The organism is Leucobacter sp. NPDC015123 (assembly GCF_043080205.1).
GTDB lineage: Bacteria > Actinomycetota > Actinomycetes > Actinomycetales > Microbacteriaceae > Leucobacter > Leucobacter aridicollis_A.
In genome coordinates this window covers 516,867-740,308 of sequence record NZ_JBIBVH010000001.1, presented here as the reverse complement: position 1 = coordinate 740,308, position 223,442 = coordinate 516,867, and the positions used below count along the sequence as shown (strand labels likewise).

Genomic DNA, 223,442 nt, shown 5'->3' with positions numbered 1-223,442 from the left:
CAACCGGCGACCGATGCGGCGTGGCGGGAGCTCGTCGCTGATGCCGACGGCATCGTCTTGAACTGGCGGTTGCCAGACGAGGCGTTGCGGGCAGCGACCAAGCTTCGCGTCGTGTCGTTTCTCGGGACGGGCGCGGCAGATCACCTTGATCTTGGCGCCGCCCAGGCTCGCGGAATCGACGTTCGAACGGTGTCTGGCTATTCGAACGACGCCGTCGCGGAGCACACACTCGGGCTGCTGCTTGCGCTCGCCCGCGGCACGGTTGCGCGAAACCGCGAGCTCCGCGAGGGCGAGTGGCTGCCTGCGACAGGGATGCAGCTGTCTGGCAAACGCCTCGGCCTCGTCGGCTACGGCGGTATTGGGCAGCGGGTCGCTGAGCTCGGCGCGGCGTTTGGGATGGACGTTGTCGCGTGGACGCGCAGCGGCCGCGTCGCCAGCCCCGCGCGGTTCGCCGAGCTCGCTGAGGTGCTGAGTGAGAGCGACGTCGTCAGCCTGCACCTTTCGCTGACGCCGGAGACCACTGCCTGCATCGGCGCCGAGCAGCTCGCAACCATGCGCGAGGGGGCCCTGCTTCTCAACACCGCCCGCGGGGCGCTCGTTGACGAAGCCGCGGTGCTCGACGCCCTCGACTCAGGCAGGCTGGGCGGGTACGCGACTGACGTTTTCGTCGAGGAGCCGGCGCCGCCAGGGTCGCCACTCATCGCTCACCCGCGCGTGCTTGCGACTCCACATATCGGCTACGCCACCGCCGACGCCGAGGCGGCGCTGCTTCGGCGCGGCATCGAAAACGCTATCGCTGGCCTCACCGAGGCCAGCCCAACGACCTAGCCAGACAAGGCCATGCGCTCCAACGAAGGGACACCCATGTCACAGCACGCATCTCGCAGCGGCGGCGAACTTCTCGTCGACACACTTGCCGAGCAGGGGGTGACCCGCGTCAGCTGCGTACCCGGCGAGAGCTACCTGCCGGTGCTCGACGCACTTCGCGAGGCGCCAATCGAGGTTGACGTGTGTCGCCACGAGGCTGGCGCGGGCAACATGGCGGTCGCGACAGGCAAGCTCACTGGCCGAGCGGGAGTCGCGATGGTCACCCGCGGGCCAGGCGCGATGCACGCTGCCATCTCGGTGCACACCGCCGAACAAGACGCGGTACCGATGCTGCTGCTCATCGGACAGGTCGCGCTGCGAGACCGCGAGCGCGGCGGGTTCCAAGAGATGAACTACCACGAGGTCTTCGGATCTGTCGCGAAGTGGGTTGTTTCGCTCGACACCGTCGAACGCATCCCAGAGACGATCGCGCGGGCGTTCCGGATCGCCGAGGGCGGCAGGCCCGGCCCAGTGGTGATCGAGATGCCGGAGGACGTGCTCGCTGAGACCGCAGCAGTCGCGGCAGTGCCCCGCATCGAGCCGCTCACCGCGGCCCCGACCCCCGCCGCGGTCGCGCAGATTCGGGAGCGCCTGCGGCTCGCGAAACGCCCACTCGTGCTGCTCGGCCGCAGCACCTGGTCGCAGGAGACAGCCGACGCAGCCCTCGCGTTCGCCGAGCGCTACGAGCTACCAACGCTCGCAGCCTTCCGCTGCCAGGACTACATCGACAACACGTCTGCCTATTACGGTGGCCACGTCGGGCTCGGCACCGACGCTGCGCTCGCCGCCAGGCTCGAAGAGGCAGACGTGATTCTCGCGGTTGGCGGTCACATCGGTGACGCCGAAACCAAGGGCTACGAGATCTTGGGGCCCAAGCCTGGCCGCACGCTCATACACGTTGCGGCGAGCGAGATGGACGTCGACAGGTACCTGCAGGCGACGATCGCGGTGCAGGCGACCCCTCGGGCGTTCTTCGATGCCATGCTCGGGGCGGCTGGGGAGCCCCCTGTCGCCGCGAGTGGCGCGCGACGCGACTGGGTGAGCACGGTTCGAAGCGAAGAGGTCGCGCGCTCGATCCCGCCGGTGCAGAGCGACGACCTGCTGTCTGCGATCATGACGCAACTCGCCGACGAGCTCCCGGCCGACGCGATCGTCGCGAACGGGGCAGGCAACTACGCGGTGTGGGTGCACCAGTTCGTGAAGTACCGCCGGTACGGCACGCAGCTCGCGCCCGCGAGCGGCGCCATGGGCTTTGGGCTTCCCGCTGGCATCGCCGGGGGCCTCGTCCACCCTGACCGCCAGGTTGTCGTGTTCGCGGGCGACGGCTGCTTCAGCATGGCGATGACCGAGATGGGTGTGCTGCGCAGCTCAGGCGTGCCAGCCGTTGTCGTCATCGTGAATAACGGCATCTACGGCACCATCAGGTTGCATCAGGAGCGCCGCTACCCTGGCCGTGTCAGCGCCACCTCGTTTGAGAACCCAGACTTTGTGATGCTCGCACAGGCGTTTGGGTTCACAGCAGAACGCGTGACCACCGCCGACGACTTCATGCGCGTGTACCGCGCTGCGACCGCAAGCGGTGAGGCCGCGGTGATCGAGGTCGTTGTCGATCCGCTCAGGTCAACCCCGAGCGTGAGGCTCGACGAGCTCGCCTAGCTTGCGCTAGCGCTCAGACCTGTCGAGCAGGTCGAGGAGCCGCTTCGAGCCGTGCGCGGTGGTGACGCCAGCCGCCGCCGCGCGCACTCGAAGCTCTGCGTCGCTCGTGACGACGACGCCGAGGCCGCCCTGCGCTGCGACTGCCGCGGCCTCCTCGACGATCGCGTCGTCACCCGAGGTCGTCGCGTCGACGACGCGCACGTTCTCGGTCGTTGAGATGCCCCGCGCGGTGCTCTCGGTGACGAACACCCACTCGGGGAACACGAGGCCGCCGTGGAGGTCTGCCGGCATCTCGAAGAACGCGGCGCGAACACCCTCGCCCGAGAGCGCGTGCGCCTCGATGCGATCGCGGAGCCGCTCGGTCGATCCCTTGCGGTCCTTCCACCAGCCGTCGGGCACGGTGCCGACGACATTTGCGGCGTCGACGATGATCGTCGGGGTTCGGCGAACGAGCGGCTTCAGCAGCTGCCATGTCGAGGCGAACGCGGGGTGGAGCTCTTTGCGTTCGACATCGTCGACAGGGACCCACTCGAGCGCGTGGCTCTCGGGGTCGGTGATCTCGGGAGTGAACGGGGTCTTCACCTCGGCGACGACTGTCGTGTACGACCAGCCGCCGCGATCGAGCACGTGCGTGTAGCGGGGGAGCACGGCGTCGTCAGGGACGCCGGCCTCTTCCTGCGCCTCGCGGATCGCGCCGGCGATCATCTCCTCGCCCTGATTGATCGCGCCGCCAGGGATGCCCCAGGTGTTGCCGTGGTCGCTCCAGCTCACGCGATGTTGCATGAGGATCGCGTCGAGCCCGCGATCGTACGCGAGCAGGCCGGCTGCCCCGAACTTGCCCCAGTAGCGGTTTCCGTCTGCGGCCGTCACCCACGCGTCGCCGGGATCTCGAAGGTCGCTCATGAACCCAGACTACCTGGCGGTGCTCGCTCGCGGACCGGATCGGTTGAATCTTCGGGCGGGGCGTCGCTGGGGTCGTGTGTCATCCTTGACGGGTGGATATCACGGTCACGCACAAGCTGACCATCCCAGCCGCCGAGCTCGGATGGCGGTTTTCGAGATCCTCCGGGCCGGGCGGGCAGCACGTCAACACTTCCGATAGTCGGGTCGAGCTCTTCTGGGACGTGGCCTCGTCGAAGGCACTCACCGACGAGCAGCGGCTGCGGCTGCTCGCGAAGCTCGGAAACCGGCTCGTGAACGGCACGATCACTGTCACCGCGTCTGAGGAGCGCTCTCAGTTGCGCAACCGCGAGACCGCGCGCGAGAAGCTCGGGCAGCTCGTCGCAGCCGCGCTCGCGCCCGACGGGCCGAAGCGCCGGGCGACGAAGCCGACCCGCGGTTCGCGCGAGCGGCGCCTGCAGACGAAAGGCAAGCGCTCAGAGGTGAAGCGCAACAGGCAGCGGCCGGCCTTCGACTAGGGGCGGGCGGGGACGCTGCGCCGGCGTGGTGGACTGCGCCACGCGGTGCGGCCCGGGCTATGCCGGGGTGGGAAGTGTGCGGAGGATCTTCTCCATCGCCTTCCCCTTCGCAAGCTCGTCGATGAGCTTGTCGAGGTAGCGGATCTCGAGCATCAGCGGATCTTCAATCTCCGCGAGCTTCACGCCGCAGATCGTGCCAGTGATCTGCGAGCGGGCGATGTTCATCTTCGGGGCGTCTCGGAAGAACTCCTCGAGGTTCACGGGGTTGCCAGGCTCGATGAGCTCGTCGAGCTGCGCCTGCGAGTACCCGGTGAGCCAGCAGATGATCTCGTCGACCTCCGCCTTCGTGCGGCCCTTGCGCTCGGCCTTGTGCGTGTAGTTCGGGTACAGATCCGAGAACGCGAGCTTGTAGATACGGTGTGCGGCCATGCGCCAAGGATACGTCGGTTTCGCTGAGTTGTGGCCCTCAGACCACGGCGCAGCTCTCAGGCCTTTCCTCGCCGCGAACGTGCAGTGCTCGCCGAGCGTCGAGAGCGTATGCTGGACGGAGTCCATCTAAGTCGAGCGCGAGGAGTCTCCGGGTGCCGATCACGCAGTCGATACTTGATGTCGCGAGGCGACACCCCGATCGGGTCGCGATCGCTGGCGAAGGCGGCAGGCTCAGCTACGCCGAGCTCGTCGAGGATTCGCGCCGCGTGTTCTCGGTCGTCGACGCCCTGCACCGAGCACAGCACGCTGTGCGCGACACTGCGTTCGGCACCCGGGCCACCGCTGCGCCCGCCACTTTGTCCGACACGGTGTCCGCCGCTGAGCCCGCCGCGGCGCCGGAGCCCGCACCCGAGACGCGCGGCATCCCGATCACCGCGGTGAGCATCGACTCCGCCTTTCACACCTCCCGCATCATCGCGGGCCTCGCCGGGTACCGCGCAGTGTCTGCGACGATCGACCCGCGCTGGCCGCTCGAACACCGGGTCAACGTGATTGTCACGACGGGCATCGGCGTCGTCGTGAGCGACGCCGATGACCTCGCGCCCGCGCTTCGCGAGCGCGGCTGGGGCGGCACGATCATCTCGCTCGCCGAGTTTCGGGCGGCTGAGGAGGGGGTTGGGGATCCTGATCGCCCGCTCGCGCCGCCGCCAACAGTGCGCGACGGTGACGAGGCATTCCTGCTGCTCTTCTCGTCTGGCACGACGAGTGCGCCGAAGGGATTTCTGAAGACGCGCGACCAGTACCGGGCGAACGTCGCGGTGTCGAGCGCGTACCTCGAGCCGCTGCCCGGCGTGCACACGCTCGCACCAGGCCCCGTGTCGTACAGCCTCACGCTCTACGCGCTCATCGAGTGCCTCGCGACGGGCGGGGCCGCGCACATGGCCGACGCGTTCGACGCGATCGAGATGGCCAGGCGCGTGAGCGAGGAGCGGATCACCCGCGTCGTCGCCGTGCCCGCGCTCGTGCAGTCGCTCAGCGACGCCGCCCGCCGCGACCCCAGCAGGTTCGGCTCGCTCGAACTCGTGGTGACCGGGGGAGCGAACCTCTCGGCCTCGCTGCGCGCGGGCCTCGCGTCCGTGCTGCCAGACGTGCGGCTCATCGGCTACTACGGGGCAGCCGAGATCGGGTTTATCGGCGACAGCCGCGGCGGCGACGGCACGCTCATCGAGGTGTACGACGGGATTGGGTTCGAGATCCGTTCCGGCTCGGGGGAGCGGCTGCCCGACGGTGAGTTCGGCACCCTCTGGATCGACGCGGCGGCCTGCTCCGACGGCTACCTCGCGGGCACCACCGACGCCGTGCTGCGCGGGGACGACGGCTGGGCGACAGTACACGACCAGGGGCGCGTCGTCGACGGCAAGCTGCAGCTCGCCGGGCGGGCCGGCGACATCGTCGTGACCGGCGGGCACAAGGTCGCGCTGCCCGAGGTCGAGCGCGCGTTCGAGGGCATGCCCGAGCTTGGTGCTGGTGCTGGTGTTGGTGCTGGTGCTGCGGCTGTGTGTGCGATCGCGCTGCCGCACCCGCGCCTCGGAAGCGTCGTCGCGCTCGTGATTGAGGGCGGCGCTGACGGCCCCGTTCCCGGCAAGGACGCGATGCGCGCGTGGGCACGCGAGCGCCTCGCCCCGCAGTTCGTGCCGCGCCAGTGGTACCGGATCGACGCCCTGCCGCGCACAGTCGGCGGGAAGATTCGCCGGGCCGAGACCGTTGCACTCATCGAATCGGGCGAAGGGGAGCGACTGTGAGCGAGAGACGAGTCGTCATCACCGGGCTCGGGGCCGTCACCCCGAGCGGCATAGGCGTGCCGGAGCTGTGGAACGCGGTTGCCCAAGGGCGGAGCGCGATCACGCGGCTTGAGGGCCCCGAGTTCGACGACCTCGCCGTGCGCATCGGCGGGCAGGTGCGCGGCTTTGACGTGTCGACCGTGCTCGAGCGGAGCCTCGCGAAGCGGCTGAGCCCCGTGCAGCACTGGGCGATCGCCGCGGCCGACGAGGCGCTCGCGCAGGCCGGCGTTGATACTGCGGTTGTGGGTGGCGCGGTCGCTGGTGGCGCTGCGGCTAGCACTGCTGCCAGTGTTGGCAATGGTGCAGGGACTGGCGACGGCGGATCCGCTTCCGCGCTGCCGTGGGACGCGACGCGCGTCGCCGTGATCGCGGCGACGGGATCCGGCCCCATCGACGCGATGCAGTCGGCGACCAGGGTGCTCGATGCGCGGGGCCCGCGTGCGGTCCCGCTCACGCTCTCGATCCACGGCGCCCCCGACTCTGCGGCGGCGCTGCTCAGCCAGCGGTACGGCATCCGCGGGCCGGCGCAGGGCGTCTCCGCGACGTGCGCGAGCGGCGCGGTCGGGCTTGGCGACGGACTCAGGCGCATCCGCCACGGCTACGCCGACGCCGTGCTCGTCGTCGGGTATGAGGACTGCCTGAACGGCGTGAACCTCTCATCGAATGCGAACATGCGGGCGCTCGCCGCCGGCTACGAGGATGCGCCCGAGACCGCGTCGCGGCCGTTTGATCGGGCACGCTCGGGGTTTGTGATGTCGCAGGGGGCTGCGGCGATCCTTATCGAATCGGAGGAGCACGCGCTCGCGCGCGGCGCCGAGATCCTCGCGGTGCTCGCCGGGTTCGGCTCCGCGAGTGACGCGCATCACCCGACCGCGCCACACCCCGAGGGTCGCGGCGCCGCGCAGGCTGTGCGGGGGTGCCTCGCAGACGCTGGCGTCGAGCCTGAGGGCGTCGACCACATCAATGCGCACGGCACCGGCACCCCCGCCGGCGACGCCGCTGAGCTGCTCGCCCTCGAGGCTGCGCTCGGGTCGCACGCGCGGCGCACCCCGATCTCGGCGACGAAGTCGAGCACCGGGCACCTGCTCGGCGCGGGCGGCGTCGTCGAGGCGATCATCTCGGTGATGGCGGTGCGCCAGCGGCTGCTGCCGCCGACACTGAACCTTGAAAACCCAGAGTTCGATGGCTGGGACTTCGTCGTGGGGGAGGGTCGGCCCGTGGTGGTCAATCGCTTGCTGTCGACGTCGTTCGGGTTCGGCGGGCACAACGGCGCCGTGCTCATCGAGCGGCCGTAGGGCCACGAATTTGCTTGAGAACCAACGATCGGAGAGAGAATGAGCGACCGAGAGACGCGGCATCAAGAGCTTGCCGAGCAGTACCTGCCGGAGGACCTGCTTGAGCGGTTCCGCGAGCGGGCGGCGGTGTACGACCGCGACAACAGCTTCTTCCACGAGGACCTCGATGAGCTGGGCGAGCAGGGGTACCTTACGGTGTTCGTTCCCGAGCAGTTTGGTGGGCCAGGGCTGACGCTCAGCGAGGTGTCGCGGCTGCAGCAGCGGCTCGCGACCGCCTCTCCCGGCACCGCCCTCGCCATCAACATGCACCTCATGTGCACGGGCGTGATCCGCGCGATGTACGAGCGCGGCGACCACTCCCTCGACTACGTGTTCGAGGAGGCCGTGGCGGGCGAGATCTTCGCGTTCGGCATCAGCGAGCCCGCGAACGACTGGGTGCTGCAGGGCTCGAAGACCAAAGCCGAGCCGCAGGATGACGGCGGCTACTTGCTCTCTGGCGTGAAGATCTTCACGTCGCTGTCGCCGGTGTGGACCAGGCTTATCGTGCACGGGCTTGACCAGGCGACCGCGGGCACCGACGCCGAGACGCTCGTATACGGGTTCCTTGAGCGTAGCCACGGGGAGGCTGCCGCCGGTGCCGGTTCGGGGATTTCCGTGTCCGACAAGTGGGACGTGCTCGGCATGCGTGCGTCGCAGAGCCGGGCGACGATCCTTGACGGCGCGCGCATGCGGCCCGAGAAGGTCGCGCGCAGGATCCCGGCGGGCCGCCACCCCGACCTGCTCACGTTTGCGATCACCGCGAACTTCCAACTGCTCATCGGCTCCGTCTACGCGGGCGTCGCACGCCGCGGGCTCGAGCTTGCCGCCGCAGGCATGCAGAAGCGGCGCTCCGCGAAGGCTGGCACGTCGCACGCGGAGGTGCCCGAGGCGCGAGTGAGGCTCGCCGACGCGCACATGGAGTTCATGGCGGTGCCCGCGCAGCTCGACGCATACGCGCGCGACTTCGTCGAGCTCGTCGACTACGGCGCTGGCTGGCCGCTGAGGCTCGTCTCGGCGCGGCTGAACGCGTCGAACGCGGCCCGCCGCAACGCAGAGACCGCGCTCATCTGTGCGGGTGGATCGGGCTTCGAAAACGGCAGCGAGATCAGCCGCCTGTACCGCGACGCGACAGCCAGCATCTTCCACCCGCCGGGCATCGACGCGGCACGCCCGATGTACGCGGCGGCCCTCCTCGACGAGAACTGAGGCGCTAGGCGGGCGGCACGCCAAACATTTGCTGCAGAATCTGCGCCACCCGCCCGCACCTGTCATTCGGGCCCCAAAAGTATGGGTAAGATGGAGAGGTTGCTTCGGCAAGATCCGATTTCGATCGGCTCGGCTGAATAACAACGGGCTGTGGCGCAGTTTGGTAGCGCACTTGACTGGGGGTCAAGGGGTCGCAGGTTCAAATCCTGTCAGCCCGACCAATGTGATGTCTCAGGACATCAGGGACACCTGAACCCGCGGAAACGCGGGTTCAGGTGTTTTTCGTTTGGTAGTCCTTTTCGGGGTCGATTGTGTACTCGCCAAGGACGTCTCCCGTGGTTGTGATGACTGTGGCGTGACTGCCGTGGACCAGGCAGATGACCTCGGTGCGGGCGTGCCCTCGACCAATTCCGAGGTGTCTGAGTTTCCCTGCGTGTCGGAGCGTGATCGTGCCCCCACTGTCGACGATGTCGTATCTCACTTGCCATGCGTCTGGGGAATCCGGCTTCGTAGCTGTAGCCTTCGGGATCAGGGCATACGCAAACGCTGGGGTCTGTCTCGCGATCGCGCGGTGCGGCAGGATCGTGTTGTAAAACGTGCGGAACGCGTCGAGGGTGTGTTGGAGTTCGGTGATGCTGCCACTTGGGTGCTCGGCGAGGTATTTCTTGAGGGTGTGCCAGAAGCGTTCGATTTTGCCTTGGGTCGTGGGCTTGTAAGGGCGCCCGTTTTTCTGGGTGATGCCCTCGATGCTGAGGAGCGTCTCGAACCGGTTGAGCCCTGCTTGGCGGCCGCCCCGTGCGAGCCTTGAGGTGTAGACCATGCCGTTGTCGGTGAGTGTTGACGCGGGGTATCCGTGCGTGTGGGCGGCGTGGGTGAAGGTATCGGTCACGATCTTTCCTGTGACCCTTGGGCGGGCGGACAGGTTCATAAGGAAGTATGCACGCCGTTGGGCCCTAGTAAGTCAGGTGCTCTTCGTCCCGATCGATTCTGACTTTTCAAGCTTCTTAGAAAGCTGGCAATTGCGTGAGCTCGGGGCGCCATCGTGAAATGATCGTGCAGAGCCGAAACGCCGAAACGCCGACATGCGGGCTGCGCCTTCACTCAGGATCGGCTAGTATTCGAATACTAGTACTAAACAAATGTTCGATTTTCTGGAAGGGGGTGAAAGGTGACAAAGAAGTCTGTTCATACGGTTCAACGTGGCGACGGGTGGGGTAACCTCAGCGCGGGGAAGTCCCGTGTACCGAAGCTCTATTCGACGAAGGCTGAGGCTCAGGCCGCCGGTCGTGAGACTGCGATTCGCCAGGGCGCCGAGCACGTAATTCATAATCGTGATGGCCGCATTGGTGCTTCTAATTCCTATGGAAGCGACCCGTTCCCACCGCGTGGCTGAGTCCGTAGAGGGGGCATCCGGTTGCTACGCGGATACCATTCGTGTCAGGAATCGGATTTGGAGTGAGTTTCCTCCGAGGGGTGCAACGAAAGTTGCGCCCCTCTTCTCTTCTGTAGCGATGCCATGATCCGCTTCTTGCTGTTAGCGATAATGCTGGTAGTGTCTCAGCGAATTTAGTGCATTGTGCGCCGTGGCTTCGAGCGTTCTTGAGAAGAGGAATGCGGTTCGTGTCGTCGTGACGTCGGCAACTAATGTGGCCTCAGTTCACAAGGTTGAGGCCCGCAACCTGTCCTGTGTCGTCCTTGAATGCGGTGAGCACCAACGCCGTGGCTGCACTCCCCGCGTTGTGAAGCTACTTGGTGGAAAGTCGCCGTGCAGAATGGAAAGTTTGCAGCCGAGGATGAGAGGCTCGCGGGTCCCGCCGCTCAAGAACGTCAGCGCCAGCTCAACGGGGTGAATAGTGAGGTCATCTGTGAAACGTATTGGGCCACGCCCATGAGCATCGGAGCGGAGCAGTGAGCCATGCGGGCGCGTGTTCCGACAGTGAGTCGTGGGACGGGCCACCGGAATCGCAGCCGTTCAAACTAGGCGTCTACAAAGAGTGAAGACGTTGAAGGTCAACTGCCCGGCCTCGCCTGAACCATTAGCCCATGCTGGCCGCTGATGTGCGCCCTCGCCCGTGTAGCGCCCGAACCTCAGCTTCGAGCTGAGCAACGGGCCCAAAGCAACAACCCCGGGTGCGCCCTCGCCAATCGGGAGCGCCGCAACCGGTCCCGGCGTGCCGCCCCACTCGGCGATCCACCTGGCAAGCTGGGCGCTGCTCGCCGCGTAGATGATGCGCCCGAGCCCGACCCAGCCGTGTGCGGCAGCGCACATGGGGCAGCGCTCGCCCGAGGTGTAGACGGTGCATTCGGAGCGCTCTGCCGGGGTGAGGTTTGCCGCGACCCAGCGGTCTATCTCAAACTCGGGGTGGCGGGTCGCGTCGCCGCCTTTCACGCGGTTGCGGTCTGCGAAGAGTACCTCGCCGCTGGCGCTCACGAGCAGCGACCCGAACGGTTCATCACCGTCGTCGAGTGCCTCGCGCGCGACCTCTATGCAGTGTCGGAGGTGGTTGAGCTCGGTGGCTGTCGGCTGGTAGCTCTCAGTCATGCCCTCAACCTACCAAGCGGGCATCCGAGACGACGAGCACGGAACGAAACGGAACGAACCCCCAAGCCCAAAATGCCACAGCGCCCTAAAACTTAGCCCCCAGCGCGTTCGCCGCAGCGATCACCGCAGCCCCTGCCTCCGCGATGCCGTCGCCCTTCAGGCGGTAGCTCGGGCCGACCACGCTGAGCACCGCGATGATCTCGCCGGTTGACGAGTAGACGGGTGCCGCGACGACTGTTGCTTCCGAGGTGACGACCGCGTCCATCACCACGTAGCCGCTCTCTGGGATGCGGCGCTCGAAGACCTCGGCAACCGCCGAGCTCGCCATTGGCACCGTGCGGCCCTGCCAGCCCGAGAAGCCGACGTGCCTAATCGGGTGCGTGGTCTGTTCCTCGCGCAGGTAGACGCAGGTGTTGGCGTCGCCCCGCACCGCGAGGTAGCTTGATTCGCCTGTCGACTGCGTGAGCTCGTGCAAGATCGGCGCGCTGAGGTCGTTGAGCGCCTCCGCAGAGGCCGGCTCGGGTGTGAACCGGCTCTGCGCGAACCTGGCACCAACCACGAAGTGGCCCTGCGGGTCTTTCGCGACGTAGTCCCAGTGCTCGAGCACCCTGAGCATGCGCATGGCCGTCGACGCGGGGAGATCCGCCTCGCGCGCGAGCGCGCTCAGCGAGATTGGCCCCGACTCGACAACGCGAGTGAGCAGCTCGAGCGCTCGGTGAACGGCACGAGGGCCCTGGCTTGGCCCCTGAGCTTCGTCGTGCGATTCGTGCGATTCGTTCATGCTCATCTCTCGCTAGGATACCGATACTCGTAGGTGGTCGAGAACCCCCAGAGTTGCAGCGACCTCTGCGCTGAGGTCTCGGTCGCGCAGCTCGTGCGAGCTGTCTGCGAGCGCCGGGGCACCGGCGACGCCGCCGGGTAGCCTCGCGAGCGCGACGCCGATGCATGCGAGCAGCGTGCGGTACGCGCTGTCGGCGCGCGCGAGCCTGCGCACCGCGTGCGCGGTGAATGGGGCGTGCTCCTCGGCACCCTGGGAGACGTTCACGCCGTACGCGCCGTGTGCGGCGGCGGCCTCCCTGATCTCGGCGACCGCCGCTGCCGCCGCGTATTCGAGCATCATCGCCCCGGTCGCGTCTGCGCTGCCGTCGCTGAGGAAGTCGGCCGCGCCCGTGAAGCGCGCGTCAAGCAGCAGCCCGAGCCGCGCGGCGGCGAGGCTCGCCTCGTGGGCCAGCGCGCGCAGCAGGCCATCGATCGCCAGCGCGAGCTCGACGGTGTAGAAGTTGCCGACGTGCGCCACGTCGCCCTGCGGCAGCGCGACGGGGTTCTCGAACCGCGCGTTGATGCCGATCTCGACGGTGTCGGCCGCCGCGTTCCACGCGCGCAGCACGCTGCCGTGCGAGTGCGGGGCGAGCCGCACCGAGAACGGTTCCTGTACTCGGGAGGCGGGGGAGGTGCCGCGGATCGCGCGCAGCCGCTCGGCGACCTGCCGCACCTCGGCGTGCTGCGGTGCGAGCGCTTCGGCGGAGAAGTGGTCGTGCGTCGAGTGCACTGCCCGGGCGACGAGCCCGGTGAGCTCGATGCCGGCGGCAAACGCGCGCGCGCTCGACTGCAGCGTGAGCGCCGCGTCGGCGTATGTGAGCGCCCCAGAGCTCATGAACGGCAGGCCGTCGCTCGGCAGAAACGCGACCCCGGTCTCGGTGAGGTGGAGGGCGACGGCGGCAAGCGCGCCGATGTCGCCGGTGCCGAGCGATACTCCATAGCGGATCGTCGGTAGCTCAGCGCCCCCGGCAGCAGCAGCGAGGCCTGCCGCGAGCTCGGAGCTCACGCCCGACCCGCCCTGCGCGACCTGGATCGAGCGGATGAGCAGCGTCGCCCGCGTGCGCAGCGGGTCAACGGTCTCGCCGATCTGCAGCGCGTGCGCCTGCCAGAGCCTCACGCATGACTCGAGGTCGCGCTCGACCGCGACAAACCTGCGCGCGCCAACCCCGGTTGAGAGGCCGTACACCTCCTTGTGGGTCGCCGCCGCGAGCAGGTTGCGGTGACCTTCGGCGATGCGGATCGTGTCGTCCGCGGTGAGCTCCGCGCGCAGTTCTTGGCGTGCGAACTGCTCCACCTGGGCGAGGGTCCAGCGCGAACCGAGTGCCTTCGCGGTCATGCCCCGGGCTCGATCCTGCGGCCGCGACGGGCGACCACCTCGCCTGCAATGTAGACCTCGTTAGCGAGGTTTGAGCCGAGGCGGTGCACGATCTGGCCGTGCTCGGCGACGTCCCAGAGCACGAAGTCAGCGGTCTTGCCGACCTCGATGCTGCCGCGCTCGCCGCCGGTGCCGAGCGCGTGCGCGGCGTTGATGGTCGCGAGGTTCCAGACCGCGGCGAATGACATTCGGTACAGGCGCGCGGCGAGCTGCATGGTGAGCTGCATGGAGGTGCACGGTGCGGTGCCGGGGTTGTAGTCGGTCGAGAGCGCGAGCGCCGCACCCGACTCCACGAGGCGATCCGCCCAGGCGACGAGGTCGCGCGGCTGCTTCGCCGATCCACCGACACCGACACCGGCCCCCGCACCGGCCCCGCTGCGGCCCGGAGTGACATCGAGCAGATGCATGTTTGCGGCCGGGAAGATCACCCCGACAGTCTCCGACGCGGCAAGCGCGGCGAGGCTGTCGTCGCCGACGAAGTCGAGGTGGTCGACCGTGAGCGCCCCGGCTTCGGCGGCGATTCCTGTGCCCGACACGTCGCCGGTCTGGTCGGCGTGGACGCGCAGTGTGAACCCGTGTTCCCGCGCCGCGGCGATGAGCCGCTCGCCCTCCGCCGCGGTGAACGAGACCGGGTCGATTGCGATGTCGCAGGTGTCTGAAAGCTTCCGCGCGGCTGGCATCATCGCGATGACCTCGGCGATGTACGCCTCGCGGTCGTCGCGGTGCCGCTCGGGCACCGTGTGGGCACCGAGGAACGTGCTTTCGAGTGCGACGGGGTGGTCGATTGCTGCCGCGAGTTCGAGCAGCCTGAGCTCGGAGCGCTCGCTGAGCCCGTAGCCGCTCTTCGCCTCGACAGCAGTGGTGCCCGAGGCGAGCATGTCGTCGAGAATCGTCTCGGCGTGCGCGAGGAGGGCGGCGTCGCTCGCCTCGGCGGTCGCGTTGATCGTGGATCTGATCCCGCCGTCGATCCCGACAGCCGGCCGCTCGAGCACCTTCGCCTCCCACTCGGCGTGCCGCGATCCACCGTGGATCAGGTGGGTGTGCGGATCGCTGAACGCGGGGGAGACGAGGCAGCCGCCAGCGTTGAGTTGACGCGTGGCGCTGTACCGCCCGAGGAGTTCGTCGGCACTGCCGACGGCGACGATCTTGCCCTCGTTCACCGCGAACGCGCCGCCAGGAATCACCTCGATGTGATTGAGCGCGTCGCCCCGAACCGGGCCCGCGGCAGCGCTGCGCGCGGTGAGCAGTTCGGAGGTGTTGAGAACCAGCAGGTCGATGTTTTCTTGCATTTTCCCTCGATGTAACGGTTTTTGATTGGCGCTTGACAGCTTGCGAAGCGTCTGCGTTAATGAGTAAAGCGTTTCACGTAATGATTCGCAAGTATTTCATACAATGCAAAGGAGCAACAGATGGAGCGGGTGTCACCCGGTACTGGCCGAGAGCTGCGCTGTCGGGGTTGGCGTCAGGAAGGCATCCTGCGGATGCTCGAGAACACGCTCCACAACGCCGAGCGTCCCGAGGATCTGGTGATCTACGGCGGCATCGGCAAGGCTGCCCGCGACCACGAGAGCCTGCGCGGGATCATCGAGTCGCTGAAGGTGCTCGGCGACAATGAGACGCTCGTTGTGCAGTCGGGCCGCGCGGTTGCGATCATGCCAAGCTCCGTCGCTGCGCCCCGCGTGCTCATCGCCAACGCGAACGTTGTGCCGCGCGCCGCCACCCGCGAGGAGTTCTTCGACCTCAGCGACCGCGGCCTCACCATGCACGGCCAGTACACGGCAGGCAGCTGGGCGTACATCGGCGGGCAGGGGATCGTGCAGGGCACCTTCGAGACCTTCGCCGCGGCAGCAGAGCGCGCGTTCGGCGGCGACCTCACCGGCAAGATCGTGCTCACCGCAGGTCTCGGCGGCATGGGTCAGCCCCAGGGGCGCGCGGTGCGGATGAACGGGGGAGTCGCGCTCATCGCCGAGCTCAACCGTCAGCTCATCGCGCAGCGGATCGAGGCCGGCAGCGTCGACGAGGTGTTCGACACACTCGACGCGGCGTGGGAGCGCGCGGAAGCGCTTGCCGCGCAGGGCGAGGCGCGCGTGCTCGCGGTCGTGCAGAACGCGGCAGACGTTGCAGAGCAGCTCGCAGATCAGGATCGCGTCCCCGCGATCACCACCGACCAGACGAGCGCGCACGACCTGCTGCACGGCTACATTCCATCCTGCCTGAGCTTCGACGAGGCGACGCAGCTGCGCGCCGAGGATCCTGACGAGTACCTCCGCCGCAGCGAGGCAACCCTGCTGCGCCACGTCACGGCACTCGTGCGGCTGAAGGAAGCGGGATCGGTGGTGTTCGAGTACGGCAACGACATCCGCCAGGCCGCCCGCCGTCTCGGGCACGACCGCGCGGACGAGATCCCCGGCTTCGTGCCCGAGTACATCCGGCCGTCGTTCGGCGTGGGGCGCGGCCCGTTCCGCTGGGTCTGCCTGAGCGGCGACATCGCCGACCGCGACAGGCTCGACCGCGCGGCACGCGAGCTCTTCCCCGACGACACCCGCCTGAACACCTGGCTCGACCGCGCAGCCTCCGAAACCCCGGTTGAGGGGCTGCCCGCGCGCATCTGCTGGATCGGGCATGGCCAGCGCGCCGCGATGGCGCTTGAGATCAACCGCCTCGTCGCGAACGGCGAGTTGTCGGGACCCGTCGCGATCACCCGCGACCACCTCGACTCCGGCTCGTGCGCGTACCCGACCCGCGAGACCGAGAAGATGCCCGACGGTTCAGACGTCATTGCCGACTGGCCGTACCTCAACGCGATGCTCAACGTCGCGGGCGGCGCAGACCTCGTCGCGATCCACCAGAACGCCGGGATCATCGGCGGCTCGGTCTCCGCTGGCATGACGATGGTGCTCGACGGCACCGAGGTCAGCGCGGCGCGCGCCCGCATCTGCTTCGAGAACGATCCTGCGATTGGCGTGATCCGCCACGCGAGCGCGGGCGTTCCGGAGGCCGTGGCGTACCTGCCGCAGAGCGGGATCCGCGCGGTCGGGGCTGGCGAGGCTGCGGCTCGCGCAGCCGGGGCGAGCACGGCCGACAGCACTACCGCCGGGGTCGGCGCATGAGCGGGCTCACCCCCGTTGCCCACGGACTCCTCGGGGCAGAGGTCAGCGGCCCGGAGGAGATCGCGGCGGGCGACATCGCGGTGTTCGGTGCGCCGTATGGCTCGCCGTACTGGATGAGCGGGGTGCACTCTGACGCGGCAAACGCGCCACGCGTGTTCCGCGAGCGCGCGAACCAGCGCTTCGGTGCGCACCAGAACCGCTACGACTTCTCGCTCGGCGGCACGCTGCTCGGCGACACGGGTGTGCGGCTACATGACCTTGGCGACCTCGGGGGAGACCCGCGCGATCTCCCGGGCAACGCCGCAGCGGTGACCGCGACCGTGCGCGACATCGTGGATCGCGGCGGCGTGCCGATCGTGCTCGGCGGCGACGACTCTGTGCCGATTCTCGCTGCCGCGGGCTTTGCCGGACCCACGGGGTCCGCGGGGTCGGGCGGCGTGCCGGGGGCTGCGGCAGATGCAGACGCGGCCGATGCAGACGCGGTCGACGCAGGTACGGCAGCCGCCCCGCGGATCAACGTGCTGCAGATCGACGCCCACATCGACTTCGCAGACGTCGCGCACGGCCGCACCGACGGGTTCTCGAGCACGATGCGGCGCATCCGCGAGATGGGCTGGGTCGGGCAGATCGTGCAGGTCGGCGCGCGCGGCACCGGAAGCGCGACCCCGGTGGACTACGAAGCTGCGGTCGCCGCGGGCAACGTCATCGTGCCGATGGCGGAGGTGCGCCGCACGGGCATCGAGAGTGTCATCGAACGAATGAACACCGACCTGCCGTGGTTTGTCACCCTCGACGTCGACGGCCTCGACCCGACGATCGCACCCGGCACCAGCTGTCCCGTGCCTGGCGGCCTGAGCTTCGACGAGGCAGAGAGGCTGCTTGCCGCGGTAGGCGGCACGCTCGGGCTTGCAGGCATCGACATCGTCGAGCACTTCCCGTCGCTCGACGTCAGAGACACCACTTCAACTACACTTTCCCGGCTGCTCTCCGTGCTCATCGGAAACGCCGCACGATCGAGGAGACACGCATGATCACATTTGAGAAGGTCGAGAAACGCTACCCAGACGGCACGCTCGCCGTCGAGTCGCTCTCGCTCGAACTGCCTGCCGGGCAGACGACAGTGTTTGTTGGGCCGTCGGGCTGCGGCAAGACCACGAGCCTGCGCATGATCAACCGCATGATCGAGCCGACAAGCGGCAAGATCACCATCGACGGTCAAGACGTGACGACGCTGAAGAAGGCCGAGCTGCGTCGCGGGATCGGCTACGTCATTCAGAACGCCGGCCTCTTCCCGCACCGCACGGTGCTGCAGAACATCATGACGGTGCCGAAGCTCAACGGTGTGCCGACGGCGCAGGCGAAGGCGCGTGCGCACGAGCTCCTCGACACCGTCGGCCTGCCTCGTGAGTTCGCCACACGGTTCCCCACCCAGCTCTCGGGCGGCCAGCAGCAGCGCGTCGGCGTTGCCCGTGCGCTCGCGGCGAGCCCGAAGGTGCTGCTCATGGACGAGCCGTTCTCGGCGCTCGACCCGGTAGTGCGGCACGAACTGCAGGAGGAGTTCGCCAGGCTCGGCCCCGAGCTCGGCACGACGATCGTGTTTGTAACGCACGACATCGACGAGGCCGTACGGCTTGGTGATCGCATCGCGGTGTTCGAGAAGGGCGGCAAGCTCGCGCAGTTTGCGACCCCTGAAGAGCTCTTGAGCTCGCCCGCGAACGAGTTCGTCGCAGAGTTTGTTGGCAAGGATCGCGGGTACCGCGCGCTCTCGTTCAAGCAGGTGGGAACGGTGGTGAACCCCGTGGCGACGATCCAGCTCGGCGATTCGACCGCCGAACTCCCCGTAGCTGGGGCCGCGGTCGTCGACACCTCGCACCGGTTCGTCGGTTGGGCGCGGCGAGGCGTACAGGCCGACCGCGCGAACCAGCTTGAGCAGCGCGCGACGGTGCGCCAGAGCGACTCGATGCGACTCGCAACCGACGCCGTGCTCACGAGCCCCGACGGGCAGGCGATCGTCGTCGACGACGACGGCAGGCTGCTCGGCAGCATCGACCTCGCCCTGCTGGCGCCGCGCCTGCACGCACAGGGATCCCGAGCATGATCGAGTGGATCGCTGACAACCTGCAGCGCGTGCTCGGTCTCGCGGGGCTGCACTCCGTGCTCGCGGCAGCCGCGACGCTCATCGGCCTCGTGCTCGCGCTTGTGCTCGGCATGCTCGTCGCCCGCACCCGGTGGACGGCGGGGGCGATGCTCGCGATCAGCGGCGTGCTCTTCACGATTCCGTCGCTCACGCTGCTCATCTTTATCCCGGTGCTGCTTGGCACCAAGATCCTCGACCCGATCAACATCGTCATCGCGCTCTCGGTGTACTCGTTCGCGCTCCTGTTCGGTGGCGTCGTCGAGGCGCTCCGGGCGGTGCCCGTCGAGACGCGGCAGGCGGCAGAGGCTATGGGGATCGGCAGGCTGCGCCTGCTCTTTACGGTCGAGCTGCCGATTGCGATCCCGGTAATCGCTGCAACGCTGCGGGTCGCAGCTGTGTCGAACGTCAGCCTCGTGTCGGTCGGCGCGCTCATCGGCGTCGGTGGCCTCGGCGACCTCTTCACCGAGGGGTTCCAGCGGAGCTACCTCGTGCCGATCATCTGGGGCATCCTGCTGAGCGTTCTGCTCGCGCTGGTGTTCGACATGATTGTGGTGCTCATCGAACGAGTATCTACCCCCTGGGTGAAGGCAGGTGAGCAGCGATGATTCTGCAACAGATTCTTGAGTTCTTCTCGAACCCGGCGAACTGGTCTGGGCCAGACGGCATCCCCGTGCGGCTGGGCGAGCACCTGCTCTACACCGTGATCGTCGTCGCGATTGGCATCCTCATCGCGATCCCGGTCGGCGCGCTCATCGGGCACACCCGCCGCGGCGCCTGGCTTGTCATCAACATCGCAAACGGCTCGCGCGCGCTCCCGACCCTCGGCCTCCTCACCCTCATGGTGCTGCTGCTTGGGCTCGGGTTCCTGCCAGCCGCCATCGTGCTGGTGGTGCTCGCGATCCCGCCGATGCTCACCGCGACCTACGCGGGCGTGCGCGGTGTCGACCCCGCGGTCGTTGACGCGGCCCGTGGAATCGGGATGCCTGAGTGGCGGATCCTCGTCACTGTCGAGCTGCCGATCGCAGCGCGCGTGATCGTGAGCGGCATCAGATCGTCGGTGCTGCAGGTCATCGCAACCGCGACGGTCGCCGCGTACATCGCGCTCGGCGGTCTCGGCCGCTTCCTGCTCGACGGCCTCGCGCTGCGCGACTACGGCGAGATGGCGGGTGGCGCACTGCTCGTCGCTGGGCTCGCGCTCATCACCGATGGGCTCTTTGCGCTCGGGGGTATTCGCCGCAAGAAGCCGCTCGCGAAGGCCGAGGCGGTCGCGGCGGAGGCGACCGAGACCCGTGCCGTCAGGCTCACTGAACAGCCCTAACCATTCTTTTGAATCTCTCTCACACCCTGTACACCCGGAAGGAATTTCAATGAAGAAAACAGTTCTTGCCGCGGCCGCCGCGGCAGTCGCTCTCGCCCTCGGAGGCTGCGCAAGCAGCAGCTCGCTCGACGGCGGATCGGAGGAGTCGAGCGGCGACACCATTACCATCGGCTCCGCCAACTTCTCGGAGAACGTGCTGCTCGCGCACATCTACGCTGAGGCGCTGGAGGACGCGGGAGTTGCAACGACCGTGAAGCCAAACATCGGCAGCCGCGAGGTGATCATTCCGGCGCTGCAAGACGGCAGCATCGACATCGTGCCCGAGTACAGCGGCGCGCTGCTCGCGTACCTCGGCGGCGACGACACTGCCTTCAGCTCGGAAGACGTGCTCAAAGCACTCGACGCAGTGGTGCCCGAGGGTACGACGCTGCTCGAGGCCGCAGCTGCCGAAGATAAGGACACGCTCGTCGTGACCGCCGAGACCGCAGAGAAGTACAACCTCGTGTCGATCGGCGATCTGCAGCCCGTTGCCGGGGAGCTCGTGCTCGGCGGCCCGCCGGAGACGAAGGACCGCCGCGCGGGCGTGCCCGGTCTGAAGGAGCTCTACGACGTCACGTTTGGCGAGTTCAAGTCGGTCGACCTTGGCGGCCCGCTCACCGTTGCCGGCCTGAATGGCGGCGACATCGATGTGGCCCTCATGTTCACCACGCAGTCTGCGATCGCCGAGAACAACTTTGTGTCGCTTGAAGACCCCGAGTACATGTCGCTCGCTGAGAACATCATTCCGATCGTGCGCAGCGACCGCGCAGACGACACGGTCACGGAGGCGCTGAACGCGGTGTCGGCGAAGCTCACCACCGAGGATCTCATCCGCATGAACCGCGAGATCGAGGTCGAGAAGAAGGATCCGCAGAAGGTCGCGCGAGCCTACGTCGATTCGCTCTAGTCGCGCAGACCCTGAGGGTGAAGCTCGAGAGACCTTCGTGGCCGAATGCGAGTCGGGCAAGAACCCGGCTCGCGGCTACGAAGGTCTCTCTGCTGTCTCACTCGCGAGGCAGATGCCGCTTCAGACCAACTTATGCGGGATCGACTGCAAGCTTGAGAATCTGGACCTCGGGTTGAACGCAGCTCACCTGTATGTGACCCTCATCCTCAGCTGTGACCTTGAATTCTGCGGCAGCGAATAGCGCCTCGCCGCCGTCTCCCGGAACGTTCAAGCTGGAACCCGAGGGCTTGAAAGGCTCAGCTCCTGCGTGGCATTGTGCAGGTTTTATCAGCGAGCGCTGCCCCTTCGGAACGAGGATGTAGAACATGCTCCCTGCCGTGGAGGTGACCTCAACTTCTGTGCCGAGAGCGTCAAGCTCGTGAAACTCGATCTGTGAGAGCTGATCGAGAACTTCCCGGGGCGTGGGCTCTGCGCATGCGACCAGGGGCAAAAGCGCGGTCGTTGTGATGAGCGCACCGAGGGCACGGCGGGTCTTGTGGCTCTTCTTCGAATTCACTTGTGCCTCCTCCGGCGGTTCGGCGTTTCATTGAGCGGACCGAAACGCCGCGTTTACAGCGTGGAACGCTGCTCGAATAGGCGCATTAGGCGTTCAGGTCGCTTCAAGTTCGGCGAGCACCGCTCGGCGCCTGTGCGGTGATGAAGCGGCCTGCTTAAAGGCTACAGACGTTGCAGTTTGTGTCAATGTCCAGGTCGCCCGCGGCGGGAGTGGTTAGCGAAGCGAGGCGGAGAAAACGGTGATACCTGCCGTTGTGTCGTTGTGCTCGAATGTCGAGTGCACCGTACGCAGCGCGGCCTCACGTGGCGCTGCGGGTGCGGCACAGACAGGGTTGGTGTCTCTGTGGCGAAGGTGCCCGCGATGCGCGCCAGCCGTGATCACCTATTGCCGTGGGACGGTTGTGATTGTTCTTGTTCTGGAGTTGGTGACTGGTCCTTCATAACAGTAGAGGTTTCGCTGCCTACATCTTCGGCCGGATCCAGTAGCAGCTGGGCAGCCCGGTCCCTGGCCTGGTTAGTGTGAAAGATGCTGGGCGCGAGACAACCTTGCGTAGACGCGATCATGCGCAGCAAGTTCGGAGTGTGTCCCACTTGCACGTACCCTGCCCGTTTCCAGGAGGAAGATCTTGTCGGCGTTTACTACGGTCGACAATCGGTGCGCGATTATCATCACAGTCGTAGAACCAGCAATTTCGCGAAGCGTTTCCACGAGAGCCTTTTCGTTGCCTGCGTCGAGTTGAGACGTTGCCTCATCCAACAATAAAAGACGAGGCTGGCGTATTAGCGCGCGAGCGACTGCAATCCGTTGACGTTGCCCCCGGAAAGTGTTACCCCACGATGCCCAACTGGTGTATCGATGCCGGCGGGCAAAGTGTCCAACAGATCAGTGAGATTGGTGCGTTGAAGCGCGATCTTTAACATGTCGTCTGGAACTGGTTCAGCGATTGCGTACAGTAAGTTTTCGCGAAGAGTGCCTTCAAATACTGGTGCCTCTTGTTCGACGTATGCGATCTGTGATCTGAGCGAACTGAGCGACAGTGTTGAGATGTCGACACCGTCAAGGCGAATCTGACCTGAAGTTAGGTCGAAGAATCGCTCCATCAGCGAAAACACTGTGGTCTTGCCAGCTCCCGACTCTCCAACCAGTGCGACAGTCTGGCCCGGCTCCGCTTTGAAGGTCAACCCTGCCAACACAGTCTGGCCCTGCCCGTAGTCAAAGCTCACGTTCTCGAAGTCAACTGCTGCCGGAGTGTCTGGTTTGATGCAGAACGCCCCGTCGTATTTTTCGCCGGGCAGGGCCTGAAGTTCTCGAATTCTTCGGACTGCGGCTATTCCGGATTGGAGTTCCGCAATGCCTTGTGAGAGATTTCCAATGGGTGCGGAGAGGCTGAACAAGTACAACAGGAACGCGATCAACGTTGAGATACCTAGGGATCCATCGGCTACTCGGATGCCCCCGATTGCTAGCACCGCGAGGAAAGCAAGTTGAGTCGACAAGCCGCCTGCGATTACGGAAAAGGCTGACCACTTGGCGCTACCGACTGCGTGGTTTCGAGCAGCATCCGCGGCGAAGTCCAATGAGCGTGCTTCGTGCTTCTCGCCGCCGAACGCTTTCATTGTTCGAAAGGCCCCTAGCACGCGCTCGAGTCGTGAACCTAAGTCTCCAACTGAAGCCTGCATCTCTCGCTGGGCACGAGCGATTCGTGGCACTGCAAGAACTCCGATAGCGAAGACCACCGCGAGTACGGAGCCGGAGACGCCGAGAAGAACAAGATCAAGACTGGCCATCAACGCAATGGTGGCCAAAAGCATGAGGACGGCATTCAGGGTATCGACCAACGCTCTACTGATCGCCTTGCTCAAGAGGGTGGTGTCGGCCGTCACGCGCGTGATGATCTTACCCGGCCGTTGGATCGCCCCGACACGAAGTTTGAGAGTGTGCAGGACCATACGTCTACGGGCGTCATGAACCACTTCCGCCGCCATTCGTTCCAGCACGTACGCTCCAGTCGCCGCTAGGACGCTGCCAACGATAACAAGGGCAGTCAATGCAACAACCGGCGAAAACGTGAGGCCCTTCGCGCTGCTAACTGTGTCTATCATCCACTTTGCTGCCAGCGGTTGAAGAAGCGCGGCTCCATTACCCAGCAGCCCCAGTAGCCCAGCGAGCGCGACACGGCGCCAATGCGGCCGAATATGCCCAATCAAGGCAAGGAAGTCCCGCCGCGTTGGCCTTCCTTGTTCCTCATGATTTGATTGCGAGCCTTTAGCTTGACTGCTGGCGTGATCTTCTTGGTGCTCTGATGACTCAGCGCCACCCTGAATGGGATCACCTGTCTCCGAAGAGCTGGGGCGCGATGTATCAGTAGGCCCCATCACGACAACTCCTTTCGTCTTGTGCTTCGCTTACTTGGCAAGAACTCCTCCAAGTACGGATTCTTCACTCCGTCGCATGGGTGGGCACTCTCATTACGACTCGAAATAGCCGTATTTCGCCTGCTTCCTCACCAATAGGCTCGCCCTCGGCTTCCACCCATGCGTGAGCGCTGAAGGGTTCTAAGGAGACTCCGGTACACCACTCGGGCCAGACACCGCGAAGGCGACAGAGCATCGCCGTTGCGAGAGAACGCTCGAGACAGCGTGGGCCTGCGCAACGTGGGCTCGAGCCCACGACTTCAGAACGGGCTCGCGACGTCTCGAGACGCGAGGCCGGATGTGCCCCCTTCCGGAGAAACTCCAATACGGTTCTTAAGCGGAGAGGTTCCAACCGGACTAGGACCCTCGCTGCGTTTGCTGCTGCTCGCGCCATCACCCAGTTCCCAAAAGCGGGACGTGGCTCAGTCTCGAGGGAGATCATTTTAGGGCTCATGTTGAATCAACTCAGCCTTCGTTGCTGCTTCAATTAGGCCATGCACATCACCTGTGATCTGTGCGGCTTGGTCTGGATAGGCTGCGCTGAGGTGCTGAATGGTCTGCGGCACGTCGTTGCCGTTGAGCAAGCTTCGCAGTACCTGCGCTCCTGTGACGTTTACCTGCCAGTAAGTTCCTCGAGCTTCATTCAGCAGGACACCGCCCCTGTCGGCTTCGGTGAATGAGACGTGTTCGGCGAGTCGCCATTTCATTGCCTTGCCTCCCAGATCTGCTTGATTTTTTGTGTCAAGTCCAAGTTCTGTTGTCTGGGTACTGCACTCAATGAGTCTGACCTGGACTTCTTGGCAGCGCGCAACCAGAGCTCCAAGCCGATGGTCGAGTCAAGCGGAGTTAGCGGTCGGACGTCAGGGTGGAGTCCCGTAATGATCCTTCGAAGAGTCAGCGGGTTGACCAGACCTGCCTCGCCAAGCGCGAGATCATCACAGAGTTCGTCGAGCGCTGGCCTCCCGTGTTTGAGCCCGCCGAAGATCTCTGCACTGTAGTCGCCTTTCGTGGTCCTATCGAAGACGTATGGAACACGACCGCGAGTTGCCCGCGCGAGAACTGCTTTGGGGCGACCGTCGGCAAGTCTGGCCTCTAGTCGAACCGATAGAGCCGCCTCGATCACACGATCATCGGCGAAAGGGGCCTCTAGCCTTACTCCATGGCGAGCTGCGATCTTGTTGTTGAACCTCATCGCAGTCCCGTTTACCTGCATCAGTCGAATGATGGAGTGGTCTACCGGAAGAGGGGACAACGGCTCAGGCTGCGCCGACGCGGCATTGATAATTCTCTGACGGACCTCCTCGACTGCCTGTGAGGTCGCCCAGGGAGGCATCCGCGGACCAACTTCCCAGTCTATGTCGGGCGCTGAACTCCAAGTGCGGGGAGACTCCAGCATGTCCGAGGACGAGGCAAGCCAACGATGGAAACGAGGAATCTTGGAGAAGATAGTCCTTGTTTCTCGTAGGTTCCAGCGATATCGATGTCTGAACCTTCGAACGTGGGGGAGAGTCTTCTTGAGATCGGTTTGAGCAAGCGCAACTATGGTCAGAACTGTGGGCTGAAACAGTTCGTCGGCTCCAACGCCGCCGAGGTGATACTTCGCGCCAGCTCGGGCCGTTATCTGGGCAAGATAGTCGTACGTATCCCGGGCTCGGGCAAAAGGCGAGGGGCCGTCGAGGTCGACTCCGTCCACATTCAGATTTGAGTACAGGTGAGGCCCTGACCCCCGGGCGATCTTCACGTGAGTGGCATTTGGTAGCTCGAGAGCGCATCGTTCCGCCCAGGAAGTGTCGTCGTTTGCGTCACCTAGTGGCTCATTGTGTACCGTAACCAACGACGCAGCCTGATCCGCGGCGAAGAACGCCAGCGTTGTGGAGTCCATGCCGCCAGAGAAGTCGGCGCACACGGGACGCTGACTGCCTTCGGTTCGTGCAGAGATGGCAGTCTCGATGGCATGCGCGACACGGGCGGCACCCTGCTCCAGTGAGAACTCGGGGCCTGGCGGATGCCACCACCGATCTATGCTTCTTGAGCCATTCGCCTGAATAGTCAGTGCATAGCCACCGGGCACGCTGACGACCCCCTTCCATAGTGTTTCCTCGCTGAGCGGCCAGGGGGCGCCGTACGGGGAGAGCAACGCCAACGCGAGGTTGGCCTCGTTTATTTCTCCAGTAGAAAGTTGGGACAGGACATGTGCGCGATCTGAGACGACCGCGGTTTTTCCTTCGGTGAGGAAGAAGAACTTGCTTGCGGTAGATACTGGACCTTGGACCCGAAGAGTCCCCCCAATGCTGGACGCCAAGAGGACCGATCCGTCTATCCTTCGGGCAAGTGTGTCGATGTCAGCCGTGGAGGTTACGCTGCGGAACATCCGTTTGAGTTGTTCTTTTGAAGTTGTAGTTGGGCCAAATAGGCAGATTCGGGCGTCGGTCAGCTCTGCCTCGACCAAGTCTTCTGCTGACCAATCGCCAATAATCCATGGCCGTCCCGAAGGATGGAGTTTCACCTGGGCATTGTCGAGTTCTAGACGCGACAATTCGACGCTTCTGGCGTTGTCTGAGTCTGGCAAGATGAGTAGTGTCATTGGTCTTTCCCTGTGAGGGGTTCTCGTGACATGAAGGCTTCGCCCTCCTTGCGGGATGATGTCGGAGTTCCGTCTGCGTCTGCTTTGTCCACTGTCCGTTCAGGGAGCTAGTCGTGGTGCATCCCTGAACGGACAGTGCGTGGGAAGTGTCGCTATCGGCTAGAACCAATAGCCCCAGCCAGGACTATCGACCCAGTTCCCGAGCCTGGTGAGGCGTGTAACCTCTGAGAATTTTCCAACTTCGACAATCGAGGGGGATTCGTAGCGAGGCATGATTTTCTCCTTTCTCACAACCACTATGAAGCGGAGGCAAGTTGCTTCCGACGGTGATTCATTGTGGTGTTGAGAGTCTTCATCCCGCTGATGACTAGTTACTTCCCGCTGTGTTCCCGAGCGCTTCCCAAAAGTACGGGGAGCGAATTATTGGCCCTCAGGCAGGGCCGTCGATGAGTCTTCCGAAGGCTGCTGGAAAACGCAGACAAGGTGGGACAGCGAGCCTCATTCCTTCACGCCTGCATGCGGATCCTTGGGAAGTTTTCCGATCTTGGGGGAACAAACCTAGTTAGTCGCGTGCGGTAGTGCATCAAATGCGACTATTTACAAATTCGAGTATTGATTATTTCCAAAGTGCTATACCCTCGCAAGAAGAGGACAGACTGCCTGGTCGGTCACTGTTGATCTGCGCGTGGGAAGTTTATGGACCTGACCCTCGGAGGGCCACACAACTGCGTGGACAAGGGCGGACTCCATGGGACGACCGTGGCGCGGAAATCAGCTCGCAGAGATAAGTGCGTCTTGCCACAGAGAGCAACCCGGCACAGCTGAGGTCGTGGTTCATGTCCGCTCATCTGCTGCTGACTTATCAAACGACGGGCATGGAACTCGGGCGAATGCACGTCGACTAACAATAGAGAAATGTGGGGCCTGCTGGCCGCGTATTTCGGGAGCGAGTGGACTTTTGGACGGACCGGCCTCAACCTCATTTCGAGTTCGAGCATGAGTACGCACCCGCGAGTATGCTACCGAGTTCTCGGGCCGCTCTCGGTCAGTGTCGGCTCTATGGAGATATCGATCCCCACGCGCAGGGCCCGGGGCGTTCTTAGCTGCCTGTTGCTGGAACCTGGCAGATTCGTCCGTCTTTCAAGCCTCGTTGGAGCGCTGTATGGATTTGAGCCGATCAAGAGTGCGATCAACCAGGTCCATCGAGGCGTCAGCGAGCTCCGAAAGCTCAGTGTCCCTATCTCGTCAGGGCAAAAATCGTTCAGGTTGGATGCCTTGGCAGAGTCCATCGACTGCTATCGGTTTCAGCACCAGATCGAGCTCGCCTCAACTGCAGTAGCCGGCTCCGATCTTGATGCGGGGAAAGCGATGTATCGGCGGGCGCTGGAACTGTGGCGGGGCCCCGCTTTCGAGGGTCTGGCGGGACCCACCTTCGAGAGTGCCGCCCGCTACTGGGGCGAACTGAGAGTGACCGCAGAGCAGGCATATTTTGATGTCGAGCTGAAGCTTGGTTGCTTCAAAGAGATCTTGCCGCGATTGGCAATCTTGAACATGAAACATCCTCGAAACGAGATCTTCCTGGGGCAGCTGATGCTCTCGTTGTATCGATCAGGCCGAGCGACTGAAGCGCTTGAGGCCTATTCGAAGCATGCAAAGGATCTCGCAGAGGAACTTGGTGTTACTCCCGGTCCCGCGCTGTCTTCGCTGCAGGTGCAAATGCTCCAGCAAGACCCGACTCTTTTGCCAGAGTGAATGGCCGCAGATTTGCAGCGCAGAAAGACACATCTTGAAGCGTCACTAGCCGAGCTGCGCAGGTGTTGTCATTGCGTCGGGCACAACGGGTGAGAAGCCACTAGATCCGAAAAGGCCTTGCTGCCTCCGGGGAAGGTGGCGCGGGGCGGCCATCGCTAGGATGGCGTCTCCTTCGTTCCCCGATCCGTGAAGCTCTGGTCAGAGGGGTATGCACTGCGTAGCGATGTCGTATGCCTCGTCGCTCTCTTTTTTGCTGAACCTACCAGTCGAACGGTGTGGCTCCCTGCGGTCGGAGGCTCAACCATTCCGTCCCAATTTGCAATGAGCTGTGATATCGAATCGACTTCTTCGAACGGCAGCAGATGCCCGCGATCAGGAAAAACGTGGAAAGTGCCAGATTGAATTCCTGTGGCCTCGACATTGTAGACGGACGCCGGGGTGAGGGGGTCGCGCCCTGCTCCGCACAACAGCACGGGCCGCTGCAGGTGATCTGCGAAGTCGAGGACAGTTGTCGTTGTGGAAGCAATGAAGCTCTCGATCACGACAGCTCGAGACGAAAACGACCCAGCGTGCCTGCGGTGCTCTTTTCTGATCCATTTTCGTTGTCCAGCGTCACTCGTGCTAGTCATGATCGCTCCGCCGACTCCGGCGATGAGGCGGCTTGCCAGCAACCTCTCGCCGAACCGTAGAGGAAGCCTCCCGGCGAGCGCATAGTATGCGCGGGTTGCGGCCGTGGCTACACGCCTCGGGCCGGTGAGAGGGGGTTTGAGAATTGGGTTCACCAATACAGCGCTGCGGTGATCGGCTCCCTGGGCGATAGCGGAAGCGACGATCACGCTTCCGAAGGAATGGCCAAGGAGGATAGTTGAAACCGGCAGTCTCTCGGTGAGCTCGCCGAGCCAAGCACCGAAGCTCATTGCGTTGTGCGATCCAACCATGGCGCTTGAATCTCCGGCGCCGGGAAGATCCGGGACGAGTACTCGGTATCCGAATCCCGCGAGCGCTTGGGCTAAGGGTTCTAACCCGTGGTGTGTTCCTCTAAACCCATGGATCGCAAGAATCGTCGGCCCCTCCTTGTCGCCGTAGGCGAAAAGTGTGGTGAGCGAACCACTCACGGTGACCTTTGTAGTTTCCACCTGTTCAAGCTGCACGTTGGTTGCCTCCAGACTGTTCTGGAAAAGCTGATTTTTCGTGAATACTCCGGGCCTCCCGGTAGAGGGTTTCGAGGCGGCGCGTTTGGTGACTCTGCGCGAATTGGTTCGAAGGCTTGGGCCGAACTCCTGCCTCGTGCTCAAACTGGACGAACTCTCGGATTGCGGATGCAAACGCGTCGATTGACTCGTTGGCGGCGACTCGGCTGAACTCGGCGGGCAGATCTGGAGCGATGTTTCGGTCACGCAGGATGACAGGTGTGCCAACCGACACGGCCTCATATACTGTCAGGCCCTGAGTTTCGTAGCCTAGAGAACTCTGCACGACAGCATCTGCATTTCGCATTGCCGTGAGCACTCGCTGGTGGGAGACTGCGCCAAAAAAGTAAACGCGGTTCGCGATTCCGAGGTCAGCTGCCCTTCTTTGGGCATTGATGAGATCGACTCCGGAGCCATAGACATGAATGTCTGCGTCAACACTGGCCTGATGGAAGGCTTCGAAGAAGTCGGAGATACGCTTCTCCTGGCTGATTCTGCCGGGCCAAAGCAAGATAGGTCGCTTCCTGGGAGCCCGCGGCTCGCTGACAAGCGCCTGGATCAACTCATCGTCGACACCAGTCGGAACGACCCAGATCTCTTTGTCAATCCCATAACCACGGAGGCGTTGGGCGAAGTGTGTGCTTGGAGCGATGACGATGTCTGCGCGTTCTGCAAAAGCCCGGGTGTAGTCGGCGATTGACCTGACTTTTGAAGCGTTAAGGAACCGCTGTTGCGCAGAGAACAATAACCTGAAAACCGCGCGCGGGAAAGGAAGAATGGCGGGGAGCCCCACCTCGATGTTCGTGTGCATCGTATGCACAAGTGGCAGGTCGTGCCGTGCTGCGAACCTGTAGCCGTTCCACGCACCCCACAAATCACCTTGGACGTGCACGCAGTCAACGGGAGGTTTGCTAGCGAACGCGAGATCGATTGTGTCATCGAAACGCGTGCCGGCGAGTGTAAACGAGTGCTCGCCGACTCGGACGGCGCCGAGAGGCACATCATTTGTCTCTGCAGGGAAGGGCGGAGTTGTGTGCTTGGAGTTTGGGGCGCATACGGTGACCGAGTGTCCGCGGCGCTGAAGATATTTGCGTTGCAGCTCAAGAGAAACTTGCAGCCCGCCAAGGGTTGCGGGATGCTGATCGCTGAAGAATCCGATATGCATATTTACCTCTCACTGTCCAAGTCTCGGGTCGTGGAGGCCTCAGGATTTGATGCCTTCTTGTCGGTGCGGGTGAGCTGACTTACCCCAATCACGCCGATGCAGGCGGTGACGCCGCAGAGGATTAGCCCAGACGCGGGCACGACAGTGAGTGCAGCTTCGCCAATCACAGTGATTCCAATAACAGCCGCGGTAACCGGGTCGATTGTGGTGAGTGCCGCCACAACCACCGGCGCTGGGAACGCGTAATGCGAGCGTTGTAAGAGCACATTTGCGACAACGCCACCAATCGCAATGACTCCGAGCCCGAATAGTGCGTTGGAATCTGTCAGGGCCGCGGCGAAGCCTCGCGCGAGGAGAATCGAGACAAGGACTTTGAAGACTGTCGTAATACTGCCGAATGTCATTGCCCCGATGAAGAGACCAAAGAAACGGAGCCCAACTGATCGCGAATTCCGGCCAAGGATCACGGCGCCAAGTCCAAGAGCCGAAAGCGTGGCGAGGATCGTCGTCGCGATTACTAGCTGCTGGGGTGCCGCAAGCGCCGAGGGCCCATCAGATGGGTGTGCGGCAAGAATCGCTATAAATCCCAAGACGCCGAGAATGCAAACAAGAACGGACAGCAAGTTGGCTCTCGTCATCGAGACCCTACCCATTAGGCCGCTATACGCTGCAGACGCCGCAAGGGCGATTACGCTCATCGCTTGCACCGCGCTTACTGGAGCGAGTGCGAGCGCGACGAAGTTGGTGCTGACTGCGACGCCAAGAAGGAGAAGTCCGATGAGCCAGCGTGGAGACCGAAGAAACGAAAGCCACCGACCGCCGGATTGAAACACAGCCCTTGACTGCATTTCGGATCCGCTCGCGAGGAGCACGGCGCCGAGGAAAGCGACGGCGAGTCCGAGCATGAACGGCGCGTCTATCTCAATCACCTCGCTGCGGAGCGTTGAGGACATGTGTCAATACTGAGTTGGTTGCCGATACGCTCCCTCGGACAAGTAGGAGGCCACACGCGAGAACTGCAATGATCGCGATGCTGAAGAGGGGTGCGACGAGAATGGAAATAACAACGACGAACGCAGTAACGGCTACAGTTGCTACCGCGGCACCAAACACAGCGATCTTGGCCGATAGCGTAACGCGCAGCCGCCGCATGCGATTGATAGTCTGACGCGGCATTCCAATTCGATCGAGCGCCACGTAGAGAGCACGATTCTCCAAGATCGCTGCGGTCTGCACGATAGCCGCTTGGCAGGCCACTATACAAAAAGCGATTGCGGCGACGGTGACGAGCATTGTCCGGGCGTCGGCGAACATCAGGAGCTGGTCTTGACTCATTGCCTCGCGGCTTGAACTGCGGCTGATTGTGTGGAGATAGCCGAGTAGCGAGCCCGCCGGGATCAAGATAAACGTCGCCAGAGATAGGGCAGAGACGCTCCGCCAAGCCGCACCAGGATCGTCTTGGAGACCGCGAGCTGCAACCAGCTTCGCCGGATCGGATGTCCGCGCCGCCAGCCGACGAGATACGAACGCCACCGCGAAGGGGCCGACTGCGCCGAGCACTGCCATTACTGCAAGCAATACCGCGGTCAGCACGCAGAGGACAATGAGCACGCCCCAATCAGCCGACATGAGTTGTGTGACAAGAACCGCAGCACCAAGTACCACGAGTCCAACCACTACTCGGAACCAACTCATCGGTGGGGCATCTGAGCGGGTGCGAACTCCTAGCGGAGAGAGCACGACTTTGCGCAACCCGAGCTGGGCGCTGATCGCAGCAACCACTACCAGCGCGGGTGGGACCGCCAGCCACATCCACCATGGCAGCCAGATATCCGACGCGACAAGACGCTCTCCGTGTACCGAAAACAGAGAAAGTGCGAACGGCCACAGTGCAGATAGGGCGGAGCCGGTGAGAACTCCTACAGCAGCCACGACGGCAACTTCGGCGACCGCAATGCCGCGTACCTGGTTTGCAGTGGCCCCCAACAACCGAAGCGTTGCTAGCTTGTCGTCTCGGGTCCGGGCAGCCAGTCTTGCGCTCGCGGTTCCGAGGGTTATGAGTGGCACAGCCAATAAAGCCACGAGTCCAAACGCAAGAACATCGTAGCCAGGCTCCTCGGTTGGGACTGACCAGAAGGCGAAGATCAGCATGCCGACAGCAAATGTCAGTAGCGCGGTAACAGCCGAAGCAACGAGTTGGAGCGTAGTAATGGCTACTGACGCTTGAAACGGGCGGATCAGGGACCGCAGTGCGCGACCGTTCATACGTTGCTCACGATCTGACCATCGCGGAGGTGAAGGATTCGGTCGCACTGGGACGCAACGTGCGTGTCGTGTGTCACAATTACCAGGGCGCCGTCCAGCCTCGTTCCTTTCTCAAGAAGCGCGTCGAGGACTCCGGCAGCAGAGCGAGAGTCTAGGGAGCCCGTAGGCTCATCGGCGAAAATGACGCTTGGGGAGTTGACGAGTGCACGAGCGATCGCAACACGCTGTGATTGCCCGCCAGAAAGTTGCCCGATGCGCCGTTGGCCAAGACCTTCGAGACCGAGCCGGCGCAACTCCCTTTCCGCTCGTTCTTCAGCCGTTGTCCTGGACACACCCATCAGCAAGAGCGGTAGCGCAATGTTCTCAGCGGCGGTGAGCTCTGGCAGCAGCATCCCCTGCTGGAAGACGAATCCGAATCGTCGTAGTCGAAAGGCGGATCGTGCGTCATCAGAAAGCGTGGCCAGATCATCAAACCCAGTGCCTTCGGAGCGCCTGACTAAGACCGCACCGGAATCAGGCGTGAGAATTCCAGCAAGGACGTATAGAAGGGTCGATTTTCCTGAGCCACTCGGTCCCATTATTGCCACCGACTCGCCAGGCGTAATTGAGACGCTCGCATCCGCCAGCGCAAGCGTCGTGCCGAATGCCTTATTTGCGCCCTTCGCCTGAATCAGCCAGGTTCTGGCTATCGCCATATCTCGGTGCTCGTCGTGTGTAGTGTTGTCCATCGCGTTCTCCTGGGCGTGCATTGGGAAAGCTGCGTCTCCCGTAAATGCTAAGAACACGCTCGAGCGTAAAACACCACCCGTGGATCTAAATTTTGATTCTTGTGCAAATAAAAGATCCACCCGTAGTTGGTGTGCGCGGTATAGGTATTGTGTAATACCGTCCAGTAACTGAATCTCCCTTTCTCACCGAGTCTCGTTGCAGCGGCTCTCTTGCGAGAGGGGGGCGCCTGTGCTCGAGGTGGAAGGAATGGCGAACCACGTGAATACGCTCGGGGTCACCACGCGTCGGAACGCTGTCCTCCAGCGAAGCCGTGTTGTCGGCTGGTTTGTTGAGCACCCAAGAGTTGCCGACATATTCGTGATTCTTGCCTGTGCCATTCCCGCAGTGGCGACTCTCGTGATCGAACCACCCGCACATACGTGGGTGGGCTACCTCTGCACGGGTGGTATCGCACTCGCGTTCTGGTGGCGTCGTTCCCACCCGTTCCGGGTTCTGCTCATCGTCGTCACACTGGCAACCATGAACCCAATTTCGGCAGCTGCCGCGAGCCCAGCATTCCTTGAGAGCTCATTCGCGCTCTTCGCACTGGCCAACGTCTCACGCCTACGCACGACGATCAAGGGCTACCTCATGAGCGAAGGGGCGATCTTCGCAGTTGGAAGCCTCCTGGTCTTCATTGGTGTTCGGGAGACATGGCCTGTGGTGTTGCTGCAGCCGGCATCGCTTGTTGCACTCGCACTCGGTGTCGCGACACAAGCGGGCCGAGCTCGTCGTGAAGCCATTGAGGAGCTAATTGTGGCGCGGGAGGAAAGAGCCGCTGCAGCTGAACGTGCCCGCATCACTGCGGAAATGCATGACGTCGTTGGGCACTCCGTGACAGTCATGGTTGCACTAGCAGGGGGTGCCGCTAGTGGTTGGGAAAAGCATCCTGAACGTGCCCGAGCTGCGCTTGAACAACTCAACAAAGTTGGCGCGCGGACACTCGAAGATATGCAGCGCATCCTTCAGGTAATCCGCGGCCAGGACGATGATCTCAACCGTAGCCTTGAGAAGTCAGGCCATAACTTGCCAACTCTCCAGGAACTTGTAAGTACCTTTCAGGCGGCTGGTCTCCCGCTCACCCTCGCCATCGAAAGTGAACAAACCGCGAGCAGGCTCGGGCAGGCCGACCCTGCTCTCATGACCTCGGTTTACCGGATTGTTCAGGAGTCGCTTACCAACGTCCTCCGTCACGCTTCTGACGCCACTCACGTTGAGGCATCGATCGGCCTTGAAGCGGGTGAAGTTATCGTTGCAGTGACTGATAACGGCCGGGGAGCCAGAACGGGCCCAACGCGGGGAGCCGGGATCGGGCTGCGGGCTATGCGCGAGCGAGCGAACGCGTTCGGAGGTAGGTTCTCCGCGGGCCCAATACCGAGGAGCGAGGATGCTCCCGGAGGTGGGTGGCTGACGCGTGTGACTATTCCGTTGGGAGCTGCTAGCCGATGATTCATGCTCCGGGCGCAGTGATCCGAGTCGTCGTCGTCGACGACCAGCCCCTGGAACGGACGGGCTACGCGCTTATCCTCGACTCCGACGACGAGATCGAAGTCGTCGGTGAAGCTGGGAACGGCTCCGAAGCTCTTCGTGTGGTTGGACAGACCGAGCCGGACGTTCTCCTGATCGATGTGCGGATGCCTGTGATGGGAGGTATCGAAGCGACCCGAATCATCGCTGCAGAGCATCCCGGAACACGCGTGATCGTCCTCACGACCTTCAACCTGGATGAGTACGCTTTCGGTAGTCTCCAAGCGGGTGCGAGTGCATTTCTTCTGAAGAGCACCACTCCAACCGCTTTGGTTGACGCGGTCAAAACGGTCGCTCGCGGTTCAGCAGTTGTCTCACCTGGATTGACAGCGAAACTTATCGAGCACTATTTGCAATCGGTTCCGGCCAGTCGGAGCCTGCCAGAGAATGTCGCCAAGGTCCTAGGCCTGCTTACCTCGCGCGAAGTGGAGGTTCTTATAGCAATTGTGGGAGGGCTCACCAACGCCGAGATCAGCAGCGAACTGCGCATCGCGCAATCAACGGTGAAGTCGTACGTCAACTCAATCTTCGCGAAGCTCGGTCTCCGTGACCGCGTCCATGCAGTGATCCTGGGCTATGAAATCGGCCTGGACCCGGGCCGGCGCGGCTGACGGCTCCAAAGGAAGGCAAACTGCCAGACGGTCGTCGCTGGCTTTCACAAAACCCTGGCAGTGGCTTCACGCACGAGCCAGGTTGTGCTGACGGTTCCCGGCCACCCGCAGGCAACCTTCGCGCTACCTGGCCTGCCTACGCTGACTTGAGCGTCCGGCGGCCATTCAATTATTCCTCTGCTGCCGCACGCGCATTCCAAAACTCAAGAAAGGTCTGCGGCAACTCGTGGCTTGGTTTAGACGAACACCCCTGAAAACAACGCTTGCGGCCGGGCTCTGTCTCGGCATCGCTGTCAGCGGCATCGCCCTCGCACCCCAGTCCACCCTCACGGCCAGTTACGCGTCACCCGACACGGGTGGTCTCGACCTGGGCGGCCGTGATTCGAGCCTGCTTCGCGCTGACACGCGGCAGCTCGCACCGGGTCTGAAGGCGACAAGCTTCGACAGGCTGCAAGGTGAGGGATGGGTGACAGGCGACGTGATCGTCGCGGATCTCTCCACACCCACGCTGTCGATGGATGTCCGTGACTCGGGCAGCCTCACGAAGCCGGCGCCCGTCACTGAGCACACACTTGGCGATCACGCCGTGGCCGCGGTCAACGGCTCGTTCTTCGACATCAACAACTCTGGTGTCGCCCAGGGCACGAACGTCTCCTCGACGGAGGGGGTGAAGACAACGAGCGGATCACCCGTCGAGAGCTTCACAGTTAGCGAGGGCATCGCTGCGATCCAGGCGCTTGCCTCAGCCGCCACCCTCGACGTCGCGGGCACCACTCACCCGGTGAGCACAGTCAACAACATCGGTATTCCCGCCGACGGCATCGGCTACTTCACACCGATGTGGGGTGAGTACCCAATCTCGCGCGCCATCGGCGGGCCATCGAACATCGACCCGAAGTTCCTCCGCGTGGAGATTGCCGACGGGGTCGTGACGCGCACATCTGCCGATCTCGCCGAGATCACCGGGCCCACCGCCATCGCAGCGGGATCGGGAGTCGTGCTCGCGCGCGGGGCAGCGGTCGACCTGTTCGCTGGCGTAAAGCCAGGCGATCCGCTGCCAGTAACAGTCGCTGCCAGTGCCGATGTGGATCTCGCGATCAGCGGCAACCAGCGCCTCGTCGCTGACGGCGCTGTCGTTGCTCCCGCGGACAAGGGCGAGCCCCGCACCGCGGTCGGCGTGAGCGAGGACGGCAGCGAGGTCTACGTGGTCTCACTCGACGGTCGCCAGAGCCACTCCCGCGGCATGGCGCTCGATGAGCTCGGCGAGTTCATGGTCGAGCTCGGCGCGCACAACGCGGTGAACCTCGACGGTGGCGGATCCAGCACCCTGCTCATGCGCGAGCCGGGAACCAGCGAGCTGAGCGTCGGCAACGCCCCGTCAGACGGGCACCTGCGCAGCGTCCCCAATAGCCTCGTGTTCTCGTCGACCGCGCCCGACACCGGGCTCGCCGACGTGATGGTTGCCCCCGAGTCGAAGCTTGACGACGCAGACGCAGTGTTCCCCGGCTTCTCGCGCACAGTCTCAGGCATCGGCCTCGACGCGAATCGCGGCGCGATCGCTACGGCGGGCGAGTTCTCGGTTGCGGGCAAGAACGCGACACTCGCGGCGATCGACGGAGACACCGCAAAGGTGACGGGATCCACACCTGGCACCGCGCCCGTCACGTTTACCGCGGAAGGGAAGTCGGCGACGAGCGAGCTGCGCGTACTCGGCGAGCTCGACAGGCTCCGTGCGAGCCAGAGCGTCATCGCTCTGGTCGACGAGAACGGCAGCGAGACTGTGACAATCACAGGCCTCGACAAAGACGGCTTCGGCGCACCCATTGAGGCTGCTGACCTCACGGTTTCGGCCGGCGCTGACGTCGCTGTCGAATCGCTTGACGGCAACACCTTCACGATCACCCCGCGGGCAGCGTCGGGGGCTGCGACGGTGTCGTTCTCGGCGGGGGATCGCCGCGTTGACGTCGCAGTCACGATTGGCCTGGAAGAGGAGCCTGTCTCTGACCTCGCAAACGCGAAGGACTGGACCTTCCGCTCGGACCGCGCCACCGGCCAGATCGCTGGGGCAACTGGACCGAACGGCGAGGCCGGGCTGAAGCTTACCTACGACTTCGCCTCGTCGACTGGCACGCGCGGTGCGTACGCAGTCGCGCCCGAGCCCATCGAGATCGCGGGTCAGCCGAAGGCAATCAAGATGTGGGTGCACGGCGACGGCAACAGCACCTGGCCACGCCTCCAGATGAAGACCGGCGCTGGCACGACAATGAACATCGACGGTCCGCACACCAGCTGGAAGGGTTGGCAGGAGCTCACGTTCAACGTGCCGGTTGGCACCGCCTACCCGCTGAAGCTCGAGCGCGTGCGCATGATGGAAACCTCGGCAGCGAAGCAGTACCAGGGCGAGACCATGTTCGCTGGGATCCGCGCCGTCGTGGCGCCCGAGGTCGACCAGCCGCAGGCGCCGGTCGTGCACGATCCGCTCGTCGTCACGAACGGCACCGTCGACAAGCGCGCGCAGCGCATCGCGGTGATGAGCGACGCACAGTTCGTCGCTCGCAACCCCGAGGGCCCCAACGTGCACGGCGCACGCCAGACCCTGCGCGAGATCCTCGCCGCGAAGCCCGAGATGTTCGTCATCACGGGTGACTTCGTCGACGAGGCCGCGCCCGAGGACTTCGCGCTCGCGAGGAAGATCCTCGACGAGGAAATCGGCGACAAGCTGCCCTGGATCTACGTGCCTGGCAACCACGAGGTGATGGGAGGGCCGATCGAGAACTTCATTGCTGAGTTCGGTCCGACGAAGACGAAGCAGCAGGTCGGCAGCACGCTCGTCATCACGCTGAATACCGCGAACGGCTCGTTCAATGCCTCTGACAAGCAGCAGATGCGCTTCCTTGAAGACGCACTCGCCGAGGCCGAGAAGGATTCGACGATCACGGGCGTGCTCGTGTTCGCGCACCACCCCGTTGACGACCCGAAGAGCAGTAAGGACAGCCAGATCTCGGACCGCATCGAAGCGAAGCGCTACCAGGATCGGCTCGCGGAGTTCCGCGCCGACACAGGCAAGTCGATCGCCTCGATTAACGGCCACGCCGGTGTCTTCCACGCGACGAGCCACGAGGGCGTTTCGACGTTCCTCAGCGGCAACAGCGGCAAGGGGCCGTCGAGCTCACCAGACAAGGGCGGTTTCACGGGCTGGGCGATGCTCGGTATCAACCCGAACTCGGGCGTCGTCGGGAACGATCCGGCTCCCGTGACGAGCCGCACGAACTGGCTCCAGGCCGAGGTGAAGCCGCGTGTCGACGAGCTCACGCTGGGCGCGACCGCTGCGGTGCCGGCGGCGATGACCGTTGGCGACTCGGTGACCGTCGACGCCACCATCTCGCAGGACGGCGGGCGCATCGTGCCCGTGCACTGGCCGATGAGCGCGGTGTGGGGCGGGGACGGTGTCGTCGTCGACGACGGATCAGTCGAGACCGACAAGCGCGGCCGCGCAGTGAGCGCGAGCGCGAGTGAGGCGACCGATGAGAGTGTGCTCCGGTTTAACCCGTCGACGGGCGCCCTGACCGCGACCGGTGCGGGGGAGGCGACGCTCGCCGTGACCGTGAACGGCGTCACGAGCGAGCACACGATCACTGTTGCGGACGACACAACCGGACCGGTGGATCCGGGCGGTCCCGGCGAGCCGGGCGGCCCAGATAAGCCCGGTGACGGCGGCGGCACCGGGACCGGTGTCGGCGGCAAGCCTGATTCAGGATCAACTGACGGTACAGCCACGGACGCCGAAGGAAAGCATGGTCTTGCGAACACTGGCGGCCCCGAGGTCCAGTGGACGCTGGCGATCGTGCTGACGAGCGCGCTTCTCGCCGCGAGCGGCCTGCTGATCGTCTGGCGTCGCCGTTCAGCGTAACTGTGACGCATAGCCCCGTGCGCGGGCTGAAGTAACTGCCGCTGTGGGCATCAGGAAAGTACTGATGTCCACAGCGGCTCACGCTTTGCGTGCGCGAGGTTGTTCCTGCCCAGACGCGGTCAGCCATTTCGCTCGAGAACTGCACATCCGGCTCAACTGCCCGTCCGGTGACGATTCGGGGGCTACGGTTTGCTGCCTCGAGCGTCTATGCCCCGCCAGCACCATGTCTGTGCGATGCGGACGAGGCTCCACTTCGGCGGGTCCCGAATCGAGCCAACCTGCCGGCACTCCTGAGAATTCCGCTCAACGCCAGCCGCTAGGCGGGCGTATCCAGCCCGAGGCAACAAGGAGAGCCCTGAGGGACAAAACCGCTGATCCCATCGTGATTTTGACTTATCCAGGTCGTGGCTGAGAAGACGATTGTGCCGCGAAGAGGCACGCCGTGCGCCGATACACGCTCAGCCTGAACAAAATCTACTAAGTCGGAGAGCTTACTTGGATGCTACCGTTCTAAGCAGGCACGTTCGGCTCCGACGACGAGTTGCTGATTTCGTGCAGTCTTCACGATGCAAGGAGGACCACAGTGGCAACTCATACCGGGTCGCTCGTTCTTGCCGCGGGTGAAGAGTTCGGTGATTCCGGAGGCTCGGTCGTCGCTTACGGCCATGGTCAGTGGGTATGCCTTCGGGAACTGCGAGGAAACCGCTGTACGCGTAAGCATGGTGAGCGTGGCAACAGGCGATCGACGTACAGTCCGGTCCCTTGGCTCCGCGAAACTGTGGACCTGCTTCTCGAGGCACAGTCTTGAAGAACTCCAGAAGTCGTTTCTGCGTGTCGGCGTTTCTGCCCCGAGACCATTGGCCGGTTTGCAGTCCCTGCTGGGGCGAGTGGAGCAATGGGCATGCCAGCCCCAGGTAGCCGTTCAATGCGCGGTCTCGGGCATCTCATCGCGGTAGACGCGAAGAGCTTGGCCCGAGTGTTACCGACCGGACTGGCGATGTTGTTCATTTTCTTGATCTATCTCGCGGTCATCTTTGCCATCAACTACTCCTTCACCGCAGGATCGCCCGCGCCTGTTGTGGCTACTGAATCGGCAGATCAAGTGTTCCTGCAAAGCGTGACGAGTGAACTGTCAAGTCAAGACGTCCAAGTGGCGAGACGCGAGGAAGCAACGGTTTTGATTGTTGAAAAGTCTGGGCATGTCCAAATCGTCGTAAGCGCCAGTGAACGGCCTGCATGGGACGGGGCTTGGAAGGCTGTTCGGTCTGCCGGAGTACCTGCTGCGAACATCACCACCGTTGATACAGAAGGCGACTGGCAGGTCGACCTAGTTCGTGCCAACCTAGGGCCAGCGCTCGGGGTAGGCCTCATGGCGCTTGCGTTTGTGGGAACGTCAGCTCCCCTGGCGTCGCTCCGCGAACGAGGCATACTGCGCCTATTGGGAGCCACGCCCGTTTCGAACGCTGCACTGGTGCTGTCGTATGTCCCAGTTCGCGTGGTGCTTGCAGCATTCGAGATGGGAGTCGTGGTCGTGATCGCATGTTCCCGCGACTATGTCGAACCTGGCTTCCTTTGGCGGTTGTTTGTGACGTTGATCATGGGGTTGGCCATGTTGCTGCCAGCGGCATTTCTTCTCGCCTCGAAATCAAGGAACGCTACAGATACGCAGCAGATCGGGGTTATCTTGAGCATGCTGCTTGTCGGCGCTGGTGGGGGCATTATCCCGGCTGCACATACTAACGAGGTGCTCCAGACGCTGTTCAATATGTTCCCAACGACGTGGTTGATGCAAGCAGCAGGGAGTGACCTGGCGGGAGTCGTTCCGTTTCTTGAAGTCCACTGGCTGTGGGCACTAATGGGCGTAACCTCCGTGGCCGCGTTCCTATTGGCGCTTCGAGTGTTTTCTTGGGACCGGGAAAGTGATGCCCCGCTCCGGAAGATCCAGAAGCGTGTCCGGGAGGGGGAATGAAGCCATTCGGTAGGCAGTTGTTGCTGCCCTCACCGCCCGCCGGTTTGGATGCGCCTGAGGCTGGGATATGCAATCCGCAGCCCAAGCATGCTTTCCGAATCGCCTTCATGTTTGACCCTACTGTTGCGGCGATGCTCTTTTCAGACAAAACACCATCAAAAATCGGGGAGGGGTGTTGTGACGGAACCAGCAATCATTGAGGTAAATGGCCTCGAAAAGGCCTATGGCGGCCGAACAGTGGTGGGCGGTCTCACTTTTTCAATTCCCCGAGGCGAGATCTTTGGGCTCCTAGGGCCGAATGGGGCTGGGAAGAGCACAATCATTGAATGCTTGGTCGGTCTACGGGAACCCGACAGTGGCAGCATTCGTGTGCTGGGTATGCGGCCCGGAGACGACCGCCGAGCGTTCTCGGAGAGAGTCGCAATTCAGCCGCAGGCGGCCTCGCTCTTTGAATCCCTCACTGTTGATGAAACTTTGTCTCTGTTTCGCTCGTTCTACGAGAATGGCCGAGATCCGCGGTCCGTGCGAAATGAGGTGGGGCTCAAAGAGCAACATCGGACGCGGGTGAAGCATCTCTCCGGAGGGCAACTGCGAAGGCTTCTCCTTGGCGTGGCGCTAGTGGGGGCTCCTCAGGTCGTAGTGTTGGATGAGCCATCAGCTGGCCTTGACCCTGCCGCACGACAACAGCTTTGGAGAACAATCCGCGGGCTGGCCTCAGCCGGAACCACGGTGCTGCTCTCCACCCACCACATGGATGAAGCGACCAGCCTGTGCGACAGAGTTGGCATTCTGGTTGAAGGCCAATTCGTTGCGTTAGACACCCCCGAGAACCTGATCATCGCACGTGACGCCGCCACCACGGTTTCGTTTTCCACATCGCAAGATGTCGACCTTGCTGCTGTGCGCCAGCTAAGGGCTATTACGGAACTCGTCGTCGAGGAGCACGGAACCCGGGTTCGTGTTCGCGTCCAAACCTCCAAGCCTGACGAAGTAATCAGGAAGCTGACGTTCATGCCCGGGTTGCAGGCAAGAGAGTTCGACATTAGGCGCAGCACCTTGGAAGACCTGTTTATCGAGTTGAGTGGCATTGAATGACAGTGAGAGACTTCCCCGCGTTCAAGTCATTTAGGTCAGTTGCCCTTCTCAGTGCGAGAGAGATGTTTCGCTCGCGGTTCACAGCAGGTGTCATACTTTTGACATTCGCTTTAGTGCTCGGTCTGTTTGCAGCATTGGACCTCCTGTTCGGAGCAGGCGGCCCCGGGCCTGGGGCGCTGCTGTACTCCAATTTTGGGGTGATCGCTGCCATGGGGGCGATGTCGATCGCGTTTCCCGGGACGGCCGTGCTGCTCGTGCAGTACAGAGAGCTCGGAACACTTCGCCTGCTTGCGGCGACGCCGGTCACGAGAATTGTCTTCATCATTGGGCAGCTACCAGCGAGAGCTGGTCTTGCTGTGGCAGAACTCCTGATCCTCTTGGGCGTGATGTTCTTTGGTGGGACGTCATCGTTTGTCTCGTACGCTACCGTCTTACTCGCCGGAATCCTTGGCTTTATCATGCTCATGTCACTTGGAATCTTGCTTGGGGCGAGAGGGGCGAACACTGAGCTGACAAGGCAGCTAAGCCTGCTGCTGCCTATCGTGGTCATCTTCACCTCAGGGGCCGGTCTGCCGCTCTCTTCCTTCCCGGGGTGGGTGCAGGATGGGATCCAATTTCTGCCGACTACCTGGTATATGGCTGCTGTGAACAACTGGTTTGTGCCGGATCCGCATTTGATTCCCCACCTTGTCGGACTCGCCGGGGTCGCCGTCGCTGTGACTGCAGTCACCACATCAGTGTTCGACTGGGGAGAAGAACGACGGCACACGAGAAGGGGCCGCAGTTAGCATCCAGTGCCTTCGCTATCGGTGCAGGCCTATGATGGCCTTATGCACGCTTAACCGGGCTGCATCGTTTGGGGGAGAGCATGAGCGACAACAGCGCCGTTGCGGCAAAGCGGCCGCACGGGATCGAAACTCAGCGGAGCATCCTCCTCGCTGCAGGTCGAGTCTTCTCTCGAATGGCTTACTCGGAAGCTCGTCTGAAGGATATCGCCGAGGTCGGCCAGATCAGTCAAGGTTCCATCTATTTCCACTTCGGCAACAAGGACGACGTCGCGAGGGCCGTCCTGAATGCCCAGACGGAGAGGATGAAGCTGGTCATGGATGAAGCTACCTCTGGTGAAGCAACCGGCTTGGACAAGTTGTTGAGCCTCTTCGTATCGATTTCAGAGCTGATCTCCGAAGATGTTCTTGTGCAGGGGGGTATCCAACTTGCTATGCAGGCGGAGACAGGTTTAACCACTGAAAGCAGCGCTCCCTATCGAGAATGGATTGCCCTCGCTGAGGCATTGATCAACGAAGGTATCGGAGACGGTTCCGTGCATCCAATCGCCGATTCAAGGACCACGGCGGAGGCGCTCACGCAACTGTGTATAGGTACTCAGGCAGTCTCCCGGTTGGAGGATGAGTGGAGGAGTCTTCCCGACAGAATGGCGAAGCAATCCGCAATCATCCGGCGGCTACTTACCGGTGGGCAGTAACGGCCGCCGAGTAGGCTCATACGCAGCATCCGCCTGCAATTCCTACGCTGACCGTATTCGCGGGCGAGACTGATGCGGGCGTGTTCACACTACGACCAGGTGAGCGCGAGAAGCGCGACCCCCGCAATCGCGGCGAATGCCCCGACGGCGATGAGGAGCGTCCCGTTCGTGCGCAGTTGGGCTGGCTGAGACGTCGCGGGGTTCTGGGGGTCGTACGCTACGAGGCAGTTGCCCCCGGAGGGCGCTCGCCAGACGACCTTGACTCGTGACGACCCGGTGCGCTCGACCCCGTCTGGGGTGCGGTAGCGGTAGGGGTGTGGCGAGAACTGGAGCGCCGGGCCGATCCATTCGCCCGGCACCGTCGCCCAGTGTTTTGGCACGAGCCTGCGAACGCGGACCCCGGCGAGGATGACGACGCCGGAAACGGCGATGAGCGCAAAGCATGCGATGTACAAGTGGACCTCCCGGCAGTGCGGAAGTCCATCCGCGTCCGACAGCGATTCTATCGAGTGCGCTCTCTTGCGCCGCTAGCTGGTGGTGGCCTCTGCGGCGAACACGGCGTCGATCTCGACGGCAACTCCGCGGGGGAGCGACGCCATGCCGAGCGCCTTGCGCGTCGGGAGATCCTGATCGCCGAAGACCTCGCGCAGGAGGCCGCTCGCGCCCTCCGCGACCTCACCGTGCTGCGTGAAATCTGGGGTGGTGTTCACGCACACATTGAGCTGCGCCAGCCGCAGCCCGTCGAGCGTGCCGTTGTGTTCGAGCACCGAGTGCAGCAAACGCAGCGCGGCCTCACGCGCGGCCTGCGCGCCGTCTGCGACTGTGAGCTCCGCGCCGACCTTGCCGAGCGTCAGGCTCGTGTGGCCCGAGGTGAAGATGAGCTCGTGTGCGCTCGCGCACTGCGCCATCGTTGGCGAGTTTGGGCCGTCGGTCGCGCCGAGCGCGCGGGCGAGTGAGTCTCTGGTGCTAGTCATCGTTCGTTCCTTCTGCAGCGCCGGTGGAGCTTGGCACAGTAACCGGGCTGACGATCCAGTGCACCTCTGCAACGTCGTCACCCACGTTCACCGTGCGGTGCAGCTGTGAGCTGCGGTACTCGATGGTGTCGCCAGCATCGAGGAGGTGCGACCTGCCGTCGATCTGGACGTCGACCGAGCCGCGAATGACGATCAGGAACTCCTGGGAGTCGCCGTGGTTGTATGGCTCGTCGCCGGTCGATTCGCCCGGGTCGAATTCGCCGGCGAAGATCTCGATGTGTGACAGCGGGCGGGGGCTCAGCATGAATTTGCGGGCGCCGCCGTGGATGAGCTGCGGGCGTTCGGCGTGCCTGACGATGCGTGGCCCCGGTGGTTCATCGGCGTTGAAGAGTTCGGCGAGGGTTGTGCCGAGCGCCTCGGTGACGTCTCGAAGCGTTCCGAAGCTCGCGCGGCACGTGCCCCGCTCAAGCTGGCTGAGGAAGCTCGCGCTCACGCCTGACATTTCTCCAAGCTGGGTCAGCGACAGTCGCCTGAGCTTGCGTATCTCACGGATGCGTGCGCCGAGTTGGGCGTCTTCGTCTCCGGATTTGCGTTTTTGAGTACTCATCCCTTCGCATGTTACAGGTTTTCGTGCGCCGTGTCTGCACCCAAGATGTAGCAATGCTAAAAGTAAATTGAAGTGAAATCGGCAGGCCGCGGCCGTCTGGTTTGCCGTGAATTCAAGGAACTGCCTCGATTTCGTGGGGAGCGTTTCGAATTCAATTCAAACAGCTTGTAGAAATACTGAATTTCATTTACAGTGAATCCATCGACCTTGCGAACGCCTGAGGAACCCCTCTGGAAAACGTAGGTGCGTCAACGTAGACGAAGCCCGGGCCGGGCTCGACCGAAAGGTGGCCGAGTGAAAACCACATCCCCTCCCAGTGCTCCAGCGTCAGCTGGAACTACAGCGGAGATCACCCCGCTAGAGATCGTTCCCCTCAAGCGCTACGGTCGCATGGTCATTGCGGCAGTCGCCGCACTGATCGTCGGCGGCCTCATCTTCGCCCTCGTCACGAGCGAGAACCTCGACTGGAGCGTGGTGGGCCAGTACCTGTTCGCGCCCGTCATCATCGAGGGCGTCATCTTGACGGTGCAGCTCACCGTGCTCGCGGTCATCATCGGCATCCTGCTTGGCATCGTCCTCGCGCTCATGAAGCTCTCTGACAATAAAGTGCTCACCGTGCTCGCCGACCTCTACCTCTGGTTCTTCCGCGGCACACCGCAGCTCATCCAGCTGATCTTCTGGTTCAACCTCGCCTTCCTGTTCCCCACGATCAACCTGGGGTTCGCAAGCTGGGACACGAACGCGCTCATCACCCCGTTCATCGCCGCGCTCATCGGGCTGAGCTTGAACGAGGGCGCCTACATGGCCGAGATTATCCGTGGCGGCATCCTCGGTGTGTCAAAGGGACAGCGTGAGGCAGCCGTCGCGCTCGGCTTCACCCCGCTCGAGATGATGACGAAGATCATCCTCCCGCAGACGATGCGCATGGTGATCCCGCCAACAGGCAACCAGGCAATCGCGATGCTCAAGGTCACCTCGCTGGTCTCGGTCATCTCCGCGCGCGACCTCCTCACGAACGCGCAAATGATCTACTCACGGAACTACTACGTGATCGAGCTGCTCATCGTCGCCTGCGCGTGGTACCTCCTGCTGACCACGGTCGCGACGCTGCTACAGAACCAGCTCGAGAAGAAATACGCAGGCCGCAGTGGCAACACCTCGGGCCGCGGTGCCAACCGAGGCATGTTCAAACGCCTCACCCAGACGGGAGCACAGCGATGAACTCGACAGAGCACGCGACGAGCGCGGAACGCCCAATGGTGCAGGCCGTGGAGGTACGCAAGAGTTTCGGCGGCAACGAAGTGCTTCGCGGCGTCAGCATCGAGGTGCAGCGGGGAACGGTGACCGCGCTCATTGGGCCGTCAGGATCGGGCAAGAGCACCTTCCTGCGATGCATCAACGACCTTGAGACGTTCGACTCGGGCGACATCCTCGTCGACGGCGAACGCGTTGCTTACCGGCGCGAGGGCACGAAAGCCTACGAGCTCAAGCCGCGGATCGTCGCGAAGCGGCGCGCCAAGCTCGGCATGGTCTTCCAAGGCTTCAATCTGTTCGGCCACCTCACCGTGCTCGAGAACATCATGATCGCCCCGGTGCAGGTGCTCAAGCAAGACAAGCGCGTGGTGGAGCAGCGCGCGCTCGAACTGCTTCGCAAGGTCGGTCTTGCCGACAAGCGCGACGCCTACCCCGACTCGTTGTCTGGCGGGCAGCAGCAGCGCGTCGCCATCGCGCGTGCCCTCGCGATGGAACCGACGCTGATGCTCTTCGACGAGCCAACTTCTGCCCTCGACCCCGAGACCGTCGGCGAGGTGCTCGAAGTCATGCGAACCCTCGCCCGCGAGGGGATGACGATGATCGTGGTCACCCACGAGATCGGGTTCGCCCGCGAGGTCTGCGATCAGGTCGCCTTCCTCGAAGACGGCGTCATCCAAGAAATCGGCCCGCCAGAGCAGGTCCTCGATAACCCCACACACGAACGAACCCAACGCTTCTTGAGCCGCGTCATCTAGTACGCGGCAGCAGAACACTTCACACTCGATCCGCCCAACGACGGGCCGGATCTCGAATCCCACGAGAAAGAACACACCATGAAACGACGTACCCCCTCCCTGAAAGTCGCCATCCCGGCGCTGATTGTCGCGAGCCTCGCGCTCTCGGCATGTGCGCCAGCCGGCGCCTCCTCAGACAAAGAAGCAGCGCCAGTCAACTCCGCAGCCGTCGTCGACGAGATCCGGCAGCTGCTGCCCGAGAAGATTCTGAGCGCAAACACGATCAAGGTCGTCACCGACCCATCGCAGGCGCCCTACGAGTTCACCGACGATGACGACAACATCGTCGGCATCAACCCAGACCTCGCCGCCGAGGTCGCCGCAGTGCTTGGCGTCGAGCTCGAGTGGTCGCGAGCAGACTTCGGCGGCCTCATCACCGGCGTCGCGACGAAGCGCTACGACATGATGAGCGAGGCGATGTGGGACACGGAGCAGCGTCGCGAACAGATTGACTTTGTCGACAACCTGATCTCTGCGAACAACATCGTTGTCGCCAAGGGAAACCCGCTCGGCATCAAGGACCTGCCTGATCTCTGCGGCAAGAACGTCTCGACGCTCGAGGGAAGCATGATGGTGGAGCTCTTTGAAGAGTTTCAACCCGAGTGCGGCGACAACCCCATCAACGTGCTGATCGCGCCGACGACTGCCGACCAGTTGCTCTGGCTGTCGACAGGCCGGGCGGTCGCGACGATCGCCAACCCGATCGTCACCGAGTTCGGCATCGAGCAGGGCACCGCTCGCGACATCGAGGTCGTTCCGGGCGAGGGCTACCTGAGCAACAACTACGGCTGGGCCTTTCACAAAGACAACGTCGAGCTCCGCGACGCCGTGGCTGCCGCCATTCAGCACCTGATCGATACCGGCGTCTACGACGAAGTGATGGACAAGTGGAACGTCTCTGACAACAGCAGGCTCGCGCAGGTCGAGATCGACAGCGAGATCGTGAAGTGACCCGAGATATGCAAGAACTTGATTCCTACGGCCGAATGTACGAGCTCGCACCTGACGCTCCGATGGCAGGGTCGGTTGTTCCCGGGAGGGAGTTCACGGTGCACACCCTCGACTCCTCTGGTGGGCAGATCCGCACCGACGTCGACTACGGCGAGCTCGACGCGAGCCAGTTCTTCCCTGTCGTCGGCCCCGTCGAGATCGTCGGAGTTGAGCGCGGCGACGTCGTCGAGATCGAGATCCTCGACATGCGCCTCGACCCGCTCGCCCACACGTGGACCCGCCCGGGCCTCGGGCTCCTCGGGCAAGACAGGTTCGCGGTGATGGCAGTCGACACCGAGACGCTTGAGCTCAGGCCTGGCGGGCCTGGAACTCCGGTGCTCGCCGCCGCGCAGCCGAAGACGCACGTCGGTGCGCTCGGCCTGCTCACCGACACGGTCGAGCCAGCGCGAACGCTTGGGCACTACGGCGGAAATATCGACTTCAGTGCCGTAGGCGTCGGGGCAAAGCTGTGGATCACGGCGTCCGTTGCTGGCGGTGGCTTCTTCATCGGCGATGTGCACGCGACCATCGGCGACGGCGAGGTCTGCGGCACTGGCGCGGAAACCGGCGCGTCGGTCTCGCTCAGACTCAACCGGCTCGCAGGCGTCGGCTCGATCCTCCCGACGGTGGAGGACATCGAGGGGCGGCTGTGGGTCATCGGTGTCGGCGCCTCAGTGGAGGAGGCGCTCAAGGAGGCAACTGCGTACTGCGTCACGCGAGTCGCCGAGCACGCCGGAATCAGCAAGGATGAAGCGTACCTCTCGGTCGGGCTGCTCTTGAACGTCAAGGTCTGCCAGGTCGTGAACCCGCGTACGAGCGTCGCGGTGTCGCTCGACGGCGGGCTTGACAGGGTGCTGCGAGTTGCAGCCGCCGCGACGGCGATCGCCGAATAAGAAAGGACGAGGAGTGAATCTCAGAACGGTGCTCGGCGACGTGAGCGTTGAACAGATCGACCGTGTGCTGCCGCACGAGCACCTGCTCTGTGACTTCAGCCCTGTGACGGGGGATCGCAACCACATCTTCAACAACCCAGAGTTGGCGGTGCGCGAGCTCGGCTATATGAACGCCGACGTGCCGCCAGCTCAGGGGATGCAGCACGCGATTGTTGAGGTGACGCTTCGCGATCTCGGGCGTGACCCCGAGGGGATGCGACGGATCTCGCGGGAATCGGGCCTGCACGTGGTGATGGGCACAGGCTGGTATCTCGAGCCCTACTACCCGAAGGAAGTCTACGAGGTATCCGCCGAGAAGCACGCGGCTCAGATGATCCAAGAGATCGAGGAGGGCGTGCTCGCCGCAGACGGGACACGCATTCGGGCAGGCGTCATCGGTGAGATCGGCACACACGGTGGCACGCTCTCGCCGGCTGAGGAACGGGTGCTGCGTGCAGCAGGCCGCGCCTCCAACGCGACGGGCGCCGCCGTGACGACGCACGTTTTCATGTACCCGACTGGCGTCGACCAGCTGAGCATCCTCGAGGAGGAAGGCGTCGACCCTCGGCGTATTGCGATCGGCCACGTCGACACCTTCCTTGACCACACCTACCTCACTGGGCTGCTCAGGCGGGGCGTGTATCTGCAGTTTGACACCTGTGGCCGCGAGCACCTCATGCCAGACAGTCTGCGAGTTGAAATGCTCGTGCGGCTCATCGACGAGGGGTGGAGCGACTCCCTGCTCATCTCGAGCGACCGCTGCCACATGACCGACCTGAAGATTCGTGGCGGGCTTGGTTACTCGTGGGCGGTCGGCGGCTTCTGCGACCTGCTTCGTGCTGCGGGAGTTGCAGAGCCCGTCGTTGATCAGCTCACGAGGGAGAACCCGCTGCGTCTGCTGACGGGCATCGGTTCTGCGCGCGGGTGATCGGGCGCTTGACGCCCTCGCCTATCGCGACTGCCCCCGAATTCGGTAGCTCCCGGACTCCCACACACCTGCTTTCAACTGCCCGGGAGCCCACACTGTGTTGCGCCTATGGTTGCCGCTGTTTGAGGGGGGATCAAAATTCGGGGTCTCAGCGATGTCAGTCATTGACATGCGCCTAGTGATTTCTGTGCCGAACTCGCGCTCCCGTTCTGACATCCGCTTCACGCGCGCCGTCAACATCTCCTTTGGAAGCTCGTGTACTGCCCGGTCAAGGGCGTCGGGGAGCTTGAGCTGCATGCCTACGAGCAGATCGTGAAACTCCCGTCGGTCCATACGCAAGGTGTCCGCAGTGCGGGCAAGGTTGCGTCCCGTGATTTGGCGGTAGGGTCGCTCTTTGCCGTATCGGACAGCGGCGGAGCTGTTGAAGCGCACCCGATCCGTATTCCAGAGGCCATGTGCTGAGATGAGGTCGTAGGCTGGCGCGAGGCGCACCATGTTGCCGCTGAGGATGAGGCTGTGGTTCTTTGCGTGCGCGTCAACTCCGGCAGCGAGTAAGTTGAACACGAACAACCTGGCGAGGGCAAGACGGTCGCTGTCCCGCCAACGTTGAGAACTATGGGTATCGACGACGGCGACCATGTCGGCCATCGTTGGACCACCGTCTTCTTCGTACTTTCGGGAAGGCAAGAATGTGAGTGCCTGGCAGAAGTCTTCCTGGTGCAGGCGAGTGACAGTCCCGTCTGAGGCGGTGCGGCGGTCATAACGCTGGGTGACGAATGCGGGCACACCGTTGAAATCTTCGATTTCGACGAGCGCAGTCGTCAGCCCCAAATGGCGTGAGGCGCGCATCGTGACGAACTCGACTGCCTGGACCTCGGCATTGGTGTGTCCTTGGGCAGTGACCATCCCGGGCTTCACAATGTGTGTGCTCGCTGCTCGCCCATTGGGTTCGAACCAGCGTCCGTTCACTTTCGCGAGCGCAAACTTTCCCTGGTTTCCGCCAAGCGAAAACCGGCTCTGATCCAGGCTGTCATCCACCCAATGGTCGGGGTCTTCGATGATCTCTTGGATCCGCTCGGCAAGGCGCGCGTCACTGATGTGCGACACAGTTCCGAGCTGAGTGGGTAGCTCGCCCCATGGTACGACCTGCACTGACCCTGGCGCATCCTGTCCCATATGTCGCAAGAGAGTGAAGGGATCGTTTCGAGTTTCCCCGAACTTGGCTGCCCACCTGTCCCGAACCTCTACCGCGTCTGGCAGCAGGTTCGACAACCATGGCATCACCTCATCAGGGCCATAGTGTTGCTGGACGAGCGGCATGCTCACGGACAGGGGAGTCGCGCCGCGGCTGCCGAAGTAGTCTGAGTCGTAGGAGAACTCGACGTCACCGGAGCGACCGCGCATGAGCGAGCCAGCCAACCTCCCGTCGAGCCAGAGGTCGAGGATGTCTGGATGTCCACTCATGACAGCTCATCAAATAGGGCATCGAGATGTGATGCGCTCGGCAGTGGCTCTAGATGTAGCTCATAGCCAAACGCCGAAGCCACGGTCAGCGTGGCGTTCAAAGACGGCACAAGCTTGCCCGACTCGAGTTCCTGTACCCACCTTCGGCTCATTCCTGTCTGGGCGCCGAGCTCCTCCTGCGTCATTCCGCTTCGAACGCGGTGCGAGCGCACGAAGTCAGCGAACGCTTTCGACGATTGAATGAACATCGCACCTCCTTGGTGTGCACAGTATCGTGTGCACACGATGGTACGCACATTATTCTGCGCTTTCAATGGTTTGCGCAGAATAATGTGCGTTGCGGTTGATGGGTGGGTGCTCTAAGGATCGAGAGTTGGCCCGACCTCGCGAGTATCGCGCAATCGGTGCCGAGCGGAGTACCCTTGCAAGTCTCGGCACCGACGTCACCGCAGACGCATCGGCCGGGCCGAGCAAACGGAGCGCACCATGAGCGACACCACGTGCCACATGTCAATATCACTCGACGGCTACGTTGCTGGGCCCGAGCAGAGCCTCGCGAACGGGCTCGGCATCCGCGGCCAGGAGCTGCACGCCTGGCACATGGGCGACGCCCGGGCGAACAACGCCGACTCCGTCGCGAACTCGTGGCTCATGCGGCCCCGCGGCGCATACGTGATGGGCCGCAACATGTTTGGCCCGATCAGGGGAGAGTGGGAGCCCGACTGGCACGGGTGGTGGGGCGCCGAGCCGCCATACCACGCGCCAGTCTTCGTGTTGACGCACTACCCCCGCGAGTCAATCGAGCTCGAAGGCGGGACGACATTTCACTTCGTGACCGAGGGCTTCGACGCCGCCTACGCGCAGGCGGTCGCCGCGGCAGAAGGCCGGGGAGTCGATGTGGCAGGCGGCGCTTCCACAGTGCGCCAGGCGCTCGCGGCCGATGTCGTGGACGAGCTCGTGCTCGACGTCGCGCCGGTGCTGCTCGGGGCGGGCGAGCGCCTGTTCGACGGGGTAACGAGCTTTCCGTTCGAGCCCGTCGAGACACTTCATTCCCCGCTCGCCACCCACATTCGCTACCGCAGGGTTGGCCGCTGAGACGAGGCCTGTCGCAGCCGTGTGGGGCCGGAGCCCCGGTCGTTTACGCGGATCGGGGTTCCCGGCGGGTACTCCATGGAGACCTCGCCAAGGAGCGTGAAGCCCGCGCGGCGACACAGGGCGTGTGACGCATCGTGGCCAGTGCGCGGGTAGGGCGTGCGCGGCGCGACTGTCGCCCTGTCGCTGTGCTCTGCCGCTGTGCTCTGTCGCTGTGCTTTGCCGCGTGACGGGGCCTGAGCAGTGGCGCTTCCGTGCGCCACCAGCTGGCGTTGCCGCCGCCCGCGAAATTTATTCCTCTGTGACGAACCGTGTCGAAGTGTGACGGAATCCGACACAATTCGCGCCGTCACCGCGTAACAAGACTTTCGTTTTAGTTATGTCTCCCATTAGATTCTGTCGATATCCGCCGGGCTGAATCACAGCCCGCGAAGCAGCGAGGGGAAGCGAAGTGGGAACACACACGGGGAGCGTCGGCACCGCACACGCAGAGACGGGGAGCAAGGCGCGCGGCGTCACGCAAGGCGAACGTGAGATCGAGCTTGCCGGGCACCGCGTCTCACGCGTCGGGTTCGGCGCAGCACGGCTCACCGCCGGCGACGGTTGGGGCGAGCCGGCTGACCCGGCCGCGGCGAAAGACCTGCTGCTCGCGGCAGTCGAGGCCGGCTTCACCTACGTTGACACCGCAGACGCGCTCGGCCCCGGCGTGAGCGAGCGGCTCATCGGCGAGGCGCTCGGAAACCGCGACGACGTGCTCGTCGCGACGAAGGTCGGCATGCTCCGCCCCGCAGCAGACGCCTGGGGCGTGCTTGGCAGGCCCGACTACCTGCGCCAGCAGATCCACCTGAGCCTGCAGCGGCTGCGCCGCGACCGCATCGACCTGCTCTACCTCCACCGCATCGACCCTGCGGTGCCACTCGCCGACCAGCTCGGCGTGCTGCAGGAGGCGCGCGACCGCGGCGACGTCGGCGCGATCGGCGTGAGCGAACCCTCGGCCGCGCAGCTCGACGAGGTGCTCACCCTCGAGCCGTCGCTTGCGGCTGTGCAGAGCCTGCTGAGCGTCGTCGCCCGTCAGAACGGCGAGCTCGCGGCCCGGCTCGACAGGCTCGGGATCCCGTTTGTCGCGTACTGGCCGCTCGTCGGCCGCGGCCTGAAAAGCGAGCAGAAGGCGCTGCTGTTCGCCGAGCTCGGACGCATCGGCGACACTGTCGGCCTGAGCGCGCACCAGCTCAGCCTCGCCTGGATCTTCTCGGTGTACCCGCACGCCGCGGCGGTCGCGGGCTCGCGCTCGCTCATCCACCTCGTGCAGAACCAGCAGGCGGCGGGCGTACGGCTCGACTCCTGCGTCGTCTCCGAGGTCGAGGCCGCAGTCGCGGCCATCGTCGGCGACACCCCATTTGACCCACGCTTTCCGAAGGAGCACGCATGACCGCCACTACCCAGCTCACAGCTCAGCCGACAACTCAGTCAGCAACTCAGGCCGCAGCCGCAGCCCAGCGCACGGGCACCGACCCGCTGCAGACCTACATCGCCTACGCCGACGCCGAGCCGCAGCAGGCCGCGCGCGAGGCCGGCGTCACGGCGGTGAGCGAGTTCTCGGGCGCCCCCGAGGCCCTGCACGGCAGGATCACCGACCGCGTCGAGGCCGCACGCGACGAGCTGCGCGCGCTCGCGGTCGAGCTGTTCGAGCACCCCGAGGTTGGGTTCCAGGAGCATCGAAGCGTCGCCCGCATCTCTGAGCTGCTTGCCGCGAAGGGCCATCAGGTCGAGGTCGGGTCGTTCGGCCTCCCGACGGCGTTCCGCGCGAGCGTCGGGGCGGGTCAGCCGCACTTCGCAATCGTCGCCGAGTACGACGCGCTGCCAGGTATCGGTCACGCCTGCGGCCACAACATCATTGCGGCGATAGCGGCGGGTGCGTTCACCGCGCTCGCGCCAGAGGTCGGAGAGCTCGGCGGCAGGCTGAGCATCATCGGCACCCCTGCGGAAGAGGGCGGCGGCGGCAAGGAGCACGTGCTGCGCGCGGGCGGCTTTGACGACGTCGACGCTGCAGGCATGGTGCACCCGTCGGTCGGCACCGAGGTGTCGCCGATCTACGGTTCTGGCACGAGCGGGGTGCGGCGCCTCCGGGTGAAGTATCACGGCCGCGCGGGCCACGCGGCGGCGAGCCCGTACCTCGGGCTCAACGCGCTCGACGCTGTCGTCACCGCCTACCAGTCGATCGCGCAGTTGCGACAGCACATCCTGCCGATCGACAGGATCCACGGGATCATCACGAACGGCGGCGCGGCAGCGAACGTGGTGCCCGAGCTCACAGAGGCCGAGTTTCTCGTGCGGTCGAGCGAGATTGACACGCTGAAGGTGCTCACCGAGCGCGTGATCGACGTGCTCGAGGCCGCAGCTCTCGCGACCGGCACGACCGCAGAGATCGACGTCGACTTCGAGCCGCCGTACCTGCCGCTGAAGCCGAACGTGTCGCTCACGAAGCACTGGGCGCGGCGGCTTGAACGCCGTGGCCGCAGCGTGCCAGTCACGCCGAGCCGGGTTCGTCTGGGCGGGCCGTCGACTGACATGGGCAACGTGAGCTGGGCGATCCCTGCGGTGCACCCGGCGCTCGGCCTCGGCGGCCCCGCAGACGTGCTCCCGCACAATGCAGCGTTCGCCGCCTCCACTGTCGAACCACCCGCGATCGACGCGCTCGTTGACGCAGCGATCGCGCTCGCCGGGCTCGCCGCCGACTACCTCGCTGACGGCGGGCTCAGGGCCGCGGTGCGGGCCGAGTTTGACGAGAACGGCGGCGTCAGGCGGTGGACGTCGTGAGTGTCGCCACGCTGACAGGCGAGCGTCGCGGTGGCGGCAGCGAACCGCTCGCTGCCGCCGCGCAGGATCGCCGGGGAGTACCGCGCTGGCTCCGCATCCTCGCGCGCAGCCTGTTCGACCTCGTGCTCGTTGTCTGGCTCGCGGCGACGGTCGCCTTTCTCGCGCTGCGGCTCATTCCGGGCGACCCGCTCGACGTGCTTCTTTCTGGCGTGCAAGACGCGACGCCCGAGATGCGCGCGGAGATCGCCGCGCACTACGGCCTCGACAGGCCAGCGATCGTGCAGTACTTCGGCTACCTCTGGGGCGTCGTGCAGGGAGACCTCGGCACGAGCTATCACCGCGGCTCGCCCGTCACAGAGGTGCTCTTCAGCGAGCTCGGCGCGACGGTCGAGCTGACAGTCGCCGCGATGCTCGTCGCCGTCGTCGCGGCTGTCGCGCTTGCGCTCGCCACGAGCGGCGAGCGGCCAGGCACCAGGCTGATCGCGCAGGGCCTCGAGATCATCGCAGTGTCGGTGCCGTCGTTCTGGGTCGGCATCGTGCTCATGACTGTCTTCTCGTTCGGGCTGCGCTGGGTACCCGCGTTTAGCGGCGATACGCCTGCTGGCTTGATCCTGCCAGTCGTCACGCTCGCCGTGCCGCTCGTCGGCGTCATGACGCAGCTCCTGCGCGAGCGGATCGAGCACCAGCTCCACGAGCCGTTCGTGACGACTGTGCGTGCGCGCGGCGTTGGCGAGGCCGCGCTCCGGTCGCGGCACCTGCTGCGGCACGCGAGCGTGCCCGTCTTGACGCTCAGCAGCATCATCTTCGGGTCGCTACTCACGGGCACCGTCGTCATCGAGACGCTGTTCGCCCGCCCGGGCATCGGCCGCGTGATCGTGCTCGCGCTGCAGGATCGCGACGTGCCAGTCGTGCTCGGCTTCGTGGTGTTCGCCGCTGTCGTCTTCATCGTCATCAACACGATCGTCGATCTGCTGCTCCCGCTCATCGACCCGCGCCTGAAGGAGGCATGATGGCAAGCCGCATCGTTCGCGAGCAGCGCCCAGACGCTGGCGCTGCAGCCAGGCCAGGCGCTCAAGCCGCGGGACGCCAGACGCTGTCGCCGATCGGCAGGGCCGCCCGCCCGGGCCGCCCGCCGTTCGGGGTGATCGTCGCGCTCGCCGTGTTCGCTCTCCTCGTGCTTGCGGCGCTCGCGCCGGGCCTCGTCGCCCAACACGACCCCTACGGGAGCAACCCGGCGAACTCGTTCGCGGGGCCGAGCGCCCAGAACTGGCTCGGCACCGACCAGCTCGGCCGAGACCTGTTCTCGCGTCTCGTGTACGGCGCACGGTACTCGATCCTGCTCGGTGTCGGCGCGACTGTCATCGGCCTCGCCGGCGGCATCCTGCTCGGCGTCATCGCGGGCTATGCGCGCGGCAGCTTGGATCGCGCGATCACGCGCCTGCTCGACGTGCTGCTCGCGTTCCCCGACGTGCTCGTCGCTCTCGTCACAATCACCGTGCTCGGGCCGGGCGAGTGGAGCCTCATCTGGGCGGTTGGCCTCGGCCGCATCCCTGGCTCAGCGCGCCTCGTCCGTGGCGAGGTGCTCAGGGTGCGCGAGACAGGGTTCGTGCGCTCAGGGATCGGCCTCGGCCTCACCCCGACAACGCTCGTGCTGCGGCACGTGCTGCCGAACAGTCTTGGCCCTGTGCTCGTGCACGCGGTGCTCGGGGTCGGCGTGAGCATCATCTTCGGCGCCTCACTGAGCTTCCTCGGGCTCGGGGCAGTACCGCCGACGCCCGAGTGGGGGCTCATGCTCTCTGAGGCCAGGCAGTACCTGAGCATCGCGCCGTGGGTGGCGATCTGGCCGGGCCTCGCGATCACCATCACCGTCGTCTCGATCACTGTCGTCGGCCGCTTTGCGCAGCAGCGCTTCATCACGAAACGGAGTTCACTATGACTGGCACCGCTCACGCGCCGCTCGCCGAAGTGCGCGGACTCACTGTCACGTTCGACGACTTCGTCGCGGTGCGCGACGTCTCGTTCACGCTCACTCCGGGCAAGTGCGTCGCGCTCGTGGGGGAGTCGGGCTCTGGGAAGTCCGTCACCGCCCGCAGCCTGCTCGGCCTCGTCGGCCGCGGCGGAGCAGTGACCGCGGAGCGCCTGCGGCTCGCGGGCCGCGACCTCACCGAGCTCAGCGAACGCGACTGGCGCTCGGTGCGGGGCAGCGAGGTCGGCCTCGTGCTGCAAGACGCGCTCATCTCGCTCGACCCGCTCATGCGCGTCGGCCCGCAGGTCGCGGAAGCGCTCGCGCCGACGTCGGCAGCCCGCCGACAGCTCCGCGGCGGGGACAGGGCGGCGCGCGCCACCGAGCTACTCGAACGCGCCGGGGTCCCAGACGCCGCGGTGCGTGCCCGCCAATACCCGCACGAGCTCTCGGGCGGGTTGCGGCAGCGCGCACTCATCGCGAGCGCGGTCGCGGGGGCTCCCGGCGTGCTCATCGCCGACGAGCCGACAACCGCGCTCGACGTGACCGTGCAGGCGCAGATCTTGGCGCTGCTCGGCGAACTGCGCGCGGAGGGCACCGGGCTGCTGCTCGTGAGCCACGACCTCGCCGTCGTCTCGCAGCTCGCAGACGAGATCCTCGTGCTGCACCGCGGCGAGGTCGTCGAGCAGGGCCCTGCCGCCGAGGTACTTGGCGCCCCGCGCACCGACTACACGAAGATGCTGCTCGCCGCGATTCCCGCCGAGCGAGACAGGCGGCGCCAGGCGGGTCAGACGCTTCCTGGTGATCAGGATCGCGCCGATGCGCCGGCAGACGATGCGCCGGTGCTTGGTGAGCCGGTGCCTGGCGCCCCGGTTTCCGATGCGCCGTCGCACAGTGCGCCCGGGGCCGACGCGGCCCCGGCCAGCAACACGTCGACGCACCCGGTGCCAGTGCTGCAGGCACTCAACCTGCGCAAACGCTACGCGCGGCCCGGCGGCGGGCACACGCTCGCCCTCGACGACGTCTCGTTCGCGCTGAACCGCGGCACGACGCTCGGCATCGTCGGCGAGTCAGGCTCAGGCAAGTCAACCGCCGCGAACGCTGTGCTCGGCTTCACCTCGCTCGACGCGGGCGAGGTGCTGCTCGACGGCGATGTCTGGTCAGCGGCACGCGAGCGCGGCAGGCGCTTGCGACGGCACAGGATCCAGGCGATCTCGCAGGATCCGCTCGGCTCGTTCGATCCGCGGGCCGACGTGCGCGGGATCCTGACCGAGGCGCTCCACGCGGTCGGCGTACCCCGACCGGAGCACACCGAGCGTGCAGTGCGCCTGCTCGAACAGGTGGGGCTCGGGTCCGAGCACCTCGCGCGCACCCCGCTCGAACTCTCGGGTGGGCAACGACAGCGCGTCGCCATCGCCCGCGCGCTCGCGACCGACCCCGAGGTCATCGTCTGCGACGAGGCGGTCTCGGCGCTCGACGTGTCCGTGCAGGCGCAGGTGCTCGACCTGCTCACCGAGCTGCAGTCGCGGCTCGGCGTCTCGCTGCTGTTCATCTCGCATGACCTCGGCGTGATCCGCAGCATCGCTGACGAGGTCATCGTGATGCGCGGCGGCCGCATCGTCGAAGCCGGGCGCACCGAGCAGGTCTTCACCGCACCCAAGCACTCCTATACCCGCGAGCTTCTCGCGGCGATCCCGCGCCTCAGGGTCGCCGACGAGCCCGCAGCAGAACCCACCCCAACATTCACCGACACCACCGAAAGAACCCCAACATCATGAATCGAAGACTCCTCACCATCCCAGCGCTCGCCGCGACCGCGCTCCTCGCGCTGTCAGGCTGCACGACAGCGGGTGCGAACGCTGGCGACGGCGCTGCGGCCTCGGCAGAACCGACCGCTGGCGGCACCCTCACCTACTTCGCGAACACCGAACCGCCGGTGTGGGACGGCCAGCGCATTCCGAGCCTCAACGCGAACTCGATCAACAGCTCCATCTTTGACACCGTCGTCGCGCAGGCAGACGACGGCACCTACAAGCCTGGGCTCGCGACGAAGTGGGAGATCAGTGACGACGGCCTCACCTACACGTTCACCCTGCGCGACGACGTCACGTTCCACGACGGCACCCCGTTCAACGCAGATGCGCTGAAGCTGAACCTCGACCGCCCGCTCGCCGAGCCCGATCTCGCGACGGTGTCGACTGGGATCGCGTCGACGAAGGTCATCGACGAGCACACGCTCGAGGTGGTGCTCAGCAGGCAGAACGCGGCGTTCATCCACGCACTGTCGACGCCGCACTGGCCCATCTACTCGGGCAAGGTGCTCAGCGAGCACACCTCGGCAGAGCTCGCGGCGTCGCCCGAACTCTCAATCGGCACCGGCGCGTTCAAAGTGAAGGAGTACTCGAAGGGGTCGCAGCTCGTGCTCGAACGCAACGACGACTACGACTGGGCGCCCGAAACGTGGGAGCACGAGGGGCCGGCGTACCTCGACGAGGTCGTCATCCAGTTCGTGCCCGAGACGCAGGCCCGCATCGGCGCGCTCACATCGGGGCAGGCCGACGCGATCGACCAGATCCCGCCGCTGAACATCCCAGAGGTTGAGAGCGCAGGGCTCACCGTGCTCGAGAAAGACAACACAGGCACCCCCTACTACGTTGCGCTGAACCCGAACCTCGCGCCGTTTGACGACAAGAACGTGCGGCTCGCGTTCAGGGAGTCTGTCGACATCGACGGCCTGCTCGAGGGCGTCTACGCCGGCGTCTACGAGAAGGCGTGGAGCACGACGCTGCCAGGCACCCCGCCCGAGGGATCGTTCGACGAGTCGCTCGTCGACAGCTGGGGCTACGACCCTGAGAACGCCGCGAAGCTGCTCGACGAGGCAGGCTACACCGAGGTCGACTCAGACGGCTACCGCGTGAAAGACGGCAAGCGGCTCACGCTGAACTGGAGCGTTGACAGCCTGTACCAGCAGACTGATCAGCGCCAGCAGCTCGGCGAGGCCATCGCGTCGTCGCTGAAAGACGCAGGCTTTGAGGTGATTCGCACCCCGTACGACACCGCCGCGTACACCGCGCAGCTCGCGAAGGGCGAGCACCACCTCGCCGACTCGTCGCGCGGCTTCGCCGACGTTGGTACCTCCGTCTACCCGTTCACCACGGGCGGCATTCCGAGCTCGAACGGCGGCTCAGGCATCAACTACGGCCTACTCAGCGACCCGGCAATCGACGACGCCTACAAAATCATCACAAGCTCGCTCGACCCTGCGGAGCGCATCGACGCGGCACACGAGGTGCAGCATCGCATTCTCGACGAGGGCTACGTTGTGCCGATCTACGTGCCGAAGAAGATCGTCGGCACGACTGACAGCGTCAGCGGCTGGAAGTTTGACGCCGTCGGTTACACCGATTCGTTCTACGACGTCTGGCTCGCACAGTAGCCCGCGGGCTGCCGCAGCCACTGAGAAAGGACCACAGCAATGCCACGGATTGACCTGTTCTACTACGGCGACACCTCGCCTGGCCAGTCACCAGCACAGCTCTACCGCGAGATCGAGGAGCAGATCGTGCTCGGCGACACGCTCGGATACCATGGCGCATGGGTGACCGAGCATCACTTCCAGGCGCGCGGTGAGGTGCCCGACCCGCTGACGCTGTTCGCGCGGCTCAGCGGCAGCACCACGCGCATCAGGCTCGGCACATCGATCGCCTGCGCCCCCTACTACCACCCGATCAGGCTCGCCGAGCAGGCCGCGCTCGTCGACGCGCTCTCTGGCGGCAGGCTCGACCTCGGCGTCGGCACTGGAATGACGACGCCCGAACTCGCGGCGGTGTGGGGGTTTCAGCCAGACGACGCGGCACGGCGGGCGAAAGAGGTCCACGAGATCCTCACCCAGGCCTTCGACGACGGCGTGGTGAACTACGCGGGGGAGTTCTACAACTTCTCTGACGTGCGCATCTCGCCGCCGGCCGGGCGGCCCGCGAAAGACATCATCTGGACTGCCGCAGGCCGAAACGCGATCCCGCTCGCGACGAAGCACGGCTTCAGGCTCATGATCCCGCGGCCGCTGCCGCTCGCGCAGCGGCTGCAGATCAACGACGAGTACCGGGAAGCGGTGCCTGGCGGCGAGGTCATCCACCTGCGCTCGGGCCTCGTCGGCCCGACGGCTGAGATCGCCCGCGAGCGCGCGGTCGAGTTTCTACGGGAGTACGCTGCCGTCTACCTCCGCACCGACTGGCGCGGCGGGCCGGACAGCCAGGCGTTCGATGACATCGCAGAGAAACTGTCGTTCGCCGTCGGCACCGCCGAGCAGGTCGCCGACAAGATCTGGGAGTGGACCGAGCAGTTCGGCGGCACCGAAGAGACAGCCATTCAGTTCCACGGCCCCCGCGTCGAGCACGCGCACGTTCTCGAATCCATCGAGCTGTTTGCCCCGCAGCTCGCCCAGCTGCAAGACGACGCCCCGCGCACGAGCGTGCAGTGGGAGGACAGGGGGATCGAGGATCGCCCGGTGCCCCACGAACTCACCCCCTACAGCGACGGCGGCGTGCAAGACCCAGACGTGCGGCGCCTCGTCGGGGCGCAGCAGGCAGCACAGTGACGCCGACAGTGCAGCAGGCAACACAGTGACGCCGGCACAGCGACGGCACTCACACACGACACGACGAGGAGAACTCTCATGACCACACCCCCACTTCACCCGCAGGCTGGCACGCGCAGCCCGCTCGGCACGACCGACATCGGCGAGAAGCTGCGCATTGGGTTCATCACCCACTTCGACCAGAGCGAAGACACCGCGTCGATCTACCGCGAGAACATCCGCCTCGTGCAGGCGCTCGAAGCGCAGGGATACGACAGCGCGTGGATCGCGACCCGCCACTTCGGTAGTGGCTGGGCCGCGGCGCCGAGCCCGTACGGCCTGCTCGGCGCGCTCGCCGCATCGACCGAGCGGATCGGCCTCGGAACAGCCGTGCTTCCCATCATCTTCGACGACGCGGTGCGTGCGGCAGAAGAGCTGTCTGTCATCGACCACCTGTCGGGCGGGCGCCTGCTCGTCGGGCTCGGGAAGGGCGTGCCGAGCGACTCCTACCAGGTGTTCGAGGCGTATTCGCCAGACCGCGACCAGAGCTTCAGCGAGAAGATCGAGACCCTGCACTGGGCGCTCGAGGGCAACCAGGTCGAGGGCGGCTCGCAGTCGATCTACCCTGCGAACACCTCGCTGCAGGGCCGCCTGTTTCACGGCAGCTCGAACGACAAGACGATCAGGTACGCCGCCGAGCGCGGCGACGGCTTCATCCTCGAACGGTTCGGCAACGGCCCTGAGCGCGAGCCGGGGGAGCGCCAGACGTTCCAGCGCAGGCAGCTGCGCACAGTGCTCGACTACCGTCGCGTCTTCCGCGAGACCTGGGGCGACACCCGCACCCCGTACGTCGTCACCTCGCGCAGCGCGTATCCCGGGGCGACGACAAGCGCGGCGCTCGCTGAGGCATCTGCAACCGCCGCAAGGTGGAACGAGTACGCGGGCATCCTCGGCAGGGTGAACCCCGAGTACTCGCCCGCCGGCCAACTGCTCTCGGACAACTTCGTCTGGGGTGACCCAGAGGCGCTCGCCGCAGACCTGCTCGCAGACCCGACGGTGCTCCTCACCGACGAACTCGTGCTAGGTATTCACCCCGCGCTGCACACAATCGACGAGACGATCGCGAAAGCGAGGATTCTGCTCGACGAGGTCGTGCCGCTCGTGCGGGAGGGCTGGGCCACCGGTCGCGCAGAGCTGCTCGCCCGCGAGGAAGCCGGGGTCGCGTCGTGAACCCGGCTCCCGTGAGAAGCGTCGCCGCTGATGACGTCGCGGACGTCTCGCGCGGCGCCGGGCAAGGGGGAGTGCCACCGGATGCCGGTTCCGCCAGGACGGCTGAGTTCGCGCCCGCCCGGGGGCCAGAGGCGAACGCCGATGTGGTCCCCGACACTGCAGCTTTCGAGCCAGACAGGGCTGTGTTCGAGCGGGAGTGGGCCGAGTGGCAGCAGGGGCGCCTCGGCGCCGCGACAGCGCCGACCGGGCCGGCAGCGCTCGTGCTCACACAGTGGGTGACTGGCGAGGAGCCGCGGGCGGTTGCCGGGCTTCCCGGCCTGTGGTCGGCACCGGGCGGGGTGCTCACCGCGACCGCCTTCGCTCCCGGTGACTACACGCTGCCGACTGGCGAGCACGCCGAAGCGCCGCTGCGCCTCGGCGAGCCACGGGGCGACGCCGATGCCGGCGCCCACGCCGAGGTGCGGGCCGGGGCGCTCACGGTGCGGCCGTTTGCGCGCGAGGGAGTGCCCGCGGTGCGGGTGTTCGACCCCGCCGCCCCCGGGCGCACCGGGCTCGAATCGATCGACGCGTTCGCGCCCGATCCTGCCTGGGTGGTCCCCGCGCGCTTCGACCGCCGCCCGCGAGCGGTGCCCATCGAGCTCGCCGACGGGCACCAAACGATCGCCGAAACTTCCGGCGACCTCGTGTTCGAGCTCGCCGGAGTCGAACACAGGCTCGCCGGCACCGTGCGCGGCGGCGCGATCTCGGTCGTGTTCGGCGACGCGACGAACGGCGTCGAGAGCTACGGGTTCAGGTTTCTCACGGTGCCGGCGCCCGACGCGACAGGGCGCACAGCGATCGACTTCAACCGCTCCTACCTGCCGCCGTGCGCGTTCAGCGACCAGTTCGTGTGCCCGCTGCCTGCCGCGGGAAACCGGCTCCCGGCGCGCATCGCGGCTGGCGAACGCGAGGTGCGGCGCCTGGCCGAACCTTCGGCGGAGGAGACACGCACCAGGCGCTACCGTGACGTGATGGGCGCCTTCCCCTCTGGCGTCACCATCGTCACGACGCAGGGGGAGACGGGCCCAGTGGGGTTCACCTGCCAGTCGTTCTACAGCGTGTCGATCACGCCGCCGCTCGTGTCGTTCTCAATCGCACGCACGTCGAAGAGTCTCGCGGCGGTGCGCCAGAGCGGCAGGGTCGTTATCAACTTTCTGAGTGCCGCGCAGCGACACCTGAGCGCGCAGTTCGCGAGGTCGGGCACCGACAAGTGGCAGGGCGTTGCCTGGACGCCAGCGGTCGACAACGGCTCTCCGGTGCTCGACGAGGTGACGGGCTGGGTCGCAGGCGAGATCGACCGCGAGATCGAGGCGGGCGACCACCTCATCTTCCTCGTGCGGGTGGACGCGCTGCACACGGCGCCAGACGTTGAGCCCCTCGTCTTTCACAGGGGGAGTTACCGGGAGCTCGAGTACATGATCTAACCCGGGGGCCCGACCGGGGCCGTGTGTGTGGGCTCGCGACACCGCTTCCGGCGGCGGCCGGAGGCGGTGTCGCAACCTGCCGTTCACCTGCGAATGCTAGGTTGGCTGCATGATGAATCGGGCCGGTGGGGCGGTGTTCGCCCCGAGAATGTGGGTGATGCCCCACCCCGGCACGAACGGCTACGTCTCGTCGTGGGGAGCAATGCTCTCTGGCACCACTCCCAGAGCGGATGCCGCAGTACCCCGGCCACCCGCAGGGCTCTTCGGCGCCTGACCTTCGGCGCAACCACGCTGTCTCCTGCCCTGGCCGGGTGATGTCCTCGCACGCATGCCACCTGGAGACCCCGTGAACTCATCGACACCACGCCACACCTTTCCGCCATACGGCGCATTCGCCGAAGCCCGCCGCATCACCGCGCTCCTGCGCAAAGAAACTGTCGGCGGGATGCTGCTCGTTGCGGCAGCGCTCGCCGCCGTTGTCTTGGCGAACTCGCCTGCCGCGGCGAGCTATTTCGCGCTGCGCGACTTCACGATCGGCTACGAACCCTGGCACCTCAAGCTGTCGCTTGGTGCATGGGCCGCCGACGGGCTGCTCGCCATCTTCTTCTTCCTCGTTGGGCTCGAGCTCAAACGGGAGTTCGTCGCCGGCGACCTGCGAAACCTTCGAACTGCGATCGTGCCTATCGCGGCGGCAGTCGGCGGTGTCGCCGTGCCAGCGCTTGTGTACGCCGCGATTGCCTCGCAGAACGAAGCGCTCAGAGGAGGCTGGGCGATCCCGACCGCCACAGATATCGCGTTCGCCGTCGCAGTGCTCGCGATCATCGGCTCGCACCTGCCGCCCGCCCTGCGCATCTTCCTGCTCACGCTCGCCGTCGTCGATGACCTCCTCGCGATCAGCATCATCGCCGTGTTCTACACCGACAGCATTGAGGTGCTGCCGCTCGTGCTGTCACTCGCGGTCATCGCGCTGTACGGGCTCGTCGCGCAGCGCTACCGCGCCTTCTTCGGCGCGAACGCCCTTGCCGCCTGGCTCGTGCTCCTCCCGATCGGGGGAGCCGCGTGGGCGCTGATGCACGCCTCGGGCATCCACGCGACGATCGCCGGCGTACTGCTCGGGTTCACGATTCCCGTGATGCATCGGCGCGCAGACCGCGACGCCGCGGGCAACACCCCTGGGCTCGCCGAAGTGTTTGAGCACCGCTTCAGGCCGCTCTCGGCTGGGTTCGCGGTGCCCGTGTTCGCCTTCTTCGCAGCGGGGGTCGCTGTCGGCGGGGCAGACGGGATCCGCGCCGCGATAGCCAACCCGCTCGCCATCGCCATCGTTCTCGCCCTCGTGCTCGGCAAACCGATAGGCATCCTCGCGATGACCTGGCTCACCACGACGCTCATGCGCACCAAGCTCGACCCGGGTCTCAGGTGGATCGACATGGCCGGAGTCGGCCTCCTCGCCGGTATTGGGTTTACTGTCTCGCTGCTCATCGCCGAACTGAGTTTTGCGCCGGGATCGGCGGAGGCAGACACGGCGAAGGTCGCGATCCTCGCAGCCTCTGTGATCGCCGCAGCGCTCGCCGCAGCCGTGCTCGCCGCTCGAAACAGGCAGTACAAGCGAATCGCGCTTCGAGACGCGGTAGACGAGAACGCCGACGGCATCCCCGACGTCTACCAGCGCGAGGGGTGAGACGTCGGATAGCACGTTCCTCAGGCGTACCTCAGGCTACGAGTTCGCAGCCAGCCAAACTCAGCAAGGCCTGGATAGAATGAATCTGCTTGACCGCCGGAGTAGCCGGGCAACCGCGCCGGTTGGTGATGCGATCAACCACAGTAATGGCATATCCATTGGGTGCCGTTCAATTGCACGGGAGTGCAGACAGGAAACCGATATCCATGGCGAAGTATCGAGTGCAAAACCCCGCAACGGGTGAGATTATCGAGAGCTTCGAATCCGCGACCGACGCGCAGGTCGAGCAGCAGCTCGCCGCCGCCGATTCCGTCTACCGCGAGTGGCGCGAGCGAAGCGTGCAGGAGCGCGCCGCAGTCGTCAAGCGAGTCGCCGAGATCTTTGCTGAGCGCCGTGAGGAACTCGCTGAGATCATCGCCCTCGAAATGGGCAAATCCATCGCTGAGAGCCTCGACGAGGTCGATTTCGCGACAGACATCATCGAGTACTACGCGGTCTACGGGCCGGGCCTCATCACCGACTACGAGATCCCGAGCACTATCCCCGGCAAGGCCGTGATGGAGCACCTGCCGATCGGTGTGCTGCTCGGTGTCATGCCCTGGAACTTCCCGTACTACCAGGTTGCTCGTTTCGCGGCGCCGAACCTCGTGCTCGGCAACACGATCATGCTGAAGCACGCAGACATCTGCGCGAAGTCGAACCTCGTGATCCAGGAGATCATGGAGCAGGCTGGTGTTCCTGTCGGCGGCTACCAGGCGCTGTTCACCTCGCACGACCAGATCGCGACGATGATCGCTGACCCGCGCGTGCAGGGTGTCTCGCTGACGGGCTCCGAGCGCGCAGGCGCCATCATCGGCGCGCAGGCTGGCACTCACCTGAAGAAGGCTGTCCTTGAGCTCGGCGGCATCGACCCCATGGTCGTGCTCGACAGCGACGACGTCGCTGAGATCGCGAAGACTGCCTGGGAGTTCCGCACGTACAACGGCGGCCAGGTCTGCAACTCGAACAAGCGCATGATCGTGATGGCAGACATCTACGACGAGTTCGTTGCCGAACTGAAGAAGCTCGCCGAGGGGCTGAAGCCGGGAGACCAGCTGAACCTGGGTGAGGGGGAGTACGCTCCGCTCTCGACCCGTGCGGCGGCCGAGACAGTCAACGCACAGGTGCAGCAGGCAATCGCAGAGGGCGCGACCCTCGAGGCCGGTGGCGTGCTCTCGGACGGCCCCGGCGCCTACTACTCGCCGGCAGTGCTCACGGGTGTGCCGCGCGACTCCGCGTCGTACCAGGAAGAGATCTTCGGGCCCGTCGCGACAGTGTACAAGGTGCACAGCGACGAAGAGGCGCTCGAGCTCGCGAACGACTGCGCGCTCGGTCTCGGCGGTTCGGTGTTCTCGACCGACGAGGCGCGTGCTGCGCGCGTCGCCTCGAAGCTCGAGGTCGGCATGGCGCACGTGAACATCATCGCGGCTGAGGCTGCCGAGATCCCGTTCGGTGGCGTCAAGCGCTCTGGCTTCGGCCGCGAGATGGGCCCCGTCGGCATCGGCGAGTTCGCCAACAAGCGGCTCTACTTCGTTTCGGCGTAACGCCTACCGGATAGTGCACAGATGGGGTGCGGGCTTCGGCCCGCGCCCCATCTGTGTTGAGCGGCGTGATCGCGGCACGAAATTCCCGAATCGATATCGATGCAGCTAGCGCCGCGGCCAGCGGAACACGCCGTCGCCGTATGGCGGCGGGCCGAGGCGTACGTGTTCGCCGTCTTGAATTTGGAAGAGGAGGTGCGCGTTGCCGAGCGATGGGTCGCTCGTCTCTTCCGGGTAGGCGACAGTCGACTGTCCGTCCGTGCCGAAGGTGTAGCTCCCGTTCACTCCGCGATATCTCGTCGAACGGAGTGCCGCAAGCGTGCCGGCGACGTCGCTCGGGTCGGCGGTGTGCTGCCACGCAGAAATGAGGATGTGGGCGAGGTCGTAGCCGAGGCCGGCCTGCGAATAGCCGGGCCCCTCGCCGTATGCCGCGGTGAATGCGCGGGAGAAGTCTTCGCCGACAACGTCGCCGTAAGTGCCTGACACCGTCGCCCACACGATGCCCTCCGCCGCATCGCCGAGCGTCGCGGCGAAGTCGGGCATCGACGGGGTGTAGATCGTATAGATGATCGACTTGACGCCCGCGTCGTGAAAGCTGCGCAGGAGCGCGGCGAGCGCGTCTGGTTGAAACTCGGTGACGACGAGCACTGCAGGCGGGTCGACCGAGAGCGATTCGGTGAGTGAGTCGATTGTGGCGCCGAGGTCAGCTGATGTCGGGTCGAACGGATCGACGCCGGTCACTGACCACCCTGCGGCTTCGAGGAGGCCGCGCGTCTCGGGGTCAGCGATTTGTCCGCTGTCGAGCGTCGTTTCAACGAACCGAATTGTGCGCCGCGTGCCAGCCTCGTCGAGCCCCGGGGCGAGGAGTTCGAGGAATCGAGCGACCCCGGGGCCGTAGTTGCTTTCAGGCGGGGCGCACTGGAAGAGCGTGCGGTATTTCGCCGGGTCGGCGGCGAGCAATGCGAGGTGCCTGCTCGACGTCATAGTGTGCAGCACAGGAATCTCGAGTTCGGCTGCAGCGTCGAATGCGGCGCGTTCGTCGAACACGTAGTTCATGAGCACGCCCTGCACGTCGTGCTCGCGAAGCTTGCCGAAGGTCTCACGGATTCCCGCTGCCGAGTAGATGTCGGCGTCGATGGGCACGGGTTCGATCCTGCGCCCGCGCACCCCGCCACGCCTGTTGAGTTCGTCGATCGCGAGCATCGCGCCGCGAGTGGCGAGCAGCCCGTCGCTTCGGCCCGGGCCCGAGAGCGCGTAGGCGAGGCCGACGCGAACTGCGTCGGGCTCGCGAGCGAGTGGTGAATCGTCGGGGGTTGGCGCTGCCGCGGCCCGCGCGAGCTCGCCGATCGCGAGTGGCGCGAACGCCTCCGACGCGACGGGCAGCGGCAGTTTCACGAGGCCGCGTTGCACGGCGAGGACGCCGGCCGCGGTGCGGCTCGTGGCGCCGAGTTTCTTGAGAATCGTCTCTGCCTGCGTGGACACCGTCCGCGGGCTCGTGAATAGCTGCTCAGCGATGGCAGGGTTCGAGAGGCCCGCCGCGATGAGCGTGAGTACTTCGAGCTCGCGGGCGGTCAGCTTGTGGGGGAGGTCGACGATCTCGCCTGCAAGCAGGGTGACCGGGAGCACTGCGGAGTCAGTCGCGGTGAGTTCGACGGCGAGCCACCTGCGGCTGACAGGCAGCTCGAGCACGAAACGGATTGTGCGGTTCGGCGTCTCCCAGATCGCAGTCGCGTAGCTCAGCAGGTCGGTCGATCCGAACGCCTCCCGCAGCGTCTGGTTCGCGCCGGGCGGGAGCGAGAACGAGTCGCGGGTGGCGTCGCGCGGAACAAGGATCCGAACGCGGGGGGAGGCGTGATCGCGCATTCGGGCCTCCTCTGTCGAAGCAACAGTGTACCGTGCTGTCGACTGCCCATCTATGGGGACGCTTACCCCTCGCCGCCTACGAACTCAGCAGCCCTGAATAGTCGTAGCGCACCCAGGGCGTCTCACAGGGATTCCCTTCGGCGACGTGGAGTTCTCGCCTGGCTGGGTTGAGGACCGCGCCGAAGAGCGTCGCCCACTGGGCCGCCCGCGGCGACCGCTCGTCTGGGTGGCAGCAGACCCCCGAGGGTGCGTCGGCGTGGTCCGCGAGCGCGGACTGCAGCTCCTGGATCTCGAGCGGGTCGAGCCTCGACGCGATGAGCCTCGTCATGCGCCCGTACCGCACGAAGCTGTCGGCCATCGCGAGTGGGGCGAGGTCGTAGGCGCCAACGGGCTGGCGCACGAAGTGGTTCGTGTGCACGACGGCGCCGTTCTCTGCGATCACCGGCTGCACAGTGCGAGCGTCGCCTGCTCCCGTCTCGATGTTCAGCACCGCCCCGTCGGCGGTGCCGACGACAAAGTTGCCTGACGAGGCTCGCGGCAGGCTCGCGAGCAGCTCGACAACGTCCGCGGCGTGAGCGCAGTCGATGGCGGCGCGGATCAGAAAGTGGAATGGGACCCCAGGTCCGCCGTCAACTGAGGATGCGAGCGTGTTGATTCCGAGCGCGAGGCCCGCGCCGGTGAGCGCGGTCTTCGCGAGCAGACCAGCCTCGACGATCGTGACGTAGTTCGGCCCATCTGGCCTGTCGACCTCGAGCAGGACGACGCCGTCAGCGAGCACGTCGAGCCAGTCCCAGTTCTGCCCGACGAGCGAGGTACCCGCCGCCGTCCGGTCTGGCTCGAGCGCGAAACTCGAGCACTCAGCGAAGTGGGTCGCCGACGTAATTCCGGCGGCCGACGTCGCGGCCGCCCGCCAGAGGATCTCGGTGCGACAGTTCATCGCGAGGATGTCGTCGACTGGAAGCCCTGACCCTGCGGCGATCCCCTCGATCTCAGTCACAAGTTGGGGGAGGCGCTCTTGCACAACGGGAAGGTACTCGCGAGCGATCTCGGTTGCCCGCGCCCAGGTCACTCCCTTTGCGAGGAACGCCTGTTCGTAGCCCCTGCGAGTGTGATGGATCTCGGCTCGGGCCTCCCTGCCGTATTCAACGGAGCGCTCGCCGACGTCTCCCGAGATCCTGATCCGTCGATACCGCTCAGCCACGGGTGTGCTCCGATCCTGTGTGAGTGCCTGCGTGCGCTCCGAGCGCGCCGGCGTCGAGACCTAGTGGACCGTGCGCGCGCGTGTGCGCCGCGATAGCGTTCGCGGGCGCGACCCAGCCGCCGAGCTCGGTGAGGTGTGTGAGCACGCTGTCGAGGAACGCGAGGCGCGAGGGGCGCCCCGTGAGAAACGGGTGAAACGTGAGCATGACATGCCCGCCAAGGGTCGCGATACCGTCGATCTCGGGGAGCCAGACGTCGAGCACCTCGCGAGGCGAGCGGATCGTCTTCTCCCACGTATCGTTCGCGAACCAGAAGTGGGGCGCGTCGTCGAGGATCCAGGAGACCGGGATCTCAACGAGGTCGTGCGCTGTGTGCGCGTACGGCACGATGTGATCGAGCAGGTTTGAGCTGTACGAGAGACCCGCCTCTTCGAGCATGTCGAGCGTGTGCGGGCTGAAATCCCACGACGGCGAACGGTAGCCAGAGACCTCGGCTCCAAGCCCGCGGAGCGCGGCGAGCCCGTCGGTGAGTTCCGCGCGCTCCTCCTCCGCGGTGAGGCGGGTCGGAGAGGTGTGCGAGTGGCCGTGGTGCGCGACCTCATGGCCGGCGGCGAGAATCGCCCGCACTGCGTCAGGGTGGCGAAGCGCGTCTTTGCCCGGAACGAAGAACGTGGCGGTGATGCCGTGCTTACGGAGCACCTCCAGGATCAGCGGGACTCCGACCCTGGGGCCGTAGGCGCCCTGGGAGAGCACTCCGGGGGAGTCGGCGTTCGCTGGATTCTCTGCGATCCAGAGCTCTTCGGCGTCGAAGTCGAAGCTCACTGTCGCCGCGAAGGATCGACCCCCTGGCCATTGCGTCGGTGCGCTCATCGGGTCACTCCGCCGCGTTGTTGAGCTCGAGCTCGGGCGGTGTGCGACGGAAGCCGCGAGTCAGCCACACGAGGTAGATCACACCGAGTCCGAGCCAGATGAGCCCGACAGTCATGGCGTACGCGTCGAGGCTCGTCCAGAGCCACACCGACAGCGCAAACCCGATGAGTGGCAGCACAAAGAAGCGGACAAAATCGAGGCCGGCGCGACGCTTCTTGTCGACGAAGAAGTGCTTGATGACTGACAGATTCACGAGCGAGAACGCGGTGAGCGCACCGAAGTTGATAAGTGAGGCTGCGGCGTTCATATCGATAAACAGCGAGACCAGGCCGATAAGTGAGATGAACACAGTCGCGCGCACTGGCGTCTTGAACTTCGGGTGCAGCGTGCCAAAGATCGCGCGCGGCAGCACGCCATCGCGGCCCATCGAGAACAAGAGCCTCGACGCCGTCGCCTGCTGCGCCATCACGGCACCAAAGCAGCCAGCCACGAACGCTGCGGTGAAGAACACCTCGAACCACTTGCCGCCAACCGCGAACGTGACGTCGTTCGCTGCGGCGTCGGGGCTCTGGTAGCTCGTCCAATCGGGCACGGCGAGGTTCGAGAGGGCGGAGACGACGATGAAGAGTACGCCGCCGATGAGGGTGACGAGCATGATCGCGCGAGGGATGTTTCGGGTCGCGTTCTTCGTCTCCTCAGCGAGCGAGGAGACCGCATCGAACCCGAGGAAGGAGTAGCAGAGCACCGCTGAACCGGCGAGGATGAGGGCCGTGTCAGTGCTGCCGCCAAACACGACGTCGAACACCGACGGGATGTCGTTACCGGCGGCGGTTGTCGAAGCGAGTACGAGAAAGAGCGCGACGAACACAACCTGCGCCGCGACGATCGCGTTGCTCACGCCCGAGAGCAGCTTCACGCCAAGCGAGTTGAGCACGGTGACGGCGACGATGGCGATCACGATCCAGACCTGCTGCGGAATTGCAGGCACCGCGGCGGCCATGTAGATACCGATCACGAGGTACGCCATCATCGGCAGCAGCACGTAATCGAGCAGGATCGTCCAGCCGCCGAGGAACCCAACGTGGCCGCCGAGTGACCTGCGCGTGTATGTGTACGCGGCACCTGTCTTCGGGAAAGCGCCCGCCATCGAGGCGTAGCTCGAAGCCGTGAACAGCATCGCGATGAGCGTCACGACATAAGAGGTGACGATTGCGCCTTCAGTCATGGTGTTCACCACGCCATAGGTCGTGAACGACGCCATCGGCATCATGTAGGCGAGGCCGAAGCCGACGGCCCCTGTCAGTCCAAGCGTCTTGACGAGTTTCGGGGCGGCGGCGTTCGCCTGCAACCCTGTCTGAGATGAAGTGGACATCATCGGCCTTTCACACTTCGGCGCGCGGCCGAGGAACAATACGAGCGGGCATGCGTCGCCCAACATCTCAATTGTGTGGGGGCTCCCGCGTCGTTTCCATAGGGCGAATGACGTAAGTTCTGCGGCGCGCGTGCAGTCTGATTCCGAGCAACGCGATAGCCGCCCCAATGAGCGCCCCGATCGAGTTCGCGAGCCAGTCGCCAGTCGAACAACTGCGCCCGAGCGCAGGAAGCAGCGCCTGGGTGAGCTCGATGAGCGCCGATGCTGCGACCCCACACGCGGCCGCGAGGAGCGGGCGACCAAGCAGCAGCGCTCCGAGGAAGACTGGTGGCACAAAGAGCGCCACGTTCGCGAACGGCTCAACGGCCTTCGGGTACGGGATCGACCACTCGACCAAGCAGCCTGCGGTGAGATCTCGACCCGTCGGCACGAGCACAAGGGCAAGCACGACCACGGTCGATGCGAGGAAAAGACCGAGCGTGAGCCCGCGGCGAGGCCTAAGCCACCGAGTGAGGATCGGGCTGGCGACAATGAACACCGCCAGCACTGCGGGTGTGAGCCACGGGTACTCAACGAGAAACGTAGCGAGCACGTCGTCTCCTTAGCTGCGGGTCGCGGGCCTTGCGCGCGTGTGCACTCGAGAACACCAGCCTAGCGGGGGCGCGTGGCGGCTCATTGCAGGCTCCGCGTGCACCAGCATACGAGACTATTTTGTGCGCCCATTTGGAACGTTTTGGCAATTGAAGGCGATTCCTTGGGCTACACCAGTTCTGGTGCTGTTCTGCACAGAAGTGAATGGTGGTTCACTCAAATCTGAGGGGTGCCGTACTCAGATATACCTCATCGGTTCCCCTTGGCCTTGAACCTCCATCGCCGGCTGGCCTAGCTTCGGTCGTGGCCATCAGCACGGATCGCACTGGCTTTGCGCCACCGTGCCAGAACACTCGAGGTGCACCGTGCACCGGGAACGGCCGCGTACTGAAAGAGGAGAAGCAATGACCAAGGTAAACCAGAAGTCGGGGAGGAAACGAGTACTCATCGCGGCGGGCTCGCTGCTGGGCGTTGGCGCGCTCGCAGTCGCGGCGGCATTCACCGACTTCGCGAATCTCAACCTGGGCAACGGCACAGGCGGTGGCATCGGCGGCGGTGACAACACGTTCAACATCATGGTTGTCGGCACGGACGCTGACGGCGTGCCAGTTCCAGGAACCTGGCAGGAGGCAGACACCCCCGAGGGCGTCGACATCGCGCTCACAGGCGCCGACACGATCACCCCCGGCGACACGATTTTCGTTGACATTCCGGTGCTGAACGACAGCCCCAAGCTGTCTGCCGATCTTTCGCTCACGCTCGGTGACGTGCCTGGCAAGAGCTCGGACGCAGACTACGCCTCGCAGCTGCGCTACACGATCACCGTAGACGGCACCGACGTAGCGACGAACGCAACGCAGGCGGCAGTGAACGCGCTCAGCCTGGCCACGCTCGCGGCCGCGGACGAGAGCAGCGTGAAGGTCGCAGTGACCTTGCTTGACCAGGGCAGCGCTGCGGCGAACAATGCGCTGCAGGGAAAGAGCGCCTTCGTGCAAGCGCAGTTCGAGGCGGAGTCCTCCAACTAGCCTCCTCTCCTGGCCCGGGCATCCTCCTGCCCGGGCCAGGGCGCACTACGTCCAGTTGAGCGAGAGGCACCCAGATGACCGTGAGAACACTACGCGCCGACAAGGCCAAGCTCGGCGTTGCGAGCGGCGGGCTACTCGGCGTCGCCGCGCTGGTGACGACCGCGTTCTTCACCGACTTTGCCGACCTGCACGCGCAGGTCGACGGATCAGAGAACACGTTCGACATCGTCGTCTCGGGCAGCCTCGAACCCGGGTGGGAGCCCGCGCCGAGCGAGTGGGTGCAGGCAGACGACGAGCCATTTTTGATTGACCTCGGCGACTCTTCTGAGTTGCCGCCGGGCGCGACCAAGCACGTGCGCATCGCAGTGAAGAATGCGAGTCCTCGAGTGCATGGCGGCCTCACTCTTGAGCTGCGCGACCCCGACCCAATGGGCGACGCGGTCGACCCGGTGACCGGGCGTTACCTCGAACTCTTCGACAAACTCGAGTTCGAACTCTCGGACAACGGCGCGACATTCTTCACTGCCGCCGGAGCAGGCACAGCGGCAGAACGAACCTACACGTGGCCCGAGACGCTTGCCCCGGGAGACGTGCACGTGATCGACGTCGCGATCTCGCTGCCGCGGGAGGTCGACGATCGCTGGCAGCAAGCAAGCACACAACTTCAGTTCGGATTCGAGGCGGTGAGTGGCAGTGAAAAGTAGAACACGTGAGCCGCGAACCGGCAAGGTACGCGTGCTGATCGCAGCCGGGGCACTGCTCGGAGTCGGAGCCGCAGTCACGGCGGCCGCATATCTCGACCAAGCGACAGTGAAGTTTTCAGCAAGCGGCGGAACATACGACATCGCCTTCGCTGACGCCGACGGAAACACCCACCAGGGAAACCCGGAGCCCTACGAACTTGATGCGTCGGATCTGCCGCCGATCAATGAAGTGGGGAGCGAGCCGCTGCATCGAACCGAGCTTGTGCTTCGTAACGCCGGAACGACCGATAGCGGAACGCTCTCGCTGACACTCACGTCGATGCTTCCGCAGCCGCCGCCAGACGATGACGGGGTTCGTCGCGACCCGTTCGACATTCTCCTTGTCACCGCATGGAATACGGAAGGGGTGCGTGTGGCAGACGCGATCCCTGTTGCCGACCTTGTCATGACGCTTGATGCCTGGCCGGCGGGAGAAGATCGAACCGTCGCGTTGCAGTTCGCCTACCCATCGGGGCTCGGCACGCCCTACTACTTCGGCAAAGACACACGAATTGGGTTTCACGTAGAAGGGGTCTCGGGATGAGCCGCGCGTTGCTGAAATCTGCCGCAGTGCTGAGCCTCGGTGTTGCAGTCAGCGTGTTGGCGCCAGCCGCAGCGACCGCAACCGCCGGAGACGGCGACCTTCTCGTGATCGACGAGCAGCTCATCACTGTCGAAGCGCCGGCGCCTGGCGATTCCTCGGCGTGGGAGTTCGCCGTGACAAACTCAACACGCGAGTCAACGGAGGTCTTCGTTCGGATCTCACGGGTTGAGGGCGCCCTCTTTGAGGGGCCCGTCCCTGGCGAAGTTGCAGTTGGGGCCGCCGGTCAGCCAGTGTCGTTAGCTGGCGCTCCGGGCGTGCTGCTCGACGCGGAGTTCGCGCAGCTGGCGCCGCTTCCCGCCCGCGGAGAGCTCACCGTTGTTGGCGAGGTGTCGCTGCCACGGTCGGCCGGAAACGAATACCAGGGGGCATCTGGCACGTTCACGGTGCAGCTTGCAGCCACACGCGATGTAGGTGGCGGAGCCGGCGGCGGAGGCATGGCTGACACCGGCGCTGCGGGCCCGTGGCTGTGGGTGGCTGTCGGCGCGGCAGCGGTTGCCGCAGGCGGCCTCCTCGTCAGCAGACGGCGTGTGAATTCGACTGAAGATCGGAAGGGAAACTCATGAGTCGCCGCACGGTGAAGCTTTGGCGGACAGCCGGTGCTGTCGCGCTCGTTGGCATCACAGCGATCGCAACCGGCGGTGTGCTGCTGTCAGCCCCGACGAGTGCCGCCTACACTGATTCGGCAACTGCGGTGGAAGACACGTATACGGCTCCTGCGACGTACCTTGCGGTCTCGAGCCAGTTCACCGCGACCTCGGCCGCGCTCTCGGGCGGCTACGTGTGGATCTGGGGGTACAAGGGCTACGGAATGAGCGGGAACGGCCAAGAAAACGTCAGCGATGAGAGCCCAAAACCAGTCTTCGGGCTCAGCGACGTGACGAAGGTCGTCGGGGCCTCTGACCTGAGCGAGACCTATGGCACGTTCGGGGCGCTCACTGAATCTGGAGAGGTGTACACCTGGGGATCAAACAAGCTCGGGCGGCTCGGCATCGGCTCTACGACAGGCAGCCGCGACTATCGGGCGACCCCGCAGAAGGTTGAGTTCCCAGACAACGAGCGGGTCATCGACCTCGGTTCGATGCGGGCAACCATGGCTGCTCTGACCGAGAGCGGCAAGGTGTACACGTGGGGTTCCGGTCAGTACGGGCAGGCGGGTAACGGATCGACGACCGAGTCACGCGGCCCGCACTCGCCCTACCTGGTGATGGAGAACGCGCACTCGATGCATGTCGGGCAGCGGCTGACGTGGGTCGTGACTCGCGACAACGAGGTCTACTGGTGGGGCCGGAGCTATCAGGGCGAAAACGGTGCGGCAACCGTCGTCAACAACCCGACGCCCGAGTTGGTCACGCAAATGGCCCCGTTTGCCGTGGGCTGCGAGGGGCCTGCGATTGCCGTCGATGACCCCGCCGACACCTGCGGTATTCAGACGATCACGTCGAGCAGGCAGGCGGGGGCACTCATCACCGCCGCCGGCGAGGTCTACACTTTCGGCAACCGGGCCGAGGGGCAGATTGGTCGACCAGCGAGCAACACTGCTGAGGCGCGCGAGATCAAGCAGGTTGAGCTTCCCGCCGCCGTGCACCAGATATCAGCCGGCAACTATCACTTCACGGCGCTCGACGAGACAGGCACAGTGTGGGGCTGGGGCGACAACGCGTCGTGGCAAGCCTCCGGCAATATCCGGCCGAACGGGCAGACGGGGCAGGGGCAGACCGATGCAACAGCGCCGATCCGCTTGCCGCTGCGGGACATCATCGCCGTGGGTGGCTCGCGCGACACGAGTTACGCCACGCGAGCCGACTCCGTGCTTATCGGGTGGGGGTCGACAAGTGAGGGAGCCATTTCTGGCTCGACCGAGCGGCGGGCAACGTTCACTCCGCTCGTGCTTCCGGGCATCCGCGTGACGGAGGTGTACTGATGTGCACGGCCGCATGCTCCCTCCGGGAGCGTCCACGTAATCAAGTTATCGATTCAGGCAAGGGAAGATCATGAAACCGTTCCGTCACGCTGCAACTGAACGCGGTGCGCACATGGCCGGCCGACGCCCCACACGTAAGGGCCTCGTCAGGGTGGCGCTTGCTGGCGGGGTGCTGCTTGGCGGCGGTGCGCTGTTGACCTGGGCGACGTACTCTGACTTCGCGAACGTGAACCTTGGCGGTGGCGGCGAGGGTATCGGCTCGTCATCCAAGTTTGATATCGCCCTCGTCGATGCCGACGGAACCGTCCAACAGGCTGACGATGATGCCGGTATCGACTGGCCGATCCCGAACGCCGAGAGCTTCGTGCCTGGCCGCACCATTTCGGCGGCAGTGCCTGTGTTCAATAATTCCAAGACCTACACTGGTGAACTGAGTCTTGTCGTGGAGGCAATCGGCGACGGCGCGGTCGGAAGCGCGCCAAACATTACGAAGTTCATCCGCTTCTCGGCAGTAGATTCAGACTCGGGCGACGTGATATTCGGCGACCCTGAAGCCCCGCAGAACGGAGTGCCGCTCGCGCAGGCCGCTGCCGCCGTAGGCGAGCTCGCCGCACGCGGAGCCGATGCGCTCGAGCAGGGCGACGCGTACGTGGCTGGCGCTGCCGGTGCTGAACGCACAATCGAGGTGTTCATGCACTACGTCGACGCAGTCGAAACCGCCGACTACAACGGCGGCCAAACTGCGCTTCGTGTTCGATTTGCGGCGCAATCGAAGTAGTCGGGTGCGCCACGCGGCGCACCCACGGGCGCAACGGCCCGAACTGAGGGGAAAGTAGACACACATGATGGTACGGATTCGCTCGGCGATCCTGACGATTGCCGCGCTCGTTGGGGCCTTCTGCATTCTCGTTTTTGGCGCCTCGCTGGCGTTCGGTCTCAAGCCGCAGATCGTTGTGTCTGGTTCGATGGAGCCGACGATTCCGACAGGTGCGCTGCTCATGGCGAAGGAGGTCTCTGCGGCCGAGGTCGCTGTCGGAGACATTGTGACCGTGCAGCGACCGAACGACGCCGGTCTCGTGACGCACCGCGTGACGTCGATCGAGCAGCAGTTCAAGAACTGGGAGATCACCATGCGGGGCGACGCCAACGCGGCCGATGACCCGCAACCGTATACAGTGCGCACGGTCGGGAAGATCGTTGCGACGGTCCCGGGGGCTGGGTATGTCGCTGGCGTCTTCAGAACGCCGTTCGGCATCACCGGAATTGTCGTGTTTGGGCTTGCGGTTGTCGTCGCGTTCCTGTGGAACCCCGAGCGGCGGGCGGGCGCAGGGGAGGCAGACCAGACCAGGGCAGAGGACGGCGCGCTGCCGCAGTGGCAGGGAGCGCACGGCGAGGTGGATCTCGACGGGACCTCCACGCGGGAGGCCGCATCGCGGGCCACGCGCGTGTAGCGCGGTGGGCCGAATGCGAGACCGGCCTCAGTGGGGTCGCCCCTAACGAAGACTTTGGTATACCATCGGTGCATGGATCTCGTACTCACTCAGGTCCGCCCTTGGGGCGGCGCTCCCGTCGATATCGAAATCTCGGGCGACACGATCACTGGCGTGGTTGAGAGCTCGACTGGCAGCGGCGCGCGCATCATCGACGGCCGCGGGCTCCTCGCCCTGCCGGGGTTTGTGAACGCCCACGCGCACATCGACAAGAGCTGGTGGGGCAAACCGTGGGTCCCGTACGGCGGAGAAGCGGGCACCCAGGGTCGAATCGCCCACGAACGCGCAGAGCGCGACAGCCTGGGAATTCCAAGCCTCGACTCAACAGTGCTCGTGCTTCGTGAGTTCCTCAGGCACGGCACAACGCGGGTTCGCACACACGTCGACGTCGACCTCGGCACCGGGCTCCGGGGCATCGAGACCGTGCAGCGAGCGGTCGACGTGCTCGGCGGAGCCGTCGACGTCGAGATCGTCGCGTTCCCGCAGGATGGGGTGCTCCGGCGACCGGGCGTGCGCGACCTGCTCGACCAGGCTGCGGCGAACGGGGTCGCGCACATCGGAGGCCTCGACCCGGCGGCGATCGACCGTGACCCAGCTGGCCAGCTCGACGAGCTCTTTCGCATCGCTGCCGATCGCGACTGCGGCATCGACATCCACCTCCACGATGGCGGCTCGCTCGGCTGGTTCGAATACGAGCTCATCATCGACCGCACGCGAGAGTTCTCCCGCGAAGGGCGAGTCAACGTGTCGCACGGGTTCGCGCTGGGCACCCTGCCTGCAGACAGGGTCGAGCAGACGGTGACGGAACTTGCAGGCGCCGGGATCACCTGGTCGACAGTGGCCCCCGTCGGCTCGGCCCCGCTTCCACTCGCACAGATGCGGGCCGAAAACCTGAGGTTCGGCCTCGGCACAGACGGAATTCGCGACCTGTGGTCGCCCTACGGAGACGGCGACATGCTCAGGATCGCGCAAACCTTCGCGAGGCTCCACGGGCTGCGAAGCGACGCCGAACTCAAGTACGCGGTCGAGGTCGCATCGAGCCGAGCGGGTGGGTTTGTCGGTGCGGTCACCCACGACATTTCTGTGGGAGCCCGCGCCGACATCGTGCTGCTTGACGCCGAGAACCCGCAGGACGCGCTCATGCGAAGCCCGCGCCGTGAGCTTGTCGTCGCAGGCGGGGTCGTCGCTGTCGAGGGCGGCGAGGTGCAGATCTAGCCGCAGGTCTGGCCGCGGGGCGATTGACCCGCTGACGAGCACCTCGCCTCCGCGTTAGTTGTCTGCCGGGCTCAGGTCGGGCACCTCGTGGCGTTTCACGTTGGGGAGGCGGCTTGCCGGCACGATCGCGATGGCGCTCACGCCCGCGAGGATGAGCAGACCGAGCTTCAGCGCCTGCAGCCGCGACTGCTCGTTGACCTCGATGAATGCCTCGACCTGAGCATCCGTCGCATCAGTGCCCTCGAGCGCGGCGGCGAGCTGATCGTTCGGCACGAAGGTTCGCGAGTCGATGTCTGCCTGTGCCACGAGCTCGGGGGTGAGCTCGACGTTGCTCGCGATCGCTGCGGTCACGTTCGCGCTCAGTATCCCAACGAGCAGTGCCCCCGCCACGGCCGTGCCCACCGCGCTCGCGAGGTTCTGGGTGGTGCCGCGCACGGAGCCGACGTCGCCCGCGAGCTCCTTCGGCGCCGCGGTGACGAGCACGTTGAAGACGAGCGTCACGAGGGCACCCTGCCCGACGCCGAAGACAAACAAGCCGAGGATCGTGGGGAGGGTCTCCCAGTTGTTCGTGACGACGAGCGCGAGCCAGGCGAGGGCGACCGTGGTGAGCACGAACGAGAACACCCCGATTGTGCGCGGCGAGAACCTCGTGTAGAACCTGACGACGAGGGTCGCTGTGACGAACACCGTGAGGTTGAACGGAAGCATCGCGAGCGAGGTGTCGAACGGGGTGCGACCCTGAACGATCTGGATGTATAGCGGAACCGTGAAGTTCAGGGCCGCTTCGAGGGCAACCACGATAAACATTGCGTAGATCGCAGCGCGCTCACGATGCGACCCAAACACCGCGAGACTCACGAGGGGTTCCCTCCCAAGGCTCGTGCGTCGCCGGGTCCAGACGAAGAACCCCTGCACGAACATGATTCCCGCCACGATGAGCACGGGCGCGGGGGAGAGGCCGAGGATCGACAGCGGTGCGTCGTCAGTTGCGCGGACGAGGCCCCACCGGTTGAGGTTGTTCACGCCGAGAGTGAGCGAGACGATGCCAGCGCCGATGAGTAGCGCGCCGACAACGTCGATTGCGATACGCGCGTCGCCGCGGTCAGACCGCAGCCTGAAACTCAGCGCGAACACCACGACGGCGATGAGGAGCACCACGCCGAATACCGGCCGCCACCCCACGAACGTGGCGAGGGTGCCGCCGAGCAGAAACGCTGTCACTCCGGCGAGCGCGCGTGCCGAGCCGAGGGAGCCAATGGCTGTCGCCTGCTGTGCGCCCCTGTAGTTCTCGGCGATGAGCGCGACAAGGCTTGGCACGATGATCGCGGCGGACGCACCGGCGAGGGCCTGCGCAAGAATCACCCAGCCGACGCTCGGCGCGAGAATCATTGTGAGTGCCGACGCCGCGAAGATCGCAACCACGATCCTGAACATTGTCACCCAACCGACTCGCTGCCCGATCTTCGCGCCGACCATGACGAGCGCGGCGACGACGAGACCGTACGTCACGATGGCGGTGCTCACGTCGGTCGCGGGCACGCCAAAGTCGCTCACCATGCCGCCGAGCGTGACGGGGAGCGCCGCGACGTTGTACGACATGAGGATCTGGGCCAGGAAGAGCCCGATCATGGGCACCCACGAACTCCGCTCGTCGGGTGCGTCCGCCAGCTGCGAGTCGGGGAGCCCCTGGGTGGCGTCGTCGGGGGCAGCGTGGGCGGGGGTGTGTGCTGAGGGTGCTGACATTGTGTTACTCCTTCGGTGTGAAGTGAGAAGCAGACGCGAAGAGGTTGAGCCCAAGCGCGCGAGAGAGGTATGCGGTGGCGATCTGGCCGCGGACGCTGTTGCCTGCGGCGTCGAGCGGTGGCGAGAACGTTGCGATGCCGCCCTTACCCGGTGCGACGCACACGATTCCGCCAGCGACACCAGACTTGCCAGGGAGGCCGATCTCGAAGAGCCATTCACCGGAGTTCTCGTACATCCCTGACGCAGTCATGACCGCGAGCGTGTCGCGGGCGACCTCTGCCGACACGACGCGTTCGCCAGTGACAGGATTGACGCCGCCGTCGGCCAGGGTTGCACCCATCACCGCGAGGTCGTGCGCACTCACCAGGATCGAGCATTGTCTCGTGTAGACATCGACAACCTCGGAGGGGTCTTGCCTGATACGACCGTAGCTCTCGAGGAGCTGCGCGATGGCCGCGTTTCGCTGATTCGCCGCCATCTCAGACTGGTAGACGGCCTCGTCGAGCTCGAGCCGCCTGCCCGCGAACCGGGACAGGCCGTGCTGAATCGTGAGCCACCGTGCTTCTGCGTCGGCACCCGGAATGAGGGCGGTTGTGGCGAGCGCTCCGGCATTCACCATCGGGTTTCGCGGGTGCCCATCGTTGAGCTCAATGGCAACGACCGAGTTGAACGGCAATCCTGTGTTATTGACTCCGACTGTCGCGAGCGCTTCTTCATGGCCGACTTCGTCGCACAACAGGGCGTACACGAACGCCTTCGAGATCGACTGTATTGAGAACTCGACCCCCGAGTCGCCGGCCTCGTGAGCCTCACCATGCACGTCAACGAGGCTCAGGCCGAACAGGGTCGGGTCGGCGCTCGCGAGGGCAGGGATGTAGTCCGCGACAGCACCCTCGGAATGGGTCGCCGCGTGTGCAAACGCGTCGGCGATGAGCGCGTCAACCCGTGAGTCTTCAGGCAGGAGCCCGGTTGCTGCGCGCTGCGCGACGTGTGCAATGTCGAGCTTCATCGCTCTCCCTCGAGTCAGGGCGCTGCACGCTCAGTGTCTTGACTGTGCACTCGCGCCGTGAAGCTAAATGTAGACCCAATGCGCTCATTGTGTCATCGAAATTCTTCCCCGTGGCGATGATTGCGTGCGGCGCCCACCACGTGCAGTGGTCTCAGGAAACTGCCAGAACTATAGATTCAAAAGTAACTATACTTTCGATAGTAAAAACGATGAAAGGGAAGCAATGTCAAGAGTTGTAGTGTTTGGGTATTCAGGGTACGCAGGCGGAGCCATCACGCGCGAGCTTGCCGAGCGCGGGCATGACGTGCTCGGAGTCTCGCGAGGCGCCGACGGTGAGGCGGCTGCGGTCGCTGTCCGAGCGGGGTCGATCTTCGATGCGCAGCTCGTCGAGGAAGTCGCAGCAGGCGCCGATCACCTCGTTGTTGCGCTGCACGCTCAGGGCGAGCCCCCGCTGGCGACCGCCCTTCCGCATCTGATCGCGAGCGCGGTCGCGCACGGGGCAACACTGAGCTTTGTTGGAGGCGCCGGCTCACTTCGAGTTGCCGAGAACGGCCCGAGGGTGTTCGATACTCCTGATTTCCCAGAGGCGTACCTGCCCGAGGCGCAGGCACACGGTGCGATCCTCGATTCGCTCCGCGAAGCCCCCGCCGAGCTCGACTGGTTCTACGTCAGCCCCGCCGCAGAGTTTGGGTCGTGGAACCCGGGTGAGCGCACAGGTGAGTTCCGCATTGGCGGCGACGTGCTCCTCACCGCACCCGACGGGTCGTCGACAATCTCGGGTGCCGACTACGCTATTGCCTACGTCGACGAGATCGAACGCGGCGAGCATCGCCGCGAGCGCTTCGGCGTCGCATACTAGATTCACCGGAGAGGGCGCCAAGATGAACGAGCCCCAGTTCGACCCATACGACCCGAATTGCCCGAGCAGGCAACTCGTGGATCGGATCGGCGATCGCTGGACTGTGCTGATCATTGGCGCCCTCGCCGACGGGCCCGCACGCTACGGGGAGCTCTCGCAGAGTGTCGCCGGCATCTCCCCGCGCATGCTCTCGCAAACGCTGAAGGCGCTCGAGCGCGACGGGCTCGTGCAGCGGCAGGCCTTCGCCGAAATCCCGCCGCGTGTCGTCTACAGTCTGACCGGTGCGGGGGAGAGCCTTCGCCCAGTCGCCCTCGCGGTCGAGTCCTGGGCGCGCCAGCATGCGTCGGACGTGCTGGCTGCGCGGGAACGCTTTGACGCGACGTAAGCCCTAGCTGCTCGGGTGCACGGGCTCCCTACGGAGTGTGCGCGTGCTGCCCGGCTGCGGAGATGCCTGAAAGCCAGATCGTTGCGAGTGTCTTGCTCGCCTCGTCGAGAGGCCGGCCGGCGACGCTTGGATCGCGCAACACGAATCGCTGAAAGGCGTAGAACTCAGTCATGCTGCCGAGCATCTCTGCCGCGAGGCCGAGGTCGAGGTCGGTTCTGATGTGCGCCGAAAGCGATGCCCTCGAGAGTGCGCCGCTGATTCTGTCGTAGAACGCTCGCCTCGACGACGTCCAGATCTCGGCGATCTCGGGGTCTGTCTGTGACAGCTCGACGATGACGCCGAAGAGCGCGCGGTGGCGTTCGTAGAACTCGAAGTACTTCTGCGTCGACTCGGTGACCGAGGCGACGAGGTTTGCCGCATCGAGCGGTATCCGAATGAACTCGAAGACCTCGACCGTGAGGTCGCGCAACAGCTCGAGCGTGAGCTCGTGCTTGTCGGTGAAGTAGCGGTAGAACGCGCCAGTCGTGAGACCCGCCCGCGCGGTAATGTCTGCGATGCGCACGTTCGCGTAGCCGCGCTCGTCGAACAGCGCCTCGGCAGCGGCCGTGATTCGGGCCCGCGTATCGCGCCCCTTCGGTGTCGCTGGAAGCGGCGTTGGCGTCGCGGCCTGATCGGCCTGGCTGTCGCCCGGGTGCTGCGCCATGTGTTGCCCGCTCTCACTCGTTGAGGGTGTGCCGCGACTTACGGCACGAGACAGCGTACCCGGCGTGCACACACGTCACGTGTCACCATTCCGCATAAATAAAAGTGACGTCAACTTTACTTTTGTGTAGGGTGGGTGCGTAACGCAGTGGTTGCAGTGGACGGAGCGCGGCATGGAGCATAAGAAATCGCTGATTCTTGATCAGGCCGAAATCGACTTTTGCCTCTACGACTGGCTCGATGTCGAGTCGCTGAGCCGCTTCGAGCGCTACGCGGAGCACAGTCGCGAGACGTTCGAGGGCCTTACCGGCCTCGCCCGAGAGCTCGCCGAGGAGTACTTCGCGCCCCACAACCGGAAGGCTGATCTCAACGAGCCAGCGCTCGTGGACGGCAAGGTGCAGCTCATCCCCGAGGTTGAGGCCGCACTGGGTGCCTTCGCCGAGGCCGGGTTTCTCGGCGCGACGATGGACGCCTCACACGGTGGCTTTCAGGTGCCGGCCGTCGTCTACCGGGCAGCGTTCATGTGGTTCCAGGCGGCGAACGTTGGAACAGTCTCCTACGCACTGCTCACGACGGCGGCAGCGAACCTGATTCGCGAGCACGCCTCAGAGGAACTCGCGTCAAAGTTTCTGCCGCCCATGCTCGAGGGGAGCTGGTTTGGCACGATGAACCTGTCCGAGCCTGGCATCGGCTCCGCGCTTGGCGACCTCACTACGGGCGCGACTCGATCGGCCGACGGCAGTTACAGGGTGCGTGGCGACAAGATGTGGATCTCGGCGGGCGACCACGAGCTCTCGGAGAACATCGTGCACCTGGTACTCGCCCGGACGGGTGGCCCGGGCGTGAAGGGCCTCTCGCTCTTCATCGTGCCGCGCTGGCTCGGTAAGTCAGGCGCGCTCACCGAGCGCAACGATGTGGCGCTCGTCGGCGTGAATCACAAGATGGGCTACCGCGGCACGGTGAACACCGCGCTCGCTTACGGCTCGGGCGCGTTTCCGGTCGGCGACGAACCGGGGGCCGTCGGGTACCTCATCGGGAAAGAGGGGCGCGGCCTGCACTACATGTTCCTCATGATGAACGAGGCACGCCTCGGCGTCGGCGCCTCCGCGGTTGCACTCGCGACGACGGGTTTCCTACACGCCCGCGACTATGCGCGTGAGCGGATCCAGGGAAAAGAGATTGGCGCGAAGGACGCCGCAGCCCCAGCAGTGCCGATCATCAGGCACCCTGACGTCAGGCGCATGCTTATGCTCGCGAAGGCATATGCGCAGGGCGGCACGGCCCTGATCCTCTACGCAGGCAAACTCCTCGACGAGAGCGAGGCCGAGACCGATCCGCACAGGAGCGCCGCGCTCGCGCTCCTACTCGATGTGCTCACGCCCATCGCGAAGAGCTGGTCGTCGCAGTGGGGCCTCGCGGCGAACGACATCGCGATTCAGGTGCTTGGAGGCAGCGGCTACGTGCGCGACTTTCCCGTCGAGCAGTTCTATCGCGACAACAGGCTGAACCCGATTCACGAGGGAACCCACGGGATCCAGGCGCTTGACCTGCTCGGACGCAAGGTGCTGCTTCACGGCGGGTCGGGGTTTGCCGATCTCCTCGGCCGGATGCGCGAGACGTGCGAAAGGCTAGCGGCGACTGAACCTGAACTTGCGGCGCCCGTCGCAGCCAGAGTCGATCGGGTGGAGGGTGTCACCCGCGAGCTCTGGGCCGACGGCGACCCGACGACAGCGCTCGCGAACGCCGCCAACTATCTGGAGGCGGTGGGCGACATCGTCGTCGCCTGGTTGTTCCTCGATCAGCTCGGGGCGCTCGGTGACGCCACCCCGGCGTTCGCCGCGGAAAAGCGGGCGACGGCGCGGTTCTTCATCACGCACGTGCTGCCTCGGGTTGACGCAGACCTCGATCTGCTCGCATCCAAAGACAGGCAGCTCGTCGACCTCGACGAGGCACTGATCTAGCTGTCGGCTGCGGGGAGCTCGTCAGCGGGTTCCACCGCGCGGCCCGGCCGCAGGATGAAGAACCCGAGAACGATTGCACCGAGCGTGAGCACGGTGCCGCCAAAGAGCACAGATCCGCGGAGGCCGAACAGGGAGCCGAGCACCGCGACGCTGAGACCGCTGAACGTCATCATGCCTGGACCGAACATTGTGTAGGCGCCGATCACGCGCCCGCGCTCGTCGTCGGGGGCTCGTAGCTGCACGATGCTCATCTCCGTCGCATCCGCGGTGATGCGGGCGACACCCCCGACGAGGAGCGCGGCGACAGAGAGCGCGTAGATCGAGCTCGCCGCGAACACCACGGTTGTGATGCCGAGAATGGCAGCGGCAACCACCGCGGTGCGAGCGGTTGTTGGGACGCGGCCGGTGGCCTCGAGCAGGAACCCGCCAAGCACTCCGCCGGCTCCGTTCGCGAACAGCAGGACGCCGTAGGCGAGGCCCGCGGAGCCTGCGCCGAGCCCCTCTGCGAACTCTGGCATTGCGTTCTGGATCACGGCGCCGATCGTCGCAGCGCTGAGTGCCGAGAGCAGGATCATGCCGAGCAGTTCGCGGTCACGCCGAATTGTGCCGAGGACGCTGAACGCTGAGAAGAACGTCATCGGCTTCTCGGTCGCGCGGGGTGCTTCGGCTTCGGAAGCCGCCGCCTCGGGGTCTCGCCTGTCAATCTTCACGAACCACAGGAAGAGTGTGAGCGGCAGATAGAACAGGATGTTCACGAACATGCCGGCGGCCGGACCGATGCTCAGCAGGAGCGCCGAGCCGACGACCGGGCCGGCGAGGAACGCAAGCGACCTGAACGTCGCATTCATGCGGATTGCGCCGGGCAGCTCCTTGGGGCCGGCGAACCTGTAGAGCAACAGTTGCTCGGCAGGCATCCACAGGCAGCCGGCAATGCCGTGCAGCACGAGCAGCACGCATGCGTGCCAGAGCTCGAGGCTGCCTGTGAAAAAGAGGACGCCCCAGGCTGCAGAGACCGCCATGAACAGCCCTTGGCCCACCTGGATGACGCGCCTGGGGTCGAAACGCTCAGCGAGCGCTCCGGCCGCAACTGAGAAGAGCAGGTATGGCAGCCAGTGGCTGACGATCTGGAACCCGACGAGCCAGGGGGAGTGGAATGTTTGCCAGAGCACCCAGTAGGCGAGCACGTGCTCGACGTTGTCGGCCATCATCGAGAGGGCTCCGCCGCCGATGTACGGCCCCGTCCGACGATCGAGGAGGGCCCCGAACTTCCGTGGCTTGTCTTCAGGCACCTCGACGCTATTCATCAGACCACACTGTATCAATGCGCCAGCTATGCCCAAGGGGGCGTGGGCAGGCGCCCTTCCTTGGAGAATTCTTGGCGCGCACGGGGGAACCTGGATCAGTGGCGGGGACGAAACCTCCGGAGGGCGGCCCCGCCACGTGATTTCTGCTCCGAGTACCGAACGGATCCACATGCACAACTCACCCCTGCTTGAGACACCCGCCCGCTCGGGCAGACCTCGCATGAGCCGGCGTCGGCGCAAGCGCCTGACGATCGTGATCGCGGCAACCGTCGCGGGAGCGCTCGTCGCGACGGGCGGTGCGATCGTCTTCGCCTATCACCAAGCAACCGACAGCATCGTTCGCTCTGACTTCGTACTGCCGCAGGTCGAAGAGGTCGCACCAGAGCCGGGCGAACAGAACATCCTCATCATGGGTATGGACAGTCGCGTTGACCAGAATGGCAACCCGCTCCCCGACGGCGTCTACGAGGCGCTGCACGCTGGCGGCGCAGACGACGGCGGCTACAACGCCAACGTGCTCATGCTGCTGCACATCCCCGAAGACCGATCGAAGACAGTTGGTATCTCGATCCCCCGCGACGACTACGTCGAGATTGCTGGCGCGCCGCTCGGCGTGACCCACTCGAAGATCAAGGAGGCCTACGGCCTCGCCATGCAAGAGAAGATGAACGAGCTGTCGTGGGGCGAGGAGCCGCTCTCGGACGACGAGCTGTATCAGCAGGCGCGCGCTGCAGGCCGCCAAGCCCAGATCGAGACAGTCTCACACTTTCTCGGTGACGTGCGCATCGATCACTTCGTCGAGATGACAATGGGTGGCTTCTACCACGTCGCTGAGGCCGTCGCACCTGTCTCGGTGTGCCTGAACCAGGCGACAGAGGACTCGTTCTCTGGCGCAAACTTCGACGCCGGGGTGCAAGAGATCGACGCCAAGCAGGCGATGAGCTTCGTGCGACAGCGTCGCGACACCGGGTACGACGGCCCGTTTCTCACCGACCTCGACAGGTCGCGCCGCCAGCAGGCGTTCATGATCTCGCTCACTGACAAGCTGCAGCAGAAGAGCACGCTCATGAACCCGAAGACTGTGTGGTCGCTTGTCGACGTGACGCAGAAGCACGTGGCCCTCGACTCCGAGTTCGACGTGCTTGGCTTTCTGAAGATCGCCCACCAGGTGTCGCAGACGGGAGCCGAGTTCGTGACACTGCCAATCGTCGGGTTCGAGAATATCGGCGGCGCCGACGTCAACATCGTCGACATCGACGAGGTGCAGGCACTCGTCGCCTCGATCCTCGATGGCAGCTACTTCGAGCCAGAGGTGCAAGAGGCAGCAGACGGCACAGCTGAGGCAGTGGGCGAGGTGGCCGACCCAGCGGCCGACGCCGAAGAGACTGACGCACCCGACGACGACGTCACGCAGGAGTCGGCTGACGAACCGCAAGCCCCCGGTACCGCCCGCTACGACTCGTGGGAGGAGCCCATTCGGGCGGGCTCGATCCCCTGTGTGAATTGACTGGGGGCGTCACGTGCGGCAGCAGCGGGTCGTCCTCGACGAGCCTCGTGTCACGAGGCCGGGAATCGTTCCGGCCGGGAGCGGGAGACTGCGCACGCTGACGATCGCGCTCCTCACAATCGTGCTGCTGCTCGTCGCCGTCGGAGTGCTCATGGTGCAGTCGGCGAGCCAGGTCGCCGCGATCTCTTCTGGGAGAAACCCGCTCGGAGGCGTGCTCAGGCAGGGCGCGTACGCGGCGATCGGGATCGGCCTCATGCTTGCGATCAGCAGAGTGCCGACTGCGACGCTGCGCCGATACTCCTGGCTACTACTCGCGATTGGCTTCTTCCTCCAGATCCTCGTCTACACGCCCCTCGGCTACGAAGCCGGCGGCAACCGGAACTGGCTGAGGCTCGGCCCGATATCGATGCAGCCAGCAGAGTTCATGAAATTCGTGCTGCTCGTCTGGGTCTCGGCAGTGCTCGCCGCGAAGCGCCGGCTGCTCGGCGAATGGGTGCACGTCGCGATCCCGATCCTGCCCGTCGTCGCGGCGTCGATGCTCATCAACATCCTCGGCGGCGATCTCGGCACGCTGCTCGTGCTCGCCGCTCTCGTGTTCGGGTCCCTCTACTTCTCGCGCGTGCGGCTCCGAATCCTTGCGGGAATTGCGGCAGTGGCGGCCATCGGCATCGCAGCCATGACGCTCATGAAGCCCAACAGGGTTGTGCGCATCATGCACTTCTTCGAAGTTGACTGCCTGCGCGACGCCGAGCACGCGTACGCGGGGTGCTGGCAGACGCTCAACGGGTTCTGGGCGCTCGCGCAGGGCGGTCTTTTCGGGACCGGCGTTGGCGGCTCGACAGCGAAGTGGCACTGGCTGCCCGAGGCCGAGAACGACTTCGTCTTTGCGATCCTCGGCGAAGAACTCGGGTTTGTCGGCGCCGCGACAGTGATCGCCCTGTTCGTCGCGCTCGCCGCAGTGCTGCTCGCGCTTGGCACCTGCACCGACAGCCCGTTCGCGCGCGCGGTGTTCGGTGGGCTCGCCGTGTGGGTGTCAGCGCAGATGATCGTGAACATCGCCGTCGTGCTTGGATTCGTGCCCGTGCTCGGCGTTCCGCTCCCATTCATCTCGGCAGGTGGCACGTCGCTACTCTCCCTCCTGCTCGCGGTTGGGGTCGCGCTCTCATGCGTGCGCGAGGCTGGCATGCACGCAGCCCCAGCCCAGGGCGTTCGCGCGAAGTGACCGAAACGTGCGAAGGTTGAGACAACACTGGTACGCGGGCCGGATGCATGGCCTCGACGCGGGGAGGGCACAGATGGCGCGAGCGCACACACACCCGCGGCCGCGGCCTGACGAAGAGGCCTACCGCCGGTCCGCCTCACAGATCGGCTGGCAGGTCATGGCGGTGTGCGCGGCGCTCGTGGTGATTGGCGGCGGCGTGATCCTCGCCTTCGTGTTCTGGCAGACGACACCATCCGAAGTAGCGAAGCCAGTCCAGCCCGGGGAAATCGAGGTGCGGCTCGACCCAGGCGAGCTCATCCTCGCGACAGCCCTGCTCGCTACCGGTGCCATCATCTGCGCCGGGCTCGCCGCGCGCCTCATCGCGCGCCGCGCCGTCTACCCGCTGGATGAGGCGTTTCGGCTGCAGCGACGCTTCGTCGCCGACGTGAGCCACGAGCTTCGCACGCCGCTCGCGGTCATCGACGCGCGCGCTCAGCAGCTCTCGGCGCTCACCCCACCCGGGGACTCGCGTCACGCAGTGCTGCTCGAGCTCAGGCAAGACGCCAGGATCATGGCCGAAGTGATCGACGCGATGCTCACGACGACATCTGGCGCTCCACACGAATCGGGAACGGCGCCGCTCGCCGAGACCATAGCCACAGTCGCCCGCGACCTCAGCGAGGTCGCCAAGCCGTACGGCGTGACGCTCGTGGCTGAAAGCGACGACCTCGTCGTCGCTACCCCGGTGCAGGCGGTGCGGCGCTGCCTGGTCGCCCTCGCAGACAACGCGCTCGACCACGCCCCCGCCGGAAGCGTCATCACGATCACAGGCACAGCGCGCGGCGGCGAGGCGGTCGTGACTGTGCAGGACACCGGCGATGGGATACAGGGCATCACCCCCGACCGCGTGTTCGACAGGTTCGCGCAGGGTACCCAGCCGGCAACTGCCCGAGGCGCCGCGCGCACGAGCCGCGGCATCGGACTCGCCCTCGTGCGCGAACTCTGCGAGGCACACGGGGGCACCGTGCGCGTCGCGAACTCGGGGCCAGGTGGCACTACCTTCGAGCTCACCCTCCCGCTCGCTGACACGAATGGCAGGCAGTAGTGCTGCGGCTACTCATCGTCGAAGACGACCCACGCCTCGGCCCGATCATGCGCGACGTGCTCGCCGCGCACTGGGATGTTGAGCTTGTCTCAAACGCCGAGGACGCGGAGCAGCGCGTGGCCGCGACACAGTTCGACGTGGTGATCGTCGACCGCGGTCTTCCAGGAATGGCAGGCGAACAGTGGGTGCGCGAACTGCGGCGCCGGCGGGTGGAGACTCCGGTGCTGCTGCTCACCGCGCTTGGCGAACTGCATGACAGGGTCGAAGGGCTCGACGCAGGCGCCAACGACTACCTCGTGAAACCCTTCGAGTTCGAAGAACTGAACGCGAGGCTTCGCGCGCTCACCCGCCGCTACGACGGCGCGGGCCCGCGCTACGACATCGGCGGGTGGGAATTCTCGCCGGAGGATCAACGCATCGAATCCCCGTACGAGGGGAGCGTGCAGCTCACGAGCACCGAGACAGCCCTGCTCTCGGTGCTCGTCGCCGAACCTGGCCGCACGTTCTCACGCGAGGAGCTGCTCGCGCGCGTATTCGCACACGGGGAGCGCGACACGACCGTCGAAACATACGTGCATTACCTGCGACGCAAGACCGACAAAGACCTCATCGAGACTGTCCGCGGGCGAGGGTACAGGCTCGGCCGGCTCGGTTAGTCGCGCTGCACCACGACTCCCTCGCGCCGGCGGGCGTCGACCTTCAGCTCGAAGACATCGTTGCGAGCCGAGTGCCCGACGACGTCGAGATCGTGGTGAGCGCGATCGATCGCGCTCAAGTCGATGTCGCCAAGCACGATTCCCTGTCGGCCGCGCACTGGCTCGACGACGTAGTTTCCGTCTGGGCCAATGATTGACGACCCGCCGTCGAAGAGGAGGCCGGAGGTGGGAGCCTCCGGGCCCACCCCGATCCGAAACGGCTCACGGAGCGTCTCCGGAAGGTCTTCAACTGCGAGGAACAGTCCAGCCGAGAGCACAAAGCAGCGCCCTTCGAACGCGTAGCTCCGAGCTGCCACCTGGTGAATATCACTTGTTTCCGGCCATGCTGCGATATGGATTTCCTCCCCGGTGGCGTGCAGTGCCTGACGGGCGAGCGGCATCCAGTGTTCCCAGCAGACGAGGCCACCAACCAAGCCAACTGGGGTGTCGACCGCCCGGAGTCCGGCAGCGTCTCCCGCCCCCCAAATGATTCGCTCGGAGTGAGTGGGCACGAGCTTCCGGTGGAGGTTGAGCGTTGAGCCGTCTGGGCCGATCGTGAGAATGCTGTTGTAGAGGGTGCCTCCGCTGCCAGATCTCTCGTTCAAGCCGATGACGATAGTCACCTGCCGGTTCGCGGCAACTGCCCGGAGGTCTGCAAGTTCGTCTTCGGAGTCAGCTCGCCTGCCGATGACCGGGCTCTCCGCAAGCAGCCGGGCATGCCAGTGGCGGGCTTCGGCATCGTCCCATCCGGCCATGCCGAACGCCCACGCTGGGTAACACGTCAGCCAGGTTTCGGGGAACACGACGAGGCGTGCGCCGGCATCAGCTGCCTCTAAGACATGGTCGACCGCGCGCGCAATCGACGCTTTCAGGTCGAGCACAACTGGCGGATACTGGACGATGGCGACGGTGTGATGCGTCATTGATGCTCCTTGGTATGCGGTGGCACGTGGCCGGTGAGGGAACTGGGCTCTGGCGTCAGCGAGGTCCTTCGAGCGTGCGTTCACTTTGCAGGATCGCTGCCGCTTCGGCGGTGCGGTCTTGCCCGCGCGTCAGGAGGAAGTACAGGCCGCCGGAGACGATGATTGCTGGCACGAACGATAGATCAGCGCCTCCGAGGGCGTGTGCGACAGGGCCTGTATAAATCGGGAGCGAGAAGAACGGGATCGCGACAACGAAACCCGCAAGGTACGACACAAGTCCGCGCCACGCCCAACGGCCATAGATTCCGTTGGGGTTGAAGATCTCGGTGATGGCATAGCGGCCGTGGCGCACGAAGTAGAAGTCGACGAGATTCACCGCGGTCCACGGCACCAAGAAGTAGAGCATGAGTGTCACGAATGAGTTGAAGCTGTCGAGGTAGTCGTCTGGGATTGAGAGCGCGACGACGAGGGCGAGGGCCCCAACAAGTGCGAGGCTCACAACCCTGAGCGTGACGGTTGGCCGCATGCGCTTGAACCCATCGACTGCGCTAATGCCGGTGAGCATGGCTCCGTACGCGTTCACGCCCATGATCGTGATGAGCGCTACCGACCCCACGAGAACGACAATGGTGCCGAAGCCCGGGAACAGCAGGTCACCAGTTTGCATGAGGGCGGGAATGCCATCGACGTTCGGGATCTTGCTGCTGAGTACCGCTCCGAGGGACATCAGCCATATTGCGGAGCCGGCCGCGCCGGCGTACGTCCAGCCGATGAGCTTGCCCGCCGGAGCGTCTTCTGGAAGGTACCGGGAATAGTCCGAGACATAGACCGAGTAGCTGAGGTTAAAGCCCGCAGCGAGCGAGAACTGAACAAAGAACGCTGCGGTGTTCCAGCCTGCGCTGAGGCCCGGCGCTCCTGCGGCGGTGGGCAGCACGAAGATCGCGAGAACTGTCACGATGCCGAAGGTGACGATGAGAATGTAGGTGAGCCAGCGTTGCACGACATGCAGGAGGTCGTGGCCCACGATGGCGATCACAATCGAGACGACGATAAGCACGGGGTACCAGAAGAAGTCGCCGCCAGGCGCGACGGTCTGGATGCCTTGAGTGCCGATGATGGTGTCAAACACCATGAACCCCACGTAGACGAAGACCGTCGCGATGAAGGGAATGATTGCGCCACGTGAGCCGAACTGGGCGCGAGACTGGATCATCTGGGGGAGCCCCATTCGAGGGCCCTGGTTCGCGTGAAAGGCCATGAAGAAAGTGCCAGACCCGGCGCCGAGCACGATCGCGAGCACGGTCCACGGGACGCTAAGGCCCATTGTCGGCCCGGTGAACCCAACGAGCATGGTGAGGATCACGAAGTTTCCGGTGAACCAGAAGGGGCCCTGGTGCCAGACCTTGCCTCGGCGTTCGGCTCGAGGGACGTAATCGATCGATCTCGTTTCGATCGTCGGTGGAGTGGAGTGCGTCGACATCGTTGTCCTTTCAGCGTCGGCTGTGTCGCCCGCACGAATAGTCGCACAGTTGTGCGAATTGAGATAGTAGCACAACTGTGCGAGAATCTCTGTATGGCAAGACAGCTCGACCACGAAGCGCGAGATCGAGCTGTTGTTGAGGCGGCATGGCGCGTCATCGCCCGCGAAGGGATGACGGCGCTCACCGTGCGAAGCGTGGCAAAAGAAGCGGACCTGGCGCCAAGCTCGCTCCGGTACTCCTTCCCCACACAAAGCAGTGTCCGTGAGCGCGCAATATCTGCCGTGCTCGAACGGCTGCAAGAGCGAGTCGAGGAGCTTCCGCGAGACAGCGACTGGGGCAAGAACGCGCTCCTGGAACTCATGCCTGTCGATGGCGAGAAGCACACCGAGGCGGTCGTGTGGCTTGCGCTTGAGATGGCTGCGGTCGCCGACGCGGAACTGCAGCCTGTCAGGGCGCGAGCGAACGCCTACATTCGAAGTGTGTGCCACGATGTCGCCGAGTGGCTTGGGTCGACTTCGGAGGACCTTGTCGACCAATTGCACGCATTCGTCGACGGGCTGACTTTGCATGTTGTTGTCCGTGACGAGTGCACTCCAAGCTGGGCGGAGCGCGCGCTCCTGATCTACCTGGCGGAAGTTCGCGCGCGGATCGCATCGACCGCCGCGTAGCCGCGCCCGGCGCCCCGCCGTGGAGTGGCAATGCGGCCAAGTGCGAGATACTGGTGGGTGGCAATTTTTCGCCCGCACGCACCTGGGGAGGGCACACATCATGGATCTGTCGGCAACGAATGAATCACCGCTGAATCGCTACGGATCGCTGGAGGAAGCCCTCGTGCATCGGCGCGCCCCGGTTCCGAACCGAGTGTTTCTGCGCACAATGATGAGCCGAATTCCAGTCGAACGCCTGCTGCGCGCCGACGGCGGCATCACGGTTGTGCGCTCTGACGGGGGCCCCGACATTCAGGTGCGTCAGGGATACTCGGTCGGTTTCATGTCAGAAGAGGACGCGATCGCTGCAGCAGGCAGCGAGGCGCCGCGCTGGCGGAGTAGCCGCCGGCCGGGCATGTGGGCAGTTGACCACCCCCTGCACGGGCGCGGTTCGATCATTGAGGCCGAGGAGCTCGCGGCCGAGCGTGGCCCGGTGAAGGCATCGCGTGCAAAGGGGACCAGGGCCGCGAAGCCGAAGGCTGAACCGAAGGCGAAGCCCGCGGCTCAGCAGGAGCGAGTGCAGCCAGTCTGCCCGAACTGCTTCATGATGATGGCTCTGTCGGGCGTGTGCGGCAATTGCTCGTAGGGGGCGGCGAGGCGACGCTGTTCTGCTGGCGGTAGGCTCGTCTGGTGCCTCCGCGTTCTCCGTTGCCCCAGCGTATGGGGCTTGACGCAGCCTGGCTGAACTCTGCTGCACGCCCGGGGGAGGACCCGCGGGAGTGGGTCTCGATGCGTGATTGGTTGCACTTCAGAGTCGGCGCGCACATCGATGTAGACGCCTTCATCGAAGACGGCAGATTCGTGCTCGAGTCTGGCGAGCCTGTGCTCGCTGCTGACCCGTACCGATCAAACGTCTTCGTGTGGTTCTACCGCGATCTGCCAGACGAGGCGCCGGTGCCCGGCGACATTCCGGTGCTGTTTCGCGACGACCGAATCGTCGTCGTGGACAAACCCGCGTTTCTCTCGACAATTCCGCGCGGCCGACACGTCAGGGAGAGCGTCGTCGTGCGCCTGCGACACGAGCTCGGTTTGCCAGAACTCACCCCGATGCACCGCCTCGACAGGGTGACCTCGGGCGTACTGCTCATGTCTGTCGAGCGCAGATTTCGTGGCGCCTACCAGACGATGTTCCAAGACGGCGAGGTGACGAAGACGTACCGGGCTGTCGCGCCAGTGAGCGACGGACTTGAGCTTCCCACGACGGTGCGAAACCACCTGCACAAGGTGCCTGGAACGATGCAGGCCGAGGTGCTGGCGGGGAGAAAACCGAACTCCGAGTCGCTCGTCGAGTTCGAGCGCACGCTCACTTCGCAGGAAGAGGCCGCGCTCGGCGGCGAGCCTGGCCGCGCCGTCTATCGGCTGACCCCGCGCACGGGCAAGACCCACCAGTTGCGCATCCATTTGTGGAGCCTCGGGATCCCGATCGAGGGCGACCCGCTTTACCCCGCGGCCCGAAACGTCGCCATCGATGACTTCTCGACGCCGCTCCAGTTGCTCGCGAGCGAGCTCCGGTTCACCGACCCCGTTGACGGCAGTGAGCGATCCTTCGTCAGCGGGCGGGCCCTGCCGCTCGTCTCGACGAACTAGCCTGCGCCCCTCCCCGATGGTGCGCAGTCGGTGCAGAAATATCCATCGCGCCGGTGCTACTAGGCCAACACGCGGCGTAAATCTCAGAAATTGATCGTAGTTTCTCGGTTTTTTGTGACGATGTTGTGCCTCCCACCGACCTACCTGCAGAGCGACATGATGCGCTCGCACTGACGGTGTGGCCGTTCGGGCCGCACCCCGATAGGGAGGAAATTCTGATGGCTACTGAAAAGAAGAACACCACCCCAGTAAGCGCGACCCCGGCGGCACCCGCCCCACACGCGGCGTCGCCATCGTCGCGCGTCGACAGGGTTCAGTTCTCCAATGACGCAAACGAGACGAACCACGCAGGCGGACGCACAAGCGTCGCCGAGGGCGTCGTGGCAAAGATCGCGGGAATCGCGGCCCGCGAGGTCGGCGGAGTCTACGCGCTTGGCGGTGGTGGAGCGCGGGCGCTCGGCGCCATTCGCGAAGCGATGAACGCGACCGACCTCACGCAGGGCGTCAAGGTCGAGGTCGGAGAAACTCAGGCGGCCGCCGACATCACCATCGTGGTGGACTACCCGGCACCGATCCAGACGGTCGCCGAGAACGTGCGCACTGCAGTCACCGCAGCGATCACCAAGATGGTCGGACTCGAGGTCGTTGAGGTCAACGTCGATGTGAACGACGTGCACCTGCCGACCGACGATGCTGACGACGACACAGAGTCGCGCGTCTCATGAGCGCCACACTGGCGGGCGCGCTGACCGGCGCGGTGCTCGCGTTTGCGGGGCTTATCTTCGGGTTCTGGGGATTCCTCCTCGTCGCGATCCTCATGGCCGTCGGCGCGCTGGTCGGCAGAGTGGTGTCGGGCGATCTCGACCTCCGGGCGCTCGCCGGCGTCTTCACGGGGAGGCGAACGTCGTCATGAGCCCCACGACCGTTGACGCGCCAGCTCAGCAGACGGTCGGCCCACGCCACGACGTGCGGGGCGCGATTCGCGTTCAGCCGCGCGCACTCGAGAAAGCTGTCCGCGAGTCGATCGCACACCGAGCCGGCGCACCGCGCGAGGCGGTGAACGTCGATCTCGCGGACTGGGGCGGGGCGCTCACCGTGAAGGTGGCGACGAAACTGCCCATTCCCGAGCTGTCTCAGACTGGAGCCATCCAGGCGGAGATGCCGCTCTTGGAGCGCGTGCGCGCGCTGCAGACCGCGCTCGTGAGCGAGCTCGGCCTGCTCACCGGCAGGGAGATCAGGCGTGTGTCGGTCGTGGTCACCGGGGCGATCATTCCAGAGCAGAGGCGGGTGAGGTAAATGTTGAATGGCACACTGACGCGCGTCGTGCGCCGCGAGACTCATTCCCCGCGGACCGTGCTCGCCGTCGGAGCACTCGTGCTTACGGCGGCCGCGGCCACCTATGTGGGGATCGAGCTCGTGCTGCATCTCACGCGCTCAGAACCGCTGCTCGTCACTCCGGGAGACGCAGCCAGGTGGCTCGGAGACGTGCCCGCGCTTGGTAGTGCGGGCGCCGTTGGCGCGCTAGCGATCGTCGTGCTTGGGCTCGTGCTGGTTGGCCTCGCGATAGCGCCTGGCCGGCGATCAAAGCACCAGCTCACCGATGGCCCGTATGCGGTTGTCGCCGACAACGGCGTCATCGCCTCGGCGGTCGCCGAGCGTGTGCGGCGTGAGCTTGATGTCTCGCGCGGCGCCGTTGTCGTCGGCATCGGACACCGAAGCGCCGACGTCACTGTCCGACCCGAGCCCGGTCAGCAGATCGACGCCGGGTACGTCCGTGAGATCGCTGCCGCCGAGCTGTCGAGCTATGGGCTTTCGCCCACGGTTCGTGCCCGAGCCCGGATCCAGCGCCCCACATCGAACGGAGGCCAGGAATGAACGCGACCAACCGCGCGGTGAACCGCGGCATCCTGCTCGTCGTCGGGCTCATCCTGCTCGCGGCAGGTGGAACGGCCTTCGCCGCCATCATCTGGCGTCCAGCGGGCCAGGCGTGGCGGGACGGTGTTGGCCAGCTGCGCGAGTGGCTCATCGCCGCTGACGAAGGCGCTCGGCTGCACCCGAGCACGACGGTCAGTTGGGTGACCCTCGGGTTGCTCCTCGTGCTGCTCGCGCTCGTTGTGTTCGCGGTCGTCACCGTGGCCCGCCTGGGCGGTGGCAAGGTGCATACCGTGACTCGTGTCGAGGGGGACGAGGGAGCGATCGGCCCCGTCACCGTGACACAGGGGTTCGTCGCCGATGCTCTGAACGAGTCGCTGTCGAGGCACGAAGAGATTCTGTCGACGAAGGTCAGCGCGAGCCGCGTGCGCGGCCAGGACGTGCTGCACGTGAGCGTCACGCCCCGTCAGAACGTCTCGCCCGCTCGCACCGCGGCCACTGTTGCCGGCCTCCTCGACAATCTCGGCACGTTGCTGGGGGAACAACCGCCGACATACATCTCGATCCACTCGGGTCTGCGCGCAAAACTTGCCGCCGACCAGCCCCGGGTCCGCTAGCTCAGCCACTAGTCACAATCAGAAAGGGGGGAACACGATGTGGAAGAACCTGTTCATTGTCGCTGTCATCGGCATAGCGGCCTATTGGGTAGGCGTCGAGTCGGCGAAGTCTCGTGGGAAGAACTACGAAGATCTTCGCCACCAGATCGAACGCTTGTGGACAAGCCCTGAAGCGCAAAAGGCTCGCCGCCGACGCGCCAAGGCCACGCGCAAGCTCGTCCAGCAGGCGCAGAAGCGCGTACTGGGCGCATAACCAGAAACCCAACCCACCACCACAGACCCCGAATCCCTCGGGGCACATCAGACAGGAGAACATCATGAGTGCAGAAGACAAGATCAAGGCGGCCGCTGACAAGGTCGCAGGACAGGTCAAGGAGACCGTCGGGAAGCTCACCGACAACGACAAGCTCGTTGCGGAGGGCAAAGCCGACAAGCTCAAGGGCGAGGCGAAGGGAGCCGTCGAGGACGTCAAGGACGCGTTCAAGAAGTAGGCACGGTGCCGGTGAGGTGGCCCAGGCCACCTCATCGGCCGTCGTGGCGAAACTGTCGAATCCTCGCGTTCTGAGCGCCGCAGGGTCGAATGGTTGCCAGAAACCTACAAAGGGTCGTGCGATTGTGAATCCCGTACCGAGGATGGGGATCGTGGTCAGTGGGGAATGGCCGCAATGGGTTTCGGGGGAAGCACACCGTGCGAGGGGAGCGACGGATGGCGGAGCAACACCACCGGGAAGTATTGGAAACAGCGCCCGACTGGATCCTTGTCGGACGGGCAACCGAGGGAGACACCGTCGCCTTCGCGGCGTTGGTGCGGCGATACGCTCCGATGATGCGGGCCTATGCGAGACGGATACTGCCTGGCACCGCCGAGCTCGACGACGTGGTGCAAGAGACATTCATCACGGCGTGGGAGCAGCTGGAGACACTGGAGAACCCCGACCGGGTGAAGAGCTGGATCATGCGCATCACGAGTCGAAAAGCGGTCGACCGTGTGCGTGCCCTGCGCCCGCACACGGATATTACGGCTCTCGAGGTACCCGGGCCGCAGCACTCGGACCCTCCCCGAAGACACGAGGCCAACGCGGGCGTGCAAGCGCTACAGGAAGCACTTGCGGATCTACCGGACACCGAGCGTCAATGCTGGGTATTGCGAGAAATCGGCGAGTATAGCTACGACGAGATCGCTGAGCAGCTCGAGCTCCCGGCCTCGACGGTGCGCGGCAAGCTTGCCCGGGCCCGGAAACACATAATCGTTCGAATGGAGGAGTGGCGATGAGCAAGACCGACCATCGCGCGCTCCTTGGGCTGCGCCCAGAAGACCTCGACGGCGTCTCAATCGAAGAACTTTCCGAGTACCTCGACAACGGTCGCACCCCGCCCAATCCCCGCATCGAGGCGTCCGCAGGGTGTCAGCGCGCCCTCGACGCGCTACAGCGCATCGGCGAGCTCTCACCCCTGCTCCTCGACGCCGATGCGGCCGCCGAACCTCTCGCGGAGGACAGCTGGGTGCAAGGGGTGCTCGCAGGCATCGCGCTCGATGTTCACGCCGGACGACGGATCCCGATCGTCCTCGACAGCCCCGCGACCGACGCCGGAATCACCGAGGGCGCGCTCCGCGGCCTTATCCGGCGGGCGGAGCGTGCGGCCCCCGGTACGCTGGTCGGCAAATGTACGTTCGCCGGCGACATCACCGAGCCGAACGCACCCGTCCGCGTGGCGATCGAACTGAGCGTCCCGTACGGCGCCGAGATTCACGCGGCAGCGGATGCCGTTCGCGCGGAGATCCGATCACTCGTCGCCTCCCACACGACAGTAACGCTGACCGACGTCGACATCGTCGTGCGCGATGTGCAGCCCGTGAACCCGCAGATAGTAGAGAACACATGACCGAACGTGCCGCTGACCGCCTCGAAGCAGCGCTCGAAGTTGCCATCCGATCTGTGCCCGGAGTGACAGGACTCTATCGGACGGGCAGCAGCGTCGCGAAGCTTATCGACGCCAGCGCGGCGCTGCTACGCGGGCAACAGCAGCGGTCATCCCTCGTGCGCGTCGACGACGGCACGTCGGGCGTGACGGTGACGGCAGCGGTCGGCGTCGACTCGGCCGTGAGCAGCGTGCAGGTGCTCGAACTGGCGAGCACCGCTGTCACAGAGGCCGTCACCGCGTCGCAGCTCGCGCTCGAACAGGTGCACCTCACCGTGGTGCACGTCAACGGAGACGGCCTTCGAAGCTAGGGCCGTCGCCGTCGCTCGTCCCGGGGCCCAGCCAGCTCGCGTAACATTGACGCAATGACCGAGACACCCGCAGGCGCAACGCCCCAACCGAGCGACATCGACCCCGCGGACCTCGAAACCGCGCTGCGCGTCATCGCCGCAGCCGCAAAGCTGCCAAGCGAGCACGCGGACGTCGTCACCATCCGCCGTGCGACATCGGCGATGTATAAGGCTGCGAAGAGCGAGCGGCGCCGGGTGCAGCGCGGCGAGATTGCTCAGGCGAACCGCGCCGTAATCGAGGCGACCGCGACGGGAGCGCCCGACAGGATCGACGACGAGACCCGCGGCCTCACCCTCACCGCCACCTCGGAGGCGAAGTACGTTGGGGAGCTGCGCAAGGCGCAGGCATGCTACATCTGCAAGCAGCCGTACACGAAGGTCGAGTCGTTCTACCACCAGCTCTGCCCGAGCTGCGCAGAGTTTAGCCACGGCAAGCGCAACGCGCGCACCGACCTCACGGGCAAGCGGGCGCTGCTCACTGGCGGGCGCGCGAAGATCGGGATGCACATCGCGCTTCGCCTGCTGCGTGACGGCGCACACACGACAATCACGACCCGTTTTCCGCGAGACGCGGCCCGCCGGTTCGCGTCGCTCCCTGACTCGGCCGACTGGATCGACCGCCTGCGCATCGTCGGCATCGACCTGCGCGACCCCTCGCAGGTCGTCGCGCTCGCTGACTCAGTCGCGGCCCGCGGCCCGCTCGACATCCTCATCAACAACGCGGCGCAGACGGTCAGGCGCTCGCCAGGCTCGTACTCGCTGCTTGCCGACGCTGAATCGCAGCCACTCCCTGCCGGCGTGTACCCCGAGACCGAGACGCTGGGACACCCGGCAGAGCTCCACCCGCGCGCGCTGCAGTCCTCGGTCGGCGACGACGGTGCCGTCTCGCTTGATGCGTTCTCACCGGCGCTCCTTTCGGGCACTGTCGCCGCGGGGCTCGAGCAGGCTCGCAGCGCCGACGACCTCACCGCGCTTGCGATGGCTGCCGGATCCTCGTCGCTCGACAAGCACGCTGATGGCTCAGCGATCGACGCCGGCGGTCTCGTGCCTGACGTCGCGCACGTGAACAGTTGGGTGCAGCACGTGCAAGAGGTCGACCCGATCGAGATGCTCGAGGTGCAGCTGTGCAACTCGACGGCACCGTTCATACTTATCAGCCGGCTGCGCGCCTCAATGGCCGCGTCGCCTGCCCGCCGCACCTACGTCGTGAACGTGTCGGCGATGGAGGGGCAGTTCTCGCGCAAGTACAAGGGCCCGGGCCACCCGCACACGAACATGGCGAAAGCCGCCCTGAACATGCTCACCCGCACCAGCGCGGAAGAGATGTTCACGACGGACGGGATCCTCATGACCGCTGTCGACACGGGCTGGATCACTGACGAGCGCCCGCACTTCACGAAGGTGCGCTTGGCCGAAGAGGGGTTCCACGCCCCGCTCGACCTCGTCGATGGCGCCGCCCGCGTGTACGACCCGATCGTGCGCGGCGAGGCCGGCGAGGACCTGTACGGCTGCTTCGTGAAGGACTACGAGCCGAGCGCCTGGTAGCCCGCCGCGTTTTCCCACGTTGCGCGGCTTGCTGTGCGGAATAATGTGAGCATGCAGCCAACAACTCGACTCCCGCACGTCGTGCGGGGTTCGACGGCAGCTGCGATCGCGACGTTCGTCGCCCTGTTCTCGCACGTGCTCGCAGGCGGCGCGATGCCAGAGCCGCTCGGCATCTGCGTGCCGTTTGTGCTCTCGCTCCTCGTCAGCGTATTGCTCGCTGGACGGAAGCTCTCGCTTGCGCGCCTGTCGCTCTCGGTTGTCGCGAGCCAGACGCTCTTCCACACACTCTTCGTACTCGGCGCCCCGAGCGCGGGCGGTGCTGGCCTGGCAGTTTCCGGCGGCCACCAGCACCACGGCCAGCAAGCGGTGACCGTGCTGGCGCCTGGCGCGCAGCTGCCGGCGATGACAGATCATACAGCGATGCTCATCCATGGCGACGCCATCATGTGGCTCTCGCACCTCGCTGGCGCTGCGGTGACGATTCTGTTCCTGTACCGCGGCGAGCAGACGATCCATCTGCTTCGCGAGCTCGCCGAGCGACTCATCGCGTGGGCGCAGCACAGCCTCGCGGAGCCGCTACGGGTGCCCGCTGTGTTCCGCGAGGTGCGCGAGCGCCACGGGCAGGCCATCGCAACCGCCGGCTGGGCGGTGCTCACACAGCTCACGGCCTCAACCCGGAGCCTTCGCGGGCCACCCGCAGTGCCAGGGTTCGCAGAGTAGCACCGGCCGCCCGTCTCGGGCTGGCCGGAGCGACCCAGGCGACCCCTCTCAGCATTTTCAACCTGTGCCGCCCGGCTCACCCGGCGCGGCACTCGGCCTGCGCCGCCGTCGTGCGCGCAGCCGGAAAATTTGCATGCTTGAAAGGCACACAATGTTCAACACTCATATTCGCGCGACCCGTTTTACTGTGGCGTGTGGCATCGCTCTTCTCGCCCTCAGCGGATGCTCGGCTGGCGAGGCCGCGACCGGTTCTGGCGCATACTCCGGGGAGCACCCTGGTGCGGCCGCCGCGCACCCAGCTGCAGACTCGGTGACGATCGAAGAAGCGTGGGTCAAGTCGGCCGAGAAAGGCGAGATGACGGCGGCGTTCGGGCTGCTGAAAAACTCGAGCGACACTGACGCCAACATCGTCTCAGTCACCTCGACAGCGTCACCGATGATGGAACTCCACGAGACTGTCGCGAACGAGTCGGGGCAGATGGTGATGCGTGAGGTCGAGGGCGGCTTCGTGATCCCCGCCGCGGGGCAGTTCAGCCTCGAACCCGCAGGCAATCACATCATGATCATGGGGCTGCCGAGCGCCGTCACCGCTGGCGAGGACATCACGTTCACGCTCGAATTCGCCGACGGCTCCAAGCTCGACTTCACCGCGATCGTGAAGGACTACGCGGGTGCCAACGAAAACTACGAGGGCGACCACGACGATCACGCGGCAGACGGTGCGGCGGCGGGCCACGACGCGCACAGCGGCCACTAAGGATCGCAATGACAACAACGACTGAATCCCTGGGAGCGCACCCCCAGGCCGCACCCGGCCCATCGCGCGAGCAACGGCCGAAGCGCCCGCGAGGCTGGCTAGCCCAGCTGCTACTTCGGTTGCACTTCTATGCCGGCGTTCTCGTCGGTCCGTTCATTCTGATCGCGGCGGTGTCTGGCGGCCTGTACGCGCTGACACCCGTCATCGAAAAGGCAGTCTATGCGCACGAGCTTCGCGTTCCTGCCTCCGACGCCGAGCTGTCGCTCGCGGATCAGATTCGAGCCGCCCAGCAATACGTCGGCGGCGACGTCGCGCTGAGCGCCGTACGACCCGCCCCAGAACCCGGGGCCACAACCCGTGTGCTGTTCGTCGATCCGTCGCTCGGCGGGAGCGAATCGCGGGCGGTGTTCGTCGACCCGGCGACCGCCGAGATCCGCGGCGACCTCACGGTCTACGGCACGAGCGGCGCCCTGCCGCTTCGAACCTGGGTCGATAACCTGCATCGCAACCTGAACCTCGGCGAGCCAGGCCGGTTCTACAGCGAACTGGCCGCATCGTGGCTGGGGATCATTGCGCTCGCTGGCCTCGGGCTCTGGATCGCGCGCATCAGGAAATCGCGCACGAAGAAGGACTTCGTCCGCCCGAACCGGCGGTACACGGGTTACCGGAAGACCCTGAGCTGGCACACATCGCTCGGCATCTGGGCGCTCGTTGGCGCGCTGTTTCTGTCGGCGACGGGCATCACGTGGTCGCAGTACGCTGGCGGCAACGTCGGGGTCGTTCGCGCGGCGCTCGGCGGCGGGACGCCCGCGCTCGCGACGAGCCTTGACGGGGCCGCGCCAGCGGACGACGAACACGCACACCATCACGGGCCCGCGTCGGCTCCGACAGGCGAGGCGAACCCCGACACGTTCGATGCGATGCTCGCGATCGCGCAGCGTATCAATGTGAACACGGGGCTTGTCGAGATCAAGCCGCCCGCCGAGCCAGGCCAGGCGTGGGTGGTGAAAGAGATCAAGGCGGCGTTTCCCACAGAGGTCGACCAGGTCGCGATCAACGGGAGCACGATGGAGGTCGTCGACAGGCTCGACTTCGCCGACTACCCGCCGCTCGCGAAGCTCAGCCGGTGGGGGATCGATCTGCACATGGGGGCAATGTTTGGGCTCATAAACCAGCTCGTCTTGTTGCTACTCGCCGCTGGCATCGCGACCCTTGTCGTGCTCGGCTACCTCATGTGGTGGCGCAGGCGCCCGACGCGCACCTCGCCGCTCGAATTCGCTAGCCCGCCGCGCCGCGGAGCCGTTCGCGGAGCACCGTGGTGGGGGATTGGGATCGTCGCCGTCGCAGCCATCGGGATCGGCATAGTGTTGCCCTTCGTCGGCTGGACGCTGCTCGGGTTCGTCGTGATTGACACTGTTGTTGGGGCAGTGCGGGAACGACGGGTTCGCAGAGCTTAGACGGTAGGGCTTCGCGGGACGACTAGGCATCGCCAGGTCGTCCCGCGAAGCCCCAGCGGCCGAGCGCGCCCTGAGTAGGTCGGCCGATGTCGAAAGACTGCCCGCTCGCACTGGGGAGGAGCCTGCTCGAGACGAGGCCGACAGTGCACCGCGTGCAGTTTGCGCAGGCGCGCGATCAAACCGCGCATACTTCGCCGACGGCGCTCCAGCCGCACGCTGAGCACTACTACGCTTGCGGGATGCTCGACACTTCTCAGGCCCCCTCTCGCGCCATTTCCCGGGAGAGCGCGCTCCTTTTCGCGACGCCCGCACGCGTTCGGTTCTCGGCGCTTCTCGTCGTCATAGCCGGGCTCGTGCTTGCACTCTCTTGGGGCGGCACTGGCACGGCCACGCCCGCAGCTGCGGTAGAACCCCAAGCCGAGGGAGTCGAATCTGCAACGACGCTCAACATGTTCGCCACTCCAACGAAGTATGGCGACCTTGCGATTCTCGGCGCCACCGTCACGCTCGCTGGGCCAGCGAACCTTTCAGGCAAGCCCATTCACTTCGAACTCGATGGTCAGCAGATCGGAAGCACCGTGCTGATCTACGCCGGGGGTGGCAAGTTTTCCTCACTAATTCCCCTCACCTACTTTCCCGCCGCCGGGACGCACACGCTCGTCGCGCATTTCGACGGCACCAACGACGACTCAACTGGCTTCGCGCTGCCCTCGGCCAGCCAGCCGCTCGAGTTTTCTGTCGCCCAAGCTCCGACTGACACCAACGTGACCGAGGCACCCAGTGTGCTCACCGCGGTCGAGCCGGTCGAGGTCTCGGCGGTTGTCACCTCGCCGGTCATCGGCCTGACAGGTGAAGTCTCCCTGTACGCAGATTCGACTCCCATTGCACACGCTGGCCTTCGCCCTGACGGGACGGTGAAGTTCACCGAGGTGACTGTCCCGTGGGGCACGACATCGCTCCACGCCGCCTTCGTTGGCGACGCGGCGGGCAACTTCGCCGCCTCCACCTCGGCAGCACTGCAGGTCACCGTCGCAGCCGTCGACACGACAACGACAGCGAACCTGAGCGTGCCTGCGAGCCGCGCCGACGAGACCACCCGCGTTTCAGCTGTGGTGCGCAACTCAGACCCTGTCCGCCTTGTCGACCCGCGTGGCGACGTGCAACTGCTGATCGACGGCGCAGTCGCTCAAACCGTGACAGTCGGCACGAGTGTCGCCGACGCCGACGGGACGAGCGAAGCATCGTTTGAGATCAACGGAACAGACCTGGAAGTCGGTGAACACTCGGTCGAGGCCCGCTTCGTCCCAGAGCCAGGGTTTGCGCCCTCGGGCAGCGAACAGCTGCAATTGCAGATCTTGGGGCTGGAGACCTCGCTCGTCGCTTCGACAGCAAAGACCGACTTTGCTCCAACGGAAGCGATCCCCGTCTCAGTGACGGCGAGCACCACGGGCGCAAGCGGGGAATCGGGGGAGACTCGCTCGCGAGACGAAAACGGAGACGCGCCGCGACCTGGTGGATCCCCAGTGGACGGCACCGTCCAGGCGTTCGTCAACGACCAGCCGCACGGCGACCCCTTCGCCGTCACCGACGGCGTCGGTCAGGCGGCTCTCCCTGCGCTTCACGCCGGGTCCCACGAGATCGAATTGCGGCTCACGCCAAGCGGACACGGCCAGCTCGTAAGCTCGACGACCTTGCAAATTACTGTCACTGTGCCAGATGAAGACGGCGGTGAGACCGACGGCGGTGAGACCGACGGCGGCGAAACCGATGGCGGCGACAACGGTGAAAGCGGGGAGGGTCAAGGCATCGGTGAACCAGGTACCGGTACCACCCCTGCTCGAGCCATCGAGCAGCCCGCCAACGTGCTTGGCGCGACTGGCAGCGGCACCCCCGCCTCGCTCATCGTTGGAGGCGTAGTGCTGCTGCTCGGAGCTGGAACCCTGGTCGGTGCTCGTCGACTGAATCGGCGGTCCTAGCGCGACGGCCACAGCGCGGCGGCAGCGCTCGCGTGCCGCCGCGCGAACGTATAGTCGAGCTGCGCGAGGCGCTGGCCCGTCGGGAATACACTGTGTTCGAGGCGAAGACGATCACGTTGCCGCTTGAGTAGCTGGTTCGCTGGGGCTGGCCCCTGCGGGTCTTACGAACCCGGAATCTGGAAGGAACAGTATGAGCGTCAACGTCGCCGACTCAATCGATCGCCAGATTATCGATGCGCTGCGCGCGGATGGCCGCCGCCCGTTTCGGCAGATCGCATCGGAACTGGGGGTGAGCGAGTCGACCGTGCGGTCGAGATTCGCTCGCCTCTCCGAGCTTGGGATCTTGCAGGTCGTTGGCCTCGCTGGGTTGCACGGAGTCGGGGCCGTCGAAGGGCATATCGCGATTCAAATCGTCGGCGCGTCAGCGCACTCTGTCGCGCAACGGCTTGCGCAGCTCCCAGAGGTGAAGCTGGTTGCCGAAGCCGTAGGGGCTGCAGACCTGATTCTCGACGTCGTCTTCCAGAACCTCAGTGACTTTCAACGCTTCATCAAGATCGAGCTGCCTGCCTACGAGGGTGTACGGAAGGTTGAATTCTTGCGGACCGGCGAGATCGTCAAAGACTCATACGTCTGGGCGAGTTAACGGGTCTCCGGCGGCGAACGTTACGTGCGGGCTCGCCGCTGCCCGCTGCCGCCGCGCAGGCCACGCCACGAGTGATCCTTCTCAAACCGGGTGAGGATCGAGGTCTGTATTTCCGAGATGCCGTCGATAGCTCGAATAGTGTCGAGCAGCCGCTGCGATTCTGGGAGACTCGCGCACGTCAGCTCAACATAGATTTCCTTTGAACCTGCACCGGCGGCAACTCGGTTCGTGTGGTGGAGTTGCGCGAGCGCTAGGCACACGCTCTCCACCCTGGACGGGTGATCGACGGTGACGAACAGTCGGAGCGCCTGCATGCCGAGCGATATCGGGTTGCAGAGCGCGACAATCACCAGAATTCCGTTGTCGAGCATTCGCTGTACTCGGTTACGAATCGTCGCCTCGCTGAGGTGAAGCGCAGCGGCGATGGAGGTATACGGGGTGCGCCCGTCGCGGCCGAGCATCGCGAGAATCGAAGAGTCGACGTCATCGAGCATGTGTCGCTCCTCCCGGTGGTGGTCGTTGCACGCAGACCACCACCGGCGCCTCAGAACCGGCTAGGCCGTCGTGGCGTGTAGCTCAGCGTAGATCCGCAATGCTTCTGCTACCTGAATACTATTCGATGCGATCGCGCCGTCCTCGCTACTCACGACGTCCTCGATACCCACTCGCACCTCGACACCGTCGGCGATGGCTGCGCGGACCACGGGCCAGGTCGTTCCCTCGAGCCCGTGGTACAGCAGCGGGGCCGTGACCCCTCCCGCGCGGAGCGCCGCGGCCATCTCGCGACAGTCACGCACCGCCTGGTCGGGATCCTCAGCGAGCGGCTCGATGAGTACGCGGACGTTGTCGTGCAGCGTTGGCGACGCGAGGAGCGCGGGCACATCGTCCATTGACCAGACAGCGCTCTCAAGCACCATGCCTCGCGCGAGAACGGCCTGTGCCGCCTCGGCGGCACCCTCTTCGCAGAACGCGACCGATGCGAAGTCAGGCAGCCACTCGGCCTCCCATGCCTCGATCTTTGCCATTCTGTCCGCGTGATCGGCGCAGGTCCAGAGGCCGGTGGTTGTGCCGACGACGATCGTGGGATCCTCCTCCCGCACCGCACGCACCATGGCAGCGATGTGTTCAGGGTCAATCGTTTGACCACCATCAGCGGTGCGCGCGTGCGCGTGGATGACATCCGCCCCAGCTCGAACTGAGGCGGCGGCCTCGGCCGCAATTTCCGCGGGAGTGAGCGGGACGAGCGGGGTTTCGGCCGTCTCCCGGCCGCCATTCACCGCGGCCTTGATGAAGATCTTGGGGCGAACGGTGTAGGCGAGGTCGATTCGGCGGTTGGCGAGGGCCGGGAGTACGCGGCGCACCTGCGCCGTACGGTCGCCGGAGACCTCGGCAGCGCACCAGCCCACCTCGGGCTCTCCCGCGTCTGCGACAACGATGCCCATTGGGTCGATGATCTTGCTTCCCGCCACGCAGTCGGGCGCCGAGTTGCCGCTTGCCACGACCCATGTCGTGCTCTCGATCGCCCGCGCACGGAGCAGGGTCGACCAGTGGTCTTCCTTGTTGCGGCCTGTCATCCATGCGGCGGTGACCGCAATGACCTCTGCTCCCGCATCGACGAGTGAGCGCGTGAGCTCGGGAAAGCGCAGGTCGTAACAGTTCACGAGCCCGACGCGCACGCCGCCAAGCTGCACGACGGGTGGGAGTTCGTCGCCGGGCTGCACGCGGCCCGACTCCTGGTACGAGAACGCGTCATACAGGTGCAGCTTTCGATAGCTGCCGCTGAGCGCGCCGTCGCTGTCGACGGCAAGGATGGTGTTGAACGGGCGAGGGGTGCCGCTTGGTTCGAGGCCCGAGGCGATAAGCGCGATGCGGTGGCGGGCTGCGATGGCTCGTAAGCCGTCACTGAACTCTGCCCAGTGATCGTCCGCGACGGGAGCCAGCGAACCGGTCACGAGACCGGTCTGCACCATCGACTCCTCGGGGAGCACGAGCAGCCCCACCCCGGCGGCCGCTGCGTCTTCTGCGAGCGCCTCGGCGCGCGCAAGGTTGTCACGAACGTCCGCCGTCGGGGCGAACTGAGCGGCTGCAATTTTCATGGGGATCCGATCGTCAAGGGTGGGCCGCTAGCGCTCGGTGCGCGGCGGGAGTGGCACTCATTCTTGCGCCGGCGTGGGAGGCAATTCCGCCGAGATTGCGAAATTCGTGGTTTCAAAAACCGAAATCTCACCACATCGCAAAAGTCGCAACACAACTGCTTTCGCGCCATTGTTGGCGACCCGGGTCGCTCATATGATTGGGGCCTCCACATCTGAATGAATGTGGAGATGCACAACATCACAATGTTCGGCAATCCGGGGCCCAGCCCCGACGCCCGCGGGCCTCACCCGCGAGCGCAGCAGAAAGGTAATGGAGCCTTGACACACAAGAACAGCTCTTCCCGCAAGGCAAGGGCACTCAAGACCGCGGTGGTCGGCATCGCCGCGGCGCTCACGTTTGCGGGATGCACGAGCGCCCCCGCGAGCGAGGAAACGCCGGCCAGCGGCGGAATCGCCGTTGTCGCGTTAACGCAAGAGCCGGGCATGCTGAGCCCCATGTTCAGCACGCAGAGCGGCTCGAACCTCACCTACGCGTTCGTCGTAGAACCTCTCTTCACGACGCTCGACACCGGCGAGCGCGTTCCCAATCTCGCAACCGAGGTCCCCACGAAGGAGAACGGCCTCATCAGCGACGATGGGCTCACCGTGACCTACAAGCTTCACGAGGGCATCACTTGGTCGGACGGCGAACCGTTCACGGCCGAGGACCTCGCGTTCACAATCGACGTCACGAAGCAGCCAGATACCCCCGCCATCCCCGACTCGGAGTACGGCGCGATCGCCTCCTACGAGGTGCTCGATCCGCAGAGCATCGCCGTCGAGTTCACACAGACGCAGCCCAACTACCTGAACCTCTTCAAGCAGGTGCTCCCGAAGCACAAGTTTGAGAGTGCGAGCATCGATTCCGACGACCCCGAGCTGCGTGAACCAACAGGCACCGGCCCGTTCGCAATCAGCGAGTGGAGCTCAGGCGACGAGATCAAGTTCACCCGAAACGAGAACTACTGGCGCGAGGATTCGCAGCCCAAGCTCGACGGTGTGACTGTGAAGATCAACCCTGACCTCACGACCGCAGTCAACGGCTTCACCCGTGGCGAGTTTGATCTCGTGTTCGGCCTCACAGCTGGCGACCTCGACGAGGTCGCGGCGGCCGTCGACTCCGGTGCGCCGATCGAACTGCACGAGAAACCCGAGAACACTGGCTTTGTCGAGTGGCTGTGGATCAACAACTCAGACAAGGGCGCGCTCGGAACCCCGCACCCAGTTCTTGGGGACCCTGCCGTGCGGGAAGCCATCGATTATGCAATTGACCGCGAAGGCGTGCTCGCTGACGTGCTCGGTGGGTTCGGCACCTTGAGTAACTCGCTCGTCTACGCGGGCTTTGGCGGCGAGCTTACTGAGACAGTCCCATTTGACGCCGACAAGGCAAACAGCATCCTTGACGACGCGGGGTGGCAGCTCGGTTCCGATGGCGTGCGCAGTAAGGACGGCGTGCGCGCATCGGTGAAGTTCCAGACGATCAGCGGCGGCGAGGTGCGCGCCCTCTACCAGCAGGTGATCCAGCAGAATCTCAAGGATGTCGGCATCGAGACCGTCATTGAGAACGTCCCATCCAACCTGATGTTTGGTGACGCCAAAGACGGCGGCCTGCTCGCGACAGGCAATTTCGACATCATGATGTCGCGCGCGGGTAAGCTTCCTGATCCGACCGAGTGGATGATGGAATTCGAATCGGGCCAGATTCCCGATAGCCCGGAAGCGTCAGGCTACTCATACGCATGGTGGAGCAGCCCCGAGTACGACGCGCTCTTCGCAACTGTTGCATCGGAGATGGACCCCGAGGTCCGCGAAGACGCAGTCCACGCGGCCAACAAGTTGTTTGCGAGCGAACGCCCGGCGATCCCGATCTACGCGTCGCCGACAGCCTGGGCGTGGTCAAGCGAACTCACCGGCGTGAACGATGACTCATGGAACGGGCCATGGGACACGACAAGCTCAGTGAACTGGGCATTCGCTGGAGCGAGTGAGTAGTACCGATGAGTTCATACCTCCTGCGGCGACTTCTGCAGTCGATCCCGCTGCTTTTCGGAATCAGCGTGCTGGTGTTCCTGCTCATGCAGATGACGCCCGGCGGGCCGATGTCCGTCGGAGAAGGTAACGCATCAGCGGCCACGGCCGCGCAACTCGAGAGGTTGCGCGGCCGGTACGGCCTTGATGATCCACTGATCGTGCAGTACTTCAACTGGCTGCGCGGCGTCGTCACTGGCGACTGGGGCAGCTCCTACCTCACCGGCCGCCCTGTGCTCGAAGTAATCGGGGAGCGCGTACCAACAACGCTGCTGCTCACGCTGACCGCTTTCGTGCTCTCCCTCATCTTCGCGCTCATCATCGGCGTACAGTCTGGCGTGAAGAAGGACGGCTGGTTCGACCACCTCGCCACTGGGCTCACCTACGCTGGACTTGCGGTTCCCGGCTTCTGGCTGGCACTCATGCTCATCTTCATCTTCTCGTACAGCCTCGGCTGGCTACCAAGCTCAGGTCTTCGCGACCTGCGTGCATCGCACGAGGGCTTCACCGCGGCACTCGATCTCGCAAAGCACCTTGTCCTCCCTGTGCTCTCACTGGTGCTCGTATCGATTGCCGGCCTCGCCAGGCACGTGCGTTCATCGGTTATCGAGGTGCTCGACAAGGACTACATTCGGTCTGCCCGTGCGAGCGGACTGCCCGAGCGGATGGTGATTCAGCATCACGTGCTGAAGAACGCCTCCCTCCCCGTCGTCACGATCGCGGTGCTCATGCTGCCAGAGCTCTTTCTTGGCGCCGTTGTCACCGAGACGATATTCGGCCTCCCCGGCATGGGACGACTGTTTGTCGAATCGGCAGACCTCCGCGATTACCCGGTGCTGCTCGGCATCCTCATGATCGCCGCGCTGCTCGTGCTCGTCGCGAACCTCATCGCCGACGTCGTCTACAGCCGCCTCGACCCAAGGATCAGCTATGAATAGGACCGCAGCCCCCAAGACCGAAGTCGTCCGTGTCGCGCGACCCGCGACCGCGGGGTTCTTCGCGCTGTTCTGGCAGAGCAAGCCGGCGCGGTTCGGCCTCATCGCGTTCAGCGCGATCGTCGTGCTCGTTATCGTCGGGCCGTTTGTGCTGCCCTTCTCACCAGAGCAGATCGACCTCGCGGCGAAAGGACAGGCGCCGTCGCTCACCCACCTCATGGGCACCGACGAACTCGGACGTGATGTGCTCGCCCGCGTACTTGACGGCGGCAGGCTCACGATCCTCGTCGCTGTGATCGCCGTCGGCGTCGCAATCACACTCGGAATCATCGTTGGCGCGCTCGCGGGCTACTTTGGCGGCTGGATCGACAACCTGCTCATGCGAATCGCCGATGTGTTCTACTCGATGCCGGCGCTGTTTGTCGTGATCCTGCTCGTGGCCCTCATTGGGCCGGGATTCGGCTCGATCATCCTCGCCATCTCGGCGTTCAGCTGGATGACCACGGCGAGGCTCCTGCGCGCGAGCATTCTCAGTCTCAAGAAGGCCGACTTTGTGCAAGCAGCGCGCGGGCTCGGCGCGACGGACCTACGGCTCATCGTGAACCACATCCTGCCAAACGCGCTCGCGCCGATCTTTGTCGCGGCGACGCTTGGTATCGCCTCGGCTGTGCTCACAGAATCCGCGCTGTCGTTCCTCGGCCTCGGCTTCCAGGCGCCACAGGCCACCTGGGGTGGCCTCCTCGAAGAGGCACAGCGGGCGGTCATTAGCGGTGGTCAATGGTGGCGGGGGCTCTTCCCGGGGATCATGATCTTCCTCGTCATCCTGTCGGTGAACTTCATCGGCGAAGGCCTCAACAAAGCAATTCAGGGCCGAAAGGAGCACAGCTCATGAGCTCGGCACACCTTGAAGTAGAACACCTCACAATCGGGTTCGAGGCGACCGGACGTGTGCTCGTCGACGACGTGTCATTGACCGTCGAGCGCGGAAACGCGACAGCGCTTGTCGGTGAGAGCGGATCGGGAAAGACGCTCAGCATGCTCGCGGTGATGGGGTTGCTCCCCACCGGGATCAGTGTGCTCAGCGGAGACGTGAAGCTCAACGGAACCAGCCTGCTCGCCCTCGATCCGCGTGCCAGACGCCGCATGAACGGGAGCGAGATCGGGCTGGTGCCGCAAGACGCGATGGCGGCGCTGAACCCCACACTCGACATCCAAACCCAGTTCGAGCTCGTCCTGCGCACCCACCTTCGGATGAACCGTGCCGCGGCAAAGCGGCGAACCGTCGAACTGCTCGATCAGGTCGGCATCCCCGAGCCCGAGTCGAAGCTCAGGCGATTCGCCCACGAGTTTTCGGGTGGGCAGCGACAGCGGGTGATGATCGCGCTCGCGCTGAGCTGCGGCCCCAACCTACTTATCGCGGATGAGCCAACGACCGCGCTCGACGTCACCGTGCAGCAGCAGATACTCGACCTCGTCGCTCGTCTGCGCCAAGAACTTGACATGACGGTCATGTGGATCACCCACGACCTCGGAGTGGTGGCTGGGCTCGCAGACGACGTTGCGGTGCTTCGGAACGGTCGTCTCGTCGAGGCAGGTACGGCCGAGCAGGTGTTCTTCACCCCGGCGCACGAGTATACGCGCCAGTTGCTCGCCGCCACCCCAACGCTGTTCGACACGGTGCCAGAGAAGGAAGGCGCGTAATGACCAACCACGAGGTGCTCGTCGACGTCTCCAACCTGACGTACTCATACCCCAAAGCCAAGGGCCTCTTCCGTCGCGCAGCTCTGCTGCCCCCTGCGATCGACGACGTGAGCTTTACAATCGCCACCGGCGAGATCGTCGCACTCGTGGGGGAGAGCGGATCTGGCAAGTCGACGATCGGTCGACTGCTGCTCGGCATGCTTCGCCCGAACTCTGGCAGTGTGATGTTTGACGGCCAGGACGTCCACGCGCTGCGAGGCAGCGAAAGCCGCAGCCACAGGCACAACTACCAGATGGTGTTTCAAGATCCGTACTCTTCGCTGAACCCGCGAATGACAATCGGGGACGCCGTTGTCGAGGCACTCACGATCACTGGCGGCGCATCCGCGAACGAGCGTGAGAGCGTCGCTCGAGAGCTCCTCAGTCGCGTTCGCTTGGGCGACGATATGTTTCACCGACGCCCGGCAGAGCTCTCAGGCGGCCAGCGTCAGCGCGTCGGCATCGCGCGCGCGCTCGCCGGGCGGCCGAGACTGCTCGTCGCAGACGAGGCGCTCGCATCGCTCGACGTGTCGATCGGCGCTCAGGTGGCGCAGGTGCTCAAGGAGCTCAACGAGCAGGAGCAGCTGTCGATGCTGTTCATCACACACGATCTTGCGATGGCCAGGCAACTGGCCTCACGAATCATCGTGCTCAACCAGGGACGCATCGTCGAATCTGGACCTGCTGCGGACATTGTCGGCGCCCCGCGCGACCCCTACACGCGCGCACTTATCGACGCCGTGCCGATCGCGAACCCGACAATTGCGCGCGCGAGGCAACGTGCTCGCCTCGATGCCCATGCTCTCGCGGCGACTCGCGCCGTCGAATCCCCCCTTGAAAGGAAAACTCTGTGACCGCTTCGTTCCCATTTCATCACTTCACCGGCTCCCACACCGAAGTCGGGAGGCAGCACGGGGCGGCGCTGAAGGACCAGATCGCGCTTCACCTCGACAGGCTGCGACGGCGGTTTGAGCGGCAGGGTTTCACCCTCTCGCAGGCGGAGGAGGCGGCACTCGAGTATCGTTCGAGCATCCGGGACGTATCCGTCGGGCTCGACGAGGAGATCGCCGGGCTCGCAGAGGGAGCCGGAATCTCGCTCGGCGCCGCGTTCCTGCTCCAGCTGCGGGCGGAGGTGTTCGTGCAGCTCGTCGGCAAGCACGGTGCCGAGCAGGAATGCACGACCTTCGCCATCCTTCCCGAACTCGGAGCATCAGATCGTGGGTTTGTCGGACAGAACGTCGATCTTCCCGCGATGTACCACGACCTCATGGCGGTCGTGCATCTCGCCGTGGACGGCGAGCCCGAGGTGCTGATGGTGATACCAGCCGGACAGATCTCCTACATTGGTCTGAATAACGCGGGCCTCGGCGTGTTCGGCAACTACCTGCACTGTGCGAGCTGGCGGCAGGGGTTCCCGCGGTATCTCTACACGAGGGTCGCGCTCCGTGAGCGGTCGGTGGCCGCCGCGGAGGCGGCACTCCGGCAGCTCGATCGAGCGTCCTCTCGCAACGTGATCATGCTCGACGCTGCGGGTTCGGCTGTCGACCTTGAGAACACGGCGGAGACGATTGTCGCCCTCCACCCCGTGAATGGATTCCTTGCTCACGCGAACCACTACCTCGAGTCGACGCTGCAGCACAATGAGTCGAATCCGTGGCTAGAGAACTCGGAGATTCGCTACGCGCGCCTTGCGAGCTCGATCGCCGGCGGCGGCACGCACATCGCGCCAGCCGACATCGCCGCAATGCTGCGCGACCGGAGCGATACCGGCAACGAACTCTCAATCTACCCGGAGGATGATGACCGCGACATCGCTGAGGAAGACCGAAACATGACTGTCACATCGGTGATCGCTGAGCCTGGGCGCGGTCAGTTCTGGGTCGCGAGTGGCCCGCCGTCGCGATACGAGTACCACCGCTTCACTTTCGCCCCCATTTCGCCCGACAGCGAGCTCGCGCCCGCGGACGAGGCAGTGCTGTAGCACTTGAGAACGGATATAGGAGAAACACATGAAACCCACCACGCACGGCGACAGGCTCTCGTTCTACCAGTTCGGGGCGACGACGATGTTCGCAAGCCGCTTCGATCAACGATTTTCGTACTGCCTGTACGTTCCAGAGAGCTACGACGAGCACACGCCAGGCGACTACTCGCTCATCGTCGCAATCCACGGCACCGGACGTGACGCGCCCCGGCTTCGCAACGAGTTCATCGAGTTCGCCGAGGCCGAGCAGTGCTTTGTACTGGTGCCGCTGTTCCCCGCAGGGATCAGCACCCCTGGCGAGCTCAACGCGTATAAGTATCTTGCGGGCGATGACGCGCGCTACGACCTGGTGCTGCTCGACATGGTCGCGGAGCTCGAAGAGACCTACCGGCTGAACTTCGACAGGTTCTTCCTGACGGGGTTCTCTGGTGGTGGCCACTTCACACACCGCTTCCTCTACGTCCACCCCGAACGCCTCTCCGGGGTCTCCATCGTGTCCCCGGGTGTCGTGACCCTCTGCGACCCTGACCTGCCGTGGCCCGCGGGTGTCGGCGGTCTCGAAGACGAGTTCGGCCGCTCGTTTAACGCGGCAGCGGTTGCGGCTGTGCCAGCCAACCTCGTCGTCGGAGACGACGACACGGAAACGTGGGAGATCTCCGTTGCCCCTGACAGCACTGCTTATATCCCCGACGTCAACGCAGCAGGGGTCACCCGGATCACCAGGCTGCGTGCGCTTGCGGCCTCCCTTGAACACAACGGGAACACCGTGAGCGTCGACCTTGTGCCGGGGGTTGCCCACGAGGGATACCACTTGCTGAAGCCCACGTTCCGAGCCATCAGGCAGGTGCTCCACAGCGACGAGCCGCGCAGCGAAGGGACAACGCAGGTGCTCTCATGACTGTGGCCGATGATGACCAGCAGCTCGACAACCCGGGAGACGTGCTCACTCGGATCGGTGAGCGGCTGCCGACGCTGACCGCGGCCGAATCGAAAGTTGCCCAATACATCTCGGAGCAGCCCGAACAAGCGCTGTTGATGAGCGCTGTCCAGCTGGGGGAGGTGCTCGGTGCAAGCGACATGACCGTCGTGCGCACCGCGCGCTCCCTCGGCTTCACCGGGTGGCCAGAACTCCGCCGAGCGCTGGGATCACAGCTCGCGCTCACTGTGCACCCGGCGAAGCGGCTCTCAACCCGGCTCACCGTGACGAAGCGGGAGTCGCACAGTAGCCTGCTCGACATCGTGTTCGAGGAAGCGAGGGAGCGCCTCGCGACGTCGCGCAGCTACCTCGACTCAGATGAATTCTCGCGGGCAGTGCGGCTCGTGAGTGCGGCGGGTACCGTGCACTCCTTCGGCGTTGGTGTCTCGGCGGTGTCAGCCGAATACCTGACGACGAAGCTGTTGCGACGCGGCATTGTGGCCCGAAACGCTGGCGGCATGGGCTTCGCGTTCGCCGACTCCCTGCTCGGTCTGCGCGAAGGCGACCTCCTGGTTGCGTTCGCGCCTGGCCGTGAGTTCAGTGAACTTGACGTCGCGTTCGCCGAGGCGAGGCGGGTCGGGGCGACGACGATCCTATTCACCGATAAATACCGCGACGCGTACGTCGACCGCGTCGACTGCCTGCTTCGTACGGCGAGCTCAGCTGGCGGGCTCACAGGCGAGAACTTCCCGCCAATGGTGGCAATTGACGCCCTCGTTCTGGCCGTCGGGCACGTCAACCCGGAGGCTGCACTCGCTACCTCACGTCGGCTCAACAAGATGCGCCGGGCGCTGCGCCGCCAACCCGGCGCAGCGAAGGCACAGCCGAACGCCACGGCCACGACGGAACCACCTGAAGGAGACCCGCAGAAATGAAGATGATGGTGAATGAATTCACGCCCCCACTCGCGGCCCAGCGGGCCGCCGAACTGCAATCTCTCAGCCTTCCCACCCTTGGCCACTACCTTGAGGACGGGTTCGTAGACCCTGAGATTCGCATGCTCGTCGGCACCGGGAGCAACATCGTCGGAACTGCGGCCACGGTCCGAACGACCGCGACTGATTCGACAGCGCTCCACCACGCTGCCGGACTCATTCAACCCGGTCATATCCTCGTGATCGATACCGGGGGCGACAGGTTCCACGCTCCGCTCGGTGAGGTCGTTGCAACGCAGCTGCAGGTTCGAGGGGCGGCGGGCGTCATCGTCGACGGCGTCGTCACCGATATTGAACAACTGCGCCGCATCGGCGTGCCCGTCTACGCGCGCGGTACGAGCCTGCTCACAACGAAACTGCATGGTGCAGGCGGCGGTGGGATCGGGGCCACCGTTGCGTGCGGCGGGGTGGCGGTCGCAGCCGGCGACATCGTCCTTGCCGACGCGAACGGCGTGCTCGCGCTGCCCGGAGCTGCGCTCGACGCGGTGTTTGCGGAAGCCGCCGCAGACGATGCAAGCGAACCCGAGCTGTTGCGCGCCATCGCCGGGGGCGAGCGGCTTGGAGATCTCACCGGGGCGAGTGCGCTCGTTGCCGGGCTTCTCAGCTCCTGAGCCGCTGCGGCAACTGCGGCGTGGCGTTGTGTGTGGGGGCTGGGGCTTTGCCCCAGCCCCCACACACCGTTAGAGCGGGTTTGCGCTGAGGCTCTCGGTGTTGAAGAGCACGACTGTGCTTGCCTCGGTGAGCGAGAGCTCTGCGGCAGCGGCACTGGCGAGGCGCCGCGCCCCTGCGAGCGTCGCCGCACCGCACGGCCCCGCGTCGACGCCCGCCGACTGCAGCGTCGCGACCGCGGCGCGTGCGTCATCGTCGCTCACCAAGACTGCGGCGTCGGCGCCTGCGCGCAGCACGGGCCAGGCAAGCTCAGAGACCGTTCCGCAGTTCAGCCCGAGCATCACCGTGTCTGCAGTAGTGACGGGTTCGGGTACTCCCGTGGTGAGCGCAGCGAAGACGGCCGGGGCTGTTGCCGGCTCAACGATCGCGACCGCAGGCGTGCCGGCGCCACTCTTGAAGTGGGTCACAATCGCCTGCGCCAGCGAACCCACGCCAGCGGGCGCGAGAGCGAGGTCGACCGCTGTGATTCCCTGCTCGGCGAGCTGCTCATCGAGCTCGCTAAGCATCGTGCTGTAGCCGTCGACGATCCAGCTGGGAATCTCGTCGTACCCGGCCCACGCGGTGTCCTGGATGATCAACGCGGACTCCCCGTGCCGAGAGGCCTCGGCGCGCATCTCCGCGACGACGTCGTCATACGGCAGTTCGACGCGACGGGTGTCGGCGCCCTCGTCTGCGATTGCGGCCATCGCAGCCGTCGTGAGGGTTGCCGGATAGAAGATGCGGCACTCGATGCCGAGGAGGCGGGCGGTGCGGGCGACGGCCCGTCCGTGGTTGCCGTCGGTTGCGGCGAATAGGGTCACTGCGGGCTGCTCGGGGGCGAGCGACTGCAGATCGGCGAGTGACAGCGTGCGGTCGCTACCCCAGCGATGCGAGAGCGCACGCGCAATGGCGTAGGAGGCGCCGAGGATCTTGAATGCCGGGAGCCCGAGCCGTGCCGATTCGTCTTTCATGAGGACTCGCCCGACGCCGAGCTCCGCGGCGAGGGACGGAAGATCGATGAGCGGCGTCGGCTCGTAGCCGGGGAGTCCCGAGTGAAACTGCCGCACCTCTTCTGTGGGGCGCTTCAGGCGGGCTGTTCGTGCGAGTGGGTTCAGGTAGAGCGAGTGAGTTGTCTGCATCTCAGTAGTGTGGCAACCGATTTAATCCAAGAAAAGCGGATAATAGTGGTGCATATGTTCCGCAATAGATGGAGGGTTCATGTCTGAGATACGTCGGCTACAGACGTTTCTTGGCTTCGTGCGCCTCGGAACGATCGCGGCCGTGGCGGAGGTCACTCAGTACAGTACGTCTGCGGTCTCCCAGCAGCTTGAGAAGCTTGCGTCTGAGGTAGGCGTTCAGCTCGTGCAGCAGCACGGCCGCACACTGCGACTCACCGCAGCCGGCGAGGTGGTCGCCGAGCGCGGCCCTGCGCTGCTCGACGCATGGGAGCAGCTCCGCTCAGAAGCTGCTGCGACGACAGGTGTCGTCAGTGGTGCTGTGACTGCAGCGGCCTTCCAGTCGGCCTGTCTGGCGCTGTTTCCGCCCCTGCTCCAGGCGCTGCGGCATTCGGCACCCGGGGTGCGGTTGCGCTGTGTGCAGGCCGAGCCAGAACGAGCGCTCGCGGCCCTCCGTGCCCGCGACATCGACGTCGCAATCATCGAACGATTCGCGACGCGGCCAGCTGAGCCGCACGCCGACCTTACTGAACGCCAGCTATGTACTGATGACATGTTGCTTGCGGTGCCCCAATCGTGGGGGCCAGTGACAGACCTTGCGCAGCTCGCGAACCGGCCGTGGGTATTTGAGGAGCGAGGCGGCCCCGAGCGGGCCTGGGCTGAGAGCCTCTGCCATGCGGCCGGGTTCACCCCGCACATCGCTCACGAAACCTCGGACGTGGTGCTGCGATGCTCGCTTGTGGCCGCAGGTGAGGCCGCCGCATTCGTGCCCGCGCTCACGCCAGCCGCCCTCCGTCATGGGATTGAGTGCGTGCAGCTTCCCGGTTTGCAGTCACGTACACTCATCGCGGTGACCCGGGGGAGCTCGCACGCCGACGCAGCCGTCCAGGCCGTGGTTGAGCACGTCGCGAGCATCACCGCGGGCTCCGAATAGTGCCGTGCGAGGCCACCCGTGTCTTGCACGGCCGGACTCGGCACCGACAAGCCCTAGGCGGCGCCCCCGGCTTTTCGCAGTACGAGCACGGAGCGGTAGCGCGGCTCTCCCCACCAGGCCATTGCGTCGAGCTCCTCAAGGTTCACCGGCACGTCCACCGCGCTCACCCATGTTTCGCCTTCTTCCGCGTCCACCCACGGGTCGTTGAGCAGCACCACACCATCCCGGTGCGAGTGGGCGACGACCCAGTGCGGCATGGGTTCGCCGTGGAAGCGGAGCTCGTCAATGAGTACGAGCACGCGAGACCCGCGCTCGAGCTCTGCGACGATTTCGCTCACCTCACACACGCGCTCGTTCACCTGAATTCCCGCGGCCTCCGCAAGCCTGTTGTCTTCCTCGTTTGCGAACGCGCGGGCGTCACGAGGTTCCATCGGAGTGACCTGTGGCTCGAGGTACTCGGTGTCAAACACGGAGATGTCGAAGTCGTTTCGATCGATCTGCAGGCTGAGCGCCCGCACCCCGCATCCCGTGAATCGTGTTGCTCGCCGCCAGATCTGCCGTTCTTTGTCGCGGGTTATGGACTCCGAGCCGTGCCAGTGCGCCTGTGCCATGAGCAACGAGACTGGTCCGCAGGTGAAATCAGTCGTCTGGCGGTAGTACGGAGCGTCGTCGTGCGGCCACGGTGCGGCGTAGCGAACCCACGCCGTGTGTGGGGCAGTCGTGCCCGGCCCTGAGGGTACGGGCTGCGCGAGCTTGGTGAAGCCAAGTCGCTCTGCCATCTCGGCGTGCTCCGCCTCCGCGTCCTCCAACTTGACGCTGACGAGCCCATCGGCATCCCATGTCGAAACGATGGCGGTCAAGAGCTGCTCGGCGTCGCCAGAGGACTCTGCCCAGAGACGGGAGACAGTGCGGGAGAGGGTGCCAGGTCGGGCCGACGAGACGAGCCAGGCAGTGACGTTGCCCGCTTCGCCGACGAGCGAGTGTAGCCTCGGCGAGTAGTGGCCGCCCGGCACGCGTGCCGCTGACCCGATTCGCTCGCGTATCTCCTCGGTTGACTCGGTAACGTGAACCGTCGGTTGTGTGTCGTGCACTACTGCTCCTTTGCGAGATGCTGATCAGCGGTCGACGCGGGGCGACGAAGTTCCCGGCGCAGTCCGTTCAGGTGTTGCGATGCTGTCTTCGAGGCGGCGGCGGTCTGCTGAGAGATCGCCAGCGTGAGGGCGTCTGCGGCAACGAGCGCGCTCAGTGTCTCGCCAGTGAGCCCACCCGCCGACCCCGCGCAGCGGATGACAATGTCGGCGCGAGAGTCGTACTCATGCCGATGTCGACCGGTGAACAATACTGAACAGACCCCAAGGCGCCGGGCCTCCGCCAATGCCAGATCGAGTTCGGTGAAAGGTCTCCCTGGCGCGAATAAGACCAGGGCGTCTCCGGTGCGGAGCAGCATCAGGTCGTCAGCGAAAGTGAACCCCATGCCCGAAGCCTGGCGTGCACGGAGGCCGATGCGGGCAAGCTTCGTGGAGAGATAACTCGCGCAGGCCGCAGATGCGCCGACACCGAATGTGTGGATCATACTGGCATCGCGTAGCGCCTCGACAGCCCGCTCGAACTCAGTGTCGACGATGTCGTCCTGCGAGATCTCGAGGCGCTCGCGAGCTTCCTCGAACACGGTGGCGATCAGGCTGCGGGTCGAGCCGCGCTTGGTGACGTTCAGGCGCGTACTGAGCCGTGCCGCCGGGTGGGTGATCTGCGTGATCTCCGCACCGATAGCGCGCCGAAGGTCTGTCCACCCGGTGAACCCGAGCGATCGTGACGCCCGCACTACTGTCGTATCGCTCGTGCCGGTGAGCTCGGCGACCTGTGCGGCGCTGAGGAGGAGTGCCTGCTCAGCGTGCTCGAGGATGAACCTGGCGACGCGCGTCTCGCTCGCACTGAGCTCGCTGGCGGCAGCGTCAATCCGGGCTCGCGCCGACCCTTGCTGATACTTGCTCATCGCTCGATCTTCCTGCTTCCTTGCAACTTTGTCGCGGCAACTCAGTCGCGCCGCCTACGGCGGTGGCGCGCGCCCACGGCTGTGCACACGCAGCGTGATATTTGTATCACATTTGCATGAATGTCGTAAACACCACATTGCTGCGAGGTCTTGCCGAGCGACCGGAGCGAGGGTGACCTACCTGAAGAGCACCGAGACGCCGAGCGTAGCGAGCACCGCGAAGATGGCGCCCCACATGATGATCGAGATGATCTGCCACAGAATGACCTGATTCTTCGGGGCCCCGAACGACACCATGGCCGCCGAAGTGATCTGGCTCGGCAAGAAGACTTGGCCGAGCAGGCTCACGCCAGGCACCCCGTAGCGGTCGAAGCGCTCCTTGAGCTTTGCGCGGCGAGGCGTCAGCTCCTTCGCGGCCTTGCCCTGCGTCGCCTTCGACCGCACCCCGTGTGCGGCCAGGACGAAAATGAGCATCGAGATGACGTTGCCTGCGACAGCCGCAGCGACCGCGACAAGGGGGTTGATGCCGCCGAGCACGCCGATCGCCGAACCGAAGTAGGACTCGACGAACGGGATAGCCGCGATCAAAAACACGCCAAACCACTGGAGAAACTCGGGGAGAGAAGCGGTGAAATCTTGGAGAGAGTCGAGCATGACTGCCTTTCGTAGCGAGAGCGGCGAGCGCCGCGATAACCCAATCGTTTCGCAGGCTCCCATTCGCCAGTAGTGCCGCAGTGTCACGTGTCGAAAAGCCGATCCTCACGGCTTTCCCGTGACATTTGTCACACGAGATAGGATTGCGCGCGAAACCCACCGGGCGCCGCAGTCGTGGCCGTATGCTGAGACCGATGACTGCTCAGCCTGACGCCCGGGCCCCGTTCGCTGGGGTGAACGCGACGTGGAATTACACGCTCGGCTCGATCGTGTTCCTGTTCCTCCTGCTCGATCTGCTTGTCATCACTGATCTGCTCGTGCGCTACCTGAACAGCGAATCGGGCCTGCTTCTCGCGCTTATCGTGGCGTGCATTGCCGCATCCGCCACCCGAATTCGATACTGCTGGTTCTTGCGAGGTGAAGGTGAAGACGGCATGCCGCGCCTCGCCTGGACAGTAGCTCTCTTCCTGCCGGCGCTCGCCGCATGGGTGCTCGCGTTCGTGCTCCCAGAGGCGGCGGTGTTCGCTGCAGCGCAGCTCTGGTTCTCAGGCGTGCTGTTCAGCATCGTCGTGCAGCGAAAGCTGCGGTGGCAGGTCATGTCTGCAGTGCTTGTGGTGACCCTCATCCCGATCGCGACTCGGCTTCTTTCGGGCCGCGAGGCACTCGACCTCGCTGAGCGAAACGCCGCCCCCTTCGTTGTGATTTATAGCGTACTCCTGCCGCTCATGGTGATTTCAAGCCTGTGGCTGTGGCGAATCGTTCGACGGCTCGATGAGGCGCGGCACCTCGCAGCCGAGCTCGCCGTGACGCAAGAGCGACTGCGCTTCGCGGCAGATCTCCATGACGTTCAGGGTCACCATCTGCAGGTCATCGCGCTCAAGGCTGAGCTCGTAGAACGCACCCTCGCAGCGAAGCCCGACTACGCCGCAGAACAGGTTGGCGAGATCCGGGTGATCGCGAAAGAGGCCCTCGAGGAGACGCGATCCCTCGTTGCGGGCCTGCGCGAAGTTGAGCTCGGAGACGAACTCGAAAACGCCCGCGAAGTGCTGACGCTCTCAGGTGCCGAGTGCGCCCTCGAGGTCTCCGAGACCCCGGCAAGCGTCGAAGCGCGGCGGGTCCTCGGCTTCGCGGTGCGCGAGGCGACAACAAATATTCTGCGCCACAGCGAGGCGACCTCGGCCACGATCTCGCTCGGCCCGGCCCGCGGCGGCTTCGAACTCGTCGTCGTCAACGACGGCATTGCCACCGATCCCGGCGGTGCCCCCGACGCCAGCCCCGATGGTCGGAGTGGGAGCGGCCTCGCTGGTTTGCGGGCGCGTGTCTCGGTCTTGGGCGGGACGCTCTCAGCGATGCCCGTGCGCACAAGCTTTGAACTACGACTCTGGCTGCCCGAAGGGGGATCACAATGACCGGAGAATTCCGACAAGAGGCGGTGACGGCGGGCGGCGCCAAGATCCGGCTGCTCATCGCCGACGACGAACATCTGATTCGTGGGGCGCTCGAGGCGCTTCTCGGGCTCGAGCCAGACATCGAGGTTGTCGCCGGAACTGACAACGGTGCGACGGCGGCCGAGCTCGCAGCCGAATTGCAGCCCGATATTTGTCTCCTCGACCTCGAAATGCCGCGGGCTGACGGCATCGAAGCTGCCGAACGCATCGCCGTGGGCGCTCCCTCAGCGCGTGTGATCATCGTGACGAGGCACGCACGCCCAGGCGTACTGCGGCGGGCGCTTGCCGCGAAGATTGCGGGTTTCGTGCCCAAATCGACCCCGGCCGGTGAGCTCGCGAATGTGATTCGCGACGTGGCAGCGGGGAAACGCTACATCGATCCTGAGATTGCTGCCGCAGCGCTCACCGCTGAGCGCTGCCCGCTCACTGATCGCGAACTCGACGTGCTGCGCGCGACGCGTACATCGTCGAGCGTGCAAGAGATCGCGGAGGCGCTGTTTCTCTCGCCCGGGACCGTGCGCAATTACCTGTCTTCCGCTATGACGAAGCTCGGCGCGGGCAACAGACACGACGCGGCTGCACATGCCTGGCAACAGGGGTGGATCTAGCAGCCCGGCCCTCGGGTGCCCGGTTTCTCGACAGGGTGCCAAGCTCCCGGGGAATGTGGCGGGGAAGGGAAGCGCCGGGTTGAGTAAGACGCCGGCGGAAAGCTACACCCCGCCAGCCGCCTGGATGAGATCGGCCAGGGCCCACATGCCGCGCGCCTGGGCATTGGCGAGAGGCGTGTTGCCCTGCCCGTCGCGCAGGTTCGGGTCTGCACCGCCAGCGAGCAGGAGTCGCACTGTCTCCTGATGGTCGGGCCCATCGGTGCCGAGCAGCACTGCCTCTTGTGGGGCAGTCCAGCCGAGGTCGTTGATGTGGTCTGGGTCGATTCCAGCGGCGAGCAACATGCGCGTCACCTCGACGTGCCCGTGTTCGCCCGCGGGAATCAGCGCCGTGCCGCCAAACCGGTTCGTGCTCGTGAGGTCAGCGCCGTTCGCAAGCGTGAGCTTCAAGATCTCATCGAACCCTTCGGCCCCCGCATACAGGTAGGCGCTGTCTTGGATGTCGTCCTTCGCATTGACGTCGGCGCCGGCCTCGATGAGGGCCGTCGCCGCCGCGATGGCGTTCGCCTTGGTCGCAGCGACGAGCGGGGTGCGTCCGCCCTCACCTCGCAGCTCGAGATCGGCCCCGCGTTCGATTGCCGAGGTGACAGCCGCGCCGTCGTTCGCCGCCACGGCCGCCGCGAGGTCGGCGTTCGCTTGCGGGTCTGGGGTGACGGGCTCAGGCTGAGGGGTCGGAGCGGGGGTCTTCGTTGCCGCCGGGGTTGGCTTCGCCGGTGCCGGCTCGGCCGCGCACCCAGCAAGGAGGGCGAGGCCCGCAACGATCATCACGGGGGCAAGGATGCGTCGGATGCTTCGGCGCGTGCCTGCTGGAATGGTGGTGTCCATGAGTCACTCTCCTCTGAAATGGGGGAACGCCGTGAATGGTATACCACTCGGGTGGGAGGAGTCGCTGTGTGGTCGCCGCGAGCTGCCCCCGTGTGACCCTATGCAAAGTGCACACTGTGGCGGACGAGCTGGGCCAACAACGGCCTGAAAACCCGTGAAATTGGCTCGTAGCATTGCGAATGCAACCGGACAGTAGGTCAACGCGGACCACTCGGGAAAGGACGGCAATGAGGCTGAAACACCTGCTCTGGGAATCTCCTGCTGCTGGCACAGGGCGCGACTGCATCGGCGATGAGCGCGGCATGCTCAGCTATGCGGAGAGCGACGCACGAGCCCGTGTGCTCGCGTGTCAGCTCGCCGAGCGAGGCGTCGGGGAAGGCGACGTGGTCGCGCTCATGCTCGAGAACAGCGTCGAACTGCTCCTCGGGATCCTCGCGACCTGGCTGCTCGGCGCGGCCGCAACACCGATCAACCCGACGTTCACCGAGCGTGAGCTCAATTACCAACTCGCAGATTCACACGCGAAGCTCCTCATTGTCGACGCTCACGCTTCACTCGCGGCAGCGCGGCTCACGATCGCGCGGCTCGACGTCGCCGACGTTCGCGACCCAAGACATGGCGCGGCACCTGGAGCCACAGTTCCGACCCCAGCGACGCCGGCGGACCAGCTCGCGCTGCTCATCTACACGAGCGGGTCCACTGGGCAGCCGAAGGGTGTGATGCTCGACCACGGGAACCTCCATGCCATGGCGGAAGGGCTCGCCGCGCACACCGAAATCACGGCGGCTGATCGAGCCCTCGTCGTACTCCCGATGTTTCACGTCAACGCGATCTGCGTGAGCTGGTTGGCACCGATGCTCGTGGGCGGCTCTACCGTCGTAATGCCGCGGTTCACGGCGATGGCCCTGCTGGACGCCGTCGAACGCTTCCGGCCCACCTACTTTTCGGTGGTGCCCGCGATTCTCACGAAACTCGTTGAGCTGCCTGCGCAGACGGTCGTCGACCTTAGCTCCGTCCGGTTCGTGATCTGCGGCGCTGCCCCGGTCTCGGCTGAGTTGCTGCAGCTCAGCGCCGAGCGCTTCGGCTTGCACATCATCGAAGGCTATGGCCTGACCGAATCGACGTGCGCGTCGGCGTGCATTCCGCTCGCGGGCCCGCACAAGCTTGGAACCGTCGGGCCGGCGCTCGCAGGCCAGCGGATCGTCGTCACCGACGCGGCAGGGAACCCGATGCCGGCGGGCGAGCGCGGCGAAGTGCGGATCAGCGGGCCAACCGTGATGCGGGGCTATTTGGGGCGGCCCGAGGCCACCGCCGAGACCATCGTGGACGGCTGGCTGCGCACGGGGGACGTCGGCGTACTCGACGACGACGGGTATCTCAGGATCGTCGACCGTATCAAGGACATGATCATTCGCGGCGGCGAGAACCTTTACCCCAAGGAAATCGAGACACACCTCGCGGCGCACCCGGCAGTGCTCGAATCGGCGGTCGTCGGCGCCGCGCACGCGCGGCTCGGCGAGGTTCCCGTCGCGTACGTCGTGCTGCTGCCTGGGGCAGCGGCGACACCCGCCGAGCTGCTTGACCACTGCGCGGCCGGCCTCATGAAGGTGAAAGTGCCCGTGCGGCTCGAAATCGTCGACGACCTGCCCCGCAACCCGGTGGGCAAAGTCGATAAGCCCGAGCTGCGCAGGCGAACGGCGCCCGCGCTCGAACACACGAATCAGCCGGTGAGCGCGTGACGGCCGTCCCCGGCTAGCGGCGAACCGCACGATCCCCGGTTGTCGGCCCGAGGCCGACGGCCTCCTTGCGGTACCCAAAACCGATACCGCGTTCCGTCCAGAAGACCTGTCACCAAAGGAGTTGTCATGGGTTTTACCGAAACGAGGTTCCCGAACGTGGAACCCGAAGCATTCATCCAGCGCCCGCTGCAGGAGCGGTTGCGCGTGCTCACCACGCAGTGGGCCGAGTGGGGCTTTGGCGCCGCTCGTAATATCTCCGTGCTCTACCTCGCGAAGGTCTTCGGCGCGTGGCTCATTGGCGGCGTGCTGCTCGTCACGCTCACGTCGCACCTGAACCCGCTAGATCCGGCGTCGTGGTGGATGAACCCGATCATCTACCAGAAGCTGCTCGTCATGACGATGCTGCTCGACGCGATTGGAGTCGCCGGCTCGTGGGGTCCGCTCGCCGGCAAATTTGGCCCGCTCACTGGGGGGATCCTGTTTTGGTCGCGCCCGGGCACGATCAAGCTCAGTCCCTACAAATGGATCCCGTTCACCGGCGGGAACCGGCGGACAGTGTTCGACGTGTTCCTGTATTACGGGTTCCTGTTCGCCATGGGCACGGCGCTCCTCCTGCCAGGCCAGACCGCGGCCGAGCTGCCAGCGCTCGGCAGGTTTCAGGCCTACCTCACGGATCCCTTGAACGGCGTCCCGGCCTGGCTCACGCAGCACGCCGCGAGCTTCCTACTCATTCAGACGACGCCGCTCGTGCTCGCGGTCGCACTGCTCCTCATCATTGGGCTGCGGGACAAGACGATCTTCCTCGCGGCCCGCGCCGAGCAGTACCTGCTGCCGATCGTTTTCTTCATCGTGTTCCCTCACTTCTTCGAGGTCACGGACATGATCATCGCACTGAAGATCTTCCTCGTCACCGTCTGGGTCGGAGCCGGCTTCTCGAAGCTCAACCGGCACTTCAGCCTGGTGATCCCGCCGATGCTCAGCAACACCCCGTTCTGGCCGCCGCGCTGGCTGAAGAAGTCGATGTACAAGGACTTCGCCGGTAGCGACCTGCGGCCGAGCCGGCCGGCACACCTCATCGCCCACGTGCTCGGCACGATCGTCGAGATCGGTGCTCCGCTCGTGATGCTGTTCGTCGCTGGCAGTGCACTCGGCGGCCAGCTCACCGTGACACTCGCGACGCTGCTCATGGTCGGGTTCTGCCTGTTCATCATCTCGACCTTTCCACTCGCCGTGCCGCTCGAGTGGAACATGCTGTTCGCGATCTGCGCCGTCGTCTTCTTCATCGGGTACCCGAACGGTGTGGGGTTCAGCGTGTTCGACATGTCGCAGCCGTGGCTGCCGTTCGCGGTCATCGCGATCCCGGTGTTCTTCGTCATCTTCGGCAGCATCCGCCCCGATAAGGTGTCGTTCCTCGCATCGCTCCGCCAGTACGGCGGCAACTGGGCCTCTGCGCTGTGGGCGATCCACCCCGACGCCGAGCACAAACTGCACCGCGTGTACCGGCCGACGACCGATCAGATCGACCAGCTCCAGACGATGGGGCTGCCCTATCCGCTCGCCGAGACCTTCCTGCAGATGACCATCGGCTGGCGCTCACTGCACTCGCAGGGGCGGGGACTGTTCTCCGTGCTTCTCGAAGACGTGCCAGACATCGACCACCGCCGCGTGCGAGAGGCCGAGTTCGGGTGCAACGCGATGATCGGCTTCAACTTCGGGGAGGGGCACTTCCACAACGAGGAACTGATCGCGGCGATCCAAGAGCAGGCACAGTTCGAACCAGGTGAGTTCATCGTCGCCTGGGTCGAGTCGGAAGCGCTGTGGAGCGGCATCCAGGAGTATCGCCTCATCGACGCCGCGCTCGGCGTTGTCGAGCGGGGCCACTGGCGGGTGAAGGACGCGGTTGCGGCACAGCCGTGGCTGCCCGACGGGCCGATCCCGCTCACCGCGACCTGGCGCTCGCCGCAATTCGAGCAGCTCCGGTTCACCGCAACCGATATTGTTGGGCCAGACGTGGCCCCAGAGCCGCTCGACGATGCAGTGACGCTCGGCGCTGACACCGCCGCGCTCACCCAGTTCGTCGCAGAATCCGAGGAACTCGTGGAGGTGCGGAAACCATGACCACAGCGGTCGTAGTGGGAAGCGGGCCCAACGGGCTCGCTGCCGCGACCGTGCTTGCCCGCGCCGGCGTCGACGTCACCGTCGTCGAGGCCGCGAACCACCTCGGAGGGGGAGCTCGCTCAGTCGAGTCCCCCCTCGCCGGGCTCGTGCAGGACCACTGTGCCGCCGTGCACCCGATGGCGCCCGGCTCGCCGTTTTTCAAGACGCTCGACCTGCCCGCGATGGGGGTGGAATGGGCGCACGCGCCGATCGACGCCGCCCACCCGCTCGATCGAGGCGAGCCCGGACTCCTGCACACCTCGATCGCCGACACAGCCGCCGGCCTCGGACGCGACGGCCCCCGTTGGGCAGCCGCGTTCGGGCCCTCGGCTCGCGCGTTCGACAGGCTCTCGGGCGTCATCATGTCGCCTATGCTGCGTGTGCCGAGGCACCCTGTCCTGCTCGCCCGAATGGGGCTCGTCGCCGGCCCGCCGCCCGCACTCATCGGGAGATTCTTCCGCGAGGAGCGCGCCAAAGCGCTGTTCATGGGGGTCGCGGCGCACGCGCTGCAGCCGCTCACGCGACCACTCGTGACGGGCATCGGAGCCGGAATCATCATCGCCGGACACGCCGTCGGGTGGCCTGTCGTGAAAGGCGGCACCGGCGTTTTCACCGACGCGCACATTGCGCTGCTGCGCGGCCTCGGCGTGCGGTTCGAGACCGGTCGCCGCGTGACGCGACTGCACGAGCTTCCCCCGCGCGACATTACGATCCTCGACGTGCATCCGCGGGCCGCCGCGAGCATTCTCACCGCGCAGCAACCCGATCAGGATCGCCGCGCATACCGCAGATTTGCTCCCGGACCGGCGGCCTTCAAAGTTGACTTCGCGGTCTCGGGCGGGGTGCCCTGGCGCGACCCCGAGATCGCGCAGGCGGGCACCGTTCACGTTGCGGGCACCGCGGCGGAGATCATCGCCGCCGAGCGCGACATCGCCGCCGGCCGGATGCCGGAACGGCCGTTCGTGCTCGTCGGGCAGCAGACCGCCGCCGACCCTGCGCGAGCGAACGGCGAGATCCATCCGGTGTACGCCTACGCGCACGTGCCGAACGGCTACCCGGGCGACGCGACCGAGCAGATCATCGCGCAGATCGAGCGGTTCGCGCCGGGCTTTCGAGACCGGATCGTCGGTCTCAGCGCTCGCACGCCGGCCGAGAGCGAGGCCGAGAACGCGAACTTCATCGGCGGCGATATCCTCACCGGCGCCAAGTCGCCGCTCCAGTTTCTCCTCGGCCCACGGTTGGGTGCCCAGCCGTACGACACTGGGACGCCCGGCGTCTACCTCTGCTCGGCTGCGACGCCGCCGGGCCCAGGGATCCATGGCATGGGGGGCTTCAACGCGGCACACCGCGCCCTTGACGTGCTGCAGCGCGGGCCACGCGCGGCGACCCCGGTGCAGACATGACGGGCCGGAAAGAGGATGCTGCGGCCCCCGCCGCTGCCACCGCACCGCGCCCGACCGCCAGGCCGGAGTCAGCCGCTCATGACCTGCAGCTTCGCGAGCTCATAGCGCGCATCGGGTATGCCCTTCAGGAGGAGACCCCGCAAATCGTCGACGAGATGACAGGTCTGCTCTCGGACCGGGTCGCTGGGCTCGACCAAGACGCACAACTGGTGCAGATGCTGCGTGCGAGCGTTGATGGAAACATCTGGACCATCGGGCACATCCTCACGAACGACATTGCCATCGAATCCGTCCAACCGAGCACGGCCGCCGTTGAATACGCCATGCGCCTCGCCCAGCGAGATGTGCAGCTCGGCTCGTTGACACGTGCGTACTACCTGGGGCAGTCGATGGTGGTGCGTCGAGGTATTGACATGGTCGACGCCCTAGGGCTTGACGATCAAGACCTGCAGATGAACCTCGTGCGCCGCATCACCGACGTGATTCACAACTACATCGACTGGATGCTGCAGTACGTGACGGACGTTTTCGTTGCCGAACAGGCCAAATGGTGGACCGCGCGCGCGGTGACGAACGCCGCCGCAGTCCTGAAAACCCTGCGCGGAGAGCCGATCTCATCCGCCGGGTTCGAGGCGCGCACGAGGTACTCGCTCGACCAACACCACGTTGCGCTCATCGCCTGGCTCGAGTTCGACAACTCCACGACCGAAGACCAGCGCCAGGTCGACCAGCTGCTCAGGCGGGTCGCCGCGATCCTGCAGTCAACGAAGCCGCCGCTCATCACCGCCGCCGACCGCACGACGGCGTGGGCGTGGGTCGCCAGCCCGACCCCGGAGCTCGCTGACGACGCCCTCGCACGCGTCGCGAAGCTTGCGGAGTCTGCCGAGGCCAACAACGTCCGTGTCGCAATCGGGGTGCCCGGCAGCGGGGTGGCCGGGTTCAGGCGTAGCCACGAGCAGGCCGCGAAGGCGCGGCTCGTTGCGCTTGGCGCGCAGCGGTTCCGCGAGGCTCAGCTCGTGGCGTTCAGCGACCCGGACGTCGGGTTTCTGTCGCTCCTCATGCACGACACGAAGAGCGCCATCACTTGGACCCGCGAGGTCCTCGGCGACGTGGCCTCTGAGGGAGAGCAGCAGGCCGCGCTCCGTGAGACGCTTGCGACGTTCTACGCGACCGGCGAGAACTCCTCGAAGACGGCCGAGTTGCTCGGGCTGCACCGCAACACCGTGCGTCAGCGTGTCGCGAAGTTTGAAGCGGAACGCGGGGGCAGGCCGGCGGACGGCATGGAGATATCGCTCGCGCTGAAGCTCTTTGACCTGCTCGGAGTGGACGGCTGATGGGGGACCCGATGGGCTCGCCCGTCCTCCGCAACTCTCGATTGGCTGGCGTGGTCCAGCCGTGCAGAACTCCTCAACCTGGAGACACGCCAGGGTTCGCCCGCGCCGCGAGCTCGAGCTGCAGCGAGACGAGCAGCCGATCCTCAGGCCTGCCAAGGTCGAACCCGGTGAGCTCTTGCGCACGCTGCAGCCGATACCTGAGCGTGTTCGGGTGCACCCCGAGCAGTCGTGCTGCCTCCCTGGCGTTGAAGCCAGTATCGACGTATCCGCGAAGGCTGGCGACGAGTTCCGCGCCGTGGCGATCGTCGTAGGCTCGCAGCGTCGCGATACGAGGGTCGAAGAGATCAGCGTGCGCCCCCAGGAGCGTGAAGGCTTCGCGAAGCAGCACCGAGGTTCGCGACTGTGTGAGAGAGGTCACGCGGGTAGAGCTGCCGTCGATCGCGTCGAGCACCCTGTCTGCCTCGGCGCGGGCCTCAGAGATCTGTTCAAAGCCCGCCACCGGTGAGACGATCGCGATTCGCATGGGTGTGGCTGGGGCTGCCGGGGATCTCGCCCCGGAGGCGTCAAACTTGGCGACGAGCATCTCTGCCCACTCGGCGAGTCGATCGCCTGCTGGCAGATTCGGCAGCAGCACGTAGGCCCGATCGCCGAGCAGCACGAACCGGGCCTGTGGCGCAAACGCGCCGACGTGCAGGCGCAGCATCTTGGCGATACTGGCAACCCCAGCACCCCCGGTCGCACCGCGCTCACCTGCAGAAGGCGCGGCGGCCGAGCCCGGCAGCGCGATTCCGAGGAGCGCCGCATCGTCGAGAGTTGGAAGTCCGAGAAAGGCTGAAGCTGTTCCCGCGTCGATCCCGCCACGCTCGCCGAACACCCGCTGCAGCATGAGCTCTGACGCTGACGGCGCTTCGAGTTCCCGTGTCAGCACGCGGGCCGCCGCCGAGGCGCCGCCGCGCACCACTGTCTCGGCGTCTGGGCTGAATCCGTTCGCCCCTTCCTGCACCCAGATCGAGCCGATGAACTGGCCGCTCGGCGAGTGTATTCCTGTGACGAGCCGTGGCCGCATCCCGAGCTCGTCGTGTGCGGGCACCGCCACGACCTTTCGCGTGTTTTGAATCTGCTTGACGACGCCCCATGCTCCGAGCAGCACCATGGAGTCTTCGGGGGCGACGCGGCCGAGGATCGCGCGTTCGCGAAGCCCGTCGGCTGTCCCGTCGGAGGGGGAATAGGCGAGCATGCTCGAGTCTGGGCGCTCGATTGTGACCATGCCGCCGGCCCCGTCGGCGATGACAGAAGCGAGCTCGGCGAGGTCAGTGAAGGCGGCGTTGGCGCCGGATCCTGGTGGCTCGCCGTCATGCGAATGCGCCCGGTCGAGCCTGCGATGGATCGAGGCGAGCAGGAGGTCCCACCTTGCCATTTTGTCGACCACGATGAGCGCGAGACCGGCTGCAGTCGCCGCGAACCGGAGGTCGGCGGCTGCGATGTCCTCCTTCACCATGAGGGCGACCGGGAGTTCTGCCGCCGGCCGCGTTGGGAGCCCGCGGAGCCATGCCGTGACGTCGGTGCTTGTCGCACCGACGGGCAGCACGAGGTCGGCAGGGGGCGACGATGGGAAAGGGGAGGTGAGGTCGGTGGTCTCTGCGAGCGACACTGAGCGGATCGGCGTTGGGGATCCGGATCTCGGCGGGACCACTTCCCGCACCGCCGCGTCGAGCGCCGTCGCAATGTCGGCGAGCGTGATCGCGCCGTCGCGTGGCTGGCCGAGCTCCTCTGCTCGCGCGAACTGTCCGTACATAGTGCTAATAATATCGATTCAGATTGGGCATCTTGCCCGAGGATCACCAGGCTTCACCTGTGGTTGCATTGAGCGGACGCGCGGTGACGCGGGGCGCGAGCCTGCGCCAGCCGCCAGAATTCTTTGCAAGCTCAAGGAGGAGAACGTGCAACCCACGCAATTCGCGCCTGAGGGCCTCTCAGCCGCCCTGACCGCCCAGCCCAGTTCGACCCGAGGAGGCGTGCGATGACGGGCGACCGGAAGCTCTCACCGTTCCAAATGCTCGCCCTTGGCCTGCTGCTCTTCGCCATGTTTCTCGGGGCCGGCAACACGATCTTCGCCCCGATGGTTGGCCAGGCTGCTGGCAGCGAAATGTGGATCCCGATGTCGGGCTTTCTCATCACTGGCGTCGGGCTCGTGCTGCTCGCGATCGTCGCCCTGACGATGGCAGGCGGCACTGTCGAGCAGCTCGCGTCGCGCGTGCACCCCGTGTACTCGTTCGTGTTCTGCATTCTGCTGTTTCTCGCGCTCGGCCCGCTGTACGTGAACCCGCGCACGACCTCTGTCGTCTACGAGATCTCGGTGAAGCCGATCCTCGGCCCGGAACTCACGCAGGGCGCGTGGCCACTCATCATCTTCTCGGTGATCTTCACGCTGCTTGGCGTCTACCTTTCGCTCACCCCGTCGAAGCTTGTCGACCGCGTGGGGAAGGTCATTACGCCGATCTTCTCGGTGCTGCTCATCATCATCGTCGTGAAGTCGCTCATCACCCCGATGGGCGAACTACACCCGGCCGTCGACCCCTACAAGAACGGCGCGTTCATTAAGGGCTTTACCGAGGGCTACCTCACGATGGATGCGCTCGCCGCTCTGGTGTTCGCAGGAGTGTTCATCCAGTCGATTCGCGGGCAGGGCATTACTACTCGCAAGGGCATCTCGTTCACGTTCTTGAAGGCCGGTGTCATCACGGTCGTTGGTCTCGCGCTGCTGCACATCTCGCTCGCGTGGATCGGCGGGTCGAGCGTCGACTCGATCGGCCGCCCGGACAACGGTGGAACTGTCATAGCTGAGGCAGCGCGCACGCTGCTCGGCTACCCGGGGGTGCTGATGATCGGAATCGTCATCTTCCTCACAGGCATCACGACGCTTGTCGCGTGCCTCACCGCCGTTGCCGACTACTTCGCGAAGCAGTTCCCGAAGGTGTCATACAAGGCCTGGGTCTGGATCCACGCCACCGTCGGCTTGGTCATCGCGAACTTTGGGCTGCAGGCTGTGCTCTCCGCCGCGCTCCCGATCCTCTTCCTGCTCTACCCACTCGGCATGACGCTCATCGTCCTCGCGCTCCTCGACCGCTTCTTCGGCGGACGTCGCGCAGTCTACGTCGGGGCGACGATTGGAGCCGGGGCGATCGCGATCCTCGACGCCGTAAAGGCGTCGGGCAACTTCGTCGACGAGCTCAACGAATCCTTCTCGTGGCTGCCAATGTTCGCCGACAACGGCGGGTGGATCATTCCCGCGATACTCGGCGGCGTGATCGGCTACGCCGTTGGCCGTGTCAGGGGCGAGCCGGCGATCGATCGGACCGCGCACATCCCGGTGATCGACGAACCCGTCACCCACAAGTCTGAGGCGCGTGCCTCCTCACGAAAGGCGTAACACCCGCATGACCCGTGTCATCGTGATCGGAGCCGGCGCTGTCGGCCTTGCATCCGCGTACTATCTCCGCAGGGCAGGCCACGAGGTGACAGTTGTTGACCAGGCGCCGCTTGCGGCGAAGGCCTCTGGACACAACGCTGGTTGGCTGATTCCGAGCATGTCGACACCCGTTCCCGCGCCCGGCATGATGCTGCAGGCCATGAAGTGGATGGTGCAGCCAGATAGTCCGCTGTACGTGACGCCGTCGCTCAAGCCGAGCTTCATCGGGTTCATGCTGCGGATGCTGCGCAGTTGCACCGACACGCGCTTCCGTGAGGGGTCGGCGGTGCTCGCCGCGCTCAGCGCGACGGCGCTGTCAGACTTCGACGAGCTCGCGGCTGATGGCGTCGAGTTCGAGCAGCACGAGCAGCCGTTGTCGATGCTCTTCACCGACGGCCACAAGGTCGAGGGGCGAGTCACCGAGCTCGAACTGCTCGACGGCAAGCTTCCCGGGTTCTCGTGGAACCACATGAGCGAGGCTGACCTGAAAGCCCACAAGCCAGTGCTCTCGGATCGAGTCGTCGCAGGCATCGAGTCGAGAGGCGACCGCTCTGTCGACCCGGGCTCGTTCGTGCGCGGCCTCGCGGCTGCGTGCGAGCGAGAGGGCGTCGAGCTGCGCCTCGGAGCGCCCGCGACTCTCGAGTCTGCGCACGGGGGAGCCGTCGCGGTGCGTGTCGGCGCAGAGACCCTCCGCGCCGACAAGGTGGTTGTGGCCGCCGGTGCGTGGACGAACGAGGTGCTCCGTGGCATTGGCGAGCGGGTGCACCTGCAGTCGGGCAAGGGCTACGGCTACGACTTCCCGGTCACGCCAGGTGGTCCAACAAAGCCGATCTACCTCGCTGAGGCGAAGGTGGCGATCACGCCTCTCGACACAAAAGTGCGACTTGCTGGCACGATGGGCTTCACAGGCGTCGACGAGTCGATCAAGCGGCGTCGCGCCGGCGGTATCCTCACCGGTGTGAGCGGATATTTCGAAGGCTGGCCCGACATTGACAGCGCCCCTGAGCCGTGGACCGGCCTGCGCCCGACGACGCCAGACGGCCTCCCGATTATCGGGGCGCTCGCGAAGCACCCGAACGTGCTCGTCGCGACCGGGCACGTGATGCTTGGCATCAGCCTCGCGCCAACGACGGGCAAGCTGATCACCGACCTGGTGGGCGGCGGCCCGGTACCCGAGCTGTTGCGGGGCGTCTCCGCGAGCCGCTTCTAGTCTCGCGGCGCTGCCCCCCCGTCGTTCGTTTCCAGTACCCAGCCAGCAAGGAGAACCTCATGATTGCCCCGACCGGACTGCCGTTCCTCTCAGCCGCGGATGTGCGCGCCCAGATCGATCCAGATACCGCTCGCGGCCTCATCGAGCGGGCGCTCATGGATGGTTTCGACCCCGCAGCCGACCCGGCGAGGCAGTCGGTTGACGCGGGCGCCGGGCACCTACTGCTCATGCCGTCGAGCCTCGGGCAGTCTGTCGGTGTGAAGATCGCGTCGGTCTCGCCGGATAATCCGGCGAAGGGGAAGCCTCGCATCCAGGCGCTCTACCTGCTCATGGACGCAGAAACGCTCACGCCCCAGCTGCTTGTCGACGGGTCGGCGCTCACCGTGCTCCGCACCCCGGCGACAACCGCTGTCGCAGTCGATCGACTGGCGGCGCCCGACGCCGAGCGGCTCGTCGTGTTCGGCAGTGGGCCGCAGGCGATCGACCACGTTGTCGCGTTCTCTCGAATTCGGGATCTCACCGACATTCGACTTGTGGGCCGCAACCCCGAGCGCACGGCCCCAGCGCTTGCGAAGCTCGCCGAGCTCGGGATCGAGGCCAGCCTCGGCGCCGCCGCCGACGTCGCGAACGCAGACATCGTGCTCTGCGCCACCTCCGCGAAGGATCCGGTGTTCGATGGGGCACTCGTACAAGACGGGGCCTGCGTGGCTGCGATGGGCTCGCACGAGCCAGACAGGCGAGAGATCCCGGGGGAGCTCATGGGTCGCGCGCTCGTCGTCGTTGAGGATCAGGCGACCGCGCTCCGTGAGGCCGGCGATGTCATCATGGCAGCTGCCGAGGGGCACCTCGACGTGGACTCGATGCAGCCTCTCGCGGGCCTTGTTCGCGGCGAGGTCGTGCGCGACCCAGGCCGCCCGAACGTGTTCAAGGGTACCGGAATGTCGTGGCAAGACTTGGCCGTGGCGTCGGGCTTGACCCCGCCGGTCTGACAGGTGGCGCTGGCCCGGTCAAGCCGGGGCCAGCGCCCAGTCTCTACGCCCCCACGCGAACGAGCATCTTGCCTGTGTTTGCTCCCTGCATCATCGCGATGAACGCGTCGATGGTGTTCTCGATGCCGTCGACAACCGTCTCGTCGTAGGCGATCTTGCCCTCGCCGAGCCAGGCGGACATGCGCTTGGAGAACTCGGGGAGTTTGTCCCAGTGCGCCCCTACCGTGAAGCCCTGCATGGTGAGTGCCCGCGTGATCATGTTTGCCATGTTCGACGGGCCGGAGGGGCGTTCTGTTGCGTTGTAGGCCGCGATCGCCCCGCACAGCGCCAACCTGCCGCCGTCGTTCATCGCCGCGAGGGCGGCCTCGAGGTGGTCGCCGCCGACGTTGTCGAAGAACACGTCGACCCCGTCGGGTGCCGCAGCTGCAAGCTGCTTGCGAACCGGACCATCCTTGTAGTTGAACGCCGCGTCGTAGCCGTACTTCTCGGTCAAGAGCGCCACCTTTTCGGGGGAGCCGGCTGACCCGATGACCCTGCCGGCGCCGAGTAGTTTCGCGATCTGGCCTGCGGCGGTGCCGACCGCGCCGGCTGCGCCAGAGATGAAGACGGTGTCGCCCTCACGGAGGCCAGCGATGGTTGTGAGCCCGACGTACGCGGTGAGTCCGGTCATGCCGAGCATGTGCAGGTGGACCGAGAGCGGCACCCCGGCGATCTCGGGGAGCGCCCTGAACTTCGCCCCGTCGGCTTGAACGACGTCTGTCCAGCCATGCTGGTGCAGCACGGCTGTGCCGACTGGGAGCTCCTCGTTTGCCGACGCGATGACCCTGCCGACGGCCCCGCCAGCGATCACCGCGCCGAGCTCGTAGGGCGCGACGTAGCTGCGTGCGTCGCTCATGCGGCCGCGCATGTAGGGGTCGACTGATACGAACTCGTTGCGCACCCGCACCTCGCCGGGCGCGGGGTCGCCGTATTCGACTGTCGCGGTCTCGAAGTCTTCGTGGGCCGGCCAGCCGACCGGGCGGCGGGCGAGGCGGATCTGGGTGCTTGTTGCGTTGCTCATGTGTGCTCCTTGTGGGTGGGAAAGCGGGGTTGGACGGGCTAGTTGAGCAGCCCAATCGCGAGCGCGATGATCCCGAGCGCTGGCACGGTGCCCTGCTTCAGCGCGGCGCCGAGCTTGTCGGGCGAGGAGATTGCGAGGACGAGGCTCGCCGCGACCATTGAGCCCGCTCCGGTGAAGACGAGGGTCGCCCCAACGGGCAGGTTCCCGGCGGCGACGAATACGATGCCGAGCGCGACTGCCACCGCGAGAAATAGGTTGTAGAACCCCTGGTTGAACGCGAGGGCATGCTGCGCCTTCGCCTCTTCGACAGTGCCGGTGCCGAAGGTCTTGCGGGCTCGCTCGCTCGTCCAGGCCATGGATTCGAGGTAGAAGATGAACACGTGAATGAGTGCTGCGGCTCCGGTGAGCACAAGGCCGGCGATCACCATGATGTGACTCGTTTCTCTAACTGCGCGTCGGCGGCAGCCGGCGTTCGCGAAATACTGTATCGATCAGTACACTATAACGAGAGGGTCGATCACGCAATCATTCTGAGGAGACGGCATGGGGCGCACGCAGCAGTTCGACACCGCGGAGGTCGTGCGGGCCGCCCGTGAGGTGTTTTGGGTGAACGGCTACGAGGCAAGCTCCCTCCCAGCACTTGAAACGGCGACGGGCTTGAAGCGATCGAGCATCTATCACGCGTTCGGGTCGAAGCATGGCCTGTTCGAGGCAGTGATCGAGAGCTACTTGAACGAGGTGATCCGCCCACGGCTCGCTCCGCTCGTCGCCGCCGAGGTCGAAGCCGACGCGCTCGAGAACTACCTCACGGGGCTCCGCGCGGCGCTCTTGCGAACGGGCACGACCGCAGCGACGAGCGGTTGCCTCCTCGTGAATGCCGCGGGCGCACCGATCTCACAAGACGCGGCCGTCGCGAGCGTCATCGCAGCGTACAGGGCCGAGCTGAGTGCGGCCTTCGCAAACGGCGTCGCAGCGCGGTTCCCATCTCTGGCGAATGCGCAGGCAGATGTGCTGACCGCCGCGTGCACCGGCCTCGTAATCGCAGCCGTTGCGCTCGTGCGAGTGACGCCCGAGGCTGCTGTCGGAAGCGTCGACGCCGCGCTCGCTCTCATCGAAGAACGCGCGGTTCAGGGCTAGCGGCCGCCCGCGACACTCCGGCCTTGACCCGAGGCATACGTTCGTCGCTATGCTGAGGGTTCCAGTACACATCCGCTGGGGGGGCCCGAACGGGCTGAGATCTGCCGAATGAGGCGGACCACCCCAGGAACCTGATCTCGTTAACACGAGCGGAGGGAAGCGGTCACCATGTTGATCCATGTTCACGTGTCGCCCACACCAATGGGAGACGAAAACGGTCGATACAGCTGCGTCGAGGGCGCGATTCGCGTCATCGAGCAGAGCGGTCTCGAGTACGAGGTCGGCGCGCTCGGCACGACAGTTCAGGGTCCTGCGGAGCGCCTCTGGCCGCTCATGCGCGAGCTGCACGATGCGACGCTTCAGGCTGGTGCGGATCGCGTCATGACGCACTTTCGCATCCTCGAGGCAAAAGACGACGTCATCGAGGCATCGATGACCGAGCTCGCCGCCCGCATCACGCACTAGCGCGCAGGCCGCCGTGAGAACTCTCACGCGGCAGATCCTTCCCGCGCTCCTCGCCGTCGTAGGCCTGGTGCTCGCGTGGGGTCTGCTCGTGCGCCTCACCGACGCTCCTGCGTATCTCATTCCGTCGCCCATGAGCGTGTGGGCGGCGGGCTGGGGCGACAGGGAGCTGCTCAGCTCGCACCTGGCGGCGACGCTTAGGATCGCGCTTCTCGGGTTCGCGCTCGGGGCGCTCGGCGGCGTCGCGATCGGGATCCTGCTCGGGCTGTCTGCCACGCTACGGCGGGCGGCGGAACCGCTGCTCATCGCGAGTCAGGCGATTCCTCCGGTGGTGCTCGCGCCGATCCTGATCTCTGCGATGGGGTTCGGGGCGCTCCCGAAGGTCCTTGTCGTGGCGCTTGGGGCGTTCTTCCCGATCGCGATCAGCGCGAGCGCCGCGATGCGCGACGCCGACAGGTACCTCGTCGATCTGCTGCAATCGATGGGGGCGTCACCGCTCACCGTACTGCGTCGCGTACGGCTGCCGGGGGCGGTGCCCGCGATTGTCGCCGGAGCCAAGGTCGCCGCGAGCTACGTCGTGTTTAGCGCAATCATCGCCGAGTGGATGGGTTCGTCCGTCGGGCTCGGCGTCTACCTGCAACGTTCACAAGCGAGCTACAGGATGGACCAGCTGTTCGCCGCTGTCGGCGTCATCGCCGTGCTCGGCGTGCTGCTGTTCTGGCTCGCATCCCTGATCGGAGACACCGTGCTGTCGCGGTTCCGATCCACACTCAACAGAAAGGGCGTCTAGCCATGGCCGCTCCCTCCCAGACCACAGTCACACCTGCGGGCCGTGCCCGCCGTTCGGGCCTCGCCGCCGCCGCGCTCGCCGGCGCAGCTGCTGCCGCGCTCGCCTTGGTCGGATGCTCGGCCGCAGCGCCTGGCACCGGCGCACCCGCAGACGGGGCTCAGTCGCTGGGCTCCGGGACAGAGCTCACGCCCGTCACTCTCATGTTGAACTGGACGCCGAACGCTCACCACGCAGGGTTCTACTACGCCAAGGAACACGGGCTGTACGAGAAGGCAGGGCTCGACGTCGAGATTCTCGAACCCGGCGACGGCATCGGGGCCGCGGCCTCGGTGGCGGAAGGTCGTGCCGAATTTGGAATCTCGCAGGCCGAATCGCTGCTGCCCGCCCGCGCCGCAGGAATGGATCTTGAGGCGGTCGCGACGCTCCTGCCAGTGAACGACTCGGTGCTCATGGGCGTGAAGAGATCCGGCTTCTCCGACGACCCCGGCTCGCTCGCGGGCCTCACCTACGGCGGCTACGGGGGAGCGCTCGAGACCGAGATCATGTCGGCGCTCACGACATGCGGCGGCGGCAACCCCGCCGACGTGGAGTTCATCGAGATCGGCAACGTCGACTACCTCGCGGGGCTCGAACAGGGCAAGTTCGATGTGACGTGGGTGTTCGGGGGCTGGGACGCACTCCGGGCGCAGGCCGAAAATGACGACGTTGTCGTGCTTCCGATGGCCGCGCACGACGATTGTATTCCGAACTGGTACACGCCAGTGATCGTGGGAAACTCGGCGAACATGGCGCAGGAGCCAGAGACTGCGCGGGCGTTTCTTGCAGCAACGAGTCTCGGCTACGACGCGGTTGTAGCGGATCCGGCCGCTGGCGCCAAGGCGCTCCTCGCCGCGGCGCCCGAGCTCGACGCCGCTCTCGTCGAGCGGGCTGTCTCGTACTACGCGCCCCGGTTCACGGCGCAGGGACGCTTCGGCGAAATGGACGAGGCGGTCTGGCAGCGCTTCACCGATTTCCTTGTTGAGGCAGACATGCTTGACGACGCGTCGCCGGTGAACGGTGCATGGACGAACGAGTACCTACCGGCCGCCTGACATGAGCGACAACGTGACGGACGCCGAACGGTCGGGGATGCGGGCCTGCTCGGGACTGAGCCGCGAAACTGACGCAGGCGTCGGCTCACTCCGTGTGGAGGCGATCTCGCACGCGTTCCCGGCGCCCGGCGTGGGCTGGCTCCCGCGCCGGGCAGCCCGGGTACCTGTGCTCGCTGACGTCTCGTTCGACGCGGATCCAGGCACGCTCACGGCGATCCTCGGGCCGAGCGGGTGCGGGAAATCGACCCTGCTGCGGCTGCTCGCCGGCCTCGAAACGCCGACAGCCGGACGCATGCGGCTCGGCGGCGTGGAGCTCGCGGGGGCGCCAGGCGGGGTCGCCTATCACCCGCAACGTGATGCCCTACTCCCGTGGCTTCGCGTGCTCGACAACGCGACGCTCGGGGCCGAGACGTGCGGCGTCGATCGTGCTGAGGCCCGCCGAGCCGCCAGGTCGCTCCTGCACAGGTTCGGCCTCGCCGGGCTCGAACGCGCCTGGCCGGACGAGCTCTCTGGCGGCATGCGGCAGCGGGTCGCACTCATGCGGACATTTCTGATGCCGCAGCCGATCCTCGCCCTCGACGAGCCACTCGGCGCGCTTGATGCGCTCACGCGCAGGCAGCTGCAGCATTGGCTCATCGACATCGTGGCGAGCGACGCGAGGCCGATTCTGCTCGTCACCCACGACATTGACGAGGCGCTGTTGCTTGCCGACAGGATACTCGTGTTGAGTACAAGGCCCGGCCGGATTGTGCACGTGGAGGAGCGGCCCGACGCAGCCGCGAGGCTGCGCGAGCACGAGAACGGCAGCGATCGCGGAGCAGCCCGCAGGTTGCTCGGGTGGCTCGGTGGCAGTGCGTAAGCTTGCAGGATGACAGCAACTCTCGTCGCTCAGGCGATCGCGGGCGGATACGCACACCGTACCCTCTTCGAAGGCCTCGACTTGACTGTCGCCCCCGGTGATGTCGTCGGCGTCGTCGGGGTGAACGGGGCAGGCAAGTCGACGCTGCTTCGCATCCTCGCCGGCGAGCTCGAGCCCCAGGCTGGCACAGTGCAGCTCGCGCCGCAGGACGCCTTCGTTGGCTGGCTTCCGCAGGAACACGACCGCATCGCTGGCGAAACTGTCGCCGCCTACGTCGCGAGGCGCACAGGCTGCGCGCAAGCGACCCGCGACATGGACGAGGCAGCGGAGGCCCTCGGGGGCGCGGGGGAGCAGGCACCGGGGGATCCGGATCCGGCCGACGTGTACTCGACTGCCCTCGACCGCTGGCTCGCGAGCGGCGCGGCTGATCTCGACGAGCGTCTCCCAGGGGTGCTCGCTGAGCTCGGCCTTGGCGCGCCCGCGACTGGCGCCGCGCACTCCGAAAGCGCGGCGACCGCCGTCACCGCAGACTCGCTTATGACGTCGCTGTCGGGCGGCCAGGTAGCCCGGGTCGGCCTCGCCGCCCTGCTGCTGTCGCGATTCGACATCGTGCTGCTCGACGAGCCGACAAACGACCTCGATCTTGACGGGCTCGAACGGCTTGAGAAGTTCGTTCAGGGGCTGCGAGGCGGCGTCGTGCTCGTCAGTCACGACCGCGAGTTCCTCGCACGCTGCGTGACACAGATCCTCGAGCTCGATCTTGCCCAGAGCAGCAACCGAGTCTTCGGCGGCGGCTACGACGCGTACCTCGAAGAGCGCGAGATCGTACGTCAGCACAAGCGCGACGACTACGAGGAGTTCGCCGCCAAGAAGGCCGACCTCGTCGCGCGGGCCCGCACACAGCGTGAGTGGTCGAGCCAGGGCGTCAGAAACGCGATGAAGAAGTCGCCCGACAACGACAAGATTCGCCGCGCGGCCTCGATGGAGTCGAGCGAGAAGCAGGCGCAGAAGGTGCGGCAGATGGAGAGCCGCATTCGTCGGCTTGAGGAAGTCGAGGAGCCGCGCAAGGAGTGGCAGCTCGAATTCACTATCGGGCAGGCACCGCGGTCGAGCTCGGTCGTCGCGACACTCAACGGCGCAGTCGCAAGGCAGGGCGACTTCACGCTCGGGCCGGTCTCGCTGCAGCTGAACGCTGGGGAGCGCGTCGGAATCACGGGGCCCAACGGCGCGGGCAAGTCGACACTTCTCAGGCTACTTCTCGGACGACAGGATCCCGACGACGGGAGCGCCGCACTCGGCACGTCGGTCGCCATCGGCGAGATCGACCAGGCGAGATCGCTCTTTGCGGGCCCAGAACCCCTCGCTGACGCGTTCGAGGCGCTCGTGCCAGAGATGGCCTCGGCCGAGGTACGCACGCTGCTCGCGAAGTTTGGGCTCAAGGCAGACCACGTGCTTCGTCCATCGGGCGAGCTCTCTCCAGGGGAGCGCACCCGTGCAGGGCTCGCGCTGCTGCAGGCGCGCGGGGTGAACGTGCTCGTGCTCGACGAGCCGACGAACCACCTTGACCTGCCCGCAATCGAGCAGCTCGAGCAGGCACTCGAACGCTATGAGGGAGCGCTGCTGCTCGTCACACACGATAGGCGCATGCTGAACACGGTTCGGCTCGACAGAAGGTGGCACGTCGAGGCGGGAACCGTCTCAGAGCTGTAGCACTATCAGCGCAAACGCCAGTGTTTCGTGCACGGACCAGCTGGAAGGGTCCACGCGGTCTTCGCTGCCTGGCTTAAGCCTCCAGACGCGCGATGAGGCTCGCGAGGGCGCAGCGGATCGTCGCGTGGAGCACATCAATCGGGTCCCCGGGGAAGTGCTGCTCGCTGACCTCGGCCGCGAAGTCTGGACCGGCGGTGCAGAGAAACACTGTGCCGGCAGGCTGCCCCTCCTCGCGGCCAGGTCCGCCGACCCCTGTCACGGAGACTGCGATGTCGGCGCCAAGCAGGCGCGCGGCCCCCAGCGCCATCTCGCGCGCGGTTCGCGCGGTCACCACCGGGCCAGGCGTGACCCCGAGCACCGTAAATTTCACCTCTGGATGGTAGGCGACGACTGAGCCGCGAAACCAGGATCCGGACCCCTCGCCGGCCGCGAGCGCGGTCGCGAGCTGCCCGCCGGTGAGCGACTCGGCGACCGCAACCGCCAGCTGCCGCTCCACTGCGCGCTGTGCGACACGCCCAACGAGCACATCTACAGGCCCTTCCGTTGCGTTGGTCGCCATGTCCGGTCCCTATCGCACGCACGCAGGCGCGTGCCAAGGCGACGTACGAGGGCTTGGCTGTGCGGCGTGGCGGCTGCGTTTGTCACGGTGGAGCGCTGGGTGAACCTTCATCGGAGATCCTCCTATCGATGATGCACATATGCCTACGTGATGGGAAGAAGGTGCGCAAGCCCCTCGACATTCGCGGGGATATCGGAGAGGCGACGCGCCGCGTTTCCTGTGAGTATTGAGAATCCATCCAGGTGAATGGCCATGATTGAGGCATGGGGTTCATTTATTACAATGGGGTGACGGAGTACGAATTCGAGGATCGTACGCTCGCACACCTGAAGTCTGCGATCGGGGCGAAGCTTCGTCGGCAGGAATGCTTCTTTCTGAACTGGTCAAATCCTGCTGAGGCGGGAAGCGGCCGGGTCACGCTCTGGATCGCGCCGTCGATCCCGTTGATCTTTCGTTTCTCGGGGAACACTCCGCCGACGCTCAACCCTGAGTGGGTGCAGGTGCTCGTGGAGACGGCCAATACTCCACGAGGAATGACGGTCATTCGGGAGGACAACGTTTCAGCGGCGCTTGAGGCGCTCAGCGTTCCGCACGAGGCACTTGCAGGGGGCATCAATGGGTGAGCTGCACTACGGAATGAACAACAGCGTCTTCGAATTCGAGGATCGGCTGCTGCACCACCTGAAACTCGTCATCGCGAACAAGCTGCGCAAGGGGGAGAGCTTTCTCTTCACCTGGCAGACCTCAGAATGCGGCGCCGGGTCATCGCTGTGGCTCCACCCGTCGATACCGCTGCACTTCACGTTCGCGAATCTCGTCGACGTCGAGATCAACAAGGAGTGGGCGGAGCTGCTTGGCTTCCTCGCGAACCGCCCCGGCGGCCTGACGATCGTAGACGAGCCCACGCCGCAGGCGGCCCCGCAGCCTTAACGGTCCGGCTTGGGCGGCCGAGATAGTACCCGGCTCCGGCGTCCGCGTCGACCCCCTCCCGGCAGCCGCCGCTCCCTCCTAGCATGTCTGCACGCCAGCCACACTGGCAGGCATCTGGGGGAGGGGACACCATGTCGTCATCAGGCAAGCGCCTCATCGGTATCGAGGAAGAATTTGCGCTCGTCGATCCCGCGACGGGGACGCCGGTCGCGGGATCGGCCGCGCGCGTCATCCGGGAAGTATCCGACGAGGCGCCCGTGGAACACGAGTTTCTCGACAGTCAGGTCGAGATCGCGACGCCGCCGTGCGAGACTGCGGACCAGGCCGAGGAGAGTCTGTTCCAGCTGCGTGGACGCACGCTCGCCGCGGCACGAAATCAGGGAGCCCTGCTGGCGGCCACCGCGACACCGCCAGCCGCTCCCGACCCCGCACTTGTGAGCCACGTGACGGGCAATGAGCGCTATCTCGAGATCGCGCAGGGCGCCCGCAAGGTCGCGCAAACCCACTACATTAACGGGCAGCATGTGCACGTCTCGGTTGCCGGGCCCGCTGAGGGCGTGCGGGTCATCAACGGCCTCGCCCGGTGGGCGCCGTTGCTGCTCGCGATGACCGCCAACTCGCCGATCTGGGATGGCGCCGACACGGGCTTTCGGAGCTGGCGGCACGTCATCGGCTGCGCCTGGCCGCTCAACATGTATCCCGCCCACTTCGCCTCGGTCGACGACTACGACAGGCGCGTGGATCGGCTCGTCCGGTCAGGACTGATTCTCGACCGCGGTCTGGTGACGTGGGTCGCGAGGCTCTCGGCCAGATACCCGACGGTCGAGCTGCGGGTTGCCGACGTCCAGCTCAACCCACGCCACGCGGTGGCGTTCGCGCTCATCGTACGGGCGCTAGTGACGACAATCGCAGCTGCGCCCAACGACGACCCGCAGCTCAGCGGCTGTGGTATCGACGCCGACGAGGTCAACGTCTCGCTCTGGTTTGCGGCCAGGGACGGCCTCACCCGAACACTCGTCGACCCGCTCGACTGCCGCGAGGTTGCCGCGACCGACTGGCTCGATGAGCTCGTTGGGGCGATTCTCCCAGCGCTCGACGAGGCCGGCGACACCGAGCGCGTCCGCGAGTATGTCGCCGACCTGAAAGCCAACGGGGTTCCCGCCGACGCGCAGCGGCGGGCGCTCGCCGCGGGCGGCATCGCGCAGCTGCTCGAACTGTTCGCGGCGAGCCACCTGCGCGACATCGGTGCGCCGGCCGGCGGGGCACCCGCGCTTTCAGCCGGAACGGGCGCACCGTAACAGGCCGGGTGGCGCGCGACAACCCCCTCGACCGCTCGGCTTCCGACTGCGAGCGTGGTAGTCACCACAGCCCGTGGTGAATCCACGTAGCACCAATCAGAAAGGAAACGCCTCATGTCACGACTTTCAGACCGTCGAGTTGCATTTCTTGTCACCGATGGCTTCGAGGACAGCGAGCTCACCAGTCCGTGGGACGCGGTCGCCGAGGCCGGAGGGACGCCAGTGCTCATCGCACCGACTCTGGACCCGGTCACGGGAGCGCTCGGGCACCAGCAGACCGTTGACGTCCGCGTCGCCGACGCGAAGGCAACGGACTTTGACGCGCTCGTCCTGCCCGGCGGCGTGCAGAACGCCGACGCACTGCGAATGGACAGTGACGGTGTCGCCTTCACCAAGGACATGTTCGCGCAGCATAAGCCTGCGGCGGCCATCTGCCACGGCGCCTGGCTGCTCGTCGAGGCCGACGTCGTCCGCGGGCGGACGCTGACGAGCTACCCGAGCCTGCGCACAGACCTCGAGAACGCCGGGGCAACCTGGGTGGACGAGGCCGTGAGGGTCGACCAGGGACTCGTGTCGAGTCGCACGCCCGACGACCTGCCGGACTTCAACCGCAAGCTCGTCGAAGAGATCGGCGAGGGCAAGCACTCCGGTCAGCACGCCTGACCGGCCGGCCAGCCACAGCGACTCACCGCAGAAGGGAACACAGCATGCCTACGATTAGCAACGACATCGACATCGAAAGCCCCGTCCGGACCGTGTACAACCAGTGGACGCAGTTCGAGGACTATCCCGCGTTCATGAGCGGCGTCCAACAGGTGCGACAGCTCGCGGACGACAAGCTCTACTGGGACGTCAAGGTCGGCGGTGCGGAGCGCGGGTTCGAAGCGCGGATTACCGAGCAGGTCCCCGACGAACGCATCGCCTGGACGAGCACGAGCGGCCCGACGCACGCCGGGGTCGTCACCTTCCACAGGCTTGACGACGACCGCACCCGCGTACGCCTGCAGCTTGAGTGGGAGCCCGAGGGATTCGTCGAAACCGTCGGCGCGGCCCTGCAGATCGACGATGCGCAGGTCGCCCGTGACCTTCACCAGTTCGCGCATCTCATGGAGACAAACGGCTTCGCAACCGGCGCCTGGCGCGGCGAGATTACCTGAGCTCCGGCCGTCGGGACGGTACCACCGGTGCCGTCCCTGAGACATCGAGGAAAGCGAGTAATCATGACGACAACCGAGACGAACCCCCTGCCGCGCGCCTCCGAGTGCGACGTGTGCGGGAACATGTACGACAAAGCGTTTACTGTGACGCGCGGGGACGAGGTGAAGGTCTTCGACAGTTTCGAGTGCGCGATCGAATCGATGGCTCCGCGCTGCGGTCACTGCGCGTGCCGGGTGCTCGGCCACGGTGTCGAATCGGACGGCCAGGTGTTCTGTTGCGCTCACTGCGCGCGACAGGTCGGCGAGCACGGGCTCGTCGACCGCGACGGCTGAGAGGGCGCGTGTACACAGCAAGCTGAACGATACATCAGACCTGTCGGAGGAAAAGGCTGTTAGTATTTCGCAGAGAAATGGGGCACTTTACCCGCTGCCGAAGCTCAAGCAGGAGAGTCAATGGCTATCGCGAACACCGAAACCGCGCCCGCGGGCGTCGCTGAAACGACCGAGGCAGCGGCCCCAGAAATTCAGCGCTCTGCCGCCGACAGGTTCATGCGTCGCCTGCTGCGAGTTGAGGGCGCAAAGAAGACGCCGTTCATCAACCGCGACGCGCATCGCAACTTCCGCGTCGCGCTCATCATCTCGGGGGTTCGCTGCCTCATCACGTACCTCCTCATCCCTATCCTCGTGCCGATTCTCGGTGTCGCGGGCGTGCTTGCCGCGCCCATCGGCATCGCCCTGTGCGTGGTCGCTGCAGTCAATGGCGTGGTGAGTGTGCGGCGCTTCTGGATCAGTGATCACCGCGGCAAGTGGATGTATACCTGGTTCATCGTGATCGTGTTCGTGATCCTCACGATCGCGATGGTCTCCGATATCGCACGGATTGTGAGCCCCGCATGACCCCGAACGACAGCATTCAGAACGAGGCGGCACACGTCGCCGAGACCGTCGCGGCCGACGCCACGCAGCCCGCCGCCGAACTCGTCGACGACAACCCCGAGCAGGTGCCCGCGAAGGCGTGGGTCACCATGGGGCTCTTCGCGGTGTTTGTGATCGCGTTCGGCACCTGCGCTTCAACGTTCATGTTCAACTAGCCTCAGCTGTTCTGAGCGGTGTCGCCGTGGCCCGACGGGGCCGCGGCTTCGTCGAGGGGTGGCTCCGTTCCCGTGTCCTCCCTGCGATGGGCGGCCCGGAGGCCGAACCCGAACGCGAGCGCGACAAAGAACATCAGCACGCCGTATACCGCGGCTGGCAGCGACAGCTCGACGTTGCCGAGCACGGTCTGTGCGATGACGATCGCGAGGGTCGCATTGTGGATGCCGATCTCGAACGAGCTCGCGATCGCCTGGGTCCGCCCGACTTTGAAGAGCCGCGGCACAAAGAACCCGACGCTCAGGCTGAGCAGGCAGAAGACCACCGTGATGAGCGCGAGCTGGCCGAGATTCTCGAGCAGCATGTCGAGGTTTGAGACGATCGCGCCTGAGATCACCACAACAAGGATCACGACCGAGGCGACCCGAACAGGCTTGTCCATCCTGTCGGCGAAGGCGGTCCACTGCCAGCGCACGAACATGCCAAGCGCCACGGGGAGCAGCACGATCGCGAACACCTCGATCGTCTTCGAGAGTTGCAGCCCGAGTGTGTCACCTCCCGGCATGAAGTAGGCGATCGCCAGGTTTGTGATGAGCGGTAGCGTGAACACTGCGATGACCGAGTTGAGCGCGGTGAGCGAGATATTCAGCGCGACATCGCCGCGGAACAGGTGACTGTAGAGATTCGCGGTTGATCCGCCCGGCGATGCCGCGAGCATCATCATGCCGACGGCGAGCACAGGCGGGAGGTTGAACGCGAGTACGAGGCCAAAACAGAGCGCCGGCAGAATGAGCAGCTGGCACACGAGCGCTATGAACACCGCCCGCGGGTGCTTCGCGATCCGGGTGAAGTCTCCGACCCGAAGGCTCAGGCCAAGGCCGAGCATGATGATGCCGAGAGCGACGGGCAATCCGATGGTGGTCAACGCTGATCCCATGATCACAGTATGGAGGATGGGACGGCAAAAGTCCCGCATCGGCGGAGCACAGCACTTCGGGTGAAGTCGCTGTGCTCCGCACGTGCGTACCGTGGGTCACCCGCAAGGGTGGCTGTTCCGGCTGCGGCCCACCCGTTACGTGGCCGCAGGGCCGAGCTTCAGCTGCGGCCACGCCGCGACGTCGCGCAGCAGTTGCCTGTCGTGCGACGACAGGACTACCGCAGCCTCTGTCGCTCCGAGCGCCTCAGTGAGCTCGTCGACGAGCGCAATCGAGAGGTGGTTCGTCGGCTCGTCGAGCAGCAAGACGTTCGGCCGGGCCGCGATGACGAGCGCGAGGTCGAGGCGCCGCTGTTGCCCCATCGACAGCTCACAGACTCGCTTCCCAGCCTCCGCTGGCCGCAACAGCCCCAACTGTGAGAGTCCGATCGCCTCGTGCTCACGCAGTCTGCCCCTGGCGACGAGCCTGCTCACGACCTCCGCGAACACGTCGGCTGCCCGCCGCTCGCCAGGCGCCTTCGATTCCTGCCTGAGCCACCCGATCCTCGCCTCGCTGTGCACCTGCACACGCCCAGAATCTGGCGAGAGCTCGCCCGCGGCGACGGCGAGCAACGTCGACTTCCCTGCGCCATTCGGCCCGGTCACGACGAGCCTGTCACCCCTGCCAAGCCTGAGCGACACTGGGCCCCTGAGGCGCCCAGCCACCTCGACGCCTGAGACAGCCAACAGTTCGACGCCTGCTGGCGCCGCGAGGTCGGGGAACCCGAGGCGCTGGGGAGGCGGCGGGAGCGTGACCGCGTGCGCCTCGAGCGCCTCTTGTCGTCTGTGCACGCTCTGCACGAGCCCGCCCGCGCGGGTCGCCCGAGCGTGCTTGCCGGTGCCCTTCTCCGGGCGCCAGCCAGATACGAGCCGGTTCTGCGCGCTCGAGAGGCTCTCCTGTAGTCTCGCGGCTTCCGAGCGCTGCAGCTCGTAGGCCTGCTCCCAGCGCGCACGTTCGGCGATCCTGCCCTCGCGATACCCGGCGTAGCCCCCACCATAGACTCGCGGCCGGTTGTCTGGCGTCGGGTCAAGGTCAATGATTGTTTCGGCTGCGTCGGCGAGGAGCGCGCGGTCGTGGCTGACGAACACGACCCCGCCTGCCCGCTGCCTGATCTGGGCGGTCAGAAACTCGAGGCCGCCGCGGTCGAGGTGGTTCGTCGGCTCGTCGAGCATGAGAAAGTCGTGGTCGGCGCCAAGCAGGCAGGCGAGTCGCACGCGGTAGCGCTGCCCGACCGACAGCCGCTCGAGCGGGACGCGCCTGTCGGTCTCGGCGCCGAGCGCCTCGAGGGCGATGGTCACCCGCCGCTCCGCGTCCCAGGCGTCGAGGGCCTGGGCGACCTCGAGCGCTTCAGCGTACGCAGCCTCGGCTGCAGCGGGCGTCCCGGCTGTCTCGCCCGTTCCCGCGAGCGCCGCGGCCGCTGCGTCGAGGGCATCGAGGGCCGTCAGCGATCTTGTGATTGCCTGTGCGACGGCGTCGCCGACGGTGGTTCCCGGTGCAGCCGTCATCTCTTGTTCGGCGATACCAAGCGTTCCGATTCGCCGCACCGCGCCGTCGTCGGGACGGATGGTGCCGGCGAGCGTGTGGAGCAGCGTCGTCTTGCCGCGGCCGTTCTCTCCGACGATCCCGATGCGCGACGCCGGGGAGACGACGAGATCGACGTCGACAAGTACGCGGTTCGCGCCGCGCAGCACGGTGACTCCGGTTGCGGCGATCTGGGCGCGATGGCGCGCCGGAAGAGCGTGTTCAGGGGTGTGCATTGGATTCCTTCTCCAGGGCGCACGGCAGCGCGGCTGCAGGGTGCGCAAATAACGGTGACCCAGCGGGTCAGAGCTGTGCTCGCCGCACTCGGATGGCTCAACGAGGGGCGTGCGCAGCGGCCGTTACATGAAGAAGTGGTGATACATGGCTCCAGGGTACAGGACGGCCCGCGACGCGCAAGTGGCGTGCGGGCCGATCCCGAGCGTCCGGCGTTAGCTCAGCGCGTCGACCACTGCCGCCCGCCGCTGCGGAACGGTCACCGAATCGGTGTTGAAGACGCGGGTTGCCCGCCCGTCATTGAACGCTGGCCAGCCGGGGTCTCCGTCGCGGATGAAGGCCACCCACGCGGCGTGCATCTCGGCTCCGAGCGCGGCTGGGGCACCGTCGCCGTTCAGCCGGATCGCGTCTTCGTCGTCGAGGAGGTCGAAGGCGAACGCGATGTCGAGGGCGTGCGCCGCGCGAAGGTCGCGCACCGGGCTCTCCCAAGCGAACTCGTAGACGAAGGTGGCCGCACTGCGGGCCTTCGCGAGCCGCGTCGCGGGCGCACGGAGCAGCCTGTCGGTCACGATCTGGCCGAGCTGCTCGCCGGGGGACGCGGTCGGATACGCCTCTCGCACCGCGCGCGCGGCAGCCCGCGGGACGCGCATGGCGAGCCGGGCGAGCCACGCCTTTGCCGCGCTGATACCTGAGACTGCATCGGGGGTGAGCCAGAGCCGGTACTCGTCGGTGTTCGTGCCGATGAGAATTGGAATATCGACGTCAGTGAGTGCCTCGTGTGGCGAAGCCGGGAGCGACTCGGGGTCAATCGCAAGCGTGTAGCCGGGTGTGCCGCCAAGTGGGGAACCGCCCGCGGCGATCTCGCTCCGGGCGCGCAGCAACTCCGCCGGGTCGACGGAGGCGAAGCCTGCCCGCGTTGCCGGGATTCCGAGGCGCTTCGCGATGGCGTCTGAGGCGCGGCGTGCCTTCTCGCGGGTGACGGCCTCGAGCGGGCCTGACTGGACGATCGCGCCGGCGACCTGTGCCCGCGCTGCAGGCTGCGCGAGGAGCGCCGCGACGAGAGCCCCGCCTGCGGACTCGCCCATGATGGTGATGCGGGCCGGGTCGCCACCGAACGCGGCCGCCTCACGATGTGCCCAGTCGAGCGCGAGCTGCGCGTCACGCAGCCCGAGGTTCAGCGGCGAGCCGTCGAGTACGCTGAAGCCCTCGGCGCCGAGCCGATAGTTTGCCGAGATGAAGACGATCCCGTCGCGCGCGAAGGTGCTGCCGTCGTACCCGCTTTGGGCCGCGGCTCCGCGCTCGAGCGCGCCGCCGTGGAGCCACAGCACGACGGGCGCGTCCGCCGCACCCTCGGGCGCCCACACGTTGACTGTCAGGATCTCGGTGCCCTCGATGGCGGGCACCTTGATGAGCTCGCCGAGATCGCCCCGGTATGGCGACTGTGGTGCGGTCGGCCCGAACTCGACAGCCGCGAGCGGCTCGCTCCAGGCTTCGGGCGGCTCGGGGTCTTCAAACCGCATGTCGCCGAACGGCGCCTGAGCGTAGGGGATTCCGAGGAACCTGCGGATTCCGTCTTGCGTGCTCCCGCGCACCTCGCCGAGCGTGGTAGCCGCTGCGGTGTGGGCGCTGTGTTGTGCGTGGGCGTCTCCCATGAAGCCTCCTCCGTTGGCTCCAGAGTATTGGGTGCGTGGGCGTTCAAGCTAGCGCCCCGTGCGCGCACAACTGCACAGACTCGAAGTCAGCCCAGCCCAGACCACATATGTTCGCTCTGGCGCCGCCGAGTGAGGTGCGGCAGAGTCGAGGGGGACAACGGGGCAGGCGCCGACGCCTGCCACGGCAGACGAAAGGGCTGAATCGGCATGGAGCGTATTGCAGACAACCGGGTGCTAAACGAACTGCTCGAGCCCGACGGCGGAGCGTTCTGCCAGATCTCGACAGGCGAGCTGAACTATTCACTCACCGGAACGGCGCGGCAGGGAACGGTACTGTTGATCGCCGGGCTATCGATGCATCGAACCGACTGGTCGCCTGAGCTCATTGCGGGGCTGCACGCCGCAGGATACGCGACACTCACAGTCGACAACCGGGATGCCGGTCGGAGCGTCGTCTTAGGCCGTCACACCGGGTTCGGCGCCGGGGACGAGTTTCGCGCGGAGTACGGCCTCGTGGACATGGCTGGTGACCTGCGTGAGCTGATCCTCGCACTCGACGTCGGCCAGGTGCACGTCGTCGGGATGTCGATGGGAGGCATGATCGCCCAGCACCTCGCCCTCATCGCGCCCGAGCTCGTGCACACCCTCACGTCAGTCATGTCGACGACGGGGGAACGCGCCGTCGGCAGACCGCAGCAGGAGAGCAAATGGGTCTTTCTCACCCCGGCGCCAACGGACAGCCGTGAGGCGTTCGTCGCATTCTCGGAGCGCTACCACGCGGCGCTCGCGGGCCCGCACTTCCCAGACTTCGAGAGGGCGCGCGAGACCGCCTCGATGAAATGGGGGCGAGGAATCTCCCTCGATGACACCGCCAGACAGCTGCAGGCGATCCAGGCCGATGGCGATCGCACGAAGCGACTCCGCAGGGTCGCGGTGCCGACGCTCGTGGTGCACGGCGACGCTGATCCGCTCATCGACGTCTCGGGCGGGGCAGCGACAGCGGCCGCTATCCCCGGTGCGCGGCTCCACGTGATCGAGCAGATGGGGCACTCGATTCCCTGGCAGCGCGCTGGAGAGACAACAGACACCCTGGCGGCGCACTTTCAGGCAGCAAGTGCCTAGCCGTTTCGGGTGAGCGCGGCACCGCTTTCTCGCGCGAACACCGCGTGACGCGCGACGGCAGGCCGTGCCCGGCTACTCTGGAAGCACACCCGCACGCCCAACCGTCCGAGAAAGACACCCATGAACATCCTGATCGTAGAAGACGACGCCCGCGTCGCCGAGGCGCTCGGCGCCTACCTGCGGCAGGCCGGGTACACGACAAGCCGCGCCGCGGACGGCGCATCAGGGATCGAAGCAGTCGGACAGGACACGGAAGCAGTGATCCTTGACCTCGGACTGCCAGACATGGACGGGCTCGACGTGTGTAGGCGGATTCGCGGCGTGAGCAGCGTGCCGATCATCATTGCCACCGCCAGAAGCAACGTCGAGTCTCGGATCAAGGGATTGCATGCTGGGGCGGACGACTTCGTCGTCAAGCCATACGATGTGCGCGAACTCATCGCCCGCATCGAGGCTGTGACGCGCCGCGCACGCTCAGCCACGCCCTCACCCGACGAAAGCTCGAACGTCGAACTCGACGGGCTGTACATCGACTTCGCCAACAGGCTCGTGCTCGCCGACGGTGCGCCAGTCGAACTCACTCCCAAAGAGTTCGAGATTCTCGCGGTGCTTGCGCGCTATCCAGGCGTGGTGACTCCACGCGACCGCATCATCAGGGAGGTGTGGGGCACCGACTGGACAGGCTTTAGCCGGTCGCTCGAGGTGCACGTTGCCTCCATCAGGCGCAAGCTCAACAGACCGTCGCTCATTGCGACGGTGCGTGGCGTCGGGTACAGGCTGACGGCAGGCTAACCCGTGCGCAAGCGCCTCTTCATTGTCTTTCTCGTGCCGATGACAATCATCCTGCTTGTGCTCGGAGGCGCGTACGGTTGGAGCGCCGCCCGCGCTATTCAGCAGCAGGCATCGTCGCAGCTCCTCAGCGACGTCGTGTACTTCACGACAGGGTCAAGCCAGGCACTCAGAGCGGGCGACCCGGCAATGATTGAGACCGAGCTGCGACGCTACGGCTCGCTCTACGGCGCGCAGGTCGTCGTCTTCGACCGCTCAGGTTCGGTCTGGGCCGCGAGCGTACGAACCCCGATCCTGACCGAGGAGACGGCGGACGAGGTGAGCCTCGCGCTCTCCGGCAGGCGCGGCGAGCTGCTCGGCGAGAGCCTGCCGTGGGTACAGGGGGAGACAGCCATCGTCGAACCAGTGTTTGACGACGGCAGCGTCATCGGGGCGGTGCGCATCTCAGCGAGCACCGAGGCGCCGCGGCGCGAGATCCTGACCCAGTGGGCTGCGCTGCTCGCCGTCAGCGCACTGATCATCGTTGCGCTCGTGTGGGCAGTGAACAGGCTCGCGCGCTGGGTGCTGCGGCCACTGCACCGGCTCGACAGCGCGATGGCAGCCATCGAGCATGGCGAGATGGGCGCCCGCATTGACGACGAGACTGGCCCGCCCGAGGCGCGACGCATGGTGCGCATGTTCAACCAGATGGCAGACGAGATTGAGCGGGTCATGACGCGGCAGCAGGAGTTCGTGATGAACGCGTCGCACGAGTTGCGCAACCCGCTGGGCGCCCTGCTCATGCGCGTCGAGTACCTCGCGACAGGGCTCGACGAAGGCTGGATCGACGACATCGAGCACGCGCGTGAGGAGGGGAGACGCATGACGCGGATCCTCGACACCCTGCTGAACGTCGCCCGCGACGGAAAGTCTGACTCGGCGTTTGTCGCCGTCGACTTGAGTGCCCTCGCAAACGAGCGGGCGGCGGCCTGGCACGACCGCGCCGCTGACGCGTGGGTCGTGTTTCACACGAACGCCGCACCGAACGTTCTTGCGGTGACCGACCGCATGGCTGTCGAGACTGCGCTCGACGCGATCATCGACAACGCACTGAAATTCGCGCCGCGCGGTAGCGTCATCGACCTCACAGTCACAAGCAGCGATGGCGCACACACTGTCTCGGTTCGGGATCGGGGGCGCGGGCTCGAACCCGATCAGCTCGAGCAGGCGACCGGCAGGTTCTGGCGCAGCCCGCAAGACCAAAACGTGCCAGGCTCCGGGCTCGGACTCGCGATCGCCTCGGACCTCCTCGAGGCGCTCGGGGGCAGCCTCGTGCTCTCCTCACCCGACGGCGGCGGACTCGAGGTCACGCTCCTGCTCCCAGCAACCGACGGCGTGAAACGTGCAGAACAAGAAGCCGAGGGCAGGGATGCGTAGTGGGAAACTGTCGTCGGTGGCGGGACCGAGAGGCGCGGCTCGAGCGCTCGCGCTCGCGGCCGTCGGGGCGCTCGCCGCGGCCGCGCTTGCCGGGTGCGGTTCGGGCGTGGGAGACCCCGGCGCGCAGGTGATCGCGGGCGGCGCATCGACGGGTATCTACTACTCCTACGGCGGCGCGATCGCCGAGAGCCTGCGGGGCGAGGGCTTCGACGTTACGGTCGCCGCAACCGGAGGCTCAGTTGACAATCTGTTGCGCGTCGGGCGAGGTGAGGCAATCCTCGGGTTCGCTCAGGCCGACGCGGCGGCGGACGCAATCTCAGGAGTCGGCGCGTTCGACGCGCCGCTTCGCATCGAGGGCGTGGCGCGCGTGTACGACGAATACGTGCAGGTCGTCGTCCCCGAAGACTCACCGGCCGAGGCGATTCCCGACCTCGCAGGGCTCCGCGTCTCAGTCGGCGAGGTGAACTCTGGCGTGACAGTGATCGCCGATCGAGTGCTCCGCGCCGCAGGCGTCGAACAGGGCGACTTCGAGAGCGCGAAGCTCGGCATCGACGACTCAGTTGAAGCGCTCGCCCGAGGTGAGATCGACGCGTTCTTCTGGGTTGGCGGGGTGCCGACCCCTGGAATTGCTGCGCTGTCTGAGACGACCCCGGTGAAGATCCTGCCGATCCAGCCCGAGACCGTTGAGAAAGTGAACTCGGGGCACGCCGGCGTCTACAGGCTCTCAGACTTCCCGCTCGGCACGTACGGCACCACCGAACCCGTCGAGACGATGACGATTCCGAACTACCTCGTGACCTCGGCAGACGCGCCAGCCGACCTCGTCTTCGAGATGACGCGAACGCTCTTCGAATCGCGCACCGCAATCGCCCGAACGGTGCCCGCAGCGGCGCTTCTTGACCGCAGGCAGGCAATCTTTACGAGCCCGCTGCCGCTGCACGACGGGGCCGCAAAGTTCTACGTCGAAAGCCGCAAGTAGGGCGAGTAACCTCAAGAAAAGCTCAAGGCGAGGCTCAAGATACCCTCAACGCCCGTGACTTTGGAGACCGCCGCTCATTAGCGTGGGGCTGATCGGTTCAACGACGAGCAACAGACTCGCTCTTCGAACCTGGCAACCCAAGCAGTGTGCCGACGCAGCGCAGCCCGCGCTCGCGGTCAGGATCCAAAGGTGGAACATAGATGAGTGCGAGCGAACCGCTGGTCGTCGTCGAAAACGTGCAGAAGCACTACGGTGATTTTCAGGCGCTGACCGACGTAAACCTCACGGTGAACCGTGGCGAGGTTGTCGTGGTGATCGGCCCATCAGGCTCCGGCAAGTCGACGCTCTGCCGGTCAATCAACCGACTTGAGACGATCACGAGCGGGTCGATCCGCATCGACGGCAAAGAGCTCCCCGCAGAGGGCAAGGGGCTCGCACGCCTTCGCGCCGAGGTCGGCATGGTGTTCCAGTCATTCAATCTGTTCGCGCACCTGACGATCCTCGAGAACGTCACGCTCGGGCCCATCAAGGTGCTCGGCAAGTCAAAGGCCGAGGCGAACCGCGAAGCAATGGAACTTCTCACCCGCGTCGGCGTCGACAAGCAGGCGTCGAAGCTGCCCGCGCAGCTCTCAGGCGGACAGCAGCAGCGCGTCGCGATCGCGCGCGCCCTTGCAATGCACCCAAAGGTCATGCTGTTTGACGAGCCGACGAGCGCGCTCGACCCCGAGATGATCAACGAGGTGCTCGACGTCATGGTCGGCCTCGCCAAAGAAGGCATGACAATGGTCGTCGTCACCCACGAGATGGGCTTCGCCCGCAAAGCGGCCGACCGCGTCGTGTTCATGGCCGACGGCAAGATCATCGAGTCTGCGACGCCCGACGAGTTCTTCACGAACCCACAGAGCGACAGGGCCAAAGACTTCCTGTCAAAGCTCATCACGAACTAACCAGGCGGGCCACCCGCATCGAGTGGCCCGAAAACCCCCATCGAAAGGAACGCACATGCGATTCAAGAAAGCTTTTGCAGCAGCTGGTCTCGTCGCGGCGGCAGCGCTGGCGCTGACCGGCTGCAACAGCGGCAGCCCCGCAGCACCCGAAGGCGGCGACACCTCGGCTCCGGCAGAGACGAGCACGCCGTGGACCGTAGCTGAGGGCTTCACGCTCGAGGGCAGCCCGACCTTCGACAAGATCAAGGAGCGTGGCGAGGTCGTCATCGGCGTCAAGGAAGACCAGCCCGGCCTCGGCTACTACGACAACGTCACGCAGGAGCGCACAGGCTTCGACGTCGACATCGCGCGCTGGATCGCAGCGTCGATCGGCATGGACGAAGACCAGATCAGCTACAAGGCGATCGCCTCGGCAAACCGCGAGCAGGCAATCGTCAACGGCGACGTCGACTACTACGTCGGCACCTACTCGATCAACGACAAGCGCAAGCAGGAGATCGACTTCGCTGGCCCGTACTTCATTACCGGCCAGGGGCTGCTCGTCCGCTCAGACGACACCGACTACCAGAAGCTCGAAGACCTGAACGGCAAGACTGTCTGCTCCGCGACAGGATCGACCCCGATCCAGAACATCAAGGAGAACTTCAAGGAGATCAAGCCGCAGGAGTTCGACCTGTACTCGGCGTGTGTTGAGAACCTCGTGAACGGTCAGGTCGACGCGGTCACCACCGACCAGGCGATCCTTATCGGCTACGCTGCGCAGCAGCCCGAGGAACTCAAGGTTACGAGCGGCCCGGTCTTCACCGAGGAGCAGTACGGCGTCGGCCTCACCAAGGGCGACGACGTGTTCCGCGCGCACATCAACGACCTCTTCACCGAGGGCGGCGACATCTGGCAGCAGATCTTCGACCAAAACCTTGGCGAGTCGGGCATCAAGGTCGACCAGCCCAAGGTTGACGCCTACTAAGTAGCGCGCACACCGCACGAATGCCCGGGGGCGGGAGCCACCCCCGCCCCCGGGCGCCATCTTCACAGAAGGAAGACGAATGGACGTCATCTTCGGGAACCTGGATCTCTGGGGGACCGCGATCGGGAACACGCTGCTCGTGTTCTTCGGAGGCGGGGCGATCGCCCTCGTGCTCGGCCTGATCGTTGGGGCCATGCGAGTCTCGCCGGTGCCCATCGCGCGCGGTGTCGGCACCGTCTACGTGAACCTCATCCGCAACACGCCCCTGACGCTCGTGTTCTTCTTCTTCGTGCTCGGCTACCCGGCGCTCGGGCTCGGCAGAATGAATCTCACAGTGCTCGGCATCATCGCGATCGGTGTCTACACGGCCACATACGTGGCAGAGGTGATTCGGGCAGGCATCAACACAGTGCCCGTCGGGCAGGCCGAGGCGGCCCGCGCCATCGGCCTTCCGTTTGGGCAGGTCATGACGAGCGTGATCCTCCCGCAGGCGTTCCGCTCCGTCGTGCCGCCAATGATGAGCGTGTTCATCGCACTCCTGAAAAACACCACGGTCGCGGCAGGGTTCTCGATTGCGGAGCTCGCGCAGCTGCGAGCAGCGATCAACGACTCGGGCGACCGCCCTGGCAGCCCCATGGAAGTGCTCCTCTGGGTCGCCGCAGTCTTCGTCGCGATGGTAATGCTGCTGAGCCTCTTGCAGAACCGGCTTGAGAAGAAATGGAGGATCGCGCGATGACCGCATCAGTGCTGTACGACGTTCCCGGTCCGAAAGCGATTCGCAGAAACCGCATTCTCGCGGTGGTGACGATCGTAGTCGTCGCCGCCATCATCGGCTTCGTGCTCTACCGGTTCTTCCTCACGGGGCAGTTCACCGCCCAAAAGTGGGGCCTCTTCACCTACTCGACGATCTGGGAGCAGATCCTCACCGCACTCGGCAAGACACTCGCGGCCTTCGGCGTCGCCGCTGTCGGTAGCCTCGTGCTCGGCTTTGTGCTCGCGATCGGCAGGCTCTCAGACCATAAGTGGGTGCGAGTTCCTGTCACCGCGGTGACCGAGCTCTTCAGGGCGATGCCCGTGCTCATCATGATGATGCTGCTGTACTACGGTCTGCCGTCGGTCGGCGTGAAGATGGACCCGTACTGGGCTGTCGTCATCGCGCTCATCGTCTACAACGGCTCGGTGCTCGCCGAGGTGATTCGCGCAGGCGTCGAGTCGCTGCCGCGCGGACAGAAAGAGGCGGGCTACGCGATCGGACTGCGCAAGAGCGGAGTGATGCGCCTCATCCTAATGCCGCAGGCAGTGCGCGCGATGCTCCCAGTCATCGTCTCCCAGCTGGTCGTGACAATGAAGGATACGGCGCTCGGATTCATCATCACCTACCCCGAGCTGCTCTACCTTGCGAAGCAGTTCAGCTCGAACGTACAGTTCGGGCGACCGTTGCTCCAGTCCGCGTTCGTCATCGGCGGCATCTACATCGTGATGTGCTTCATCCTCTCAGGGATTGCGCACTACCTCGAACGGCGCCTCCGTAGCGGTGGCCGCGGAACCGGGGAAACCGGCCTTTCGGCCGGTCCGGGGCTCGCGCAGGGCGGACCAGATCCGCGATTGCACGAGGGCGGCACCGTCACCGAGGTACTCTCGGTACAGGGCGGAAGATAGCGACAAACGGGCTCCGCAGTGCGGGGCCCGTTTCGCGCTGCCCGGCGGGCCGTGCGGCGCTCCGCGATACCACCAACTTCACCGCTGAGAGGTCACCCACATGAGTCAGATGGCACTCACGCTCGGGCTCATGCCAGAGGGGCTCGACTGGGGCGGGATTCTGCTGCTGCTCCTCGCCGCCTTCGCAGCGGGGTGGATTGATGCTGTGGTCGGCGGCGGCGGGCTCATTCAGCTGCCTGCGCTGCTGCTCGTGCCAGGCATCGCCCCCGTCCAGGCGCTCGCGACAAACAAGTTGGCGTCTGTATTCGGGACGGCGGCGAGTAGCGTCAGCTACTACCGGTCGGTGCGACCGAGCCTGCAGACCGCCTTGCCGATGGCAGGGATCGCGCTCGTCTCCGCGGTTGGCGGTGCCTCGCTCGCGGCGTTCCTGCCCGCCGAGGTATTCACGCCGATCATTATGATCGCGCTCGTCGTGGTCGCGCTCATTACGATCTTCAAGCCCGCGCTTGGCGCCGTCACAAAGCTCAAGTATTCGGGCGCGAAACACGTGCTGCTTGCGGGCCTCGCCGGGGCGGCGATCGGGTTCTACGACGGGCTCATCGGGCCGGGCACTGGCACGTTTCTCGTGATCGCGCTCGTCGCGCTGCTCGGCTACGACTTTCTCATGGCGAGCGCCCAGGCGAAGATCGTGAACTTCGCGACGAACCTTGGAGCGCTCCTGCTCTTCATCCCGCTGGGGGCCGTGCTGTGGCCGCTCGGCCTCCTGATGGCGGCGGCGAACGTCGCGGGCAGTGTGCTGGGCTCGAAGATGGCGATCGCCCGTGGGGCGCGGTTCGTGCGGATCCTGTTTCTCATCATTGTTGCTGCGCTCGTCGTGAAGCTCGGCCTCGACATCTGGGGATAGGTTTTTCAGTCCCGGCCGCCCAGCCCCCAGCCGCCAGCCGCCCCAGCCGCCAGCTCCCAGCCGCCCCAGCCGCCAGCCGCCGGCGCTGCGTATGTGATCGGCTCAATATATGCCAACCCAGCTGAGGTCGGGCATATATTGAGCCGATCACAGACATACGGTGCGTGATTTGTCGGCAGGTAGCGCTGTTCGCTCGCAGGCTGCTGTGCACTCCCGCCCTAGCCGCTGTGCACTCCCGCCCTACCCGGTGAGCGAGGGCTCTGCTCAGCCAGTGTTACCGCTGGGCGGCGTCCTGCACCTCGCCAATGAGCTCCTCAACAATGTCTTCGAGGAAGAGGATGCCTGTCGGCGACCCACTCTCATCGGTGACCCGGGCGAGGTGGCTGCCGTCTGAGCGCAGCAGACTCAGGGCGTCTTCGAGCTCGGCAGTGGCCGCGACGTCCACCAGGTTGCGGAGGCGATCGGCAGGGATCGGTGCGTCGCGGTGCTCGGCCGAGCTGAGATCCAGCACGTCCTTGATATGCACATACTGAGCCGGAGCGCCGTTGCTGGCAGCAACAACGAACCGTGAGAAGCCGTGCTTCGCGACAGCGAGTTGAACGTCACGCGGGGTCGCCGCGGCGGGGAGAACAACGAGTGACCCAAACGGGAGCACGACGTCGGCGGCAGTCTTCTCGGTGAACTCGAACGCGGCGGTGACGGTGCCTGAGGTATCGACGAGCGTGCCCTCGAGCGTTGACTGTTCGACGATGTTCGCAACCTCGTAGAGCGTGAACGCGCTTGTCGCCTCATCCTTGGGCGTCACCTTGAAGAGCCTGAGGATCCCGTTCGCGACCCAGTTCAAGCCCCTGATCAGCGGACCGACGATGCGAGACACGAATACGAGCGGGGGCGCAAGGATAAGCGCCGCCCTATCGGGAACCGAGAACGCCATGTTCTTCGGGATCATCTCGCCAAACACGACGTGGAGGAACGTGACCAAGGCGAGGGCGACGCCAAATGCGATGCCTGTGACCATCCCTGGAGTGAGGCCCGTCCACGCGAGCGGTACCTCGAGCAGATGCTTGATTGACGGTTCAGAGACGTTCAGAATGAGCAGCGAACACACAGTGATGCCGAGCTGGCTCGTCGCGAGCATGAGGGTCGCATGCTCCATCGCCCACAACGTTGTCTTCGCCGCACGGCTGCCAGCCGCCGCCCTCGGCTCGATCTGCGATCGTCGAGCCGAGATCACTGCGAACTCGGCGCCGACGAAGAATGCGTTGACGGCAAGCAGTACGAAGAGCCAGATCAGGCCGGGAATGTACTCGCTCATCGTGCGTGCTCCGTCGTCATGGCGGTGTGGCCGGTGGGGTCAGTTGCGTCGGGATCAGTGGGCGTCGGGGTGAAGCGCAGACGCTCGATTCGGGCACTTGCGACAGCATCAACCTCGAGCGTGCCGTCGGCGATCTCGACAGTCTCCCCGACCTCGGGGATGCGCTGAAGTCGTGTCAGGAAGAACCCGGCGACCGTGTCGTACTCCTCGTCCTCAGGAACCCGGATCCTTGCCCGGGTCCAGAGCTCGTCTGGGCGGAGCGCCGCGTTGAACAGCACGGATTCGCCGTCAGCGATGATTCCCTCGTTCAGGGTCGAGGGGTCGTCGTGCTCGTCAAGCAGCTCGCCGAGCAGCTCTTCGATCAGGTCTTCGAGCGTCACGACGCCCGCGGTTCCGCCGTGCTCGTCAACGACAACAGCGATCTGATAGCCGCGGTCGCGAAGCGCGCCGAGCAGCGTGTCTGACCCGGCCGACTCGGGCACGCGGAGGATCTTCGAGGTAATCGACGTGACCGGTGCACTCGCGCGACGCTCGTCGTCGATCGCGAATGCAGCTTTGACGTGTGCGATGCCGACGATGTCGTCGATGTCGTCGCCGTACACAGGGAACCGCGAGTGACCGCTCTCGATCGACGCAGCGATGACGTCCTGCACTGACGCTGTGCTTGGCAGAGCGACGACGCGAACGCGGGGTGTCATGACCGCGTCGGCGGTGCGGCTCGAAAAAGTGAGGGTGCGGTGCAGAATGTCGGCATCGTTGGCATCGAGCAGTCCCTCGGTCGCTGAGCGTCGGATGAGGTAGCCGAGCTCCTCGGCGCTTCGTGCAGCCGAGAGTTCTTCCTTCGGCTCGATGCCGAACGAGCGGATCACCCGGTTCGCGGTGCCGTTGAACAACAAGATCACGGGCTTGAGTACGAACGTGAACGCGAGCTGAAACGGCACGACGATCTTCGCTGTCGCGAGTGGTACGGCGAGCGCGAAGTTTTTCGGCACGAGCTCGCCAATGATCATCGAGAACAGCGTTGCGAGCGTGATTGCCACGACGGCGCCGACTCCAGGGATTACCGCGTCGGGCAGCCCAATGCTGCTGAGAGGAGCGCGAAGGAGTGAGCTGATCGCCGGCTCGAACGTAAAGCCCGCGAGCAGCGTCGTCAGCGTGATGCCGAGCTGGGCGCTAGACAGGTGCGTCGAGGTGACGCGCAGCGCTGAGATGGTGAACCGCAGGCCCTTTTCACCTTGCACCTGGCGCCGTTCAAGGTCGCTGCGGTTGAGGTTGACGAGTGCAAACTCCGAGGCAACAAAAAAGCCTGTGCCTACTGTGAGGAGGACGCCGATAACGATTCCCCAGATCTCGGAACTCAATGCTCACCCCGCATTCGAGCCGCGAGACGCGACCGGGCTGGGGTGAGCTTGGGTCTATGACAATCATCCATGTTTCGATCATAGGAAAAGATGCGGGTCGGAAGACTGAGATTTTGCCCCGAACCGAGGCTGTGCCTACACGGGGATGCGGATCGCACCAGCCCCGGTGTCGCCAAGCTCGTCGTCGGGGTTGAGCAGCGAGCACGCCTTCATCGACAGGCAGCCGCAGCCGATGCAGCCAGTGAGTTCCTTCTCGAGTTGCTCGATGCCCTTGCGGCGCTGCTCAAGCACCTTCTTCCATTCGCGGGAAGCGCGCTGCCAGTCTTCGTGGGTTGGCGGGCTCGAGAGCGGAACGTTTGTGAACGCGTCTTTCACGTCTTCGAGGGGAATCCCCAGCCGCTTGGCGACGGAGATGAGCGCGACGCGGCGCAGCATGTAGCGCGGAAAGCGGCGCTGGTTGCCGGCGGTGCGTTGCGACGCGATGAGTTCGAGGCGTTCGTAGTAGTGCAGGGCAGATACGGGCACCCCTGTACGGCGGCTCATTTCGCCGATGCTGAGGAGCTCTTCCGGGCTGTGGGCTTGTTCCATGACGCCTCCGATTCGCAGCGGGCTTGACCTTAACCTAACTTGAGGTTTTAGCATAGCCCAAGGGCCTCGAAACCGGGGCCACAGGTGTGAAGAGGGGGATGGCCGTGACCTATGTCATTGCGCTGCCGTGCGTGGATCTGAAGGACAAGGCGTGCATCGACGAGTGCCCTGTTGACTGCATTTACGAGGGTGATCGGATGCTCTACATCCACCCCGACGAATGCGTCGATTGTGGTGCGTGCGAGCCAGTATGCCCAGTTGAGGCGATCTACTACGAAGACGACCTTCCCGGCGAATGGCAGGAGTACTACGGCGCAAACGTCGAGTTCTTCGACGCCGTTGGCGCCCCGGGAGGCGCTGCCCGCACGGGCCCAATCCCCGGCGACCACCCGTTTATCGCGGCCCTACCACCTCAGGAGAGTGCACTGGCATGACGCCGAATCGTTCCGTCGCAATCATTGGCGCGGGCCCCGCCGGGGTCTACGCTGCCGACATCCTCCAGGGGCGTGACGAGCACGTACGCATCGACCTGTTTGAGAAGCTTCCAGCGCCCTACGGTCTCGTGCGCTACGGCGTCTCGCCAGACCACCCGCGCATCAAGAAGATTCAAGACGCGCTGCACGATGTGCTCGAGAACCCCCGTATCCGACTCATCTGCAACGTCGAGGTCGGCGCTGACGTCACGATCGAAGAGCTGCGTGAGGCCTACGACGCCGTCGTGATCTCGACGGGAGCTGACCGTGATGTAGACCTTAGGGTGCCCGGCGCGGACCTCCCGGGCTCGTTCGGCGGAGCTGACTTTGTGGCCTGGTACGACGGCCACCCCGACGCGCCGCAGGACTGGCAGCTGTCGGCCGAGTCTGTCGCGGTGATCGGCGCGGGAAACGTGGCGCTCGACGTCGCCCGAATGATCATCACCCACCCGCGCCAGCTCGAGCAGACCGACATTCCAGGCCACGTCGAGGCAGCGTTCAGGCAGAATCCTGTGCGAGACCTGCACCTGCTCATTCGGCGCGGCCCGGCCGACGTGCGGTTCTCGCCCATGGAGCTGCGAGAGCTCGGAGCACGCGATGACGTTGACGTCATCGTGGATCCCGCCGATATGGAGCTCGACGAGCACGCAGAACGCATGGTCGCGCAGTTCAATCAGCGACGCATCATCGTCAAGACGCTCACCGAGTGGGCACATCAGGATCCGGCGACGCGCACGGCTTCCCGTCGCGTGCATCTGCACTTCTACCAGCAGCCGGCGCGGATCCTTGGAACGGATCGGGTGACCTCGATCGAGATGGAGCGCACCCGGCCCGACGAGCTTGGCCGCATCTCTGGCACCGGTGAGATGGTGCGGCACAACGTTGGTGCCGTGTACCGCACCATCGGGTACCGCTCCACACCCGTGCCCGGCGTTCCGTTCGACGACGCGACCGGGACGATCCCTGACGACGCGGGCCGCATCCTCGGCACCGACGGCGTGCCGATCCCGAGGCTGTACGCGACTGGCTGGATTCGGCGGGGACCGGTTGGGCTCATCGGATCGACGAAGTCCGACGCCGCCGAGGCGATCGACAGCCTCATCGCAGACCTGAGCCAGAGGCCGCGCACGACACCCGTGGGCGCCGCGGATGCGCTCGTCGCGCGCCTCACCGACGCCGTCGGTTGGGATGGCTGGCTGCGGATCGACGAGGCAGAGAAGCGCCTCGGCGCCGAACGCGGTCGCGAGCGCACGAAAATCGTGAATCGTGACGAACTGTTGAACCACGCGCGAGAGATGGAGCACACGAGATGAGCCAGAACACGGGGCACGGCAGCGGCCCGAGCACGAGCCACGGCACGGACAGCGCCACCACAGCGGAGGTTTCTGAGGTCCTTGCAGGTGCCGCAGCGAGTCACGCGGCCGACCTTGCAACGGATTTCAAGAACGCGTTCCGGTACCACCCGGCGGGGGTCGCGCTCATCACGGCGAGCACCCCTGAGGGCCCTGTCGGCCTAACTGCGTCGAGCGTCGCATCGGTCGCGGTTGACCCGGCGGCACTCGTCTTCTCCGTGACGAGAACGACTGGCAGCGCCGGCCTGATTCTCGCCGCTGACTCATTTCTCGTGCACCTGCTTGACGCCGAGCACGCGCCGATCGCCCAACAGTTCGCAGTTTCGGGCGGTGAGCGCTTTACCGAAGCACAGGGTTGGTCGACCCTCGCGACGGGTGAGCCGCATCTCGCGACAAGCCGCGCTGCGCTGCGGGCGCGCACACTCAGGCAGATTCCCGTTGGCGATTCGATGCTCGTTGTCGCCGAGGTCCTCGAGATCCACACTGGCCCGAATGACCCGGCGGCGAGCGCGCCGATGGCGTATCGGGATCGTGCGTTCACCAAGCTCGGCGAGCGGCTCTAGCGGCGGGGGAGTACCCACGCCGCGAGCCGATCGCCCCGACCCATCACAGATTCAACGAAAGGAACACCTCATGTCCGTCTACACCCTTCCCGACCTTCCCTACGATTACAGCGCGCTCGCGCCGCACATCTCGGGCCGCATAATGGAGCTGCACCACTCGAAGCATCACCAGGCGTATGTGACAGGCGCGAACACCGCGCTCGAACAGCTTGCGGAGGCCCGCGAGTCGGGCAACCTCGCGAACGTGAACAAGCTAGAGAAAGACCTTGCGTTCAACCTGGGTGGTCACATCAACCACAGCATCTTCTGGGAGAACCTGTCGCCGAACGGTGGCGGGGATCCCGAGGGCGACCTCGCTGAGGCGCTTGGCACTCACTTCGGTTCGCTTGAGCAGTTCCGCGCGCACTTCACCGCGACTGCAATGGGTGTGCAGGGGTCGGGCTGGTCGGTGCTCGCGTGGGATCAGCTTGGCAAGCGCCCTGTCATCTTCCAGCTCTTCGACCAGCAGGGCAACGCACCGCTCGGTGTCACGCCGTTGCTGCAGCTCGACGTGTGGGAGCACGCGTACTACCTCGACTACGAGAACGTTCGCGCAGACTACGTGAAGGCGTTCTGGAACCTTGTGAACTGGGAGGACGTTGCGCGCCGGTTTGCGGCTGTGCAGAAGTAGCCGCCGGGGGACCGGTCGCAGCTCCGGCACTGCCGGGGCCAATGGATTCCACTGACGCGGCGCTCTCGCCGCGAGCGCGGGGCGCGGTTGCTTGCACGGGCGACCGCGCCCGGTCGTTTCTGCGCGTCATCGGACAGCGCACCGCACAACTGAACTGAGGGGAAGCGACGTGACGGTCGTCATTGTTGGCGCGAGCCGTGGTCTTGGCCGCGCGCTCGCGACGGGTCTCGCCCGCGCGGGCCATGAGGTGATTGGTGTGGCCCGGACGCTGCCGCCTGAGTCTCGGGGGTGGATCGCCGCCGATCTTTCCAAGCCTGCGGAGGCCGCGGCGCTCATCGGCGCTGGTGTGCCCCAGTCCGTCGATACCGTCATCTGGAACGTCGGCGTCTGGGAAGCGGCCGCGTTCTCACCTGAGTATGACTTTGCGGCAGCGGGCGCGGCCGCCACCGCAGAGATCGAGACCCTCGTCGCGACGAACGTCACGGCTGCGATTCTTGGGCTGAGGGCGCTACTGCCGACGCTCACCGCGCACGCGAGGCCCCGAGTGATCCTGACGGGGTCGACCTCCGGCCTTCGCGGCAGCGGTAGGCCCGAGGTTGCGTTCGGTGCGTCGAAGCACGCGCTCACCGGTATCGCCGAGGCCTTGCGCGAGGGGTATCGCGGAGACGGGCTGGCGGTGACGACCCTGCAGCTTGGCAACTTGAACACCGAGGATGGACTGGAGGTGCCAGAGCGGGAGGCGGCCGCGCGTGGCGCCGGCACCCTTATCCCCGTTCACGACGTTGTCAGGATCGTGGTCGCACTGCTCGAGCTCTCGCCTGCCTCCTTTGTGCGCGAGATCACGCTGCCGGCTCTTCTCGACGAACGCTTCTGAACAGATCCCGAGGTGGCGGCCGAGGCTTCGCGGCAATTTCTCAGGATCCCGTCGCCGAACCGGATCATCCCGTGCCAATGCGCTGACGGCGGCTCGAGAGGCTTGGCGTATCGCGGCTCAGAGTGGGCGCGGCCCGAGCCAGGGCACCGAGTCAGAGGAGCGCACAAGTGTCACGAGTTCCCCGAGAAACCTACGTTTCGCCGCAGCAGCACGGCTTTCCGCACCCGCCGCCCGCTGTCGTTCGGCGCCGTCGCGCCGTCGCGATAGCGGCCGCCGTTTTTGCCGCCACGGCGATCGCCGTCGCGCTTGTCGCGGCTCTCATGACTTCGGTGCCGAACATTCCTGGTATTGCGCGAGCCGACGATACGGCGCCGGCAGGCACCTCCGGCGCCCTCGACGCTCCTGCTGACGGCGAGACCGGTGCGATCGACATCGCCGAGCCGATCTCGCCTTTTGACGAGGACCACCCTGCGGTGAGCCGGCTCAACGCAGACCTGCGCTCAGCGATCCAGGCTGCGGCGAGTGACGCCGAAGCCGACGGAATCCAGATCGAGCTCACCTCGGGGTGGCGAAGCGCCGAGTACCAGGCAGGCCTCCTGCGCGACGCGATTGCAGACTATGGGAGCGAGAGCGCGGCGCGCGAGTTCGTGAGCACGCCCGAGTCGTCCAAGCACGTGACCGGCGACGCAGTCGACGTTGCCCGCGTCGACCCGGCGCTCTGGTTGGAGCAGTACGGCAACGCGTACGGGCTCTGCCGCGTCTTCGCGAACGAGAGCTGGCACTTCGAGCTCGCGACGGCGCCCGGCGGGGAGTGCCCGCAGATGCTCGCGGACGCGAGCGAGGCCTCGTGAGTGTCGTGGACCGCGTGGATGCGCCCACAGCGCACCGCCTCGCGGAGATCTTCGTTGACCGGCGGGCGATCGCGCAGAACGTGCAGCACTTTGCGTGGGCGACGCAGACCCCCATCATGGCAGTCGTGAAGGCTGATGGGTTCGGTCACGGTGACGTCGCCGAAATCGCGCTCGCCAACGGGGCGACCTGGATCGGCGTCGCCACCATCCCCGAGGCGCTACGGTTGCGCGCCCAGGGCATTGCGGCGCCGATCCTGAGCTGGCTGAATCCGATCGACGCAGCCTGGGGCGCAGCGATCTGCCACGGCATCGACGTCGCTGTCGCGAGCCTCGAACAGCTCTACGCTGTCGGCGACGCCGCCAGGGCCGAGTCCGCGTCAGCGAGGGTGCACCTGCACCTCGACGTCGGGATGTCGCGAGACGGCGCACCGAGCGACATCTGGTCTGCGCTCTGCGTTGCCGCGCGGGCGCTCGAGGACGCCGGACGCGTCCGCGTCGTTGGCGTCATGGGGCACCTGTCGAGCGCCGACGAGCCGACGAGCACACAGAATGACGTTGAACGCCTGCGGTTCGTGAATGGTGTGCGGGTGGCGCATTCCCGCGGTCTCACACCGAGCGAGTTGCACCTCGCCGCGACCGCCGGCGCGCTGCATCGGCCGGATGCGAGGTTCACGCTCAGCCGAGTCGGGGCCGGACTCTACGGGATCGACCCCGCGGGAATCGCTCCGCTCATTCCGGCGCTCACGCTGACGGCCCCCGTCGCGCAGCTGCGCCGAGTCGCTGCGAATGTTGGCGTGGGGTACGGGCACGACTATACGACCAGAGCGGCGACGACGCTTGCCGTGCTGCCGATCGGGTACGGCGACGGGCTGCCGCGCGCCGCGCAGGGCAGTGCAGAGGTGACTATTCGAGGAAGCAGGTATCCGGTGGTTGGAAGGATTTCGATGGATCAGATTGTTGTCGATGTGGGTGACGCTGCGGTCGAGCTCGGCGACGTCGCGCTCGTGATGGGGCCGGGATCGCGGCGCGAGCCGACCGCGAGGGAGTGGGCTGCGTGGTCGAACACGATCGAGCACGAGCTCGTCACCCGCCTGGGGGTGCGGAGCAGCCGCGTGCTCCGCACTTCCGACGCGAGGTGGGCGCGATGAGCCGGGCGAGGCACGTGCTCGTCGTCGGCGGCGGGGCCAACGCTGAGCACGACGTGTCAATTGGTTCTGCGGCAGCGGTGCGAGAGGCGCTCCTTGCGAGCGGCCATCTCGTGACCGGGCTCACGATCAGGCGCGACGGCGGGTGGGAGACTGTCTCAGGCACGCAGATCGGGATCGCGGCAGCGATCCAGCGCCTGCGCGAGAGCGACGTGATCTTTCCTGCCCTGCACGGCGAGGGTACTGAAGACGGCACGATTGCGGGCCTGCTTGACGTTATCGGCGTGCCGTATGTCGGCTCGGGCGTCCGCGCTGGCGCACTCGCAATGGACAAGTGGACGTCGAAGCTCATCGCTGAGCGCCTTGGAATCTCGACGGCGCGCGGAGCGCTCGTTGATGGGGAGAGCACGCACGGGGATCCTGCTGGAGTGCCGCTCCCCGTCGTCGTGAAACCCGTCGCCTCAGGCTCGAGCTACGGTGCCGCCCGCGTCGATCGCGCGCAGGATCTCGACGCCGCTATCGCGGCGGCGCAGCAGTACGATACCCGCGTGCTCGTCGAAGAGTTTGTCACTGCCCGCGAGATCGATGTCGCGGTCATGCGTGGCGCGACGGGGGAGCTGCACGTCGCACCACCACTCGAAATTGGAAAAGACACCGAGCAGCTCTTCGACACCGCCCTGAAGTACGACGCTGCCCCCGACTTTCGCGTGCCAGCAGCAGTGCCCCAGGTGGTGCGAGACCGACTGAGCGCCGCGGCGAAAGCGATGTATGAGGCGCTCGGATGCGCTGGCGTCGCACGCGTTGACTTCTTCGTGCGCGACGACGAGATTATCTTTAACGAGATCAACACGATGCCCGGAATGACTGAGCATTCGCAGGTGCCGCGTATGTTTGCAGTAGACGGTGTCACGTTCCCGGAGTTGACCGCCAGACTTGTGGCGGCCGCCTATGCCCGCGACGCCAGGAGGAGTGAGAAACGAGATGCTGAAGATTCTCGTCGTCGAAGACAGCCCTGAGCTTGCGCAGGCCTATCGGCTCGCGCTGAGTCAGCGCGGACACGAGGTGCAGATTGAGGCGACTGGTGCGGGCGGTGCCCGCGCGGCGATCGCTGACGCCCCCGACGTAGTGTTGCTCGACCTGATGCTGCCAGACATCGACGGGTTCAGCGTCTGCCGCCACATACGCCAGGACTCAGACGTGCCGATCATCATGCTGACTGCGCGCGACGACGACGGTGACATCATTGGTGGCCTCGATTCAGGCGCCGACGACTATGTGGTGAAGCCGGTCTCGCCCGGCGTGCTTGAAGCGAGGATCCGCGCAGTCGTGCGGAGCCGGCAGCCAGTCGCCGCCGCGGATGCGCCGGCGACTGCGCTCGAGTACGAGGGGCTGCGGGTTGACCTCGGCTCGCTCGTCGTCACTCGCGGCGGCGACGAACTCGAGCTGTCACCGAACGAGCTCAGGCTCCTCATCGTGCTCCTCGAACATCAGGGGCAGGTACTCAGCCGTGAGCAGCTGCTCGAACGCGCCTGGGGCGCCGCCGAGGCGGGCGACCTGAGGTTGGTGAACGCGGCGGTGCAGCGGCTCAGGCTCAAAATCGAAGAGGACCCTGCTGACCCGCAACTGCTCCGCACCGTTCGCGGCTTCGGATACCGGCTCGGCTGATGCAGAGAAAACGCTGGCGCCCGACGCTGAGCACTCGGATCACGCTGACGCTCGTTGCGGTTGCAGTCGGGGTGGCGGCGATCACGGCTGGCACGCTCGTCTGGAACGCGCGACTCATCATCCTCGAGTCGCGGCAGGCAGCGATCTTCGACGTGCTGCAGGTTGAGGCAAAGATGGCGGCGAAGTCGCTGCCCGAATCGCCGACCGAGGCCGATCTCGCCGCCGCCTCCGAGGAGTTCTCGGTTCCCGCGATCCTCATCAACCTGCGTACGGGAGAGGCTGGCGGGACGATGACCCTTGACGAGGTACCCGACTACCTCGTGCAGCGGCTTGTCGACAACGGTGGGATCTCGGCGTATGAGCGCGAGACGCGCTACGGGTTTCTGACATTCACTGCTGGGGTGACGGTGAACCCTGGGACGCTCGGCGACAGGATTGCCGCGTTCGGAGTCTTCGACATGCAGTCGCAGCAGGAAGAGATCGACAGGCTTGTGAACCTCGGTGTCTCGGTCGGGCTGATCTTTGTGGGCGCCGCGGCCGTTATCGGGCTTCTCGTCGGCCGTCAGCTGGGGCGGCCCCTCGAAAGCCTCGTTGAGGTTGCTGACGGCCTCGGGACCTCCGCGCAGGCTCCCGCGGGGGACACCGGCTACCCAGACGTGGACGTCGTGCTCGACGCAATGCGAAACTCCGAGGCGAGGCTGCACGCCACAATCGGCCAGCTTGAACACAGCGAGGCCACCGCACGTCAGCTCGTTGCTGACGTCGCGCACGAACTCAGAACCCCGCTCGCGACCCTCGTCGCCGTCTCCGAGATCCTCGCTGATACCGAATCGGCGTCGCCCGAGAATCGGCGGGAGGCTGGCCAGATCGCCGCGCGCAGTGCGACGCACCTCACGACGCTCACGAACGACATCCTTGAGCTCTCGCGGTTCGACTCAAACAAGGCCGACATTGTGCGGGAAGTCGTCGACGTCGTCGCCCTGTGGCGTGACCTCGCAGAGAACAGGCAGTGGGACGATGTCGCATTTGAAATGTACGGCGACCCTGTCGTTCGCACTGACGAAGTCAGGCTCCGGCTCATCGTGTCAAACCTCGTGACAAACGCGTTGCGGCACGGCGCCCCGCCAGTCGAGGTGACTGTGTGGAATCAGGACGGCAAGCTCACGCTCAGCGTCGCTGACGCCGGCCCCGGGGTTGGTGACGAGCACGAGGCGCAGGTCTTCAAACGGTTCTACCAGGCGAGTTCCGCGCGCTCGGGGAGCGAGAGCAGCGGGCTCGGCCTCGCGATCGTGCGCGAGAATGCGCGTCTGCTCGGTGGTGACGCCTGGCTGACTCAAACGGCGGGAACTGTGTTCGCGGTGTGGATCCCGGCCCGGAGTCCTCTGGCTGGCGGTGCGGAAAGCGGCGGCCACGGCGATCCCACGCTGGCGTAGCCGCCGCCGGAACAGGTTAGAGGCGCTCGAGGATCGTCGCGTTTGCCATGCCGCCGCCCTCGCACATTGTCTGCAGCCCGTAGCGCCCGCCGGTGTCCTTCAGCGTGTGCACGAGTGTGGTCATGAGGCGTGCACCGCTTGCGCCGAGCGGGTGGCCGATGGCGATAGCGCCGCCGCGGACGTTCACCCGCGACAGGTCGGCTCCCGTTTCCTTCGCCCACGCGAGCACGACCGGCGCGAAGGCCTCGCTCACCTCGAAGTTGTCGATGTCTGAAATATTCAGGCCGGCGCGCGCGAGCACCTTCGCTGTCGCCGGCATCACGGCGGTGAGCATGTAGAGCGGGTCGGCGCCTGCGACGGCGAAGCTGTGGACCCGGGCGAGAGGCGTGAGCCCGAGCTTCGCAGCCATGTCGCTCGTCGTCACCATGATCGCGGCGCTGCCGTCGCTGATCTGGCTCGCCGAGGCCGCGGTGACGCTCCAGTCGATCTGCGGGAAGCGCTTTGCCATGTGCTCGTTGTAGAACGCGGGCTGGAGAGCCGCGAGCTTCTCGAGCGTGCTTCCGCTTCGGATGCCCTCGTCGTGCGTGAGCCCCGCGAGCGGCGCGAGTTCGGCGTCGAAGGCGCCAGCTCGGGTCGCGGCATCGGCCTTGTCGTGCGAGCTGATCGCGAAGCCGTCCATCTGTTCGCGGGTAATGCCCCAGCGCGCCGCGATGAGCTCGGCTGAGTAGCCCTGATCGATGAGCCCATCAGGGTAGCGCTCGGCGAGTGCGACGCCGTCAATGTCGGCGGTGCCCGCGACTGACGCTCCCATCGGCACGCGACTCATCGACTCGACGCCGGCCGCGATCGCGATGTCGTATGCGCCCGAGATCACTCCCTGCGCCGCGAAGTGCACGGCCTGCTGGCTGCTGCCGCACTGTCTGTCGATCGAGGTTGCCGGAACCGAGTCAGGGAAGCCTGCGGCGAGCGCAGCCCGACGCGTGATGTTGCCGCCCTGCTCGCCCACCTGGCTGACGACGCCGCCGATGACGTCGTCGATGAGCGCTGGGTCGACGCCTGTGCGGTCGATGAGCTCCCTGAGGGAGTGTGCAAGGAGATCAACGGGATGGATCCCCGCGAGTGCGCCGCCGGGGCGGCCCTTGCCTACCGGCGTGCGTACGGCTTCGACAATGACTGCGTCTCTCAATGTGCTGTCCTTTCAGCTGGCTACGGTGTTGAGCCTACGATGCTTGTGCGGGGCGCACTAGCCTGAGCTGGCTCGCTGCAGCGAGGTGGGTGAGGTCTTCGCCCCACACGTTGATTGTTTCGGTGATCCAGCCGCCTGCCGTAGCGACAGGGGTGCTCGCCTCGACGAGCACCCACGGCGAGACGGCGCGCTCGCCGCTGAAGTGAACCGACAGCTCGACTGTTGGGATCGGCTGGGGAGCGTGCAAGACTGCCGCATATGACGGCGCGAGCGCGTCGACGAGGAACAGCAGTCGCAGCTCGTTCGGTGGTAGGTCGTCTTCGGTGAGCCGCACCCACGCGGTGAGGTTCGCTGTGCTGCCGCCTTGGAACGGGCGGTTCGTGCCAGTGACGCGCAGTTCGTAGAATTCGGCGACAGGCACGAACGAAGGTGGCGGGTTGAACAGGCTCCCCTCGTGCCACGGTGGGACTGCTGGCGCCGCAGGGGCGAGGAGCTGAGACGCGACGGGTGCGTCGAGGCCGAATAGGGCGGTGGCGCTCGCAAGTGTGGGAGCGGCGGCTGTCGGCGTCGCGTCTTCGCTTGGCGATTCCGTCTGGCGTAGCTTGGCGCTCAGCGAAGAGGTGCTGCGGGTTCTGGCGTCTTCGGCGACGGCAATCGTGAATGTGTCGCGGACTGCTCGGTGGAGGCGTCCCGAGACGCTGCGGAGTGGCGCCGCGGTCCCCGACGCCTCCACCGTCTCACGCATCGCGGCGACCATCGCCCCGACGGCCAGCCCGCCGTGGAGCCCGCCAAAGCCCCAGAGCTCCCTGGGAGCGTGGCGTGGTGCGCTCGGTGACGCGGTGAGGAAATCGTCGATGGCCGCTCGAGGGGGCGCCGAGGCAAGCTGACTATGTTCATGCATAGCTAGATCGTACGGTGCTGACTATCGTCTCCACAAGTCAGGGGTAGAATTCATTCATGTCCGTGAAACTCTCTGGCCCGCTCGCCGACCGATCCTCGTGGAGCACCGAGGAATGCTCGATCGGCAAAGCCATGGAAGCCGTGGGCTCGAGAACCGCAATGGTGCTGCTCCGCGAAGCGTTCTACGGCACGACCCGGTTCGACGACTTCGCCGCACGCGCAGGGGTGACCGACGCTGTCGCCGCCGCACGCCTCAAACAGCTCGTCGAAGTCGGCGTGCTTGAGAAGCGGCCGTACCGCGAACCCGGGCAGCGCACGAGGCACGAATACCTCCTCACGCAGATGGGGCGCGACCTGTTTCCCGTCGTGTTCGCGCTCATGCAATGGGGGAACACCCACCTGCAGGCGGCAGGGGGGCCGCTCGCGCTCGTCGACAGCGATACCGGGGAGCCCGTCACAGTCTCGGCGCGCACGGCATCAGGTGAGGAGATCGCGACCGAGAACATTGCCGTTCGTGTCAACCTCGACTGGCTCCGCCAGGCGCAGGTGCGCTAGCGGTCGCGAGCGGACCAGGCCCTGTAGCCCGAAGTCCCAGCCAGCCCCCATTGTCACGCTGCTAGCGTGACAATGAATGTACGGCGAAGAGGTGACGATGCGAGTAGATGCCCCGGGCGTCGCCCCAGTGTCTGCACGTGGGGTGCTCTTTTTTGTCGCGTTTGTCGCGTTCCTCGCGATCTCAGTGCTCGGCCCGCACATCCACGGCGCAGACTCTGCGCCGGCAGTGCCCACCGTCGGCGCCGCCAGTAGCTCCGCTGACGCAGCGACGGCGGACGCCCCAGGGGCCGTCGCGGCTACGGATGTCGCGGATGCTGTGGGGAGCCTCGGGGCCGTCGCGGCAGTCGAACACGCAGCAGCGCAGACGTTCGTGCCGGAACCCGCTGGCGACGGCGATCAGTCCCTCGGGTTTGGGGCCGTCTGCGTGCTCGTGCTTGTCGCCTCGATCGCGCTCCTCGCGGTGCGCGGCTCGCTGAGCTGGGCGCCGCTGCGTCGGAGCGCACCCCAGTGGATCGAAGCCCCAGGCGCCACACCGCGGGGGTGCACCGTCGCGCGAGGCCTCCTGTTTTCAATCAGCCGAACCTAAGCTGCCCGCTCGACGATCTCGGGGTGTGACGCGCGCCCGAAGGATCCTGAGCGACCCCACAGGCCACCGCGACACCTGCGCGCAGCCACCACGCGTCGCCCCTCTCCGAAAGCGGTCACCCGCACCTACTGAGAAAGGCGCCTCGTCACGTGAACCCCACAAACGGCGTCGCAGCGCGCACGCTGCACCTATCGGACATGCTCGTCCTCGACCTCACGAGCATCTCGCCCCTCGGCTGGCTCGCCGTCGTGTGTCTCCTCGCCTATCTTGCTGGAGCTATCTCGCTCTGGGCGCGGGGCAGACGCTGGAGTGTGCTGGGAACCATCTCGTTCGTCCTCGGCTGCCTCGCATGGTTCGCTGCAACCGGGCTCGCAGTGAACCACTACGCGGGAGAGCTCATCACCGCCCTCGTCTTTCAAGTCATCACCCTGCTCGTCGCCGTGCCCCCGCTGCTGCTTATGGGGTCGCCGGGCAGGCTGCTCCTCCGCGCGACACCGCACCGCGGCGTGGGAATCCTCGCGCTGCGTGCAGCGATCGCCGCGCAACGGTCGCGGGCCGCGAGGGTCCTGCTCCATCCGGTCGTCGCGATCCTCGTCGCGATTATCGCGCTCCCCGGGCTGTTCTTCACCGACACCATTAGTTGGGTCCTGGCGCTTCCTGGCGGGCATCAAGCGCTTCTCGCACTCATGCTCGTATTTGGGGTGATCGGTGGAGCCCCGCTCTGGGCGCTCGACCCACTCCCGCGGAAGCCCTCGTTTGGGGTGCGGCTCGCCGGCGCCTTCCTTGAACTGCAGATCCACGCGCTCTTCGGCCTCGTCTTGCTCAAAAACGCGAGCGGCATGCTCAGCCTCTACTCGGGCGAACCCGTCGGCTGGGGGGTGAGCCGGGCGCTCGACCAGTCGCTGAGCGGCAGCCTCGTGTGGACGTACGGGCAGCTCCCGCTCATCATCGTGCTCATCATCACCCTGTCAAAGTGGCGCCGAAGCGATATTCGCGGCGCGCGCCATCGGCAGGACGCCGAGGACGAAGCCCTCGACGCATACAACGCTTATCTTGCTCAGACTGCCGAACAGGCGGCGCCCGGCACCTCCCGAAAGGACCCAGTATGACCGACACTACGCCTCGCCAACGAAAGCGCATGAGTGCGTCTGCGAAGGCAGCTCTCATCACGATTCCGACAGTGATCGTGGGGGTGATCATTCTGATTCTCGTGCTCTCGCTCGGCAAGACTTCCGGGCAGCCCGACGGCGGCGACCCCAACACCGGTGGGCAGGGAAGCTCTGCGGCTCAAGTGCCCGTCGTCGCCGAGAATTCGCACGTCTTGTCTGACGCCGGAGCTGACGCTCCCACAGTCGTCGAATTCCTCGACTTCGAATGCGAGGCGTGCCGCTCCATCTACCCGGTAATGGAGGAGATGCGTGAGCAGTACGCAGGCAAAATGAACTTTGTCATTCGCTACTTCCCGATCCCAGGGCATCAAAACTCGATGACCTCGGCGCTTGCCGTCGAGGCAGCAGCCCAGCAGGGCAAGTTCGAGGACATGTACAAGCTCATGTTCGAGACGCAGGAGGAGTGGGGTGAGAAGCGGGAGTCCGAGGCGCCCCGCTTCCGTGGCTACGCTGAGCGGCTTGGGCTCGACATGGCGGCGTACGATGCCGCCGTCGCAGACCCCGCCACGCAGGCGCGCATCGAGTTCGATTTCGAGGCGGGGCAAGAGCTCGGGGTGAGCGGAACCCCGACGTTCTTCCTCGAAGGGGAGCTGTTCCAGCCGCAGTACGTCACGGACATTACTGAGGCGTTCGACGCGGCGATCGAGGCGAGGCAGTAGCCAGCCGTGGCGGCGGTGGGCTGCTGCCTACATGGCCCTGCTGTCTGCGTAGCCCTCCGCTGATGTCTGCATAGCCCTCCGCTGATGGCTGCATAGCTGTGTTGCTGGCGGTCGCAAGACGCCGTTGCTGCCGGCCGCATCGTATGGGATCTGCAAATTGAATGTCCAAAGCGCCAAGAACGGGCATTGCAGGTAAGGATCACATTGCTATTGCGACGGGCCGCGCAAGCCAGACGGGTCGCGCAAGCCGGACGGGCGGGGCAAGCCTGACGGGCGGGCCGGCCTGCTACGCTATTCATCTGATGAATCGTATGGGGCCGATTGACTGGGGTGCGAGCGTGGCTCGCCCGTCATCGCTGAGTGCTCCCTTTCTCATGGCCACTGGCGTGCTGACGGGGGCCGGAAAAGGAGAGCGGCTTGTCGCCCCGCCGCACTCCCACCCCGAACCGATGCTCGCCTGGTGCTACCGCGGAACGGTCTGGGTGTACCTCGAGGACTCGATCTGGCGGCTCGCGCCGGGGGAGGGGATCTGGCTCCCCGCCCACACCCCGCACACCGCGCGGCACGAGCGGGACTCCGTTGGGTGCTACACGAACGTGCCCGATTCCGCGCTCGCCGAGCCTCTCCGAGAGGTGCGCCGGGTGCGCGTGCAGCGCGCGGTGCAGGAGATGCTGCTGCATCTCGGGGTGAACGACATGGATCCCGAACTGCGCGTGCGCATCCAGGGGGTGCTGCTCGACATGCTGCAGCAGCCTGTCCCAGAAGAGCCTGCCGAAGTGAGTGAGATCCCTGTGCCTGTCGACGAGCGTGTGCGGCCCCTCGTCGACGCGGTGCTCGCAGCGCCGGGGGACGTGCGCACTGCGCGCGACCTGTTCGCACAACACGGGCTCCACGAGCGCACCGTGCTGCGGGTGTTCGTGAGCGACATCGGCATGAGCTTCGGGCAGTGGCGAACGGGCGTGCGAATGACGATGGCGGCGCGGCTCCTGCTTGCAGGCACGCCGGTCGGCGCAGTCGGAAGCAAGTGTGGCTACCACTCGACGAGCGCGTTCTCGGCCGCCTTCAAGGAGCGCTTCGGCGTCACCCCAACGCAGTATGCGTCGCGCACGCAGTCTGCTGACGCGCATCGCGCGTACTGGCGGTAAATCTGACGTTTGGCGGTTTTGCGCAAGAAGTCGTCCGCAACGCAACACACGGGAACCCGCGGGGCTCGTAGCATCGTTTTGTTAGGTAAGGCTTGCCTAACTCTCGCCGCCGGTTTGCGGCCGCGACCAGCCATCTTCCCACTAGGAGAACAATGCTGCACGCTTCAGCGCGCTCACACACGCGACGACTTTCGGGCGTCGTCACCCTCATCGCCGCCGCTGCCATCGCCCTCACAGGCTGCACCGCCCCAGCCGCCGAGGAACCCGCGGACGCATCGTCGTCGACGGGCGTCACCATCGAACATGCGCACGGCACCACCGTGATTCCCGAGAAGCCGAAGCGGATCGTCGCCCTCGGCTGGATGACCCCCGACATCGTCGCGGCGCTGGGTGAAAACCCAGTCGGCGTCGAGGAGGTGTGGGGAGCCGACGAAAGCGGCTACCTGCCCTGGTTTAACGAGTTCGTGACAGACACGTACGGCGAGACCCCCGAGATCATCCCGTACGGCAATGAGGGCCCGAACTTCGAGGGGATCAAGGAGCTGAAGCCCGACCTCATCCTCGGCCTCTACACGGGAATCACCGACGTCGAGTACGAGCGGCTCAGCGAGATCGCCCCGACGGTCCCCTACATCAAGGGTCCGTGGGATCCGAGCACGTGGGAAGAGATGACTCGCACGGTTGGGAAAGCGATGTGGGAGGAGGATCGCGCTGAGGAGCTCATCACCGAGACCGAGGATCTCGTGACCTCGCTCGCCGGCGAGCACCCTGAGTTCTCAGGCAAGACATTCGTCTGGGGCCTCACAATGCCGGAGGGGAGCACCGACCTCGGCGTGTACCTCGACTATGACCCGCGTGTGCGCATCACCGAGGCGCTCGGATTCACCTCGACAAGCGCGATGGACAGTTTCCACAAGAGCGCCGAGGGTGACAACTGGTACACGGGTGTGAGTCTCGAAAATCTCTCCGACGTTGAGGCGGACGTGTTTGCCGCGTGGGGTGCGAGCAAGGCCGAGGCGACCGCGACAGTCGAGAACAAGATCGTCTCGAAGTGGAACCCGATCGCGAACGGCTCCTACGTCATCTACAACAACCAGGCAGAGGCGGCAGCGATCAGCTCGCCAACCGTGCTGTCGTTGCAGTACATCCTGCCGAAGTACGTCGACGACCTCGCGGCCGCGCTGCAGGGCGAGCCGACGAACTCTGACGAATGACGCTGACGGCTGAGAGGCGGGGCCGCGAGGCGGCCCCGCCCTCTGCGGTGCGCGAGCCGAAATCGCGAAAGCGGGGCTGGGTGCTCGGCGTGGGGCTTGTCGTCGTCTGCGGGGTGCTCGTCGTGACAGTGATCGCGTCGCTTGCGGTCGGAAGCCGTGCGATCGACCCAGGGACCGTTATCGCGGCGCTCGTCTCCTACGACGAAGAGAACCCGCTGCACCTCACGGTGCGTGAACTGCGCGTGCCCCGCACCATCTACGGGATCCTCATTGGCGCAGCCCTGGCAATGTGCGGCGGGCTCATCCAGGCGTTCACACGGAACCCACTCGCCGATCCTGGCATCCTCGGTGTGAACGCTGGGGCCTCGTTCGCTGTTACTTTCGCCGTCGGCGTTCTCGGCCTCACCGCTCCCGGCGCGTATGTGCCGTTCGCGCTCGGCGGCGCATTCGTGCTTACCGTGCTCGTCTACGTGCTCGGCTCGTTTGGGCCGTCGGGAGCGACCCCTATGAAGCTCACCCTCGCGGGCGTCGCGCTCGGCGCGGCGTTCACAGGGTTCACCACCGCGATCGTGCTGCAGAACAACAGCACGCTGCAGGTGATGCGGTTCTGGGGTGTCGGCTCTGTCGCGGGCCGCGACCTCGCCGACCTCGCGTGGGCGGCGCCACTCATCGGCGTCGGGCTGCTGCTCGGAATGCTCAGCGCCCGATCCCTGAACGCGCTCGCGCTGGGAGATGACCTCGCGCAGGCGCTCGGCGCGCGCATCCGCGTAACCAGGGTGGGCGTGATCGTCGCGGTCACGCTGCTTGCTGGCACCGCCGTCGCCGCGGCTGGTCCCATCGGCTTCGTCGGCATCATGATCCCGCACGCGGTGCGCTGGTTTACCGGCCCCGATCAACGCTGGGTGCTTGCCTACTCGGTCGTCGTCGGCGCGAGCTTCCTGCTGCTCGCCGACATTCTCGGACGCGTCGCGATGCAGAACGGCGAACTGCGCGTCGGCATCGTCACCGGCCTACTCGGCGCGCCCGTGCTCATCGCGCTCGTGCGCCGCAGGCAGGTGAGCGGGCTGTGAGTGACACCCCAACCGCCATCGACTTCGGCCGCCGTGAGCTCCGCGTCGAGACGCCGCGGGTAGCCGTGGCAATACGGCACCGGTCGGTCACCGTGGGCTGTGTGCTCGCAATTGTCGTGATCGTCTTCGGCGTCGCCTCGATGACTATCGGCTCATACGAGGTGAACTTCGCTGATGTCGTTCGCGCCCTCTTTGACCCTGCGGCAGACCCCGATGCGCGGCAGGTTGTGTTCGAATGGCGGTTCCCGCGCGTGCTGTTCGCGGTGCTCTGCGGTGCGGCCCTCGCTCTCTCTGGCGGCATCTTCCAGTCGCTCACTCGCAACCCGCTTGGCTCGCCCGACATCATCGGGTTCGGCGTCGGCGCGCAGTTCGGCGTCACGCTCGTGATGGTGGTGCTCGGGCTGAACACGTACATGTTCAAGGCAGCGGGTGCACTGGTCGGTGGCCTCGCGACAGCGCTCATTGTCTACGTGCTTGCGATGAAGCGCACCGTGTCCTCGTTCAGGCTGATCATTGTGGGGATCGGGGTCTCTGCCGGCCTGGGCTCGCTGACTTCGTGGATCCTCATCTCGGTGAGCGTCGAGAAGGCGATGATGGCGGCGACGTGGGGTGCCGGGTCGATCGCCTCGCTCGGGTTTGACCAGCTGCTCCCCGCGGCGGCGGTCTTCGCCGTCGTCGTCATTGCGGCGCTGCCGCTTGGACGCACCCTTCCGGTGCTCGAGATGGGCGACGACGCGGCGACTGCGCTCGGGATCCACCCCGGTCGCACTCGCCTCGCCGCGATGGTGCTCGGCGTCGCACTCGTCGCGCTCGTGACCGCCGCTGCTGGCCCGATCTCGTTCATCGCGCTCGCCGCGCCGCAGATCAGTCAGCGCCTCACCCGCACGAACACGCCGATGGGTATGGCGCCACTCATGCTCACCGGTGCGGCGCTCGTTGTCGTCTCGGACGCGGCTGCGCATCTCCTATTCGTTCCGGTCGGTGTCGTCACCGTATCAATCGGCGGGATCTATCTCGCTTGGCTCCTCGCCACTCAGTACGCGCGGCGCGCGTGAAAGGACTCTCTCCAATGCCTGCCTCGCTCGTAGCGCGCGACGTATCTCTCGGGTACAGCGATAGCCCCGTCATCTCGGGGCTCACCCTCGAAGTGCCCGACGACTCGTTCTCGATCATTATCGGGCCCAACGCCTGCGGCAAGTCGACGCTGTTGCGCGGGCTCGCTCGTCTGCTCCGGCCCGCCCGCGGCAGCGTGTTGCTCGACGGGGCTGAGCTGCACAGGCAGAAGTCAAAGGATGTCGCGAAGCGGCTCGGCCTGCTCCCGCAGTCGTCGCTCGCGCCAGACGGAATCACTGTCGCAGACCTTGTTGCCCGCGGCAGGTTCCCACACCAGAACGCGCTGCGAACCTGGAGCAGCGCCGACGAGGCTGCCGTGTCGGGCGCGATGGCGGCGACCAACGTGACCGAACTCTCGGCACGGCTCGTCGACGAACTGTCGGGCGGTCAGCGTCAGCGGGTCTGGGTGGCGATGGCGCTCGCGCAGCAGACCGGGCACCTGCTGCTCGACGAGCCGACAACCTTTCTCGACATCGCTCACCAGATCGACCTTATGGAGCTGTTTGCCGAGCTGCATCGCGGCGGCACCACCCTCGTCGCCGTGCTGCACGACTTGAATCACGCCGCCAGGTACGCGACCCACCTGGTTGCGATGCGTGACGGCGAGATCGTGGCGCAGGGCGAGCCGCGCGAGATCATCACCGAGCGCATCGTCGAGCAGGTCTACGACCTGCCGTGTCAGGTGATTACAGATCCCGTCTCGGGGACACCGCTCGTGCTGCCGCTCGGGGGTCGGCGGGCGTAGCGAGTCCTCGAGGCGGCCGCCGCCAGGCGGGGGCTCGTTTCAGCGTTGCGCGGGGAGCGCGAGCGCGAAGAGCGCACCCGCGCCGCTCACAACTGCGCCGATCACGAACAGTGCAGTGAACGAGCCGAGTGTGCTCGCGCCAGCCGCAGTGACGGCGATGCCAGTGAGCACCGAAGTTGAGATCGGCGCTCCGAGTGCTGAACCGACAGTGCGCAGCACGCCATTCACCCCAAGCGCGGCGGCGATCTCTGCGCGCGGGGCGAGACTCGCGACGAGGTCGGAGACGACGGCGAAACCGATGCCGTTGCCGAGTCCGACGAGCGCGAAGAACGCGACAATCACGGGCAGGCTCTGCGGTGCGAGGGCGATGCCGAGGCTACCGACGCCCATCACCAGGAGCGCGATGAGCGCGGTGAGTTTCGAGCTTGTGCGGCCGATGAGCCACGGCGCGAAGCGCCCGCCGAGGAAGACGAGGATCGCGCCGGGCAGGAGCGCGATACCCGTCTGTGTGACAGTGAAGCCTTGGCCGAACCCAGCACTGGGGCTGGCCTGCAGCAGCACCGGGAGCCCGACGTAGAACAGGTACGGGATGAACCCCAGGAACAGGGTCAGGCCGTTCGTGATCGCGAGCGCCGGCCGTGCGAGCGTGCGCACGTCGATGAGGGGCGAGGCGGTGCGGCGCTCGATGAGCACGAGGGCCGTGAAGGCGGCGACTGCGAGGGCAGCGAGTCCGAGCACCGCAGGCGACCCCCAGCCCCAGCTGCCTCCCTGGGAGATTGCGAGCAGTAGGGCGAGGAGCCCGACAGTGAGCAGCGCGGTGCCGGGCCAGTCGGTGCGGGCCGTCTTGCCGCGCTGCGAGGCTGGCACGAAGAGTGCGGTGAGCGCGATCGACACTATTCCCATTGCGGCGCCGGTCGCAAAGAGCCAGTGCCACGAGAGCGATTCGACGATGACGCCGCCGACGACGAGTGCCGCGCCAGCGCCGAGCCCCATCGTGCCGCTGAGCCAGCCTGTCGCGCTCCGCTGCGCTGCGCCTGCGGTGTGGCGTCTCACGATCGCGAGGGCGAGCGGGAACGTTGCGGTGCTCGCGCCCTGGAGCACTCGCCCGGCGAGCAGCACGGGCAGTGACGGAGCGAGCGCGGCGAGCACGCCCCCTAAGACGAACGTGCCGAGCGTAGCGAGCAGGATGCGTCGGTGTCCGTACCTGTCGCCGAGCGAGCCGAGGATCGGGGCGGCGACCGCCCCGCACAGGAGGTAGCTGGTGAGGATCCAACCGGCCAGCGAGGCGTCAATACCGAACTCAGACATGAATGTCGGGATCGCTGGGACGAGCAGCGTCTGCATCATCGAGAAGCTCAGGACGCCGATGGCGAGCGCGAACACGAGGCCGCGCGGTCCGCGCACCGCGGTGGGGGAATCGGCCTGGGCGGGGGTTGGCGTTTGGGCGGTATGAGACACGGCTGCTCGACTTTCACTTCGGGCAGCGACGCCCTGATTTTTCGGAGCGGAATGCTCCGTTCCGATAGAAGTCTATGGCAAACACCGGTACCGTGGAAGAGTGACGTCACACGAACCCGAAGCTGGGCCCCTGCGCGGCCGCGCCCGCGAGGCGCAAAGCAACGACGGCGCGATCCTCCGAGCCGCCCGCGAAGTGTTCAGCGAGTGGGGTTGGAGCGCCCCGATGTCGGAGGTCGCCGCTCGGGCGAATACAGGTGTCGCGAGCATCTACCGGCGCTACCCGAGCAAGACCGAGCTCGTCAACGCAATCCGCGTGTACGCGCTCGACCTGATCTGCGAGCTCGCCGAAGACTGCGCGCGTCAAGCTGGTGCGCCAGGCCAGCCCGAGTCAGCCGTCGAACTTTTCCTCAGGCGCCACATCGCAGAGGCCAGGGGCCCGCTCATGCCCCTCCTTGGGCGGCAGGTCGGCAGCAACGACGAGATCGACGCGCTCTCGGACAGGCTCGAGGTCGCGCTCTCCGCGATCATCGCCCACGACGTCGCCCGCGGGCTCGTGCCAGCGAGCTACGGTCCCGGCGACCTGATGCTCACCGTCACGCACCTGCGCCCGGCACTCACTGTGCCACGGGACCGCGCCAACCTCATTCATTTGCGGCAGCTCGACTACGTGCTCGCCGGGCTCCGCGCATACGCGCAGAGCGGCGACGAGCCGAGCGGCAAGCCAGCAAGCTGGGAAGACTGGGTCAGCCTCAACAACACCGACGAGCGCGAGTAGGGGAGAAGGGCGCTACCCAGCGCTGCAGACGCCTGTCTGTGGGAGCGAGAGCGTGACTTGGCGAGCGGCCTCTCCGTCGCCACTTAACTCGGCGGTGACCGACCTCACCTGCTCATAGCCTGTCGCGAGCAGAAACGTCGGTGCGCGTCCGTAGCTCTTCGCCCCGACAGTGTAGAAGTGTTTCTCTGGGTGGGCGAGTGCGGTTGCGCCGTGCGCGGGGACTGTTCCGCAGCTGTGAAACTCGGGAGCGATGAGCGGCCCAAGCGCTACTGGCGCTTCGGTGGCGTCGTCAAGGGCGAGGCGAAGCTCAGCTGTGATGCGGTGATCGGGGCGAAATCCTGTTGCCGGTACGAGGAAGTCGACCTCCAGGGTTCGCCCGTCTGCTGACACGACTGTGAGGCGATGCGGAGTCGCATCGGACTCGACGCGAAGCTCGCTCACCGAGACACCCTCAAGGAGCGTCACGTTGCCTGACTCCACGAGCCGGCGAAGGCTCGCCCCGAGCTGCCCCCGCGCGGGCAGCTCGTCGGCCGCTTCACCCCCAAACAGGCGACCCGGATCGGCTGCGCCGCGGATGCCCCACAGGATTTCAGTCGCCGGGTCTTGCTGCCGAAGCCTGCCGAGGGCGATGAGGGTTGTCGCCGCCGAATGGCCCGATCCCAAGACGAGCACCCGCTTGCCCGCAAACTGCGACCGCTCGGCTCCGAGCGGGTCTGGCAGCGGCGAGGTGATGAGTGCCTGCTCCCGTGCGGTGGTCTCGCCAATTGCGTGAATACCTGATCTCCCGACAGGGTTCGGCGAGTTCCAGATTCCGGTCGCGTCGATCACTGCCCGCGCGGTGAGTTCGTGCTCACCGGTGGCCGTCGCAAACCGTATGAGGAACGGCTGCGTGCCGCGAGCTGTCGTTCGGGTCTTATCGAAAGATCCCCCGGTGGGTGTTGTTCGAGTGACCGCGGTGACGCGACGTTGGAGCCTGAGGTGGGGCGCGATTGCAGGGTGTGCGGCGAGCGGTGCAAGGTACGCGTCGATGAGTTCGCGACCTGTCGGCAACTGGGTCGGGCGCGGCTGCTCCCAGGGTGCCGCGCCGGGGTCGTTTCGCGACTCGAGCAGCCGCCGCGCGGCGCCATCGATGTTGTATTGCCACGTCGAGAACAGCTGCACGTGGTTCCACGACTCCATTGCCGCGCCAACAGAGTTCCCGGCCTCGAGTATCACGAACTGTTGATTTCGCTCGGCGAGGTGAGCTGCGGCTGCGAGCCCGATTGGGCCCGCACCGAGGATCGCAATAGGAAGCTTGGTGCTCATGAGGTGGTGCCTTTCTGGGAAGCGTGCGGCGCGGGGTGTGGAGCCCACGTCCTGTCTTGATGGAGCTGGGTTGCGGATGGCGCGAAGAATCTTCGTGCCCAGAGAGCGACGTACACGAGCCCGATGAGGATCGGTACCTCGATGAGCGGGCCGACGATTCCCGCGAGGGCCTGGCCGCTTGCGGCCCCAAACGTGCCGATGGCGACAGCGATCGCGAGCTCAAAGTTGTTGCCTGCCGCGGTGAACGCCAAGGCAGTGGTGCGCTCGTAGCCGAGGCCGGCGACGCGGCCAATCGCCATGCTGACGAAGAACATTACGGTGAAGTAGACGAGCAGCGGGACAGCGATTCGCGCCACTTCGATCGGCTGCGCGACGATGCGGTCGCCCTGCAAGGCAAAGAGCGCCACGATCGTGAAGAGGAGCCCGTAGAGCGCCCACGGGGCGAGCTTCGGCAGGAACGACTGCTCGTACCAGGCCCGTCCGCGAGTGCGCTCGGCCGCGAACCTCGTCGCGACTCCGGCGACAAGTGGCAGTCCGAGAAAGACAAGCACCGACAGCGTGATCGACGCGAGCGAGAAGTCGACCTGGGTGGTAGCGAGCCCGAGCCAGCCTGGCAACACCTGCAGGTAGAACCAGCCGAGTGCGCCGAATGCGACGAGTTGAAACACCGAATTGATTGCAACGAGCACCGCGGCGGCCTCGCTGTCTCCGCAGGCGAGGTCGTTCCAGATGAGCACCATGGCGATGCAGCGCGCGAGCCCAACAATGATGAGTCCCGTGCGGTACTCAGGCTGGTCTGCGAGGAAGACCCAGGCAAGCACGAACATGAACGCGGGAGCGACAAGCCAGTTCAGCACGAGTGAGAGTACGAGGAGTCTCTTGTCGGTGAGCACGTTGGTTGTCTCCGTGTACCTGACCTTTGCGAGAACTGGGTACATCATGACGAGGAGCCCAATCGCGATAGGAATCGACACGCCTGCGACGTGCATCGACTCCAAGGCCGGGCCGAGTCCTGGCGCAACCTGTCCGAGAAGGATGCCAGCGGCGACCGCAAGCAGAATCCACACCGGTAGCAACTTGTTGGTCGTGTTGAGGGTGGCGCGAGCCTTGTGTTGGACGGCGGCCTGCTCGGGCATGTGGCTCCTGAAGTGAAACATAGATGGTTGTCGATATGTGCAGCTCCGAGTATGCTCTGGGATATAGATGGTTGTCAATCTCTAGTGCCGAGGGGTCACACACATGGCAGAACGACACGAGCACGCAATCAGCGGCCTCGACACTCAAGGCGAGTCGTGCTGCCCGGCGGAGGGCACAGGCAACGCCTCGGCCGAAAGCCAAGACTTCACCCAACTTGCCGCAGGCTTCAAAGCGATTGCCGATCCAACCCGACTGCGGATTCTCGCGATCGTCACTGAGTCCCCCGAATCAGAGGTCTGCGTCTGCGACCTGCCCGGCCCGCTCGGTCTGACACAGCCCACGGTCTCGCATCATCTCCGAGTGCTCGTTGAAGCCGGGCTGCTACACCGCGAGAAGCGAGGAGTCTGGGCGTACTTCTCACCCGTGCCTGGCGCCCTGCAGCGGCTCTTCGGAGCGGTGTTGCAGTCAGACGAGACAGGAGCTGGCGTATGAGCGAGGCTCCCGGGGTGCTCTTCGTGTGCGTCAAGAACGGTGGCAAGTCTCAGATCGCCGCAGGGCTGATGCGAGCGCTCTCGGATGGCAAGGTGCGCGTCGACTCTGCTGGCACGGCGCCGGGAAACGCTGTCAATGCGCTCGCCGCCGAGGTGCTGCGTGATCGCGGCATTGAGATTGGGAGCGAGGTGCCGACGCTGCTCACCGACGACGCCATGCGCAGGGCAGGTCTCGTCGTAGTGCTCGGCGCCGAAGCGAACGTAGCGCCTGTTGCGGGCGTGCGAGTTGAAACCTGGCACACAGACGAGCCGAGCACCCGCGGCATCGACGGGCGCGAGCGGATGGAACTCGTGTGTGACGACATTGAACAGCGCGTGCGGGCCCTCCTCGAGACGCTCTCACGCTGAGTGCTGTGGGGCGCCAGGCGTGCGCCCCACAGCGGTGCTACGCCACGATCGCGACAGGGTTCTCAAGGAACCCAGTGAGCACGCGGAGGAACTGCGCGGCGAGCGCGCCATCGATGATGCGGTGGTCTGCCGACAGGGTATAGCGGAGTCGGTCTCGCGCAACGATCGCCCCGTCGACGACCGCGGGCTCAGATACCGCGGATCCCACCGCGAGGATCGCTGCTTCCGGCGGGTTGATCACAGCGGTGAACTGCTCGACACCGTACATGCCGAGGTTGCTGATCGTGAACGTGCCCCCAGTCATCTCGTCGGGTGTGAGCTTGCCGTCGCGCGCCCGCGTGGAGAGCGCTGACGTTGCTGCGGCGATCGCCGAGGTCGGCAGCCGATCCGCGTCACGGATCACAGGCACGACGAGCCCCGAGCCTGCGGCGACAGCGAGCCCAACGTGCACGCGCTCGTGCATGACCGTCGCGCCACGCCCCTCGTCGGAATACGAGGCGTTCACCCCCGGTGCCTCGCGTAAAGCGAGCGCGCAGGCTCGAACAATCATGTCGGTGACGCTGAGCTTTGGCCTGTCAGCGGCGACGAGCCGCTCGTTGAGTGTCGCCCGCAGCGTGATGAGCTCGGTCACATCGGCGACCGCGGTCACCGCGAAGTGCGGCGCCTCAGAACTACTCGCGCTCAGCCTGCGCGCGATCACCGCACGGGTCGCGTCGAAGGGAACCACTGTTGAGTACTGCATCGCGCTCGTCGCGGGCACCGGCAACGGTGAACCGGCCCCAGCGGGCGCCCCAGCTGGCGCGCCCTCGATGTCAGCGCGAACGATCCTTCCGCCAGGCCCGCTCCCGACCACACCTGCGAGGTCGATCCCACGTTCTCTCACGAGTCGCCTCACGAGCGGCGAAATGACCTGCCGCGTGCCCTCAGCTGATCGAAGCGGGGTAGGGGCCACAGGCTCGGCGGGGACGGGAGCGGCGACGGGTATTGGAGCGGGTACAGGTGCAGATTCAGGCGCGGGTGCGGGAGCCGATTCGGGGGCCGGCGCGGCGGACCCCGAGGTGCGCATCGGTGCCTCCGCCAGCACGCTTTCCGGATCCTGACCGGGGGCCGCGCCGCGCCCGTCGTCGAGTCTCGCGATTGGCTCCCCAATGCGTGCCTGCTCACCCACCTGCACAAGAATGCTGCTGAGAACGCCCGCCTCGTAGGCCTCCTGCTCCATCAGCGCCTTGTCGGTTTCGATCTCGACGAGGATGTCGCCGACTTCGACGCGGTCGCCTGGCCGTTTCAGCCAGGTCGCGATGGTGCCCTCGGTCATAGTGTCACTCAGGCGGGGCATGAGAATGTCGATCATGTGTGCTGCCTTTCTATGCACGGCCGGCGACAGCCGCGAGCGTCTCGCGGATCGCGGTGATGGCATCGGTTGCTTGGGGGAGTGCCGCTGTCTCGAGCGGCTTGGAGTACGGCAATGGCACCTCAGCCATCGCGACCCGGCGAACTGGGGCGTCGAGCCAGTCGAAAGCGCCGTCGGAGATCGTTGCCGCGATCTCTGCGCCGATGCCGTAGGTGAGCCAATCGTCTTCGAGTACGACCGCGCAGTTAGTGCGCTTGACTGAGTCGATGATCGTGTCGCGGTCAAGCGGCCTGAGGCTTCGCAGGTCGACGACTTCGACGTCGATTCCGTCGGTCTCGGCGAGGAGCTCGGCGACTTCGAGTGCAACGGCAGCCATCCGCGAGTAGGCGACAACTGTGATGTCGCTCCCGCGCCTCGTGACCTTCGCCCGACCGATTTCTGCCGGGGTGTCATCGTCTGGAACCTCTCCCCGTGTGTTGTAGAGCGCGAGGTTTTCGAGAAAGAGCACCGGATCGTCATCTCGGATTGCGGCGAGCAGCAGCGCCTTGGCGTCTGCGGGGCTCGACGGTGCGACGACCTTCATGCCGGGAACGAACGCGTAGAACAGCTCGATGTTCTGCGAATGGGTTGCACCCAGTTGTTGTCCACCACCGCCCGGAGTACGGATGACGAGCGGGACGCGCGCCTGCCCGCCGAACATCCCGTAAATCTTCGCCGCGTGGTTGACGATCTGATCGAGCGCGAGCAGCGAGAAGTTGATCGTCATGATCTCGACGACGGGCCGAAGTCCAAGCATTGCGGCCCCGATTGCGGCGCCTGTGAAGCCCTCCTCTGCGATCGGGGTGTCGCGGACTCGCTTCGGGCCGAACTCCTCGAGCATTCCGGCGGTGATCTTGTACGAGCCCTCGAACACGCCGATTTCTTCGCCGATCAGCATCACCTCGGGGTCTCGGAGCATCTCGGCCCGAAGCGTGTCGTGCAACGCCTGGCGGTAGGTCATTGTCTGGGTGCTCATGAGGCGGCTCCGATCAGGGGCATTGGCGGGACGGGGGCGGGGGCGAAGAGCGGCTGACCCGGCAGCCTGCGGGAATCGTTCGCAACCGGAGTTGCGTAGGTGTAGTCGAAGAGCGTGTCAACGCTCGGGTGCGGGCTTGCCTCCGCGAACTGAACCGCTGCCTGCACGCGGGCCCTCGCGCCTTCGTCGATCTCAGCCACCGAGGCTTCGTCGAGCAGTCCACGGGCGGTGAGGTGCTCAGCGAACAGTGTGATCGGGTCGCTCGCGGCGAGGGACTTTGTCTTCTCGGCGCCGCGGTACTTGGCAGGGTCGACGACCGAATGCCCCTTTAGTCGCTCGCTCACGGCTTCAAGGAGGAACGGCGTGCCTGACCGCGCGCTCGAAAGTGCGCGCTGCATCGCGTAGCGGACGGCGAGCGGGTCGGTGCCGTCGACCCGCTCCGCAGGCATCCGATATGACGCGGCGCGCTTGTAGAGCTCTGGTTCGCCCGATGACTCCTCGACGGTTGTTCCCATGCCCAGGCCGTTGTTCACGACGACGAACACGACGGGCAGCCGCCAGATTGCTGCAAGGTTGAGTGACTCGTGAAACGCGCCGATATTCGTGGTGCCGTCTCCCATAATGCAGACGACTGCCTCGCGACCGCCGCGATAATCGATTGCAAGCGCAGCACCCGTGGCGAGCGGAAGCTGGCCACCAACAATGCCGTAGCCGCCGAGCAGCCTCGCTTCGACATCGAACAGGTGCATTGACCCGCCCCAGCCTTTCGAGACTCCACCGGAGCGGCCGTAGAGCTCCGCCATGATGCGGCCAGGATCGATGCCTTTGCTGAGTGCGTATCCGTGTTCGCGATAGTTGGTGAACAGGTAGTCTGTGCGTTCCATCGCGGCGAGGACGCCGACGACGGTTGCCTCCTCGCCGAGGTTCAGGTGGCAGTAGCCTCCGATTTCTGCCTGCGTATAGGCGCGCGCGGCGCGCTCTTCGAACCGGCGAATCAGCACCATCTCCCTGTACATGCTGAGGAGGGCGCCGTCGTCGATCGTGTCAGCTATCTGGTCTGGAGAAGACGTTGCCTTCGGTGTCCGGGGCGCCCTATTTCGCCTCGTCTGTGGTTTCGTCTGTGGCTTCGCTTGTGGCTGTGCTCCCACGTGTGAACTCCTCACGAGCTTCCGCTTGTCGCCACGTGCAGTGGCGACCCAATATTAATGAAACGAAATCGTATCATTATAGAATGGAGGTCGGCGCCGAGCTTCGCGACTGCGAGGACGCGCTGCGCGAGAGGGGTGCGAGATGAGCGCGAGTGGCGAGCGGCGCAAACGGGGGCGCCCGACTGAGGCTGAGCGGCTGACGCGGCGCGATCACATCCTCGACGCTGCGCTCCAGGCATTCATCTCGCGCGGCTATGGGGCGGTAACGATCGACGAGGTCGCGCTCGCCGCCCAGGTGACGAAACGCACGATCTACTCATACTTCGGCGACAAGGCGGGCATCTTCACCGCTGTCATCGAGCGTTTCCGCGCTGCGGCGGCCGAAGTTCAGAGCGACAATATCGTCGATACCGCGACACGCATAGTCGAAGTGTTGTTCTCCGACGCCGCCGTTGGAATGCACAGGCTGATGATTGCCGAGGCCTCGCAATTTCCCGACCTTGCGGCAGGCTTCTACGAAAGCGGGCCGCGTGGCTACGTCGCGCTGCTCGCAGAACACCTGCCAGGGGATCGGGCGGAACGGGAAGTCGTGGCGGAGGCGTTGTTTGGGGTGCTTCTCGGAGAGCCACATAGGCGCAGGCTGCTGGGGCTTCAGAGTGAGCCGGATCCGGCAGTAGCGCGAGCGCACGCTGAGCGGGCGCGCGCGCTACTGCGAGTAGGTGAGTGAGGAACAGCTGATGCGTGCCGGGGGCTAGTTGCCCGTCGGGGCCGCGTCGTAGGTCACCCAGCTCGCCCGAGTTGCGAGCGTGTTGTAGAGCGCCTGCGCCTGGTGGTTGTCTTCGGCTGTGACCCACTGGACGCCCGCGCGCCCCTCGGCTGCAGCCATGTCTGTGAGCCTGCCAATGAGCGCGCGGCCCACGCCCCTCCCGCGAGCGGCGGGCGTGGTGAAGAGGTCGTCGAGGAAGATGCTTGTCGTCCCTGTGTAGGGCGACGAGAACCGGCGGTGGTGGGCGAATCCAAGCACCTCGCCGTCGACCTCTGCGACGAGCGCATCGCACTCGTGTCGCGGATCCATGAACCATCCCCAGGCTCGCGAGACGACCTCTTCGGACTCTGCGAGCCTGTAGAACTCGCGGTATGCCCGGAAGTGAGCGCGCCACTGGGTTTCGTCGGCTGGCGCAAGCGGGCGGACCGTTGGTGGGGCGAAGCCCGGTGCGGTAGCGGCGAAGGCGACGGCCGCCGCGGTTGACAGTAACGGTGTTGCGGAATTATCAGTAACGTTATTAACTAGGTTCATGTCCAAGGATAACAGAAGCTCGGCGGTGGCAGCGCAGATCCGCGCCGACATCGCCGACTTGTCACCCGGAGACAAGCTTCCAGGGGTGCGGGAGCTCGCCAGCAGATTCAAGGCGAGCGCGGCCACAATCTCCGAGGCGCTCGCCGAGCTCAGCGCGCTCGGGCTCGTGCGCGCCGAGCCAGGCCGGGGAACGTTCGTGGCGCGGCGCGAACCCATCCGCGAGGCTGACTACTCGTGGCAAACCCAAGCGCTCGGGCCCGCCCGGGTCGACGCAGATCGCGCCTCACGGCTCGGTGGGTACGGGACCCCGCAGCACGTGCCACTCTCCTGGGGATACCTCGCGCCCGAGCTCGTGCCGGGCGGTGAGCTCACTCGGATAACTGCCCGCGTCGCAAAACACTCGCGCTCGTGGCAGATGACGCCCGTCGTGGGATCGCCAGATCTGCGCAGGGTCATCGCCGCCGACTACACGGCAGATCCAGGCGATGTGCTCATCGTTCCCGGTGGCCAACAGGGGCTCGCGTACGCGCTACGAACCCTCAGCGAGCCGGGCGGCCACGTCATCACCGAAAGCCCGAGCTATCCCGGCGCTATCCTCGCAGCGCAGAGCGCCGGGCTGACAGTGAGCTCGGTTCCCGCCGACGCGCACGGGATCCGGATCGAGGCGCTCGCCGACGAACTCGAGCGCACCCGCGCCCGCGTGGTCTATGTGCAGCCCACGTACGCGAACCCGACCGGGGCGGTGCTCGCCCCTGAACGCCGCACGGCGCTCATCGAGCTTGCCGCAAAGCACGGCGCGTTCGTCGTGGAGGATGACTGGGCGCGCTATATCAACCTCGACGAGAAGGCCCCGCGGCCAGTGTTCGTCGACGATCCCAACGGCCACGTCGTGACGGTGACGACGCTCTCGAAGCCAGTGTCGCCCGGACTGCGGCTCGGCGCCGTGATCGCGCGCGGACCAGCGGGGGAGCGACTCCAGGGCGCGCGCGCCGCCGAAGATCTGTGCGTCTCACCGCTCACCCAGGAGGTGACCCACGCCCTGCTCACCTCGCAGGCGTGGGTGCGACATCGGGGACGACTCAGTGCCGAGCTCACGGCGCGGCGAGACGCGCTCGTGCGGGCGATCCACACCTACCTCCCTGACGTCACACTGCAGTCGATCCCGCGTGGTGGACTGCACATGTGGGGGAGGCTGCCGGAGTTCGCGCGCTCCCGCGAGGTTGCCGAGAACGCCTACGCCGCGGGGGTGCTCGTCGGCGACGGAAGGCATTTCTTCGTGAACGAGCCCTCCGGGCAGTACCTGCGCTTCTCGTTCGGCGCGGCGACCGAAGCACAGGCCGCCGAGGGGGCCCGGTTGTTGGCGCGGGTGCTCGAGACCTAAGCCGTTTGTCCCCGCCGCAAGCGGGTTGTTCTGATCGCCAAAGTGAGGGGCAAAAGTTGGCCGTTCATGCCATGGCCTTTCACTGCTTCGCGCGATAGTGTGAGGCTCACAAGTGACCCTTGTGAGTGCTTCGACGGCGAAGACGACGCATCTTTGTTGCCGAGGCGCTGAGCACCACTGAGTGCTCCGAGTACCACCAGAGCAATCCCAAACAAGGAGCGTGAACGTCAATGGGGATCAATATCCATGATCCAGAACCCATTCGCTTTCTCGACGCAGACGGAACGTTTGCGCCGAACGAGAGTGCGGCGGAGTATCTCAGCGAGATCGATGATCTCGCTGTTGAAGAAGTCCAAGAGTGGTACAGGTCGATGGCCCGCAGCCGTGCTTTCGACACAGAGTGCACAAACCTCCAGCGTCAGGGCCAGCTCGCGCTGTGGGCACCGAACCTTGGCCAGGAGGGCTGTCAGGTCGGGCTCGCGTACGCGACCGAACCAGACGACCACCTGTTCCCCACCTACCGCGAGCACGCCGTCGCCGACGTCCGCGGGGTACCGTTTCTCGATCTCGCGGCCCAGTTCCGCGGGCTCACACACGGCGGATGGGACGTCAACGACCCAAAGAACGGCAACTTCCACCTCTACACAGTCGTGCTCGGCGCGCAGGCGCAGCACGCGCAGGGCTTCGCGCTCGGCATGCTGCTCGACGCAAAACGCAAGGCCGGAAACACCGCGCTGGATCCGAATGAGGCCGGCACCCGCACTGAGCGTGGCGTGATGTGTTTCTACGGCGACGGCACCACAAGCCAGGGCGAGGCAAACGAAGCGCTCGTCTTCGCGCAGAGCTACCAGTCTCCAGTCGTCTTCGTCGTGCAGAACAACCAGTACGCGATCTCGGTTCCAGTGGCCCGCCAGAGCCGCACCCCGCTCTACCGACGTGCGCTCGGATTCGGTATTCAGTCGGTGCAGATCGACGGCAATGACGTGCTCGCCTCCTACGCCGTCGGCCGCCGCTTCATGCGCGACGCGCGTGAGGGCCGCGGCCCGGGCTACATCGAAGCCCTGACCTACCGCGTTGGCGCGCACACAACGAGCGATGACCCGACCCGCTACCGGGAGAACGAAGAGCTCGAAGAGTGGAAGACGAAGGATCCGCTCGCCCGTGCCGCCGGATACCTCCGCTCACTCGGAGTCACGGACGAGACGATCGCAGAGATTGACGCCGAAGCCGCCGCTCACGCGCGCGTCGTCCGCGAGGAGATCCTCGCGCTCCCCGCGTCGAAGCCCGACGAGATCTTCGACTACGTCTACGCAGAGCCGCACCCGCGCATCGACGAACAGCAGACCTGGATGCACGCCTACGAAGCGTCGTTCGCAGAGGAGGTGGCCTCATGAGCCAGTCACAGGAGACCACATCACTCGCGATCGCCCGTGCGATCAACGCAGGCCTCCGCGAGGCGCTGTCCAAGGACGACAACGTCGTGCTGCTCGGGCAAGACATCGGCGCCCTCGGCGGCGTCTTCCGTGTGACAGACGCGCTCGCGAAAGACTTCGGAACCGCCCGCGTGCTCGACATGCCGCTCGCAGAGGCAGGCATCCTCGGATCGGCAGTCGGCCTCGCGATGAGTGGCTTCCGCCCCGTCGCCGAGATCCAGTTCGATGGCTTCGTGTTTCCGGCGATGAACCAGCTCGTCACCCAGCTTGCGAAGCTGCGAAACCGCTCGGCCGGCACCATGAACATGCCAGTCGTGCTGCGCCTGCCCTACGGCGGCCACATTGGTGCTGTCGAACACCACCAGGAGAGCCCGGAGGCGTACTTCGCCCACACCGCCGGCCTGCGTGTTGTCAGCCCGGCGAACGCGAACGACGCCTACTGGATGATCCAGCAGGCGATCGAGTCTGAGGATCCCGTGATCTTCCTCGAGCCCAAGGCCAAGTACTGGCAGAAGGGTGAGGTGCGCCTCGACCGCCCCGCCGCGAAGCTCCACGAGACGCTCGTCGCCCGCGAGGGGAGCGACGTGACCCTCGTTGGGTTCGGCGCGATGGTGACGACCCTGCTGCAGGCCGCAGAAATCGCCAAGTCCGAGGGCGTCAGCGCCGAGGTCATTGACCTGCGCACAGTCTCACCGATCGACTACGGGCCCATCATCGCATCCGTGCGCAAGACCGGCCGCGTTGTCGTCGCTCAGGAGGCGCCCGAGAACGCTAGCGTCGGCTCCGAGATCGCCGCGACGCTGAGCGAACGCTGCTTCCTTTCCCTCGAGGCCCCGGTGCTCAGGGTTTCGGGCTACGACACTCCGTTCCCGCCTGCCGGGAACGAGAGCCATTACCTGCCCGATGCTGATCGCGTGCTTGAAGCCGTCGATCGCGCACTGAACTACTAGACAGCGCGCCGCGCTGAGAGGGTAAGACATGAGTAAGAATGAATTTGCGCTCCCCGACGTGGGGGAGGGCTTGACCGAAGCCGAGATCGTCACCTGGGCAGTGAAGCCAGGCGACACCGTGCACCTGAACCAGGTGATCTGCGAGATCGAGACCGCGAAGTCGCTTGTTGAGATCCCGTCGCCGTTCGAGGGCGAGATCGCCGAGCTGCTCGTCGAAACCGGGACGACGGTGCCCGTGGGCACCGCGATCCTCAGGATGGTTGGCGACGACGCCGATCCTGGTCCCGCCACCGCCCCCGCTGAGCCGGACTCTTCCGAGGGCGAATCCGCAGGTGCGGCGCACGCGGCTGACGCGGCCGCCGCCGCTGAGCCAGCTAGCGCCGCCCCAGCAGCGGCGGACGACGAAAACTCGGGTGCCGTGCTCGTCGGGTACGGCACCGGCGGGGCAGTGAAGAGTCGCCGCAAGCCTGGCGGGCAACCGCTCGTCGTGGTGGGACCGGCCGAGACCGCCGAGCCCCCTGCCGCGGGCAAAGTGTATGTGAAGCCACCCGTGCGCAAACTTGCCAAAGACCTCGGCATTGACCTCGCGCGGGTCGCAGGTTCGGGCGCGGGCGGCGAGATCCTTCGCGACGATGTGCACGCAGCGGCGAGCGGCGCAGGCACCTCAGGATCGGGCGCGACGGCAGGCGAACTTCGCATGGCGACGAGCGGATTCGGCTCGGGTGGCGCGCGCGAGGAGCGGGTGCCCGTGAAGGGAATCCGTAAGGTCGTCGCGGCGGCGATGGTCGAGAGCAAGTTCACGGCCCCGCACACCTCAGTGTTTGTCGAGGTCGATGCGACGCGCACGATGAAGTTCGTCAAGCGGCTCAAGCAAAACGAGGCGTTCGCGGACGTGCGAGTGTCGCCACTTCTCGTCATGGCGCGTGCAGTGATCTGGGCGCTCGCTCGAAACCCCGAGGTGAACTCGGCTTGGGCGGGCGACGAGATCATCCGCCGCAACTACGTGAACCTCGGCATCGCAGCCGCGACGCCCCGCGGGCTCGTCGTGCCGAACATCAAGGACGCGCACGAGCTGTCGCTCCTCGAACTCGCCGAGGCGATCGGCACGCTCACACAGCGGGCCCGTCAGGGAGCGACCCAGCCAGCCGAGATGCAGCAGGGCACAGTGACGATCACTAACGTCGGCGTGTTCGGGGTCGACTTCGGGCTGCCGATCTTGAACCCCGGCGAGACTGCGATCGTCGCCATGGGCTCGATCAAAGAAAAGCCATGGGTTGTGAAGGGTAAGGTTCGCCCGCGCATGGTGACCACGGTCGGAGGCTCGTTCGATCACCGCGTCATCGACGGCGACGTGATCAGCAGGTTTATCGCAGACATCGCAGCCGTGCTTGAACGACCGGAACACCTGTTGAGCTGATTCGGCTGAACATCGCAGAGGAATCGCACACATTGGTTGACGGGCGCGCGGTGCCCACTCGTAGGATCGCAGTATGACTACTGCAGTGTTGCTGAGCATCGACAACGGGATCGCCCGAATCACCCTGAACCGGCCCGAGCGGCTGAATGCGTTCAACGACGAGATGGCTGAGGGGTGGGCGGCAGCCGCACAGGCTGCCGCCCAGTCCGACGACGCGCGCGCCATCATCATCGACGCCGCGGGCAGGGCGTTCTGCGCCGGGGGCGACGTGCAGGCGATGGCGCAGATGGACGAGCGCGCAGGTATGATCCGCGAGCTCGCACACCGCATCAACGACGGAATCCTCGCCCTGACGGAGTCGGCGAAGCCCGTCGTCGCGGCAGCCCACGGTACGACTGCGGGCGGCGGGCTCGGCATCCTCCTTTCGAGTGATTACGCCGTTATCGGTGAGTCGTCGCGCGTCGGCAGCGTCTACGGCGGCGTCGGACTCACGCCAGACCTGTCGGTGTCGGCCCAGCTCGCCGCGGCCGTCGGCGAACGCCGCGCCCTGCAACTGCTGCTGCAGGAGCGCCTGCTCTCGGCCGGCGAAGCAGTCGAGTGGGGGCTGGCCGCCGAGAAAGTCGCCGACGACAAGGTGGGGGAGCGCGCGAACGAGATCGCCGCGTTCTGGGCCCAAAACGCCCACGCGTACGGCGAAGCAAAGCGGCTCATCCGTTCCCGGCCGGAGCGCACGTTCCGCGAGCAGCTTGCCGAGGAGGCGAGCACGATCGCGGTCGCGTCGGAGAGCCCCGAGGGTGACAAGCGCATCCGGGCGTTCGCATCGCGCTAGCAGTGCAGGGCGGTCGACGCCGCGTTGGACCTGGCTGGGTGACGACTCGGCAACCGGCGCTGCTTTGGCCTGCGCGGGGCGGCTGGTCGGATAGTGCCCGGCGTGGCATGCTGAGTGCATGGGAAGCGGGCGCGAGGAGACAAGCCGTCAGGCGATCGTCGCGATCCGCCGGGTCCGCGACAGGATAGACCGCGACTACGCACAGCCCCTCGACGTTGAAGCGCTCGCCCGCGACGCGCACATGTCAGCCGGACACCTCAGCCGCGAGTTCAAACGTGTCTTCGGGGAATCACCCTACTCGTACCTCATGACGCGCCGCATCGAACGTGCGATGACCTTACTGCGGCGGGGAGACCTCAGCGTCACTGAGGTGTGTTACGAGGTCGGCGTGTCATCGCTCGGTACGTTCACAACCCGGTTCACAGAGCTTGTTGGGGTCTCGCCTGGCGCCTACAAGCGCGGAAGCGCAGGTGTGGCTGCAGGGATTCCCGCCTGTCACGCAAAGCAGGCGACGAGACCGGTCAGGAATCGAGAAGTTTCTGAGCGCTGAGCGACGTAGATTAAGCGCATGAACATTAGCATTCACTACGCATTCCTGCCGCACACCGATCCTGAGGCCTCGTTGAGCTTTTACCGGGACGCCCTCGGGTTCGAGGTGCGAAACGACGTCGGCTACGAAAACATGAGGTGGATCACGGTCGGCCCCGTAGGCCAGCCGGATACCTCAATCGTGCTGCACCCGCCGGCCGTTGATCCTGGCGTATCCGAGGCGGAGCGGTCTGTCATCCTCGACCTCATGGCCAAGGGGGCGTACGGCGCGCTCACGCTCGCGACTGACGACCTTGACGGCTTCTTCGCGAAGCTTGAGGCCGCGGGTGCGGACGTGGTCCAGGAGCCGATCGATCAGGATTACGGGGTGCGCGACTGCGCGTTCCGCGACCCTTCGGGCAACCTCATCAGGGTCAACCAGCGCTAAGCCTCGGCCTGCCGGCCCAGCGTTCCGGCACTATGCGATGCGGTGTTCCCGAACCTCTGCTGTCGCCGAAGCGCCGTTGTTGTCGACGTAGAGCTGGCCCTCGGTGAGGGACACCGTCATCGTGTTGCGTCGCTCGAGCGTTTCGACGAGAGCGTCGATGAAGCCGAGGTCGAACGAGCGCACGACGATGGCAACTGCATTGTGGATCGTCTTGCCCGACCACGCCGCAAGCAGCTTCTCGGGTTCGCGGTGTGTGTAGACGGCGGTGCGCTCGGCGAGCTTGCTGCCGAAGTGGAGCCTGTCGGCATCCGGTGCACCGACCTCGATCCAGGCCGTCGTCGCACCGGTGAGGTCGCGCACGAGCACAGCAGGCTCGTCGGTGGTGGAGACGCCAGCGCTGAACTGGATGCCCTCTTCGTATTCCAGGCAATAGGCGAGCAGACGCGTGATCATGAACCTGTCGGTCTCTGACGGGTGCCGTGCGACCCGAAGAGAAAGATCCTCGTACACCCCGCGATCCACGTCAGCCAGTTGAATGTCGAAGGTGTGCATGGTTGCGCCGATAGCCATGGTTCCCGAGTTTACCCGGGCTTGCACACTCCGGGCTCACGCACCCGCCTCTGCGCCAGACGCTACTTTCCCTGCAGAAGTACCCCTTACCAACGGTCAGGAAGGGGCGGTCTTGCAGGGAAAGTGGTGTTCGGCGGGGTAGGTCGGGCGGGCCCGGCTCAAGCCCGGCCCGGCTCAAGCCTCGGCCGCGCCAGGCCCGAGTCAGGCCCGGCCCACGCCCGCGGCCTCGAGGGCAGCCGCGACCCCGCGGCGCCCCGCCTCGCCAAGCCCCTGCACCGGGTGGGGGAGGGACTCTGGCCCGACGAGCCCGAGCTCCTCTGCCACCGAGGCAACAACCCTGAGGCTCCCGTGCTCGGCGAAGAGATCCCAGAGCGGCGCGAAGCGGTCAGAGATTGCGGTTGCGGTCGCATGGTCGCCCGACTGGGCCGCACGCGTCAGATCGAGGCATTCCCTGGGCAGCACTCCCGCGAGCACGCTGTACCACGCGTCACAGCCGGTGAGGAGCGCCGCGGCGGCCGACCCGTCGCCGCTGATACCCAGCGTGACTGTGGCGGGAATGTGCTCGCGGTAGTGCGTTACCGTCGCGGTCGCTGCGTCAGCCTCTGTGGGCACGGGAGGGATCTTGACGGAGGCGACACGGGGCAGTTCGGCGATACGCCCGTGGAGCTCCAAACTGAAAGTGAATCCGGTTGTCGCGGGGTTGTCATACACCACGAGCGGGACTGAAAGCTCGGCCGCGACGCATTCGTAGAGCCCGAACACCTCGTCCTGAGTGAGCCGTTGGTACGACATCGGAGCGAGCAGCACGGCCGAGGCGCCAGCGCGTTGCGCGTTGTCAACGTTCCCCAGTACCTCGCGGGTGCTGAGCGCGCTCACCCCGATGACGACAGGCACGGTCCCGGCCGCCCGAACAGTGAGCTCCGCGACCCGGGCGCGCTCCGCGCGAGACAGATACGCGTAGCTTCCGGTCGAGCCGAGAGCCCCGATCGAGTCGACGCCGGCGTTCGCGAGCCGTTCGACGAGCCCTTCGTACGCCGCCTCGTTGACTGCAAAGCCGGCCGCAGACTTCGCCCCGACGCTCGGGCGGAGCGGCGTCAGCGGAAAGGCGCAGAGCCCAGTGAACATCATCCTTGCTTCCTCTCCGTGATACGCGACCGCACTGCCAGTGCAGCACATGCGACGACTGCGAGACCGCCGCCAACGGTCGCGAGCGTGAGCGGTTCGCCGAGCAGCAGAGCTGCCCACGCAATACTCATGACGGGCTGCGTCAGCTGCACCTGGCTGACCCTCGCCATCGGGCCGATCTCGAGCCCTCGATACCACGCGAAGAATCTGAGAAACATGCTGACGACACCGAGGTAGGAGAACGCCGCCCACTGAATCGGGGTCGCGTGTGGTGACGTGGTAAGTACCGAGACCGTCGCCAGCGCGAGCATGAGGGGCAGGCTGAGCACGAGCGCCCATGAGATTGTCTGCCATGCGCCGAGCTCGCGGGCGAGTAATCCTCCCTCTGCGTAGCCGATTGCCGCTGTTGTGACGGCTCCAAAGAGGAGTAAGTCGTGCCACGAGAGCTGCCACGAACTGTCGGTCTGGAGGGCAGCGAACACCACGGCGGCCAACGCCCCGAGCGTGGCTGCGACCCAGAAAGCAGTCCCGGGTCGCTCGCCGGTGCGCACGACAACGGCCATCGCCGTGGCGGCCGGCAACAACGCGATGATCACCGCGCCATGGCTCGCCGTGCTCGTCGTGAGCGCAAGCGAGGTGAGGAGTGGAAAGCCAACAACTGCCCCGAGAGCGACGGCTCCGAGCCGCAGCCACTGGGGGAGGCTTGGGCGCCGCTGCCGTGTCGCACTGAGCGCGACTATTGCGAGGGCTCCGGCGACGACGGCTCTGGCTGAGGCGACAAATAGCGGAGAAAGCCCACCGAGCGCAACGGTGGTGAGCGGAACTGTGAATGAGAATGCGACGACGCCGAGAAGTCCCCAAGCTATTCCCGAGCGGGGTGTGGACCGACTGGCCGCGTCGGGGGACTCGTCCTCCTGCGAACAGAGAGGCTGGGCTGGAACTCGAGCCGGTATCAGTGGCGATGAATTGCGAGTAGCGCTACTATGATCATTCATGAATAACGATAGCAGTTCGCGAATCGTCGCGGGGCTCCTCGATTGGATTGCGAACGCTCCGTCCGGTGCGAAGCTCCCGTCGACGCGCTCACTCGTCGCCGAATATGGGGCAAGCCCGGTAACGGTTCAGAAAGCGCTGCGAACGTTGAACGCCAGGGGGCTCGTGGAAAGCCGTCCTGGTTCAGGAACCTTCGTGCGCGCAGTTCGCACCGCCCGACCGCTCGATTTCGGCTGGCAGACTGGGGCGCTGCGCTCGCCGCTTGCTCGGCTGCCCCGAGCCTCGATGACTATGCGCGATACAGTGCACGGGGCGATTGCGCTGCATGCCGGCTACCCAGACCGCGAGTTGCTGCCCGAACGGCTCGTGCGAGCAGCGCTGACGCGGGCTGCGCGCAGCGACGTCGCGGTGTCTCGCTCGCCCGTAGCGGGGCTCCCCGAACTACAGGCTTGGTTCGCGCAGGAGCTTGCCGCCGCGACGCCCATTGGTATCACGCCGCCAGCAGCGAGCGATGTTGTTGTGCTTCCCGGCAGCCAGAGTGGGTTGAGCGCGACGTTCCGCGCACTTGTCGGCGCGGGGCAACCGCTCCTTGTCGAGTCGCCGACGTATTGGGGCGCGATTCTCGCGGCGACCCAGGCTGGCGTGCGAGTCGTGCCCGTGGTGAGCGGTCAGCACGGCCCCGACCCCGAGGATCTTGCACGAGCATTCGATGAGACCGGTGCACGGGCCTTCTACGCGCAGCCGAACTATTCAAACCCGAGCGGGGCGCAGTGGTCGACGAGTCGTGCGAGCGAGATCCTTGCGGTCGTTCGCAGCAACGGTGCGTTTCTGATCGAGGATGACTGGGCCCACGATTTTGGCATTGGCAATGACCCAGTACCCGTAGCGACGCAGGACGACGCGGGGCACGTGGTCTACATTCGCTCGCTTACGAAGAGCGTTTCTCCTGCGATCCGGATCGCGGGGGTTATCGCGCGAGGACCGGTCCGAGAGCGGATTCTTGCTGAACGAGCCGCCACGTCCATGTACGTGAGCGGCGTCCTCCAGGCTGCCGCGCTCGACGTCGTCACACAACCAGGGTGGAAGACTCACCTGCGCAGCTTGCGTGATCAGCTGCGCGCACGGAGAGATCTGCTTGTCGACAGCATGGCCGAGTTTGCTCCGCAAGCGCACCTCGATTGGATTCCGCAGGGTGGCCTCAACCTGTGGTTCAGGCTCCCAGACGGCGTTGACCTGCCCGAGGTCCTTCGGGCGTGCGAGGACGAACGCGTGCTTATCGCTGCCGGCGACGAGTGGTTTCCGGCGGAGCCCGCGGGAACCTTTGTCAGGCTGAACTACTCGGGACCGAACCCTGGCGCCTTCCCAGAAGGCGCCAGGGTTATCGGCAGCGTGCTCGAGGGCTTGAGCTAGTTCGTCACCTTCCGCACCGCGCGCCCGCCCGAGTGGATGTACTTGTCGCCGTTTTCGAGCGTGTAGAACTTCACCGACGTCCATGCGCCGGGGTCTCCGACCGCGAAGAGGCCGTCGCTCACGGGGATGAGGTCGTATTCGGCTGCCGACTGCGCGACGAAGGTCGCCGCGATGCCAGTAATCCTGCTCGAGGCGCGAAGCGCGCCGCCCTCCTCAAACGTCTCCATCTCGACGCTCGCCCGCTTGTACTCCCCGACGTACTCGGAGACGTCCGTCTCGAACGGTTCCTCCGGGGGAGCGAAAGCGGCGGGCAGCGAGACGCCGCCGAGGGTCTCGAAGATCTCGGTGAAGAGCCCGCGGTACACCTCACGGATCGCGCCGCCGTTTGTGAGCATGACGACCGCGAGACCGGCCTCCGGGAGCACGCGCAGGATCGCGGCCTGCCCGACGGTGCCACCATCGTGACCGAATAGCCTCGTCCCGTTCCAGTCGTAGCGGATCCACCCGAGGCCCCATGAATCTCCGAGCACGGTCGTGTCGGGCAGCGGCACCTGGAATTCGGTCATTTGCGCTGCGCTCTCGGCCGACAGCAGGCGGGTGCCGTCACTTGCGACGCCGCCTTCAAGGTGCATTCGAGCGAACGAGAGCACGTCTGCTGCAGACGAATTGATGATCCCGGCTGGGCCGAGCGATCGCGGCAGCGACCAGCGCGGTGCCAGCAGTGGGCCGTTCTCGTCGCGGCCGAGGTGCCCGAACGCCGCCCGCTGCCTGAGGGCGTCTTCGGGAAGCGTGCTCGTGTGTTTCAGTCCGAGCGGCGTGTAGAGCCGCTCGCGCATCGCCTCGTCCCAGTTCTGGCCAGTGACGATCTCGATGATGCGCCCGAGCACCGCGTAGCCGGCGTTCGAGTACGAGAATGTCGCGCCGACGGGGTGATTCAGGGGTGCGTCAGCGAGCGACGCGACGTACTTCTCGAGGCAGTCGTCGCCGCGGCCGAGGTCGTTGTAGTTGTCGCCGTCGATGCCGTTTGTGTGCGTGAGCAGGTGGTGGATCGTGATGAGTTCTGCCTGGCCCTCGTCGGCGACATTGAACCCCGGAATCACGTCCACAACCCGGGTGTCGAGCGAGAGCTTGCCCTCGTCGATGAGCTGCATCGCGACAGTCGCGGTCCAGACCTTTGTGATGGAGCCGATCTGGAAAACTGAGTCGTCGGTGGTCTCGACGCCGGTGTTGATGTTGAGGATGCCGTGGCTCGCGACGACAGGCTCCTCGCCGAGGCGCAGGATTCCGAGTGTCGCGCCTGGAATCTCGTGCAACGTCGCGAGCTCGCTGAAGCGCTGCTGCCAGTGTGCGGCGTCGAGCGCAGCGGCGCGCACAGGCCTGCCCGGCTCGGGCACGTGGCGGACGACCCAGTCGACGATACGCCGGTTCCAATCGGCGCGGTGCGAGGGGCGGCCGTTGGCGAGGAAACCGTGTGCACCGCCCGGATAGAGCACGAGTTCGGTGGGAACCTCCTGTTCGCGCAGCGCGGTGAACCACTGTTCTGCCTGGCCGACAGGGCAGCGGTGATCCTCGCCTCCATGCACGATGAGCGTCGGGGTTCGCACGTCGCCGACCTTCGAGATCGGAGACTGGAGTGCAGTGACCTCGGGGGTCTCCCAGGGCAGCGAGAGGTTCTCGAACCCCGAGATGAAGTGGCCGACGTCGGACGTGCCCGCGAGACTCGCGAGATCAGAGACGACCCCACCCGCGACCGCCGCTGCGAAGCGCCTATCGCGCGAGGTGAGGTAGCACGTCGTGAACCCGCCATAGCTGTATCCGGTGATCGCGAGCCGGCTTGCGTCAGCGATTCCCTCCTCGACGAGCGTATCGAGGGGTTCAAGGAAGTCGTTGGCGTCGCCGTGTCCCCAGACGCCGATGACGCCCCGCATGAACTCCTCACCGTAGCCGTCACTGCCGCGCGGGTTGAGCGTGAGCACGGCCCAGCCGCGGTTGACGAGCTCGTGGTGGTAGGCGTGCACGGTCTCGGCAGCGCCGTTCCAGGCGTTGTGCGGGCCGCCGTGCACGTCGAGCAACAGGGGCAGCGGGCCGGCAAGCGACGGATCGCGGCGCAGCCAGCCGTGCACAGTCGTGCCGTCTGAGATTGTGAAGCTGCGCGGCTCGGCCACGACGACGCCAGAGTCCTCGGGCGTGTAGCTGGTGAGTACGGTCAGCGACCCTGACCTCAGGTCGACAATTGCGACCTCACCGAAGCTCGTCTCGGTCGCGAGAATGATCGCTGCGGTCGAACCCGAAACTGACACTCCCGAAACGTTGGCTGCGCCGCCGACGAGAGCCCGGGGCGATCCGCCTGCGGTGTCGGTGATGTAAAGGTTCGTGTAGCCGCTCTCGCGAGCGCAGAACACGAGCTCAGAGCCTGTCGATCCGTACTGGGGGAGCGCGCCCGGGTATCCAGGCGCGCCCTGCATGACGTTGCGGTCGAGCGATGCGGTGAGGTTGCGCGGCGCTGAACCATCGACGGGTATGGCGAAGATGCTCGCGTTGCCAACCTGCGTGCTCTCGCTGCCGACGGCGAGGATCTCGCTCCCGTCTGGTGACCACGTCGTCGCAGAGAGCTGCCCGGTGGCTGAGCCAACGAGGCGAGGGGCGATCTTCGCGCTGGCGGCGCTCACAACGTAGACGGCGCTCGTGAGATCGAGGTCGCTGCCGGGGGTCTTACTGCTCGAGAAGGCGATCTGCGACCCGTCGGGCGACCAGACGGGCCTGCCTGCCAGCCAGTCTCCGGAGGTTAGCCGAAGCGTCGTGGCGTCATCGAGATCGACGACGTGGATGTGGGTACGGACTGTGCCAAGAAACCCGGCACCGTCTGCCTTGTAGAAGAGCTTGTCGGTGACGATCGGCTTTGTCTTGAGCGTCGGTGAGGGGGAGGTAGCATCGCTTGGCGCGGCGCTCACATCGACAGGGCCGCTGAATGCAAGCTTCGAGCTCGCAGCATTCCACACTGGCGGGCCTGCGCCAAGCGGCTGCTTTGTGACCTGTTCGGCCTCGCCGCCCGCAATCGGGAGAACCCACAGCTGAGCCGGACCGCTCTGGGCGCGCAGGAACGCGATCCGGGTCCCGTCTGGGCTCCACGCAGGCGCCGTGTCCGAGGTGCCGCGCGTCAGTTGGCGTGCGGGGCCGCCAGCCGTCGGCGCGATCCAGAGCGACCGCTCATCGCGATCCTCACCGCGGTTCGTGCTGCGAAGCACATACACGACCTGCGACCCGTCGGGCGACACTGTGGGTTGCTCGGGGAGCGGGTGATCGAGAAACTCGTCGGTGTGAACACGTCGCTGTGTCATTGTGTCTCCTGTCGGGGGTGCTGTGTGCGGCGGAACTGAGGGTGGCCTGCCGGGCGCTGAGTGCTCGCCGGGCCAACTGAATGTGTCACGGCTCGGGGCCGGTCGCTGTGTGAGAGTGGCCCGCGACCGGAAGGTCGCGGGCCTAGGGCATGCGGGAAACGGCGAGCGTTTCGCGGTGCCAGACGCTGCGGCGGCGAGCCTCGCCAGGTGGCCGCCGCAGCGCGGTCGAGGTGTGGCGGCGTTACACCGTCACGCGGCGGCTCGTCCGCCCGCTGTTCATATACAGCGCGCGCCCGGTGCCGTCGTCGCCTGTGAACGAGTACTGCGGCATTGTGACCTGATCGGTGCCGAGCGCGAGCACGGTGTCGTCGCGCCAGTGCGCGAGCTCGATGGGCTTCGGTGTTGCGCCGAGTTCAGCGAAGATTCCCTGGAGATCATGGGTGACCCAGACCCGACCGTCATCGTCCTGCGTGACATGGGTATCGGCGGCCGCGGAGCGGTAGGTGCCGACGTAGCGCGACGCATCAAACCCTGTCGTTCCCTCAGACGCCTCAGGGGCAGCGGGGGCCTCGATGCCCGTGAGCCGCTGTACGGCTGGCAGTACGAGGTCGGAGTAGAGCGCCTGCGTGCTGCCGCCGTTGGTGAGCAGCGCGATCGCGACTCCGTGGTCTGGGAAGACGCGGAAGAACGCGCTCTGGCCGAGGGTGCCACCGTTGTGTCCGATCGTGCGTCCGCCCGACCAGTCAAAGAGTCGCCAGCCAAGGCCCCAGCTGTCGCGCGAGTCGCCGAGGTCGGGGAGCAGCACCTGCGGCTCCTGCATCGCGGCGATGCTCTCGGCGCTCACGATCTGGGTGCCGTCGGGGCCGACCCCGCCACTCAGGTGAAGTTTCGCGAACTCCATGAGGTCCGCTGCGCTCGTGCACAGCACTGACCCTGCGGGGGAGTGCGCGCGAATGAGCGACCACTCCTTCGCAGGCTCGGGCTCGCCGCCAGCCGTCATGGTGAGGTGCCCGACCGCGGCCCGGAAGCGAATTGCCTCGTTGGCGCCCGTGACGGCGCGCGTGAGCTGCATCGGCTCGATGAGGTACTTATGTAGGCACGCCTCGTAGTGCGCGCCGCGAAGCACCTCGACGAGTCTGCCCAACACGCAGAACGCCGCGTTGTTGTACGAGAACATTTCGCCGGGAGGGAAGATCTGGTCTGTGTCGCGGAGGGCTTCGACGAAGAGCTTCACCGCGTCTTCGCCCTCGGACGTCGCAGTGAAGACATCGCCTTCGAAGCCCGAAGTATGGGTGAGGAGGTTTCTGACGGTGATCTGCGCCGCCGCCTCAGCGCTCGCGAGGGCGAACTCGGGGAGGTAGCGCTGGATCGGGGCGTCGAGCTCAACGAGCCCCTCGTCGACGAGCTGCATGACAAGCGTCGTCGTCCACACCTTGGTGATCGACCCGACCTGGAACACAGTGTCGGTTGTCGCCTCGACTCCGGTGAGCCTGTTGATGACGCCGCCCGCAGTGGTGAAGACTTCATCGCCGTGCAGCACTGCGATCGCAGCGCCAGGCACGCTGTGTGTATCGAGCAGGCCCGGAAGCTCGGATTCAATCCACGCGCCGACCTGGGCCAGTGACTCCACCATAGAAACTCCTCCTCATCGAGAAATGCGACTCTTTCGAGCGTAAGGCGCCGCGAAAGCTTGGATCTCGTAGGACTCGACGGGAGTTGGCCGCGACATTCGTGAGATACGACAATTCTACGTCGCCCGCGGGGAACCGCTCGTGGCCCCAGCACACAGGTACGCCCCCGGCCGCGGCGTGAACCGACGGTCGGGGGCGCTGCCCGCGGGCGCTAGTTCGCCGTGTCGACCCGCTTGCTTGCGCGGGACAGCTTCGATGGCCACCAGATCTTTTCACCAATGTCGTAGCTCAGCGCTGGTACGAGCAGCGACCTCACGATGAACGTGTCGATGAGCACGCCGAACGCGACGATGAAGGCGATCTGCACGAGGAAGAGGATCGGGATCACGGCAAGCGCGGCGAACGTCGCGGCGAGCACGAGACCCGCTGACGTGATGACGCCGCCGGTGATTGTGAGCCCGCGCAGGATCCCCTCGCGGGTGCCATGCTTCACCGATTCCTCGCGGACGCGTGTCATGAGGAAAATGTTGTAGTCGATGCCGAGCGCGACGAGGAAGATGAAGCCGAAGAGCGGCACGGCCGGGTCTGCGCCGGGGAAGTTGAACACCCCGTTGAAGACGAGCGCTGAGACGCCGAGGGCGGTGCCGAACGAGAGCGCTGTCGTGAGCACTAGGAGGATCGGCGCGACGACCGAACGCAACAGCAGCATCAGGATGACCAGGATGACGGCGAGCACGACTGGGATGATGAGGTTGCGGTCATGGATCGATGCGGTGTTCGTGTCGATCGCAGTTGCGGTGACGCCGCCGACGAGGGCTCCAGGAACCGCGTCAGACAGCTCTGAGCGAATCTCACGAACAGTGTCTGCCGCGGCGTCCGAGTCAGCCGCCGATGTGAGCGTTGCCTGGATCATGACGTCGCCGTCGACGACTGTCGGCTCAGGAGCGGGAGTTCCTGGCGGGCCGAACGCTGAGATTCCGTCGGCCGTGATCGGTGCGGAACCGCTCGGCGAGTCTTTCGAGACGACCGATACGCCGTCGATGTCTGAGTGCGCGAGGAGCACGTCTGCGGCGGCCTGGAGCTCATCTTTCGGCACGACGACTGTCGCGGGGCTGCCTGATCCACCCGGGAAGTGCTCGCCGAGCGCGAGCTGGCCGTCGCGGGCTTCGGACGATCCAATGACGAGGTCAGATTGCGGCACGCCGACAGCGTTGAGCTGCGTGACTCCGAGTGCGCCCGCGGCGAGCACAATCGCCGTTGTCACCCAGATGGCGCGCGGGCGGCGCTTGATGAGGGCCGCGAACTTTCGCCAGATGCCGCCCGAGGGCATGCCATGCTCTGCTTCGACGACGTCGGGTTCGAACACTGGCCGGCGCGGCCAGAACGCCGCGCGGCCGAACGCGAACAGGATCGCGGGCAGGAGCGTCAGGGCCGCAAGCATCGCGAACACGATGCCGATCGCCGCGACAGGGCCGAGCGTGCTGTTCGATTTGAGATCGCTGAGCAGGAGGCACAGGAGGCCAGCGATGACTGTGCCGCCGGATGCGACGATCGGCTCGAACGATGCCCTCACTGCGCGCATCGTCGCCTGCCACTTGTCGGTGGTGATGCGGAGCTCCTCGCGGAAGCGCGCGACGTAGAGCAGGGAGTAGTCGGTCGCTGCGCCGATCACGAGGATGAAGAGGATGCCTTGGGTCTGCCCGCTCAAGAGGATCACGCCGGCTTTGGCGAGCCACCAGACGGTGAGCAGCGCAACGCACAACGCGAACATGCTCGTCGCCAGTACGGCGACGGGAAGGAGCAGGGAACGGTAGACGACGATCAGGATCAGGAACACGGCGATGAGCGCGACCCCGAGCAGGAGCCCATCGATGCCGGAGAATGCGGCAGCGAGGTCGGAGCTGAACCCGGCGGGGCCTGTCACGTAGACGTTGACGCCGCTGGGAGCGTCTGCCCGCAGTGTCTCGCCGAGTGCCGCGACGGTGTCGCCGAGGTCTGCGTCGGAGTCGATCGGCACGAAGGCCTGTGCAGCCTTTCCGTCTTCTGACGGGATTGCGGGAGAGACCCCGTCGGTGATGCCAGGGGTGTTCGCGAGGCCCGTCAGGGAATCGGAGATCTTCGCGAGGTCTGTGTCTGTGAGTGCCGTGTCGCCCGCGAAGACGACGATCGCGGGGATCGTGTCGCTGTCGTTAAACTCAGTCAGCAGATTGCGCACCTGCGTCGCGTCGGCGGACTCGGGGAGGTACGCCGTGGGGTCGTTCGAGGACACTTCGCTGACCTTGCCGAAGTACGGGCCGCCGATTCCCGCGCCCGCGAACCAGACGAGGATGAGCAGTGCCGGGATCAGGATCCGCAGCCACTTCGGTGCGCTGCGGCGTGATCCAATGCTCTCCCCGCTTCGATGCTCGGTGTGCGTGCTCGTCATGCGATCCCCCTGCTAGCCATGCGCTTTCCTTGGTTCATTGCCGAATGTCGCTAGCTTAGCAAGAAATATCAATGGGGTGTAGTTAGTTCAGCATAAAGTATTCGAACCAGGCTACAATCGTCACATGCAGGACAAGTTCACGGGTGAGGAGCAGGACCGCTCCAACGTCTATGATCTCGACTCGAACGACCCCGAGCAGCGGCTCGTGAGCCGAACGGGCGTCGACCCCGCACAGGTGCAGCACATTGGAATGCTCATGGGCGCCCTTGGGAGGCTTCGCGACGCCGAACAAGAGCTGTCCGATGCCTCGCTCAAATACATGCGGCTCAACGAGACAGACATGCGCGCGCTGCACTTTCTCATCGTTGCCGGGAACCGGGGAGACCTCGCGACTCCTGGAACGATTGCCAGCCACCTGAAGATTTCAAGCGCCTCGACAACGAAGCTGCTCGACAGGCTCGAGCGGGCCGGGCATATCGTGCGCCGAGCACACCCCACAGACAGGCGCGCGCTCGCCATCTCCATCACTCCCGAAACGCGCGAAGCGGCGATCAACACAGTGGGCAAGCAACACGCAAAGCGCTTTCATGCCGCGGCTCGCCTGACCCCCGCTGAGCGTGACGTGGTGATCCGATTCCTTGACGACATGGCCTCGGAGATCAGGATTGGTTCTGACGAGTGGCCAAACCAGGACGAGGCCGGGGCGAACTAAACTCGATTCTCCTCAGGGTGATCTTCGGCTTGAGCGGGCCGCAGCCGGAGTAAGAAATCCGCGCACGCTGGTTTCGATCCGGCTACGATCCATGACTATGGGCATCGTATCGAGCGGCGACGACTCTCATCAGGCTGAGGGGCAGGGTGGCGCGGATCACGCTGCCCGCGAGCGGGTGCTGCAGATCCGGTGGGTCGCCCAGTCGGATAGGCCGGCGCCGATCGCTGCTTCGTCTCCAGCGGAAGCGCTTGAACTGATGAGCGCGGGCAGTCGGGCCTTCGGGGCGCTGGGGTCGACGGGCGGCGACGTTGAAATGCGCCTTGACCCCGAGGCGTTCGGCTTCGTGAACACCGGTGACGAAGACGGCATTCTGAACCAGGAGCCATTCGCCGCAGTGCTGAGCTGTTCTGATGCTCGGGTGCCGATCGAGCTTGCGCTGGGTCGCGGGGCGAACGACCTCTTCGTGGTGCGCATCGCCGGCAACGTGCCAGGCGCCGAGTGCCTTGGCAGCATGCACTACGCGTCTGAGCACCTGCCCCGCGTGCAGCTGTTTTCGGTCATCGGCCATTCTCAGTGCGGTGCCGTGACCGCCGCCGTCGACGCGTTGCTCGACCCTGCGACCTATCTCACGGTAGCCCAGCTCGCGCCTTTGCGTGAGATCGTGGATTCCCTCTTTGGCAGCGTCAGGCTCGCCGCCTATGCGATGCAGCAGGTTACCGGCGACGCAACCTTCGTCGCTGCGGCTGAATCGCCTCGGCTGCGTGAGGTGCTTATCGCGGTCAGCGCCGTCGCCAATGCGGCGCTTGGGGCCAACGTCGTCGCTCGCAATCTTGGCCGCGAGGCTGCTTTCGGTGTCTACGACCTGTCGGAACGAACCGTCGGCTCAATGCGCGCTGGCGGGTGGGAATCGGGGATGCGGATGGCTCCTGAGACTGACGCCGAGCTCGGTGCGGTGATTCGCGAGGCTGCTGAGGGGTACCTTGCCGAGCGCACGACGGTCTCGCCCTGATTCATAGCCTCTGGCACATTGCTCCTTCACATACTCTGGCGAGGTGTGACAATGGAACCAAGTTGAAGCGTAGGAAGGAACTGTATGCGTGAGTATTCGTTCGTTCGTGTCGCGGTGAAACGTCGCCGCGAGGGATCAGTGCTGCAGAAGGACTACCGCGAGGTCATCACCGAGCAGGCCGCGAAAGGCTGGCACTTCGTTCAGGCAATCCCGCTTGAGTCGCACACAGAGCCGCGACTCGACCTCGTGTTTAGCCGAAAGGTAAAGAAATGAAACACCCACTTCGCCTTCTCCAGGCGTTCACCCTCTTCTTGGCCGGTCTGTTTGGCTTCTTCGTGTTCCTCGGCAATCTCATGGATTACGACTCAAACTTCCAGTTCGTGAAGCACGTGCTATCGATGGACACCACCTTTGAGGGCAATGCTCTTATGTGGCGCGCCATCACCACGCCGTGGGTCTGGACAGTCGGCTACATCGGCATCATCATCGCGGAAGGTGCGTTCGCTGCGATCGCGATCACAGGCGCCATCAAACTGTTCCTTCGCCGCGACGCAGACATCGCAACGTACGACAGGGCACGGGGCTGGGGATACACGGCGTACGCGCTCGGCTTCGCGATCTGGTTCATCGGCTTCATCATCATCGGTGCGGAATGGTTCGCGATGTGGCAGTCGAGCACTTGGAACGGCAAAGAGACCGCAATGGGTATCGTCACGCTCTGGGCCGGATTCGCCGTGCTTCTCGCCATGAACGAGCCAGCCCGCGATTCCGAGTCCAAGGCGTAGCGTCAGAGTGACTGTGACGGGAGGTGCGCAGGGCACGCCTGTGCCCGAGCGCGCCTCCAAACGGCGGTTCGCGCTGCAGATGCAGCAACCGCTGCCGCGCGCGACACTGTTCGACCGCACCGCGTTTCTCGTCGGCACCATCGCGGCTGCCTGGCTCGCGGTGATCATATCGATCCAGAGCGTGCGCTCGCCGTGGGCGCTCCTGCTGTTCGTGCCTGTCTGGGCAATCACGGCGTATCTTGTGCTGCCGCGTCTGCACAAGATGCTGTCGGACCTCTACGTTCCGGACTATTTCTTTGGTCGCACCCGGACAGCCGACGGCCTGCTCGGCGACCCTGTGAATCTTGGTGTCGACGGTGACGGAGAACAGCTCGACACCGCGATGCGGCGTGCAGGCTGGCATCGCGCCGATGAGATCACCCTGCGGTCGACCTGGGGCATCATCGTCTCGACCCTCACCCGCAAGAGCTACCCGACCGCACCCGTCTCACCGCTCATGCTGTTTGGCCGTCGCCACGACGTCGCCTATCAACAGGAGGTCGCCGGAAACCCGAAGCAGCGCCACCACGTCAGGTTTTGGCACTGCCCACCAGGCTGGTTGCTCCCGGGTGGGGCGCAGACTGATTGGCTCGGTGCGGGTACCTACGACACTGACGTCGGATTCTCACTGTTCACGCTGCAGATCACGCACCGCATCGACGAGAACACCGACGAAGAACGAGACTTCGTCGTTGCGAGTGTGCGCGAGGCGTCGCCCGAGATCGCCACGCGCACACTCCGCGACTTCACGACTGGCTATCACGCGCGAAACGGTGGCGGCGACAGGTTTATCACCGACGGACATCTTCCAGTGCTCGATGTCACCGCGGTTACACCCGATGGCGACACTTCGGAGCGTGAACCGGTGGTGCCCCAAACCGCCCAGGACGTCGTCGACCGCGCGCCGCTGAGCATCGCCATCTCGGTATTCCTCATCATCGTGAGCGCGATCGTCGACTTCGTAGCGGTCATGTTTGACCCCGAAGTCCGGCAGTCGTGGAACGAGGCAGCGGACTCAGGTGGGCCAATCTTTGCAGCGGCAGTCACGATCCTCGGCGGATCCCTGACGCTCGGCCAGCTCTTCCTCGCCTGGCGACTCCTCAGGCGGGGCCACCGCTCGCGAACCCTGCTCATCATTCTGCTCGCGCTGACAATCTTTGGTATCGCGGTCGGGTACGTGCAGGGCTTGGAAGCTATCGGTTTGAACGGCACGCTCTTCTCGGCCTCACTCATGTGCCTGTCGCTGCTCGCGTTGACGAGCGAATCGGCTGCCGCGTGGACGCGAGGGCGAAGGAACGCCGGCGCGCACTAACGCGCGCAAGTCCGTCGTGTCGCGCGCTGAATAGACTACGTGCTGTGAGTACCCGAGAAGCGATTGAGCGAGCGACGGCGGCAGACAGTGATGCGATTACACACCTCGTGCGTGAGGCATACGAGCCCTACGTCGAGACGATCGGCCAAGAACCAGCGCCGATGCACGCAGATTACAAGTCGGCTATCGAAGCTGGTCAGGTGCACATCTGCACGCACGATGGCGAACTCGCCGGGGTGATCGTCACCGAGGCCTCGCCTGCGCACTTCTCCATCGAGAACGTCGCGGTCGCGTCGAGCGCGCGCGGGACCGGTGTGGGTGCGCGGCTCCTTGAGTTCGCGGAAGGCGAGGCGCTTCGGCTGGGTCTCAGCGAGGTTCGGCTCTATACGAACGCCAAGATGACTGCGAACCTCGACTACTACCCCCGACGCGGGTATCGCCGTACCGGACGACGTATCGAGGATGGTTACGATCGCGTGTTCTTCGCGAAGACGCTCTCCACCACGTCTGCGCCTGCGGCAGATCAGCGCCTCAACGAGTTCGGTCAGCCGATCGGTGCTGCCGTGAACCGCGTGCTTCCTGCGCCGGCACCCGGCCGTGTCACCCTGATCGGGGAGCACTGCAGGCTCGAGCCCCTCGACCCCGACGCTCACGCAGCTGGGCTCTACGCAGCCTTCGCGGCGGCGCCAGATGCAAGCGACTGGACATACATGCCGGTTGGGTCGTTCGCGTCAGAGGCGGACTACCGCGCATGGGCCGACGTCGCAGCGCTCGCTCAGGATCCGCTGCAGTTCACCGTCGTCAGCATCGCCACGGGCGAGCCCCTCGGAACGCTGTCACTGTTGCGGCAGGACCCGAAG

Annotated in this window: 217 protein-coding genes, 1 tRNA gene, 1 pseudogene and 1 riboswitch (2 of these 220 cut by a window edge); of the genes and pseudogenes, 153 read left to right on the top strand and 66 right to left on the bottom strand. The window is 65.5% G+C overall.

All coding sequences use genetic code 11. The annotated features are described in order from the left end of the window. Both ACF07D_RS03430 and ACF07D_RS03425 read left to right on the top strand, forming a co-directional pair. On the top strand, positions 1 to 828 hold the 3' portion of the coding sequence (locus ACF07D_RS03430) for a 2-hydroxyacid dehydrogenase (protein WP_391503897.1). It extends 126 nt beyond the left edge of the window; 828 of the gene's 954 nt are visible here — the last part of the coding sequence; its start codon lies beyond the left edge, outside the window; the stop codon is at positions 826 to 828. Positions 829 to 864: 36 nt separating this feature from the next. Continuing rightward, on the top strand, positions 865 to 2,523 hold the full coding sequence (locus ACF07D_RS03425; protein WP_391503896.1) for a thiamine pyrophosphate-dependent enzyme: 1,659 nt from the start codon (positions 865 to 867) through the stop codon (positions 2,521 to 2,523). Between the two features lie 6 nt (positions 2,524 to 2,529). Here the strand turns inward: ACF07D_RS03425 and ACF07D_RS03420 are convergent, their stop codons facing one another. Then, a complete protein-coding gene (locus tag ACF07D_RS03420) occupies positions 2,530 to 3,426 on the bottom strand; it encodes an NUDIX domain-containing protein (protein ID WP_255809100.1) in 897 nt (298 codons plus the stop codon). Positions 3,427 to 3,518: 92 nt separating this feature from the next. Between ACF07D_RS03420 and arfB the strand changes: the two genes are divergently transcribed. Beyond that, positions 3,519 to 3,941, top strand: coding sequence for an alternative ribosome rescue aminoacyl-tRNA hydrolase ArfB (gene arfB, locus ACF07D_RS03415; protein WP_391503895.1), 423 nt, complete (start codon positions 3,519 to 3,521; stop codon positions 3,939 to 3,941). Between the two features lie 57 nt (positions 3,942 to 3,998). On the opposite strand, the gene ACF07D_RS03410 is transcribed toward arfB, so the two are convergent. Next, the gene (locus ACF07D_RS03410; RefSeq protein WP_255809102.1) at positions 3,999 to 4,370 is read right to left on the bottom strand and encodes a DUF2200 domain-containing protein; all 372 of its coding nucleotides are present in this window, start codon (positions 4,368 to 4,370) and stop codon (positions 3,999 to 4,001) included. Positions 4,371 to 4,522: 152 nt separating this feature from the next. Between ACF07D_RS03410 and ACF07D_RS03405 the strand changes: the two genes are divergently transcribed. The 4 genes from ACF07D_RS03405 (at position 4,523) to ACF07D_RS03390 (ending at position 8,972) form a co-directional block, all read left to right on the top strand. Then, positions 4,523 to 6,172 carry a class I adenylate-forming enzyme family protein gene (locus ACF07D_RS03405; RefSeq protein WP_391503894.1) on the top strand — a complete coding sequence of 550 codons (1,650 nt, stop codon included), beginning with the start codon at positions 4,523 to 4,525 and terminating at the stop codon, positions 6,170 to 6,172. Further along, positions 6,169 to 7,506: a beta-ketoacyl-[acyl-carrier-protein] synthase family protein gene (locus ACF07D_RS03400; protein WP_391503893.1), complete on the top strand. Its 1,338-nt coding sequence runs from the start codon at positions 6,169 to 6,171 to the stop codon at positions 7,504 to 7,506. Before ACF07D_RS03405 ends, ACF07D_RS03400 begins: the two co-directional genes overlap by 4 nt. A 39-nt stretch (positions 7,507 to 7,545) precedes the next feature. Continuing rightward, complete coding sequence (locus ACF07D_RS03395; RefSeq protein ID WP_391503892.1) at positions 7,546 to 8,751, top strand: acyl-CoA dehydrogenase family protein; 1,206 nt, start codon at positions 7,546 to 7,548, stop codon at positions 8,749 to 8,751. A gap of 144 nt (positions 8,752 to 8,895) precedes the next feature. After that, a tRNA-Pro gene (locus ACF07D_RS03390) sits at positions 8,896 to 8,972 on the top strand. Between the two features lie 50 nt (positions 8,973 to 9,022). On the opposite strand, the gene ACF07D_RS03385 is transcribed toward ACF07D_RS03390, so the two are convergent. Next, a complete protein-coding gene (locus tag ACF07D_RS03385) occupies positions 9,023 to 9,640 on the bottom strand; it encodes an integrase core domain-containing protein (protein WP_391503891.1) in 618 nt (205 codons plus the stop codon). 279 nt (positions 9,641 to 9,919) lie between these two features. Here ACF07D_RS03385 and ACF07D_RS03380 point away from each other — a divergent pair, with 279 nt between their 5' ends. Beyond that, the gene (locus ACF07D_RS03380; RefSeq protein ID WP_391503890.1) at positions 9,920 to 10,144 is read left to right on the top strand and encodes a DUF2188 domain-containing protein; all 225 of its coding nucleotides are present in this window, start codon (positions 9,920 to 9,922) and stop codon (positions 10,142 to 10,144) included. 579 nt (positions 10,145 to 10,723) lie between these two features. On the opposite strand, the gene ACF07D_RS03375 is transcribed toward ACF07D_RS03380, so the two are convergent. The 4 genes from ACF07D_RS03375 to ACF07D_RS03360 form a co-directional block, all read right to left on the bottom strand. Then, positions 10,724 to 11,293, bottom strand: coding sequence for a nucleoside deaminase (locus tag ACF07D_RS03375; RefSeq protein ID WP_391503889.1), 570 nt, complete (start codon positions 11,291 to 11,293; stop codon positions 10,724 to 10,726). Positions 11,294 to 11,378: 85 nt separating this feature from the next. Then, positions 11,379 to 12,080 (bottom strand): IclR family transcriptional regulator, encoded by a 702-nt coding sequence (locus ACF07D_RS03370; protein ID WP_391503888.1) that lies wholly within the window; start codon positions 12,078 to 12,080, stop codon positions 11,379 to 11,381. Positions 12,081 to 12,086: 6 nt separating this feature from the next. After that, positions 12,087 to 13,448: an aromatic amino acid lyase gene (locus ACF07D_RS03365; protein ID WP_391503887.1), complete on the bottom strand. Its 1,362-nt coding sequence runs from the start codon at positions 13,446 to 13,448 to the stop codon at positions 12,087 to 12,089. Then, on the bottom strand, positions 13,445 to 14,776 hold the full coding sequence (locus tag ACF07D_RS03360; RefSeq protein WP_391503886.1) for an amidohydrolase family protein: 1,332 nt from the start codon (positions 14,774 to 14,776) through the stop codon (positions 13,445 to 13,447). The genes ACF07D_RS03365 and ACF07D_RS03360 overlap by 4 nt, the downstream gene beginning before the upstream one ends. Before the next feature lie 120 nt (positions 14,777 to 14,896). Between ACF07D_RS03360 and ACF07D_RS03355 the strand changes: the two genes are divergently transcribed. The 6 genes from ACF07D_RS03355 to ACF07D_RS03330 are packed head-to-tail and all read left to right on the top strand — an operon-like array spanning position 14,897 to position 20,998. Then, a complete protein-coding gene (locus ACF07D_RS03355; protein ID WP_391503885.1) occupies positions 14,897 to 16,597 on the top strand; it encodes a urocanate hydratase in 1,701 nt (566 codons plus the stop codon). Beyond that, entirely contained in the window at positions 16,594 to 17,628 is a 1,035-nt protein-coding gene (locus tag ACF07D_RS03350; RefSeq protein ID WP_391503884.1) for an arginase family protein, read from the top strand. The genes ACF07D_RS03355 and ACF07D_RS03350 overlap by 4 nt, the downstream gene beginning before the upstream one ends. Beyond that, positions 17,625 to 18,695, top strand: a complete 1,071-nt coding sequence (locus ACF07D_RS03345) for an ABC transporter ATP-binding protein (protein WP_391503883.1) — start codon at positions 17,625 to 17,627, stop codon at positions 18,693 to 18,695. The genes ACF07D_RS03350 and ACF07D_RS03345 overlap by 4 nt, the downstream gene beginning before the upstream one ends. After that, positions 18,692 to 19,339, top strand: coding sequence for an ABC transporter permease (locus tag ACF07D_RS03340; RefSeq protein WP_255809124.1), 648 nt, complete (start codon positions 18,692 to 18,694; stop codon positions 19,337 to 19,339). Before ACF07D_RS03345 ends, ACF07D_RS03340 begins: the two co-directional genes overlap by 4 nt. Further along, positions 19,336 to 20,052, top strand: coding sequence for an ABC transporter permease (locus tag ACF07D_RS03335; RefSeq protein ID WP_255809125.1), 717 nt, complete (start codon positions 19,336 to 19,338; stop codon positions 20,050 to 20,052). The genes ACF07D_RS03340 and ACF07D_RS03335 overlap by 4 nt, the downstream gene beginning before the upstream one ends. A 49-nt stretch (positions 20,053 to 20,101) precedes the next feature. After that, positions 20,102 to 20,998 carry an ABC transporter substrate-binding protein gene (locus tag ACF07D_RS03330; protein WP_391503882.1) on the top strand — a complete coding sequence of 299 codons (897 nt, stop codon included), beginning with the start codon at positions 20,102 to 20,104 and terminating at the stop codon, positions 20,996 to 20,998. A gap of 130 nt (positions 20,999 to 21,128) precedes the next feature. Here ACF07D_RS03330 and ACF07D_RS03325 read toward each other — a convergent pair whose 3' ends face one another. The 6 genes and pseudogenes from ACF07D_RS03325 to ACF07D_RS03300 form a co-directional block, all read right to left on the bottom strand. Beyond that, positions 21,129 to 21,554 (bottom strand): hypothetical protein, encoded by a 426-nt coding sequence (locus tag ACF07D_RS03325; RefSeq protein WP_391503881.1) that lies wholly within the window; start codon positions 21,552 to 21,554, stop codon positions 21,129 to 21,131. Between the two features lie 513 nt (positions 21,555 to 22,067). Beyond that, positions 22,068 to 23,929 (bottom strand): annotated as a pseudogene (locus tag ACF07D_RS03320) (ABC transporter ATP-binding protein). Between the two features lie 64 nt (positions 23,930 to 23,993). Continuing rightward, the gene (locus ACF07D_RS03315) at positions 23,994 to 24,362 is read right to left on the bottom strand and encodes a lasso peptide biosynthesis B2 protein (RefSeq protein ID WP_391503944.1); all 369 of its coding nucleotides are present in this window, start codon (positions 24,360 to 24,362) and stop codon (positions 23,994 to 23,996) included. A 49-nt stretch (positions 24,363 to 24,411) separates the two neighbouring features. Next, positions 24,412 to 24,675, bottom strand: coding sequence for a lasso peptide biosynthesis PqqD family chaperone (locus ACF07D_RS03310; RefSeq protein ID WP_391503880.1), 264 nt, complete (start codon positions 24,673 to 24,675; stop codon positions 24,412 to 24,414). Then, the gene (locus ACF07D_RS03305) at positions 24,672 to 26,552 is read right to left on the bottom strand and encodes an asparagine synthase-related protein (protein WP_391503879.1); all 1,881 of its coding nucleotides are present in this window, start codon (positions 26,550 to 26,552) and stop codon (positions 24,672 to 24,674) included. Before ACF07D_RS03305 ends, ACF07D_RS03310 begins: the two co-directional genes overlap by 4 nt. Before the next feature lie 159 nt (positions 26,553 to 26,711). Then, positions 26,712 to 26,825 carry a lasso RiPP family leader peptide-containing protein gene (locus tag ACF07D_RS03300; RefSeq protein ID WP_119283342.1) on the bottom strand — a complete coding sequence of 38 codons (114 nt, stop codon included), beginning with the start codon at positions 26,823 to 26,825 and terminating at the stop codon, positions 26,712 to 26,714. Positions 26,826 to 27,611: 786 nt separating this feature from the next. Here ACF07D_RS03300 and ACF07D_RS03295 point away from each other — a divergent pair. Continuing rightward, entirely contained in the window at positions 27,612 to 28,304 is a 693-nt protein-coding gene (locus ACF07D_RS03295) for a BTAD domain-containing putative transcriptional regulator (RefSeq protein WP_391503878.1), read from the top strand. Between the two features lie 155 nt (positions 28,305 to 28,459). On the opposite strand, the gene ACF07D_RS03290 is transcribed toward ACF07D_RS03295, so the two are convergent. The 5 genes from ACF07D_RS03290 to ACF07D_RS03270 are packed head-to-tail and all read right to left on the bottom strand — an operon-like array spanning position 28,460 to position 33,652. Then, complete coding sequence (locus ACF07D_RS03290; RefSeq protein WP_162921199.1) at positions 28,460 to 29,455, bottom strand: alpha/beta fold hydrolase; 996 nt, start codon at positions 29,453 to 29,455, stop codon at positions 28,460 to 28,462. Next, entirely contained in the window at positions 29,445 to 30,659 is a 1,215-nt protein-coding gene (locus ACF07D_RS03285) for a glycosyltransferase (RefSeq protein WP_391503877.1), read from the bottom strand. The genes ACF07D_RS03290 and ACF07D_RS03285 overlap by 11 nt, the downstream gene beginning before the upstream one ends. Positions 30,660 to 30,661: 2 nt before the next feature. Continuing rightward, positions 30,662 to 31,612, bottom strand: coding sequence for a DMT family transporter (locus tag ACF07D_RS03280; RefSeq protein WP_391503876.1), 951 nt, complete (start codon positions 31,610 to 31,612; stop codon positions 30,662 to 30,664). Next, entirely contained in the window at positions 31,581 to 32,924 is a 1,344-nt protein-coding gene (locus ACF07D_RS03275; RefSeq protein ID WP_391503875.1) for an FtsX-like permease family protein, read from the bottom strand. The genes ACF07D_RS03280 and ACF07D_RS03275 overlap by 32 nt, the downstream gene beginning before the upstream one ends. Beyond that, positions 32,921 to 33,652, bottom strand: a complete 732-nt coding sequence (locus tag ACF07D_RS03270) for an ABC transporter ATP-binding protein (protein WP_391503874.1) — start codon at positions 33,650 to 33,652, stop codon at positions 32,921 to 32,923. Before ACF07D_RS03270 ends, ACF07D_RS03275 begins: the two co-directional genes overlap by 4 nt. Positions 33,653 to 33,899: 247 nt before the next feature. Between ACF07D_RS03270 and ACF07D_RS03265 the strand changes: the two genes are divergently transcribed. The 7 genes from ACF07D_RS03265 (at position 33,900) to ACF07D_RS03235 (ending at position 44,287) form a co-directional block, all read left to right on the top strand. Next, positions 33,900 to 35,141, top strand: coding sequence for a sensor histidine kinase (locus ACF07D_RS03265; protein WP_391503873.1), 1,242 nt, complete (start codon positions 33,900 to 33,902; stop codon positions 35,139 to 35,141). Continuing rightward, positions 35,138 to 35,830, top strand: a complete 693-nt coding sequence (locus ACF07D_RS03260) for a response regulator (RefSeq protein WP_391503872.1) — start codon at positions 35,138 to 35,140, stop codon at positions 35,828 to 35,830. The genes ACF07D_RS03265 and ACF07D_RS03260 overlap by 4 nt, the downstream gene beginning before the upstream one ends. A gap of 226 nt (positions 35,831 to 36,056) precedes the next feature. Beyond that, positions 36,057 to 39,740 (top strand): phosphodiester glycosidase family protein, encoded by a 3,684-nt coding sequence (locus ACF07D_RS03255; protein WP_391503871.1) that lies wholly within the window; start codon positions 36,057 to 36,059, stop codon positions 39,738 to 39,740. Positions 39,741 to 40,665: 925 nt separating this feature from the next. Next, positions 40,666 to 41,709 (top strand): ABC transporter permease, encoded by a 1,044-nt coding sequence (locus tag ACF07D_RS03250; protein ID WP_391503870.1) that lies wholly within the window; start codon positions 40,666 to 40,668, stop codon positions 41,707 to 41,709. A 177-nt stretch (positions 41,710 to 41,886) separates the two neighbouring features. Beyond that, entirely contained in the window at positions 41,887 to 42,804 is a 918-nt protein-coding gene (locus tag ACF07D_RS03245; RefSeq protein WP_391503869.1) for an ABC transporter ATP-binding protein, read from the top strand. Further along, a complete protein-coding gene (locus ACF07D_RS03240; protein WP_391503868.1) occupies positions 42,801 to 43,592 on the top strand; it encodes an ABC transporter permease in 792 nt (263 codons plus the stop codon). Before ACF07D_RS03245 ends, ACF07D_RS03240 begins: the two co-directional genes overlap by 4 nt. A gap of 80 nt (positions 43,593 to 43,672) precedes the next feature. After that, positions 43,673 to 44,287 (top strand): TetR family transcriptional regulator, encoded by a 615-nt coding sequence (locus ACF07D_RS03235; protein ID WP_391503867.1) that lies wholly within the window; start codon positions 43,673 to 43,675, stop codon positions 44,285 to 44,287. 89 nt (positions 44,288 to 44,376) lie between these two features. Here ACF07D_RS03235 and ACF07D_RS03230 read toward each other — a convergent pair whose 3' ends face one another. The 3 genes from ACF07D_RS03230 to ACF07D_RS03220 all read right to left on the bottom strand — a co-directional run bounded on the left by ACF07D_RS03230 (position 44,377) and on the right by ACF07D_RS03220 (position 45,868). Then, positions 44,377 to 44,742, bottom strand: a complete 366-nt coding sequence (locus ACF07D_RS03230) for a DUF3592 domain-containing protein (protein ID WP_391503866.1) — start codon at positions 44,740 to 44,742, stop codon at positions 44,377 to 44,379. Positions 44,743 to 44,814: 72 nt separating this feature from the next. After that, positions 44,815 to 45,261: a RidA family protein gene (locus ACF07D_RS03225; protein ID WP_391503865.1), complete on the bottom strand. Its 447-nt coding sequence runs from the start codon at positions 45,259 to 45,261 to the stop codon at positions 44,815 to 44,817. Further along, positions 45,254 to 45,868, bottom strand: coding sequence for a helix-turn-helix domain-containing protein (locus tag ACF07D_RS03220; RefSeq protein WP_119283331.1), 615 nt, complete (start codon positions 45,866 to 45,868; stop codon positions 45,254 to 45,256). The genes ACF07D_RS03225 and ACF07D_RS03220 overlap by 8 nt, the downstream gene beginning before the upstream one ends. A gap of 294 nt (positions 45,869 to 46,162) precedes the next feature. Between ACF07D_RS03220 and ACF07D_RS03215 the strand changes: the two genes are divergently transcribed. The 5 genes from ACF07D_RS03215 (at position 46,163) to ACF07D_RS03195 (ending at position 50,766) form a co-directional block, all read left to right on the top strand. Further along, complete coding sequence (locus ACF07D_RS03215; RefSeq protein WP_391503864.1) at positions 46,163 to 47,089, top strand: amino acid ABC transporter permease; 927 nt, start codon at positions 46,163 to 46,165, stop codon at positions 47,087 to 47,089. Further along, entirely contained in the window at positions 47,086 to 47,877 is a 792-nt protein-coding gene (locus ACF07D_RS03210; RefSeq protein WP_119283329.1) for an amino acid ABC transporter ATP-binding protein, read from the top strand. The genes ACF07D_RS03215 and ACF07D_RS03210 overlap by 4 nt, the downstream gene beginning before the upstream one ends. A 78-nt stretch (positions 47,878 to 47,955) precedes the next feature. Further along, entirely contained in the window at positions 47,956 to 48,867 is a 912-nt protein-coding gene (locus tag ACF07D_RS03205; protein ID WP_391503863.1) for an ABC transporter substrate-binding protein, read from the top strand. 8 nt (positions 48,868 to 48,875) lie between these two features. Further along, entirely contained in the window at positions 48,876 to 49,799 is a 924-nt protein-coding gene (locus ACF07D_RS03200; protein ID WP_391503862.1) for an acetamidase/formamidase family protein, read from the top strand. Between the two features lie 13 nt (positions 49,800 to 49,812). Then, a complete protein-coding gene (locus tag ACF07D_RS03195) occupies positions 49,813 to 50,766 on the top strand; it encodes a phosphotriesterase (protein WP_391503861.1) in 954 nt (317 codons plus the stop codon). A gap of 21 nt (positions 50,767 to 50,787) precedes the next feature. Here ACF07D_RS03195 and ACF07D_RS03190 read toward each other — a convergent pair whose 3' ends face one another. Continuing rightward, positions 50,788 to 52,230 carry a HipA domain-containing protein gene (locus tag ACF07D_RS03190; RefSeq protein WP_391503860.1) on the bottom strand — a complete coding sequence of 481 codons (1,443 nt, stop codon included), beginning with the start codon at positions 52,228 to 52,230 and terminating at the stop codon, positions 50,788 to 50,790. Next, positions 52,227 to 52,478, bottom strand: a complete 252-nt coding sequence (locus tag ACF07D_RS03185) for a helix-turn-helix domain-containing protein (RefSeq protein ID WP_391503859.1) — start codon at positions 52,476 to 52,478, stop codon at positions 52,227 to 52,229. The genes ACF07D_RS03190 and ACF07D_RS03185 overlap by 4 nt, the downstream gene beginning before the upstream one ends. A gap of 238 nt (positions 52,479 to 52,716) precedes the next feature. Between ACF07D_RS03185 and ACF07D_RS03180 the strand changes: the two genes are divergently transcribed. The 13 genes from ACF07D_RS03180 to ACF07D_RS03120 all read left to right on the top strand — a co-directional run bounded on the left by ACF07D_RS03180 (position 52,717) and on the right by ACF07D_RS03120 (position 68,632). Beyond that, positions 52,717 to 53,325, top strand: a complete 609-nt coding sequence (locus ACF07D_RS03180; protein ID WP_391503858.1) for a dihydrofolate reductase family protein — start codon at positions 52,717 to 52,719, stop codon at positions 53,323 to 53,325. 448 nt (positions 53,326 to 53,773) lie between these two features. Next, positions 53,774 to 54,751, top strand: coding sequence for an aldo/keto reductase (locus ACF07D_RS03175; RefSeq protein ID WP_391503857.1), 978 nt, complete (start codon positions 53,774 to 53,776; stop codon positions 54,749 to 54,751). Next, positions 54,748 to 56,139 (top strand): amidohydrolase, encoded by a 1,392-nt coding sequence (locus ACF07D_RS03170; protein ID WP_391503856.1) that lies wholly within the window; start codon positions 54,748 to 54,750, stop codon positions 56,137 to 56,139. Before ACF07D_RS03175 ends, ACF07D_RS03170 begins: the two co-directional genes overlap by 4 nt. After that, the gene (locus ACF07D_RS03165) at positions 56,136 to 57,149 is read left to right on the top strand and encodes an ABC transporter permease (RefSeq protein WP_391503855.1); all 1,014 of its coding nucleotides are present in this window, start codon (positions 56,136 to 56,138) and stop codon (positions 57,147 to 57,149) included. The genes ACF07D_RS03170 and ACF07D_RS03165 overlap by 4 nt, the downstream gene beginning before the upstream one ends. Next, positions 57,149 to 58,075, top strand: a complete 927-nt coding sequence (locus ACF07D_RS03160) for an ABC transporter permease (protein WP_391503854.1) — start codon at positions 57,149 to 57,151, stop codon at positions 58,073 to 58,075. Before ACF07D_RS03165 ends, ACF07D_RS03160 begins: the two co-directional genes overlap by 1 nt. Then, on the top strand, positions 58,072 to 59,880 hold the full coding sequence (locus tag ACF07D_RS03155; protein WP_391503853.1) for a dipeptide ABC transporter ATP-binding protein: 1,809 nt from the start codon (positions 58,072 to 58,074) through the stop codon (positions 59,878 to 59,880). The genes ACF07D_RS03160 and ACF07D_RS03155 overlap by 4 nt, the downstream gene beginning before the upstream one ends. Further along, the gene (locus ACF07D_RS03150) at positions 59,877 to 61,538 is read left to right on the top strand and encodes an ABC transporter substrate-binding protein (RefSeq protein WP_391503852.1); all 1,662 of its coding nucleotides are present in this window, start codon (positions 59,877 to 59,879) and stop codon (positions 61,536 to 61,538) included. The genes ACF07D_RS03155 and ACF07D_RS03150 overlap by 4 nt, the downstream gene beginning before the upstream one ends. 39 nt (positions 61,539 to 61,577) lie before the next feature. Beyond that, positions 61,578 to 62,699: an LLM class flavin-dependent oxidoreductase gene (locus tag ACF07D_RS03145; RefSeq protein ID WP_391503851.1), complete on the top strand. Its 1,122-nt coding sequence runs from the start codon at positions 61,578 to 61,580 to the stop codon at positions 62,697 to 62,699. 78 nt (positions 62,700 to 62,777) lie between these two features. Next, a complete protein-coding gene (locus ACF07D_RS03140) occupies positions 62,778 to 63,908 on the top strand; it encodes an LLM class flavin-dependent oxidoreductase (protein ID WP_391503850.1) in 1,131 nt (376 codons plus the stop codon). Continuing rightward, entirely contained in the window at positions 63,905 to 65,371 is a 1,467-nt protein-coding gene (locus ACF07D_RS03135; RefSeq protein WP_391503849.1) for a flavin reductase, read from the top strand. Before ACF07D_RS03140 ends, ACF07D_RS03135 begins: the two co-directional genes overlap by 4 nt. 109 nt (positions 65,372 to 65,480) lie before the next feature. Further along, the gene (locus ACF07D_RS03130) at positions 65,481 to 65,645 is read left to right on the top strand and encodes a hypothetical protein (RefSeq protein ID WP_391503848.1); all 165 of its coding nucleotides are present in this window, start codon (positions 65,481 to 65,483) and stop codon (positions 65,643 to 65,645) included. Between the two features lie 54 nt (positions 65,646 to 65,699). Next, a complete protein-coding gene (gene nhaA / locus ACF07D_RS03125; RefSeq protein ID WP_391503847.1) occupies positions 65,700 to 67,049 on the top strand; it encodes a Na+/H+ antiporter NhaA in 1,350 nt (449 codons plus the stop codon). Between the two features lie 206 nt (positions 67,050 to 67,255). Beyond that, positions 67,256 to 68,632, top strand: a complete 1,377-nt coding sequence (locus ACF07D_RS03120) for an NAD-dependent succinate-semialdehyde dehydrogenase (RefSeq protein WP_391503846.1) — start codon at positions 67,256 to 67,258, stop codon at positions 68,630 to 68,632. 105 nt (positions 68,633 to 68,737) lie between these two features. Here the strand turns inward: ACF07D_RS03120 and ACF07D_RS03115 are convergent, their stop codons facing one another. From ACF07D_RS03115 to ACF07D_RS03095, 5 genes are all read right to left on the bottom strand, one after another. Beyond that, positions 68,738 to 70,492 carry an ABC transporter substrate-binding protein gene (locus ACF07D_RS03115; protein WP_391503845.1) on the bottom strand — a complete coding sequence of 585 codons (1,755 nt, stop codon included), beginning with the start codon at positions 70,490 to 70,492 and terminating at the stop codon, positions 68,738 to 68,740. Between the two features lie 76 nt (positions 70,493 to 70,568). After that, complete coding sequence (locus ACF07D_RS03110) at positions 70,569 to 71,693, bottom strand: C45 family autoproteolytic acyltransferase/hydolase (RefSeq protein ID WP_391503844.1); 1,125 nt, start codon at positions 71,691 to 71,693, stop codon at positions 70,569 to 70,571. Further along, positions 71,686 to 72,561: a polysaccharide deacetylase gene (locus ACF07D_RS03105; RefSeq protein WP_391503843.1), complete on the bottom strand. Its 876-nt coding sequence runs from the start codon at positions 72,559 to 72,561 to the stop codon at positions 71,686 to 71,688. Before ACF07D_RS03105 ends, ACF07D_RS03110 begins: the two co-directional genes overlap by 8 nt. 4 nt (positions 72,562 to 72,565) lie before the next feature. Next, positions 72,566 to 73,933 carry an APC family permease gene (locus tag ACF07D_RS03100; RefSeq protein WP_391503842.1) on the bottom strand — a complete coding sequence of 456 codons (1,368 nt, stop codon included), beginning with the start codon at positions 73,931 to 73,933 and terminating at the stop codon, positions 72,566 to 72,568. A 67-nt stretch (positions 73,934 to 74,000) separates the two neighbouring features. After that, complete coding sequence (locus ACF07D_RS03095; protein WP_391503841.1) at positions 74,001 to 74,525, bottom strand: VanZ family protein; 525 nt, start codon at positions 74,523 to 74,525, stop codon at positions 74,001 to 74,003. Positions 74,526 to 74,928: 403 nt separating this feature from the next. Between ACF07D_RS03095 and ACF07D_RS03090 the strand changes: the two genes are divergently transcribed. The 8 genes from ACF07D_RS03090 (at position 74,929) to ACF07D_RS03055 (ending at position 81,522) form a co-directional block, all read left to right on the top strand. Next, positions 74,929 to 75,549, top strand: coding sequence for a hypothetical protein (locus ACF07D_RS03090; RefSeq protein WP_391503840.1), 621 nt, complete (start codon positions 74,929 to 74,931; stop codon positions 75,547 to 75,549). A gap of 74 nt (positions 75,550 to 75,623) precedes the next feature. Next, positions 75,624 to 76,253, top strand: a complete 630-nt coding sequence (locus ACF07D_RS03085; RefSeq protein WP_391503839.1) for a hypothetical protein — start codon at positions 75,624 to 75,626, stop codon at positions 76,251 to 76,253. Next, positions 76,243 to 76,836: a hypothetical protein gene (locus tag ACF07D_RS03080; RefSeq protein ID WP_391503838.1), complete on the top strand. Its 594-nt coding sequence runs from the start codon at positions 76,243 to 76,245 to the stop codon at positions 76,834 to 76,836. The genes ACF07D_RS03085 and ACF07D_RS03080 overlap by 11 nt, the downstream gene beginning before the upstream one ends. Continuing rightward, positions 76,833 to 77,459, top strand: coding sequence for an LPXTG cell wall anchor domain-containing protein (locus tag ACF07D_RS03075; RefSeq protein WP_391503837.1), 627 nt, complete (start codon positions 76,833 to 76,835; stop codon positions 77,457 to 77,459). Before ACF07D_RS03080 ends, ACF07D_RS03075 begins: the two co-directional genes overlap by 4 nt. Continuing rightward, entirely contained in the window at positions 77,456 to 78,817 is a 1,362-nt protein-coding gene (locus ACF07D_RS03070) for an RCC1 domain-containing protein (RefSeq protein ID WP_391503836.1), read from the top strand. The genes ACF07D_RS03075 and ACF07D_RS03070 overlap by 4 nt, the downstream gene beginning before the upstream one ends. Before the next feature lie 70 nt (positions 78,818 to 78,887). Continuing rightward, entirely contained in the window at positions 78,888 to 79,595 is a 708-nt protein-coding gene (locus ACF07D_RS03065; protein WP_391503835.1) for a hypothetical protein, read from the top strand. Between the two features lie 64 nt (positions 79,596 to 79,659). Continuing rightward, positions 79,660 to 80,268, top strand: coding sequence for a signal peptidase I (locus ACF07D_RS03060; RefSeq protein ID WP_391503834.1), 609 nt, complete (start codon positions 79,660 to 79,662; stop codon positions 80,266 to 80,268). A gap of 72 nt (positions 80,269 to 80,340) precedes the next feature. Continuing rightward, positions 80,341 to 81,522, top strand: a complete 1,182-nt coding sequence (locus ACF07D_RS03055) for an amidohydrolase family protein (protein WP_391503833.1) — start codon at positions 80,341 to 80,343, stop codon at positions 81,520 to 81,522. Positions 81,523 to 81,576: 54 nt separating this feature from the next. Here the strand turns inward: ACF07D_RS03055 and ACF07D_RS03050 are convergent, their stop codons facing one another. Both ACF07D_RS03050 and glsA read right to left on the bottom strand, forming a co-directional pair. Then, positions 81,577 to 83,265, bottom strand: coding sequence for an MFS transporter (locus ACF07D_RS03050; protein ID WP_391503832.1), 1,689 nt, complete (start codon positions 83,263 to 83,265; stop codon positions 81,577 to 81,579). A gap of 4 nt (positions 83,266 to 83,269) precedes the next feature. Then, entirely contained in the window at positions 83,270 to 84,274 is a 1,005-nt protein-coding gene (glsA, locus tag ACF07D_RS03045) for a glutaminase A (protein ID WP_391503831.1), read from the bottom strand. A 223-nt stretch (positions 84,275 to 84,497) separates the two neighbouring features. Here glsA and ACF07D_RS03040 point away from each other — a divergent pair, with 223 nt between their 5' ends. Then, positions 84,498 to 85,133: an NAD(P)-dependent oxidoreductase gene (locus ACF07D_RS03040; protein WP_391503830.1), complete on the top strand. Its 636-nt coding sequence runs from the start codon at positions 84,498 to 84,500 to the stop codon at positions 85,131 to 85,133. Positions 85,134 to 85,155: 22 nt separating this feature from the next. After that, the gene (locus ACF07D_RS03035) at positions 85,156 to 85,518 is read left to right on the top strand and encodes a helix-turn-helix domain-containing protein (protein WP_119283299.1); all 363 of its coding nucleotides are present in this window, start codon (positions 85,156 to 85,158) and stop codon (positions 85,516 to 85,518) included. A gap of 28 nt (positions 85,519 to 85,546) precedes the next feature. On the opposite strand, the gene ACF07D_RS03030 is transcribed toward ACF07D_RS03035, so the two are convergent. After that, complete coding sequence (locus ACF07D_RS03030) at positions 85,547 to 86,221, bottom strand: TetR/AcrR family transcriptional regulator (protein ID WP_391503829.1); 675 nt, start codon at positions 86,219 to 86,221, stop codon at positions 85,547 to 85,549. A gap of 172 nt (positions 86,222 to 86,393) precedes the next feature. Here ACF07D_RS03030 and ACF07D_RS03025 point away from each other — a divergent pair, with 172 nt between their 5' ends. After that, positions 86,394 to 88,181 (top strand): acyl-CoA dehydrogenase, encoded by a 1,788-nt coding sequence (locus tag ACF07D_RS03025; RefSeq protein WP_391503828.1) that lies wholly within the window; start codon positions 86,394 to 86,396, stop codon positions 88,179 to 88,181. Here ACF07D_RS03025 and ACF07D_RS03020 read toward each other — a convergent pair. Continuing rightward, a complete protein-coding gene (locus tag ACF07D_RS03020) occupies positions 88,178 to 89,485 on the bottom strand; it encodes an MFS transporter (protein ID WP_255809173.1) in 1,308 nt (435 codons plus the stop codon). The genes ACF07D_RS03025 and ACF07D_RS03020 overlap by 4 nt on opposite strands. 169 nt (positions 89,486 to 89,654) lie before the next feature. On the opposite strand from ACF07D_RS03020, the gene ACF07D_RS03015 reads away from it, so the two are divergent. The 4 genes from ACF07D_RS03015 to ACF07D_RS03000 all read left to right on the top strand — a co-directional run bounded on the left by ACF07D_RS03015 (position 89,655) and on the right by ACF07D_RS03000 (position 93,954). After that, positions 89,655 to 90,992 carry an LCP family protein gene (locus tag ACF07D_RS03015; protein ID WP_391503827.1) on the top strand — a complete coding sequence of 446 codons (1,338 nt, stop codon included), beginning with the start codon at positions 89,655 to 89,657 and terminating at the stop codon, positions 90,990 to 90,992. Positions 90,993 to 91,005: 13 nt separating this feature from the next. Then, complete coding sequence (locus tag ACF07D_RS03010) at positions 91,006 to 92,214, top strand: FtsW/RodA/SpoVE family cell cycle protein (protein WP_391503826.1); 1,209 nt, start codon at positions 91,006 to 91,008, stop codon at positions 92,212 to 92,214. Between the two features lie 73 nt (positions 92,215 to 92,287). Continuing rightward, positions 92,288 to 93,298, top strand: a complete 1,011-nt coding sequence (locus ACF07D_RS03005) for a sensor histidine kinase (protein ID WP_391503825.1) — start codon at positions 92,288 to 92,290, stop codon at positions 93,296 to 93,298. Continuing rightward, positions 93,298 to 93,954 (top strand): response regulator transcription factor, encoded by a 657-nt coding sequence (locus ACF07D_RS03000; RefSeq protein WP_391503824.1) that lies wholly within the window; start codon positions 93,298 to 93,300, stop codon positions 93,952 to 93,954. The genes ACF07D_RS03005 and ACF07D_RS03000 overlap by 1 nt, the downstream gene beginning before the upstream one ends. On the opposite strand, the gene ACF07D_RS02995 is transcribed toward ACF07D_RS03000, so the two are convergent. Beyond that, positions 93,951 to 94,916: a carbon-nitrogen hydrolase family protein gene (locus tag ACF07D_RS02995; RefSeq protein WP_391503823.1), complete on the bottom strand. Its 966-nt coding sequence runs from the start codon at positions 94,914 to 94,916 to the stop codon at positions 93,951 to 93,953. The genes ACF07D_RS03000 and ACF07D_RS02995 overlap by 4 nt on opposite strands. 55 nt (positions 94,917 to 94,971) lie before the next feature. Then, positions 94,972 to 96,396, bottom strand: coding sequence for a cytosine permease (locus tag ACF07D_RS02990; RefSeq protein ID WP_119283290.1), 1,425 nt, complete (start codon positions 96,394 to 96,396; stop codon positions 94,972 to 94,974). Between the two features lie 93 nt (positions 96,397 to 96,489). Here ACF07D_RS02990 and ACF07D_RS02985 point away from each other — a divergent pair, with 93 nt between their 5' ends. The 19 genes from ACF07D_RS02985 to ACF07D_RS02895 all read left to right on the top strand — a co-directional run bounded on the left by ACF07D_RS02985 (position 96,490) and on the right by ACF07D_RS02895 (position 110,548). Beyond that, the gene (locus ACF07D_RS02985; protein WP_119283289.1) at positions 96,490 to 97,065 is read left to right on the top strand and encodes a TetR/AcrR family transcriptional regulator; all 576 of its coding nucleotides are present in this window, start codon (positions 96,490 to 96,492) and stop codon (positions 97,063 to 97,065) included. 100 nt (positions 97,066 to 97,165) lie between these two features. Beyond that, positions 97,166 to 97,690 (top strand): hypothetical protein, encoded by a 525-nt coding sequence (locus ACF07D_RS02980; RefSeq protein ID WP_391503822.1) that lies wholly within the window; start codon positions 97,166 to 97,168, stop codon positions 97,688 to 97,690. 44 nt (positions 97,691 to 97,734) lie between these two features. Beyond that, positions 97,735 to 98,691, top strand: a complete 957-nt coding sequence (locus ACF07D_RS02975; RefSeq protein WP_391503821.1) for a pseudouridine synthase — start codon at positions 97,735 to 97,737, stop codon at positions 98,689 to 98,691. 218 nt (positions 98,692 to 98,909) lie between these two features. Beyond that, entirely contained in the window at positions 98,910 to 99,416 is a 507-nt protein-coding gene (locus tag ACF07D_RS02970) for an Asp23/Gls24 family envelope stress response protein (RefSeq protein ID WP_391503820.1), read from the top strand. Beyond that, on the top strand, positions 99,413 to 99,604 hold the full coding sequence (locus ACF07D_RS02965) for a DUF2273 domain-containing protein (RefSeq protein ID WP_119283285.1): 192 nt from the start codon (positions 99,413 to 99,415) through the stop codon (positions 99,602 to 99,604). Before ACF07D_RS02970 ends, ACF07D_RS02965 begins: the two co-directional genes overlap by 4 nt. Next, positions 99,601 to 99,987: an NTP pyrophosphohydrolase gene (locus tag ACF07D_RS02960; protein WP_119283284.1), complete on the top strand. Its 387-nt coding sequence runs from the start codon at positions 99,601 to 99,603 to the stop codon at positions 99,985 to 99,987. Before ACF07D_RS02965 ends, ACF07D_RS02960 begins: the two co-directional genes overlap by 4 nt. Continuing rightward, on the top strand, positions 99,988 to 100,566 hold the full coding sequence (locus ACF07D_RS02955) for a DNA/RNA endonuclease G (RefSeq protein WP_391503819.1): 579 nt from the start codon (positions 99,988 to 99,990) through the stop codon (positions 100,564 to 100,566). Next, positions 100,563 to 101,180: a hypothetical protein gene (locus ACF07D_RS02950; protein ID WP_391503818.1), complete on the top strand. Its 618-nt coding sequence runs from the start codon at positions 100,563 to 100,565 to the stop codon at positions 101,178 to 101,180. The genes ACF07D_RS02955 and ACF07D_RS02950 overlap by 4 nt, the downstream gene beginning before the upstream one ends. Positions 101,181 to 101,217: 37 nt before the next feature. Next, positions 101,218 to 101,433 carry a hypothetical protein gene (locus tag ACF07D_RS02945; protein WP_119283281.1) on the top strand — a complete coding sequence of 72 codons (216 nt, stop codon included), beginning with the start codon at positions 101,218 to 101,220 and terminating at the stop codon, positions 101,431 to 101,433. A 64-nt stretch (positions 101,434 to 101,497) separates the two neighbouring features. Beyond that, positions 101,498 to 101,671 (top strand): CsbD family protein, encoded by a 174-nt coding sequence (locus ACF07D_RS02940; RefSeq protein ID WP_119283280.1) that lies wholly within the window; start codon positions 101,498 to 101,500, stop codon positions 101,669 to 101,671. 215 nt (positions 101,672 to 101,886) lie between these two features. Next, a complete protein-coding gene (locus ACF07D_RS02935) occupies positions 101,887 to 102,453 on the top strand; it encodes an RNA polymerase sigma factor (protein ID WP_119283279.1) in 567 nt (188 codons plus the stop codon). Then, positions 102,450 to 103,064 (top strand): hypothetical protein, encoded by a 615-nt coding sequence (locus tag ACF07D_RS02930; RefSeq protein WP_391503817.1) that lies wholly within the window; start codon positions 102,450 to 102,452, stop codon positions 103,062 to 103,064. The genes ACF07D_RS02935 and ACF07D_RS02930 overlap by 4 nt, the downstream gene beginning before the upstream one ends. Then, positions 103,061 to 103,411 carry a hypothetical protein gene (locus ACF07D_RS02925; RefSeq protein WP_119283277.1) on the top strand — a complete coding sequence of 117 codons (351 nt, stop codon included), beginning with the start codon at positions 103,061 to 103,063 and terminating at the stop codon, positions 103,409 to 103,411. The genes ACF07D_RS02930 and ACF07D_RS02925 overlap by 4 nt, the downstream gene beginning before the upstream one ends. Before the next feature lie 54 nt (positions 103,412 to 103,465). Continuing rightward, entirely contained in the window at positions 103,466 to 104,995 is a 1,530-nt protein-coding gene (locus ACF07D_RS02920; protein WP_391503816.1) for an SDR family NAD(P)-dependent oxidoreductase, read from the top strand. A gap of 51 nt (positions 104,996 to 105,046) precedes the next feature. Further along, the gene (locus ACF07D_RS02915; protein ID WP_391503815.1) at positions 105,047 to 105,715 is read left to right on the top strand and encodes a hypothetical protein; all 669 of its coding nucleotides are present in this window, start codon (positions 105,047 to 105,049) and stop codon (positions 105,713 to 105,715) included. A gap of 151 nt (positions 105,716 to 105,866) precedes the next feature. After that, positions 105,867 to 106,472: a copper chaperone PCu(A)C gene (locus tag ACF07D_RS02910; RefSeq protein WP_391503814.1), complete on the top strand. Its 606-nt coding sequence runs from the start codon at positions 105,867 to 105,869 to the stop codon at positions 106,470 to 106,472. An 8-nt stretch (positions 106,473 to 106,480) separates the two neighbouring features. Beyond that, on the top strand, positions 106,481 to 107,929 hold the full coding sequence (locus tag ACF07D_RS02905; protein WP_391503813.1) for a PepSY-associated TM helix domain-containing protein: 1,449 nt from the start codon (positions 106,481 to 106,483) through the stop codon (positions 107,927 to 107,929). An 86-nt stretch (positions 107,930 to 108,015) separates the two neighbouring features. Then, positions 108,016 to 109,905, top strand: coding sequence for an Ig-like domain-containing protein (locus ACF07D_RS02900; protein WP_391503812.1), 1,890 nt, complete (start codon positions 108,016 to 108,018; stop codon positions 109,903 to 109,905). Between the two features lie 190 nt (positions 109,906 to 110,095). After that, complete coding sequence (locus ACF07D_RS02895) at positions 110,096 to 110,548, top strand: Lrp/AsnC family transcriptional regulator (protein WP_391503811.1); 453 nt, start codon at positions 110,096 to 110,098, stop codon at positions 110,546 to 110,548. A gap of 20 nt (positions 110,549 to 110,568) precedes the next feature. On the opposite strand, the gene ACF07D_RS02890 is transcribed toward ACF07D_RS02895, so the two are convergent. Together ACF07D_RS02890 and ACF07D_RS02885 are read right to left on the bottom strand one after the other, a co-directional pair. Further along, entirely contained in the window at positions 110,569 to 111,042 is a 474-nt protein-coding gene (locus ACF07D_RS02890; protein WP_119283270.1) for an Lrp/AsnC family transcriptional regulator, read from the bottom strand. 60 nt (positions 111,043 to 111,102) lie between these two features. Next, positions 111,103 to 112,644 (bottom strand): nitrilase-related carbon-nitrogen hydrolase, encoded by a 1,542-nt coding sequence (locus ACF07D_RS02885; RefSeq protein ID WP_391503810.1) that lies wholly within the window; start codon positions 112,642 to 112,644, stop codon positions 111,103 to 111,105. 318 nt (positions 112,645 to 112,962) lie between these two features. On the opposite strand from ACF07D_RS02885, the gene ACF07D_RS02880 reads away from it, so the two are divergent. The 9 genes from ACF07D_RS02880 to ACF07D_RS02840 are packed head-to-tail and all read left to right on the top strand — an operon-like array spanning position 112,963 to position 121,892. Beyond that, positions 112,963 to 114,675: a peptide ABC transporter substrate-binding protein gene (locus tag ACF07D_RS02880; RefSeq protein ID WP_391503809.1), complete on the top strand. Its 1,713-nt coding sequence runs from the start codon at positions 112,963 to 112,965 to the stop codon at positions 114,673 to 114,675. Between the two features lie 5 nt (positions 114,676 to 114,680). Then, the gene (locus ACF07D_RS02875; RefSeq protein WP_119283268.1) at positions 114,681 to 115,649 is read left to right on the top strand and encodes an ABC transporter permease; all 969 of its coding nucleotides are present in this window, start codon (positions 114,681 to 114,683) and stop codon (positions 115,647 to 115,649) included. After that, positions 115,642 to 116,538, top strand: a complete 897-nt coding sequence (locus tag ACF07D_RS02870; RefSeq protein WP_255809186.1) for an ABC transporter permease — start codon at positions 115,642 to 115,644, stop codon at positions 116,536 to 116,538. The genes ACF07D_RS02875 and ACF07D_RS02870 overlap by 8 nt, the downstream gene beginning before the upstream one ends. Then, on the top strand, positions 116,535 to 117,347 hold the full coding sequence (locus ACF07D_RS02865) for an ABC transporter ATP-binding protein (RefSeq protein ID WP_391503808.1): 813 nt from the start codon (positions 116,535 to 116,537) through the stop codon (positions 117,345 to 117,347). The genes ACF07D_RS02870 and ACF07D_RS02865 overlap by 4 nt, the downstream gene beginning before the upstream one ends. Beyond that, positions 117,347 to 118,240, top strand: a complete 894-nt coding sequence (locus ACF07D_RS02860) for an ATP-binding cassette domain-containing protein (protein WP_255809187.1) — start codon at positions 117,347 to 117,349, stop codon at positions 118,238 to 118,240. Before ACF07D_RS02865 ends, ACF07D_RS02860 begins: the two co-directional genes overlap by 1 nt. Continuing rightward, a complete protein-coding gene (locus tag ACF07D_RS02855) occupies positions 118,237 to 119,367 on the top strand; it encodes a C45 family autoproteolytic acyltransferase/hydolase (protein ID WP_391503807.1) in 1,131 nt (376 codons plus the stop codon). The genes ACF07D_RS02860 and ACF07D_RS02855 overlap by 4 nt, the downstream gene beginning before the upstream one ends. Before the next feature lie 28 nt (positions 119,368 to 119,395). Further along, on the top strand, positions 119,396 to 120,268 hold the full coding sequence (locus tag ACF07D_RS02850; protein ID WP_391503806.1) for a hypothetical protein: 873 nt from the start codon (positions 119,396 to 119,398) through the stop codon (positions 120,266 to 120,268). Further along, positions 120,265 to 121,221, top strand: coding sequence for a MurR/RpiR family transcriptional regulator (locus ACF07D_RS02845; protein WP_391503805.1), 957 nt, complete (start codon positions 120,265 to 120,267; stop codon positions 121,219 to 121,221). Before ACF07D_RS02850 ends, ACF07D_RS02845 begins: the two co-directional genes overlap by 4 nt. Next, entirely contained in the window at positions 121,218 to 121,892 is a 675-nt protein-coding gene (locus tag ACF07D_RS02840) for an RraA family protein (RefSeq protein WP_391503804.1), read from the top strand. Before ACF07D_RS02845 ends, ACF07D_RS02840 begins: the two co-directional genes overlap by 4 nt. A gap of 69 nt (positions 121,893 to 121,961) precedes the next feature. Here the strand turns inward: ACF07D_RS02840 and ACF07D_RS02835 are convergent, their stop codons facing one another. Further along, the gene (locus ACF07D_RS02835) at positions 121,962 to 123,068 is read right to left on the bottom strand and encodes a diaminopropionate ammonia-lyase (RefSeq protein ID WP_391503803.1); all 1,107 of its coding nucleotides are present in this window, start codon (positions 123,066 to 123,068) and stop codon (positions 121,962 to 121,964) included. A 79-nt stretch (positions 123,069 to 123,147) separates the two neighbouring features. Between ACF07D_RS02835 and ACF07D_RS02830 the strand changes: the two genes are divergently transcribed. Then, positions 123,148 to 124,038 (top strand): LysR family transcriptional regulator, encoded by an 891-nt coding sequence (locus ACF07D_RS02830; RefSeq protein WP_391503802.1) that lies wholly within the window; start codon positions 123,148 to 123,150, stop codon positions 124,036 to 124,038. A gap of 53 nt (positions 124,039 to 124,091) precedes the next feature. Here the strand turns inward: ACF07D_RS02830 and ACF07D_RS02825 are convergent, their stop codons facing one another. From ACF07D_RS02825 to ACF07D_RS02815, 3 genes are all read right to left on the bottom strand, one after another. Continuing rightward, positions 124,092 to 125,129 carry a peptidase C39 family protein gene (locus tag ACF07D_RS02825; protein ID WP_391503801.1) on the bottom strand — a complete coding sequence of 346 codons (1,038 nt, stop codon included), beginning with the start codon at positions 125,127 to 125,129 and terminating at the stop codon, positions 124,092 to 124,094. Beyond that, entirely contained in the window at positions 125,129 to 126,031 is a 903-nt protein-coding gene (locus ACF07D_RS02820; protein ID WP_119283257.1) for a MurR/RpiR family transcriptional regulator, read from the bottom strand. The genes ACF07D_RS02825 and ACF07D_RS02820 overlap by 1 nt, the downstream gene beginning before the upstream one ends. A 177-nt stretch (positions 126,032 to 126,208) precedes the next feature. Next, on the bottom strand, positions 126,209 to 126,685 hold the full coding sequence (locus ACF07D_RS02815; protein ID WP_119283256.1) for a small multi-drug export protein: 477 nt from the start codon (positions 126,683 to 126,685) through the stop codon (positions 126,209 to 126,211). A gap of 194 nt (positions 126,686 to 126,879) precedes the next feature. Between ACF07D_RS02815 and ACF07D_RS02810 the strand changes: the two genes are divergently transcribed. Then, entirely contained in the window at positions 126,880 to 128,094 is a 1,215-nt protein-coding gene (locus ACF07D_RS02810) for a sensor histidine kinase (RefSeq protein WP_391503800.1), read from the top strand. Continuing rightward, the gene (locus ACF07D_RS02805) at positions 128,091 to 128,741 is read left to right on the top strand and encodes a DNA-binding response regulator (protein WP_119283254.1); all 651 of its coding nucleotides are present in this window, start codon (positions 128,091 to 128,093) and stop codon (positions 128,739 to 128,741) included. The genes ACF07D_RS02810 and ACF07D_RS02805 overlap by 4 nt, the downstream gene beginning before the upstream one ends. A 102-nt stretch (positions 128,742 to 128,843) precedes the next feature. Here the strand turns inward: ACF07D_RS02805 and ACF07D_RS02800 are convergent, their stop codons facing one another. Next, complete coding sequence (locus ACF07D_RS02800; RefSeq protein WP_391503799.1) at positions 128,844 to 129,623, bottom strand: ankyrin repeat domain-containing protein; 780 nt, start codon at positions 129,621 to 129,623, stop codon at positions 128,844 to 128,846. 227 nt (positions 129,624 to 129,850) lie between these two features. On the opposite strand from ACF07D_RS02800, the gene ACF07D_RS02795 reads away from it, so the two are divergent. The 4 genes from ACF07D_RS02795 to ACF07D_RS02780 all read left to right on the top strand — a co-directional run bounded on the left by ACF07D_RS02795 (position 129,851) and on the right by ACF07D_RS02780 (position 136,256). Further along, positions 129,851 to 131,362 carry a class I adenylate-forming enzyme family protein gene (locus tag ACF07D_RS02795; protein ID WP_391503798.1) on the top strand — a complete coding sequence of 504 codons (1,512 nt, stop codon included), beginning with the start codon at positions 129,851 to 129,853 and terminating at the stop codon, positions 131,360 to 131,362. 126 nt (positions 131,363 to 131,488) lie between these two features. Next, positions 131,489 to 133,480 carry a DUF3556 domain-containing protein gene (locus ACF07D_RS02790; protein ID WP_391503797.1) on the top strand — a complete coding sequence of 664 codons (1,992 nt, stop codon included), beginning with the start codon at positions 131,489 to 131,491 and terminating at the stop codon, positions 133,478 to 133,480. Beyond that, the gene (locus ACF07D_RS02785; RefSeq protein ID WP_119283251.1) at positions 133,477 to 134,922 is read left to right on the top strand and encodes an NAD(P)/FAD-dependent oxidoreductase; all 1,446 of its coding nucleotides are present in this window, start codon (positions 133,477 to 133,479) and stop codon (positions 134,920 to 134,922) included. The genes ACF07D_RS02790 and ACF07D_RS02785 overlap by 4 nt, the downstream gene beginning before the upstream one ends. Further along, complete coding sequence (locus tag ACF07D_RS02780) at positions 134,919 to 136,256, top strand: PucR family transcriptional regulator (protein ID WP_391503796.1); 1,338 nt, start codon at positions 134,919 to 134,921, stop codon at positions 136,254 to 136,256. Before ACF07D_RS02785 ends, ACF07D_RS02780 begins: the two co-directional genes overlap by 4 nt. 73 nt (positions 136,257 to 136,329) lie before the next feature. On the opposite strand, the gene ACF07D_RS02775 is transcribed toward ACF07D_RS02780, so the two are convergent. Further along, the gene (locus tag ACF07D_RS02775) at positions 136,330 to 138,051 is read right to left on the bottom strand and encodes a PucR family transcriptional regulator (RefSeq protein WP_391503795.1); all 1,722 of its coding nucleotides are present in this window, start codon (positions 138,049 to 138,051) and stop codon (positions 136,330 to 136,332) included. A 225-nt stretch (positions 138,052 to 138,276) separates the two neighbouring features. Here ACF07D_RS02775 and brnQ point away from each other — a divergent pair, with 225 nt between their 5' ends. The 3 genes from brnQ to ACF07D_RS02760 are packed head-to-tail and all read left to right on the top strand — an operon-like array spanning position 138,277 to position 141,924. Continuing rightward, complete coding sequence (brnQ, locus tag ACF07D_RS02770; RefSeq protein WP_391503794.1) at positions 138,277 to 139,686, top strand: branched-chain amino acid transport system II carrier protein; 1,410 nt, start codon at positions 138,277 to 138,279, stop codon at positions 139,684 to 139,686. A 7-nt stretch (positions 139,687 to 139,693) separates the two neighbouring features. After that, positions 139,694 to 140,935 carry an NAD(P)/FAD-dependent oxidoreductase gene (locus ACF07D_RS02765; RefSeq protein ID WP_391503793.1) on the top strand — a complete coding sequence of 414 codons (1,242 nt, stop codon included), beginning with the start codon at positions 139,694 to 139,696 and terminating at the stop codon, positions 140,933 to 140,935. 59 nt (positions 140,936 to 140,994) lie between these two features. Next, positions 140,995 to 141,924: an ornithine cyclodeaminase family protein gene (locus ACF07D_RS02760; protein ID WP_119283246.1), complete on the top strand. Its 930-nt coding sequence runs from the start codon at positions 140,995 to 140,997 to the stop codon at positions 141,922 to 141,924. Between the two features lie 43 nt (positions 141,925 to 141,967). Here the strand turns inward: ACF07D_RS02760 and ACF07D_RS02755 are convergent, their stop codons facing one another. After that, entirely contained in the window at positions 141,968 to 142,984 is a 1,017-nt protein-coding gene (locus tag ACF07D_RS02755) for an NADP-dependent oxidoreductase (protein ID WP_391503792.1), read from the bottom strand. Between the two features lie 38 nt (positions 142,985 to 143,022). Next, a complete protein-coding gene (locus tag ACF07D_RS02750; RefSeq protein WP_391503791.1) occupies positions 143,023 to 143,412 on the bottom strand; it encodes a DUF1304 domain-containing protein in 390 nt (129 codons plus the stop codon). A 115-nt stretch (positions 143,413 to 143,527) separates the two neighbouring features. Here ACF07D_RS02750 and ACF07D_RS02745 point away from each other — a divergent pair, with 115 nt between their 5' ends. From ACF07D_RS02745 to ACF07D_RS02720, 6 genes are all read left to right on the top strand, one after another. Continuing rightward, a complete protein-coding gene (locus ACF07D_RS02745; RefSeq protein ID WP_391503790.1) occupies positions 143,528 to 144,121 on the top strand; it encodes a TetR/AcrR family transcriptional regulator in 594 nt (197 codons plus the stop codon). Between the two features lie 67 nt (positions 144,122 to 144,188). Continuing rightward, positions 144,189 to 144,296: riboswitch (TPP riboswitch) on the top strand. Positions 144,297 to 144,307: 11 nt separating this feature from the next. Then, on the top strand, positions 144,308 to 144,586 hold the full coding sequence (locus ACF07D_RS02740) for an MTH1187 family thiamine-binding protein (RefSeq protein WP_391503789.1): 279 nt from the start codon (positions 144,308 to 144,310) through the stop codon (positions 144,584 to 144,586). 13 nt (positions 144,587 to 144,599) lie between these two features. Continuing rightward, a complete protein-coding gene (locus tag ACF07D_RS02735) occupies positions 144,600 to 145,373 on the top strand; it encodes an ABC transporter permease (protein ID WP_119283242.1) in 774 nt (257 codons plus the stop codon). A gap of 2 nt (positions 145,374 to 145,375) precedes the next feature. Then, complete coding sequence (locus ACF07D_RS02730) at positions 145,376 to 146,464, top strand: ABC transporter substrate-binding protein (RefSeq protein WP_391503788.1); 1,089 nt, start codon at positions 145,376 to 145,378, stop codon at positions 146,462 to 146,464. Position 146,465: 1 nt separating this feature from the next. Then, positions 146,466 to 147,323, top strand: a complete 858-nt coding sequence (locus tag ACF07D_RS02725) for an ABC transporter ATP-binding protein (RefSeq protein WP_391503787.1) — start codon at positions 146,466 to 146,468, stop codon at positions 147,321 to 147,323. Between the two features lie 9 nt (positions 147,324 to 147,332). Then, positions 147,333 to 149,033 carry an ABC-F family ATP-binding cassette domain-containing protein gene (locus ACF07D_RS02720; RefSeq protein WP_391503786.1) on the top strand — a complete coding sequence of 567 codons (1,701 nt, stop codon included), beginning with the start codon at positions 147,333 to 147,335 and terminating at the stop codon, positions 149,031 to 149,033. Positions 149,034 to 149,106: 73 nt separating this feature from the next. Here the strand turns inward: ACF07D_RS02720 and ACF07D_RS02715 are convergent, their stop codons facing one another. Next, complete coding sequence (locus tag ACF07D_RS02715) at positions 149,107 to 149,592, bottom strand: CinA family protein (RefSeq protein WP_391503785.1); 486 nt, start codon at positions 149,590 to 149,592, stop codon at positions 149,107 to 149,109. A 263-nt stretch (positions 149,593 to 149,855) separates the two neighbouring features. Here ACF07D_RS02715 and ACF07D_RS02710 point away from each other — a divergent pair, with 263 nt between their 5' ends. The 8 genes from ACF07D_RS02710 (at position 149,856) to ACF07D_RS02675 (ending at position 154,068) form a co-directional block, all read left to right on the top strand. After that, entirely contained in the window at positions 149,856 to 150,215 is a 360-nt protein-coding gene (locus ACF07D_RS02710) for a hypothetical protein (RefSeq protein WP_391503784.1), read from the top strand. Beyond that, on the top strand, positions 150,208 to 150,522 hold the full coding sequence (locus tag ACF07D_RS02705) for a hypothetical protein (RefSeq protein WP_391503783.1): 315 nt from the start codon (positions 150,208 to 150,210) through the stop codon (positions 150,520 to 150,522). Before ACF07D_RS02710 ends, ACF07D_RS02705 begins: the two co-directional genes overlap by 8 nt. Before the next feature lie 131 nt (positions 150,523 to 150,653). Further along, positions 150,654 to 151,820, top strand: a complete 1,167-nt coding sequence (locus ACF07D_RS02700) for a YbdK family carboxylate-amine ligase (RefSeq protein ID WP_391503782.1) — start codon at positions 150,654 to 150,656, stop codon at positions 151,818 to 151,820. A gap of 114 nt (positions 151,821 to 151,934) precedes the next feature. Next, complete coding sequence (locus ACF07D_RS02695) at positions 151,935 to 152,483, top strand: type 1 glutamine amidotransferase domain-containing protein (RefSeq protein ID WP_391503781.1); 549 nt, start codon at positions 151,935 to 151,937, stop codon at positions 152,481 to 152,483. A gap of 44 nt (positions 152,484 to 152,527) precedes the next feature. Further along, complete coding sequence (locus tag ACF07D_RS02690; RefSeq protein WP_391503780.1) at positions 152,528 to 152,977, top strand: SRPBCC family protein; 450 nt, start codon at positions 152,528 to 152,530, stop codon at positions 152,975 to 152,977. A 63-nt stretch (positions 152,978 to 153,040) separates the two neighbouring features. Beyond that, entirely contained in the window at positions 153,041 to 153,310 is a 270-nt protein-coding gene (locus ACF07D_RS02685; RefSeq protein WP_391503779.1) for a hypothetical protein, read from the top strand. Between the two features lie 120 nt (positions 153,311 to 153,430). Next, positions 153,431 to 153,874: a hypothetical protein gene (locus ACF07D_RS02680; protein WP_391503778.1), complete on the top strand. Its 444-nt coding sequence runs from the start codon at positions 153,431 to 153,433 to the stop codon at positions 153,872 to 153,874. After that, on the top strand, positions 153,871 to 154,068 hold the full coding sequence (locus tag ACF07D_RS02675; RefSeq protein ID WP_391503777.1) for a hypothetical protein: 198 nt from the start codon (positions 153,871 to 153,873) through the stop codon (positions 154,066 to 154,068). The genes ACF07D_RS02680 and ACF07D_RS02675 overlap by 4 nt, the downstream gene beginning before the upstream one ends. Before the next feature lie 2 nt (positions 154,069 to 154,070). Here ACF07D_RS02675 and ACF07D_RS02670 read toward each other — a convergent pair whose 3' ends face one another. The 3 genes from ACF07D_RS02670 to ACF07D_RS02660 form a co-directional block, all read right to left on the bottom strand. Continuing rightward, positions 154,071 to 155,003 carry a bile acid:sodium symporter family protein gene (locus ACF07D_RS02670; RefSeq protein WP_391503776.1) on the bottom strand — a complete coding sequence of 311 codons (933 nt, stop codon included), beginning with the start codon at positions 155,001 to 155,003 and terminating at the stop codon, positions 154,071 to 154,073. 135 nt (positions 155,004 to 155,138) lie between these two features. Next, entirely contained in the window at positions 155,139 to 156,797 is a 1,659-nt protein-coding gene (locus ACF07D_RS02665; RefSeq protein ID WP_391503775.1) for an ABC-F family ATP-binding cassette domain-containing protein, read from the bottom strand. 213 nt (positions 156,798 to 157,010) lie between these two features. Continuing rightward, the gene (locus ACF07D_RS02660; RefSeq protein ID WP_391503774.1) at positions 157,011 to 158,447 is read right to left on the bottom strand and encodes a carboxylesterase/lipase family protein; all 1,437 of its coding nucleotides are present in this window, start codon (positions 158,445 to 158,447) and stop codon (positions 157,011 to 157,013) included. A gap of 207 nt (positions 158,448 to 158,654) precedes the next feature. Here ACF07D_RS02660 and ACF07D_RS02655 point away from each other — a divergent pair, with 207 nt between their 5' ends. From ACF07D_RS02655 to ACF07D_RS02615, 9 genes are all read left to right on the top strand, one after another. Continuing rightward, positions 158,655 to 159,569: an alpha/beta fold hydrolase gene (locus ACF07D_RS02655; protein ID WP_391503773.1), complete on the top strand. Its 915-nt coding sequence runs from the start codon at positions 158,655 to 158,657 to the stop codon at positions 159,567 to 159,569. Positions 159,570 to 159,689: 120 nt separating this feature from the next. Then, positions 159,690 to 160,361, top strand: coding sequence for a response regulator transcription factor (locus ACF07D_RS02650; protein ID WP_119283227.1), 672 nt, complete (start codon positions 159,690 to 159,692; stop codon positions 160,359 to 160,361). A 3-nt stretch (positions 160,362 to 160,364) separates the two neighbouring features. Then, positions 160,365 to 161,774, top strand: coding sequence for an ATP-binding protein (locus ACF07D_RS02645; RefSeq protein ID WP_391503772.1), 1,410 nt, complete (start codon positions 160,365 to 160,367; stop codon positions 161,772 to 161,774). 16 nt (positions 161,775 to 161,790) lie between these two features. Further along, positions 161,791 to 162,753 (top strand): TAXI family TRAP transporter solute-binding subunit, encoded by a 963-nt coding sequence (locus tag ACF07D_RS02640; RefSeq protein ID WP_391503771.1) that lies wholly within the window; start codon positions 161,791 to 161,793, stop codon positions 162,751 to 162,753. A 200-nt stretch (positions 162,754 to 162,953) separates the two neighbouring features. Then, complete coding sequence (locus tag ACF07D_RS02635) at positions 162,954 to 163,700, top strand: amino acid ABC transporter ATP-binding protein (protein WP_119283224.1); 747 nt, start codon at positions 162,954 to 162,956, stop codon at positions 163,698 to 163,700. A 55-nt stretch (positions 163,701 to 163,755) separates the two neighbouring features. After that, positions 163,756 to 164,667, top strand: coding sequence for a glutamate ABC transporter substrate-binding protein (locus ACF07D_RS02630; protein ID WP_119283223.1), 912 nt, complete (start codon positions 163,756 to 163,758; stop codon positions 164,665 to 164,667). Between the two features lie 79 nt (positions 164,668 to 164,746). Next, on the top strand, positions 164,747 to 165,403 hold the full coding sequence (locus ACF07D_RS02625; protein WP_255809219.1) for an amino acid ABC transporter permease: 657 nt from the start codon (positions 164,747 to 164,749) through the stop codon (positions 165,401 to 165,403). Beyond that, positions 165,400 to 166,326 (top strand): amino acid ABC transporter permease, encoded by a 927-nt coding sequence (locus ACF07D_RS02620; RefSeq protein WP_391503770.1) that lies wholly within the window; start codon positions 165,400 to 165,402, stop codon positions 166,324 to 166,326. Before ACF07D_RS02625 ends, ACF07D_RS02620 begins: the two co-directional genes overlap by 4 nt. A gap of 100 nt (positions 166,327 to 166,426) precedes the next feature. Beyond that, entirely contained in the window at positions 166,427 to 167,230 is an 804-nt protein-coding gene (locus ACF07D_RS02615) for a TSUP family transporter (RefSeq protein ID WP_391503769.1), read from the top strand. Positions 167,231 to 167,504: 274 nt separating this feature from the next. Here the strand turns inward: ACF07D_RS02615 and ACF07D_RS02610 are convergent, their stop codons facing one another. The 3 genes from ACF07D_RS02610 to soxR form a co-directional block, all read right to left on the bottom strand. Beyond that, positions 167,505 to 168,545 carry a hemolysin family protein gene (locus ACF07D_RS02610; protein ID WP_391503768.1) on the bottom strand — a complete coding sequence of 347 codons (1,041 nt, stop codon included), beginning with the start codon at positions 168,543 to 168,545 and terminating at the stop codon, positions 167,505 to 167,507. Next, on the bottom strand, positions 168,542 to 169,906 hold the full coding sequence (locus ACF07D_RS02605; RefSeq protein WP_391503767.1) for a hemolysin family protein: 1,365 nt from the start codon (positions 169,904 to 169,906) through the stop codon (positions 168,542 to 168,544). The genes ACF07D_RS02610 and ACF07D_RS02605 overlap by 4 nt, the downstream gene beginning before the upstream one ends. Positions 169,907 to 170,041: 135 nt before the next feature. After that, on the bottom strand, positions 170,042 to 170,494 hold the full coding sequence (gene soxR / locus ACF07D_RS02600) for a redox-sensitive transcriptional activator SoxR (RefSeq protein WP_119283217.1): 453 nt from the start codon (positions 170,492 to 170,494) through the stop codon (positions 170,042 to 170,044). 104 nt (positions 170,495 to 170,598) lie between these two features. Here soxR and fdxA point away from each other — a divergent pair, with 104 nt between their 5' ends. From fdxA to ACF07D_RS02550, 10 genes are all read left to right on the top strand, one after another. Beyond that, a complete protein-coding gene (fdxA, locus tag ACF07D_RS02595) occupies positions 170,599 to 170,928 on the top strand; it encodes a ferredoxin (RefSeq protein WP_119283428.1) in 330 nt (109 codons plus the stop codon). Further along, on the top strand, positions 170,925 to 172,280 hold the full coding sequence (locus tag ACF07D_RS02590) for an FAD-dependent oxidoreductase (RefSeq protein WP_391503766.1): 1,356 nt from the start codon (positions 170,925 to 170,927) through the stop codon (positions 172,278 to 172,280). Before fdxA ends, ACF07D_RS02590 begins: the two co-directional genes overlap by 4 nt. Further along, positions 172,277 to 172,882, top strand: a complete 606-nt coding sequence (locus ACF07D_RS02585) for a flavin reductase family protein (RefSeq protein WP_255809224.1) — start codon at positions 172,277 to 172,279, stop codon at positions 172,880 to 172,882. The genes ACF07D_RS02590 and ACF07D_RS02585 overlap by 4 nt, the downstream gene beginning before the upstream one ends. 70 nt (positions 172,883 to 172,952) lie before the next feature. Then, positions 172,953 to 173,552, top strand: coding sequence for a superoxide dismutase (locus ACF07D_RS02580; RefSeq protein ID WP_255809225.1), 600 nt, complete (start codon positions 172,953 to 172,955; stop codon positions 173,550 to 173,552). A 169-nt stretch (positions 173,553 to 173,721) separates the two neighbouring features. After that, complete coding sequence (locus tag ACF07D_RS02575; protein WP_391503765.1) at positions 173,722 to 174,426, top strand: SDR family oxidoreductase; 705 nt, start codon at positions 173,722 to 173,724, stop codon at positions 174,424 to 174,426. 167 nt (positions 174,427 to 174,593) lie between these two features. Beyond that, the gene (locus tag ACF07D_RS02570; RefSeq protein ID WP_391503764.1) at positions 174,594 to 175,277 is read left to right on the top strand and encodes a M15 family metallopeptidase; all 684 of its coding nucleotides are present in this window, start codon (positions 174,594 to 174,596) and stop codon (positions 175,275 to 175,277) included. Continuing rightward, entirely contained in the window at positions 175,274 to 176,425 is a 1,152-nt protein-coding gene (alr, locus tag ACF07D_RS02565; protein ID WP_391503763.1) for an alanine racemase, read from the top strand. Before ACF07D_RS02570 ends, alr begins: the two co-directional genes overlap by 4 nt. Then, positions 176,422 to 177,438, top strand: coding sequence for a D-alanine--D-alanine ligase (locus ACF07D_RS02560; RefSeq protein WP_391503762.1), 1,017 nt, complete (start codon positions 176,422 to 176,424; stop codon positions 177,436 to 177,438). Before alr ends, ACF07D_RS02560 begins: the two co-directional genes overlap by 4 nt. Then, entirely contained in the window at positions 177,404 to 178,087 is a 684-nt protein-coding gene (locus ACF07D_RS02555) for a response regulator transcription factor (RefSeq protein WP_119283211.1), read from the top strand. Before ACF07D_RS02560 ends, ACF07D_RS02555 begins: the two co-directional genes overlap by 35 nt. Then, on the top strand, positions 178,087 to 179,520 hold the full coding sequence (locus tag ACF07D_RS02550; protein ID WP_391503761.1) for a sensor histidine kinase: 1,434 nt from the start codon (positions 178,087 to 178,089) through the stop codon (positions 179,518 to 179,520). The genes ACF07D_RS02555 and ACF07D_RS02550 overlap by 1 nt, the downstream gene beginning before the upstream one ends. Before the next feature lie 16 nt (positions 179,521 to 179,536). Here the strand turns inward: ACF07D_RS02550 and ACF07D_RS02545 are convergent, their stop codons facing one another. Together ACF07D_RS02545 and ACF07D_RS02540 are read right to left on the bottom strand one after the other, a co-directional pair. After that, positions 179,537 to 180,706 carry an acetyl-CoA C-acyltransferase gene (locus ACF07D_RS02545; protein WP_391503760.1) on the bottom strand — a complete coding sequence of 390 codons (1,170 nt, stop codon included), beginning with the start codon at positions 180,704 to 180,706 and terminating at the stop codon, positions 179,537 to 179,539. A 34-nt stretch (positions 180,707 to 180,740) separates the two neighbouring features. Then, positions 180,741 to 181,607, bottom strand: coding sequence for a thioesterase family protein (locus ACF07D_RS02540; protein ID WP_391503759.1), 867 nt, complete (start codon positions 181,605 to 181,607; stop codon positions 180,741 to 180,743). 56 nt (positions 181,608 to 181,663) lie between these two features. Between ACF07D_RS02540 and ACF07D_RS02535 the strand changes: the two genes are divergently transcribed. The 9 genes from ACF07D_RS02535 to ACF07D_RS02495 all read left to right on the top strand — a co-directional run bounded on the left by ACF07D_RS02535 (position 181,664) and on the right by ACF07D_RS02495 (position 189,862). Beyond that, a complete protein-coding gene (locus ACF07D_RS02535) occupies positions 181,664 to 182,161 on the top strand; it encodes a helix-turn-helix domain-containing protein (RefSeq protein WP_255809232.1) in 498 nt (165 codons plus the stop codon). A 76-nt stretch (positions 182,162 to 182,237) separates the two neighbouring features. After that, positions 182,238 to 182,747, top strand: a complete 510-nt coding sequence (locus ACF07D_RS02530) for a hypothetical protein (RefSeq protein WP_391503758.1) — start codon at positions 182,238 to 182,240, stop codon at positions 182,745 to 182,747. A 149-nt stretch (positions 182,748 to 182,896) separates the two neighbouring features. Beyond that, positions 182,897 to 183,856: a cytochrome c oxidase assembly protein gene (locus tag ACF07D_RS02525; RefSeq protein ID WP_391503757.1), complete on the top strand. Its 960-nt coding sequence runs from the start codon at positions 182,897 to 182,899 to the stop codon at positions 183,854 to 183,856. Next, positions 183,853 to 184,575, top strand: a complete 723-nt coding sequence (locus ACF07D_RS02520; RefSeq protein ID WP_391503756.1) for a DsbA family protein — start codon at positions 183,853 to 183,855, stop codon at positions 184,573 to 184,575. Before ACF07D_RS02525 ends, ACF07D_RS02520 begins: the two co-directional genes overlap by 4 nt. Positions 184,576 to 184,913: 338 nt before the next feature. Further along, positions 184,914 to 185,720: a helix-turn-helix domain-containing protein gene (locus ACF07D_RS02515; RefSeq protein ID WP_391503755.1), complete on the top strand. Its 807-nt coding sequence runs from the start codon at positions 184,914 to 184,916 to the stop codon at positions 185,718 to 185,720. A gap of 152 nt (positions 185,721 to 185,872) precedes the next feature. Beyond that, the gene (locus tag ACF07D_RS02510) at positions 185,873 to 186,934 is read left to right on the top strand and encodes an iron-siderophore ABC transporter substrate-binding protein (protein WP_391503754.1); all 1,062 of its coding nucleotides are present in this window, start codon (positions 185,873 to 185,875) and stop codon (positions 186,932 to 186,934) included. Continuing rightward, complete coding sequence (locus tag ACF07D_RS02505) at positions 186,931 to 188,004, top strand: FecCD family ABC transporter permease (RefSeq protein WP_391503753.1); 1,074 nt, start codon at positions 186,931 to 186,933, stop codon at positions 188,002 to 188,004. The genes ACF07D_RS02510 and ACF07D_RS02505 overlap by 4 nt, the downstream gene beginning before the upstream one ends. Then, on the top strand, positions 188,001 to 189,059 hold the full coding sequence (locus tag ACF07D_RS02500; protein WP_391503752.1) for a FecCD family ABC transporter permease: 1,059 nt from the start codon (positions 188,001 to 188,003) through the stop codon (positions 189,057 to 189,059). The genes ACF07D_RS02505 and ACF07D_RS02500 overlap by 4 nt, the downstream gene beginning before the upstream one ends. 14 nt (positions 189,060 to 189,073) lie before the next feature. After that, the gene (locus ACF07D_RS02495) at positions 189,074 to 189,862 is read left to right on the top strand and encodes an ABC transporter ATP-binding protein (RefSeq protein WP_119283201.1); all 789 of its coding nucleotides are present in this window, start codon (positions 189,074 to 189,076) and stop codon (positions 189,860 to 189,862) included. A gap of 39 nt (positions 189,863 to 189,901) precedes the next feature. Here ACF07D_RS02495 and ACF07D_RS02490 read toward each other — a convergent pair whose 3' ends face one another. Beyond that, positions 189,902 to 191,320 carry an MFS transporter gene (locus ACF07D_RS02490; RefSeq protein WP_391503751.1) on the bottom strand — a complete coding sequence of 473 codons (1,419 nt, stop codon included), beginning with the start codon at positions 191,318 to 191,320 and terminating at the stop codon, positions 189,902 to 189,904. 100 nt (positions 191,321 to 191,420) lie between these two features. Between ACF07D_RS02490 and ACF07D_RS02485 the strand changes: the two genes are divergently transcribed. After that, positions 191,421 to 192,095, top strand: a complete 675-nt coding sequence (locus ACF07D_RS02485) for a TetR/AcrR family transcriptional regulator (protein ID WP_162921180.1) — start codon at positions 191,421 to 191,423, stop codon at positions 192,093 to 192,095. Positions 192,096 to 192,107: 12 nt separating this feature from the next. Here ACF07D_RS02485 and ACF07D_RS02480 read toward each other — a convergent pair whose 3' ends face one another. After that, positions 192,108 to 193,400, bottom strand: coding sequence for an FAD-dependent oxidoreductase (locus ACF07D_RS02480; protein ID WP_255809240.1), 1,293 nt, complete (start codon positions 193,398 to 193,400; stop codon positions 192,108 to 192,110). After that, positions 193,397 to 194,536, bottom strand: a complete 1,140-nt coding sequence (arsB, locus tag ACF07D_RS02475) for an ACR3 family arsenite efflux transporter (RefSeq protein WP_391503750.1) — start codon at positions 194,534 to 194,536, stop codon at positions 193,397 to 193,399. Before arsB ends, ACF07D_RS02480 begins: the two co-directional genes overlap by 4 nt. A 103-nt stretch (positions 194,537 to 194,639) precedes the next feature. On the opposite strand from arsB, the gene ACF07D_RS02470 reads away from it, so the two are divergent. Then, positions 194,640 to 195,029, top strand: coding sequence for an ArsR/SmtB family transcription factor (locus ACF07D_RS02470; RefSeq protein WP_391503749.1), 390 nt, complete (start codon positions 194,640 to 194,642; stop codon positions 195,027 to 195,029). Continuing rightward, positions 195,026 to 195,436 (top strand): low molecular weight phosphatase family protein, encoded by a 411-nt coding sequence (locus ACF07D_RS02465; protein ID WP_391503748.1) that lies wholly within the window; start codon positions 195,026 to 195,028, stop codon positions 195,434 to 195,436. The genes ACF07D_RS02470 and ACF07D_RS02465 overlap by 4 nt, the downstream gene beginning before the upstream one ends. 37 nt (positions 195,437 to 195,473) lie before the next feature. On the opposite strand, the gene ACF07D_RS02460 is transcribed toward ACF07D_RS02465, so the two are convergent. Genes ACF07D_RS02460 through pdhA form a run of 3 tightly spaced genes read right to left on the bottom strand, consistent with a single transcriptional unit; the run spans position 195,474 to position 198,950 of the window. Further along, complete coding sequence (locus ACF07D_RS02460) at positions 195,474 to 196,787, bottom strand: dihydrolipoamide acetyltransferase family protein (RefSeq protein WP_391503747.1); 1,314 nt, start codon at positions 196,785 to 196,787, stop codon at positions 195,474 to 195,476. Between the two features lie 13 nt (positions 196,788 to 196,800). Next, the gene (locus ACF07D_RS02455; RefSeq protein WP_391503746.1) at positions 196,801 to 197,802 is read right to left on the bottom strand and encodes an alpha-ketoacid dehydrogenase subunit beta; all 1,002 of its coding nucleotides are present in this window, start codon (positions 197,800 to 197,802) and stop codon (positions 196,801 to 196,803) included. Next, positions 197,799 to 198,950, bottom strand: a complete 1,152-nt coding sequence (gene pdhA, locus ACF07D_RS02450; RefSeq protein WP_391503745.1) for a pyruvate dehydrogenase (acetyl-transferring) E1 component subunit alpha — start codon at positions 198,948 to 198,950, stop codon at positions 197,799 to 197,801. Before pdhA ends, ACF07D_RS02455 begins: the two co-directional genes overlap by 4 nt. Positions 198,951 to 199,092: 142 nt before the next feature. On the opposite strand from pdhA, the gene ACF07D_RS02445 reads away from it, so the two are divergent. Further along, positions 199,093 to 199,677 carry a TetR/AcrR family transcriptional regulator gene (locus tag ACF07D_RS02445; RefSeq protein WP_391503744.1) on the top strand — a complete coding sequence of 195 codons (585 nt, stop codon included), beginning with the start codon at positions 199,093 to 199,095 and terminating at the stop codon, positions 199,675 to 199,677. Positions 199,678 to 199,701: 24 nt separating this feature from the next. On the opposite strand, the gene ACF07D_RS02440 is transcribed toward ACF07D_RS02445, so the two are convergent. After that, positions 199,702 to 200,247, bottom strand: a complete 546-nt coding sequence (locus ACF07D_RS02440; RefSeq protein ID WP_255809244.1) for a GNAT family N-acetyltransferase — start codon at positions 200,245 to 200,247, stop codon at positions 199,702 to 199,704. Here ACF07D_RS02440 and ACF07D_RS02435 point away from each other — a divergent pair. From ACF07D_RS02435 to ACF07D_RS02405, 7 genes are all read left to right on the top strand, one after another. Continuing rightward, the gene (locus ACF07D_RS02435) at positions 200,246 to 201,628 is read left to right on the top strand and encodes a PLP-dependent aminotransferase family protein (RefSeq protein WP_391503743.1); all 1,383 of its coding nucleotides are present in this window, start codon (positions 200,246 to 200,248) and stop codon (positions 201,626 to 201,628) included. The two genes, ACF07D_RS02440 and ACF07D_RS02435, sit on opposite strands and share 2 nt — an antisense overlap. Positions 201,629 to 201,858: 230 nt before the next feature. Continuing rightward, on the top strand, positions 201,859 to 203,022 hold the full coding sequence (locus tag ACF07D_RS02430) for a thiamine pyrophosphate-dependent enzyme (RefSeq protein WP_255809246.1): 1,164 nt from the start codon (positions 201,859 to 201,861) through the stop codon (positions 203,020 to 203,022). After that, positions 203,019 to 204,011 carry an alpha-ketoacid dehydrogenase subunit beta gene (locus ACF07D_RS02425; RefSeq protein WP_119283189.1) on the top strand — a complete coding sequence of 331 codons (993 nt, stop codon included), beginning with the start codon at positions 203,019 to 203,021 and terminating at the stop codon, positions 204,009 to 204,011. Before ACF07D_RS02430 ends, ACF07D_RS02425 begins: the two co-directional genes overlap by 4 nt. Positions 204,012 to 204,039: 28 nt before the next feature. Further along, positions 204,040 to 205,428, top strand: a complete 1,389-nt coding sequence (locus ACF07D_RS02420; protein WP_391503742.1) for a dihydrolipoamide acetyltransferase family protein — start codon at positions 204,040 to 204,042, stop codon at positions 205,426 to 205,428. Positions 205,429 to 205,501: 73 nt separating this feature from the next. After that, positions 205,502 to 206,257: an enoyl-CoA hydratase/isomerase family protein gene (locus ACF07D_RS02415; RefSeq protein ID WP_119283187.1), complete on the top strand. Its 756-nt coding sequence runs from the start codon at positions 205,502 to 205,504 to the stop codon at positions 206,255 to 206,257. Positions 206,258 to 206,375: 118 nt separating this feature from the next. Further along, positions 206,376 to 206,807, top strand: coding sequence for a helix-turn-helix transcriptional regulator (locus ACF07D_RS02410; protein ID WP_391503741.1), 432 nt, complete (start codon positions 206,376 to 206,378; stop codon positions 206,805 to 206,807). 18 nt (positions 206,808 to 206,825) lie between these two features. Continuing rightward, on the top strand, positions 206,826 to 207,233 hold the full coding sequence (locus tag ACF07D_RS02405) for a VOC family protein (protein WP_391503740.1): 408 nt from the start codon (positions 206,826 to 206,828) through the stop codon (positions 207,231 to 207,233). 30 nt (positions 207,234 to 207,263) lie between these two features. Here the strand turns inward: ACF07D_RS02405 and ACF07D_RS02400 are convergent, their stop codons facing one another. The 3 genes from ACF07D_RS02400 to ACF07D_RS02390 all read right to left on the bottom strand — a co-directional run bounded on the left by ACF07D_RS02400 (position 207,264) and on the right by ACF07D_RS02390 (position 209,923). Further along, complete coding sequence (locus ACF07D_RS02400) at positions 207,264 to 207,803, bottom strand: YaeQ family protein (RefSeq protein ID WP_391503739.1); 540 nt, start codon at positions 207,801 to 207,803, stop codon at positions 207,264 to 207,266. 201 nt (positions 207,804 to 208,004) lie between these two features. Continuing rightward, positions 208,005 to 208,931 carry a dihydrodipicolinate synthase family protein gene (locus ACF07D_RS02395; protein ID WP_391503738.1) on the bottom strand — a complete coding sequence of 309 codons (927 nt, stop codon included), beginning with the start codon at positions 208,929 to 208,931 and terminating at the stop codon, positions 208,005 to 208,007. Further along, positions 208,928 to 209,923 carry a DMT family transporter gene (locus tag ACF07D_RS02390; protein WP_391503737.1) on the bottom strand — a complete coding sequence of 332 codons (996 nt, stop codon included), beginning with the start codon at positions 209,921 to 209,923 and terminating at the stop codon, positions 208,928 to 208,930. Before ACF07D_RS02390 ends, ACF07D_RS02395 begins: the two co-directional genes overlap by 4 nt. On the opposite strand from ACF07D_RS02390, the gene ACF07D_RS02385 reads away from it, so the two are divergent. Beyond that, a complete protein-coding gene (locus ACF07D_RS02385; RefSeq protein ID WP_391503736.1) occupies positions 209,922 to 211,331 on the top strand; it encodes a PLP-dependent aminotransferase family protein in 1,410 nt (469 codons plus the stop codon). The two genes, ACF07D_RS02390 and ACF07D_RS02385, sit on opposite strands and share 2 nt — an antisense overlap. Here the strand turns inward: ACF07D_RS02385 and ACF07D_RS02380 are convergent. The 3 genes from ACF07D_RS02380 to ACF07D_RS02370 form a co-directional block, all read right to left on the bottom strand. Beyond that, entirely contained in the window at positions 211,328 to 214,669 is a 3,342-nt protein-coding gene (locus ACF07D_RS02380; RefSeq protein ID WP_391503735.1) for a serine hydrolase, read from the bottom strand. The genes ACF07D_RS02385 and ACF07D_RS02380 overlap by 4 nt on opposite strands. Before the next feature lie 241 nt (positions 214,670 to 214,910). Then, positions 214,911 to 216,302 carry a serine hydrolase domain-containing protein gene (locus ACF07D_RS02375; RefSeq protein WP_391503734.1) on the bottom strand — a complete coding sequence of 464 codons (1,392 nt, stop codon included), beginning with the start codon at positions 216,300 to 216,302 and terminating at the stop codon, positions 214,911 to 214,913. Positions 216,303 to 216,511: 209 nt separating this feature from the next. Continuing rightward, positions 216,512 to 218,725: an MMPL family transporter gene (locus ACF07D_RS02370; protein ID WP_391503733.1), complete on the bottom strand. Its 2,214-nt coding sequence runs from the start codon at positions 218,723 to 218,725 to the stop codon at positions 216,512 to 216,514. Between the two features lie 124 nt (positions 218,726 to 218,849). Between ACF07D_RS02370 and ACF07D_RS02365 the strand changes: the two genes are divergently transcribed. The 6 genes from ACF07D_RS02365 to ACF07D_RS02340 form a co-directional block, all read left to right on the top strand. Next, on the top strand, positions 218,850 to 219,437 hold the full coding sequence (locus ACF07D_RS02365) for a MarR family winged helix-turn-helix transcriptional regulator (protein WP_391503732.1): 588 nt from the start codon (positions 218,850 to 218,852) through the stop codon (positions 219,435 to 219,437). 91 nt (positions 219,438 to 219,528) lie between these two features. Continuing rightward, positions 219,529 to 220,446 (top strand): carbonic anhydrase, encoded by a 918-nt coding sequence (locus ACF07D_RS02360; RefSeq protein ID WP_391503731.1) that lies wholly within the window; start codon positions 219,529 to 219,531, stop codon positions 220,444 to 220,446. A gap of 84 nt (positions 220,447 to 220,530) precedes the next feature. Next, the gene (locus ACF07D_RS02355; RefSeq protein ID WP_255809263.1) at positions 220,531 to 220,719 is read left to right on the top strand and encodes a DUF4177 domain-containing protein; all 189 of its coding nucleotides are present in this window, start codon (positions 220,531 to 220,533) and stop codon (positions 220,717 to 220,719) included. Continuing rightward, complete coding sequence (locus tag ACF07D_RS02350; protein WP_119283176.1) at positions 220,716 to 221,231, top strand: DUF2165 family protein; 516 nt, start codon at positions 220,716 to 220,718, stop codon at positions 221,229 to 221,231. The genes ACF07D_RS02355 and ACF07D_RS02350 overlap by 4 nt, the downstream gene beginning before the upstream one ends. Positions 221,232 to 221,238: 7 nt before the next feature. Then, positions 221,239 to 222,582 carry an LssY C-terminal domain-containing protein gene (locus ACF07D_RS02345; protein WP_391503730.1) on the top strand — a complete coding sequence of 448 codons (1,344 nt, stop codon included), beginning with the start codon at positions 221,239 to 221,241 and terminating at the stop codon, positions 222,580 to 222,582. Positions 222,583 to 222,626: 44 nt separating this feature from the next. Next, positions 222,627 to 223,442: the 5' portion of a GNAT family N-acetyltransferase gene (locus ACF07D_RS02340; RefSeq protein WP_391503729.1), read on the top strand. The gene runs 363 nt beyond the window's last position; the window shows 816 of its 1,179 coding nt (coding positions 1-816); it begins with the start codon at positions 222,627 to 222,629; its stop codon lies beyond the right edge, outside the window.

What these genes read in the sequence shown, in the direction of transcription:
- ACF07D_RS03425 (WP_391503896.1), top strand. Translation starts at nt 865, where the DNA reads ATGTCACAGCACGCATCTCGCAGCGGCGGCGAACTTCTCGTCGACACA.
- ACF07D_RS03420 (WP_255809100.1), bottom strand. Translation starts at nt 3,426, where the DNA reads ATGAGCGACCTTCGAGATCCCGGCGACGCGTGGGTGACGGCCGCAGAC.
- ACF07D_RS03410 (WP_255809102.1), bottom strand. Translation starts at nt 4,370, where the DNA reads ATGGCCGCACACCGTATCTACAAGCTCGCGTTCTCGGATCTGTACCCG.
- ACF07D_RS03395 (WP_391503892.1), top strand. Translation starts at nt 7,546, where the DNA reads ATGAGCGACCGAGAGACGCGGCATCAAGAGCTTGCCGAGCAGTACCTG.
- ACF07D_RS03375 (WP_391503889.1), bottom strand. Translation starts at nt 11,293, where the DNA reads ATGACTGAGAGCTACCAGCCGACAGCCACCGAGCTCAACCACCTCCGA.
- ACF07D_RS03370 (WP_391503888.1), bottom strand. Translation starts at nt 12,080, where the DNA reads ATGAGCATGAACGAATCGCACGAATCGCACGACGAAGCTCAGGGGCCA.
- ACF07D_RS03365 (WP_391503887.1), bottom strand. Translation starts at nt 13,448, where the DNA reads ATGACCGCGAAGGCACTCGGTTCGCGCTGGACCCTCGCCCAGGTGGAG.
- ACF07D_RS03360 (WP_391503886.1), bottom strand. Translation starts at nt 14,776, where the DNA reads ATGCAAGAAAACATCGACCTGCTGGTTCTCAACACCTCCGAACTGCTC.
- ACF07D_RS03355 (WP_391503885.1), top strand. Translation starts at nt 14,897, where the DNA reads ATGGAGCGGGTGTCACCCGGTACTGGCCGAGAGCTGCGCTGTCGGGGT.
- ACF07D_RS03350 (WP_391503884.1), top strand. Translation starts at nt 16,594, where the DNA reads ATGAGCGGGCTCACCCCCGTTGCCCACGGACTCCTCGGGGCAGAGGTC.
- ACF07D_RS03345 (WP_391503883.1), top strand. Translation starts at nt 17,625, where the DNA reads ATGATCACATTTGAGAAGGTCGAGAAACGCTACCCAGACGGCACGCTC.
- ACF07D_RS03340 (WP_255809124.1), top strand. Translation starts at nt 18,692, where the DNA reads ATGATCGAGTGGATCGCTGACAACCTGCAGCGCGTGCTCGGTCTCGCG.
- ACF07D_RS03335 (WP_255809125.1), top strand. Translation starts at nt 19,336, where the DNA reads ATGATTCTGCAACAGATTCTTGAGTTCTTCTCGAACCCGGCGAACTGG.
- ACF07D_RS03330 (WP_391503882.1), top strand. Translation starts at nt 20,102, where the DNA reads ATGAAGAAAACAGTTCTTGCCGCGGCCGCCGCGGCAGTCGCTCTCGCC.
- ACF07D_RS03315 (WP_391503944.1), bottom strand. Translation starts at nt 24,362, where the DNA reads ATGGCGCGAGCAGCAGCAAACGCAGCGAGGGTCCTAGTCCGGTTGGAA.
- ACF07D_RS03310 (WP_391503880.1), bottom strand. Translation starts at nt 24,675, where the DNA reads ATGAAATGGCGACTCGCCGAACACGTCTCATTCACCGAAGCCGACAGG.
- ACF07D_RS03305 (WP_391503879.1), bottom strand. Translation starts at nt 26,552, where the DNA reads ATGACACTACTCATCTTGCCAGACTCAGACAACGCCAGAAGCGTCGAA.
- ACF07D_RS03300 (WP_119283342.1), bottom strand. Translation starts at nt 26,825, where the DNA reads ATGCCTCGCTACGAATCCCCCTCGATTGTCGAAGTTGGAAAATTCTCA.
- ACF07D_RS03295 (WP_391503878.1), top strand. Translation starts at nt 27,612, where the DNA reads ATGGAGATATCGATCCCCACGCGCAGGGCCCGGGGCGTTCTTAGCTGC.
- ACF07D_RS03285 (WP_391503877.1), bottom strand. Translation starts at nt 30,659, where the DNA reads ATGCATATCGGATTCTTCAGCGATCAGCATCCCGCAACCCTTGGCGGG.
- ACF07D_RS03280 (WP_391503876.1), bottom strand. Translation starts at nt 31,612, where the DNA reads ATGTCCTCAACGCTCCGCAGCGAGGTGATTGAGATAGACGCGCCGTTC.
- ACF07D_RS03275 (WP_391503875.1), bottom strand. Translation starts at nt 32,924, where the DNA reads ATGAACGGTCGCGCACTGCGGTCCCTGATCCGCCCGTTTCAAGCGTCA.
- ACF07D_RS03270 (WP_391503874.1), bottom strand. Translation starts at nt 33,652, where the DNA reads ATGGACAACACTACACACGACGAGCACCGAGATATGGCGATAGCCAGA.
- ACF07D_RS03265 (WP_391503873.1), top strand. Translation starts at nt 33,900, where the DNA reads ATGGCGAACCACGTGAATACGCTCGGGGTCACCACGCGTCGGAACGCT.
- ACF07D_RS03260 (WP_391503872.1), top strand. Translation starts at nt 35,138, where the DNA reads ATGATTCATGCTCCGGGCGCAGTGATCCGAGTCGTCGTCGTCGACGAC.
- ACF07D_RS03250 (WP_391503870.1), top strand. Translation starts at nt 40,666, where the DNA reads ATGCGCGGTCTCGGGCATCTCATCGCGGTAGACGCGAAGAGCTTGGCC.
- ACF07D_RS03240 (WP_391503868.1), top strand. Translation starts at nt 42,801, where the DNA reads ATGACAGTGAGAGACTTCCCCGCGTTCAAGTCATTTAGGTCAGTTGCC.
- ACF07D_RS03235 (WP_391503867.1), top strand. Translation starts at nt 43,673, where the DNA reads ATGAGCGACAACAGCGCCGTTGCGGCAAAGCGGCCGCACGGGATCGAA.
- ACF07D_RS03225 (WP_391503865.1), bottom strand. Translation starts at nt 45,261, where the DNA reads ATGACTAGCACCAGAGACTCACTCGCCCGCGCGCTCGGCGCGACCGAC.
- ACF07D_RS03220 (WP_119283331.1), bottom strand. Translation starts at nt 45,868, where the DNA reads ATGAGTACTCAAAAACGCAAATCCGGAGACGAAGACGCCCAACTCGGC.
- ACF07D_RS03210 (WP_119283329.1), top strand. Translation starts at nt 47,086, where the DNA reads ATGAACTCGACAGAGCACGCGACGAGCGCGGAACGCCCAATGGTGCAG.
- ACF07D_RS03205 (WP_391503863.1), top strand. Translation starts at nt 47,956, where the DNA reads ATGAAACGACGTACCCCCTCCCTGAAAGTCGCCATCCCGGCGCTGATT.
- ACF07D_RS03200 (WP_391503862.1), top strand. Translation starts at nt 48,876, where the DNA reads ATGCAAGAACTTGATTCCTACGGCCGAATGTACGAGCTCGCACCTGAC.
- ACF07D_RS03190 (WP_391503860.1), bottom strand. Translation starts at nt 52,230, where the DNA reads ATGAGTGGACATCCAGACATCCTCGACCTCTGGCTCGACGGGAGGTTG.
- ACF07D_RS03185 (WP_391503859.1), bottom strand. Translation starts at nt 52,478, where the DNA reads ATGTTCATTCAATCGTCGAAAGCGTTCGCTGACTTCGTGCGCTCGCAC.
- ACF07D_RS03180 (WP_391503858.1), top strand. Translation starts at nt 52,717, where the DNA reads ATGAGCGACACCACGTGCCACATGTCAATATCACTCGACGGCTACGTT.
- ACF07D_RS03170 (WP_391503856.1), top strand. Translation starts at nt 54,748, where the DNA reads ATGACCGCCACTACCCAGCTCACAGCTCAGCCGACAACTCAGTCAGCA.
- ACF07D_RS03160 (WP_391503854.1), top strand. Translation starts at nt 57,149, where the DNA reads ATGGCAAGCCGCATCGTTCGCGAGCAGCGCCCAGACGCTGGCGCTGCA.
- ACF07D_RS03155 (WP_391503853.1), top strand. Translation starts at nt 58,072, where the DNA reads ATGACTGGCACCGCTCACGCGCCGCTCGCCGAAGTGCGCGGACTCACT.
- ACF07D_RS03150 (WP_391503852.1), top strand. Translation starts at nt 59,877, where the DNA reads ATGAATCGAAGACTCCTCACCATCCCAGCGCTCGCCGCGACCGCGCTC.
- ACF07D_RS03145 (WP_391503851.1), top strand. Translation starts at nt 61,578, where the DNA reads ATGCCACGGATTGACCTGTTCTACTACGGCGACACCTCGCCTGGCCAG.
- ACF07D_RS03140 (WP_391503850.1), top strand. Translation starts at nt 62,778, where the DNA reads ATGACCACACCCCCACTTCACCCGCAGGCTGGCACGCGCAGCCCGCTC.
- ACF07D_RS03130 (WP_391503848.1), top strand. Translation starts at nt 65,481, where the DNA reads ATGATGAATCGGGCCGGTGGGGCGGTGTTCGCCCCGAGAATGTGGGTG.
- nhaA (WP_391503847.1), top strand. Translation starts at nt 65,700, where the DNA reads ATGCCACCTGGAGACCCCGTGAACTCATCGACACCACGCCACACCTTT.
- ACF07D_RS03120 (WP_391503846.1), top strand. Translation starts at nt 67,256, where the DNA reads ATGGCGAAGTATCGAGTGCAAAACCCCGCAACGGGTGAGATTATCGAG.
- ACF07D_RS03115 (WP_391503845.1), bottom strand. Translation starts at nt 70,492, where the DNA reads ATGCGCGATCACGCCTCCCCCCGCGTTCGGATCCTTGTTCCGCGCGAC.
- ACF07D_RS03105 (WP_391503843.1), bottom strand. Translation starts at nt 72,561, where the DNA reads ATGAGCGCACCGACGCAATGGCCAGGGGGTCGATCCTTCGCGGCGACA.
- ACF07D_RS03100 (WP_391503842.1), bottom strand. Translation starts at nt 73,933, where the DNA reads ATGTCCACTTCATCTCAGACAGGGTTGCAGGCGAACGCCGCCGCCCCG.
- ACF07D_RS03090 (WP_391503840.1), top strand. Translation starts at nt 74,929, where the DNA reads ATGACCAAGGTAAACCAGAAGTCGGGGAGGAAACGAGTACTCATCGCG.
- ACF07D_RS03085 (WP_391503839.1), top strand. Translation starts at nt 75,624, where the DNA reads ATGACCGTGAGAACACTACGCGCCGACAAGGCCAAGCTCGGCGTTGCG.
- ACF07D_RS03075 (WP_391503837.1), top strand. Translation starts at nt 76,833, where the DNA reads ATGAGCCGCGCGTTGCTGAAATCTGCCGCAGTGCTGAGCCTCGGTGTT.
- ACF07D_RS03070 (WP_391503836.1), top strand. Translation starts at nt 77,456, where the DNA reads ATGAGTCGCCGCACGGTGAAGCTTTGGCGGACAGCCGGTGCTGTCGCG.
- ACF07D_RS03065 (WP_391503835.1), top strand. Translation starts at nt 78,888, where the DNA reads ATGAAACCGTTCCGTCACGCTGCAACTGAACGCGGTGCGCACATGGCC.
- ACF07D_RS03060 (WP_391503834.1), top strand. Translation starts at nt 79,660, where the DNA reads ATGATGGTACGGATTCGCTCGGCGATCCTGACGATTGCCGCGCTCGTT.
- ACF07D_RS03055 (WP_391503833.1), top strand. Translation starts at nt 80,341, where the DNA reads ATGGATCTCGTACTCACTCAGGTCCGCCCTTGGGGCGGCGCTCCCGTC.
- ACF07D_RS03050 (WP_391503832.1), bottom strand. Translation starts at nt 83,265, where the DNA reads ATGTCAGCACCCTCAGCACACACCCCCGCCCACGCTGCCCCCGACGAC.
- glsA (WP_391503831.1), bottom strand. Translation starts at nt 84,274, where the DNA reads ATGAAGCTCGACATTGCACACGTCGCGCAGCGCGCAGCAACCGGGCTC.
- ACF07D_RS03040 (WP_391503830.1), top strand. Translation starts at nt 84,498, where the DNA reads ATGTCAAGAGTTGTAGTGTTTGGGTATTCAGGGTACGCAGGCGGAGCC.
- ACF07D_RS03035 (WP_119283299.1), top strand. Translation starts at nt 85,156, where the DNA reads ATGAACGAGCCCCAGTTCGACCCATACGACCCGAATTGCCCGAGCAGG.
- ACF07D_RS03030 (WP_391503829.1), bottom strand. Translation starts at nt 86,221, where the DNA reads ATGGCGCAGCACCCGGGCGACAGCCAGGCCGATCAGGCCGCGACGCCA.
- ACF07D_RS03025 (WP_391503828.1), top strand. Translation starts at nt 86,394, where the DNA reads ATGGAGCATAAGAAATCGCTGATTCTTGATCAGGCCGAAATCGACTTT.
- ACF07D_RS03020 (WP_255809173.1), bottom strand. Translation starts at nt 89,485, where the DNA reads ATGAATAGCGTCGAGGTGCCTGAAGACAAGCCACGGAAGTTCGGGGCC.
- ACF07D_RS03015 (WP_391503827.1), top strand. Translation starts at nt 89,655, where the DNA reads ATGCACAACTCACCCCTGCTTGAGACACCCGCCCGCTCGGGCAGACCT.
- ACF07D_RS03005 (WP_391503825.1), top strand. Translation starts at nt 92,288, where the DNA reads ATGGCGCGAGCGCACACACACCCGCGGCCGCGGCCTGACGAAGAGGCC.
- ACF07D_RS02995 (WP_391503823.1), bottom strand. Translation starts at nt 94,916, where the DNA reads ATGACGCATCACACCGTCGCCATCGTCCAGTATCCGCCAGTTGTGCTC.
- ACF07D_RS02990 (WP_119283290.1), bottom strand. Translation starts at nt 96,396, where the DNA reads ATGTCGACGCACTCCACTCCACCGACGATCGAAACGAGATCGATCGAT.
- ACF07D_RS02985 (WP_119283289.1), top strand. Translation starts at nt 96,490, where the DNA reads ATGGCAAGACAGCTCGACCACGAAGCGCGAGATCGAGCTGTTGTTGAG.
- ACF07D_RS02980 (WP_391503822.1), top strand. Translation starts at nt 97,166, where the DNA reads ATGGATCTGTCGGCAACGAATGAATCACCGCTGAATCGCTACGGATCG.
- ACF07D_RS02970 (WP_391503820.1), top strand. Translation starts at nt 98,910, where the DNA reads ATGGCTACTGAAAAGAAGAACACCACCCCAGTAAGCGCGACCCCGGCG.
- ACF07D_RS02965 (WP_119283285.1), top strand. Translation starts at nt 99,413, where the DNA reads ATGAGCGCCACACTGGCGGGCGCGCTGACCGGCGCGGTGCTCGCGTTT.
- ACF07D_RS02960 (WP_119283284.1), top strand. Translation starts at nt 99,601, where the DNA reads ATGAGCCCCACGACCGTTGACGCGCCAGCTCAGCAGACGGTCGGCCCA.
- ACF07D_RS02955 (WP_391503819.1), top strand. Translation starts at nt 99,988, where the DNA reads ATGTTGAATGGCACACTGACGCGCGTCGTGCGCCGCGAGACTCATTCC.
- ACF07D_RS02950 (WP_391503818.1), top strand. Translation starts at nt 100,563, where the DNA reads ATGAACGCGACCAACCGCGCGGTGAACCGCGGCATCCTGCTCGTCGTC.
- ACF07D_RS02945 (WP_119283281.1), top strand. Translation starts at nt 101,218, where the DNA reads ATGTGGAAGAACCTGTTCATTGTCGCTGTCATCGGCATAGCGGCCTAT.
- ACF07D_RS02940 (WP_119283280.1), top strand. Translation starts at nt 101,498, where the DNA reads ATGAGTGCAGAAGACAAGATCAAGGCGGCCGCTGACAAGGTCGCAGGA.
- ACF07D_RS02935 (WP_119283279.1), top strand. Translation starts at nt 101,887, where the DNA reads ATGGCGGAGCAACACCACCGGGAAGTATTGGAAACAGCGCCCGACTGG.
- ACF07D_RS02930 (WP_391503817.1), top strand. Translation starts at nt 102,450, where the DNA reads ATGAGCAAGACCGACCATCGCGCGCTCCTTGGGCTGCGCCCAGAAGAC.
- ACF07D_RS02925 (WP_119283277.1), top strand. Translation starts at nt 103,061, where the DNA reads ATGACCGAACGTGCCGCTGACCGCCTCGAAGCAGCGCTCGAAGTTGCC.
- ACF07D_RS02920 (WP_391503816.1), top strand. Translation starts at nt 103,466, where the DNA reads ATGACCGAGACACCCGCAGGCGCAACGCCCCAACCGAGCGACATCGAC.
- ACF07D_RS02915 (WP_391503815.1), top strand. Translation starts at nt 105,047, where the DNA reads ATGCAGCCAACAACTCGACTCCCGCACGTCGTGCGGGGTTCGACGGCA.
- ACF07D_RS02910 (WP_391503814.1), top strand. Translation starts at nt 105,867, where the DNA reads ATGTTCAACACTCATATTCGCGCGACCCGTTTTACTGTGGCGTGTGGC.
- ACF07D_RS02905 (WP_391503813.1), top strand. Translation starts at nt 106,481, where the DNA reads ATGACAACAACGACTGAATCCCTGGGAGCGCACCCCCAGGCCGCACCC.
- ACF07D_RS02900 (WP_391503812.1), top strand. Translation starts at nt 108,016, where the DNA reads ATGTCGAAAGACTGCCCGCTCGCACTGGGGAGGAGCCTGCTCGAGACG.
- ACF07D_RS02895 (WP_391503811.1), top strand. Translation starts at nt 110,096, where the DNA reads ATGAGCGTCAACGTCGCCGACTCAATCGATCGCCAGATTATCGATGCG.
- ACF07D_RS02890 (WP_119283270.1), bottom strand. Translation starts at nt 111,042, where the DNA reads ATGCTCGATGACGTCGACTCTTCGATTCTCGCGATGCTCGGCCGCGAC.
- ACF07D_RS02885 (WP_391503810.1), bottom strand. Translation starts at nt 112,644, where the DNA reads ATGAAAATTGCAGCCGCTCAGTTCGCCCCGACGGCGGACGTTCGTGAC.
- ACF07D_RS02875 (WP_119283268.1), top strand. Translation starts at nt 114,681, where the DNA reads ATGAGTTCATACCTCCTGCGGCGACTTCTGCAGTCGATCCCGCTGCTT.
- ACF07D_RS02870 (WP_255809186.1), top strand. Translation starts at nt 115,642, where the DNA reads ATGAATAGGACCGCAGCCCCCAAGACCGAAGTCGTCCGTGTCGCGCGA.
- ACF07D_RS02865 (WP_391503808.1), top strand. Translation starts at nt 116,535, where the DNA reads ATGAGCTCGGCACACCTTGAAGTAGAACACCTCACAATCGGGTTCGAG.
- ACF07D_RS02860 (WP_255809187.1), top strand. Translation starts at nt 117,347, where the DNA reads ATGACCAACCACGAGGTGCTCGTCGACGTCTCCAACCTGACGTACTCA.
- ACF07D_RS02850 (WP_391503806.1), top strand. Translation starts at nt 119,396, where the DNA reads ATGAAACCCACCACGCACGGCGACAGGCTCTCGTTCTACCAGTTCGGG.
- ACF07D_RS02845 (WP_391503805.1), top strand. Translation starts at nt 120,265, where the DNA reads ATGACTGTGGCCGATGATGACCAGCAGCTCGACAACCCGGGAGACGTG.
- ACF07D_RS02840 (WP_391503804.1), top strand. Translation starts at nt 121,218, where the DNA reads ATGAAGATGATGGTGAATGAATTCACGCCCCCACTCGCGGCCCAGCGG.
- ACF07D_RS02835 (WP_391503803.1), bottom strand. Translation starts at nt 123,068, where the DNA reads ATGCAGACAACTCACTCGCTCTACCTGAACCCACTCGCACGAACAGCC.
- ACF07D_RS02830 (WP_391503802.1), top strand. Translation starts at nt 123,148, where the DNA reads ATGTCTGAGATACGTCGGCTACAGACGTTTCTTGGCTTCGTGCGCCTC.
- ACF07D_RS02820 (WP_119283257.1), bottom strand. Translation starts at nt 126,031, where the DNA reads ATGAGCAAGTATCAGCAAGGGTCGGCGCGAGCCCGGATTGACGCTGCC.
- ACF07D_RS02815 (WP_119283256.1), bottom strand. Translation starts at nt 126,685, where the DNA reads ATGCTCGACTCTCTCCAAGATTTCACCGCTTCTCTCCCCGAGTTTCTC.
- ACF07D_RS02810 (WP_391503800.1), top strand. Translation starts at nt 126,880, where the DNA reads ATGACTGCTCAGCCTGACGCCCGGGCCCCGTTCGCTGGGGTGAACGCG.
- ACF07D_RS02805 (WP_119283254.1), top strand. Translation starts at nt 128,091, where the DNA reads ATGACCGGAGAATTCCGACAAGAGGCGGTGACGGCGGGCGGCGCCAAG.
- ACF07D_RS02800 (WP_391503799.1), bottom strand. Translation starts at nt 129,623, where the DNA reads ATGGACACCACCATTCCAGCAGGCACGCGCCGAAGCATCCGACGCATC.
- ACF07D_RS02795 (WP_391503798.1), top strand. Translation starts at nt 129,851, where the DNA reads ATGAGGCTGAAACACCTGCTCTGGGAATCTCCTGCTGCTGGCACAGGG.
- ACF07D_RS02790 (WP_391503797.1), top strand. Translation starts at nt 131,489, where the DNA reads ATGGGTTTTACCGAAACGAGGTTCCCGAACGTGGAACCCGAAGCATTC.
- ACF07D_RS02785 (WP_119283251.1), top strand. Translation starts at nt 133,477, where the DNA reads ATGACCACAGCGGTCGTAGTGGGAAGCGGGCCCAACGGGCTCGCTGCC.
- ACF07D_RS02780 (WP_391503796.1), top strand. Translation starts at nt 134,919, where the DNA reads ATGACGGGCCGGAAAGAGGATGCTGCGGCCCCCGCCGCTGCCACCGCA.
- ACF07D_RS02775 (WP_391503795.1), bottom strand. Translation starts at nt 138,051, where the DNA reads ATGTACGGACAGTTCGCGCGAGCAGAGGAGCTCGGCCAGCCACGCGAC.
- brnQ (WP_391503794.1), top strand. Translation starts at nt 138,277, where the DNA reads ATGACGGGCGACCGGAAGCTCTCACCGTTCCAAATGCTCGCCCTTGGC.
- ACF07D_RS02765 (WP_391503793.1), top strand. Translation starts at nt 139,694, where the DNA reads ATGACCCGTGTCATCGTGATCGGAGCCGGCGCTGTCGGCCTTGCATCC.
- ACF07D_RS02760 (WP_119283246.1), top strand. Translation starts at nt 140,995, where the DNA reads ATGATTGCCCCGACCGGACTGCCGTTCCTCTCAGCCGCGGATGTGCGC.
- ACF07D_RS02755 (WP_391503792.1), bottom strand. Translation starts at nt 142,984, where the DNA reads ATGAGCAACGCAACAAGCACCCAGATCCGCCTCGCCCGCCGCCCGGTC.
- ACF07D_RS02750 (WP_391503791.1), bottom strand. Translation starts at nt 143,412, where the DNA reads ATGGTGATCGCCGGCCTTGTGCTCACCGGAGCCGCAGCACTCATTCAC.
- ACF07D_RS02745 (WP_391503790.1), top strand. Translation starts at nt 143,528, where the DNA reads ATGGGGCGCACGCAGCAGTTCGACACCGCGGAGGTCGTGCGGGCCGCC.
- ACF07D_RS02730 (WP_391503788.1), top strand. Translation starts at nt 145,376, where the DNA reads ATGGCCGCTCCCTCCCAGACCACAGTCACACCTGCGGGCCGTGCCCGC.
- ACF07D_RS02725 (WP_391503787.1), top strand. Translation starts at nt 146,466, where the DNA reads ATGAGCGACAACGTGACGGACGCCGAACGGTCGGGGATGCGGGCCTGC.
- ACF07D_RS02720 (WP_391503786.1), top strand. Translation starts at nt 147,333, where the DNA reads ATGACAGCAACTCTCGTCGCTCAGGCGATCGCGGGCGGATACGCACAC.
- ACF07D_RS02715 (WP_391503785.1), bottom strand. Translation starts at nt 149,592, where the DNA reads ATGGCGACCAACGCAACGGAAGGGCCTGTAGATGTGCTCGTTGGGCGT.
- ACF07D_RS02710 (WP_391503784.1), top strand. Translation starts at nt 149,856, where the DNA reads ATGGGGTTCATTTATTACAATGGGGTGACGGAGTACGAATTCGAGGAT.
- ACF07D_RS02705 (WP_391503783.1), top strand. Translation starts at nt 150,208, where the DNA reads ATGGGTGAGCTGCACTACGGAATGAACAACAGCGTCTTCGAATTCGAG.
- ACF07D_RS02700 (WP_391503782.1), top strand. Translation starts at nt 150,654, where the DNA reads ATGTCGTCATCAGGCAAGCGCCTCATCGGTATCGAGGAAGAATTTGCG.
- ACF07D_RS02695 (WP_391503781.1), top strand. Translation starts at nt 151,935, where the DNA reads ATGTCACGACTTTCAGACCGTCGAGTTGCATTTCTTGTCACCGATGGC.
- ACF07D_RS02690 (WP_391503780.1), top strand. Translation starts at nt 152,528, where the DNA reads ATGCCTACGATTAGCAACGACATCGACATCGAAAGCCCCGTCCGGACC.
- ACF07D_RS02685 (WP_391503779.1), top strand. Translation starts at nt 153,041, where the DNA reads ATGACGACAACCGAGACGAACCCCCTGCCGCGCGCCTCCGAGTGCGAC.
- ACF07D_RS02680 (WP_391503778.1), top strand. Translation starts at nt 153,431, where the DNA reads ATGGCTATCGCGAACACCGAAACCGCGCCCGCGGGCGTCGCTGAAACG.
- ACF07D_RS02675 (WP_391503777.1), top strand. Translation starts at nt 153,871, where the DNA reads ATGACCCCGAACGACAGCATTCAGAACGAGGCGGCACACGTCGCCGAG.
- ACF07D_RS02670 (WP_391503776.1), bottom strand. Translation starts at nt 155,003, where the DNA reads ATGGGATCAGCGTTGACCACCATCGGATTGCCCGTCGCTCTCGGCATC.
- ACF07D_RS02665 (WP_391503775.1), bottom strand. Translation starts at nt 156,797, where the DNA reads ATGCACACCCCTGAACACGCTCTTCCGGCGCGCCATCGCGCCCAGATC.
- ACF07D_RS02660 (WP_391503774.1), bottom strand. Translation starts at nt 158,447, where the DNA reads ATGGGAGACGCCCACGCACAACACAGCGCCCACACCGCAGCGGCTACC.
- ACF07D_RS02655 (WP_391503773.1), top strand. Translation starts at nt 158,655, where the DNA reads ATGGAGCGTATTGCAGACAACCGGGTGCTAAACGAACTGCTCGAGCCC.
- ACF07D_RS02650 (WP_119283227.1), top strand. Translation starts at nt 159,690, where the DNA reads ATGAACATCCTGATCGTAGAAGACGACGCCCGCGTCGCCGAGGCGCTC.
- ACF07D_RS02635 (WP_119283224.1), top strand. Translation starts at nt 162,954, where the DNA reads ATGAGTGCGAGCGAACCGCTGGTCGTCGTCGAAAACGTGCAGAAGCAC.
- ACF07D_RS02630 (WP_119283223.1), top strand. Translation starts at nt 163,756, where the DNA reads ATGCGATTCAAGAAAGCTTTTGCAGCAGCTGGTCTCGTCGCGGCGGCA.
- ACF07D_RS02625 (WP_255809219.1), top strand. Translation starts at nt 164,747, where the DNA reads ATGGACGTCATCTTCGGGAACCTGGATCTCTGGGGGACCGCGATCGGG.
- ACF07D_RS02620 (WP_391503770.1), top strand. Translation starts at nt 165,400, where the DNA reads ATGACCGCATCAGTGCTGTACGACGTTCCCGGTCCGAAAGCGATTCGC.
- ACF07D_RS02615 (WP_391503769.1), top strand. Translation starts at nt 166,427, where the DNA reads ATGAGTCAGATGGCACTCACGCTCGGGCTCATGCCAGAGGGGCTCGAC.
- ACF07D_RS02610 (WP_391503768.1), bottom strand. Translation starts at nt 168,545, where the DNA reads ATGAGCGAGTACATTCCCGGCCTGATCTGGCTCTTCGTACTGCTTGCC.
- soxR (WP_119283217.1), bottom strand. Translation starts at nt 170,494, where the DNA reads ATGGAACAAGCCCACAGCCCGGAAGAGCTCCTCAGCATCGGCGAAATG.
- ACF07D_RS02590 (WP_391503766.1), top strand. Translation starts at nt 170,925, where the DNA reads ATGACGCCGAATCGTTCCGTCGCAATCATTGGCGCGGGCCCCGCCGGG.
- ACF07D_RS02585 (WP_255809224.1), top strand. Translation starts at nt 172,277, where the DNA reads ATGAGCCAGAACACGGGGCACGGCAGCGGCCCGAGCACGAGCCACGGC.
- ACF07D_RS02580 (WP_255809225.1), top strand. Translation starts at nt 172,953, where the DNA reads ATGTCCGTCTACACCCTTCCCGACCTTCCCTACGATTACAGCGCGCTC.
- ACF07D_RS02560 (WP_391503762.1), top strand. Translation starts at nt 176,422, where the DNA reads ATGAGCCGGGCGAGGCACGTGCTCGTCGTCGGCGGCGGGGCCAACGCT.
- ACF07D_RS02555 (WP_119283211.1), top strand. Translation starts at nt 177,404, where the DNA reads ATGCTGAAGATTCTCGTCGTCGAAGACAGCCCTGAGCTTGCGCAGGCC.
- ACF07D_RS02550 (WP_391503761.1), top strand. Translation starts at nt 178,087, where the DNA reads ATGCAGAGAAAACGCTGGCGCCCGACGCTGAGCACTCGGATCACGCTG.
- ACF07D_RS02540 (WP_391503759.1), bottom strand. Translation starts at nt 181,607, where the DNA reads ATGCATGAACATAGTCAGCTTGCCTCGGCGCCCCCTCGAGCGGCCATC.
- ACF07D_RS02535 (WP_255809232.1), top strand. Translation starts at nt 181,664, where the DNA reads ATGTCCGTGAAACTCTCTGGCCCGCTCGCCGACCGATCCTCGTGGAGC.
- ACF07D_RS02530 (WP_391503758.1), top strand. Translation starts at nt 182,238, where the DNA reads ATGTACGGCGAAGAGGTGACGATGCGAGTAGATGCCCCGGGCGTCGCC.
- ACF07D_RS02520 (WP_391503756.1), top strand. Translation starts at nt 183,853, where the DNA reads ATGACCGACACTACGCCTCGCCAACGAAAGCGCATGAGTGCGTCTGCG.
- ACF07D_RS02510 (WP_391503754.1), top strand. Translation starts at nt 185,873, where the DNA reads ATGCTGCACGCTTCAGCGCGCTCACACACGCGACGACTTTCGGGCGTC.
- ACF07D_RS02505 (WP_391503753.1), top strand. Translation starts at nt 186,931, where the DNA reads ATGACGCTGACGGCTGAGAGGCGGGGCCGCGAGGCGGCCCCGCCCTCT.
- ACF07D_RS02495 (WP_119283201.1), top strand. Translation starts at nt 189,074, where the DNA reads ATGCCTGCCTCGCTCGTAGCGCGCGACGTATCTCTCGGGTACAGCGAT.
- ACF07D_RS02480 (WP_255809240.1), bottom strand. Translation starts at nt 193,400, where the DNA reads ATGAGCACCAAGCTTCCTATTGCGATCCTCGGTGCGGGCCCAATCGGG.
- arsB (WP_391503750.1), bottom strand. Translation starts at nt 194,536, where the DNA reads ATGCCCGAGCAGGCCGCCGTCCAACACAAGGCTCGCGCCACCCTCAAC.
- ACF07D_RS02470 (WP_391503749.1), top strand. Translation starts at nt 194,640, where the DNA reads ATGGCAGAACGACACGAGCACGCAATCAGCGGCCTCGACACTCAAGGC.
- ACF07D_RS02465 (WP_391503748.1), top strand. Translation starts at nt 195,026, where the DNA reads ATGAGCGAGGCTCCCGGGGTGCTCTTCGTGTGCGTCAAGAACGGTGGC.
- ACF07D_RS02460 (WP_391503747.1), bottom strand. Translation starts at nt 196,787, where the DNA reads ATGATCGACATTCTCATGCCCCGCCTGAGTGACACTATGACCGAGGGC.
- ACF07D_RS02455 (WP_391503746.1), bottom strand. Translation starts at nt 197,802, where the DNA reads ATGAGCACCCAGACAATGACCTACCGCCAGGCGTTGCACGACACGCTT.
- ACF07D_RS02445 (WP_391503744.1), top strand. Translation starts at nt 199,093, where the DNA reads ATGAGCGCGAGTGGCGAGCGGCGCAAACGGGGGCGCCCGACTGAGGCT.
- ACF07D_RS02435 (WP_391503743.1), top strand. Translation starts at nt 200,246, where the DNA reads ATGTCCAAGGATAACAGAAGCTCGGCGGTGGCAGCGCAGATCCGCGCC.
- ACF07D_RS02440 (WP_255809244.1), bottom strand. Translation starts at nt 200,247, where the DNA reads ATGAACCTAGTTAATAACGTTACTGATAATTCCGCAACACCGTTACTG.
- ACF07D_RS02430 (WP_255809246.1), top strand. Translation starts at nt 201,859, where the DNA reads ATGGGGATCAATATCCATGATCCAGAACCCATTCGCTTTCTCGACGCA.
- ACF07D_RS02425 (WP_119283189.1), top strand. Translation starts at nt 203,019, where the DNA reads ATGAGCCAGTCACAGGAGACCACATCACTCGCGATCGCCCGTGCGATC.
- ACF07D_RS02420 (WP_391503742.1), top strand. Translation starts at nt 204,040, where the DNA reads ATGAGTAAGAATGAATTTGCGCTCCCCGACGTGGGGGAGGGCTTGACC.
- ACF07D_RS02415 (WP_119283187.1), top strand. Translation starts at nt 205,502, where the DNA reads ATGACTACTGCAGTGTTGCTGAGCATCGACAACGGGATCGCCCGAATC.
- ACF07D_RS02410 (WP_391503741.1), top strand. Translation starts at nt 206,376, where the DNA reads ATGGGAAGCGGGCGCGAGGAGACAAGCCGTCAGGCGATCGTCGCGATC.
- ACF07D_RS02405 (WP_391503740.1), top strand. Translation starts at nt 206,826, where the DNA reads ATGAACATTAGCATTCACTACGCATTCCTGCCGCACACCGATCCTGAG.
- ACF07D_RS02400 (WP_391503739.1), bottom strand. Translation starts at nt 207,803, where the DNA reads ATGGCTATCGGCGCAACCATGCACACCTTCGACATTCAACTGGCTGAC.
- ACF07D_RS02395 (WP_391503738.1), bottom strand. Translation starts at nt 208,931, where the DNA reads ATGATGTTCACTGGGCTCTGCGCCTTTCCGCTGACGCCGCTCCGCCCG.
- ACF07D_RS02385 (WP_391503736.1), top strand. Translation starts at nt 209,922, where the DNA reads ATGAATAACGATAGCAGTTCGCGAATCGTCGCGGGGCTCCTCGATTGG.
- ACF07D_RS02390 (WP_391503737.1), bottom strand. Translation starts at nt 209,923, where the DNA reads ATGAATGATCATAGTAGCGCTACTCGCAATTCATCGCCACTGATACCG.
- ACF07D_RS02380 (WP_391503735.1), bottom strand. Translation starts at nt 214,669, where the DNA reads ATGACACAGCGACGTGTTCACACCGACGAGTTTCTCGATCACCCGCTC.
- ACF07D_RS02375 (WP_391503734.1), bottom strand. Translation starts at nt 216,302, where the DNA reads ATGGTGGAGTCACTGGCCCAGGTCGGCGCGTGGATTGAATCCGAGCTT.
- ACF07D_RS02370 (WP_391503733.1), bottom strand. Translation starts at nt 218,725, where the DNA reads ATGACGAGCACGCACACCGAGCATCGAAGCGGGGAGAGCATTGGATCA.
- ACF07D_RS02365 (WP_391503732.1), top strand. Translation starts at nt 218,850, where the DNA reads ATGCAGGACAAGTTCACGGGTGAGGAGCAGGACCGCTCCAACGTCTAT.
- ACF07D_RS02360 (WP_391503731.1), top strand. Translation starts at nt 219,529, where the DNA reads ATGACTATGGGCATCGTATCGAGCGGCGACGACTCTCATCAGGCTGAG.
- ACF07D_RS02355 (WP_255809263.1), top strand. Translation starts at nt 220,531, where the DNA reads ATGCGTGAGTATTCGTTCGTTCGTGTCGCGGTGAAACGTCGCCGCGAG.
- ACF07D_RS02350 (WP_119283176.1), top strand. Translation starts at nt 220,716, where the DNA reads ATGAAACACCCACTTCGCCTTCTCCAGGCGTTCACCCTCTTCTTGGCC.